Source organism: Phytohabitans maris, from assembly GCF_031085175.1.
Taxonomy (GTDB): domain Bacteria; phylum Actinomycetota; class Actinomycetes; order Mycobacteriales; family Micromonosporaceae; genus Phytohabitans; species Phytohabitans maris.
In genome coordinates this window covers 1-230,686 of sequence record NZ_JAVHUY010000004.1, presented here as the reverse complement: position 1 = coordinate 230,686, position 230,686 = coordinate 1, and the positions used below count along the sequence as shown (strand labels likewise).

At 73.4% G+C, this 230,686-nt stretch carries 195 protein-coding genes and 5 pseudogenes (1 of these 200 cut by a window edge); 84 read left to right on the top strand and 116 right to left on the bottom strand.

Annotation, left to right across the window (positions count from 1 at the left end; all coding sequences use genetic code 11):
* The 3 genes in view from RB614_RS05965 to RB614_RS05955 are tightly spaced (each overlapping or abutting the next) and all read right to left on the bottom strand, a layout consistent with a single transcriptional unit that may run on beyond the window.
* Window positions 1-729, bottom strand: partial view of an FtsX-like permease family protein gene (locus RB614_RS05965; RefSeq protein WP_308711341.1) — the 5' end (the start) only. Its footprint begins 2,442 nt before the window's first position; 729 of the gene's 3,171 nt are visible here — the first part of the coding sequence; the start codon lies at window positions 727-729; its stop codon lies off the left edge, out of view.
* Window positions 723-1,400, bottom strand: coding sequence for an ABC transporter ATP-binding protein (locus RB614_RS05960; protein WP_308711340.1), 678 nt, complete (start codon window positions 1,398-1,400; stop codon window positions 723-725). Before RB614_RS05960 ends, RB614_RS05965 begins: the two co-directional genes overlap by 7 nt.
* Entirely contained in the window at window positions 1,397-2,263 is an 867-nt protein-coding gene (locus RB614_RS05955) for an ABC transporter ATP-binding protein (RefSeq protein WP_308711339.1), read from the bottom strand. Before RB614_RS05955 ends, RB614_RS05960 begins: the two co-directional genes overlap by 4 nt.
* A 93-nt stretch (window positions 2,264-2,356) precedes the next feature.
* Between RB614_RS05955 and RB614_RS05950 the strand changes: the two genes are divergently transcribed.
* The gene (locus RB614_RS05950; protein WP_308711338.1) at window positions 2,357-4,027 is read left to right on the top strand and encodes a GMC oxidoreductase; all 1,671 of its coding nucleotides are present in this window, start codon (window positions 2,357-2,359) and stop codon (window positions 4,025-4,027) included.
* Between the two features lie 40 nt (window positions 4,028-4,067).
* Here RB614_RS05950 and RB614_RS05945 read toward each other — a convergent pair whose 3' ends face one another.
* Window positions 4,068-5,375 (bottom strand): polysaccharide biosynthesis protein, encoded by a 1,308-nt coding sequence (locus tag RB614_RS05945; RefSeq protein ID WP_308711337.1) that lies wholly within the window; start codon window positions 5,373-5,375, stop codon window positions 4,068-4,070.
* 113 nt (window positions 5,376-5,488) lie between these two features.
* Between RB614_RS05945 and RB614_RS05940 the strand changes: the two genes are divergently transcribed.
* From RB614_RS05940 to RB614_RS05925, 4 genes and pseudogenes are all read left to right on the top strand, one after another.
* Window positions 5,489-6,307 (top strand): FkbM family methyltransferase, encoded by an 819-nt coding sequence (locus RB614_RS05940; RefSeq protein WP_308711336.1) that lies wholly within the window; start codon window positions 5,489-5,491, stop codon window positions 6,305-6,307.
* Entirely contained in the window at window positions 6,304-8,160 is a 1,857-nt protein-coding gene (locus RB614_RS05935) for a hypothetical protein (RefSeq protein ID WP_308711335.1), read from the top strand. The genes RB614_RS05940 and RB614_RS05935 overlap by 4 nt, the downstream gene beginning before the upstream one ends.
* Window positions 8,161-8,162: 2 nt before the next feature.
* Window positions 8,163-9,878, top strand: a pseudogene (locus RB614_RS05930) (MmpA family trehalose lipid delivery protein); the annotation flags it as partial.
* 38 nt (window positions 9,879-9,916) lie between these two features.
* A complete protein-coding gene (locus tag RB614_RS05925) occupies window positions 9,917-10,075 on the top strand; it encodes a hypothetical protein (RefSeq protein ID WP_308711334.1) in 159 nt (52 codons plus the stop codon).
* Here the strand turns inward: RB614_RS05925 and RB614_RS05920 are convergent.
* The gene (locus tag RB614_RS05920; RefSeq protein WP_308711333.1) at window positions 10,060-11,238 is read right to left on the bottom strand and encodes a glycosyltransferase family 4 protein; all 1,179 of its coding nucleotides are present in this window, start codon (window positions 11,236-11,238) and stop codon (window positions 10,060-10,062) included. The two genes, RB614_RS05925 and RB614_RS05920, sit on opposite strands and share 16 nt — an antisense overlap.
* 119 nt (window positions 11,239-11,357) lie before the next feature.
* Here RB614_RS05920 and RB614_RS05915 point away from each other — a divergent pair, with 119 nt between their 5' ends.
* The 3 genes from RB614_RS05915 to pgfA all read left to right on the top strand — a co-directional run bounded on the left by RB614_RS05915 (window position 11,358) and on the right by pgfA (window position 18,971).
* Entirely contained in the window at window positions 11,358-13,034 is a 1,677-nt protein-coding gene (locus RB614_RS05915; protein ID WP_308711332.1) for a substrate-binding domain-containing protein, read from the top strand.
* Window positions 13,031-17,875 (top strand): alpha-(1->3)-arabinofuranosyltransferase domain-containing protein, encoded by a 4,845-nt coding sequence (locus RB614_RS05910; protein ID WP_308711331.1) that lies wholly within the window; start codon window positions 13,031-13,033, stop codon window positions 17,873-17,875. The genes RB614_RS05915 and RB614_RS05910 overlap by 4 nt, the downstream gene beginning before the upstream one ends.
* Before the next feature lie 73 nt (window positions 17,876-17,948).
* Window positions 17,949-18,971, top strand: coding sequence for a cell envelope lipid trafficking protein PgfA (gene pgfA, locus RB614_RS05905; protein ID WP_308711330.1), 1,023 nt, complete (start codon window positions 17,949-17,951; stop codon window positions 18,969-18,971).
* Between the two features lie 156 nt (window positions 18,972-19,127).
* On the opposite strand, the gene RB614_RS05900 is transcribed toward pgfA, so the two are convergent.
* From RB614_RS05900 to RB614_RS05845, 12 genes are all read right to left on the bottom strand, one after another.
* Complete coding sequence (locus RB614_RS05900; protein ID WP_308711329.1) at window positions 19,128-20,012, bottom strand: LLM class F420-dependent oxidoreductase; 885 nt, start codon at window positions 20,010-20,012, stop codon at window positions 19,128-19,130.
* Between the two features lie 9 nt (window positions 20,013-20,021).
* Window positions 20,022-21,056, bottom strand: a complete 1,035-nt coding sequence (locus tag RB614_RS05895) for a hypothetical protein (protein ID WP_308711328.1) — start codon at window positions 21,054-21,056, stop codon at window positions 20,022-20,024.
* Window positions 21,057-21,108: 52 nt separating this feature from the next.
* On the bottom strand, window positions 21,109-21,738 hold the full coding sequence (locus RB614_RS05890; protein ID WP_308711327.1) for a hypothetical protein: 630 nt from the start codon (window positions 21,736-21,738) through the stop codon (window positions 21,109-21,111).
* Between the two features lie 62 nt (window positions 21,739-21,800).
* A complete protein-coding gene (locus tag RB614_RS05885; RefSeq protein ID WP_308711326.1) occupies window positions 21,801-24,911 on the bottom strand; it encodes an OmpL47-type beta-barrel domain-containing protein in 3,111 nt (1,036 codons plus the stop codon).
* Window positions 24,912-24,983: 72 nt separating this feature from the next.
* Window positions 24,984-29,714, bottom strand: coding sequence for a discoidin domain-containing protein (locus RB614_RS05880; protein WP_308711325.1), 4,731 nt, complete (start codon window positions 29,712-29,714; stop codon window positions 24,984-24,986).
* 116 nt (window positions 29,715-29,830) lie between these two features.
* Window positions 29,831-31,753 carry a glycoside hydrolase family 127 protein gene (locus RB614_RS05875; RefSeq protein WP_308711324.1) on the bottom strand — a complete coding sequence of 641 codons (1,923 nt, stop codon included), beginning with the start codon at window positions 31,751-31,753 and terminating at the stop codon, window positions 29,831-29,833.
* 2 nt (window positions 31,754-31,755) lie between these two features.
* A complete protein-coding gene (locus tag RB614_RS05870; protein WP_308711323.1) occupies window positions 31,756-32,670 on the bottom strand; it encodes a carbohydrate ABC transporter permease in 915 nt (304 codons plus the stop codon).
* Window positions 32,671-32,673: 3 nt separating this feature from the next.
* The gene (locus RB614_RS05865) at window positions 32,674-33,570 is read right to left on the bottom strand and encodes a carbohydrate ABC transporter permease (RefSeq protein WP_308711322.1); all 897 of its coding nucleotides are present in this window, start codon (window positions 33,568-33,570) and stop codon (window positions 32,674-32,676) included.
* A gap of 156 nt (window positions 33,571-33,726) precedes the next feature.
* Entirely contained in the window at window positions 33,727-35,025 is a 1,299-nt protein-coding gene (locus RB614_RS05860) for an ABC transporter substrate-binding protein (RefSeq protein WP_308711321.1), read from the bottom strand.
* Window positions 35,026-35,074: 49 nt separating this feature from the next.
* A complete protein-coding gene (araA, locus tag RB614_RS05855) occupies window positions 35,075-36,583 on the bottom strand; it encodes an L-arabinose isomerase (protein WP_308711320.1) in 1,509 nt (502 codons plus the stop codon).
* A gap of 211 nt (window positions 36,584-36,794) precedes the next feature.
* On the bottom strand, window positions 36,795-37,826 hold the full coding sequence (locus RB614_RS05850) for a LacI family DNA-binding transcriptional regulator (protein WP_308711319.1): 1,032 nt from the start codon (window positions 37,824-37,826) through the stop codon (window positions 36,795-36,797).
* A 161-nt stretch (window positions 37,827-37,987) separates the two neighbouring features.
* Window positions 37,988-39,238, bottom strand: a complete 1,251-nt coding sequence (locus RB614_RS05845; RefSeq protein WP_308711318.1) for a cytochrome P450 family protein — start codon at window positions 39,236-39,238, stop codon at window positions 37,988-37,990.
* A gap of 74 nt (window positions 39,239-39,312) precedes the next feature.
* Here RB614_RS05845 and RB614_RS05840 point away from each other — a divergent pair, with 74 nt between their 5' ends.
* From RB614_RS05840 to RB614_RS05830, 3 genes are read left to right on the top strand one after another with little or no spacing between them, the layout of a single operon-like run.
* The gene (locus RB614_RS05840) at window positions 39,313-40,797 is read left to right on the top strand and encodes an NAD(P)-binding domain-containing protein (protein WP_308711317.1); all 1,485 of its coding nucleotides are present in this window, start codon (window positions 39,313-39,315) and stop codon (window positions 40,795-40,797) included.
* A complete protein-coding gene (locus tag RB614_RS05835) occupies window positions 40,794-41,873 on the top strand; it encodes an alpha-hydroxy acid oxidase (protein WP_308711316.1) in 1,080 nt (359 codons plus the stop codon). The genes RB614_RS05840 and RB614_RS05835 overlap by 4 nt, the downstream gene beginning before the upstream one ends.
* The gene (locus RB614_RS05830) at window positions 41,870-42,532 is read left to right on the top strand and encodes a sulfotransferase family protein (RefSeq protein WP_308711315.1); all 663 of its coding nucleotides are present in this window, start codon (window positions 41,870-41,872) and stop codon (window positions 42,530-42,532) included. The genes RB614_RS05835 and RB614_RS05830 overlap by 4 nt, the downstream gene beginning before the upstream one ends.
* 59 nt (window positions 42,533-42,591) lie before the next feature.
* Here RB614_RS05830 and RB614_RS05825 read toward each other — a convergent pair whose 3' ends face one another.
* The 7 genes from RB614_RS05825 to RB614_RS05795 form a co-directional block, all read right to left on the bottom strand.
* Complete coding sequence (locus RB614_RS05825; protein WP_308711314.1) at window positions 42,592-43,254, bottom strand: zf-HC2 domain-containing protein; 663 nt, start codon at window positions 43,252-43,254, stop codon at window positions 42,592-42,594.
* Window positions 43,247-43,792, bottom strand: coding sequence for an RNA polymerase sigma factor (locus RB614_RS05820; protein WP_308711313.1), 546 nt, complete (start codon window positions 43,790-43,792; stop codon window positions 43,247-43,249). The genes RB614_RS05825 and RB614_RS05820 overlap by 8 nt, the downstream gene beginning before the upstream one ends.
* On the bottom strand, window positions 43,789-45,168 hold the full coding sequence (locus RB614_RS05815) for a class I adenylate-forming enzyme family protein (protein WP_308711410.1): 1,380 nt from the start codon (window positions 45,166-45,168) through the stop codon (window positions 43,789-43,791). The genes RB614_RS05820 and RB614_RS05815 overlap by 4 nt, the downstream gene beginning before the upstream one ends.
* Window positions 45,169-45,225: 57 nt before the next feature.
* Entirely contained in the window at window positions 45,226-45,747 is a 522-nt protein-coding gene (locus tag RB614_RS05810; protein WP_308711312.1) for a copper resistance protein CopC, read from the bottom strand.
* Window positions 45,748-45,751: 4 nt separating this feature from the next.
* Window positions 45,752-46,318 carry a hypothetical protein gene (locus tag RB614_RS05805; RefSeq protein ID WP_308711311.1) on the bottom strand — a complete coding sequence of 189 codons (567 nt, stop codon included), beginning with the start codon at window positions 46,316-46,318 and terminating at the stop codon, window positions 45,752-45,754.
* A 76-nt stretch (window positions 46,319-46,394) separates the two neighbouring features.
* A complete protein-coding gene (locus RB614_RS05800) occupies window positions 46,395-47,663 on the bottom strand; it encodes an acetamidase/formamidase family protein (protein WP_308711310.1) in 1,269 nt (422 codons plus the stop codon).
* 161 nt (window positions 47,664-47,824) lie between these two features.
* On the bottom strand, window positions 47,825-49,357 hold the full coding sequence (locus tag RB614_RS05795; RefSeq protein ID WP_308711309.1) for an ABC transporter substrate-binding protein: 1,533 nt from the start codon (window positions 49,355-49,357) through the stop codon (window positions 47,825-47,827).
* A gap of 300 nt (window positions 49,358-49,657) precedes the next feature.
* Between RB614_RS05795 and RB614_RS05790 the strand changes: the two genes are divergently transcribed.
* Window positions 49,658-50,044: a lactate racemase domain-containing protein gene (locus tag RB614_RS05790; protein WP_308711308.1), complete on the top strand. Its 387-nt coding sequence runs from the start codon at window positions 49,658-49,660 to the stop codon at window positions 50,042-50,044.
* A 3-nt stretch (window positions 50,045-50,047) separates the two neighbouring features.
* Complete coding sequence (locus RB614_RS05785; RefSeq protein WP_308711307.1) at window positions 50,048-50,809, top strand: NADPH-dependent F420 reductase; 762 nt, start codon at window positions 50,048-50,050, stop codon at window positions 50,807-50,809.
* A gap of 10 nt (window positions 50,810-50,819) precedes the next feature.
* Here RB614_RS05785 and ctaD read toward each other — a convergent pair whose 3' ends face one another.
* Window positions 50,820-52,553 (bottom strand): aa3-type cytochrome oxidase subunit I, encoded by a 1,734-nt coding sequence (gene ctaD / locus RB614_RS05780; RefSeq protein ID WP_428982929.1) that lies wholly within the window; start codon window positions 52,551-52,553, stop codon window positions 50,820-50,822.
* Between the two features lie 126 nt (window positions 52,554-52,679).
* Window positions 52,680-53,288 (bottom strand): SHOCT domain-containing protein, encoded by a 609-nt coding sequence (locus RB614_RS05775; protein WP_308711305.1) that lies wholly within the window; start codon window positions 53,286-53,288, stop codon window positions 52,680-52,682.
* 127 nt (window positions 53,289-53,415) lie between these two features.
* Here RB614_RS05775 and RB614_RS05770 point away from each other — a divergent pair, with 127 nt between their 5' ends.
* The 6 genes from RB614_RS05770 to RB614_RS05745 are packed head-to-tail and all read left to right on the top strand — an operon-like array spanning window position 53,416 to window position 60,600.
* A complete protein-coding gene (locus tag RB614_RS05770) occupies window positions 53,416-53,892 on the top strand; it encodes an NADH-quinone oxidoreductase subunit B family protein (RefSeq protein WP_308711304.1) in 477 nt (158 codons plus the stop codon).
* Window positions 53,889-55,907 (top strand): proton-conducting transporter transmembrane domain-containing protein, encoded by a 2,019-nt coding sequence (locus RB614_RS05765; RefSeq protein WP_308711303.1) that lies wholly within the window; start codon window positions 53,889-53,891, stop codon window positions 55,905-55,907. Before RB614_RS05770 ends, RB614_RS05765 begins: the two co-directional genes overlap by 4 nt.
* Complete coding sequence (locus RB614_RS05760) at window positions 55,907-56,848, top strand: respiratory chain complex I subunit 1 family protein (protein ID WP_308711302.1); 942 nt, start codon at window positions 55,907-55,909, stop codon at window positions 56,846-56,848. Before RB614_RS05765 ends, RB614_RS05760 begins: the two co-directional genes overlap by 1 nt.
* Window positions 56,849-56,864: 16 nt before the next feature.
* Window positions 56,865-57,515, top strand: coding sequence for a hypothetical protein (locus RB614_RS05755; RefSeq protein WP_308711301.1), 651 nt, complete (start codon window positions 56,865-56,867; stop codon window positions 57,513-57,515).
* The gene (locus RB614_RS05750) at window positions 57,512-58,966 is read left to right on the top strand and encodes a proton-conducting transporter transmembrane domain-containing protein (RefSeq protein ID WP_308711300.1); all 1,455 of its coding nucleotides are present in this window, start codon (window positions 57,512-57,514) and stop codon (window positions 58,964-58,966) included. Before RB614_RS05755 ends, RB614_RS05750 begins: the two co-directional genes overlap by 4 nt.
* A 2-nt stretch (window positions 58,967-58,968) precedes the next feature.
* Entirely contained in the window at window positions 58,969-60,600 is a 1,632-nt protein-coding gene (locus RB614_RS05745) for a hydrogenase large subunit (RefSeq protein WP_308711299.1), read from the top strand.
* A gap of 809 nt (window positions 60,601-61,409) precedes the next feature.
* Here the strand turns inward: RB614_RS05745 and crcB are convergent.
* Both crcB and RB614_RS05735 read right to left on the bottom strand, forming a co-directional pair.
* Window positions 61,410-61,772 (bottom strand): fluoride efflux transporter CrcB, encoded by a 363-nt coding sequence (crcB, locus tag RB614_RS05740; RefSeq protein WP_308711298.1) that lies wholly within the window; start codon window positions 61,770-61,772, stop codon window positions 61,410-61,412.
* On the bottom strand, window positions 61,769-62,293 hold the full coding sequence (locus RB614_RS05735) for a FluC/FEX family fluoride channel (protein WP_308711297.1): 525 nt from the start codon (window positions 62,291-62,293) through the stop codon (window positions 61,769-61,771). The genes crcB and RB614_RS05735 overlap by 4 nt, the downstream gene beginning before the upstream one ends.
* A 259-nt stretch (window positions 62,294-62,552) precedes the next feature.
* Here RB614_RS05735 and ppdK point away from each other — a divergent pair, with 259 nt between their 5' ends.
* The 4 genes from ppdK to RB614_RS05715 all read left to right on the top strand — a co-directional run bounded on the left by ppdK (window position 62,553) and on the right by RB614_RS05715 (window position 69,192).
* Complete coding sequence (gene ppdK, locus RB614_RS05730) at window positions 62,553-65,243, top strand: pyruvate, phosphate dikinase (protein WP_308711296.1); 2,691 nt, start codon at window positions 62,553-62,555, stop codon at window positions 65,241-65,243.
* Between the two features lie 10 nt (window positions 65,244-65,253).
* Entirely contained in the window at window positions 65,254-65,670 is a 417-nt protein-coding gene (locus RB614_RS05725) for a hypothetical protein (RefSeq protein WP_308711295.1), read from the top strand.
* Window positions 65,652-66,662: an alcohol dehydrogenase AdhP gene (gene adhP, locus RB614_RS05720; RefSeq protein WP_308711294.1), complete on the top strand. Its 1,011-nt coding sequence runs from the start codon at window positions 65,652-65,654 to the stop codon at window positions 66,660-66,662. Before RB614_RS05725 ends, adhP begins: the two co-directional genes overlap by 19 nt.
* Window positions 66,663-66,798: 136 nt before the next feature.
* On the top strand, window positions 66,799-69,192 hold the full coding sequence (locus RB614_RS05715; protein ID WP_308711293.1) for a phosphoketolase family protein: 2,394 nt from the start codon (window positions 66,799-66,801) through the stop codon (window positions 69,190-69,192).
* Between the two features lie 323 nt (window positions 69,193-69,515).
* Here RB614_RS05715 and RB614_RS05710 read toward each other — a convergent pair whose 3' ends face one another.
* Entirely contained in the window at window positions 69,516-70,196 is a 681-nt protein-coding gene (locus tag RB614_RS05710) for a CBS domain-containing protein (RefSeq protein WP_308711292.1), read from the bottom strand.
* A 201-nt stretch (window positions 70,197-70,397) separates the two neighbouring features.
* Here RB614_RS05710 and RB614_RS05705 point away from each other — a divergent pair, with 201 nt between their 5' ends.
* The 4 genes from RB614_RS05705 (at window position 70,398) to pflA (ending at window position 76,618) form a co-directional block, all read left to right on the top strand.
* Window positions 70,398-70,712: an HPF/RaiA family ribosome-associated protein gene (locus RB614_RS05705; RefSeq protein ID WP_308711291.1), complete on the top strand. Its 315-nt coding sequence runs from the start codon at window positions 70,398-70,400 to the stop codon at window positions 70,710-70,712.
* A 28-nt stretch (window positions 70,713-70,740) separates the two neighbouring features.
* Window positions 70,741-73,425: a bifunctional acetate--CoA ligase family protein/GNAT family N-acetyltransferase gene (locus RB614_RS05700; protein WP_308711290.1), complete on the top strand. Its 2,685-nt coding sequence runs from the start codon at window positions 70,741-70,743 to the stop codon at window positions 73,423-73,425.
* A 212-nt stretch (window positions 73,426-73,637) separates the two neighbouring features.
* The gene (gene pflB, locus RB614_RS05695; RefSeq protein WP_308711289.1) at window positions 73,638-75,872 is read left to right on the top strand and encodes a formate C-acetyltransferase; all 2,235 of its coding nucleotides are present in this window, start codon (window positions 73,638-73,640) and stop codon (window positions 75,870-75,872) included.
* Complete coding sequence (pflA, locus tag RB614_RS05690; RefSeq protein WP_308711288.1) at window positions 75,869-76,618, top strand: pyruvate formate-lyase-activating protein; 750 nt, start codon at window positions 75,869-75,871, stop codon at window positions 76,616-76,618. Before pflB ends, pflA begins: the two co-directional genes overlap by 4 nt.
* Here pflA and RB614_RS05685 read toward each other — a convergent pair.
* The gene (locus RB614_RS05685) at window positions 76,565-77,062 is read right to left on the bottom strand and encodes a pyridoxamine 5'-phosphate oxidase family protein (protein WP_308711287.1); all 498 of its coding nucleotides are present in this window, start codon (window positions 77,060-77,062) and stop codon (window positions 76,565-76,567) included. The two genes, pflA and RB614_RS05685, sit on opposite strands and share 54 nt — an antisense overlap.
* A gap of 190 nt (window positions 77,063-77,252) precedes the next feature.
* Between RB614_RS05685 and RB614_RS05680 the strand changes: the two genes are divergently transcribed.
* The 8 genes from RB614_RS05680 to RB614_RS05645 all read left to right on the top strand — a co-directional run bounded on the left by RB614_RS05680 (window position 77,253) and on the right by RB614_RS05645 (window position 87,157).
* Window positions 77,253-78,290, top strand: coding sequence for an Acg family FMN-binding oxidoreductase (locus tag RB614_RS05680; RefSeq protein ID WP_308711286.1), 1,038 nt, complete (start codon window positions 77,253-77,255; stop codon window positions 78,288-78,290).
* A 50-nt stretch (window positions 78,291-78,340) separates the two neighbouring features.
* Entirely contained in the window at window positions 78,341-80,872 is a 2,532-nt protein-coding gene (locus RB614_RS05675; protein WP_428982928.1) for a cation-translocating P-type ATPase, read from the top strand.
* A complete protein-coding gene (locus RB614_RS05670; RefSeq protein ID WP_308711284.1) occupies window positions 80,865-82,052 on the top strand; it encodes an ABC transporter ATP-binding protein in 1,188 nt (395 codons plus the stop codon). The genes RB614_RS05675 and RB614_RS05670 overlap by 8 nt, the downstream gene beginning before the upstream one ends.
* A 65-nt stretch (window positions 82,053-82,117) precedes the next feature.
* Window positions 82,118-83,104 (top strand): Acg family FMN-binding oxidoreductase, encoded by a 987-nt coding sequence (locus RB614_RS05665; RefSeq protein WP_308711283.1) that lies wholly within the window; start codon window positions 82,118-82,120, stop codon window positions 83,102-83,104.
* 186 nt (window positions 83,105-83,290) lie between these two features.
* Window positions 83,291-84,703, top strand: coding sequence for a cytochrome ubiquinol oxidase subunit I (locus RB614_RS05660; protein ID WP_308711282.1), 1,413 nt, complete (start codon window positions 83,291-83,293; stop codon window positions 84,701-84,703).
* A 12-nt stretch (window positions 84,704-84,715) separates the two neighbouring features.
* Window positions 84,716-85,717 carry a cytochrome d ubiquinol oxidase subunit II gene (gene cydB / locus RB614_RS05655; protein WP_308711281.1) on the top strand — a complete coding sequence of 334 codons (1,002 nt, stop codon included), beginning with the start codon at window positions 84,716-84,718 and terminating at the stop codon, window positions 85,715-85,717.
* A 73-nt stretch (window positions 85,718-85,790) separates the two neighbouring features.
* The gene (phoU, locus tag RB614_RS05650; RefSeq protein WP_308711280.1) at window positions 85,791-86,432 is read left to right on the top strand and encodes a phosphate signaling complex protein PhoU; all 642 of its coding nucleotides are present in this window, start codon (window positions 85,791-85,793) and stop codon (window positions 86,430-86,432) included.
* Entirely contained in the window at window positions 86,429-87,157 is a 729-nt protein-coding gene (locus tag RB614_RS05645) for a DsbA family protein (protein ID WP_308711279.1), read from the top strand. The genes phoU and RB614_RS05645 overlap by 4 nt, the downstream gene beginning before the upstream one ends.
* Before the next feature lie 87 nt (window positions 87,158-87,244).
* Here RB614_RS05645 and RB614_RS05640 read toward each other — a convergent pair whose 3' ends face one another.
* A complete protein-coding gene (locus RB614_RS05640; protein ID WP_428982927.1) occupies window positions 87,245-88,408 on the bottom strand; it encodes an RNA polymerase sigma factor in 1,164 nt (387 codons plus the stop codon).
* A gap of 238 nt (window positions 88,409-88,646) precedes the next feature.
* Window positions 88,647-88,979 (bottom strand): YciI family protein, encoded by a 333-nt coding sequence (locus RB614_RS05635; RefSeq protein ID WP_308711277.1) that lies wholly within the window; start codon window positions 88,977-88,979, stop codon window positions 88,647-88,649.
* 165 nt (window positions 88,980-89,144) lie between these two features.
* Here RB614_RS05635 and RB614_RS05630 point away from each other — a divergent pair, with 165 nt between their 5' ends.
* Both RB614_RS05630 and RB614_RS05625 read left to right on the top strand, forming a co-directional pair.
* Window positions 89,145-90,290 carry a glutathione-independent formaldehyde dehydrogenase gene (locus RB614_RS05630; protein ID WP_308711276.1) on the top strand — a complete coding sequence of 382 codons (1,146 nt, stop codon included), beginning with the start codon at window positions 89,145-89,147 and terminating at the stop codon, window positions 90,288-90,290.
* A gap of 21 nt (window positions 90,291-90,311) precedes the next feature.
* A complete protein-coding gene (locus RB614_RS05625) occupies window positions 90,312-90,767 on the top strand; it encodes a hypothetical protein (RefSeq protein ID WP_308711275.1) in 456 nt (151 codons plus the stop codon).
* 12 nt (window positions 90,768-90,779) lie between these two features.
* Here RB614_RS05625 and RB614_RS05620 read toward each other — a convergent pair whose 3' ends face one another.
* A complete protein-coding gene (locus tag RB614_RS05620; RefSeq protein WP_308711274.1) occupies window positions 90,780-91,019 on the bottom strand; it encodes a hypothetical protein in 240 nt (79 codons plus the stop codon).
* 105 nt (window positions 91,020-91,124) lie between these two features.
* Here RB614_RS05620 and RB614_RS05615 point away from each other — a divergent pair, with 105 nt between their 5' ends.
* Window positions 91,125-92,477, top strand: coding sequence for a 6-phospho-beta-glucosidase (locus RB614_RS05615; protein WP_308711273.1), 1,353 nt, complete (start codon window positions 91,125-91,127; stop codon window positions 92,475-92,477).
* On the opposite strand, the gene RB614_RS05610 is transcribed toward RB614_RS05615, so the two are convergent.
* The 11 genes and pseudogenes from RB614_RS05610 to RB614_RS05560 all read right to left on the bottom strand — a co-directional run bounded on the left by RB614_RS05610 (window position 92,474) and on the right by RB614_RS05560 (window position 101,588).
* The gene (locus RB614_RS05610) at window positions 92,474-92,653 is read right to left on the bottom strand and encodes a hypothetical protein (RefSeq protein WP_308711272.1); all 180 of its coding nucleotides are present in this window, start codon (window positions 92,651-92,653) and stop codon (window positions 92,474-92,476) included. The two genes, RB614_RS05615 and RB614_RS05610, sit on opposite strands and share 4 nt — an antisense overlap.
* Window positions 92,640-92,828: a hypothetical protein gene (locus RB614_RS05605; protein ID WP_308711271.1), complete on the bottom strand. Its 189-nt coding sequence runs from the start codon at window positions 92,826-92,828 to the stop codon at window positions 92,640-92,642. Before RB614_RS05605 ends, RB614_RS05610 begins: the two co-directional genes overlap by 14 nt.
* A gap of 153 nt (window positions 92,829-92,981) precedes the next feature.
* A complete protein-coding gene (locus tag RB614_RS05600; protein ID WP_308711270.1) occupies window positions 92,982-93,506 on the bottom strand; it encodes a hypothetical protein in 525 nt (174 codons plus the stop codon).
* A 119-nt stretch (window positions 93,507-93,625) separates the two neighbouring features.
* The gene (locus RB614_RS05595; protein ID WP_308711269.1) at window positions 93,626-95,542 is read right to left on the bottom strand and encodes a glycosyl hydrolase; all 1,917 of its coding nucleotides are present in this window, start codon (window positions 95,540-95,542) and stop codon (window positions 93,626-93,628) included.
* A gap of 41 nt (window positions 95,543-95,583) precedes the next feature.
* Window positions 95,584-95,856, bottom strand: coding sequence for a hypothetical protein (locus tag RB614_RS05590; protein WP_308711268.1), 273 nt, complete (start codon window positions 95,854-95,856; stop codon window positions 95,584-95,586).
* Window positions 95,857-95,862: 6 nt separating this feature from the next.
* Entirely contained in the window at window positions 95,863-96,495 is a 633-nt protein-coding gene (locus RB614_RS05585; protein ID WP_308711267.1) for an HlyD family secretion protein, read from the bottom strand.
* Between the two features lie 139 nt (window positions 96,496-96,634).
* A pseudogene (locus RB614_RS05580) lies at window positions 96,635-97,018 on the bottom strand (glycosyltransferase); the annotation flags it as partial.
* Window positions 97,019-97,162: 144 nt separating this feature from the next.
* Window positions 97,163-97,330, bottom strand: a complete 168-nt coding sequence (locus tag RB614_RS05575; RefSeq protein ID WP_308711266.1) for a hypothetical protein — start codon at window positions 97,328-97,330, stop codon at window positions 97,163-97,165.
* A gap of 230 nt (window positions 97,331-97,560) precedes the next feature.
* Window positions 97,561-98,166 carry a hypothetical protein gene (locus RB614_RS05570; RefSeq protein WP_308711265.1) on the bottom strand — a complete coding sequence of 202 codons (606 nt, stop codon included), beginning with the start codon at window positions 98,164-98,166 and terminating at the stop codon, window positions 97,561-97,563.
* 244 nt (window positions 98,167-98,410) lie between these two features.
* Entirely contained in the window at window positions 98,411-99,475 is a 1,065-nt protein-coding gene (locus RB614_RS05565; protein ID WP_308711264.1) for an aldo/keto reductase, read from the bottom strand.
* Between the two features lie 34 nt (window positions 99,476-99,509).
* Window positions 99,510-101,588: an ArnT family glycosyltransferase gene (locus RB614_RS05560; RefSeq protein ID WP_308711263.1), complete on the bottom strand. Its 2,079-nt coding sequence runs from the start codon at window positions 101,586-101,588 to the stop codon at window positions 99,510-99,512.
* A 187-nt stretch (window positions 101,589-101,775) separates the two neighbouring features.
* Between RB614_RS05560 and RB614_RS05555 the strand changes: the two genes are divergently transcribed.
* Window positions 101,776-102,174, top strand: a complete 399-nt coding sequence (locus tag RB614_RS05555) for a DUF1622 domain-containing protein (protein ID WP_308711262.1) — start codon at window positions 101,776-101,778, stop codon at window positions 102,172-102,174.
* Between the two features lie 22 nt (window positions 102,175-102,196).
* Here RB614_RS05555 and RB614_RS05550 read toward each other — a convergent pair whose 3' ends face one another.
* Entirely contained in the window at window positions 102,197-105,838 is a 3,642-nt protein-coding gene (locus RB614_RS05550; protein WP_308711261.1) for an NACHT domain-containing protein, read from the bottom strand.
* A gap of 135 nt (window positions 105,839-105,973) precedes the next feature.
* Between RB614_RS05550 and RB614_RS05545 the strand changes: the two genes are divergently transcribed.
* A complete protein-coding gene (locus tag RB614_RS05545) occupies window positions 105,974-106,771 on the top strand; it encodes a class I SAM-dependent methyltransferase (protein ID WP_308711260.1) in 798 nt (265 codons plus the stop codon).
* Here RB614_RS05545 and RB614_RS05540 read toward each other — a convergent pair.
* Together RB614_RS05540 and RB614_RS05535 are read right to left on the bottom strand one after the other, a co-directional pair.
* Window positions 106,753-107,670 (bottom strand): ketopantoate reductase family protein, encoded by a 918-nt coding sequence (locus tag RB614_RS05540; RefSeq protein WP_308711259.1) that lies wholly within the window; start codon window positions 107,668-107,670, stop codon window positions 106,753-106,755. The two genes, RB614_RS05545 and RB614_RS05540, sit on opposite strands and share 19 nt — an antisense overlap.
* A 28-nt stretch (window positions 107,671-107,698) precedes the next feature.
* Window positions 107,699-107,821: a 50S ribosomal protein L36 gene (locus tag RB614_RS05535; RefSeq protein ID WP_308711258.1), complete on the bottom strand. Its 123-nt coding sequence runs from the start codon at window positions 107,819-107,821 to the stop codon at window positions 107,699-107,701.
* A gap of 215 nt (window positions 107,822-108,036) precedes the next feature.
* Here RB614_RS05535 and RB614_RS05530 point away from each other — a divergent pair, with 215 nt between their 5' ends.
* Both RB614_RS05530 and RB614_RS05525 read left to right on the top strand, forming a co-directional pair.
* Window positions 108,037-109,725, top strand: coding sequence for a glycoside hydrolase family 99 protein (locus RB614_RS05530; RefSeq protein ID WP_308711257.1), 1,689 nt, complete (start codon window positions 108,037-108,039; stop codon window positions 109,723-109,725).
* 91 nt (window positions 109,726-109,816) lie between these two features.
* Window positions 109,817-110,521 (top strand): NUDIX hydrolase, encoded by a 705-nt coding sequence (locus RB614_RS05525; RefSeq protein ID WP_308711409.1) that lies wholly within the window; start codon window positions 109,817-109,819, stop codon window positions 110,519-110,521.
* Here RB614_RS05525 and RB614_RS05520 read toward each other — a convergent pair.
* A complete protein-coding gene (locus RB614_RS05520; protein WP_308711256.1) occupies window positions 110,434-111,303 on the bottom strand; it encodes a CDP-alcohol phosphatidyltransferase family protein in 870 nt (289 codons plus the stop codon). The genes RB614_RS05525 and RB614_RS05520 overlap by 88 nt on opposite strands.
* A gap of 115 nt (window positions 111,304-111,418) precedes the next feature.
* Between RB614_RS05520 and RB614_RS05515 the strand changes: the two are divergent.
* The 5 genes and pseudogenes from RB614_RS05515 to RB614_RS05495 form a co-directional block, all read left to right on the top strand.
* Window positions 111,419-112,390, top strand: a pseudogene (locus RB614_RS05515) (zinc-dependent alcohol dehydrogenase); the annotation flags it as partial.
* Window positions 112,391-112,499: 109 nt separating this feature from the next.
* Window positions 112,500-112,898 carry a 6-pyruvoyl trahydropterin synthase family protein gene (locus RB614_RS05510; protein ID WP_308711255.1) on the top strand — a complete coding sequence of 133 codons (399 nt, stop codon included), beginning with the start codon at window positions 112,500-112,502 and terminating at the stop codon, window positions 112,896-112,898.
* Window positions 112,899-113,199: 301 nt separating this feature from the next.
* A complete protein-coding gene (locus RB614_RS05505) occupies window positions 113,200-114,240 on the top strand; it encodes a glycosyltransferase family 4 protein (RefSeq protein ID WP_308711254.1) in 1,041 nt (346 codons plus the stop codon).
* 151 nt (window positions 114,241-114,391) lie between these two features.
* Window positions 114,392-115,192, top strand: coding sequence for a class I SAM-dependent methyltransferase (locus RB614_RS05500; RefSeq protein WP_308711253.1), 801 nt, complete (start codon window positions 114,392-114,394; stop codon window positions 115,190-115,192).
* 57 nt (window positions 115,193-115,249) lie between these two features.
* The gene (locus RB614_RS05495) at window positions 115,250-116,287 is read left to right on the top strand and encodes a lysylphosphatidylglycerol synthase transmembrane domain-containing protein (protein WP_308711252.1); all 1,038 of its coding nucleotides are present in this window, start codon (window positions 115,250-115,252) and stop codon (window positions 116,285-116,287) included.
* Between the two features lie 22 nt (window positions 116,288-116,309).
* On the opposite strand, the gene RB614_RS05490 is transcribed toward RB614_RS05495, so the two are convergent.
* From RB614_RS05490 to RB614_RS05480, 3 genes are all read right to left on the bottom strand, one after another.
* On the bottom strand, window positions 116,310-117,218 hold the full coding sequence (locus tag RB614_RS05490) for a hypothetical protein (RefSeq protein WP_308711251.1): 909 nt from the start codon (window positions 117,216-117,218) through the stop codon (window positions 116,310-116,312).
* Window positions 117,219-117,663: 445 nt separating this feature from the next.
* Complete coding sequence (locus tag RB614_RS05485; RefSeq protein WP_308711250.1) at window positions 117,664-118,383, bottom strand: RibD family protein; 720 nt, start codon at window positions 118,381-118,383, stop codon at window positions 117,664-117,666.
* 654 nt (window positions 118,384-119,037) lie between these two features.
* Window positions 119,038-119,517 carry a hemerythrin domain-containing protein gene (locus tag RB614_RS05480; protein WP_308711249.1) on the bottom strand — a complete coding sequence of 160 codons (480 nt, stop codon included), beginning with the start codon at window positions 119,515-119,517 and terminating at the stop codon, window positions 119,038-119,040.
* A 170-nt stretch (window positions 119,518-119,687) separates the two neighbouring features.
* Here RB614_RS05480 and RB614_RS05475 point away from each other — a divergent pair, with 170 nt between their 5' ends.
* On the top strand, window positions 119,688-120,293 hold the full coding sequence (locus RB614_RS05475) for a flavodoxin family protein (RefSeq protein WP_308711248.1): 606 nt from the start codon (window positions 119,688-119,690) through the stop codon (window positions 120,291-120,293).
* An 8-nt stretch (window positions 120,294-120,301) separates the two neighbouring features.
* Here RB614_RS05475 and RB614_RS05470 read toward each other — a convergent pair whose 3' ends face one another.
* Complete coding sequence (locus RB614_RS05470) at window positions 120,302-120,457, bottom strand: hypothetical protein (RefSeq protein ID WP_308711247.1); 156 nt, start codon at window positions 120,455-120,457, stop codon at window positions 120,302-120,304.
* Window positions 120,458-120,517: 60 nt separating this feature from the next.
* Here RB614_RS05470 and RB614_RS05465 point away from each other — a divergent pair, with 60 nt between their 5' ends.
* Both RB614_RS05465 and RB614_RS05460 read left to right on the top strand, forming a co-directional pair.
* Complete coding sequence (locus tag RB614_RS05465; protein WP_308711246.1) at window positions 120,518-120,958, top strand: DUF4386 domain-containing protein; 441 nt, start codon at window positions 120,518-120,520, stop codon at window positions 120,956-120,958.
* Window positions 120,955-121,935 (top strand): NAD(P)-dependent alcohol dehydrogenase, encoded by a 981-nt coding sequence (locus RB614_RS05460; RefSeq protein ID WP_308711245.1) that lies wholly within the window; start codon window positions 120,955-120,957, stop codon window positions 121,933-121,935. The genes RB614_RS05465 and RB614_RS05460 overlap by 4 nt, the downstream gene beginning before the upstream one ends.
* A 247-nt stretch (window positions 121,936-122,182) precedes the next feature.
* Here RB614_RS05460 and RB614_RS05455 read toward each other — a convergent pair whose 3' ends face one another.
* The 3 genes and pseudogenes from RB614_RS05455 to RB614_RS44245 all read right to left on the bottom strand — a co-directional run.
* The gene (locus RB614_RS05455; protein ID WP_308711244.1) at window positions 122,183-122,611 is read right to left on the bottom strand and encodes a MerR family transcriptional regulator; all 429 of its coding nucleotides are present in this window, start codon (window positions 122,609-122,611) and stop codon (window positions 122,183-122,185) included.
* Entirely contained in the window at window positions 122,608-122,802 is a 195-nt protein-coding gene (locus RB614_RS05450) for a hypothetical protein (RefSeq protein WP_308711243.1), read from the bottom strand. Before RB614_RS05450 ends, RB614_RS05455 begins: the two co-directional genes overlap by 4 nt.
* Window positions 122,803-123,097: 295 nt before the next feature.
* Window positions 123,098-123,289, bottom strand: a pseudogene (locus RB614_RS44245) (MerR family DNA-binding transcriptional regulator); the annotation flags it as partial.
* Window positions 123,290-123,459: 170 nt separating this feature from the next.
* On the opposite strand from RB614_RS44245, the gene uvrA reads away from it, so the two are divergent.
* The gene (uvrA, locus tag RB614_RS05445) at window positions 123,460-125,973 is read left to right on the top strand and encodes an excinuclease ABC subunit UvrA (protein WP_308711242.1); all 2,514 of its coding nucleotides are present in this window, start codon (window positions 123,460-123,462) and stop codon (window positions 125,971-125,973) included.
* The gene (locus RB614_RS05440; RefSeq protein WP_308711241.1) at window positions 125,970-126,869 is read left to right on the top strand and encodes an SMP-30/gluconolactonase/LRE family protein; all 900 of its coding nucleotides are present in this window, start codon (window positions 125,970-125,972) and stop codon (window positions 126,867-126,869) included. The genes uvrA and RB614_RS05440 overlap by 4 nt, the downstream gene beginning before the upstream one ends.
* A 48-nt stretch (window positions 126,870-126,917) precedes the next feature.
* Here RB614_RS05440 and RB614_RS05435 read toward each other — a convergent pair whose 3' ends face one another.
* From RB614_RS05435 to RB614_RS05410, 6 genes are read right to left on the bottom strand one after another with little or no spacing between them, the layout of a single operon-like run.
* Window positions 126,918-129,242 carry an AbfB domain-containing protein gene (locus tag RB614_RS05435; protein ID WP_308711240.1) on the bottom strand — a complete coding sequence of 775 codons (2,325 nt, stop codon included), beginning with the start codon at window positions 129,240-129,242 and terminating at the stop codon, window positions 126,918-126,920.
* 23 nt (window positions 129,243-129,265) lie between these two features.
* The gene (locus tag RB614_RS05430) at window positions 129,266-132,043 is read right to left on the bottom strand and encodes an RICIN domain-containing protein (RefSeq protein WP_308711239.1); all 2,778 of its coding nucleotides are present in this window, start codon (window positions 132,041-132,043) and stop codon (window positions 129,266-129,268) included.
* A 50-nt stretch (window positions 132,044-132,093) separates the two neighbouring features.
* Window positions 132,094-133,083, bottom strand: a complete 990-nt coding sequence (locus RB614_RS05425) for an ABC transporter permease (RefSeq protein WP_308711238.1) — start codon at window positions 133,081-133,083, stop codon at window positions 132,094-132,096.
* Entirely contained in the window at window positions 133,080-134,045 is a 966-nt protein-coding gene (locus RB614_RS05420) for an ABC transporter permease (RefSeq protein ID WP_308711237.1), read from the bottom strand. The genes RB614_RS05425 and RB614_RS05420 overlap by 4 nt, the downstream gene beginning before the upstream one ends.
* Complete coding sequence (locus RB614_RS05415; RefSeq protein WP_308711236.1) at window positions 134,038-135,573, bottom strand: sugar ABC transporter ATP-binding protein; 1,536 nt, start codon at window positions 135,571-135,573, stop codon at window positions 134,038-134,040. Before RB614_RS05415 ends, RB614_RS05420 begins: the two co-directional genes overlap by 8 nt.
* Window positions 135,573-136,637, bottom strand: a complete 1,065-nt coding sequence (locus RB614_RS05410) for an ABC transporter substrate-binding protein (RefSeq protein WP_308711235.1) — start codon at window positions 136,635-136,637, stop codon at window positions 135,573-135,575. The genes RB614_RS05415 and RB614_RS05410 overlap by 1 nt, the downstream gene beginning before the upstream one ends.
* A gap of 279 nt (window positions 136,638-136,916) precedes the next feature.
* Between RB614_RS05410 and RB614_RS05405 the strand changes: the two genes are divergently transcribed.
* The 5 genes from RB614_RS05405 (at window position 136,917) to RB614_RS05385 (ending at window position 143,850) form a co-directional block, all read left to right on the top strand.
* Window positions 136,917-137,729, top strand: a complete 813-nt coding sequence (locus RB614_RS05405) for a DeoR/GlpR family DNA-binding transcription regulator (RefSeq protein ID WP_308711234.1) — start codon at window positions 136,917-136,919, stop codon at window positions 137,727-137,729.
* 64 nt (window positions 137,730-137,793) lie between these two features.
* The gene (locus RB614_RS05400; protein ID WP_308711233.1) at window positions 137,794-139,293 is read left to right on the top strand and encodes a sugar ABC transporter ATP-binding protein; all 1,500 of its coding nucleotides are present in this window, start codon (window positions 137,794-137,796) and stop codon (window positions 139,291-139,293) included.
* A 74-nt stretch (window positions 139,294-139,367) separates the two neighbouring features.
* Entirely contained in the window at window positions 139,368-142,283 is a 2,916-nt protein-coding gene (locus tag RB614_RS05395) for an NACHT domain-containing protein (RefSeq protein WP_308711232.1), read from the top strand.
* Complete coding sequence (locus tag RB614_RS05390; protein WP_308711231.1) at window positions 142,255-143,340, top strand: serine hydrolase domain-containing protein; 1,086 nt, start codon at window positions 142,255-142,257, stop codon at window positions 143,338-143,340. Before RB614_RS05395 ends, RB614_RS05390 begins: the two co-directional genes overlap by 29 nt.
* On the top strand, window positions 143,341-143,850 hold the full coding sequence (locus RB614_RS05385; RefSeq protein WP_308711230.1) for a pyridoxamine 5'-phosphate oxidase family protein: 510 nt from the start codon (window positions 143,341-143,343) through the stop codon (window positions 143,848-143,850).
* Window positions 143,851-144,025: 175 nt separating this feature from the next.
* Here RB614_RS05385 and RB614_RS05380 read toward each other — a convergent pair whose 3' ends face one another.
* Window positions 144,026-144,421, bottom strand: coding sequence for a hypothetical protein (locus RB614_RS05380; RefSeq protein ID WP_308711229.1), 396 nt, complete (start codon window positions 144,419-144,421; stop codon window positions 144,026-144,028).
* A 64-nt stretch (window positions 144,422-144,485) separates the two neighbouring features.
* On the opposite strand from RB614_RS05380, the gene RB614_RS05375 reads away from it, so the two are divergent.
* Window positions 144,486-145,397, top strand: coding sequence for a hypothetical protein (locus RB614_RS05375; protein ID WP_308711228.1), 912 nt, complete (start codon window positions 144,486-144,488; stop codon window positions 145,395-145,397).
* Between the two features lie 5 nt (window positions 145,398-145,402).
* On the opposite strand, the gene RB614_RS05370 is transcribed toward RB614_RS05375, so the two are convergent.
* The 3 genes from RB614_RS05370 to RB614_RS05360 form a co-directional block, all read right to left on the bottom strand.
* The gene (locus RB614_RS05370; RefSeq protein ID WP_308711227.1) at window positions 145,403-146,665 is read right to left on the bottom strand and encodes a hypothetical protein; all 1,263 of its coding nucleotides are present in this window, start codon (window positions 146,663-146,665) and stop codon (window positions 145,403-145,405) included.
* 29 nt (window positions 146,666-146,694) lie between these two features.
* Complete coding sequence (locus tag RB614_RS05365) at window positions 146,695-149,649, bottom strand: glycosyl hydrolase (RefSeq protein WP_308711226.1); 2,955 nt, start codon at window positions 149,647-149,649, stop codon at window positions 146,695-146,697.
* A 108-nt stretch (window positions 149,650-149,757) separates the two neighbouring features.
* Complete coding sequence (locus RB614_RS05360; protein WP_308711225.1) at window positions 149,758-150,723, bottom strand: NAD(P)/FAD-dependent oxidoreductase; 966 nt, start codon at window positions 150,721-150,723, stop codon at window positions 149,758-149,760.
* 66 nt (window positions 150,724-150,789) lie between these two features.
* Between RB614_RS05360 and RB614_RS05355 the strand changes: the two genes are divergently transcribed.
* Window positions 150,790-151,380: a helix-turn-helix domain-containing protein gene (locus RB614_RS05355; protein ID WP_308711224.1), complete on the top strand. Its 591-nt coding sequence runs from the start codon at window positions 150,790-150,792 to the stop codon at window positions 151,378-151,380.
* Window positions 151,381-151,906: 526 nt separating this feature from the next.
* Here RB614_RS05355 and RB614_RS05350 read toward each other — a convergent pair.
* On the bottom strand, window positions 151,907-152,278 hold the full coding sequence (locus RB614_RS05350) for a VOC family protein (RefSeq protein ID WP_308711223.1): 372 nt from the start codon (window positions 152,276-152,278) through the stop codon (window positions 151,907-151,909).
* Between the two features lie 9 nt (window positions 152,279-152,287).
* Window positions 152,288-153,106, bottom strand: coding sequence for a class I SAM-dependent methyltransferase (locus RB614_RS05345; RefSeq protein ID WP_308711222.1), 819 nt, complete (start codon window positions 153,104-153,106; stop codon window positions 152,288-152,290).
* An 80-nt stretch (window positions 153,107-153,186) separates the two neighbouring features.
* On the opposite strand from RB614_RS05345, the gene RB614_RS05340 reads away from it, so the two are divergent.
* Complete coding sequence (locus tag RB614_RS05340; protein WP_308711221.1) at window positions 153,187-153,648, top strand: hypothetical protein; 462 nt, start codon at window positions 153,187-153,189, stop codon at window positions 153,646-153,648.
* 133 nt (window positions 153,649-153,781) lie between these two features.
* On the opposite strand, the gene RB614_RS05335 is transcribed toward RB614_RS05340, so the two are convergent.
* Window positions 153,782-154,504: a DUF6082 family protein gene (locus RB614_RS05335; RefSeq protein ID WP_308711220.1), complete on the bottom strand. Its 723-nt coding sequence runs from the start codon at window positions 154,502-154,504 to the stop codon at window positions 153,782-153,784.
* Window positions 154,505-154,742: 238 nt separating this feature from the next.
* Between RB614_RS05335 and RB614_RS05330 the strand changes: the two genes are divergently transcribed.
* The 3 genes from RB614_RS05330 (at window position 154,743) to RB614_RS05320 (ending at window position 157,995) form a co-directional block, all read left to right on the top strand.
* Window positions 154,743-154,946, top strand: coding sequence for a DUF397 domain-containing protein (locus tag RB614_RS05330; protein ID WP_308711219.1), 204 nt, complete (start codon window positions 154,743-154,745; stop codon window positions 154,944-154,946).
* Between the two features lie 117 nt (window positions 154,947-155,063).
* Window positions 155,064-156,752 carry an alkaline phosphatase family protein gene (locus RB614_RS05325; RefSeq protein WP_308711218.1) on the top strand — a complete coding sequence of 563 codons (1,689 nt, stop codon included), beginning with the start codon at window positions 155,064-155,066 and terminating at the stop codon, window positions 156,750-156,752.
* 202 nt (window positions 156,753-156,954) lie between these two features.
* Window positions 156,955-157,995 (top strand): hypothetical protein, encoded by a 1,041-nt coding sequence (locus RB614_RS05320; protein ID WP_308711217.1) that lies wholly within the window; start codon window positions 156,955-156,957, stop codon window positions 157,993-157,995.
* A 62-nt stretch (window positions 157,996-158,057) separates the two neighbouring features.
* Here RB614_RS05320 and RB614_RS05315 read toward each other — a convergent pair whose 3' ends face one another.
* From RB614_RS05315 to RB614_RS05300, 4 genes are all read right to left on the bottom strand, one after another.
* Window positions 158,058-158,984 carry an N-acetylmuramoyl-L-alanine amidase gene (locus tag RB614_RS05315; RefSeq protein WP_308711216.1) on the bottom strand — a complete coding sequence of 309 codons (927 nt, stop codon included), beginning with the start codon at window positions 158,982-158,984 and terminating at the stop codon, window positions 158,058-158,060.
* Between the two features lie 97 nt (window positions 158,985-159,081).
* On the bottom strand, window positions 159,082-159,948 hold the full coding sequence (locus RB614_RS05310) for a DUF72 domain-containing protein (protein WP_308711215.1): 867 nt from the start codon (window positions 159,946-159,948) through the stop codon (window positions 159,082-159,084).
* 57 nt (window positions 159,949-160,005) lie between these two features.
* A complete protein-coding gene (locus tag RB614_RS05305) occupies window positions 160,006-160,644 on the bottom strand; it encodes a nucleoside/nucleotide kinase family protein (RefSeq protein ID WP_308711214.1) in 639 nt (212 codons plus the stop codon).
* Window positions 160,645-160,686: 42 nt separating this feature from the next.
* Window positions 160,687-161,292 carry a winged helix-turn-helix domain-containing protein gene (locus RB614_RS05300; protein ID WP_308711213.1) on the bottom strand — a complete coding sequence of 202 codons (606 nt, stop codon included), beginning with the start codon at window positions 161,290-161,292 and terminating at the stop codon, window positions 160,687-160,689.
* A 549-nt stretch (window positions 161,293-161,841) separates the two neighbouring features.
* Here RB614_RS05300 and RB614_RS05295 point away from each other — a divergent pair.
* Together RB614_RS05295 and RB614_RS05290 are read left to right on the top strand one after the other, a co-directional pair.
* On the top strand, window positions 161,842-162,228 hold the full coding sequence (locus tag RB614_RS05295) for a hypothetical protein (protein WP_308711212.1): 387 nt from the start codon (window positions 161,842-161,844) through the stop codon (window positions 162,226-162,228).
* Window positions 162,225-163,079, top strand: a complete 855-nt coding sequence (locus tag RB614_RS05290; RefSeq protein ID WP_308711408.1) for an MFS transporter permease — start codon at window positions 162,225-162,227, stop codon at window positions 163,077-163,079. Before RB614_RS05295 ends, RB614_RS05290 begins: the two co-directional genes overlap by 4 nt.
* On the opposite strand, the gene RB614_RS05285 is transcribed toward RB614_RS05290, so the two are convergent.
* From RB614_RS05285 to RB614_RS05230, 12 genes are all read right to left on the bottom strand, one after another.
* The gene (locus RB614_RS05285) at window positions 163,070-163,456 is read right to left on the bottom strand and encodes a thiol-disulfide oxidoreductase DCC family protein (RefSeq protein ID WP_308711211.1); all 387 of its coding nucleotides are present in this window, start codon (window positions 163,454-163,456) and stop codon (window positions 163,070-163,072) included. The two genes, RB614_RS05290 and RB614_RS05285, sit on opposite strands and share 10 nt — an antisense overlap.
* Window positions 163,457-163,503: 47 nt before the next feature.
* Window positions 163,504-164,070 carry a winged helix-turn-helix domain-containing protein gene (locus RB614_RS05280; protein WP_308711210.1) on the bottom strand — a complete coding sequence of 189 codons (567 nt, stop codon included), beginning with the start codon at window positions 164,068-164,070 and terminating at the stop codon, window positions 163,504-163,506.
* An 11-nt stretch (window positions 164,071-164,081) separates the two neighbouring features.
* A complete protein-coding gene (locus RB614_RS05275; RefSeq protein ID WP_308711209.1) occupies window positions 164,082-164,582 on the bottom strand; it encodes a rhodanese-like domain-containing protein in 501 nt (166 codons plus the stop codon).
* Window positions 164,583-164,628: 46 nt separating this feature from the next.
* Window positions 164,629-165,132, bottom strand: coding sequence for a cysteine dioxygenase (locus tag RB614_RS05270; RefSeq protein ID WP_308711208.1), 504 nt, complete (start codon window positions 165,130-165,132; stop codon window positions 164,629-164,631).
* 55 nt (window positions 165,133-165,187) lie between these two features.
* Window positions 165,188-166,318: an ABC transporter substrate-binding protein gene (locus RB614_RS05265; RefSeq protein WP_308711207.1), complete on the bottom strand. Its 1,131-nt coding sequence runs from the start codon at window positions 166,316-166,318 to the stop codon at window positions 165,188-165,190.
* 23 nt (window positions 166,319-166,341) lie between these two features.
* Window positions 166,342-167,259 carry an ABC transporter permease gene (locus RB614_RS05260; RefSeq protein WP_308711206.1) on the bottom strand — a complete coding sequence of 306 codons (918 nt, stop codon included), beginning with the start codon at window positions 167,257-167,259 and terminating at the stop codon, window positions 166,342-166,344.
* The gene (locus tag RB614_RS05255; protein ID WP_308711205.1) at window positions 167,256-168,053 is read right to left on the bottom strand and encodes an ABC transporter ATP-binding protein; all 798 of its coding nucleotides are present in this window, start codon (window positions 168,051-168,053) and stop codon (window positions 167,256-167,258) included. The genes RB614_RS05260 and RB614_RS05255 overlap by 4 nt, the downstream gene beginning before the upstream one ends.
* A 64-nt stretch (window positions 168,054-168,117) precedes the next feature.
* The gene (locus RB614_RS05250) at window positions 168,118-168,969 is read right to left on the bottom strand and encodes an ABC transporter permease (RefSeq protein ID WP_308711204.1); all 852 of its coding nucleotides are present in this window, start codon (window positions 168,967-168,969) and stop codon (window positions 168,118-168,120) included.
* Window positions 168,966-169,985: a TIGR03842 family LLM class F420-dependent oxidoreductase gene (locus RB614_RS05245; protein WP_308711203.1), complete on the bottom strand. Its 1,020-nt coding sequence runs from the start codon at window positions 169,983-169,985 to the stop codon at window positions 168,966-168,968. Before RB614_RS05245 ends, RB614_RS05250 begins: the two co-directional genes overlap by 4 nt.
* 3 nt (window positions 169,986-169,988) lie before the next feature.
* Complete coding sequence (locus RB614_RS05240) at window positions 169,989-171,485, bottom strand: CoA-acylating methylmalonate-semialdehyde dehydrogenase (protein WP_308711202.1); 1,497 nt, start codon at window positions 171,483-171,485, stop codon at window positions 169,989-169,991.
* Window positions 171,486-171,490: 5 nt separating this feature from the next.
* Window positions 171,491-172,891, bottom strand: coding sequence for a dihydropyrimidinase (gene hydA, locus RB614_RS05235; RefSeq protein WP_308711201.1), 1,401 nt, complete (start codon window positions 172,889-172,891; stop codon window positions 171,491-171,493).
* A 22-nt stretch (window positions 172,892-172,913) separates the two neighbouring features.
* The gene (locus RB614_RS05230) at window positions 172,914-173,753 is read right to left on the bottom strand and encodes a nitrilase-related carbon-nitrogen hydrolase (RefSeq protein ID WP_308711200.1); all 840 of its coding nucleotides are present in this window, start codon (window positions 173,751-173,753) and stop codon (window positions 172,914-172,916) included.
* A gap of 142 nt (window positions 173,754-173,895) precedes the next feature.
* On the opposite strand from RB614_RS05230, the gene RB614_RS05225 reads away from it, so the two are divergent.
* Together RB614_RS05225 and RB614_RS05220 are read left to right on the top strand one after the other, a co-directional pair.
* Window positions 173,896-175,269, top strand: a complete 1,374-nt coding sequence (locus tag RB614_RS05225) for an aminotransferase class I/II-fold pyridoxal phosphate-dependent enzyme (protein WP_308711199.1) — start codon at window positions 173,896-173,898, stop codon at window positions 175,267-175,269.
* 292 nt (window positions 175,270-175,561) lie between these two features.
* A complete protein-coding gene (locus RB614_RS05220) occupies window positions 175,562-176,698 on the top strand; it encodes an HNH endonuclease signature motif containing protein (protein WP_308711198.1) in 1,137 nt (378 codons plus the stop codon).
* A gap of 510 nt (window positions 176,699-177,208) precedes the next feature.
* Here RB614_RS05220 and RB614_RS05215 read toward each other — a convergent pair.
* The 3 genes from RB614_RS05215 to RB614_RS05205 all read right to left on the bottom strand — a co-directional run bounded on the left by RB614_RS05215 (window position 177,209) and on the right by RB614_RS05205 (window position 179,486).
* Complete coding sequence (locus RB614_RS05215) at window positions 177,209-177,652, bottom strand: acyl-CoA thioesterase (RefSeq protein ID WP_308711197.1); 444 nt, start codon at window positions 177,650-177,652, stop codon at window positions 177,209-177,211.
* Between the two features lie 104 nt (window positions 177,653-177,756).
* Window positions 177,757-178,545 carry an ABC transporter permease gene (locus tag RB614_RS05210; RefSeq protein ID WP_308711196.1) on the bottom strand — a complete coding sequence of 263 codons (789 nt, stop codon included), beginning with the start codon at window positions 178,543-178,545 and terminating at the stop codon, window positions 177,757-177,759.
* Window positions 178,542-179,486, bottom strand: a complete 945-nt coding sequence (locus RB614_RS05205; RefSeq protein WP_308711195.1) for an ATP-binding cassette domain-containing protein — start codon at window positions 179,484-179,486, stop codon at window positions 178,542-178,544. Before RB614_RS05205 ends, RB614_RS05210 begins: the two co-directional genes overlap by 4 nt.
* A gap of 67 nt (window positions 179,487-179,553) precedes the next feature.
* On the opposite strand from RB614_RS05205, the gene RB614_RS05200 reads away from it, so the two are divergent.
* A complete protein-coding gene (locus tag RB614_RS05200; RefSeq protein ID WP_308711194.1) occupies window positions 179,554-180,312 on the top strand; it encodes a TetR/AcrR family transcriptional regulator in 759 nt (252 codons plus the stop codon).
* Here the strand turns inward: RB614_RS05200 and RB614_RS05195 are convergent.
* Entirely contained in the window at window positions 180,309-180,689 is a 381-nt protein-coding gene (locus tag RB614_RS05195) for a winged helix-turn-helix transcriptional regulator (RefSeq protein ID WP_308711193.1), read from the bottom strand. The genes RB614_RS05200 and RB614_RS05195 overlap by 4 nt on opposite strands.
* Before the next feature lie 73 nt (window positions 180,690-180,762).
* Here RB614_RS05195 and RB614_RS05190 point away from each other — a divergent pair, with 73 nt between their 5' ends.
* Window positions 180,763-181,632, top strand: a complete 870-nt coding sequence (locus tag RB614_RS05190; RefSeq protein WP_308711192.1) for an SDR family oxidoreductase — start codon at window positions 180,763-180,765, stop codon at window positions 181,630-181,632.
* A gap of 74 nt (window positions 181,633-181,706) precedes the next feature.
* Here RB614_RS05190 and RB614_RS05185 read toward each other — a convergent pair whose 3' ends face one another.
* The 6 genes from RB614_RS05185 to RB614_RS05160 all read right to left on the bottom strand — a co-directional run bounded on the left by RB614_RS05185 (window position 181,707) and on the right by RB614_RS05160 (window position 188,291).
* The gene (locus tag RB614_RS05185) at window positions 181,707-182,312 is read right to left on the bottom strand and encodes a response regulator transcription factor (RefSeq protein WP_308711191.1); all 606 of its coding nucleotides are present in this window, start codon (window positions 182,310-182,312) and stop codon (window positions 181,707-181,709) included.
* Window positions 182,313-183,166: 854 nt separating this feature from the next.
* Window positions 183,167-183,757 (bottom strand): hypothetical protein, encoded by a 591-nt coding sequence (locus RB614_RS05180; RefSeq protein ID WP_308711190.1) that lies wholly within the window; start codon window positions 183,755-183,757, stop codon window positions 183,167-183,169.
* A 1,670-nt stretch (window positions 183,758-185,427) separates the two neighbouring features.
* Window positions 185,428-185,799, bottom strand: a complete 372-nt coding sequence (locus tag RB614_RS05175; protein WP_308711189.1) for a hypothetical protein — start codon at window positions 185,797-185,799, stop codon at window positions 185,428-185,430.
* 40 nt (window positions 185,800-185,839) lie between these two features.
* Window positions 185,840-186,913: a hypothetical protein gene (locus tag RB614_RS05170; protein WP_308711188.1), complete on the bottom strand. Its 1,074-nt coding sequence runs from the start codon at window positions 186,911-186,913 to the stop codon at window positions 185,840-185,842.
* Between the two features lie 84 nt (window positions 186,914-186,997).
* Window positions 186,998-187,363, bottom strand: coding sequence for a YybH family protein (locus tag RB614_RS05165; RefSeq protein ID WP_308711187.1), 366 nt, complete (start codon window positions 187,361-187,363; stop codon window positions 186,998-187,000).
* A gap of 4 nt (window positions 187,364-187,367) precedes the next feature.
* On the bottom strand, window positions 187,368-188,291 hold the full coding sequence (locus RB614_RS05160; protein ID WP_308711186.1) for a LysR family transcriptional regulator: 924 nt from the start codon (window positions 188,289-188,291) through the stop codon (window positions 187,368-187,370).
* 36 nt (window positions 188,292-188,327) lie between these two features.
* On the opposite strand from RB614_RS05160, the gene RB614_RS05155 reads away from it, so the two are divergent.
* The 5 genes from RB614_RS05155 to RB614_RS05135 all read left to right on the top strand — a co-directional run bounded on the left by RB614_RS05155 (window position 188,328) and on the right by RB614_RS05135 (window position 193,950).
* Entirely contained in the window at window positions 188,328-189,008 is a 681-nt protein-coding gene (locus tag RB614_RS05155; RefSeq protein WP_428982923.1) for a succinate dehydrogenase cytochrome b subunit, read from the top strand.
* Window positions 189,008-191,071, top strand: coding sequence for a fumarate reductase/succinate dehydrogenase flavoprotein subunit (locus RB614_RS05150; RefSeq protein WP_308711184.1), 2,064 nt, complete (start codon window positions 189,008-189,010; stop codon window positions 191,069-191,071). The genes RB614_RS05155 and RB614_RS05150 overlap by 1 nt, the downstream gene beginning before the upstream one ends.
* Window positions 191,068-191,826 (top strand): succinate dehydrogenase/fumarate reductase iron-sulfur subunit, encoded by a 759-nt coding sequence (locus tag RB614_RS05145; protein ID WP_308711183.1) that lies wholly within the window; start codon window positions 191,068-191,070, stop codon window positions 191,824-191,826. Before RB614_RS05150 ends, RB614_RS05145 begins: the two co-directional genes overlap by 4 nt.
* A 145-nt stretch (window positions 191,827-191,971) precedes the next feature.
* On the top strand, window positions 191,972-193,129 hold the full coding sequence (locus tag RB614_RS05140; protein ID WP_308711182.1) for an acyl-CoA dehydrogenase family protein: 1,158 nt from the start codon (window positions 191,972-191,974) through the stop codon (window positions 193,127-193,129).
* On the top strand, window positions 193,126-193,950 hold the full coding sequence (locus RB614_RS05135) for an HpcH/HpaI aldolase/citrate lyase family protein (RefSeq protein ID WP_308711181.1): 825 nt from the start codon (window positions 193,126-193,128) through the stop codon (window positions 193,948-193,950). Before RB614_RS05140 ends, RB614_RS05135 begins: the two co-directional genes overlap by 4 nt.
* A 9-nt stretch (window positions 193,951-193,959) precedes the next feature.
* Here RB614_RS05135 and RB614_RS05130 read toward each other — a convergent pair whose 3' ends face one another.
* The 4 genes and pseudogenes from RB614_RS05130 to RB614_RS05120 form a co-directional block, all read right to left on the bottom strand.
* On the bottom strand, window positions 193,960-195,495 hold the full coding sequence (locus RB614_RS05130) for an AMP-binding protein (RefSeq protein ID WP_308711180.1): 1,536 nt from the start codon (window positions 195,493-195,495) through the stop codon (window positions 193,960-193,962).
* Window positions 195,496-195,759: 264 nt separating this feature from the next.
* Window positions 195,760-195,918 (bottom strand): annotated as a pseudogene (locus RB614_RS44240) (MBL fold metallo-hydrolase); the annotation flags it as partial.
* A gap of 119 nt (window positions 195,919-196,037) precedes the next feature.
* Window positions 196,038-196,505, bottom strand: a complete 468-nt coding sequence (locus RB614_RS05125; RefSeq protein ID WP_308711179.1) for a pyridoxamine 5'-phosphate oxidase family protein — start codon at window positions 196,503-196,505, stop codon at window positions 196,038-196,040.
* A complete protein-coding gene (locus RB614_RS05120; protein WP_308711178.1) occupies window positions 196,505-197,563 on the bottom strand; it encodes an aldo/keto reductase in 1,059 nt (352 codons plus the stop codon). The genes RB614_RS05125 and RB614_RS05120 overlap by 1 nt, the downstream gene beginning before the upstream one ends.
* A 73-nt stretch (window positions 197,564-197,636) precedes the next feature.
* On the opposite strand from RB614_RS05120, the gene RB614_RS05115 reads away from it, so the two are divergent.
* Window positions 197,637-198,500, top strand: a complete 864-nt coding sequence (locus RB614_RS05115; protein WP_308711407.1) for an alpha/beta fold hydrolase — start codon at window positions 197,637-197,639, stop codon at window positions 198,498-198,500.
* Entirely contained in the window at window positions 198,497-200,761 is a 2,265-nt protein-coding gene (locus RB614_RS05110) for a CaiB/BaiF CoA-transferase family protein (protein ID WP_308711177.1), read from the top strand. The genes RB614_RS05115 and RB614_RS05110 overlap by 4 nt, the downstream gene beginning before the upstream one ends.
* Here the strand turns inward: RB614_RS05110 and RB614_RS05105 are convergent.
* The 3 genes from RB614_RS05105 to RB614_RS05095 form a co-directional block, all read right to left on the bottom strand.
* Window positions 200,752-201,294, bottom strand: a complete 543-nt coding sequence (locus tag RB614_RS05105; RefSeq protein ID WP_308711176.1) for a VOC family protein — start codon at window positions 201,292-201,294, stop codon at window positions 200,752-200,754. The two genes, RB614_RS05110 and RB614_RS05105, sit on opposite strands and share 10 nt — an antisense overlap.
* Before the next feature lie 155 nt (window positions 201,295-201,449).
* Window positions 201,450-202,307 carry an enoyl-CoA hydratase-related protein gene (locus tag RB614_RS05100; RefSeq protein ID WP_308711175.1) on the bottom strand — a complete coding sequence of 286 codons (858 nt, stop codon included), beginning with the start codon at window positions 202,305-202,307 and terminating at the stop codon, window positions 201,450-201,452.
* A gap of 67 nt (window positions 202,308-202,374) precedes the next feature.
* Window positions 202,375-202,902: a nuclear transport factor 2 family protein gene (locus tag RB614_RS05095; protein ID WP_308711174.1), complete on the bottom strand. Its 528-nt coding sequence runs from the start codon at window positions 202,900-202,902 to the stop codon at window positions 202,375-202,377.
* 112 nt (window positions 202,903-203,014) lie between these two features.
* On the opposite strand from RB614_RS05095, the gene RB614_RS05090 reads away from it, so the two are divergent.
* The 3 genes from RB614_RS05090 to RB614_RS05080 are packed head-to-tail and all read left to right on the top strand — an operon-like array spanning window position 203,015 to window position 205,841.
* Complete coding sequence (locus RB614_RS05090; protein WP_308711173.1) at window positions 203,015-204,199, top strand: amidohydrolase family protein; 1,185 nt, start codon at window positions 203,015-203,017, stop codon at window positions 204,197-204,199.
* The gene (locus RB614_RS05085) at window positions 204,196-204,756 is read left to right on the top strand and encodes a Rieske (2Fe-2S) protein (protein ID WP_308711172.1); all 561 of its coding nucleotides are present in this window, start codon (window positions 204,196-204,198) and stop codon (window positions 204,754-204,756) included. Before RB614_RS05090 ends, RB614_RS05085 begins: the two co-directional genes overlap by 4 nt.
* Complete coding sequence (locus RB614_RS05080) at window positions 204,753-205,841, top strand: amidohydrolase family protein (protein ID WP_308711171.1); 1,089 nt, start codon at window positions 204,753-204,755, stop codon at window positions 205,839-205,841. The genes RB614_RS05085 and RB614_RS05080 overlap by 4 nt, the downstream gene beginning before the upstream one ends.
* Window positions 205,842-205,913: 72 nt before the next feature.
* On the opposite strand, the gene RB614_RS05075 is transcribed toward RB614_RS05080, so the two are convergent.
* The 5 genes from RB614_RS05075 to RB614_RS05055 all read right to left on the bottom strand — a co-directional run bounded on the left by RB614_RS05075 (window position 205,914) and on the right by RB614_RS05055 (window position 211,645).
* Window positions 205,914-207,431: a TRAP transporter large permease gene (locus RB614_RS05075; RefSeq protein ID WP_308711170.1), complete on the bottom strand. Its 1,518-nt coding sequence runs from the start codon at window positions 207,429-207,431 to the stop codon at window positions 205,914-205,916.
* Entirely contained in the window at window positions 207,406-207,987 is a 582-nt protein-coding gene (locus RB614_RS05070; RefSeq protein ID WP_308711169.1) for a TRAP transporter small permease, read from the bottom strand. The genes RB614_RS05075 and RB614_RS05070 overlap by 26 nt, the downstream gene beginning before the upstream one ends.
* Window positions 207,977-209,206, bottom strand: coding sequence for a TRAP transporter substrate-binding protein DctP (gene dctP / locus RB614_RS05065; RefSeq protein ID WP_308711168.1), 1,230 nt, complete (start codon window positions 209,204-209,206; stop codon window positions 207,977-207,979). The genes RB614_RS05070 and dctP overlap by 11 nt, the downstream gene beginning before the upstream one ends.
* Before the next feature lie 96 nt (window positions 209,207-209,302).
* Window positions 209,303-210,520 carry a cytochrome P450 gene (locus tag RB614_RS05060; RefSeq protein WP_308711167.1) on the bottom strand — a complete coding sequence of 406 codons (1,218 nt, stop codon included), beginning with the start codon at window positions 210,518-210,520 and terminating at the stop codon, window positions 209,303-209,305.
* Between the two features lie 24 nt (window positions 210,521-210,544).
* On the bottom strand, window positions 210,545-211,645 hold the full coding sequence (locus RB614_RS05055; RefSeq protein ID WP_308711166.1) for an NDMA-dependent alcohol dehydrogenase: 1,101 nt from the start codon (window positions 211,643-211,645) through the stop codon (window positions 210,545-210,547).
* A gap of 227 nt (window positions 211,646-211,872) precedes the next feature.
* Here RB614_RS05055 and RB614_RS05050 point away from each other — a divergent pair, with 227 nt between their 5' ends.
* A complete protein-coding gene (locus RB614_RS05050; RefSeq protein ID WP_308711165.1) occupies window positions 211,873-212,829 on the top strand; it encodes a PDR/VanB family oxidoreductase in 957 nt (318 codons plus the stop codon).
* Between the two features lie 63 nt (window positions 212,830-212,892).
* Here the strand turns inward: RB614_RS05050 and RB614_RS05045 are convergent, their stop codons facing one another.
* Genes RB614_RS05045 through RB614_RS05035 form a run of 3 tightly spaced genes read right to left on the bottom strand, consistent with a single transcriptional unit; the run spans window position 212,893 to window position 215,391 of the window.
* Complete coding sequence (locus RB614_RS05045) at window positions 212,893-213,663, bottom strand: enoyl-CoA hydratase-related protein (RefSeq protein ID WP_308711164.1); 771 nt, start codon at window positions 213,661-213,663, stop codon at window positions 212,893-212,895.
* A gap of 5 nt (window positions 213,664-213,668) precedes the next feature.
* Window positions 213,669-214,913 carry an Nramp family divalent metal transporter gene (locus RB614_RS05040; protein WP_308711163.1) on the bottom strand — a complete coding sequence of 415 codons (1,245 nt, stop codon included), beginning with the start codon at window positions 214,911-214,913 and terminating at the stop codon, window positions 213,669-213,671.
* A gap of 10 nt (window positions 214,914-214,923) precedes the next feature.
* Complete coding sequence (locus tag RB614_RS05035; protein ID WP_308711162.1) at window positions 214,924-215,391, bottom strand: VOC family protein; 468 nt, start codon at window positions 215,389-215,391, stop codon at window positions 214,924-214,926.
* An 85-nt stretch (window positions 215,392-215,476) separates the two neighbouring features.
* Between RB614_RS05035 and RB614_RS05030 the strand changes: the two genes are divergently transcribed.
* The 3 genes from RB614_RS05030 (at window position 215,477) to RB614_RS05020 (ending at window position 219,977) form a co-directional block, all read left to right on the top strand.
* Window positions 215,477-216,805 (top strand): 4Fe-4S dicluster domain-containing protein, encoded by a 1,329-nt coding sequence (locus RB614_RS05030; RefSeq protein WP_308711161.1) that lies wholly within the window; start codon window positions 215,477-215,479, stop codon window positions 216,803-216,805.
* Window positions 216,806-216,852: 47 nt separating this feature from the next.
* Window positions 216,853-218,523, top strand: a complete 1,671-nt coding sequence (locus RB614_RS05025) for a class I adenylate-forming enzyme family protein (RefSeq protein ID WP_308711406.1) — start codon at window positions 216,853-216,855, stop codon at window positions 218,521-218,523.
* A 926-nt stretch (window positions 218,524-219,449) separates the two neighbouring features.
* On the top strand, window positions 219,450-219,977 hold the full coding sequence (locus tag RB614_RS05020) for a nuclear transport factor 2 family protein (protein ID WP_308711160.1): 528 nt from the start codon (window positions 219,450-219,452) through the stop codon (window positions 219,975-219,977).
* Window positions 219,978-219,987: 10 nt separating this feature from the next.
* Here RB614_RS05020 and RB614_RS05015 read toward each other — a convergent pair whose 3' ends face one another.
* A complete protein-coding gene (locus RB614_RS05015) occupies window positions 219,988-221,397 on the bottom strand; it encodes an aldehyde dehydrogenase family protein (protein ID WP_308711159.1) in 1,410 nt (469 codons plus the stop codon).
* A gap of 107 nt (window positions 221,398-221,504) precedes the next feature.
* Between RB614_RS05015 and RB614_RS05010 the strand changes: the two genes are divergently transcribed.
* Entirely contained in the window at window positions 221,505-223,085 is a 1,581-nt protein-coding gene (locus tag RB614_RS05010; RefSeq protein WP_308711158.1) for a flavin-containing monooxygenase, read from the top strand.
* 54 nt (window positions 223,086-223,139) lie between these two features.
* Here the strand turns inward: RB614_RS05010 and RB614_RS05005 are convergent, their stop codons facing one another.
* The 6 genes from RB614_RS05005 to RB614_RS04980 form a co-directional block, all read right to left on the bottom strand.
* Window positions 223,140-223,649, bottom strand: coding sequence for a nuclear transport factor 2 family protein (locus tag RB614_RS05005; RefSeq protein ID WP_308711157.1), 510 nt, complete (start codon window positions 223,647-223,649; stop codon window positions 223,140-223,142).
* A 19-nt stretch (window positions 223,650-223,668) separates the two neighbouring features.
* Entirely contained in the window at window positions 223,669-225,141 is a 1,473-nt protein-coding gene (locus RB614_RS05000; protein ID WP_308711156.1) for a carboxylesterase/lipase family protein, read from the bottom strand.
* Between the two features lie 94 nt (window positions 225,142-225,235).
* Window positions 225,236-226,432 (bottom strand): CaiB/BaiF CoA transferase family protein, encoded by a 1,197-nt coding sequence (locus RB614_RS04995; protein ID WP_308711155.1) that lies wholly within the window; start codon window positions 226,430-226,432, stop codon window positions 225,236-225,238.
* Between the two features lies 1 nt (window position 226,433).
* Window positions 226,434-226,814, bottom strand: a complete 381-nt coding sequence (locus RB614_RS04990) for a Zn-ribbon domain-containing OB-fold protein (protein ID WP_308711154.1) — start codon at window positions 226,812-226,814, stop codon at window positions 226,434-226,436.
* Window positions 226,814-227,959, bottom strand: coding sequence for a thiolase family protein (locus RB614_RS04985; protein WP_308711153.1), 1,146 nt, complete (start codon window positions 227,957-227,959; stop codon window positions 226,814-226,816). Before RB614_RS04985 ends, RB614_RS04990 begins: the two co-directional genes overlap by 1 nt.
* A gap of 1 nt (window position 227,960) precedes the next feature.
* Window positions 227,961-230,510 carry a CaiB/BaiF CoA-transferase family protein gene (locus tag RB614_RS04980; protein WP_308711152.1) on the bottom strand — a complete coding sequence of 850 codons (2,550 nt, stop codon included), beginning with the start codon at window positions 230,508-230,510 and terminating at the stop codon, window positions 227,961-227,963.
* Between the last annotated feature and the right edge of the window lie 176 nt (window positions 230,511-230,686).

The window sequence follows — 230,686 nt, the reverse complement described above, 5'->3', positions numbered from 1 at the left end:
CTCCAGCCGGCCGACGAGCGAGCCGCTGCCGAACAGGTCGGCGAGGTCGACCAGGAACGGCCCGTACGCGTGTACCGGCTGGGGGTTCTGTCCTTCGAAGTGGAGGTCGTAGCCGGCGCCGGCGAGCGGGTCGCGGTCCCAGCCGGCGCCGGGCAGCGGCCGCGCGACGCCCACGACGGTGACGTCGAGCGGCGGCGCCGGGTCGACGGAGAGCTCCGCGCCGAGGCGGACCCGGTCGCCGGGGGCGAGGCCGAGCAGCCGGGCGGTGGGCTCGAGGACGGCGGCCTCCAGCGCGGCGGCGCGGCCGGTCGCGGCGCGCGGCCAGCGCCCGGCGGCCAGCGTGGCCCGGGCCGGGAGGTCGTCGAGCCCGGACAGGTACGTCTCGGCGGGCAGCCCGTCCACCCGGGGCGCCGACGGCAGCGACCGGTTGACCGACGAGACGCGGGTGGCCGTGGTCGCCGGGAACGGCGCGAGCGCCGAGGTCAGCACGTCCCGGCTGTCTGCCGCGACCGAGGCCGCGTCCGCCCCGCGGACCGTGACGTTGTACGCGGTGACCTTGACGTCGTCGGGCGCCGCGCGGGCCGCCACGACCTCGATCGCCCGCCCGGCGGTACGGGTGACGAGGAGGGCGCAGGTGCCGAGCAGCGTCGCGCCGATCGTGACGACGGCGAGCAGGGCGGCCAGCAGCGGCCACTGCGCGCGGGCGCGGCGGGCGAGCAGCCTCAGCACGAGACCTGGCCGTCGTGCATGCGCAGCACCCGGTCGGCGAGCTCCATCATCACCGGGTCGTGTGTGGACACCAGCACCGTGACGCCCTCGGACTCCACGACGCCGCGCAGCAGCGCCATCACCGACAGCCCCGTCTCGGCGTCCAGCTGCCCGGTCGGCTCGTCGGCGATCAGCAGCCGGGGCGAGGCGGCCAGGGCCCGGGCGACCGCCACCCGCTGCTGCTGGCCGCCGGAGAGCTCGTCCGGGCGCTGCGCGGCGTGGTCGGCCAGGCCGACCAGGTCCAGCAACAGCTCCACCCGCCGCTCACGCTCCACTGTGGGCACGCGGGCCAGCCGCAACGGAACGCCGACGTTCTCCGCCGCCGTCATCACCGGGATCAGGCCGAACGTCTGGAACACGTACGCGACCCGGGACCGCCGCAGGTCGGACAGGCCGTCGTCGTCGAGCGCGGTGACCTCGGTGCCGTCGACGACGACCGTCCCCTCGTCCGGCCGGTCCAGGCCGCCGACGACGTTCAGCAGGGTCGTCTTGCCCGAGCCGGAGCGCCCGACCAGCGCGACCATCGTGCCGGCGGCCACGTCGAACGACACGTCCCGCAGCGCGTGCACCGACGCCGGACCGGAGCCGAAGCGCCGGTGTACGCCGCGCACGCTGACCAGGTCGGCCGTCACGCGCCGCCGCCGAGGTCCGGGCGTACCTCGACGCGGTCGGCCTCCAGCGCCAGCCGGACCCGCCGGGTCAGCGCGAGTGCCTCCCGGTAGTCGCGCGGTATCTGGACCCGCCCGGCCCGGTCCATCACCGCGTACTCCTCGGCGATCACGTGCGTGCCGCCGTCCGCGCCGGTGGCGGTGCGGCGCAGCACCTCGCTGCTGGTCCGCCCGTCCCGGATCGCCACCGTACGCGCGACCTTGCCGCTGACCTCAGGGTCGTGGGTCACCACGACGACGGTGACGCCGAACTCCCGGTTGACGCCCCGCAACGCCTCGAAGACCTGGGCCGAGGTGGCCGCGTCCAGCTCGCCGGTCGGCTCGTCGGCCAGCAGCACGCGGGGCCGGTTGGCGAGCGCCACCGCGATCGCGACCCGCATCTGCTCGCCGCCGGAGAGCTCGGCCGGGCGCCGGTCGGCGCAGTCCGCGACGCCGAGGGCGGCCAGCAGCTCACCGGCCCGGGTGCGGCGCTCGCGGGCCGGCGTGCGGGCGGCGGTCATCGGCAGGTCGACCATCTGGCGCGCGGTCAGGTACGGCACGAGGTTGCTGGCGGTCTGCTGCCGCACGAACCCGACCGTGTGCCGCCGGTAGCGCACCCGGTCGGCCCGGGACATCGCCAGCAGGTCCCACCGGTCGACCCGCGCCCGCCCGGCGGTCGGGGCGTCGATCCCGGCGAGGATGGAGAGCAGCGTCGACTTCCCCGACCCGGACGCCCCGACGACGGCCACCATCTCGCCGCGCTCCACGACCAGGTCGAGCCCTTGCAGCGCCTGCACCTCGACCGACCCGGTCTGGTAGATCCGTACCAAGCTCTCGCAGGCGATCATCGTGTCAGATCCTCACCCCGCGTGATCGCCGCCGTCAATACGCGACCGGCCCCCCGGGTGGCGCGGCCAGCCGGGTTCCGCCATCGTAAAGGGATGGCCGGGACCGTGGACCTGAGCCGCCGGGAGCTGCTGGGCTTCGCCGCCGCTGCCGCGGTCGGCGCGGTTGCCGGCCCGCCGGCGTTTCCGCGAAAGGGATCGGCCGCTGGCCGGCCGGTGCCCACAGTGGAGGAACGGCACCGGGTGGTGATCATCGGGAGTGGGTACGGCGGGGCCGTAGCGGCGCACCGGCTGGCCGCCGCCGGCGTACCGAATGTTGTGCTGGAACGGGGACGGCGCTGGCCGGTCACCGCGGCGGGCGACACCTTCCCGCCGTTTCTCCGGCCGGACCGCCGGTCGTCCTGGTTTACGCCGGCGCCGGTCTACCCCGGCATGCCGCCCGCCGTCTACCGGCCGTACGCGGGGCTGTTCGAGAAGATCTACGGCCGCGGCATGAACGTGATCTGCGGCGCCGGCGTCGGTGGCCTCTCGCTGGTCGACGGCGTGATGCTGCAGCCGGCCGAGGCGCTGTTCGCGCGCGTGATGCCGGCCGAGGTGGACTACCGGGAGATGGCCGACCGGTTCTACCCGCTGGTCCGCGCCGCGATCGGCGTCGGCACGATCCCCGACGACGTGCTGGCCCACGAACGGTACGCCGGCACCCGGCTCTTTCTGGACCAGGCCCGCCGCGCCGGGCTGCCGGCGGGCCGCCTCGACGAGGCCTGCGACTGGGACGTCGTCCGCGCCGAGCTCGCCGGCCGCGCGGTGCCGTCCGCCTCGATCGGCGAGTACCTGACCGGCGTCAACAGCGGCGCGCGCACCTCGGTCGACCGCAACTACCTGGCCCGGGCCGAGGCGACCGGCCGGACCAGCGTCCGGCCGCTGCACGTGGTGACCGGCGTGAGCATCGACCCGCGCGGCCGGTATGTCGTGCGGGCCGACCGCATCGACGCCGACGGCGTGCTGCTGGAGCGGTTCGCGCTCACCACGGACGCGGTGTTCTTCGCCGCCGGCTCGATGGGCACCAGCCGGCTGCTGGTCCGCGCCCGGGACACCGGGGCGCTGCCGGCCCTCAACGAACACGTCGGCCGGCACTGGGGCAACAACGGCCTGCGGCTCTACTTGCGCGCCCTGGTCCCCGAACCGACCGGCGCGCGGCAGGGCGGCCCCACCAGCGTCGCCATCATGAAGTGGGACGACCCCGATCCCGTGACGATCGAGTTCGGCCCGGCGCCGTTTCCGGTCGAGACCCACGCCATGCCCCTGCCCGGCATCGGCCTCTGCGCGCCGGTCGGCCGCTTCGAGTACCGGCCGGCGACCGACGACGTGGAGCTGACCTGGTCCGCCGACGGCGACCGGGGCGCGCGGGAGGCGATCGCGACCACCCTGCGGCAGCTCGTGACCGCGACCGGCTGGCCGCCGCTCCCACCGCTGCCGCTGCCACCCGCGCTGGACGACCCGTTGCTCTCCCTGGCCGCGGCGGCGCCGTACGGGCTGCTGGACATGAACGGCCTGGAGTCGTACACGTTCCACCCGCTGGGCGGCGCCGTGCTGGGCCGGGCCTGCGACGGACACGGCCGGCTGGCCGGCTACCGCGGCCTGTACGTCGTCGACAGCGCCCTGATTCCGGGCTCGACCGGGGCGTGCAACCCGGCGCTGACGGTGGCCGCCCTGGCCGAGCGCTGCCTGGCCGACATCGTCGCCCGCGACGCCGGCACCGTCTTCTAGCCGTTGGCGTCGCCAGCAGGCGCGCCTAGCGCCCGGGCGGTCATGCTCGTGGGTCCACTCCGGACGGAGCGGGGGTCGCGCGGCGGAGGGTGAGCGCGCAGAGCGCGAGGGCCAGGGCGGCCGTCGCGGCCGCGGACCACATGATTCCGGTGAACGTGTGCGGCGCCAGCCACTCGACCGCCACCACCAGCGCGGCGCTGGCCGTCCACAGTGGTGCCGAGGGCCACCGGGCGCCGGCCGCGACCCCGGCGTTGACCAGCACGAACACCAGGGCGTAGAGCGCGCCGGTCAGCGCGAAGACCGGGGCGTACCGACCCAGGGTGGCGTAGTCGGGGCCGCCGGCCAGGCGGAAGGCGAGCGCGCCGGCCAGCGCCGACGCCGCGACCAGCAGCGCGCCGCAGGCGCCGACCAGCGCGGTCGCGAGTACCAGGGTGCGGCGGCTGCCGCGGGCCAGCCGGGGCAGGGCGAGCACGGTGACCGCCTGCGGGGCCCAGATCGCGCCCTTGGTCAGCACGGTCCCGACCGCGTACGCGCCCGAGGCGGCGGCGGGCAGCAGGTGGCGGGCGAGCAGCAGGTCGGCGTAGGAGGCGACCAGCATGGCGAGCGTCGCCGAGCTGGCGGTCACCACTCGCCGGGCGGTGATCCCGCCGCCATCGACGTGCGGGCCGCCGCCTTCCAGCCGCAGGCCGTCCTCCGCGTGCGCGCCGCCTCCCACGCGCGCGCCGCCTTCCCCGGGCGGGGCGCCTTCCCCGGGCGGGGCGCCGGCGGAGCGGGTGAGGAGGGCGAGCGCCGGCGGGACCAGCAGCGCGGTGGCGGTGCCGGCGAGGACCGCGCCGGTCAGGCCGGCGCCTAGGGCCAGGCCGGCGACCAGGCCGCCGTACCGGCCGGCGGTGAGGACGCCCATGCCGGCCGCGAGGCGCGCAAACCGTTCGTCGCCCTGAAGCTCGCCCAGCCAGCGGCCGGCCGCCACCACCGCGCCGGTGTAGAGCGCCAGCAGCGGGACGGCGGCCGGGGGCAGGTCGAGCAGCGCGTCCGCGACCGGGGTCAGCGCCACCACGGCGGCGGCGCAGGCCGCGGCGGTCAGCCACCCCACGCGACCGGACACGGCGCCGGGGTGGCGGGCGCGGTGGACCGCGACGGCGATCTGCAGGCCGAGGCCGGGCACGCCCATGATCGCGGCGATCGCCGTCACGGTGGCGAGCGCGCCCAGGTCACCCGGGCTGAGCTGCCGGGCGCCGAGCACCGGTACCAGGTACGCCACCGCGTTGGTGGCGACGCCCGCGGCCGCGACGGCAGCACCGGCCACGCCCACGCGCCGCCGTACCCGGGTCGCCTCAGCCTGTGCCATCGTCACCTCGCCGGCCGCGGCACTCGTCGCGGATCCTGTGCAGGTTACTGATGAGAAACTTGGCGGTCCACCCGGTCACCGAAACGCGGGTGGGGCGGCTAAGGTTCCCCACCATGGCCGGCACCTTGTCGATGACGCTCCGCACCCGGCTGCCGGCTGGCCTGATGGGTGCGGCGATCCGCGCCGTGTACCCGCGGGTCGAGCCCGAGCTGGCCCGCCTCCACTCGTACGCGCCGCGCGGCGGGACGGCGGTCGACGTCGGCGCCTGGTACGGGCCGTGGACCCGGCGGCTGCGCCGGCTCGCCGACCGGGTCGTGGCGCTGGAGCCGGCCGCCGAGCTGGCCGAGCTGGTGGCCGAGGCCTACCCGGACGTCCGGGTGGTGCGGGCCGCCGCCTCCGACCACGCCGGTACGGCGACGCTCCACCTGCCCGAGGGCGGCGCGGCCGTCGGTACGTCCTCTGTGGAGCATGGCGACGGCCGGCCGGTGCTGGTGCCCCGGGTGACCGTGGACGGGTTGGAGCTGACCGACGTCCGGTTCATGAAGATCGACGTCGAGGGGCACGAGCTGGCCGTGCTGCGCGGCGCCGAGCGGACCATCCGCCGCGACGCTCCCCTGCTGCTGGTCGAGGTGGAGGAGCGGATCCAGCCGGTCGGGCCGATCCTCGCCCTGCTGCGCGGGTGGGGCTACCGCCCGTACGTGATGCCCCGCGGCCGCTGGCTGCCGCTGGACGGCTTCGACCTGGTCGCCCACCAGCGCGCGGCGGTGGGGCGGGTGCGGCAGAGCTTCGCCCGCCGGCTGGTCGCGCCCTGGCCCCGCTACGTCAACCTCGTGCTCTTCAAACCCGAGCCGCGAGGACCGGCGACGCGAGAGCACGAGCCGCGAGAGCACGAGCCGCGAGGGCCGCAAGCCCGAGCGCCGGAGACCCGATGAGCGCCGACACGGCTGAGGCGGAGGCCGGGCGCGCGACCGTCAGCGTCCCCGTGCCGGCGTGGCTCGTCCGCGACCCGCTGCACCTCGTCGCGGCGGTGCTGATCGCGGCGAGCATCGCCTGGCGGGCGAGCATCACCAGCCGCGGATACCTCGCGATCGACGACTTCCCGATCATCTCCCAGGCGGACGCCGCCGGCCTCGGCCCGGACTACCTGTTCGAGTTCTACAACAACCACCTCATGCCGGCCGGCCGCCTGGTCACCTGGCTGACCCACCGGTCGACCGAGTTCGACTACTGGCCGTACGCGACGCTGATGATCGCCGGCCAGGCGGCGGTGGGCATCGCCTTCTACCGCCTGCTGCGGCTCATGCTTCCCGCCACCTGGGCGCTGCTGGTGCCGCTGTGCCTGTTCCTGTTCAGCCCGCTCACGCTGGAGGTCAGCGCGTGGTGGGCGGTGGGGATCAACCTCCTGCCGATGCAGCTGGCGATGATCATGGCGATGACCGCCCAGGTGCGGTACGTCCGGACCCGCCGGCCGCGCCACCTGGTCGCGCTCGGCCTCTGGGTCCTGTTCGGCCTGGCGTTCTTCGAAAAGTCGCTGCTCACGGTCGCCTTCGTCTTCCTCGCCACGGTCTGCCTCTACTCCCCCGGCGGCCCGCTCCGGGCGGTGGTGACCGCGCTCCGGCGGTGGCCCCTCGCCTGGCTCGTGCTCACCGGGATCTCGCTGGCGTTCCTCGCCGTGTACCTGTCGCTGGCGACCTCGTCCCTGCGCCGGCCGTCGTCCGGCGCCGAAGTGGGCACGTTCCTGCACCAGTTCTTCGGGCAGTCGCTCAGCACCGGTCTGCTCGGCGGCCCGTGGACCTGGCTCGACGCGGCGGACGGCCCGGCCGTCGCGGCCCCCACGGTCACCGCCCAGCGGGTCTCCTGGGTGCTGGTGCTGGCGTTCGTCGGCGTGACGCTGTGGCTGCGCCGTGGAGTGGCACTGCGCGCGTGGGCGCTGTTCCTGCTCTACGCCGCGCTCTCCGCGGGCCTGATCGGCGCCACCCGGCTCGGCTCGGCCTACAGCGGCGTCGCCGGCCTGGTCCCGCGCTACATCGGCGACGTCCTCCTCGTCGCCGCCATCTGCGCCGGCGTGGCACTGTGCGGCCTGCGCGACCGGGAGGAGCCGAGGGAGGAAGAGCCGGGGGAGGAAAAGAGGTCGGCCGGCGCGGTGCTGGGCGTGGCCGCCGCCGCCCTGCTCGTGGCGAGCAGCCTCGCGAGTGGCGTCGACTTCGCGAAGGACTGGTCGGTCAAGGCCGGCCGTGACTACCTGGCCGCCGCCCGAGCGGACCTCGCGGACGCCCCGCCCGGCACCGTGTTCATGGACCAGCCGGTGCCCACGGCGGTGATGGACCCGCTCTCCGCGCCATGGAACGCGCAGTCCCGGTTCTTCGCGCCGCTCGACGGCGGGCCGGTGTTCGTGACCCAGGCACGCGAGTTGTCGATCTTCGACTCCTCGGGGAGGATCCGGCCGGCGTGGGTCGAGGGCATCAGGGCCGCGCCGGGGCCGGCGCCCGGCTGCGGCTACAAGGCCGCCGCCGGCGAGGCGGTCACCGTGCCCCTCGCCGCGACCGTGCCCGAGTACTGGCAGGCGGTGCGGATCGCGTACATCGTGGACCGGGACACCAGGGCCACGTTCCGGCTCGGCGGCGGCGAGGGGCGGTCGTTCGACGCGCGGCGCGGGCTCAACGCGGTCTTCATGCTGGTCTGGGGCGGCGGAGACCGGGTCGAGCTGACGATGGGCGACCCGGCGGCCACGTTCTGCACGGACGAGATCGAGATCGGCGACCTCGTGCCGCAGCCGGTCGGGTAGCCATGCGCGCCCGGGCCCTGGTCCCGCACGCCACCGCCGCGGCGGTCACCGCGGTCGTGCTCGCCCCGCTCGCGGCGCCCGGCTACGTGCTCCGGTACGACATGGTCTTCGTGCCCCGGCAGCCGCTGAGCTGGGAGCTGGTCGCGCCGGCCGACGCGCTGCCCCGGGCGGTACCGCTGGACGCGCTCGTCTCGCTCGCCAGCCTGGCCGTACCCGGGTGGCTGCTGCAGCGGCTCGCCCTCGCCGCCATCCTCTACCTCACCGCGCTCGGCGTGGCGCGGCTGGTGCCGACCGGGCGGACGCTGCCGAAGGTGGTCGCCGCCCTCGGGTACGCCTGGACGCCGTACCTCGCCGAGCGGCTCCTCTTAGGACAGTGGGGGCTGCTGCTGGCGTACGCGGCGCTGCCCTGGCTGGTGGCGGCGGCGCGCGACCTGCGGGCGGGCCGGCCCGGCGCGCTGGCCCGGCTGGTCCTCACGGCAGCGCCGGCGGCGGTGACCCCGACCGGCGGCCTGATCGCGCTCGCCACCGTGGTGGTGCTGCTGGCCGCCGCGCGCCCGGCCGCACCGGCGCCCGAGCCGGGACGTCCACAGTGGACGCGGGGCGACCTGGCCAGGCCGGTCCTCGCCGGTGGCGCGGTCGCCGCGCTCTGCGCCCCGTGGGTGGTGGCGGCACTGACCAGCGCCGCGGGCGGCCGGTCCGACCCGGCGGGCGTCGCCGCGTTCGCCGCCCGGGGCGAAAACTGGAGCGGCGCCTGGGGCGCGGTCGCCGGCACCGGCGGGATCTGGAACGCGCAGGCGGTGCCCGGGAGCCGGGGCTCGCCGCTGGTGCCGCTCGCCACGCTGGCCCTGCTCGCGGTCTGCGTGGCCGGCCTCGTCGAGCTGCGCCGCCGCTGGCCGGGCGGGGCGGGTCGGCTCGCGCTGCTGGCCGGGGGCGGGCTGCTGATCGCCCTCGCCGGTACGCCGCCGGCCGCGCCGGGCCTGCGGTGGCTCGTCGCGAACGTCGCCGGCGCCGGCCTGCTCCGCGACGGCCAGAAGTTCCTGATCCCGTACGCGCTGCTGGTCGCGGTCACGCTCGGCGTCGGCGCCGAGAGGCTGGCCGAGCGCCTCGCCCGCCGGCTGGACCGTACCGCCGGGCGGGTGGTGCTCGTCGCGGCCGCGCTGCTGCCGGTGGCGATCCTGCCCGACCTCGCGTTCGGCGCGGCCGGCCAGCTGCGTCCGGTGCGCTACCCGGCCGACTGGGCGGCGGTGTCGGCCCAGGTCGGTGCCGCGCCGGGCGAGGTGCTGTCGCTGCCGTTCCACGGCTACCAGCGGTACCGGTGGAACCGCGGCCAGGTGGTCCGCGACCCGGCGCCGCGCTTCCTGGACGCGCCGGTGCTGATGAACGACGCCCTCCAGGTCGGCGACGTGACCGTCGACGGGGAGAACCCCCGCGCCGCGCGGGTCCGGGCGCTCCTCGCCGCCGGCGAGCCGGTCGCCCGGATCGGCGTCCGCTGGGTGCTGGTCCGGAAGGAGCCGGGCCTGGAGGTACCGGCACCGGCGCTGGCCGGGCTCCGCCCGGTGTACGACGGCCGGTACCTCGCGCTCTGGGAGAACCCGGGGGCGGTCCAGCCGCGCGCCGGCCCGCACCGCCGGTGGCCGGCCGCCGCCGCCCACCTGGGCGCCGCCCTCGTCGTGGCCGTCGCGGGAATCGCGCTGCTGCGCGCACAGCGCACGGCGTGGTACCGTCCGCACACTCGTCTATCCGAGGAGGGGTCACCATGGCCAAGCTGGCCACGTTCGTCGTCGCCGCCGTCCTCGGTGCGGCGCTGGGGATCATCGGGATCTACGCCACCGCCGGCGCGGTGAGCCCGTCCGCCGACACGGTGGCCGACGAGGTCAACGAGGATCCCGCCACCACGGTCTACGGCACCCGCTGACCCCGCGGCCGCGGCACCCGCGGCAGCTGGCCGGCGACCACGCCGGCGAAGGCGTCGGCCGACACGTCCCAGGTGAAGCCCCGGGCGTACTCGCGCGCCGCCCTCCCCATCTCGGCGCGGCGGTCGGCGTCCCGCAGAAACCGGCGTACTGCCTTGAGGAACTCCAGCTCGTCGTCGACCAGCAGGCCGGTCCGGCCGTCGACGATCGCCTCGCACACGCCGCCCGCCGAGCGGAACGCGACGGACGGCGTACCGTGCGCGGCGGCCTCCACAATGGTCAGTCCCCAACCCTCCTTGATGGAGGGGGTCAGCGCAAGCCAGGAGCGGCACAGCAACCCGTGTTTCTCCGCTTCGGACACGAACCCGGTGAACCGGACCCGGCCGGCGATGCCGAGGTCGGCGGCGAGCCGGCGCAGCGGCGCCTCCCACCAGCCCTGCCCGGCGACGACCAGCTCGATGGCGGGCATCTCCAGCGCGAGCAGCGCGGTGGCGCGCAGGGCCAGCTCCACCCGCTTGTGCGGCACGAGGCGGCCGAGCACGAGCAGGCTCGGGTGGCCGGTACGGGCGGCGGGCGGCCCGACCGCGGTGGGCGTGCCGTTGCGGATGACCGTGATCCGGCCGGCGTCGACGCCGAGCCCGGCGAGCTCGGCGCGGCTGGACTCGGAGACCGTGACGTACCGGCAGGAGCGGTAGACCCGGATCGCCAGCCGCGACTCGATCCACCAGCCGATCCGGGCCGGCACCGGCCCGAAGATCACTCGCCACTGCTCCCGGTGTACGTGGTGGACCAGGGCGATCACCGGCCGGCGGGCGTAGACGCGGCTGAGGAACGGCAGCCCGTTGCAGACGTCCACGATCAGGTCGGGGCGGCCGAGCCGGCGGCCGGCGAGCGGCCCGAACCCGAGCGCGCCGGCGAGGTAGACCAGCGCGGCGAACAGGTACACCGTGTGCCGGCCGCCGCGCCGCACCACCCGTACCCCGTCGGGTTTCGTCTCGTCGGCCGGGGCGTTGGCATGTGCCTGGCAGAAGATCGTCGAACGGTATCCGCGCGCGGCCATCTCGGCGGCCACCCGCTCGATGTAGACCTCCGAGCCGCCGCCCTCGGGGTGGCGCGTGTCCCGCCAGTTCAGGAACAGTATGTGGCGACTCAGGGCGTCCGTCATGGTCCCCTCGTCACCCCTACTCGCGAGTACGATATGCGGTCGCGTCACACTAGGGCGCTCACGGTACGGTCCGCAACGCCCCCGACGGATCGATGCCGATAAGACGCACAGGAGGTACCGTGACGGACAGCGGCGTCCGGCGCCGGCCGGAGTTCTGGCCGGTCGTCGTGCTCAGCGCCGCTCTCGTCGCGGTGCTGGGCGGCTGGACGGCGGTCAGCTACCTCGACCGCACCCGCAGCGACCCGGGCTGCACCGAGCGGATCGCGCTGCGCGTCGTCACCGCGCCGAGCGTCGCGGCGGCCGCCCAGGAGGTGGGCGGCCGGCTCGCCGCCCGCGACCGCTGCCTCGACCTCGTGGTCGAGGCCCGGGAGTCGGCCCAGGTCCTGCGCGACCTCACCGGCGCCACGCCCGCGGGATCCGCACCCGGCGCGGCGGCGCCGACGGCGGCGGCCGGGCCGCCGCCGGACGTCTGGCTGCCGGAGTCGACGCTCTGGTTGCGCCGGGCCCGCGACGCCGGCGCGTTCCAGGTGCCCGAGACCGGGGTACCGGTGGCGAGCACGCCCGTCGTGCTGGCCCTGGACCGGCGCACCGCGGCCCGGCTCGGCTGGCCCGGTCGGGCGCCCGGCTGGCCGGCCCTGGTCGGCGCCGAGCGCCCGCCACTGCCCGTCGTCCTGCCCGACCCGGCGGTCAGCCCGCTCGGCTTCGGCGCCCTGGTCGCGATCCGGGCGCTCGCCGGCGACGCCCCGGGCGCGGCCGCCGCGATCATGCGCCGCCTCGCGCCGCGCACCGCCGCCGTGACCGGCGAGGCGCCACCCGCGCCGGGCGGGCCGGGCCGCGGCGAGACCGCGGTGGTCAGCACCGAGCAGGAGGTGCTGCGCGGCGGCGGCGCGCGGGTGGCCGTCTACCCGCCGTCCGCGGTGCCCGGCCCCGACTACCCGTACGCCGTCCTCTCCTCGGCCGGCTCCCGCGACGGCGCCGCGGCGTTCCTGCGCGCGCTGCTCGCTGCCGAGGGCGCGGCCACGCTCGCCCGGCACGGGCTGCGCACGCCCGCCGGCGCCCCGCCGGCCGGCGCGGCGACGCCCGGGCAGATCCGGGACAGCGGCTACCCGCCGGCCCCGGTGCCGCCGCCCGCCGAGGCCGCCGCGCTGGTCGGCGCCTGGGGCGGGGTGCACCTGACCGCGCGGCTGCTCGCCGTGCTCGACGTCTCCGGCTCGATGGCGGCGCGGATCCCCGGCAGCCGGGAGACCCGCCTGTCGGCGACCGTCAAGGCCGCGCAGGGCGGCGTCCGGCTGCTGCTCGACGCGACCGAGATCGGCCTCTGGACGTTCTCCACCGACCTGGACGGGCAGCGCGACTACCGGGAGGTCGTGCCGGTCGGCCCGGTCGGGCCCCGCCGCGCGCAGATCGTCGAGCGGCTCGGCCAGGTACGGGTCCAGCCCGACGGCGGCACCGGCCTGTACGACACGACGCTCGCCGCGTACCGCGACAGCGCCCGCAACTGGACCGCAGGCCGGATCAACCTGCTGCTCGTCCTCACCGACGGCACCGACGACAACGCCAGCGGGATCGGCCGCGAGCGGCTGCTGCGCGAGCTCGGCGCGTTGCAGGACAAGCGGCGGCCGCTGCCGATCCTGTTCATCGGTGTCGGCCCGGACATCGACCGGGCCGAGCTGGACCAGATCGCCAAGGCCACCGGCGGGCGGGTCGCGCTGACCCCCGACCCGGCCGGCATCCGGCAGATCTTCTTCACCGCGCTGGCCGAGTTCAGCTGCCTGCCGCCGAAGTGCCGCCGATGACGGCCGCGACCCGGGAACGGGTGGCCGCGCCGGTCGCGGCGCCGCGGCTCGACGGCGGACGGCGGAAGGGCCGCCCGCTCGGCGCGCTCGCGGGCGCGCTGCTGCTGGTCGCGGTGGCGGTGCTGCAACGGCCGGGCCAGGTCACGTTCGACACCAAGCTCGACCTCGCCGTCGACCCGATCGGGTTCATGGCCCGCTCGCTGCACCTGTGGAACCCCGAGGCCACCTCCGGCGAGCTGCAGCAGCAGGCGTACGGCTACCTCTTCCCGATCGGGCCGTTCTTCGCCGCCGGCGACCTGCTCGGCGTACCGCCGTGGATCACCCAGCGGGCCTGGTGCGCGCTGCTGCTCTGCACCGCGTACCTCGGCGTGCTGCTGCTGGCGCGGGCGCTGCGGATCGGCTCGCCGGCGGGGCGGCTGCTGGCCGCGCTGGCGTACGCGCTCGCCCCCCGGATGCTCACCGAGATCGGGCCGCTGTCGTCCGAGATCCTGCCCGTGGTGATGCTGCCGTGGGTGCTGCTGCCGCTGGTGGCCGTACGCTCGCCCCGGCGCGCGGCGGCGCTCTCCGGCCTCGCCGTGCTCTGCATGGGCGGCATCAACGCCGCCGCCGTCGTGATGTCCCTGGTGCTGCCGGCGCTCTGGCTGGCCACCCGCCGCTGGGACCGGCGGCTGCTCACGCTCGCCGCCTGGTGGTGCGCCTGCGTCGCCGGGGCCACGCTGTGGTGGATCGTGCCGCTGCTGCTGTTCGGGCAGTACAGCCTCCCGTTCCTGGACTACATCGAGTCCTCGGCGACCACGACCGCGGTGACCTCGCTCTTCCAGGCCACCCGCGGCACCAACCAGTGGGTCGGCTACATCGTGCAGGGCGAGCCGTGGTGGCCGGCCGGCTGGATCCTGGTCGACGACCCCGCGCTGATGGCGGCCACCGCGCTGGTCGCCGTCGCCGGCCTCGCCGGGCTCGCCCTGCCGGGGCTGCCCGAGCGCCGGTTCCTCGTGCTCGGCGCGGTGACCGGGCTGACCCTGCTCACGGTCGGCTACCTCGGCACGCTGGACAGCCCGTTCGCCGCCACGGTCCGCGACCTGCTCGACGGGACGCTCGCGCCGCTGCGCAACGTCCACAAGTTCGAGCCGGTGCTGCGCCTGCCGGTCGTGCTCGGCCTGGCGTACGCGGCCGGCCGGCGGTTCGGCGTGCGCCGGTTCCGGGTACCCGCCGCGCCGCTCGTGGCCGCCCTGCTGGTCGCGGCGGCGGCGCCGGCCTGGCTCTTCCTGCTCCGCCCCGGCCCCGGCTGGTCGCAGGTGCCGGCGTACTGGCGGCAGGCGGCGAGCTGGCTGTCCACACAGGACCCGAGCGCCCGTACCCTGGTCGTGCCCGGCTCGGGCTTCGCGCTGAACACCTGGGGCCGGACCGTCGACGAGGCGATCCAGCCGCTGGCCGGGGCGCCGTGGTCGACGCGGCACCAGATCCCGCTCGGCTCCGAGGGCAACATCCGGGTGATGGACGCCGTCGAGCAGGTCCTGGCACAGGGGCGCGGCTCGCCCGGGCTCGCCGACTTCCTGGCCCGCGCCGGCTACCGGTACCTGCTGCTCCGCCACGACATCGACCGCGCGGCCACCGGCGCCCCACCGATCGCGGTCGTCCGCCGCGCGGTGGCCGGCTCGCCGGGCCTGTCCCCGGTGGCCTCGTTCGGCCCGGCCGCCGGCGCCGCCGACAGCCCGGTGGACGCCGCGCCCGCCGTACCGTCGATCGAGGTCTTCCAGGTACGCGCGGCGACCCCGGTCGCCTCCGCCACGGCGCTCGACCGCGTACCGGTCGTCAGCGGCGGGCCGGAGTCGCTGCTGGGGCTGCTGGAGCAGGGGCTGGTCGACGGCCGGCAGCCGGTGGTGCTCGCCGGCGACGCGGGCGACCTCGACGTGGCGGGCCGGCCGTGGCTCGTCACCGACGGGCTGCGCCGGCGGGAGCTGAACGTCGGCCGGATGCGCGACAACGTCAGCTACACGCTGGCCGCCGGCGAGCCGACCCGGCAGCGCCGGCAGCGCGGCGACCTCACCCCGTTCGCCACCGCCGGGCACGAGACCGTCGCCGCGTACCAGGGGATCCGCTCGGTGGACGCGTCGAGCGGCGACGCGTTCGCCGACACCATCGGCGCCACCGACCCGTCGTACCTGCCGTTCGCGGCCCTGGACGGCGACCGCCGCACGGCCTGGCGCTCCGACCCGTACGCCGAACCGGTCGGGCAGTGGCTGGAGGTCACGTTCGACACCCCGCGCCGGGTCGACGAACTGACCGTCGACTGGGTCGACGACCTGCGCGCCGGCGCCCCGGTCGAGTACCTGCGGATCACCACCGACCAGGGCGCGGTCGACCGCCAGGTGCCCGGGACCCCCGGGCCGCAACGCCTCGCCACGCTGCCCGGCCTGACCAGCAGGGTGCGCGTGACGGTGCTCGCGCTCCGCCCCGGCCACCGCGGCGGCGCGGTCGCCCTGCGCGAGATCGGCATCCCCGGCCTGGCCGCGCAGCGCGGCCTGCGGGTGCCCGACGACGTCACCGGCGGGCAGATCCCCGGGTACGCCTTCAGCCGCGCACCGCAGGACCGTGGCGCCTGCTACCCGGCCGGCGGCCAGACCCGGTGCGACCAGTTCCTGGCCCGTGCCGGCGAGGAGCCGCTGGGGCTGGACCGGTTCTTCCGCACCCCGGTCCCCGCGACGTACGACCTGCGCCTCACCGCCCGGCCGCGCCCCGGCGGCCCGGTGCCGGTGGAGCTGCCGGTGACCGCCTCGGCCTCCTCCGTCCTCACCGGCGACCCCACCGCCGGCGCGCACGCCACTGTGGACGGTGACCCGGCCACCGCCTGGCTCGCCGAACCGGTCGACGAGACACCGACCCTGCGGCTCGCCTGGGACACCCCGCACGCGCTCGACCGGCTCCGGCTGGTAGCCCCGTCCGCGCCGGTGGCGGCGGCACCCCGCGCCGTGCTCGTGCGGACGCCGGCCGGCGAGAGCAGCGCGCCGGTGGACCCGGACGGGTGGGTCACGTTCCCGCGGGTCACCACCGACCGGATCGAGATCGAGGTGACCGGGTACGACCCGCGGATCGCCGACCCGCGCGGAAGCTGGCCGGCGCCGGTCGGCGTCGCGGAGGTCGAGGTGCCGGCGCTGGCCGCCCTGCTCCGCCCCGCCGCCCCGGACACGCCGGTCACCGCGGCGTGCGGCAGCGGGCCGGCCGTGGAACTGGACGGGGTGGCCTACCCGACGGCGGTCTCCGGCACCCTCGCCGACGTACGCGAGGGGCGGGCGCTGCCGCTGGCGATCTGCGACGACTTCACCACGGGACGGGTCGAACTGGCCGCCGGCGAGCACCGCCTGCGCACCGTACCGTCGGCGTCGTTCGTCGTGGACTCCGCCGCGCTGGTGACCGGCTCTCCCCCGGCGCCGCCGGTGGAGCGGGCCGTCGAGGTGGTCGAGTGGCGGCCGACCTCGCGCACGATCACCGTGGCCGGCGGCGGCGCCGCGCTGCTCGTCGTACCGGAGAACTTCAACGCCGGCTGGGTGGCCACGATGGACGGTCGCCGGCTGCCCGCGGTCCGGGTCGACGGGTGGCAGCAGGCGTTCGAGCTGCCGGCCGGCGACGGCGGGACGGTGACGCTGGCGTTCACGCCGGACCGGCCGTACCGCGCGGGCCTGGCGGCCGGCGCCGGTGCGGCGGTCCTCGTCGGGCTGCTGGCGCTGGTCCCGGCACGGCGCCGGCGCCCGCTCGTGCCGCCGGGCCGGGCGGTGACCTGGTGGGTCGTGGTGCCGCTGATGGCGCTCGCGGTCGCGCTCGGCGGCGTGGCCGCGGTGGCCCTGCTGCTCGCCGCGATGCTGGTCCGCCAGCTGCGGCCCGGCGCGCTGCCCGGCATCGCCGTCCTGGCCGGCGTCGCCGGCACGGCCGTCGCGGTGCTCGGCCGGGTCCAGGGACACGGGCAGGAGTGGGCGTACGGCGGGCTCGTGCAGGCGGCGATGCTCGTGGCGGTGTCCGCCGTGGCCGCGACCCTGACGCCCGCCGCCCGCGCGGAGCCCGAGGCGCCGCCGGCACCCGACCCGCCCGACCCGCACCGCGCGACGATCGGCCGCTCGGTGCGGCTGTTCCGCGGGTTCCTGCACGAGCAGACCGACCCGGACCGGTTCTACTCGATGCTCGCCGCCGACTCGGCGCGCCAGCTCGGCTCCTATGTAGACCTGGACGGCGCCGTGGTGCTGGACGTCGGCGGCGGGCCGGGCTACTTCGCCGCCGCGTTCCGCGGGGCCGGCGCGGCGTACCTGGGGCTGGACCCCGCCGTCGGCGACTTCGCCGCGGGCGGCGCACCGGTCGCCGGGATGATCCGCGGCGCCGGCACCGCGCTGCCGGTACGCTCCGGCGCGGTCGACGTCTGCTACTCCTCCAACGTGCTGGAGCACGTCTCGACGCCGGAGGCGATGCTCGACGAGATGCTACGGGTGACCCGGCCGGGCGGCACCGTCTTCGTGTCGTTCACGCCGTGGCTGTCGCCCTGGGGCGGCCACGAGACCGCGCCCTGGCACTACCTGGGCGGCGAGCGGGCCCGGCGCCGGTACCTGCGGCGGATGGGGCGGGAGCCCAAGAACCGTTACCGGCACACGCTCTTCCCGGTCAGTGCGGCGCGGGCGATGCGCTGGGCCCGGAGGGCGCGCCGGGAGGGTCGAGTCGAGATCGTGGATGTTCTGCCCCGGTACCACCCGCGATGGGCATGTTGGGTGGCCCGCCTCCCGGTCCTGCGCGAGGTCCTGACGTGGAACTTCACGATGATTCTGCGACACCGGGGAGCTCAGGGGTCGCACCAGATGTGACTCAGTAGTAACCTGCTCGCCAGCCGGCGGACGTTTCCCCCACGAGTCCGTCCCTACACTGTGGAGGCGCGCTATGAGGTCCCGGGTGACCCACGCCGTGCTTGTCGGCCTTGGAGTCCTCGCGCTGGTTTTCGCGGCGGGGCTGGCCTTCTTCATCGGGCCCCGGGTCGAGCAGCTTCCGTACGACCTGGAGCGCACCCAGTCGGTCGCGGAGGCACCCAACGCGACCTTCATGCAGATCACCGACGGCAACGTGGCGGTCAACCAGGGCACCCTACGGTCGACGATCACCGTGCAGCCCGACACCGCGCAGACCGCCGACCTGCAGGGCGACCTCGACGGCGAGGCGGTGGTGTGGCTGGTCGGCCAGGAGGTCGTCCGCACCGACAACGACGAGCTGGTCAGCGCGTACAGCACGTCGCTCGCGCTGGACCGCCGGACCGCGGCCGCCCAGCCGTGGAACGGGCAGTGGCTCGACACCGGCGGCGACCGGCAGGGCGTCAACTACACCGGCCAGACGTACAAGTTCCCGTTCGGCACGGAGAAGACGACGTACCAGATCTTCGACCGCGACATCCTCGCCGCCCAGCCCGCCGTCTTCGTCAAGACCGAGGAGATCGAGGGCCTGGAGACGTACCAGTTCACCCAGGAGATCCGGGGCGGGCGGCAGGAGGTGCCGGCCGACCGGCTGCAGGTCATCCTGGGCGCGCTGATCCCCGGCGCCACCTCCGGCCAGATCGTCTACAACAACACCCGCACCGTCTGGGTGGAGCCGACCACCGGCCAGTACATCAAGGTGCAGGAGACGCAGGAGAAGAACCTGGTCGCCGACAGCGGCCAGTCCGTCAAGATCCTGGATGCCGTCTTCACGTACACCGACGACACGATCGCCAGCAGCGCCGACCGCGCCTCCGCCAACCGCCAGCTCCTCCAGCTCGTCAACCTGTGGGGCCCGATCGGGCTCGCGGTGGTCGGCCTGATCCTGATCGCCCTGGCCCTGGCGTTCGGCCTGCGCCGCGGCGGCCGCCACGCCGTTCCCGCCGCCGTCGCACCCGCCGACGCCGGCGACAAGGGCCCGGTCAAGACGACCTCGTAACCCCCGAAGACCCGAGGCACCGCGGTGGCTCCCTCGCCGCCGCGCGCCGCCGCGGGGTGGGCAGTGATCGAAGCTCCCTTCAAGTCGTTAGAACGACTTGACGGGAGCTTCGATCACGGACGTGGGGAGGGTAACGGTGATCGCTCGGCCAGTTCGTCAGAGCTTGGCGGGCTCGATCTGGTCCATCGCGGGCTTGACCGACTCGACCACGCGGGCCACGAAGCCGGCCGGGTCCGGTTGGGGGGCGCGCATGTGCAGGTGGCGCACGCCGAGCGCGGCCAGCTCCTCGGCGCGGCGGAGAAAGGCGTCCGGGTCCTGGGTCGGGTCGACGGAGTTCTGCACGGTGATCCGGATGTCGCCGATGTCGCGGCCTTCGCGCTCGCAGTGGCGGCGCAGCACGCCGACCTTGTGGCGGACCACGTCCGGCTCGTTGACCGTGAAGTTGCAGGCGTCGGCGTACTTGGCGACCAGGCGGAGCGTCTTCTGCTCGCCGTTGCCCCCGATGAGGATCGGCGGGCGGGGGCGTTGCAGCGACCGTGGGCGGTTGAGGGTCTCGGCGAGCGTGTAGTGGCGGCCGGCGTACGCGCCGTCGTCGTCGCTCCACATCTGCAGGCAGATCCGCAGCGTCTCCTCCAGCCGCTCGAACCGCTCGGCCAGCGGCGGGAACGGCACGCCCAGCCCACGGTGCTCCCGCTCGTACCAGGCGGCGCCGAGGCCCAGCACGGCCCGGCCGCCGGAGAGCACGTCGAGCGTCGTCACGGTCTTGGCCAGCAGCCCCGGGTGGCGGTAGGTCACGCCGGTCACCAGCGTCGCCAGCTCGACGCGGGAGGTGTGCGCGGCGGCGTAGGCGAGCGCGCTGTACCCCTCGAGCATCGGGTTTTCGGCGGGCCACACCTGTTCCATCTGGAAGAAGTGGTCCATGACCGTGAAGAGGGCGAAGCCGCCGTCGTCGGCGGCCTTCGCGGTGTCGGCCAGCAGCGGGGCGATGGCCGCGTCGCCGCCGGGGTTGGTGAAGTTCAGGAAATGGATGCCAAGGTCCACCCGGCAACCCTATCCCCCGGCGGGACCGGAGGTGGTCGCGTGGGCCTCGGCGCGCCCCTCGTCGCGGGCGCGGGCGAGCAGCTCGGCGAGCCGCCGCCGGCGCCGGCGTACGGCGGTTCGGGCGGTGAGTGCCACGGCGGCGAGGAGGGCGGCCAGGAGCAGCTGCGGCCAGGGCAGCGTCCACACCGTCACGGTCGCCGAGGTGGGGCGGACCTCGGCGCTCTCCAGCGCGGCCGGGGTCAGGTCGACGGTCGTGGCGAGGGGGCCCAGCGCCCACACGCCGGCGACCCGTACCTCGACCTCGCGGCCGCCGCCCGGCAGGGTCCGCGCGACCTCGGCCCGGGCGCCGTGCTCGGCCGCGCCGAACAGCTCCGACGTGGTCACCTCCGCGGTGCCGGTCGCCGCGACGCTGCCGTCGTTGGTCACCGTGTACCGGACCAGGATCGAGCCGGCCGAGAAGGGGTTCCACGAGCGCCGGTACGTCGTGGTGAGGCCGTCGACGGCCAGCGACGCGGTGACCGTGCCGCTGACCCGCATCATGACCCGGAAGCCGACCCGGCTCTCGACCGCGACCGTACCCCCGGTGGCGGTGACCGTCGCCGCGATGCCGGCCGGGTGGTCGCCCGGCCGGGCGTCCCGCGGCACGGTGATGGTGAACGGCACGACCGCCGTGCCCTTGGCCGCGACCGTCACCTTCTCCTGGACCCGGATCCAGGTGCCGCCGTCCACGGACTTCTGGCTGGACGGGAGCATGTTGAAGCGGCCCTTGTCGGTGAGGTAGCCGTCGGCCGCCTTCAGCGAGAACTCGGCGGGGCGGTCGCTGAAGTTGCGCACCGCCAGCCGTTCGGTCACCACCTGGCCCGCGTCCAGCGTGTGCTCCATCCAGCGGCGGCCGTCCGGGCCCCGCTCGTCGGCCGGCTGGACGGCCCAGGTGAGGGCGGGCGCGGTCGGCGACGGCGCCGCCATGGCGCCGGTGGGTGCGGCCGGCACGGCGACGAGTGCCGCGGCCAGCACCGCGAGCAGCCGCGGCGGGCGTCGGGTCATGGCGGACCTCCGGGGGTGGTGGGGGCCGCACCGCCGCGGCCCCACCGGTGCGTCATTCGAACAAGGACAAGGTCAACGTCGAGGTGTACGAGCCGGCCGCGACGTCGATCGGGGCGCGCAGGAACAGGTTGGCGTTGACGGAGTAGGAGTCGCCGGTGACGGCCTCGGAGTCGAACGTCGACACCAGCAGCTCCTGGTCGACCAGACCGACATTGTTGCCGGGCTGGGTCGGCTCGTCGAGGACGGTCACGACCTCCTCGCCCTCGGTGACCAGGCCGGAGTCGCCGCCGTCGACCAGGTGCGGCGTCCAGCCGAGGTGCCCGGCGCTGATCGGCGCCTGGCCGGCGTCGCCGACGAAGTCGGTGGCGCTGCCCAGTACCGCCCAGGCGGCCCCGTCCGGCACCTCCTCGGCGATCCGGGTGTCGGTGACGGTGACGGTCGGCAGGCTACCGACGAACTGCCGGACCAGCAGGGTCGAGCCCTCCTCGGCCAGCGCGACCGAGTCGCCGGCGATGGACATGGCGAGCACGCCCGGTTCCCGGATCTCCTCGATGTCGACGGTGACCCGCACGTCGTCACTGTCGCCGGGCGCGGCCAGTGCCGGCGACTGCAGCGCCATCGGCCCGGCCAGGACGGCGGCCGCGGCACCCGCCGCGACCATCCGCTTGCGTCTTCTGCTCATGTGATGCTCCGTTGCCTTTCGTGGGTTTGGTGGGACCCTTCGTGGGTGGTGGGAATGGTGGTTCAGGCGCAGGCCACGCCGGGGAACTCCGCCGTGTGGACAGTCGTCACCTCCTCGCCGGCCACCGTCCCGGTGGCGCGGACCGTGGCCGAGCCGGCCGCGACCGAGGCCGACCTGGTGGCGAACGACTGGTAGGCGTTGGCGTCCGGGGCGACGCTCGCGAACGTCCGGTCGCCGTACGCCGTCTCGAAGATGATCTTCACTGGTGTGTCGTGGTCGTTGCGAGCCCGTACCGCGACGTACGCCTTGCCGGCGACGCATCGCGCCTGGACGGTGACCGTGACCGGCACCCGCGCCGGCTGGGTGCCCGGATCGTCGGCGAAGACCCGCCATTCGGTGATCGCGACCGCCGAATAGGTGGTGCCGTTGCCGTTGGCCCGGATGGTCGCCCGCACCCGCGGGGTGGTGACCGGGTCGAAGGTGACGTCGTTGAACGCGGTGGTGCTCGTGCCGTACGGGGACGCGCCGGTCACGTCACGCCAGGCCGAGGTGGCCCCGTCCCAGTACTGCAGGACCCACCCGTCGGGCTGGGCGACGCCGTCGCCGCTGCCTTGGTTGGAGTCCCGCCAGAACTTGAGCTCGGTACCGGTTATCCGCACCGGGCGGGCCCAGTCGTACTGCACCCACTGGGTCGCCGGCCGGTTGCCGGACCAGGTGCCCCAGATCTGCGCCTGGCTCGGGTTGGCCGGGTCGGCGCCGTCGTTGAGCGCGGTGACGCTGTTCCAGCCGGCCGTGTACGACGCGGTCGGCGTCCCGATCGGCCCGATGTTGCCGGTGAGCGGCCCGGACAGGTCCGCCGGGATGGTGGCGCTCTTGGCCGTCTCCAGGTTTCCGGCCGTGTCGACCGCCCGGAACGACACCGTGTGCCGGCCGCTGTCCGGCGCCGCGATCGCACCGGTGTAGGGCGTCCACGCCCCGGTGTCGACGGCGTACTCGATCCGCGCCACCCCGGAGGTGGCGTCGGTCGACAGGAGCATGACCGCCCGCGTGACGCTGTTGACGGAGGCGGCGCTGACCGGCGGCGTGGCGTCGATGCGGACGGCCAGGCTCGCCGGCGCCGAGACGTTGCCGGCGCGGTCGGTCGCGGTGGCCGTGACGGTGTGCCGCCCGTCCCCGGAGACGTCGACGTCGGTGTACCGCACGTCCCGCACGACCGCCGGCTGCCCACCGTCCACCGTGGACTCGATGGTCAGCCGCCCGCCCCGGTCGTCGACCCCGGCCGCCCGGACCCGCACCGCGGACCGGTACCAGCCGGCGCTGCCCGCGCTGCCGCTGGGGGTGAGCGTCAGCGCCGGCGCGGTCCCGTCGCCCTCGGTGTCGCTCGGCGAGATGACCCGGACCCGCGCGGAGATCCGGCCGGCGGCGTACCCGAGCACCGTGCCCTGGACGGTGAACGTGCCGGGCGCGGCGACCTGCTCGTCGGTCACCGGGTCCCAGAAGACCGGCACCTGAAGGGTTTCGCCGCCGGAAGGGGCGCCGAACGAGACCGGCACCGTGCCCGGTAGCTCCCGCTCCCCCACCTCGACCGTCATCTCCGGCGGCGTGACGGGCGACGGCTGCGCCGCCAGGACCTTCCACTCCTCGACCGCCACCGCCGAGTACGTGCTGCCGTTGGTCGAGGCGTCGAACGTCGCCCGTACCTGCGTGGTCGTCACCGGGTCGAACGTGGTGCTCTGGAAGCCCTGCGTGCCCGTCGGGAAGCCGCTCGGGTTGGGCACGTCCGCCCACTGTCCACTGTCGAGGTTCCAGTACTGGACGCGCCAGCGGGCCGGTGCCGCGACGCCGACGCCGGTCCCCTGCGGCTGGTCGTTCCAGAAGTCGATCTGCGAACCGGAGATCCGCATCGGCTGGTCCCAGGTGTACTGGGCCCACTGCTGGGGCGGGTTGTCGCCGGTCCAGGTGCCCCACATGTCCGGCGGCAGCGGGTTGGCGCGGACGATCTCGTCGTTGAGCGCCTTGATCCAGTACTGGGTCGGCACCGGCTCGTTGGAGACGGTCGCCTTCGCCTCCTGTGCGATGTTCGCCCGGGGCGTGAGGTCGCGCCCCTTGGCCGGGGTGGGCGTGACGAGCTTCATCCGCGGTGGCGTCTGCGCGTCGTCCCACTCGACCTTGTCGATCGCGACGGAACGGCGGAAGTGGCCGCCGCCCACCGCGTCGGCGGTGTGGTAGGCGATGTACCACTCGCCGTCGAACTCCAGGATGCCCGGGTGGCTGGTGGTCGAGGAGACCGGCCGGAGCATCGTGCCGCGGTAGGTCCACGGCCCCTCCGGCGCGGCGGCCGTGGCGTACGCGATGCAGGCGTGGTAGTTCGCCGGGGTGCAGGCCGAGGTCGGGCCGGCGTTGTTGCCGGCGTACGCCAGGTAGTAGGTGGTCCCCCGCTTGAAGAGCCAGGCCGCCTCGAAGAAGCCGGTCAGGCCGGTGACGGTGCGCGGGGTGCCGACCGGGGTCTTCATGTCCGCCTGGAACTCCAGCATCCGCAGGTTGCCGAACGATCCCCAGTAGACGACGACCCGCTCCCCCTCGACCAGGATCGTCGGGTCGATGTTGTGGATGGTGTTGGCGGTGGGTACCCGCTGGGAGATGATCGGCCCACCGGCGTGGTCGGTCCACGGTCCGGTCGGGCTGTCCGACACGGCCACGCCGATCGCGAACTTGTCGGACGCCGGGCTCTCCCGCTCGTTGATCGGTACGTACCAGTAGTAGCGCCCGTCCACGCCCCGGACCACCTGGCCGGCGTACGCGCGACCGGGCGTGGCCCAGGCGAAGACCTGCTCCGGGCGCATCAGCGAGGGATAGTGGGTCCACTGTCCGGATTGGACGTCGGTGGTGCGGAAGGCGCCCCACTCGTTCATGACGAAGTCGTTGGTGGTGGGTCCGGCCTCGTCGTGCCCGGTGTAGATGTAGAGCTCGTCGCGGCCGCTGGTGTTGCCGGGGGCGCCGGCCGGCACGACGAGCGGCGCCGGGTCGGCCGAGTAGTAGCTGCCGTCGCCGAGGATCGGGTTCGTGGTGTCGGTGAACGGGTACGAGTCGGCGGCCTGGGCCGGTGCGGGGACCGCGACCAGCACGCCGGCGAGGAGCCCGGCGGCCGCGCAGCGTCTCAGGAAGGCTTTCACGGTGTGATCTCCCGCGTTCGGTGGGGGAAGGTGGCGGCGCCGGTTGCCCGGTGCCGCCACCTCTCGAAGGAGCTAGCCGCAGGTGATTGCCGGGTACTGCGCGGGAATCTGCGCGGTGACCGGCTGGCCGTTCACGGTCCCGGTGACCTTCACCGTCGCCGTCCCGGCCGGCACCGTCTTCAGGCGCGTGTTGAACGCCTGGTAGGCGGACTTGCCGGGCGCCACGTTGGCGACCGTCCGCGACCCGTACGGCGTGACCAGCTCGATCGTGAGCGGCACGTCCTCGTCGTTGCGGGCGGTGACCGCCACGTACGCGTTGCTGCCGGTGCACTGGCTCCGGGCCTGGACCGCCACGTCCCACACGGGCGGGTCGCCCACCGTCAGCGTCAGCGTGGTCTGCGTGGTGCCGGCCTCGCTGACGTAGTCGGGCAGGATGAGGTCGCCGATGACGGTGTACCGGCCCGGGGTGTCGACCACGCTCGGGTCGAACCGCCAGTCGACGCCGATCGCCTGGTTGTCCCGGGAGCCGTCGTTGTACGAGACCTCCACCTTGTCCGGCAGGTACGGCTGCTGGCCCACCTCGACCTTCTGCTGGAAGGTCTCGGCGCCCTGGATCGAGATGCCGTCCTGCGCGGTCTCCGGCCGCACGTAGACCCGCGCTTCGGCGATCAGGCCGTAGGCGTCGTTCGTGCCGTAGACCACGAACGGGTCGACGTTGGTCTCGGCCACCATCTCCGGCGTGATCGGCTGCCAGTTGAACGCGACCTTGCCCCGCGCACCGCTGGCGGAGACGCTGTCGAGCTCGCTCGGCAGCGCCGGCACCACACCCTCGGTGGTGCGGATCAGCACCGGCGAGCGCACCGAGTCGACGGTCTCGCCGTTGGCCCGCCAGCGCAGCACGCCGGTGCCGGCGCCGCCGGACATGACGCCCCAGATCCGGATGCGCAGGTGGCTGGTGGTGATCGGTTCGAAGGTGAAGTGGTTGTAGGCGTTGGTGGCCAGGCCGTTCGCGTACGTCGAGCCGCCGGTCAGGGTGACCGGGGTCCAGGTGGTGCCGTCGGTCGAGGACTCGATCACGTACGTCGTGGCGGTTGGCCGCCGGGTGCCGCCGTTGTCGTCGTACCAGTAGACGTCGGTCGAGGAGAGCCGCACCGGCGCGGTCCACTTGTACTGGATCCACGCCTGCGTGGCCGGGCTGGTGCCGTTCGCCGGCTGGCCCCAGTTGCCCCAGCCGTTGCCGGAGCCAGGGTTGGAGCTGCTCGGCGTGGTCGCCTCGTTGACCCGCTGGTGGTTCTCCCACGACGCGGTGCCGCTGGTGGTGATCGCCGCGGACGAGCCGAACTCCGCGGTGACCTCCTTCTCGGCCAGCGTCACCGACACCGTCGCCTCGGCCCGCTTCTCCCCGTCGTCGGCGAAGAACCGGAACACGTAGTCGCCGGCGACCGTACCGGTCACCCGGGTCGTGAGCGCGTGCGGGTCGGCGAAGATGACGCCCGCGTTCGCCGGCTTGGAGACGGTCTCCCAGCCGTAGGTGAGCTCGCTGTCGTACGGGATGCCGTCGTCGGAGGCCGTGCCGACCAGGCGCGTGGACAGGTTGCCGTCCTGCGAGCCGTCCCGGATGGCGGTGACCGCCGGGGCCTGGTTCGAGACCGGCGGCACGTCACGACCCGAGTCGAACACCTGGATCTCGGAGATCGCGGTGAAGAAGGTCGGGTTGTTGGTGAACGCGACCCGCAGCTTGTTCGACGTCACGGTCGCGAAGAGCGCCTCGTTGAACTTCGCCGACGGTACCGTCGGGTTCTTGAACTGGTTCGGCACTTCCTTCCAGCCGCCGTTGCCGTCCGGCACCTGGATCCACCAGCGCGCCGGCTCGCGGTAGCCGCCGGCCTGGCGGTCGCTGACGAAAGTCACCTTGACGTTGTCGAAGGACTTGGCCGAGCCCAGGTCGAGCTCGACGTAGCCGTTCTTCTCCGCCGTGCCGTAGTTGCCCCAGTAGGGCTCGTTGGCGGTCACGCCGTCGTTCACGGCGGCCAGCGACACCGGCCGCTCGGTCTCCTTGATGGCGCCCGGCGTGTAGTTCATCGCGGTGGTGCTCGAGCCCGGCGTGTGGAACTGCCGCCACGGCGTGGGCCGGACACCCTGCTGGGTGTACGACGAGCCGAGGGTCGCGCCGGTCGCCAGGTTCGGGCCGTCCTCGCTGAGGTCGACGCCGGCCGTCTTGAGGTACGAGACGACCCGCTCGTCCTGGATCGGCGTCTCCACCGCGCTCGGGAAGTCGCTGCCGGTCGCCGCCGTGAACGTGACGGTCAGCCCCGCCTCGGCCTGGACCTGGTTGGTCTTCGGGTCGAAGGTGAGCTTGCCGAGCTTGTCGGTGCTGACCTTCTTCTCGCCGTTCAGGAACAGGCTGTAGCCCGCGCCCAGGCCGTAGTTGCTGCCGTCCGGGTCCCAGACGATGGTGACGTCCTGGCCGTGGTACCGCAGGTTGTTGGCCATGAAGTGGTCGTAGCCGAACTTGATCGGCCACAGCTCGATCTTGTCATCGGAACGCGGCTGGATGCCCGCCATGTCCTCGATGAAGATGTAGTTCATGTTGCCGAGCATCACGTGGTTCGGGTTGTTGCGGTTGTAGGTCTTCGTGGTCGGGTTCCAGTTGGAGTAGTACTCCGCCTGGTTCGCGACCCGCAGGTCCGCGTTCGGGTAGATGCTCCAGGCCATCCAGTCCAGCAGCCGCTTGGCGTACGCCGGGTCGACGTACTTCTGCTCCGGGTCGTAGTGGCGCAGGGCCGAGCGGACACCGCGGTACTGCACGGTGAAGTTGATGTTCGAGAAGTTGTTGGAGCCGCCGATCCCGTAGGCGGCCCGGTCATACTGGTTCGCGGTGTAGAACGGGAAGATCGGGAAGTTGTCGCCGTAGGTCAGGAAGCGGAAGCCGTCGACGTACGTCTGCCACTGGTCGAACGGGATGAGGTTCTGGGCGTAGACGTCGTAGAGGTTCGACTCCTTCGACGGGATCAGCGTGCGGGCCGACTCGGGCAGCGGGTTGGCCCGGCCGTTCGAGCTCGCCGCGCTGGTGGCGCCATGCGACGTGCCGGCCAGGAACATCCGCGCGTCCGGGCTCCAGAGCCGGTTCAGCACCGCGTCCCGGATGCCGTTCGCGCTGGCCGCCATCTGGTCCACCTTGGACTGGTCGGCGCCGCCGATCTGGTACAGCTGCCGGGCGGCGTCGAACGCGCCCCACACGTAGGCCGACTCGGGGCGCTCGATGGTCCGCGCCCCGGGCGCGCCGGCGTTCGCCTTCGGGAAGCCGAACGTGATCGCGTCGGCGTCGTTGCCCGGCATGTAGTTGGTGTCGTAGGCGATCAGGTTGTCGTGGTTGCCGTCGTAGTGCTCGAGCTGGCCGACGCCGTCGCCCTCGAAGTAGTGGGCGAACTTGGTGGCGACCTCCGTGCCGCCGCCGTGCACGTTGTACGCCTCGAGCCCGGCCGTGCCGATGTACTGCGAGTAGTGGTTGTTCCAGCTCGTGTGGCCGGGGCTGTCCAGGAACGCCGAGGAGCCGGAGAGCTCGCCGATGTTGAGGATCTGCCCGTACGGCAGGTACGGCGTGCGCAGCCATTTGGTGTCCTGCAGGTGCATCGGCTGGGTCAGCGCCACGGAGTTCTGGTAGAGGTTCACCCCCTCGATCGTGGTGGGGTACTGGTAGACGTAGCCGGAGGCGTTGGCGTCGAGGCTGTTGTAGCGCTCGCCCCACCAGCGGTAGACGATCGCCTTCTCCAGCGCCGGGTCGGGCACGTCGATGTACGGCACGTCCGCGGCCCACTGCCGGTTGAACGCGGTGATGCCGGTGCGCACCGCCTCGGCCGGGGAGAGTCGCGCGTACTCGTTGTAGCTCTCGACCGTCTTCGGCAGCGTGGCCGAGGAGACCGCGCCGACGACGGAGAGCGCCACCGAGCCGCCGGCCGGCACGGTGACCTCGCGGTCGAGGTTGGTGCCGGCGCGGGTGAACCCGGCGCCGGTCAGGCTGGTCCGGATCGAGTCCCACGGGGTGTCGACGAGCCCGTTGTTGGCGCCGCTGGTGATGGTGCGGGTCCCGGTGAGCTCGGCCGTACCCTGGCCGGCCTGGGTGGCCAGCGGCGAGGCGGCCCGGACGGTGAACGTCGCCGGCGCGTCGCCGGGGTTGTCGAAGGTGATCGCGGTGACCGCGACGTTGTCGTACGTGATGAACTTCGTCAGGTTCGCGGTGACGCCGGTGGTGCCGATCGTGTACCGGCTCTTGGCGTGGCTCGGCGCGTTGAAGCGGTTGGCGTTGACCTCGGTGACCGTCTGCCCAGGAACGGTCACCGTGTACAGGTTGCCGAGGTTGTTGGGGCCGCCGACGTACGCGCTGCCGGCGAAGCCCATGACGGTGAAGTTGTTGTTGCTGGCGCCGCGCATGTAGAGGGAGCGGCCGCGGGTCATCAGGACCGCCGAGCCGAGCGTGCCCTGGACGCCGAGGATCCGGTCGAGGTAGTAGTCGGTGCCGCCGGCGGCGAGGTCCTTGTCGAAGATGGACTGGTGCATGTTGCCGGCGGTGAACGGCACGCCGGGGTCGAGCTGGTTGGCGACGTCGCCGGTGTTGCTGTAGGTCGGGTCCCCGATCTCCATGACGTGGTGCAGGCCGTCGGTGTAGACCCCGACGTCGCCCTCGTTGCCGGGGAGGACGGGGCTGTCGGCGCGCGCGGGGGACGGTACGCCGACTGCTCCTCCCACGACCAGCGCGGTTAGGGCGACCCAGACGGGCGCCCTCCTCACGCGTCTACGACTCATGTCGTTTCCTTCCTCGATACTTGGTGGGGAGCGTGGAAGTACTTGGCGGGAAGCGTGGAAGCACTTGGTGGGGAGCGTGGAGGTCGCGTGGGTGTGAGCGCTAACACCCGGATCGGCTACCGCGCGGCGAGCCAGACCCGCATCGTGGAGGGGCCGCGGTTGGCCCAGGCGTGGTACTCCACCAGCGGCACCGCGTCGAGCTCGGCGCCGACCGCCGGCTCGGTCTGCGCCCGGTCGGCCCGGTAGGGCCAGTCGTGGTCGTACGGGAGCACGTGCCGGCAGCGCACCGTGACCCGGCCGTCGACCAGGCGGGGCGGCTGGCTGGTGTCGACGCGCAGCTCGTCCACCGCCGCGCCGCCCGGGACGTCCACGGACTCCAGGGCGAAGACGACCGGCCCGCGCTCCACCGCGACGCAGCCGCGGACCGCGTCGATCCGCGGGTCCGGGTACGTGAACCGGGGCGCCATCGGCAGGGAGAGCAGGACCTCGTCGCCGCGGTGCCAGACCCGCCGCTCGGTGACCGTGCCCGGCGCGACCGGCCGGGTCCGCCCGTCGACGGTCAGCGTCGCGCCCCGCGCCGCCCAGCCGGGCACGCGCAGCGACAGCGCCCACGGGTGCTCGTCGTCGCTGTCGATCCGCACCCGGATCTCGCCGTCGCGCGGGTAGTCGGTCTCGACCGTCACGCCCAGCTCCCGCCCGTCGGCGCGGCGGTGCGCCACGCTCCCCGGCACGTACTGGTGCAGCTGCAGCCCCTCGTCGTCGGCGGTGGCGACGTACGCCGTCAGGCTCGCCAGGGTGCGGGCGACGTTGGTCGGGCAGCAGGAGACCTCGAACCAGGGCGCCCGCAGCGAGGCCGCCGCGCGCAGGCTGGGCCGGTCGGCGTCGGGCAGCGTACCGAGCTCGCGGCGGTGCAGCGTGTTGGCGTAGAAGAAGCTCCGCCCGTCCGCCGACGGCGAGGTCGACACGACGTTGAAGAGGGTCCGCTCGATGAGGTCGGCGTACCGGGAGTCGCCGTCGGCCAGCAGCAGGCGCCAGGCGAGCATCACCGAGCCGATCCCGGCGCAGGTCTCCGAGTACGCCCGGTCCGGCGGCAGCACCCAGTCGCCGCCGAACGCCTCGTCCTGGTGGCGCGAGCCCTGCCCGCCGGTGACGTACGTGCGCCGGGTCACCGCGTTCGTCCACTGTGTCCGGACCGCGTCCAGCAGGCTGGCGTCCTTCAGCTCGACCGCGACGTCGACCGCGCCGGCGGCGAGGTAGTTGGCGCGCACCGCGTGTCCACGAAGGACGGTCGCCTGCCGGACCGGGGTCTCGTCCTGGAAGTAGTCCCGGCCGTACTCGACGTCGCTGAGCCGGCCGTGCCCGCGCCGGTCCACGAAGAGCGCGGCCTGGGCCAGGTAGCGGTCGTCCTCGGTGACCCGGGCGAGCTCCACCAGCGCGGTCTCGATCCCCGGGTGGCCGCAGACGCCGTCGATGCCCTCCGGGCCGAACGTGTCGCAGATGTTGTCGGCGGCCCGGCGGGCGACCTCCAGCAGGCCGTCGTCGGCGCCGGGCCGGGTGCGGGCGCGGGCCACCGCGGCTTGCAGCAGGTGCCCCACGCAGTAGATCTCGTGGCCCCACTCCAGGTCGGACCAGCGCGGCGCCTGCCCCGGCCGGCCGAACCTCGTGTTGAGGTAGCCGTCCGGCTCCTGCGCCGCGGCCACCCGGGCCACGACCGCCCGGAAGCGGGACTCGAGCCGCTCGTCGCCGCCGCGGCCGATCTCCCAGGCGAGCGCTTCGAGAAACTTGTAGACCTCGGAGTCGGAGAACTCCCGCCCGCGGCGCTCGCCGGCCAGGTCGCCACCGTTCGCGGCGAGGTCGAAGTTGCGGATCCAGCCCTCGCGCTCCAGCCAGTGCTCGATGTGCGCGAGGCTCGCCTCGGCGTTGACCGATTGCCGCTCGGCCCAGAATCCGCCGGTGATCCGGACGTCGCCGAGCCCGAGCGGGCGGAGCCGGCCGCGGACCGGGACGACGGGTGCGGCGGCGGGTGCGGTGCCTTTCATGCTCAGCCTTTCAGCGCGCCGGACATGAAGCCGCGCACGTAGTGTCGTTGAAGCAGGAGGAACAGGACGATGCACGGCAGGGCGAGGATGACGACGCCCGCTTCGGTCGCCCCGTAGTCGACGACACCCTGCACCTGGCCGCGCAGGTTGGAGACGGCGAGCGGCAGGGTCATCCGCTCGGTGTCGTTGATGAGGATCAGCGGCGCCATGAAGTCGTTCCACGCGGCGAGGAAGGAGAAGAGCCCGACGGTGATCAGGCCCGGCTTCACCGCCGGCAGCAGCACCCGCCACAGCGCGCCCCAGGTGGAGCAGCCGTCGACCGTCGCGGCCTCGTCGAGCTCGCGCGGCACCGCCTCGAAGGAGATCCGCATCAGGAACGTCGAGAACGGCAGCTGGAACATCGTGAGCACGAGCGCGACGCCGACCAGCGAGTTCTCCAGGCCGACCTCGTTGAGCAGCACGTAGAGCGGGATCAGCAGCGTCGCGTACGGGACCATCAGGATGGCGAGCGTCAGCAGGAACAGGAAGTTTCGGCCCGGGAAGCGAAACCGGGCGAACGCGTAGCCGCCGAACAGCGAGATCACCAGCGTCAGCGCGACGGTGAGCAGCGAGACGAACGCCGAGTTGAACAGGTACCGCCAGACGCCGGCCTGGTAGTTGGCGAGCGTCTCGTAGTTGCCGAAGCCCCAGCCCTCCACCTGGTTGGTGCCGGCCTGCGGGGAGACCGAGGCGACCGCGGTCCAGACGAGCGGGGCCAGGAAGATCAGGCCCAGGGCGCCGGTGAAGACCCAGTACGGCATGCGCAGCGCGATCCCGGCGACGTTGACGCCACGGCGCCCGGTACGGCCGGCCGGAGCGTCGCCGGCGGGGCGCGTACCGCCGGTGGCGGCCGGGGTTGACGGGGATACGACGGCCATCGGTCAGCTCTCCTCGGACCGGAAGGCGCGCAGCTGCAGCGCGTTGATGACGACCAGGGCGACCAGCACGATGACGGAGATGGCCGCCGCGACACCGAGGTCGTTCTGGCCCTGGAACGCCACCTGGTAGATGAGCTGGACCACGGTGATCGTGCTGTTGTCCGGCCCGCCCTTGGTGAGGATGTAGAACTGCTCGAAGGCGAGCAGCGAGCCGGTCACGCAGAGCACGGTGGTCAGCGCCAGCGTGGGGCGCATCAGCGGCAGGGTCACCCGCCAGAACGTCTGCCACCGGGTGGCGCCGTCCGAGCGGGCCGCCTCGAAGACGTCCCCCGGGATGCCCTGCAGGCCGACGAGCATGAGCACCATGTAGAAGCCGGCGTAGCGCCACACGATCAGGAACGTCGTGGAGAGCAGCGCGGCGGTCGGCGAGCCGAGGAACGTGAAGCCCCAGCTCTCCATCACCGGCGCGAGCGGGCTCGCGAACGGCGAGTAGAAGACGTAGAACAGCAGGGACGCCGAGGCCAGCCCGAGGGCGCTGGGGATCAGGAACGAGGCGCGGAGCAGGTTGTTCCACCGGCTCGACTCCTGCACCAGCAGGGCCAACCCCAACCCCAGGACCAGCAGCAGTACGGTGGCCAGCACCGTGTACTTGATGGTGAAGACCACCGAGTCGGTGAAGAAGCGGTGGTCGACCGCCTTCTCGAAGTTGTCCGGCGCGTTGAGTCCCTGGTCGCCGGCGAGCAGCGGCCATCTCGACACGGACATCTTGACGACCAGCCCCAGCGGCACCACGAACAGCGCGACCACGAAGACCGCCGTCGGTGTCGCGTAGAGCCAGCCGAGCAGGGCATGCCGGCCGCGTGGTCGCGCGCGCCCCCGCGTCGCCGCACTATCGCTCATCGCCGTCCTCGCTTCGCTGCGGGCGGCGATGAGGCTCACCGGCACTGTGCCTGATGATTCGCTCGCTGCGGCGCTCGCTCATGGGAACCGCTCGGTCGTTCGCGGGCGGGGTTTGGGGGGCGGGCGGGCGCCGGCTCGGCACCCGCCCGCACCGAACTACTGCTGGAGTACCGCGGTGATCTCTTCGTTGTCCTTCTGCACGTCACCGGTGCCGTTGAGCACCTGGTTGCGCACCAGCGTCAGCCATGGGCTGCTCGGCGCGTTGAACGCCTGCTGGAAGTTGAGCGCCACCGGGGTGTCGCCCTTGCCGGCCACCTCGTTGATGGTCACCAGGCGCGGGTCGGTGGAGGCGTACTTGTTGGTGGCCAGGTCGGCGCGGGAGACCACGTCCTTGTTCTTGGCCAGCACCTCGACCTGGGCGTCCTCGGACATCATCCAGCTCAGGAAGTTCCAGGCCTGGGCCGCCTTCTTCGAGTCCTTCGAGACGCCGATGCCGTCGCCGCCGACGAACGTGGAGGCCCCGCCGGTCGGGCCGGGGATGCCGGCGACACCGGCGTCGAACGGGGTCGAGGAGAGCAGCGTAGCCGGGTAGAACATCAGGCCGACCTTGCCCTCGGTGAACGCGGCGGTCCAGGTCGGGCCGGTCTCGCCCGCCGAGGAGGGGAGCACGGCGCCGGACTTCCACAGGTCGGCCCAGGTGCTGTAGACCTGCTTGGCGGTGTCACCGGCGAGCTCGGAGGACTTGCCGTCCGCGCTGAGCACCTCGCCGCCGCTGGCCCAGATCGACGGGAACCAGGTGAAGACCAGGCACCCGCCGCAGTTCAGGCCGGTCGCGGTGCCGTAGACGCCGGGCTTCTTCAGCCCCTGGATCTTCTTGGCCGCGGCGGCGTACTCCTCGAGGTTCGCCGGGGCCTTCTCCGGGTCGAGCCCGGCCTCCTTGAAGAGTTCCTTGTTCCAGAACAGCATCGACAGGTCCAGCACGAACGGCAGCACGTGCGGCTTGCCGTCCAGCGTGCCGGCGGAGAGGTGGCCCTTGTTGATCTGGTCCTTGAAGGAGAGCCCGTTGATGTTGGTGCTCAGGTCCTGGAACAGCCCCTGGCTCACCCAGTTCGGCACGTACACGATGTCCGCGGCGAACAGGTCCGGCAGGCCGCCCGAGCCGGCCGCCGCACCCACCTTGGCGACGTAGTCGTCGTTGGGTACGACGGTCAGGCTGACCTTGTTCTGGTGGCTGGCGTTGTACGCGTCGACGAGCAGCTTCGCCTGCTTCTCCAGCGGCGCGCGGGTCCACAGGGTGAGCTCGCTGCCGTCGTCGACGCCGTTGGGGCCGGCCTGGGCGGCGTCCGTACCGGCCTCGTCGTCCCCGCCGCAACCCGCGACGGCGAGTACCAGCGTCGCCGCGAGGGCCCCGGCCAGTGACCGCAGGGCGGTCCGTCTGCCCAAGGTTCTTCTCATCTGGTCGTCCTCCTCGATCTATGTGGGTCTTCGTCCGTTCTCGGTGGGCCTACAGCCGCTGCGCGAGCCGGTGGTAGGCGTTGTTCCAGCGCAGGTGGTCGGCGAACGACCGGTGCTCGGTCGCCGCGTCGATCAGGGCGAGCTCGACGCCGGCCATCTCGGCGAAGTCGGCGAGCGCCTCCCGGCCGACCGCGGTGCTGAGCACGGTGTGGTGCGGCCCGCCGGCGAGCAGCCAGCACTCGGCCGACGTGGCGAGGTCGGGACGGGGCTTCCAGACCGCCCGGGCGACCGGCAGCCGGGGCAGCGGCTCGTCCGGCTCGACCAGGTCGATCTCGTTGGCGGTAAGCCGCAGCCGGCCGCCCAGGTCGGCGAGGCCGACGACGATGCCCGGCCCTGGCGCGGCGGTGAAGACCAGCCGGACCGGGTCCTCGCGGCCGCCGATCGACAGCGGGTGGATCTCGAGGCGGGGCCGGCCGGCCGCGATGCTCGGGCAGACCTCGAGCATGTGCGCGCCGAGGATCTTCGGCTCGCCCGGCCCGAAGTGGTAGGTGTAGTCCTCCATGAACGAGGTGCCGCCGGGCGCGTCGCCGGCGACCGCCTTGAGGATCCGCAGCAGCGCCGCCGTCTTCCAGTCGCCCTCGCCGCCGAACCCGTAGCCGTCGGCCATCAGGTTTTGCACGGCGAGGCCGGGGAGCTGCCGCAGCCCGCCCAGGTCCTCGAAGTTCGTGGTGAAGGCGCCGAAGCCGCCGTCCTCCAGGAACTGGCGCAGGCCGATCTCGATCCGGGCGCCGTACCGCAGGGACTCGTGCCGGTCGCCGCCGCGGCGCAGCTCCGGCGCCACGTCGAAGCGTTCCTCGTACTCCTCGACCAGCTTGTTCACGTTAACGTCCGCGACCTCTTCGACGCTGGCGACCAGCGCGTTGACCCCGTACCCGTTGACCGAGACACCCAGGGTCGCCTGCGCGCCGACCTTGTCCCCCTCGGTCACGGCCACGTCGCGCATGTTGTCGCCGAAGCGGGCCAGCCGCAGCGAACGGGCCGCCCGCCAGCCGCTCGCCGCGCGGGCCCAGGTGCTGATCCGCTCCAGCACCGCCGGGTCGCCGGCGTACCCCACGACCGTCTTGCGGGCCACGCCGAGCCGCGACTGCACGTACCCGAACTCGCGGTCGCCGTGGGCCGCCTGGTTGAGGTTCATGAAGTCCATGTCCAGCTCGGACCAGGGCAGCGAGCGGTTGGCCTGGGTGTGCAGGTGCAGCAGCGGCTTGCCCAGCGCGGAGAGGCCGGCGATCCACGCCTTCGCCGGCGAGAACGTGTGCATCCAGGCGATGACGCCGACCACCGTGTCGTCCGCGGTCGCGTCGAGCAGGGTGCGCCGGATCGCGTCGGCCGTGGTCAGCACCGGCTTCCACACCACGCGCGGCGTGGCCCGCAGCCCTTCGCCGACGGCACGGCAGACGTCGCGGGACTGCTCCGCGACCTGTTCGAGCACCTTCTCCCCGTAAAGCGGCTGGCTGCCGGTCAGGAACCAGATCTCCGCCGGCTCTTCCTCGATGCCCACGACGGCCCACCCGCCTCTACTCGTTCCGAAAACCTTTTCGGAGGATTCTGGCCGCCTGTTTCGATCGTGTCAACAGTTGATTTCCACGCCCCGGCTCCGCCTCATCGACCCGCTTGAGCGGCGATCGGCGTCCAGCCCGCTGCGGTCCGAAACATCGAAATGTTTTCGACGATCACGGACAGTCAGGATCGCAGGTGGCGAGCCTCCCGGCTCAGCCGGCGGGGGCGGTCGAGTCGCGCATGACGACGCGCCCCGGGTACTGCTCGGAGGTGGGCGGTTCCCCGCCGTCGATGGCCGCGAACAGGCGCCGGCCGGCGACCGCGCCGAGCCGTTCGAGATTCATGTCGATGCTCGTCAGCCGGGGCCGGGAGTGCGCGGCGATGGCGTCCCAGTTGTCGAAGCCGATCACGGAGATCGCATGGGGTACATCGCGCCCGAGGTCACGCAGCGTTTCCAGGACGCCCCGCGCGATCTGGTCGCTGCCGCAGAAAATCGCGTCGACCTCGGGGTGCTGCTCGACCACGATGTGTGCCGCCGCCCGCCCCCAGGTCTCGTCCCAGGACCCGTAGTACGGCCGGCCGCCGAGCATGGTCAGCCCCGCGTCGGCGAGCGCGGCGGCCGCCCCCTCGGCCCGGTCCCGGGCGGCCGCGAAGCCCGGCTCGCCGGTGACGTGGGCGATGTCGCGCCGCCCGCAGGCCAGCAGGTGGTCGATGGCGAGCCGGCCGCCGCCCACGTTGTCGACGGTGATCGAGATGTCGGCCGGGTCGGCGGAGGGGGCGTACACGTACACCACCGGCACCGGGACGGTCCCGGCCAGCGGCGGCCGGGGGTCGGTGCTGGAGCCGACGACGATCAGGCCGTCGACCCGGCGGGACAGCAGCGCCCGGACGTGGTACGCCTCGCGGATCGCGTCGCCGCGCGCGTCACAGAGGAAGACCGAGACCTGCCCCGCGCCGAACGCGTCCTCGGCGCCCATGAGGATGGGGATCGAGAAGCGCCCCTCCAGGTCGCTGGTGAGCAGCCCGACCGTGCCGGTACGGCCGCCGAGCAGGGCGCGGGCCAGCGCGTTCGGCGCGAAGGAGAGCAGCTCCGCCGCCTTCAGCACCCGGGCCCGGGTCGCCGCCTTGACCTCGTCGCGGCCGTTGATCGCCTTGGACGCGGTGGCCACTGAGACGCCGGCGAGCTTCGCCACGTCGGTCAGCGTCGGTGCCCGGTTGGCCGGTACCTCTGGCTCAGTGCCCATGGAACGCTCCCTCTGCGCGACCGACCCCCGCCGTCCGTGGAGCGCTTTGTCGATCACCTCTCCCGACAGTACCGTCCCTGAAAACCTTTTCGCCGGTGCGACCCCGCAGGTCCCCCCATCCGGACCGGTTCCACTGTGCACCGGCCCCGGCGCGGCCGTACCTAGGTGTCGAAGTACCTGGTGCAGAGGCGGAGCCGGCGGGCGTCCCAGACCATGTACGTGCCGAGGACCAGCTGGACCTGGCTGCGCCAGACGTCCTCCCAGCGGTCCCGCAGCCGCAGGTAGGCGAGCGTGGCGCCGCGGGCCGGGACGCGCGTGCCGTGCGGGGTCATCAGGCAGGGGCCGCGGTTGGGCAGCGGGCGGGTGTGCGCCGCGGCGGTGGCGAACGCGTAGCGGGTCAGCAGCTCGCGGACCACGGCCTTGATGGCGATCGGGGCGAGGTGCCAGGCCGGGCAGGGGCGGTTGGCCGCGACGCCGAACGGGATGTCGCCGCCGGCGGCGTGGAAGTCCGGGTAGCTGAAGCAGAGCACCGAGCCGGCCGGGATCGCCGCGCCGCTCGCCACCGGGATCTCGGCCGTCGTGACGCGGTGGGCGATCCCGAAGAGCGGGTAGCGGCGCAGCGTCTGGTCGAAGACGTGGTCGAGGACGGCCGGGTCGGTCGCGGCGCGCCGCGGGTCTCCGGCGGCGGCCAGCGCCATGAGTACGTGGGCGGTGGCCTCGGCGCTCTGCACGACCGCGGTGTTGAAGAACGTGCCCTGCAGGTAGAACGCCCGTTCCCGGCGGTCGAGCAGCGACGGCAGCGCGTGCGGCACGTCGTCGAGGACGCGTTCGAGGTGGTCGGTCAAGCGCAGGCGGCGGTCCATGTGCCGCAGGCCGCAGCCCTTGAGGGCGGTGACCACGTCGTCGGCGTTGGCGACGATCAGCGCCCGGACCTCGCCGGTCGCCGGCCGCTGGAAGACCACCCGGTGGTAGAACTCGGCCCAGACCGGCATGGCCAGGTCGCGCAGGCGGACCAGCCCGGTCCGGACGGGCAGCGCGGCGTCCAGGCTGTCCACCGCGAGGCGCTGGGCGGCCGCGCTGGGCATGGCGAGGATGCGGCGGGTGCTTCGGGCCACGTCGTCGTACCGGGGGCCCGGCTCCAGGTGCTCCTGGTGCACGTCGGGGCCGGGCGAGAGCCAGTACCAGAAGAGGTCGGACAGGGCCGCGCCGCGGCTGCGACCGTTCGCGGCGGGGTGCCCGTACACCTCCAGGAAGCCGGCCGCGTCCACCAGGTCGCCGGGGATCGCGATGCCCTCCGGGCCGTTGATCCGGGCGAACAGCCACGTCCGCAGCGCGACCACCAGCCGCGGCAGCCAGTAGGGCAGGCTGGCGAGCACGGCGAGGGCGCCCGCGACGACGAGCACGACGATCACCCAGGTTGTACGAGATCCGGACCGGCCGGAGATTCACGCGAATCCCGATCGTGGTCCGGACGCGTATAACTGGCATGGACTACGTGGTGATCGGTGCCGGTCCGGCCGGCCTGCAGCTGGCGCACCTGCTCGACCGCGCCGGGCGGGACTACCTGGTGGTGGAGGCCGGTCCGACGCCCGGCACGTTCTACCGGACGTTTCCCCGGCACCGCCGGATGATCTCCATCAACAAGCCGCACACCGGGTGGAACGACCCGGAGAAGGACCTCCGCGTCGACTGGAACTCGCTGCTCTGCGACGACCCCGAGCTGCGGTTCACCCGCTACACCGGGCGGTACTTCCCGGACGCCGGCGACTACCTGCGCTACCTGGCCGACTTCGCGCGCGGGCTCGACGTCCGGTACGGCACGCGGGTCAGCCGGGTCCGCCGGGTCACCGGGGGCTTCGAGCTGACCTGCGACGGCGGCGACGTGCTGCGCGCCGCGCGGGTGGTGGTCGCGACCGGCTTCGGCGCGGAGAACGTCGTGCCGATCCCGGGCGTCGAGACCGCCGAGCGGTACGGGGACGTGCCGGTCGACCCGGCCGGCTTCACCGACCAGCGGGTCCTCATCGTCGGCAAGGGCAACTCGGCGTTCGAGACGGCCGACAACCTGACCGAGACGGCGGCGGTGATCCACGTGGCCGGGCCGCGCTCGATCCGGTTCGCCTGGCGCACCCACTTCATCGGGCACCTGCGCGCGGTCAACAACAACTTCCTCGACACGTACCAGCTCAAGACGCAGAACATGGTGCTGGACGGCGACATCCTGCGGATCGAGCGGCGGCCGGAGGACTACCTGGTCACGTTCGCGTACGCCCGGCGGAACAAGGTGGTCGACCTCGCCTACGACCGGGTGATCATGTGTACCGGCTTCCGGATGGACGCCTCCATCTTCGACGACGGCTGCCGCCCGGAGCTGACCATCGACGACCGCTTTCCCGCCCTGACCGCGCAGTGGGAGTCGGTCAACGTGCCCGGCCTCTACTTCGCCGGCACGCTCACCCAGTCACGCGACTTCAAGAGGTACACGAGCGCGTTCATCCACGGCTTCCGGTACGGCGTACGGGCCCTGTCGCGGATGCTGGACCAGAAGTACCACGGCGTCGACTGGCCGCATCGGACGGTGCGGCCGGCCGGGCTCGCCGGCGCGGTGCTCGACCGGATCAACCGGACCTCGGCGCTGTTCCAGCAGTTCGGCTTCCTCTGCGACGTCTTCACCGCGGACGGCCGGTACTACGAGGAGATGCCGCTGGACTACGTGCCCTTCCCCGACTGCTTCACGGTCAGCCTGGAGTACGGCACCGGCCACGACGCGATCGACCCGTTCGACGTGGAGGCCGGCCGGGCGTGGGAGGCGGACGAGAGCCACGACGACCGCTACCTGCATCCGGTGGTCCGGTGCCGCCGGGGCGGCGAGGTCGTCGCTACCCTGCGGCTGCCCGAGCAGATCTGCAACGACTGGACCGACGACAAGGTGTACCGGGAGCCGCTGCGGGAGTTCGTCGAGGCACACGCGTGACCGGCGGCCACCCGGGCCACCTGGCGAGCGAAGCCGGTAGAGCGCTCGCGCTGGTCAACCTGCGCGACGCCGAGACCGCCGCGCGGCAGCGGCTGGACCCGGTGTACTACGACTACTTCGCCGGCGGCGCCCAGGACGAGGTCACCGTGGCGGCCAACGAGGCCGCGTACCGCCGGCGCTCGCTGCTCCCCCGGGTGCTGCGCGGCTGCGGGCCGCCGCGACTGGAGACCACCCTGCTGGGGCAGGCCACGTCGATGCCGGTGCTGATGGCGCCGACCGCGTTCCACCGGCTGGCCTGGCCGGAGGCGGAGGTGGCGACCGCCCGGGCGGCGGCCGCCGCCGACGTCGTCATGATCGCCGCGATGCTCTCCACGGTGACGGTCGAGGAGATCGCCGCGACCGGCGCCGCGCTCTGGTTCCAGCTGTACATCCAGCCCGACCTGGCGTTCACCGAGTCGCTGGTACGGCGCGCGGAGGCGGCCGGCTGCCGGGCGCTGGTCGTCACGGTGGACTCGCCGGCGCTGGGGCGCAACGAGCGCGGCGACCGCAACGACTTCCACGACCTGCCGCCCGGTGTCTTCTGCGCCAACATGGGTGGCGCCGGCCACGTCCGGCAGGTCGTGCTCTCCCCGGAGATCTCCTGGTCGCATGTGGACTGGCTGCGCGGGATCACCACCCTGCCGATCCTGCTCAAGGGGGTGCTGCACCCCGCCGACGCGCGGCTCGCGGTGGAGCACGGGGTGGACGGCCTCGTCGTCTCCAACCACGGCGGCCGCCAGCTCGACACCACACCGGCCTCGCTGGACCGGCTGGAGCCGGTCGCCGAGGCGGTGGCCGGACGGGTACCGCTGCTGCTGGACGGCGGCGTGCGGCGCGGCACGGACGTCGCCAAGGCCCTGGCGCTGGGCGCGGCCGCGGTGGCGATCGGCCGCCCGGTCCTGTGGGGCCTGGCGATCGCCGGCGAGCCGGGCGTACGGCGGGTGCTCGACCTGCTGCGCACCGAGCTGGCCAACGCGCTGACCCTCCTCGGGGTCGCCGCGCCCGGCGACCTGACCAGAGAGCAGGTGGTGTCATGAAGGTGCTCGGGGCCGGCGTCGGCCGCACCGGCACGCTATCGCTGAAGGCCGCCCTCGAGCGGCTCGGCTTCGGGCCCTGCTTCCACGGCCGCCACGTGCTCGACCATCCCGACCGGCTGCCACTGTGGCTGGCCGCCGCGCAGGGCCGGCCGGTGGACTGGTCGGCGGTCCTGGCCGGGTACGCGTCCAGTGTGGACTGGCCGGGCGCGGCGTTCTGGCGCCCGCTGCTGGCGGCGTTCCCCACCGCGAAGGTGATCCTCACCGTGCGGGACGCCGAGGGCTGGTACGACAGCGTCGACCGGACGATCTACCGCATGTTCGGCTACGGCCCGGTGGACGGCCGGGTCACCGAGGCCCGCGACGTCGTGCCCGGGCTGGACGAGTTCACGGCCTTCCACCGGCGGATGATCTGGGACGGCTTCTTCGCGGGGCGGTTCGGCGACCGGGCGGCGGCGATCCGGGCGTACGAGGCGCACAACGCCGCGGTCCGCCACGAGGTGCCCGCCGGCCGGCTGCTGGTCATCCCACCGGGCGCCGGTTGGGAGCCCCTGTGCGCGTTTCTCGGCGTACCGGTACCCGACGAGCCCTACCCGCACCTCAACGACCCGGACCGCTTCTGGGCCCGGGTGGCCGCCCGGGTCAGCGAAAGCCGCGGGTGAGCCGCAGCCGGCCAGCGGGAGCCACGCCTCGGCCGGCCAGCGGAAGCCGGCGACGAGCGTCAGCCGAAGGCGGCGGCCAGCGGCGGCCCGGCCGAGCCGGCGAGCCGTACCTCGGCGACCTGGTCGAACGGCACGTCGAGGGCGACGCCCCACGAGCCACCGCCCGCCGACACCGGCACCGCCCCGATCGCGCGGCTGCGCCCGTCGCGGGTCACCAGGTGCACGTCGTACACACCGCCGGCCGCCGGGAGCGCCACCGTGAGGAACAGCCACGGCGGCGAGCCCCCGTAGCCGAACGCGCGCCCGCCCGCGGTGCCGTCCGCGGCGGCGAGCGCCCGCTCGGCCAGGGGGCGCTCCCGGCAGTGGTGGGCCTCCCGCCGGTCGTCGGCGGTGGCCCGCATCGTGGCGCCCGACCCGGCGACCGCGGCCAGCAGGACGGTCAGTGCCACCCGGGCCGCCCGCCCGGGCCACCAGCGGCGGCGGCGCGGCGGCGGGGCGAGCCGGCGCATCAGGGACGCCGCGAACCCGGCCGGCGGGGTGACCGCGGGCGCGAGGGTCAGCAGCTCGTCGGCCACATGGGACAGCGCGGCCAGCTCCCGCCGGCAGGCGGGACACCCGCCCAGGTGTGCGAAGACGCGGGCGCGCTCGTCACCGGCGGCCACCCCGGCCGCCACATCCGGCAGCAGCTCGCCGATCTCGGCGCAGCCGGATCGGTCATCCATCCGTCACTCCCAATGCCTGGCGCAGCCGGGCCAGGCCACGCCGGATCCGCGTCTTGGCCGTGCCGAGCGGGATCCCTTCCAGCTCCGCGATCTCTTTCGCCGTCCAACCGTAGGCCACGGCCAGCACGACCGGGCGCGCCTGGTCGGTCGGCAGCTCCCGCAGACCCGCGCGCAGCCACTCAGCCCCGTCGTACCCGGGGTCGTCCATCTCCTCGCGGAGCGCCACCAGCAACCGCTGCGGATCGACCGGGCGGTCGCGGCGCAGCCGGATCGCGTCCACGGCGAGGTTGCGGGTGATCGTCAACAGCCAGGTGACCACCCGCGCCCGCCGCGGGTCGTAGTCGCCCGCGTGCCGCCACGCCCGCATGAACGCGTCCTGCGCCACCTCCTCGGCCAGTCCCGGATCGCCGACGACGCTCAGCGCGAGCCCGAACACGCGCGCCTGGAACCGCCGGACGAAAGCCGCCATCGCGTCCGTGTCGCCCAGAGCCATCCCCACAATGAGCGACTCGTCGGAGAGAGCCACAGCGAAGGTCACGCATCGGACGATGATCTGGTTCGATGTAGCAGCGCCGTCTTGTCCGGTTTTCCACTGGCGCTCATTGGCACTTCTCGGATCACCGTGACGGTTCTGGGCACACTGTTGGCGCTCAACCGCCGGCCGACGAGATCGACAAGGGCCGCTCGGTCGGGCTCGTGCTCGCCCGCCGGCACCACGAACGCGTGGATCGCCTCGCCGGTCACCGGGTCCGGGGCGCCGACCACGTACGCCTGCGCGACGGCCGGATGCGTGGCGAGCACCCGTTCGATCGCACCGGCGTAACAGACCTCGGCGTTCACCATGATCACGTCGCGGGCGCGGCCGGTGAGGTGCAGCATCCCGCCGCCGTCGAGGTGGCCCAGGTCCCGGGTGCGCAGCCAGCCGTCGCGCAGCACCTCGGCGGTCCGCTCCGGGTCGTTCCAGTAGCCGGTCATCATGTGCGGGCTGCGCACCCACACCTCCCCGTCCCGGATCTCCACCCGTACCGCCGGCAGCGGCCGCCCCACCGACGCCTCGTGACCGGCGGCGACGTCCTCCGGGGTGAGCATCGCGATCACGCCCGCCTCGCCCTGCCCGTACCCCTGCCAGACGACCGGGCCGAGCCGGTCGACGGCCGCCCGCAGCAGGCCGGGGCTGGCCGGCGACCCGCCGAGCACGACGGCGCGCAGGCCGCTCAGGTCCGCCCCCTCCGCCAGCACCTGGTGGAGCCGGGCCGGCGGCATCATCGTGGCCGTGGGGCGGGTCCGCTCGACGGCCTCCGCCAACCCGAGGCCGTCCGGCAGGACCACCGTGCCGCCGACCACCAGGCACCGCCCGAGGTACGTGAACATCACCGGGCTGGCCAGGTTTTCCGCGACCAGGCACCGGTCGAAGCGGGCCATCAGCCCGGCCAGCGCCGGTGCCCAGGTGTCCGGCCGGTACGCGAGGCTGATCGCCGCGTACGTGTGCGCGCAGGCCTTGGGGAGCCCGGTGCTGCCGCTGGTGTACGTGAGCCGCGCGACGCCGTCCGGCCGGGCCAGCGCCGGCACCGGGGCCTCCGGGCCGGCGGCCAGCCGGTCGAGCTCCTCCTCCCCGACCAGCACGTCGACGTCCGCGCGGGCGTGGTCGCGCTGCTCCGGGCTCCACCCCGGCCGCATCGCCGCGACCCGGCAGCCGAGGGCGTGCGCGGCCAGGTGCGCCGCGTACGCCTCGGGCGTGGACGGCAGCGCCATCCCGACGCCGCTGCCCGGGCCGAGCCCGGCGGCGCGCAGGCCGGACACGCACCGGCCGACCAGCGCGAGCAGCTCGCCGCGGGTGACGACCCGGGTGCCGGCCTCGAACGCCGGCCGGTCCGGCGCGGCACGGAGCGCGGCCAGCACCGGACCGGGGAACACAGTGGACAATCCCGCCTCCCGCGAGTCAGGGCGCCGGGCCCGGTCCCGATGGTCGGGTCAGCGCCGGACCCGGGCTGGGCGGCGGCGCAGCAGCAGGACGGCGACGCCCAGGACGACGAGGCCGTCGACGACCAGCAGGGTCGCGCCGATCGGGTCGACGCCGTGCGCGTGCGCGGCCTCCTGCTCCGGCGCCGGGCCGGCCGGAGTGGCGCCGATCCCGAAGCGCCACGAGCCGGCCAGCTCGCCGCCGCCCGCCAGCTCGACGTGGTACGCGACGGTGAAGGTCCCCCGCCCCACGATCGCCACCGGCAGCCGCAGGCGGTCCGCGCCGACCGCGGCCAGCGGGCCCGCGCGCACCGGCGACCCCGAACCGTCCACAACGGACACGTGGGAGCGGCCGACGTCCGGGCGCTTCGACACCGCGAGCTCGACGGCGTCCGGCGGCACCGCGAGCGCGGTCCCCTCCGGCGGCGTCGCCGAGGTGACCGCTGGCCCGGCCGGGGCCAGGGCGAACAGCGCCGCCACGCCGGCCGCCGTCAGCGCCACGGCGGCCACGGCGAGGCGGTACCTCCGGGCCATCCGGTCAGGTCGTGCGCTCGTGGCCCGCGCAGGCGCACGCCACCGTGCGCCGCTCCGCCTCGTTCGGGCGCAGGTGCAGGTACATCGCGACGACCATCGGGATGAACACGACCGAGTTGTAGAACAGGTGCAGCTCGACCCGGGGTGCCACGAGCTGCACGATGCTCGTCGGGACCGTCCTGCCGAAGAGGAACTGCCCGGACTGGGCCTGGATGAACAGCAGGAGGTGCTCGATGTGGTGCCAGAACTGGAGCGCGAGCGCCACCGCCCACCAGGCCTTCGCCCGGCCCCGGAAGCCGGGCAGCAGCAGCCACAGCCCGGCGAGCATGACGAGGGCGTAGCCGTAGTGCAGCCACTCCTGGGTCACCAGCACGGGAAAGAACTGGCCCAGGACGCCGCGCGCCTCCGGGCGGGGCCGGCCCAGCACCCAGATCTGGTACGCCTGCACCAGGTGCTCGGCCCAGTGGGCGAGCACGATCAGCATGAACGTGTTGAGCGCCACCCGGTGGTATCGGCCGTTGAGCGAGGCGATGACGCCGCCTGGCGCCGGGACCGACGCGACAGTAGCCATGCCGGTAATACGAGTCGGGGCCCGCCGAGGGATTCGCGGTCCCGGCGCGGACCGGAGCCCGCGCCGGGCCGACCGGTCAGCGGCGGCGCTTGAAGACGTCCTTCGGGATGTACCCGGTCACGACCTGGGTGCGGTCGACGACCTCGGCGTTGTGGTAGTTCACCGCGATCGAGGCGAACGAGTAGGCCTTGGGGACGGTCAGGCCCTGGGTGGTGACCAGGAAGTCGACCGTCTTCTCGACCGCGATCCGCATCGCCCGGTCGAGGTCCCAGTGGATGCCCATCATGATCCAGTGGTCGTCGTTCTCGGCCCAGGGAAGCTCGGTCCGCACGTTCTTGACGAGCGTGATCCGGAACGTGCCGGCGAGCGAGTGCTCGACGGCGGTGCCGCTGACCTCGCCGTCGCCCTGGCAGCTGTGCGGGTCGCCGATGAAGATCTGCGCGCCGGGCTGGAACACCGGCAGGTAGAGCGTGGTGCCGGCGCAGAGGTCGCGGCAGTCCATGTTGCCGCCGAACTTGCCCGGCGGCGTCGAGTTCTGCACGCCGGTGGCGGGCGGCGGGGCGTCCTCCGTGTTGCCGATGAACTCGCCGGTCGGCGACGCCACCGCGATGATCCCCATGAACTTCTGGGTCGGGATCCGGATGCCGTCGGCGAAGAAGACGACCTCCTTCCCCTGGTACATGCCGACCCGGTACATGTGGGTGCGGACGTCGGGCCAGACGCCGGCCGGCAGGCCGGGCGGGATCTGCGCGGGGATGTCGAGTCCCACGTCCCCCTCGCGCCAGCCGGGGTAGAAGGTGGCCATGACGCCGCCGGTCGGCGCGGTGTTGTTGAACCCGTAGGGGACCCGGGTGTCGATGTCGAGGATGTCGATCGCGACGGTGTCGCCCGGCTCGGCGCCCCGGACGTAGATCGGGCCGGTCAGGACGTGCCCGCCGTACTGCCGGCCGGTGGCCTGGCGCTCGGGCAGGGTGTCCCAGAACGCCATCGCGTCCGGCAGCACCTCGTGCGGCCTGACGCCGAACGCGCCGAAGTAGTCGCGCGGGCTGATCGACGAGTTCGTCAGGCCCTGCTGGGAGAGGGTGTCGACCCGGACGGTCTGCCCCGAGCGCATGGTGACGCCGGGCTCCCAGCCGATCGGGAAGCCGCCCCAGTGCAGGTTGTCCGGTGTGGACTTGAGGTGGTGGTCCCACTTGGGACGCTTGGATCCGCCGCCTTTGCGGCCCGACGCCTGGGCCGGGGCGGCGATGCCGACCGCTCCGGCCGTACCGGCCGCGAACGTCGCGGCCAGCCCGGCGGCCAGCACGCCGCGCCGGCTGGCCGAGCTCCAGTGGTTCGTGGACACGCTCAACTCCCATCGCTGCAAGACGCGGCGGGGCCCGGACGTGGGCACCCGCGCGCGTCCCTTCCGATGATCAAGGGGTTGGTACACCGTGTCCGCGAGGTGTTTCGGGCACGTCACGATCCGGCAAATCCGCCGTGCCCCCAATCGAGAACCGCCCGGGGTCACCTGCCGATCGTCACGCTGGAGAAGTCGTAGTCGCCGTTGATCGGCACCTCCAGGCCGGACACGCCCGACCGGAACGCGGCCACGTACGCCACGCCGCAGACCGGGATCACCGGCGGGCCGGCCTCCAGCACCTTGGCGACGATCTCCTGGGTGGGCTTGGCGCGGGACGCCGGGTCGTCGGTCCGGCGCGACTCGGTGAGCAGCTCGCTCACGCCCGGCGTGCTGAAGTTGCCCGGGTTGTAGAGCCCGCCGGTGGTGTAGAAGTCGGCGATGAACTGGCTCGGGTCGGGGCGGCCGGCCTGCACCAGCGCGACCGTCGCGGCGAACTTCCCGGTCCGCCGGACGCTGGTCATCTGGGTGAACTCCACGACCGTGAGCTTCATCCGGATGCCCACCTTCTCCAGCTGCCCCTGGATGGCCTGGCCGAGCTGCTGGTACGAGGTGTTGGGGCCGACCAGCATCTCGAACTCGAACCCGTTCGGCAGCCCCGCCTCGGCCAGCAGCGCCTTCGCCTTCGCCTCGTCGTAGTACGAGTCCTTGTACTCCAGCGCCGGGTTGTAGGCCCAGAAGTTCTTCTGGTACGGCTGCACCGAGGGGACGCACGCGCCGGCGTACAGGCTGTCGCTGATCGCCTTGCGGTCGATCGCGTACGAGATCGCCTGGCGCACCTTCGGGTTGCCGAACTCGGACTGCTTGGTGTTGAGCAGGATGCCGTTGAACGTCGTGTTGGGGCCGGTGATGATGGTCAGCCCGGCGCTCTTCGCCTCGGCGATCTGGGCCGGCGTGATCGTCGTACCGTCGGACTGGCCGGACCGCAGCGCGCGCAGGCGGGTGCTCTCGTCGCTGTACACGGTCATGTCGATGCCGCCGTTCTTGACGGCGCCCTTGTTCCAGTAGCCCTCCCAGGGGCGGAGGCTGAGCTTGCCGTCCGCGATGCCGGCCAGCTTGTACGGCCCGGTGCCGGCCGGGTTGGCCTTGAGGTCGTCGCTGGCCAGCTTGGCCGGGCTGATCATCATGCCGGCCTCGCCGGCGAGGGTGTTGACGAGGTGGCCGCCGGGCACCGAGAGGTTGAGCCGCACCCGGGTCGGGCTGACCACGTCCACCGAGCTCACCGCGGAGAGCGCGCCGACCAGCACGCTCGGCGGCTGCTTGGCGGCCTCGATGTTGGCCTTCACCGCGCCGGCGTCGAACGGCGTGCCGTCCTGGAACGTGACGCCGGTGCGGAGCGTGAACTCGAGCGCCTTGGCGTCCGGCGTGAACGTCCACTCGGTGGCCAGGCCCGGCTTCAGGTCGCCGTTCGGCATGCGCCGCACGAGGGAGTCGTAGAAGTTGTTGAGGAAGATCGGGTCCAGCGGCCCGGACCGGCGGGGGTCGAGCGAGGTCGGGTTGCCCGGGATGCCGTACTTGAAGATCGCCGTCTGGTCGGCCCCGGCGCCGGCCGGGGTGTCGCCGCCGGACGTACCGCCGCACCCGGCGACCAGCCCGATGGCGAGGGTCGCGGCGGCCCGGCGGAGAGTCTTCGTCGCCACGGAGCGCACCTCCGTTCTGTGTCGTACGCCTTCTGTTCCGTGGGGGTCGTGTCCATGCGGGTTGGGTCCGCGCGCGTGAGGTCACCGCGCACCGTGCCGCGGCCGCCGGGTGGGTTCGGCGGCGTCTTCAGCGCTCTCGAAGGTGTCCGATATTTGAAAAGAGGATTTCACTATTGTTACAGGGGATCGTGCACCGCTTGCGCTCGGCGCGTCAAGAGGTGAGCCGGTGCCGTTCGGCGCGACTTTCCACGAGCCTCGATGATCATTGCGGTGCGTCTCCGGCGGCGGCGATAATGGATCATGCTTGTCGAGCTGGCCTACGGCAGTGCCGGACTGGTGGTCGAACTGCCCGACCGGCGCACCACCGTCATCACCCCGCACGCGCGGCCGGCAGCCGCCGACGAGCGGGCGGAGCTGCGCCGGGCGTTGCGGCACCCGGTCGCCGGACCGCCGCTGCGGGAACGGGTGCGGCGCGGCCAGACGGTGGCGATCTCCGCCTGCGACGGCACCCGGCCGCGGTCGCCGCCCACCGCCCGGACGCCACCGTCTGCGTCCTCCCCGAAGGCCCCCAGACGATCCCGTACGTCGCACGCCGTTGACAGGGTGACCGCGGGCGCTTCGGGCTTCCTCGCCGCCGCGGCCACCCCGCCGAAACCGTTAGTCCGGGCCCGGCGCGGGTACGCGTAGGTCATGAACATCGCCATCATCGGTGCCGGACATGTCGGCGGCACCCTCGCCAAACATCTCACCGAGGCCGGCCACAACGTGGCCATCGCCAACTCGCGGGGGCCGGACACGCTGCGGCGGATGGAGAGCCAGCTCGGCGACCACGGCCGCGCGGTCACCGCCGAGCAGGCGGCCGCGTTCGGGGACGTGGTCTTCGTGTCGGTCCCGTTCGGCCACTACACCGAGCTGCCGGTGGCCGGGACGGCCGGCAAGACCGTGGTCGACACCAGCAACTACGACCCCGACCGGGACGGCCACATCGCCGACCTCGACGACGACCGCACCACCTCCAGCGAGCTGCTGCAACGGCATCTGCCCCAGGCCACGGTGGTCAAGGCGTTCAACACGATGCGCTGGGACCACCTGCGCGACTACGGGCGTACCGGCGGTTCCCTCACCCGGTACGGCATGCCGGTCTCCGGCGACGACGCGCACGCCAAGCGCGAGGTCGAGGACCTGGTGGAACAGTTGGGCTTCGCGCCGGTGGACGCCGGCGACCTGGCCCACGGCGGCCGCCGCCAGCAGCCCGGCTCGCCGGTGTTCACCGCGGACCTGACCGCGGACGACATGCACGCCCGCCTCGACCCGGAGGTGTCGGCGCCGACCTCGCAGGACTGGACCGACGCCGCCGCGCGGGCCCGTACCTCCGACGACCCGCGCGCCCGGACGCCGCGCGACCCGAGCGGGATCCCGACCACGGGTACGACGCCGGGACGGCAACGGTAGCCCGCGGCGCTCAGCGGTCGATCTCGCCGGAGGTGTCCTCCTGGTAGGCGGCGCCGCCGCGGGTCTCCTGGGTCAGCGGCTTGGCGCCACCGGCGGGCGGGCCGGCCGCCGCCTGCCCGCCCGCCGCCAGGTGCGGGAACTTGAGGTCGAAGGCCGGGCGCTCGGAGCGGATCCGGGGCATCCGGTCGAAGTTGCGCAGCGGTGGCGGGCAGCTCGTGGCCCACTCGAGGGAGTTGCCGTACCCCCACGGGTCGTCCGCGGTCACCACCTCGCCGGCCCGGTACGAGCGCCACAGGTTGTAGACGAACGGCAGCGAGGACGCGCCGAGCACGAACGAGCCGATCGTGGAGACCGTGTTGAGCGTGGTGAAGCCGTCGGTGGGCAGGTAGTCGGCGTACCGGCGGGGGAAGCCCTCGGCGCCGAGCCAGTGCTGCACCAGGAACGTGGTGTGGAACCCGATGAACGTCAGCCAGAAGTGCACCCGGCCGAGCCGCTCGTCCATCATCCGTCCAGTGATCTTGGGAAACCAGAAGTACACGCCGGCGTACACCGCGAAGACGATCGTGCCGAAGAGCACGTAGTGGAAGTGGGCCACGACGAAGTACGTGTCGGTGACGTGGAAGTCGACCGGCGGCGAGGCGAGCAGCACCCCGGAGAGGCCGCCGAGCAGGAAGGTCAGCAGGAACCCGATCGCGAAGAGCATCGGCGTCTCGAACGTGATCTGCCCCCGCCACATGGTCCCGATCCAGTTGAAGAACTTGATGCCGGTCGGCACCGCGATCAGGAAGCTCAGGAAGCTGAAGAACGGCAGCAGCACCTGGCCGGTGGCGAACATGTGGTGCGCCCACACGCTCATCGACAGCAGCGTGATCGCGATCGTCGCCGCGACCAGCCCCTTGTAGCCGAAGATCGGCCGGCGGGCGAAGACCGGGATGACCTCGCTGATGATGCCGAAGAACGGCAGCGCGACGATGTACACCTCGGGGTGCCCGAAGAACCAGAACAGGTGCTGCCACAGCAGCGCCCCGCCGCTCGTCGCGTCGTAGACGTGCGCGCCCAGCATGCGGTCCGCGAGCAGCGCCAGCAGCGTGGCGGCCAGCAGCGGAAACACCATGAGCACCATGACGCTGGTGAGCAGGATGTTCCAGGTGAGGATCGGCATCCGGAACGGGGTCATGCCCGGCGCCCGGAGCGTGAGGATCGTGGTGATGATGTTGACCGCGCCGAGGATCGTGCCGAGCCCGGAGAGCACCAGCCCGATGATCCACATGTTGCCGCCCACGCCCGGCGAATGGACCTCGGTCGACAGCGGCGCGTAGCCGGTCCAGCCGAAGTCGGCGGCCCCGCCCGGCGTGATGAAGCCGGCCAGGACGAGCGTGCCGCCGAACGCGAACAGCCAGTAGGCCAGCGCGTTGAGCCGGGGGAAGGCCACGTCCGGCGCGCCGATCTGGATCGGGACCACGAAGTTGGCGAACGCGAACACGATCGGCGTCGCGAACAGCAGCAGCATGATCGTGCCGTGGATGGTGAAGAACTGGTTGTACTGCTCCGGGGAGAGGAACTGCATGCCCGGCCGGGCCAGCTCGGCCCGCATCAGCAGCGCCAGCAGGCCGCCGACCGCGAAGAACGCGAACGCGGTGACCCCGTACATGACGCCGATGTGCTTCGCGTCCGTCGAGCGGAGCGTACGGCCCAGGAAGGAGCCGCGGACCTCCTCCCGTACCGGCCACGGGCGGGCCACCATCGGGCTCGGACGCGGCTCGATCCTCGTCACGCAAACCACCCCCGGCACATCCGCTCCGCTACGGCGATGCGGCATTCCCCGGGCTTCGCGGTCCAAACACCGCGGCGGTGGCGTTATCCCCGGCCGTCATCCCCGGCCATCGAGGATCTCCGCCTTGAGGCGCTCGTACTCGGCGGCGGAGATCGCGCCGGACCGGTGCAGCGCGGCCAGCCGCTCCAGCCGCTCGAGCCGGTCCTGCCCGCCCGCGGGTGCGCCGCCGTCACCGCGCAGGCCGGCGCCGAGCATGGCGGCGATCTGGTCGGCCTCGGCGGCGGTGGCGGGGCGCCCGTTGACGAAGACCGGCCCGGCGACGCCGACGTCGGGGCGGGGCTGCTGCCCCTCCGGCGCCGGCCAGACCGGGGCGGGGGTGGGTGAGTTGAGCGACTCGGCGAGCCGGGCGGCCCGCTCGGCGGCGGCCTGGCTGCCGGTCGGGACCAGGTCCCACCGGATCTTGAACCGGGCCGGCTCCGAGCGGGACGCCACGATCGGCAGGACCTGGCCCGGCCACGGCCACTTGGCCATCTTCACCAGGTAGGTCCCCTGGACGACGAACGCGGGCACGCCCGGCACGGTCACCACCAGATGCATGCCGCACGCCGCCGAACCCTGGCCGTCCGGCGCCCCGGTGGCGGACACCACGCGGGCCGAGCCCTCGACCGGATCCGAGATCCGCTTGAACCGATCGAACAGACCCATGGCCCATCCCTTCCCGTACCTCCGGCCACGCCACTGTACGACCGCCTCACAACGCCGCCCCTGGCTCCGCTGCGGTTATAACCAGTTGCTAAACTTCGCAACTCGTGAAGTCAGGAAGGGTGTAGGCGTGGGGCTGGTCAGGAGGATCCGCGAGCGGGGGCGGGTGGCGCAGCCCGCGACGCCCCGTCCGGAGCCGTTGCCGGCCGCCGCCGGGCTGGCCGGGTCGGTGCAGGTACGCCACGTCGACGCGGGCTCGTGCAACGGCTGCGAGATCGAGGTGGGCCAGGCGTTCGGCCCGGTGTACGACGCCGAGCGCCACGGCGTGCGGCTGGTCGCCTCGCCCCGCCACGCGGACGTGCTGACGGTGACCGGCCCGGTGACGGTCAACATGGCCGGGCCGCTGCGGACCACGTACGAGGCGATGCCCCGGCCGCGGATGGTGGTGGCGGTGGGCGACTGCGCCCGCGACTGCGGCATGTTCGCCGGCGGCCCCGGCGTGCTCGGGCCGGTCGGCGACGTCGTACCCGTGGATGTGCTGGTGCCCGGCTGCCCGCCGGAGCCGGCGGCGATCGTGGCCGCGCTGCGCGGCGTGTCCGGCCGGTGAACCCGGTCCCGACCGGGTTGGCCGCCGCGGGCGTGCTGGCCGCGACCGGCGCGGCCGTGGCCCTGGTGCTGCCGGCGCGGTGGCGGTCGGCTGCGGTCGGCGTCGCCACCGCCGGGGTCGGCGCGGCCGGCGCGGCGGCCGGCGTCGCGGCGGTCTCCGGCCACGGCTGGCGCGCGGAGTACCCCGACGTGCTGCCGCTGGCCGGGGTCAGCCTCGCGGTGGACCCGCTCGCCGGCTGGTTCCTGCTGCTGACCGGCGCGGTCGCGGTGGTGGTCGGCGTCTACGCCATCGGGTACGCCGGGCGGGGCGGGCACGGCCCCGGCGCGCGCGGGCCACTCGCCCTGCTGCCGGTCTTCGTGGCCGCCATGCTGCTGGTGCCGGCCGCCGCCGACGTACCGACGTTCCTGCTCGCCTGGGAGCTGACCGCGGTCACCTCGCTGCTGCTGGTCCTCGTCGAGCACCGGCACGGCCCGGCGGTGCTGCCGGCCGGACTCTGGTACGCGGTGATGACGCAGGCCGGCTTCGTCACCATCCTGATCGGCCTGGTGTGGCTGGCCGCGGCGGCCGGCGACCCGTCGTTCGCGGCGATCCAGGACGCCGCGGGAGGCCTGTCCGGGCCGGTCCGCGGCGGGGTGTTCGTGCTCTGCGTGGCCGGGTTCGCCGCGAAGGCGGGCGCGGTACCGCTGCACCCGTGGCTGCCCCGTGCCCACGCCGAGGCGCCGGCGCACGTGTCGGCGTTGATGAGCGCCGCCATGGTCAAGCTCGGCGTGTACGGCATCGTGCGGCTCGGCTTCGACCTGCTCGGCGGCGGGCCGCGGTGGTGGTGGCTGGCGCTCGGCGCGGTGGGCATGCTCTCCGCCCTGTACGGCATCCTGCAGGCGGCGGTCGCCACCGACCTCAAGAAGCTGCTGGCGTTCTCCACGAGCGAGAACGTCGGCCTGATCCTGCTCGGCCTGGCCGCCGCGGGACTGCTGGCCAGCGCCGGGCAGCCGGCCGTGGCCGCCGTGGCGCTGGCCGCCGCGCTGCTGCACGCCGCCAACCACGCCGGGTTCAAGGCGTTGCTGTTCTGCGGCGCCGGCTCGGTGCTGCGCGGCACCGGGGTCCGCGACCTGGACCGGCTCGGCGGCCTGTCCCGGCGGATGCCGGCCACCACCGCGCTGGTCTGCGTCGGCGCGCTCGGCGCGGCCGCACTGCCGCTCGGCAACGGGTTCGTCTCCGAGTGGCTGCTGCTGCAGGCGCTGCTGCACCAGGCGACCGACGCCGGTACACTGTGGACGGTCGTGGCGCCGGTGGCGGTGGCGGTGGTCGCGCTGACCGCCGGGGTCGGCGTGGCGACGTTCGTCAAGGTGGTCGGGACCGGCTTCCTGGCCCGGCCGCGCGGCGAGGAGGCGGCGGCCGCGCGCGAGTCCCCGCCGTCGATGGTGGCCGGCATGGTCCTGGCCGCCGCGGCCTGCTGCGCGCTGGCGGTGCTGCCCGCGCTCGCCGGACCGGCGCTGGACCGGGTCACCGCCGGGCTCCGGGCCGGGCCCCGACCGTTCGAGGGCGGCGCCGTCGACCTGCGCCTGGCCGGCGTCGGCTCCACGATCGCTCCACTGTGGATAGCGGCCGGCGTGGTGGGGCTGGCGGTCGCGACCGCGGTGATGGCGCGCCTGGCCGGCCGGCCCCGGCGGCGGGCGGCCGCGTGGGACTGCGGGGACGGGCCGCTGACCGCCCGGATGGAGTACACCGCGACCTCGTTCGCCGAGCCGCTGCAGCGGGTCTTCGACGACGTACTCGCGCCGGAGCAGGACGTCGACGTGACCCCGGCCGCCGAGTCGGCGTACCTGGTCCGTTCGGTGCAGTACCGGCGGCGGCTCCCGGACCGGATCGAGGCCCGGCTGTACCGGCCGCTGATCGCCGCGGTCGAGGTGGCCGGCCGGGCCGCCCGCGGCCTCGCCACCGGCAGCGTGCACCGGTACCTGGCCTACATGCTCGCCGCCCTGATCCTCGTCCTGTTCGCCGCGGCGGTGCGGTGATGGCCGCGTACGCCGTCGCCGCCGGGCAGGCCGTCCTGGTCGCGGCCCTCGCACCGTGGCTGCTCGGATGGATGCGCGCGGTGCGGGCCCGGCTGGAGGGGCGCGCCGGCGGGCGGTTCGGGCAGCCGTGGCGGGACCTGCGCAAGCAGCTGCGCAAGGAGCCGATCACCCCGGCCGACGCGGGCGTGTTCTTCGTGGCGGCGCCACCGGTCCTGATGGCCACCAGCCTGCTGATCGCCGGCGCCGCCCCGTACGTCTCCACCCGCGGCCCGCTCTCCGGCGTCGCCGACCTGGTCGTGGTGGTCGGGCTGCTGCTGCTCGGCACGGTCGCGCTCGCGCTGGCCGGGCTGGACACCGGCACCGCGTTCGGCGGCATGGGGGCCAGCCGCGAGATGACCATCGCCGCGCTGGTCGAGCCGACGCTGCTGCTGGCCGTCTTCGCGCTCTCCACCCGGGTCGGTTCGACCGACCTCGCCGCGATCGTCGCCGCCGGCGCCGCCGACCCGGCCCGGGTGATCAGCCCGGTGGGCGCGCTCGCCGCCGCCGCGCTGGCCGTCGCCGTGCTCGCCGAGTCCGGCCGGCTGCCGGTGGACAACCCGAGCACCCACCTGGAGCTGACCATGGTGCACGAGGCCATGGTGCTCGAGTACGCCGGCCGCGACCTGGCACTCGTCGAGTGGGCCGCGGCGATGCGGCTCAGCATCCTGCTCGGCCTGCTGGCCACCCTCTTCCTGCCCTGGGGCGTGGCGACCAGCCTGCACCCGGCCGCGCTCGCCGGCGCCACCGCGCTGTTCGCGGTGAAGGTCTTCGCGCTCGGCGGGCTGCTCGCCGCCGGTGAGGTGTTCCTGGCCAAGGTGCGCCTGTTCCGGGTCCCGGAGCTGCTGGCCGGCTCCTTCGTCCTGGGCCTGCTGGCGGTCCTCACCGCCAGCGTGCTGGCGTGACCGGGAAGGGATGCCGGTGAACGACCAGCTGCTCAGCCTCGCCTGCGGGCTGTTCCTGCTCTGCGCGGTCGGCGTGCTCTGGCGCCGGGAGCTGACCGCCCTGATCGGCCTGCTCACCCTGCAGGGCGCCGCGCTCGCCGGCATCGCGGTGCTCCTCGCCCTCGACGACCCGCACCCGGAGGCCCTCGCCGTCGCGGTCGCCGTCGGCGTGCTCAAGGCCGGTGTCCTGCCCTGGCTGCTGCGCCGGATCCTGGCCCGGGTGCCGGCCGCGCGCGAGACCGCGCCGCTGGTCAACGTCGCCGCGTCCCTGCTGGCGGCGGCCGCGATGACCCTGCTGGCGTACGCCGCCGCCCGGCCGCTGGTCGACCTGGCGCCCGCCGCCACCGCCCGGGCCGCGCCGGTCGGCCTCGCCGTGGTGCTGATCGGCTTCTTCCTGGCCGCCACCCGCCGCCGCGCGGTGTCGCAGATCGTCGGCCTGCTGCTGGTCGACAACGGCATCGCCGCGGTGGCGTTCCTGGCCACCGGCGGGGTACCGCTCGTCGTCGAGCTCGGCGTCTCCGCCGACCTGCTCCTGGCCGTACTCGTGCTGCAGGTGCTGACCACCCGGCTGCAGGCGGCGTTCGGCGACACCGACCTGGACGACCTACGAGAGCTACGCGACCGATGACCTCCACCCTCCCCCTGTTCGTCCCCCTGGCCGCACCCCTCGCCGCCGCCCTGACCACGGTGGCGGCCGGCCGCCGGACCGGCGCCTGGGCCGGGGTCGGCGCCGCCGCCGCCATCCTCGCCGCCGGCGTCGCCCTCGCCACCAACGGCTCGGCGGCGGTGAGCGCCGGGCTGCTGCGGGCCGACGCGCTGACCGCGTTCATGCTGATCGTCATCGGGGCGGTCGCCACCATCGCCTGCTGGGCCGGCGTCCACCAGCTCGCCGACAACGCGGAGACCCCGGCCGCCGCCCGCCGGTACCTGATCCTGGTCCAGCTCTTCCTGGCCGCGATGAGCCTGGCCGTGCTCGCCGACAACCTCGGCGTGCTCTGGGTCGCGGTCGAGGCGACCACGATCGTCACCGCGTTCCTGGTCGGCCACCGGCGCAGCCGGGCCAGCGTGGAGGCCGCCTGGAAGTACGTGGTGCTCTGCTCGGTCGGCATCGCGATCGCGTTCCTCGGCACCGCCTGCGTGTACGCCGCCGCGGTCGCGGCCGACCTGCACGGCACCGCCGCCCTCAACTGGACCCACCTGACCGGGCACGCCGGCGCCCTGGAGCCCGACCTGATCCGGCTCGCCACCGGTCTGCTCCTGCTCGGCTTCGGCACCAAGGCCGGGCTGGCCCCCATGCACGCCTGGCTGCCCGACGCGCACAGCCAGGCACCGGCACCGGTCTCCGCGCTCATGTCCGGCGTCCTGCTGTCGGTCGCCTTCTACGCGATCTGGCGGTACAAGCCGATCGCCGACGCCGTCCTCGGCCCCGGGTACCTGCGCGTCCTGCTGCTGGTCGCGGCCCTCGCCTCGCTCGCCGTCGCGGCCGGGCTGCTCATCGCCCAGCAGGACTACAAGCGCATGCTCGCGTACTCCTCGATCGAGCACATGGGACTGATCGCCCTCGGTACCGCCACCGGCAGCCGGCTGGCCATCACCGCCACCCTGCTGCACGTGCTCGGCCACGGGCTGAGCAAGGCGGTCGCGTTCTGCGGCGCCGGCCACCTGCTGCGGCTCTCCGGCAGCTCCCGCATCGCCGCCGTGCGGGGCCTCGCCGCCCAGCGCCCCGGCCTGGCCGCCTGCCTCGGCCTGGCCGTGGTCGCGCTGCTCGGCCTGCCGCCGTTCAGCCTCTTCGCCTCCGAGCTCGCCATCGCCCGCGCCGGCCTGGCCGCCGGGCAGGGGTGGGCGGTCGCGGCCGCGTTCACGCTGGTCCTGGTCGCTTTCGCGGCCCTGGCCCGAAACGGCACCGCGATGCTGCTCGGCCCGCCCGGCTCGCTCCCGGCGGGCGAGGCCCGGCCCGGGGCCGCCGCCGTCGTGCCCCTCGCCCTCGGCCTCGCGGCCGCCGCGGTGCTCGGCATCAGCCTCGGCCCGCTGCAGGACCTGCTGCACACGGCCGCCACCACCGTGACCGGGGGGCGGTGACCGTGACCGCGACCCAGGTCGTCGACGTCACCGCCGACACCCTCGCCGACCACGCCCGGAAGCTGCTGGACGGCGGCGCCCGGCTCGCGCTCGTGGCCGCCCACCACGACCCGCCCGACCACCCCGGCGGGGCCGCCATCCGCGTCGTGTACCTGTTCACCGCCGGCCCGCCGGACCGCCGTACCGAGCTGCACCTGCGCACCGACCCCGACCACCCCACCGTGCCCAGCCTCGCCGCGCTGTCGTTCCCGGCCGGCCGCTTCGAGCGCGAGATGCACGACCTGTACGGCGTGCACCCGCAGGACCATCCGCTCCCCCGCCGCCTGGTCCGCCACCCGCACTGGCCGCACGGCTGGCACCCGATGCGCGCCGACGCCGGACCCCGCCCGCCGCTGGCCGCCACCGAACCCTTCCCGTTCCTCACCGTCCAGGGCCCCGGCGTCTACGAGATCCCGGTCGGCCCGGTGCACGCCGGGCTGATCGAGCCCGGCCACTTCCGGTTCTCCGTGGTCGGCGAGACCATCCTCAAGCTCAAGGCCCGCCTCTGGTACGTCCACAAAGGAATCGAGAAGCTCTTCGAGGGGCAGCCCGCCGGCTCCCGCGTCGGCCTCGCCGAACGGATCAGCGGCGACACCGCGGTCGGCCACGCCCTCGCCTACAGCCTCGCCGTCGAGGACGCTCTCGACATCCCGGTACCGGCCGGGGCGCAGCGGGCCCGCGCCGCCCTCCTGGAGCTCGAACGCCTGCACAACCACGCCGCCGACATCGGCGCCATCTGCAACGACGTCGGGTACGGCATCGCGCACGCGCACACCCAGCGGATCCGCGAGCAGCTGCTCCGCCTCAACCAGCGCACCACCGGCCACCGCCTGCTGCGCGGCGCCGTCTTCCCCGGCGGCACCCAACTCGCCGAGGTGCCCGACCCCGCCACGGTCCAGGCGATCGCCGCCGACCTCGCCGACCTGGTGGCCACCGCCCTGCGCAACACCATCGTCCGCGACCGGCTCACCGGCACCGCCACGCTCACCACCACCCAGGCCGCCGACATCGGCACCCTCGGGTACGTCGCCCGCGCCAGCGGCCTGCCCCTCGACGCCCGGGTCGCCCACCCGCACACCGACCTCGCCGACCTCGCCGGCCTGACCGTCCCGGTCTACGAGGACGGCGACGTGCGCGCCCGCTTCCTGGTCCGCGCCGACGAGGTACAGGCGTCGACCGCGCTCCTGGCCAGCCTGCTACCGTCGCTCACCGCCGGCCGGACCGCGGCCGGGGCCGGGGCTGGGGCCGGGTCCGGGTCCACGGCCGGGTCCGGGTCCACGGCCGGGTCCGGGTCCACGGCCGGGTCCGGGTCCACGGCCGGGTCCGGGTCCACGGCCGGGTCCGGGTCCGCAGCCGGGGCCGGGTCCGCGGCCGACGGCCCCCGGTCCGGGGTCGGCATCGTCGAGGGCTGGCGCGGCACCGTCGTCCACCGCGTCGAGCTACGCCCCGACGGCACCCTCACCCGCGTCAAGGTCGTCGACCCGTCGTTCCTCAACTGGCCCGCACTCCCCGTGGCCCTGGCCAACACGATCGTTCCCGACTTCCCCCTCACCAACAAAAGCTTCAACCTCTCCTACGCCGGCAACGACCTGTAGTCCGCCCGGACCGCGCGCCCCACCGCCCCTCCGACGAAAGAGAAGGACCCGACGCCGGTCGGGCACCCCGAAACCGGTCGGCGCGGCGATCGTGGTATTCCGGTGCCCCTCTGCGGGCACCTGGGTACCACGATCTCAACGACCGCCCGGTGCTCGCCGGTTAGGCCGGCGGGAGGAGGGGTGACCAGCGGCGGAGGATGAGGCCGCGGGAGCGGCGATCCGGACCCCGTGCCACTCGCCCTAGATCTTGATCAATGCGGGCCGTCCCAGCAGATCGTGGTACGGATCCGCCGCCCCGGGGGCACCTTCGTACCACGATCTCGACCGCCGCCCGGCGAACTACCGTGAGTGGCATTGTGCCCCGACCGTCGCTCCCGCGCCTGGTCACGGTCCCCCTCCTCGCCAGCGGCGAGGGCGCTCGCCCCCGACGGCCGTCCCACGAGCGGTCCATGTCTCTTCGGGCGGCTACCGGGCTGCCCCGTCTGCGCGGGCAGCTCCAGAGCTTCACGCACGCACGTCCCGGGTCCGGCGGCGGACGCGCGCGTGAAGCCCGCGCGGAGGTGGCAGCGGAGGCCGGGGAAGTCGGCGAGCGCTGCGAGCCGCCGGCCGCAGCGGTGCCCGCGGGAAAGCACCCCCAAGAAAACGCTCCGCTGCGCTCCACGTTTCCCCGGGGACCCCGCGCGTGCGGTCCGCAGGTGATGCGGACCGGGGCACATCTGTCTGGTCCGTGATCGAAGCTCCCTTCACGTCGTTCTAGCGACTTGAGGGGAGCTTCGATCACAGCCCATCAGGCCGACTCCGAAAGCGGTCTAGGTTGTCAGGGCGGTGGCGGCGACCATGCCTACGTATGCGGCGCCGAGGCCGCCGGCGAGGCTGGCGGTGATGTTGGCGAGGGCGTAGAAGCGGGCGCCGTCCTGGGCCAGGCGGAGGGTCTCGTAGCTGAACGTCGAGTACGTGGTCAGCGCGCCGCAGAAACCGGTCCCCAGGGCGGCCGTCACGGCGGGGCTGGCGGGGAGGGCGGCGAGGAAGCCGAGCAGGGCGGAGCCGGCGACGTTGACGGCGAGGGTGCCCCACGGGAAGACGGAGTCGTGGCGGGCCTGGACGAGCCGGTCGACCAGGTAGCGCGCCGGGGCGCCCAGGGCGGCGCCGAGCACGACCAGCAGTACGGTCACCGGCCGGTCTCCCGGGCCTGGCCGGCGACGGCGTAGCGCTCCTGGTCGGCGGGGCGGGACCGGCGGGCGAGCGCGGCGCCGGTCGCGGCGGTGCCGGCCCAGACCGCGAGCAGCGCGCCGGCCATCGTCGCGGCCAGGTAGAGCAGGGCGGTGCCCGGGGCGCCGTCGGCGACGGTGCGCTGGGTGTCGACGACGTACGTGGAGAAGGTCGTGTAGCCGCCGAGCACACCGACGCCGAGGAACGGGCGGATCAGGCGCCGGCCGCTCCACACCTGGTCGACCAGGGCCATGAGGACGCCGATGAGCAGGCAACCGGAGAGGTTCGCCGCGAACGTCGCCCAGGGGAACCCGCCGGGCGGGCGCGGGACCGCCTCGGCGAGCCCGTACCGGGCCAGGGCGCCGAGCACGCCGCCGGCCGAGACGGCCACGAGCACCGGCCACGGGCTGGGGCTCAGCTCGCGCCGCTGGCCGGGGATGTGGAGATCGACGTCCGGGTCGACGCTCCGGGCGGGGTCGGTCATGCGCTCCTCCTACCAGCACGCATGGTCGGCTTGCCGGTAGGGACCGTTGGCGGTCGGCGCGGTTTACCCCCGGGGGGGTCGGCGGGCCCCACCGCCGCGCGACGCCGGGATCGCGTCGTCCCGACCACATTACCCCGGCCGCGGCCGGCCTCGGGACCAAGGTCCCGAGCTGGTCGGTTCCCTTCGGCACTGGGAGACGCCGCCTCCGCCTTGGTACCACCGGAAGTGACGACCTGCGTCGAGCGAGAGGCGGCCGGTGATGCCCAAGTACGTGTTCGACTTCGTGGAGGGTGGAAAAGACCTCAAGGACCTGCTGGGTGGCAAGGGCGCCAACCTCGCCGAGATGACCCGGCTGGGGCTGCCGGTGCCACCGGGGTTCACGATCAGCACCGAGGCGTGCCGCGCCTACCTGGCCGGCGGCACCGTGCCGGACGGGCTGTTCGACCAGGTGAACGCCCACCTGCAGCTGGTCGAGGAGCGGCTGGGGAAGGCGCTCGGCGACCCGGCCAACCCGCTGCTGCTCTCCGTCCGCTCCGGCGGGAAGTTTTCCATGCCCGGCATGATGGACACCGTCCTGGACATCGGGCTGACCGACGTGAGCGTGCAGGGCCTGGCCGCGCAGAGCGGCGACCCGCGGTTCGCGTGGGACTCGTACCGGCGGCTGATCGGCATGTTCGGCAAGACGGTGTGCGGGGTGCCGGGCGAGGCGTTCGAGCACGAGCTCGACGCGCACAAGAGCCACGCCGGCGTCGCCACGGACGCCGAGCTCAGCACCGCCGACCTGCGGCACCTCGTCGACGCGTACAAGAAGGTCTTCCACGACCACACCGGCCGCGAGTTCCCGCAGGCGCCGCACGAGCAGCTGTACCTGGCGATCGAGGCGGTCTTCAAGTCGTGGAACACCGAGCGGGCCGTGCTGTACCGCCGGCAGGAGCGGATCCCGCAGGACCTCGGTACCGCCGTGAACGTGATGGCGATGGTCTTCGGCAACCTCGGCCCCGACTCCGGTACCGGCGTGGCGTTCACCCGCGACCCGGCCACCGGCGTGCGCGGCGTGTACGGCGACTACCTCGCCAACGCGCAGGGCGAGGACGTCGTCGCCGGGATCCGCAACACCGTGCCGCTGCAGGAGCTGGAACGGATCGACCGGCACAGCCACCACCAGCTGCTGTCCATCATGGACAAGCTGGAGCACCACTACCGCGACCTGTGCGACATCGAGTTCACCATCGAGCGGGGCAAGCTGTGGATGCTGCAGACCCGGGTGGGCAAGCGCACCCCGGCCGCCGCGTTCACGATCGCCGCCCAGCTCGTCGACGAGGGCGTCATCGACCTGGACGAGGCGCTGCGCCGGGTCACCGGCGCGCAGCTGGCCCAGCTGATGTTCCCCCGCTTCGACCGCGCGGCCGCACCCGAGCCGCTCGCGGTCGGCGTGCCGGCCTCCCCCGGCGCGGCCAGCGGCCGGGTGGTGTTCGACGCGGCCCGCGCGGCCGAGCGCGCCACCGCCGGCGACAAGGTCATCCTGGTCCGGCGGGAGACCAACCCGGACGACCTGCCCGGCATGATCGCCGCGCAGGGCATCCTCACCTCGCGCGGCGGCAAGACGTCGCACGCCGCCGTGGTGGCCCGGGGCATGGGCAAGACCTGCGTCTGCGGCGCGGACGCGCTCGACGTGGACACCGACAGTGCACGGTTCACTGTGGACGGTACGGTCGTGTCCGAAGGGGACGTCGTCTCGATCGACGGCGCCACCGGCGAGGTCTTCCTCGGCGAGGTGCCGGTGCACCCCTCCCCCGTCGCCCGCTACTTCGAGGGCGAGGAGCCGGCCGGGCAGGACGCGCTGCTCGACGCCGTTCACCGGCTGATGCTGCACGCCGACCGGTCGCGGCGGATGGAGGTCCGGGCGAACGCCGACACCGGTGGCGACGCGGCGCGGGCGCGGCGGTTCGGGGCCGAGGGGATCGGCCTGTGCCGCACCGAGCACATGTTCCTCGGCGAGCGCCGCGCCCTGGTGGAGCGCCTCATCCTGGCCGAGACCGCGGCCGACGCGGACGGCGAGCGGGAGGCGGCGCTGGCCGCGCTGCTTCCCTTGCAGCGGGCCGACTTCGTGGAGATCTTCGAGGCGATGGACGGGCTGCCGGTCACCGTGCGGCTGATCGACCCGCCGCTGCACGAGTTCCTGCCCCCGCTGGAGGAGCTGACCGCGAAGGTGGCCCGGGCCGAGGCGCTCGGCCAGGACCCGGGGCGGGACGGCGCCCTGCTCGGCGCGGTGCGGCGGATGCACGAGCAGAACCCGATGCTGGGGCTGCGCGGCGTGCGGCTCGGCCTGGTCGTGCCCGGCCTCTTCGCCATGCAGGTGCGGGCGATCGCCGAGGCGGCCGCCGACTGCGCCGCCCGCGGCCGCTCCCCCCGGCCGGAGATCATGGTGCCGCTGGTCGCGGCCGTGCAGGAGCTCGAGGCCGTGCGCGCCGAGGCGGAACGCATCCTCGACGAGATCGGCGGCCTGCCGCACGTGCGGATCGGCACGATGATCGAGGTGCCCCGGGCGGCGGTCACCGCCGGCGAGATCGCGGGTGCGGCGGAGTTCTTCTCGTTCGGCACGAACGACCTGACCCAGCTCGGCTGGGGCTTCTCCCGGGACGACGTGGAGGGCACGTTCTTCCCGCGCTACCTGGGGATGGGCATCTTCGGCGTCTCGCCGTTCGAGTCGCTGGACGTGCCCGGCGTGGGCCGGCTCGTGCGGATGGCCGCCGACGAGGGCTGGGCGGCCCGCCCGGACCTGAAGATCGGCGTCTGCGGCGAGCACGGCGGCGACCCGGACTCGATCCACTTCTTCCACGCGATCGGCCTGGACTACGTCTCCTGCTCCCCGTTCCGGGTGCCGGTGGCCCGCCTGGAGGCCGGCCGCGCCGCGGTCGCGTCGGCGGCGGCCGGGTCCGACAGCCGTTAGGAGACACGCCATGCTCGACACGATCGTCCGCCCGGACCAGGGTCCGGCGACCGAACCGGTGGGACCGCCGGTCGCGCTCGCCGGCTCCGAGCCGGTCACGCTGGTACCGGTGCTGCGCGGCTACGCCCGCCCGATCGGCGCGTACGTCATCGCCCGCGGGAACGTCCACTACCGGCCCGCGTACGACCTGCGGGAGGTCCTCGCGGCCGTCGCGGTCGTGGCCGCCGCGGTCGCGTTCACCCGCCGGCGCCGCCCGGCGATCGGCGCCGTCCACATGGGACCCGGCGGGTGGGTGAGCCTCAAGGGCGTACCCGCGCCGGCCCTCACCGCCGACCGGCCGTGGTGGGCCCGCCTCCTGCGGGCCCGGCGGCTGGTCCTCGAAACACCCACCCGCACAAGGAGAAGAAGATGCGCGCGTCCGTCGTAACCAGCTTCGACAAGCCACTGGAGATCAAGGACATCCCGGTACCGGCGCCCGGCCCCGGCCAGCTGCTGGTCCGGATCGAGGCGAGCGGCCTGTGCCACACCGACATCCACGCCGCGCGGGGCGACTGGCCGGTCAAGCCCACCCTGCCGCTCATCCCCGGTCACGAGGGTGTCGGCATCGTGGAGAAGCTCGGCGACGGCGTCACCGAGCACGCGGTCGGCGACCGGGTGGCCCTGCCCTGGCTCGGCTACGCCTGCGGCACCTGCCACTACTGCGTCAGCGGCTGGGAGACGCTCTGCGAGGCGCAGCAGAACACCGGCTACTCGATCGACGGCGGCCACGCCGAGTACGCGGTCGCCGCGGCCCGCTACGCCGTGCGCGTACCGGACGGGGTCGACCCGGTCGAGGCGGCGCCGCTGACCTGCGCCGGCGTCACGACGTACAAGGCGATCAAGGTCGCCCGGGTGCACCCCGGTGACCGGGTCGGGATCTTCGGCATCGGCGGGCTCGGGCACCTGGCCCTGCAGTACGCCCAGGTCTTCGGCGGGCAGACCGTCGCGGTCGACGTGACCGGGGAGAAGCTCCGGCTCGCCGCCTCCCTCGGCGCCACCGACGTGGTGAACGCGGCCGCGACCGACCCGGTCGCCGCGATCGGCGCGCTCGGCGGCGTCGACGTGGCCGTGGTCGTGGCCGCCAACCCGAAGGTGCTGGAGCAGGCGCACGCCTCCCTGCGCCGCGGTGGCCGGCTCGTGCTGGTCTCGCTGCCCAAGGAGAACGTGATGCGGCTGCCGATCTTCGAGACCGTGCTCAAGGGCATCACCGTGGTCGGCTCCATCGTGGGTACCCGCGACGACCTGGCCGAGGTCTTCGCGCTGCACGCCGCCGGCCGTACCAAGGTCATCTACGAGGTCCGCAAGCTGGACGAGATCAACACCGCGATCGAGGACGTCCTCGCCAGCCGCGTCCCGGCCCGCCTGGTCCTCCAGCCCTGATCGCCTGGTGGCGTCGTGAACCGGCCCGGGCTTGCGGCACGCTCGGGCCGGGACCAATGGCCCTGTGCGGTTTGGCTCCCTCTCGATCAGGCTAATTGCGGCCTTGACGACCCCAACCTGCGAGAGGCTTGCACCCATGGAGACCACGCTGGAAACGGCGGCGCCGCTGAGCGAGGCGGAGCTCGCGCGCCTCGACGCGTACTGGCGGGCGGCGAACTACCTCACCGTCGGCCAGATCTACCTGCTCGACAACCCGCTCCTGCGCGAGCCGCTGCGCCCGGAGCACATCAAACCCCGGCTGCTCGGGCACTGGGGCACCAGCCCCGGCCTGAGCCTGCTCTACGCCCACCTCAACCGCACGATCGTGGCGCGTGACCTCAACGCGATCTACGTCACCGGCCCCGGCCACGGCGGCCCGGCCATCGTGGCCAACACCTGGCTGGAGGGCACGTACAGCGAACTCTACCCGTCGGTGTCCCGCGACGAGGCCGGCATGGCGCGGCTGTTCCGGCAGTTCTCGTTCCCCGGCGGCATCCCCAGCCACGTGGCGCCGGAGGTGCCCGGCTCGATCCACGAGGGGGGCGAGCTCGGGTACTCGCTGATGCACGCGTACGGCGCCGCGTTCGACAACCCTGACCTGCTCGTCGCCTGCGTGATCGGCGACGGCGAGGCGGAGACCGGGCCGCTCGCCACGAGCTGGCTCTCCAATGTCTTCCTCAACCCGGCCCGCGACGGCGCGGTGCTGCCGATCCTGCACCTCAACGGGTACAAGATCGCCAATCCGACGGTGCTCGACCGGATCCCCCGCGACGACCTGGCCTCGCTGATGCGCGGGTACGGCTACGAGCCGTACATCGTCGAGGGGGACGAGCCGGCCGCCGTGCACCAGCTCCTGGCCGCCACCCTCGACCGGGCGCTGGACGAGATCGCCGCGATCCAGCGGCACGCCCGCACCACCGGCGACACGACCCGGCCGCGCTGGCCGATGATCGTCCTGCGTACCCCGAAGGGCTGGACCGGGCCGTCCACGGTGGACGGCCAGCAGGTGGAGGGGACGTTCCGGGCCCACCAGGTGCCGCTCGCCGGGGTCCGGGACAACCCCGCCCACCTGGTCGAGCTGGAGCAGTGGCTGCGCTCGTACCGGCCGGAGGAGCTCTTCGACCCGACCGGCGCCCCGGTCGCGGAGCTCACCGCGCTGCCGCCGGCCGGTGAGCGGCGGATGAGCGCCAACCCGCACGCCAACGGTGGTGTGGTCCTGCGCGACCTGGTCCTGCCCGACTTCCGCGAGTACGCGGTCGAGGTCGACGAGCCGGGCGGCTCCACCGCCGAGGCGGCCCGGGTGCTCGGCGGCTGGGTCCGCGACGTGGTCCGCGCCAACCCGGACCGGTTCCGGCTCTTCGGCCCCGACGAGGTCGCCTCCAACCGGCTCGGCGCCGCGTTCGAGGTGACCGACCGGGTCTTCCTCGGCGCGCGGTACGACGGCGACGACCACCTCGGCCCGGACGGCCGGGTGATGGAGGTGCTCTCCGAGCACCTGTGCCAGGGCTGGCTCGAGGGCTACCTGCTCACCGGCCGGCACGGCATCTTCACCAGCTACGAGGCGTTCATCCACATCGTCGACGCGATGCTCAACCAGCACGCCAAGTGGCTCAAGGTGACCCGGCACATCCCCTGGCGGCGGCCGATCGCCTCGCTCAACTACCTGCTCTCGTCGCACGTGTGGCGGCAGGACCACAACGGCTTCTCGCACCAGGACCCCGGCTTCATCGACCACGTCGTCAACAAGAAGGCCGAGGTCGTCCGGGTGTACCTGCCGCCGGACGCCAACACGCTGCTCTCCACGATGGACCACTGCCTGCGCAGCCGGCACTACATCAACGTGGTGGTGGCCGGCAAGCAGTCCTCGCCGAACTGGCTGTCGATGGACGAGGCCGTGCTGCACTGCACCCGCGGGCTGGGCATCTGGGACTGGGCCAGCAGCGACAACGGCCAGGAGCCGGACGTGGTGCTGGCCTGCGCCGGCGACGTACCCACCCTGGAGACGCTCGCCGCCGCCGACCTGCTCCGCCAGCACCTGCCCGACCTCAAGGTCCGGGTGGTCAACGTGGTCGACCTGATGCGGCTGCAGCCGGAGAGCGAGCACCCGCACGGGCTGGCCGACCGGCAGTTCGACACGGTCTTCACCACCGACAAGCCGATCATCTTCGCCTACCACGGCTACCCGTGGCTCATCCACCGCCTCACCTACCGGCGCGCCAACCACCGCAACCTGCACGTGCGCGGGTACAAGGAGGAGGGGACCACGACCACGCCGTTCGACATGGTGATGCTCAACGACCTCGACCGCTTCCACCTGGTCATCGACGTCATCGACCGGGTACCGGGCCTGGGCACCCGGGCCGCCCACCTGCGGCAGGCGATGGTCGACGCCCGGCAGCGCTGCCGCGACTACACCCGGCGGTACGGCGAGGACGCGCCCGAGATCACCGAGTGGCGCTGGGTGCACCCGGAGTCCGTGACCAACCCGTGAGAGCGGGTCCGGGCGGGGGTTGCCGACCCCGCCCGGACCCCCGGCGGGCCTCGCCCGGATAGCGGCCGCCCGCGGACCGTTCGCTCCCGCGGGCACTCCCCACCGGAAGCCACCTACGGCGGCGCTCGGCAAAGATCGTGGTACGGATCCGCCCCTCGCTGGGCGGATCCGTACCACGATCCGCCGCGCACCCCGGTCCCGGATCTCGCGACGGCCGGACAAACGTTGCCTACCGCGGAGGGTGAGGCCGCGGGAACGCACCCCCGCGCGACGGTCCGGACCACGACGGACGTCGCAGCCCATGTCCGCTTGGAACGGATTCGCTAGGCGACGCCGGTGTTGGCCAGGGTGGTGTCGTCGAAGAGGAAGGTCAGCCGGTCCTCGACGGAGACCACGCCGGCCACGGCCTGTGCCAGTCGCACGGCGGTGACGGTGGCGCTGTGCCGGTCGAGTTCGCCGGCCAGCGTGACCACGCCGTCGTGCACCTCGACCCGGACGATGCCGTCGCGGATGGCGAGCACCCGGTGCAGCACCCCCTCGACGACGTCGCGGCGGATGTCGGCGTCCGGGCGCAGGTGGACCTTGAGCAGGTCGCCGCGGGTGACGATGCCGACCAGCCGGCCCAGGTCGTTGATGACCGGCAGCCGCTTGACGTGCTCGGTGTCCATGCGCCGGGCGGCGGCCGGGATCAGGGTGTGCGGCACGGCGGTGACCGCGGGCACGGTCATCAGGTCGCGGGCGACCAGGGCGGTCGCCTTGGTCCGGGCGGCGCGGCGGCGCCGGCCCTCGAACACCCGGCGCGTCGCCGGATGCCCCTCGGTCTCGATCTTGTGCAGGAGGTCCGCCTCCGACACCACGCCGAGCACCCGTTCGAAGTCGTCGACCACCGGTACCGCGCTGACCTGCCGCGCGGTCAGGATGTCGACGATGTCCCGGTAGGGCGTGCCTTCCTTCACCGTGGCGACGTCCGTGGTCATGACATCGGCCACCGTCCACAGCTTCATCGTCCGCCTCGCTTTCCGTCCGTCACACTTCGTCCCTCGGTCCGACCGTACGACCGGGTCGTGCCGACGGGTCAGAGCCGACCTACCGCGCCCCCTGGGACCAACGACCGTGGCGGCCGGGACGGGCGGCCCTGGGCGGGTCGCGCGCTTCGGGCGATGGTGGTCGCACAGACGATCTTCGGCTTGGGAAGGGGATCCGCGATGAGCAGAGTTGTCGCGCCGGCACAGCCCCAGGTGTACGTGCACGGCCCGATCCGGCCCGGTCTCGTGGAGTACGCCCGCCGGAAGGTGACCGCCGCGCTGGAGCACGCGCCACGGCCGGTGCTGTTCGTGAAGCTGAACCTCGGCCGGGCCGGGGCTGCCGGCACGCCGCGGCCGTACACCGTTGCGGTGCACGCCGACGTGTCCGGTGTGGACATCCACGTGTCGGCGGCCGCGCCCACCTTCACCGAGGCGGTCGACCTGGCGCAGCGCAAGCTCAACGCGCGGCTGAGCCGGGCGGACCGGTGGCGTTGACGGCCGCGGCGGACGGGAGGAACGGGTCGTGACCGGGTTCGTGGTGGAGGACTGCGACGCGCTGACCGCGGACGGCGGCATCGTGCGCATCCGGCCCGCCGCCGGTACGGACGCGGCGGCGCTGGAGCGGCTGTTCGCCGAGGCGTCGCCGGAGAGCCTGCGGCTGCGGTTCTTCGCCACGCCCGGCCACTGCGTCATCGACACCGAGGTACGCCGGCTGGTCCGCCCGCCCGACGGTGACCACGCCGCCGCGGTGGCCGTGGTCGCCGGTGACGTGGTCGGCGTGGCGTCGTACGAGCGCACCCAGCCGGCGCCGGCCCGGGCCGAGTTCGCGGTATTCGTCGCCGAGGCGCAGCGCGGCCGCGGGATCGGCACGCTGCTGCTGGAGCACCTGGCCGCGCAGGCCCGGGAACGCGGTGTCATCGCGCTCACCGGCGAGGTCCTGCCGGCCAACCACCGCATGCTCCGGGTCGCCCGCGACCTGACCAGCCGTACGACGGCGCACCTGGTCGACGGGGTCGTGGACCTCGACGTCGGCACCGGGGTCGACGACGCCACGCTGCTGGCGGTGGACGCCCGGGACCGGGCCGCCGAGCGCGAGGCGCTGCGCCCGATGCTCGCCCCGCGTTCGGTCGCGGTCGTCGGCGCCGGCCGGCGTCCCGGCGGGATCGGCCACGAGACGCTCCGCGCGGTCGTGGAGGGGGGCTTCACCGGCCCGGTGTACGCGGTGAACCCGCACGCCGGCGCGGTCGCCGGCGTCCCGTCCGTGCCCTCGCTGGCGGACCTGCCCGGCCCGGTCGACCTGGTCGTCGTGGCGGTGCCCGGCCCCGCGGTCCGGGACGTGGTCGCGCAGGCCGCCCGGATCGGCGTCCGGGCCGCGGTCATCCTGACCTCCGGTTTCGCCGAGTCGGGTTCCCGGGCCGGCGAGCGGGCCGGCGAGGGTGGTCTGGACGGCCGGAAAGCGCAGGCGGAGCTGGTGCGGCTGGCCCGGGAGCACGGCATGCGGCTGGTCGGGCCGAACTGCCTGGGCGTCGTCAACACCGACCCCGCCGTGCGGCTCAACGCCACGTTCGCGCCGACCGCCGCGCCGGCCGGTGGGCTCGCCGTCGCCTCGCAGTCCGGCGCGGTGGGCATCGCGCTGCTGGCCCAGGCCGCCCGGACCGGCTGCGGCGTCTCGACGTTCGTCTCGCTCGGCAACAAGGCCGACGTCAGCGGCAACGACCTGCTCGCCTACTGGTACGACGACCCGGCCACCCGTGCCGTCGCGCTCTACCTGGAGTCGTTCGGCAACCCGCGCAAGTTCGCCCGCCTCGTCCGGGCGCTGGGGCGGCGCAAGCCGGTACTGGCGGTCAAGAGCGGCCGGTCGGCAGCGGGGCGGCGGGCCGGGGCGTCGCACACGGCCGCCGCGGCGGCGCCGGACGTGGCGGTGGACGCCCTGTTCGCCCAGGCCGGCGTGATCCGCGTGGACACCCTCGGCGAGCTGCTGGACGCGGCCCGGCTGCTGACCGAGCAGCCGCTGCCGGCCGGCGACCGCCTCGCCATCCTCGGCAACGCCGGCGGCGTGAACGTGCTCGCCGCCGACGCCGCGGAGGCGGCCGGCCTGCGGGTAGCGGCGGTGCGGGGCGGGGAGAACCCGCTCGACCTCGGCGCCGGCGCCACCCCGGACGCGCTGGCCGCCGCCCTCGGCGCGTACGCGGCCAGCGGCGAGGTCGACTCGGTGCTGCTGGTGGTGGCCGCGAGCAAGGCCAACGACGTCGACGCGGTGCTGGCCCGGGTGACCCCGGTCCTGGACCGGCACGAGCGGCTCACCGCCGCCGCCGTGCTGATCGGCGCGGCCGGACCGCCGGCCGCGCTGGGCGAGCGCCGCGTCCCCGTCTACGACCTGCCCGAGCAGGCCGTCCGGGCGCTCGCGCACGCCACCCGGTACGCCCGGTGGCGGCGCGCACCGCTCGGCGCGCGGCCGGTTCTGTCCGATGTGGACACGGCCGGGGCGCGGGGCGTGGTGGAGGCGGCGCTGGCCGGCGGGGGCGGCTGGCAGCCGTACCCGCGGATCGCCGACATCCTGGGCCGGTACGGCATTCCCGTGCTCGCCTCGGCGCAGGTCGCCGGCGAGCGGGCGGCGATCGAGGCGGCCGGATCGGTCGGGTACCCGGTCGTGCTGAAGGCCGCCGACCCGGACCTGGTGCACAAGAGCGACATCGGCGCCGTCCACATCGGACTCGACGGGCCCGGCGCGGTGCGGGCCGCGTACCGGGCCGTCGGAGCCGCGCTCGGCCGCACCGAGCCGCCGGTGCTGGTCCAGGCGATGGCGCACGGGCAGGTGGAGCTGGTGGCCGGCGTGGTGCACGACCCCCTCTTCGGCTCGCTGATCATGCTCGGCCTCGGCGGGGTGCACACCGACCTGCTCGGCGACCGCGCGTTCCGGCTCGTCCCGATGACCGTCCAGGACGCCGGGCAGATGTGGCGTTCGCTGCGCGCCGCCCGGCTGCTGACCGGCTACCGGGGCGCGCCGCCGGTCGACACCGCGGCCGTCGAGGACCTGGTACTGCGCCTCGGCCGGCTCGCCGAGGACATCCCGGAGATCGCCGAGCTGGACCTCAACCCGGTCCTGGTCGGTCCCGGCGGGCCGGTCGCGGTCGACGCCAGGCTCCGGCTCGCCCCGGTGGGGCAGGAGCCGGACGCGTTGCTGCGCCGCCTGCGCCAGCCTGGGTGAGGAGGGACGCCATGCCGACCCGGCCGGTCGTGGTGGGCTTCGACGGCACTCCCGACGCCACCCGCGGTGTGGGCTGACGGTCCACGGCCGACGGGACTTGTGGCCCTGCCTGCCCGGCCGGCGAGGGCGAAGGCTGGAGATGGCCCGGAAGGCTGGAGATGGCCCGGAAGGGCGGCCCCACAACGGCGGGGCCCATCTCGCTGGAGGAGACAATGACGACGCTCGACGCCTGGCGCGGATTCGTGGGCGACAGCTGGCGGCACCGGATCGACGTGGCCGCGTTCATCCGCCAGAACTACACGCACTACGAGGGTGACTGCGCGTTCCTGACCGGGCCGACCGAGCGGACCACCGCCCTGTGGGACGGGCTCGGGCCGCTGTTCGCCGAGGAGCGCCGCCGCGGTGTGTACGATGTGGACACTCGTACGCCGTCGAGCATCACCTCGCACGGGCCGGGCTACATCGACCGGGAGCGGGAGCTGATCGTCGGGCTGCAGACGGACGCGCCGCTGCGCCGCTCGATCATGCCGAACGGCGGGATCCGGATGGTCGAGAGCGGGCTGGCCGCCTACGGCTACACCCTCGACCCGCGGGTCAAGCAGACGTTCACCGAGTACCGCAAGACGCACAACGACGGCGTGTTCGACGCGTACCCGGAGGCGGTCCGCAAGGCGCGCCGCTCGCACATCGTCACCGGCCTGCCCGACGCGTACGGCCGCGGCCGGATCATCGGCGACTACCGGCGCGTCCCCCTCTACGGCGTGGACCACCTGATCGCCGAGCGGCTGGCCGACAAGGACCGCCTCGACGAGTTCCCCTCCTCCCCCACGGTCATCCGCGACCGCGAGGAGCTGGCCGAGCAGGTGCGGGCGCTGGGCGAGCTGAAGCGGATGGCGGACGGCTACGGGTACGACGTCTCCGGCCCGGCGACCACCGGCCAGGAGGCGATCCAGTGGCTGTACTTCGCCTACCTGGCCGCCGCCAAGGAGCAGAACGGCGCGGCGATGTCGCTCGGCCGCACCGCCACCTTCCTGGACATCTACCTGCAGCGGGACATCGCCGAGGAGCGGCTCACCGAGCAGCGGGCCCAGGAGCTCGTCGACGACCTGGTCATCAAGCTGCGGATCATCCGGTTCCTGCGCACCCCCGAGTACGACCAGCTCTTCTCCGGCGACCCCACCTGGGTCACCGAGGCGCTGGGCGGCATGGGGCGCGACGGCCGGACGCTGGTCACCCGCACGACGTTCCGGTTCCTGCAGACGCTGTACGACCTCGGTCCCGCGCCGGAGCCCAACCTGACCGTGCTCTGGTCGCCGGCTCTGCCGGAGGGGTTCAAGCGGTTCTGCGCCCAGGTGTCGCTGGACACCAGCGCCGTGCAGTACGAGAACGACGAGCTGCTGCGCCCCGCGTACGGCGCGGACACGGCGATCGCCTGCTGCGTGTCGGCGATGCGGGTCGGCCGCGACATGCAGTTCTTCGGCGCCCGGGCCAACGTCGCCAAGGCGCTGCTGTACGCGATCAACGGCGGCCGCGACGAGATCACCGGCGAGCAGGTCGCCCCGGTGACCGCGCCGGTCGGCGGCGAGGTGCTCGACTACGACGAGGTCGTGGCCGCGTTCGAGCGGACGCTGGACTGGCTGGTGGCCACCTACGTCGACGCGCTCAACGTGATCCACTACATGCACGACAAGTACGCGTACGAGCGGCTGGAGATGGCGCTGCACGACTACCCGGTGCACCGCTTCATGGCCACCGGCATCGCCGGGCTCTCGGTCGCGGTGGACAGCCTGTCGGCGATCAAGTACGCCACGGTGAAGGTGCTGCGCGACGAGACCGGCCTGGCCGTCGACTACGGCGTGGAGGGCGACTTCCCCTGCTACGGCAACCACGACGACCGCGCCGACGCGATCGCGGTGTGGCTGGTCGAGGCGTTCATGGACCGGGTGCGCCGCCAGCCCACCTACCGCGGCGCCGAGCCGACGCTGTCGGTGCTCACCATCACGTCCAATGTGGTCTACGGCAAGCACACCGGCAACACCCCGGACGGGCGCCGGGCCGGTGAGCCGTTCGCGCCGGGCGCCAACCCGGGCAACGGCCGCGACCGGCACGGGCTGGTCGCCTCGGCCCTGTCGGTGGCGAAGCTGCCGTACGAGAGCGCCCGCGACGGGATCTCGCTGACCAGCACGATCACGCCGGGCGGGCTCGGCCGCACCCGCGAGGAGCAGGTCACCAACCTGGCCGGCGTCCTCGACGGGTACACCGACGCCGGCGGCTACCACATGAACGTCAACGTGCTCGACCGGGCCGTGCTGCAGGACGCGATGGCCCACCCCGAGCGGTACCCGCAGCTGACGATCCGGGTCTCCGGCTACGCGGTCAACTTCGTCCGCCTGACCCCGGAGCAGCAGCGGGACGTCATCTCCCGAACCTTCCATGGATCGCTGTGAGCAGCCCCCAGCTCGCCGCGATCGCCGGGGCGGTCCACTCCTGGGACGTCTCCACAGGAGTGGACGGCCCCGGCACGAGGTTCGTCGTGTTCCTCGGCGGCTGCCCGCTGCGCTGCCTCTACTGCCAGAACCCGGACACCTGGCGGATGCGGCGCGCCCAGCGGACCGACCTGGAGACACTGTGGACGATCGTGTCCGGGTACACGCGGTTCATCCGGGTGGCCGGCGGCGGCCTGACGGTCAGCGGCGGCGAGCCGCTGCTGCAGCCGGCGTTCGCCGAGGCGCTGCTGGTCCGCGCCCGCGAGGCCGGCCTGCACACCGCCCTGGACACCTCCGGCGTGCTCGGTGACCGGGCCGGCGACCGGCTGCTCGACGCCACCAGCCTGGTGCTGCTGGACATCAAGTCCGGCGACCCCGACACGTTTCGCCGGGTGACCGGCGGCGACCTCGCGCCCACCCTGCGGTTCGGCCGCCGGCTGGCCGAGCGCGACGTTCCGATGTGGATCCGCTTCGTGCTGGTACCCGGCCTCACCGACGCACCGGCCAATGTGGACGCGGTCGCCCGCCATGCCGCGTCACTGTCGACTGTGGAACGGGTGGAGGTGCTGCCGTTCCACCGGCTCGGCGCGGAGAAGTACGCGGCGCTGGGGTTGCGGTTTCCGCTCGCGCGGACGCCGCCGCCGGACGCCGCCCTACTGGAGCGGGTGCGCGGCCAGTTCCGCGACCGCGGCCTCACCGTCTACTGACGGGACCGCCTTCTCGACACCGCCGTCCGGCCGCGGTGCCTCGACGAGGCGGTAGCCGGTGACCAGGTGCGGTTCGACGCGGATGACGCAGTCCATGGCGATGTCGACCCAGGGCCGCAGCAGCCCCTGGTAGCGGGACACCTCCCGGGAGTCCGCGACCAGGTGCGCCACGCCGGTGACGACGACGCTCCAGCCGAGGTGCTCGACCGGGTCGATGGCGTCCGCCTCGTATGCCACCACGGTCCCCCGTCCGGAGCCGACCGCGGTGGCCAGGGCACCGCCCAGATGGCTGCGGATGACCACGGCACCGCCATCCACGACATGGTTGACCGGGCGGATCGCCGGCAGCGCCTTCTCCGTGTACACGATCCGACCGAGCGACACGCCCGCCAGCAGCTCCAGGCAATCCGCGACACCCATGGGCTCCAGCACGCGTCGCGACATGGTGACGATCGTGGGTCGGCTCCGACGTTCCGGACAGGGCCGAAGGTCCCGAGTCTGGCCTGCCGACCGGCCCCTCGCCGCCGAAGGTCCCGGGCCCGACGGGAGAAAGCCCCTGGAACGGCTACCCGACCGCCGGCAGGGTCAGGTCACAGGCTCCCACCGTTCGGGAGCGCATACATCGGAGGGCACCATGAAAGCGATCACCGGCGGCTGGACGGCCGGCCCGGACGGGGTGCCGGACGGCGCGCTGCGCGCGTGCCTGGAGGACGCCGTCGCCGCACCGTCGGTACACAACACCCAGCCGTGGCGGTTCCGGGTGTACGGCGGCACCGTCGAGATCCTGGCGGACCGGTCGCGCCGCCTCGACGTACTCGACCCGCAGGGCCGCGAGCTGTTCGTCAGCCTCGGCGCCGCGGTCTTCAACCTGCGCGCGTCGATGCTGGCCCGCGGCCGGGTGCCGGTGCTGCGGCTGCTGCCGGAGCCCGCCGAGCCCGACCTGGTCGCCCGGGTCACCGTCGGGCCGCCGACCCGGCCGCCGGCGACGGCGATCATGCTGGCCGACGCGATCCCGCGCCGGCACACCAACCGCCAGCCGTTCACCGAGATCCCGGTACCGGCCGAGGCGCTCGCCGACCTGACCGCCGCCGCGGACGCCGAACGGGCCCGCCTCGTCGTCACCGACGCCGTGGCCCGGGACGCGGTGCTCGACGTGGTGCGCATCGCCGAGCAGCGGCGCCGGCACGACCCGGCGTACTGGCGGGAGCTGAGCGAGTGGACCCGGTCGGGGCCGGAGCGCCACGACGGGGTGCCGCCGGAGGCGTTCGGCCCGTGGGACGCGCTGGAGACGGTGCCGATCCGCGACTTCAGCGTGGTCCGCCCGGCCCGGCGGCGCAAGCCCGCCCCGTTCGAACGGGCGCCCACGATCGCCGTGCTCTACACCCGGGACGACACCCCGGCGGAGTGGCTGCGCGGCGGGCAGGCGCTGGAACGGGTCCTGCTGACCGCCACCGTCCGCGGCCTGGCCTCGACGATCATGACGCAGCCGGTGGAGGTGCCGCACCTGCGGGCGCTGCTGCGGGACGCCGCCGACGGGTACGCCGCCCAGGCCGTCCTGCGGTTCGGCTACGGGCCGTTCAGCGCGGCGTCCGGCCGGCGGGGGCTGGACGAGGTGGTGGTCGCCACCGCCGGTAACGGCGAGGTCACCGAGGGGTCCAAGGTCCCGGAGTGACCAGGACGCCGGCCCTGCCCGCCCGGCCCGCCCGCGAGCAGGCTGGAAGCATGGGGGCGACCACAGCGCCGGAGACCACCGTCGGGCTCACCGCGCGGGCCGCCGCGAGCCGGCTGCGGGCCGACGGGCCGAACACCGTCGCCACGCCGCCCCGCCGGCACCTGTACAGCCGGATCCTGCACCAGCTGACCGACCCGCTCGTCGCGCTGCTGATCGCCGCCGCCGTGGTGACCACGCTGCTGGGCGACCGGGCGGACACCGCGGTCATCCTGCTGGTCGTGGTCGTCAACACGGTGATCGGCGTGTCGCAGGAGGTCCGGGCGGACACGGCCATCGCGGCGCTGGACCGGATGACCGCACCCACCGCACGGGTGGTCCGCGACGGCCGCCACCTGGTCGTGCCGGCCGCCGAGGTGGTCCGGGGCGACCTCGTGCACCTGGAGCCCGGCGACGTCGTACCGGCCGACCTCCGGCTCGACGAGGCGCACCGGTTCCAGGTGGACGAGGCCGCCCTGACCGGCGAGTCGGTGCCGGTGGCCCGGGACCACGGCACCGAGGTGTACGCCGGCACGGTCGTGGTGACCGGCCGGGCCGCCGGCACGGTGGTCCGGACCGGTCCGGCCAGCGCCCTCGGGCGGATCGCCACGCTGGTCGCCACGACCCGGCCCGGCCCCACCCCGCTGCAACGGCGGCTGGCCGGGCTGGGCCGGGCGCTGGGCGTGACCGCGGTGGTGCTCTCCGGCGTCGTGCTGGTGATCGGCGTGGTCGGCGGGCGCCCCCTGGTCGACATGGCGATCACCGCGGTCAGCCTGGTCGTCGCCGCGGTGCCGGAGTCGCTGCCCGCCGTGGTCACCCTCGCCCTGGCCCTCGGCGCCCGCCGCATGGCCGGCGCCCGGGCCATCCCGCGCCGGCTGCACGCGGTGGAGACGCTCGGCTCGGTCACCGTCGTCGCGTCGGACAAGACCGGGACCCTGACCGAGGGGCGGATGGCCGTGCAGCGGGCGGTGCCCGCCGGCGGCGCCGGGTACCAGGTCCGGGGCAGCGGGTACGAGCCGTCGGGCGAGATCCTGAGCGGGGCGGGCGCCGCCGGGGCCCTGGCGGACCTGGCCCGGGCCGTGCTGCTGTGCAACGACGCCACCCTGGCCCCGCCGGACGCCGAACGTCCACGGTGGACACCGGTCGGCGACCCGCTGGAGGCGGCGCTGGTCGCGTTCGCCGGCCGGTGCGGGCTGGACCCGGACGCCGAGCGCGCCGCCTGGCCGCGCGCCGCGGAGCTTCCGTTCGACCAGGAGACCCGGCGCATGGTCACCGTGCACCGGCGGCCCGGCGGCGGGTACCTGGCGGTGTGCAAGGGCGCGCCGGAGGCGGTACTGGCCACCCCGCTCGTGACCGGCACGCCGCCCGGCCTGCTCGCCGACGCGTACCGGCTGGCCGCCGGCGGGCTGCGCGTGCTCGCCGTGGCCACCGCGACGTACGACGCGCCGCCGGACCCGCGGACCGTCCGGGACCTGCGCCCGACCGGCCTGGTCGCGATCGGCGACCCGCTCCGCGCCGAGGCCCCGGGGATCGCCGCCGCCTTCGACCAGGCCGGCATCCACCTGGTGCTGATCACCGGCGACCACCCGGCGACCGCGGCCGCGATCGGCGGCCAGCTGGGCATCTGGCGCGGCGGCGACGGGGTGGTCCGGGGCGACGAGGGCGGCGTCACCGCGTACGGCGCCGGCGACCGCCGGGTCTTCGCCCGCATCCAGCCGGAGCAGAAGCTGGACATCATCGCCGCGCTGCAGGAGCGCGGGCACGTCGTCGCGATGACCGGCGACGGGGTCAACGACGCGCCGGCGCTGCGCCGGGCCGACATCGGCATCGCCATGGGCGGTGGGACCGAGGTCGCCCGGCAGGCGGCGGACCTGGTGCTCGTCGACGACAACCTCGGTACGGTCGCCGCCGCGGTCGCCGAGGGCCGCCGCATCTACGACAACATCCGCCGCTTCCTGCGGTACGCGCTCGCCGGCGGTGCCGCGGAGGTGCTCGTGATGCTGGTCGGCCCGTTCCTCGGGCTCGCCGTGCCGCTGCTGCCGGCCCAGATCCTCTGGGTCAACCTGCTCACCCACGGCGTACCGGGGGTCGCGCTCGGCGCCGAGCCGGCCGAGCCGGGCACCATGCGCCGGCCGCCGCGGTCGCCGCAGGAGTCGGTCCTGGGTGGCGGGCTGCTGCGCGGGGTGCTGCTGGCCGGCACGCTGCTGGCCGCCGTCGTACTGGGCGCGGGTGTCGCCGCCCACGCGCTGGACCGGCCGTGGCAGTCGATCGCGTTCGTCGTGCTGGGCCTGGGGCAGCTCGGCATCGCCCTGGCCGTACGCGCGCCGCGCCGCCCCGGCGGTGGGCGCAACCACGCCCTGACCGCGGCGGTGGCGCTGTCGGCGCTGCTGCAGCTGGCCGGGGTGCTGCTGCCGCAGCTGCGCGACCTGCTCGGCACCGAGTACCTGTCCGCGGCCGAGATCGCCGCGTGCGCCGCCGCGGCGACGCTGCCGGGCCTGGCGGTCTGGTTGGCGGGGCTGAAGAAGAGAGGGACCACTGATGGCTGAAGTGACGATGACCGGCGTGACGAAGGTCTTCCCCGGCGGGACCGTCGCCGTCGACCAGGTGAATCTGTCGATCACCGACGGCGAGTTCATCGTGCTGGTCGGCCCGTCCGGCTGCGGCAAGTCCACCCTGCTGCGGATGGTCGCCGGCCTGGAGGACACCACCGACGGCACGATCGAGATCGGCGGCCGGGTCGTCAACGACCTGCCGCCCAAGGAGCGGGACATCGCGATGGTCTTCCAGAACTACGCGCTGTACCCGCACATGACCGTCTCCCAGAACCTCGGCTTCAGCCTGCGCATCCGCGGTACCCGCAAGCCGCAGGTCGATGAGCAGGTCGGCGAGACGGCGCGGGTGCTCGGGCTGACTCCCCTGCTGGAGCGCAAGCCGGCCGCGCTCTCCGGCGGCCAGCGGCAGCGGGTGGCGATGGGGCGGGCCATCGTCCGGCGCCCGCAGGTCTTCCTGATGGACGAGCCGCTGTCCAACCTGGACGCCAAGCTGCGGGTGGCCATGCGCGGCGAGCTGAGCCGGCTGCACCAGAAGTACGGCACCACCACCATCTACGTCACGCACGACCAGGTGGAGGCGATGACGCTGGGCAACCGCATCGCCGTCCTGGACCACGGCCGGCTGCAACAGGTGGGGCCGCCGGACGAGCTGTACGCCGCGCCGCGCAACGTCTTCGTTGCCGGCTTCATCGGCTCCCCGGCGATGAACCTGGCGACCTGCCGGGTCGTCGACGACGGCGACGGGCTGGCGCTGGCGCTCGGCGAGCACCGGTGGCCGGTACCCGAGAGCCAGCTGGCACTGCGTCCCAGCCTGCGCTCGTTCGCGGGGCGGGAGATCGTCGTCGGGCTGCGGCCGGCCGCGATCGAGCCGGCGGACGGTGACCACGGCGGGCCGCGGCTGACCGTGACCGCGGTGACCGTCGAGTCGCTCGGCGGCGAGAAGAACCTGCTCTTCCTCCCGCCGGCCACCACGGCGCGGGTGGAGTCGCTGGCCGCCGAGGACGAGGGCGCCCCGAGCCTGTGGACCGCGCGGCTGCCCGCCCTGGCGCCGGTGCGGGCCGGCGACGAGGTGGAGCTCGCCGTCGACCTCGGCCACGCCTACTTCTTCGACCCGGAGAGCACCGAGGCGCTCCCGGTCACCGACGGCGCTTCGCTGCTGGCCGCCGCGAATTGAGCCGGTCGACACGCATCGGGCACCTCGGCCAGGGAAGGATGGGGGCGACAGAAGGAGGAACCGATATGAGCGACGCCGAACGCCCGACCGCCGCTGCCCTGGCCGAGGCGGCCGCGGCCGCCGGTTACGCGCCGTCCGTACACAACACACAGCCCTGGCGGTGGCGGGTCACGGACGCGGCGCTGGACCTGTACGCCGTCCGGGAGCGCCAGCTGCGGGTGGCCGACCCGGAGGGGCGGCTGCTGACCGTCAGCTGCGGCACCGCGCTGCACCACGCCCTGGTCGCGCTCTCGGCGGCGGGCTGGGCGGCGCACGTGACCCGGCTCCCCGAGCCGGCCGACCCGGACCTGCTGGCCCGGGTCACCCTCACCGGCCGCACCGGGGTCACGCCGGAGGCCATGCGGCTGTTCCAGGCGGTGCGGGTGCGCCACACCGACCGGCGGCCGGTCAGCGACACCGCGGCCGGCGCGGCGGCGATCGACGCGATCGACGCGGCGGTCCAGGGCGAGGGGCTGGAGCTGCACCTGCTCACCCGGGACCAGATCCTGGAGCTCGCGGCGGCCGCCTCGCACGCCGACAAGGTGGAGACCGAGGACGACGACCAGCGCACCGAGCTGGCGTACTGGATCGGCGGCGACCGGCCCGAGGGCAGCGGCATCCCGGACACGGCGATCCCGAGCCAGGCGCCGGAGACGACCGTGCCCGGCCGTGACTTCGTACGCGCCGGCACGCTCACGGTCGGCCCGGGGCACGACAAGGCGGCCGCCTACGCGGTGCTGTACGGCCCGGGCGACGAGCCGGCCGACTGGCTCCGGGCCGGGCAGGCGCTCTCCGCCGGCTGGCTGGTCGCGACCGAGCTCGGGGTCACCGTGCTGCCGTTCAGCTCGGTGATCGAGCTGCCCGCCACCCGGCAGACGCTGCGCGGTGTGATCAGCGGCATCGGCTACCCGTACCTGGTGCTCCGCCTCGGCACCGCCGACCCGGACACCGCCGGCCCGCCGCACACCCCGCGCCTGCCGGTCGAGCAGACCATCGAGGTGGCCGCGGGCTGACCCGCGGGTCGCGGCTCTCACCGGCCGTGCCGGGGCCTGGGCCACAGGTCCCGCCTACAGGTCCCGCCGGGTAGGGCCCTCCGGCCCTTCTCGGCGGCCCTGGTCGAAACGGATTCTCTCCAAGAACGCCGCATCGCGGAGCGCCCAGCGACATACTGGGGCATAGCGGCTGAAAGGGGACAGTCCGTGGACGCTCTGGATCTGGCGCGGTGGCAGTTCGGGGTCACCACCGTCTACCACTTCTTGTTCGTGCCGATCACGATCGGCCTGTCGTTCCTGGTCGCGGTCATGCAGACGGTCTGGGTGCGCAGCGGCGACGAGCGGTGGCTGCGGTTGACGAAGTTCTACGGCAAGCTGCTGCTGATCAACTTCGCGATGGGCGTGGTGACCGGCATCGTGCAGGAGTTCCAGTTCGGCATGAACTGGAGCGACTACTCCCGCTTCGTCGGTGACATCTTCGGCGCTCCGTTGGCCATCGAGGCGCTGCTCGCGTTCTTCCTGGAGTCGACGTTCCTCGGCCTCTGGATCTTCGGCTGGGACCGGCTCCCCCGGCGCGTACACCTGGCCACCATCTGGGCGGTGTCGATCGGCACGATCCTGTCGGCGTACTTCATCCTCGCCGCCAACTCGTGGATGCAGCACCCGGTCGGCTACCACTTCAACCCGGAGACCGGCCGGGCCGAGCTCACCGACTTCGGCGCCGTGCTGACCAACAAGGTCACCCTGGTCACGTTCCCGCACACGCTCGCCGGCTGCTTCCTGACCGCCGGGGCGCTCGTGCTCGCGGTCGCCCTCTGGCACCTGATCCGCCGCCCCGGCACCGACCAGACCTCCGCCTTCCGCGGCGCCGCGAAGCTCGGCGCCTGGGTCACCGTGGTCGCGGCCGTCGCCACGCTGGTGACCGGCGACATCCAGGGCAAGATCATGACGGATGTACAGCCGATGAAGATGGCCGCCGCGGAGGCGCTGTACGAGACCGAGCAGCCGGCCGCCTTCTCCATCTTCACGATCGGCACCCTCGACGGCAGCCGCGAGGTCTACTCGCTGAAGGTCCCCGACCTGCTCTCCTGGCTCGCCACCGGCGACTTCGACGGCGAGGTCAAGGGCATCAACGACATCCAGGACCAGTACGTGGCCGAGTTCGGGCCCGGCTCGTACACGCCGGTCATCCCGGTCACCTACTGGAGCTTCCGGCTGATGATCGGCTTCGGCATGCTCGCCGCGCTCGCCGCCGTCTGGGCACTGTGGACACTGCGCCGCGGCCGCGCCCCGGCGTCCAGGTGGCTTCTGCGCACCGCGCTGGTCCTGCCCCTGCTGCCGCTCGCCGCGAACGCGTTCGGCTGGATCTTCACCGAGATGGGGCGCCAGCCCTGGATCGTGTTCAGCGAGATGCTCACCCGGGACGGGGTCTCCCGCACCGTCTCCACCGGCGAGGTGGTCACGTCGCTGGCCGGGTTCACCCTCCTGTACGGCCTGCTCGCCGTCATCGAGGTCGGCCTGCTGCTCCGCTTCGCCAAGGCCGGCCTGCCTGAGCCACCACCCCCCACCGACTCGGGCGCGGACGACACCGAGGACCGCCCGCTCTCCTTCGCCTACTGAGGAGCGTCCACGATGGACCTGTCCACCCTCTGGTTCCTGCTCATCGCGGTCCTCTTCACCGGCTACTTCGTCCTGGAGGGCTTCGACTTCGGCGTCGGCGTCCTGCTGCCGGTCCTCGGCCGCGACGAGCGCGAGCGCCGCGTGGTCATCAACACCATCGGCCCCGTCTGGGACGGCAACGAGGTCTGGGTGCTGACCGCGGGCGGCGCGATGTTCGCCGCGTTCCCCGAGTGGTACGCCACCCTCTTCTCCGGCTTCTACCTGCCGCTGCTGCTCATCCTCGCCGCGCTGATCCTGCGCGGTGTCGCGTTCGAGTACCGCGGCAAGCGCTCGGATCCACAGTGGAAGGCGCGCTGGGACAAGGCCATCTTCGCCGGCTCGCTCGTGCCGGCCCTGCTCTGGGGCGTCGCCTTCGGCAACATCGTGCGCGGCGTACGCCTGGACGCCGACCACGAGTACGCGGGTGGGTTCTGGCACCTGCTCAACCCGTACGCGCTCCTGGCCGGCCTGGTCACGCTCAGCCTCTTCGTCACGCACGGCGCGGTGTTCCTGGCACTCAAGACGACCGGCGACATCCGGGTACGCGCCAACGCGATCGCCGCCCGCGCCGGCCTGGTCGCCGCCGTGCTGGCCGTGGTGTTCCTCGCCTGGACCCTGGTCGGCGTCCGGGGCGGCGCGGCCGCGGTCGTGTTCGCCGTGCTCGCCGCCGCCGCGCTGCTCGGCGGGCTGGCCGCCAACCGGGCCGGGCGCGAGGGCTGGGCGTTCCTCGGGACGGCGGCGGCGATCGCGCTCGCCGTCGCCACCCTCTTCAGCGCGCTGTTCCCGGATGTACTGCCGTCCACACTGGACAGCGCGAACAGCCTCACCGTCGACAACGCCTCCTCCACCCCGTACACCCTGAAGATCATGACCTGGGTGGCCGTCGTCTTCACCCCGATCGTGCTGCTCTACCAGGGCTGGACGTACTGGGTGTTCCGCCGCCGGATCGGGGTCCGGGACATCCCGGACGCGTGACTTCCGGCCCTGGTGCCGGGGTCGCGCGGCGCCGGACGCTGGTCGCGACGGGACGAGACACGAGGAGGACCCCGTGCGTACGGAGCTTCAGGCCGAGCTGGACCTGGTCAAGCAGATGCTGGTGGCGGCCGGAGAGGCGGTCCGGACGGCGATCGGCGGGGCCACGGCGGCCCTGCTGGCCGCCGACCGCGCGGCCGCCGAGTCGGCGATCGCCGGCGACGAGAAGATCAACGACCTCTGCTGGCGGATCGAGGACCGGGTCCGCGACACCATGGCCCGCCAGGCGCCGGTCGCCACCGACCTGCGGGCGCTGTTCTCGGCGGTGTACGTCGCGGCCGACCTGGAGCGGATGGGCGACCTGGCCAAGCACGTGGCGCGGACCGCCGCGCACGGGGAGCCGCAGCCGGCCGAGGTCGCCCCGCTCTTCGGGCAGATGGCGGGCGTCGCCGACCGGATGGCCGCCAAGCTGGTCCGGGTGCTCTCCGAGCCCGACGCCGCCCGGGCCACCGAACTCGCCCAGGACGACAACGCGATGGACGCGCTGCACCGCGACCTGCTGGCCCGGCTGTTCCACCCGAGCTGGTCGTACGGCACGCAGGCGGCGATCGACGCCGCCCTGCTCGGCCGCTTCTACGAGCGGTACGCCGACCACGCGGTCAACGCCGGCCGGCGGGTGGCGTTCCTGGTGTCCGCGGAGCGGGAGCGCGCGGCATGAGCAGCCGCGCCAGCCGCAAGGAGGCCGCCCGCGCGGCCCGCGAGCTGATCGCCCGGCAGCGGCGCCGGCGGCGGAACCGGCTGGTCACCGCGGCCGCGGTCGCCGTGCTGCTCGCTGCCGGGGCGACCGGGTACGCCGTCTACGCCGCCCAGGACGACGGCGGCGGCGACTTCGCGGTGCCCGCCACGGCCACCGCCGACCGCGCCGGCCTGCGCGTCGGCGACGGCCCGGTGACCGTCGAGGTATACCTGGACTACCTCTGCCCCGCGTGCCGCGCCTTCGAGCAGGAGGCCGGGTCGACGATCGACCGCCTGGTCGGCGAGGGGCGGATCAGCGTCGTCTACCACACGGTCGCGATCCTCGACCACTACTCGACCAACCGGTACTCGTCCCGCTCGGCGGCCGGGGCCGGCTGCGCCGCCGACGCCGGCCGGCTGACGGCCTACACGAACGCCCTCTACGCGGACCAGCCGGCGGAGGGCGGCGCGGGCCACACCGACGGCAGGCTCGCCGACCTCGCCGCGGGCGCGGGCATCCCGCGCGAGCCGTTCGCCCAGTGCCTGAGCGACGGGCGGTACGCCGGCTGGGTCACCCACGTGACCGACGAGATGGCCCGAAGCGGCTTCAACGGCACGCCCACGGTGCTCGTCGACGGCCAGCGCCTGCCCGCCCCGACCGCCGCCGCCCTGACCGCCGCCGTCGAGCTTTCGGAGTCACGTCTGTGATCGAAGCTCCCGTCACGTCGTTCTAGCGGCTTGGGGGGAGCTTCGATCACGGCGCATCACCCCGACACCGAAAGCGGTGTAGCGGCCCTACGGGTCGAGGTCGGCGGCGCGGTCGAGGAGGGCGCGGCGTTCCGGCTCGGCGTGGGTTCGCGCGGCGGCCCGCCGGAAGAGGGCCGCCGCCCGTTCCCGGTCGCCGCCCCGGGCGGTGAGGTCGGCCTCGGCGGCGAGGGCGAGCGGGTACCCGTCGAGCGCACCACCCGCGCGGGCCTCGGCGAGCAGGGCCAGCCCGGCCGCCGGCCCGTACGCGTAGCCGTGCGCCACCGCGCGGTTCAGCGCCACCACCGGCGACGGGGTACGGGCGGCGAGCGCGTCGTACCAGGCGGCGATCGCCGGCCAGTCGGTGGTCTCGACCGAGGTGGCGGCGGCGTGGGTGGCGGCGATGCGGGCCTGCAGCGCGTACGGCCCGTCCTCCCGCACCCGCCCCAGCACGGCGCGGCCCTCGGCGATCGCGGCGTGGTCCCAGCGGGCGCGGTCCTGCCGGTCGAGCGGGACCAGGTCGCCACCGGCGTCACGGCGCGCGGCACGGCGCGAGTGCTGGAAGAGGAAGAGGGCGAGCAGCGCCGAGATCTCGGACTCGCCGGGCATCAGGGCGTCCAGCAGCCGTACCAGCCGGATCGCCTCGTCGGCGAAGGCCGGTTCGCCGTCCGTGTCGTACCCGCGGGTGAACAGCAGGTACAGCACCGCCAGGACGCCGGGCAGCCGCTCGGCGAGGGCCGGGCCGGACGGCACCCGGTACGGGATGCGGGCGTCCGCGATCTTCGTCTTGGCCCGGGTGAGGCGGCGGGTCATCGTCGACTCGCTGACCAGGAACGCGCGGGCGATGTCGGCGGTCGGGATCCCGCAGATCGTACGCAGGGTGAGCGCCACCCGGGCCTCGAGGGCGAGCGCGGGGTGGCAGCAGGTGAAGATGAGCCGCAGCCGGTCGTCCACGACCTCCTCCTCCCCGTCCGGTGCTCCCGGGTCCGCGACGGCGGGCGGGTAAGCGGCCAACTCGTGCAGCTTGCGGCGTTCGACGGCGGCCCGGCGCAGCACGTCGGTCGCCCGGTTGCGGGCGACGGTCATCAGCCAGCCGGCCGGGTTGGCCGGCACGCCCTCCGCCGGCCACCGCTGGAGCGCCTGCACGAGCGCCTCCTGCGCGCAGTCCTCGGCGAGCGTCCAGTCCCCGGTCACCCGGATCAGCGTCGCCACGATCTGGGCGCGGGAGTCCCGCGCCGGGGGGGGGGGGGGGGCCCCCGGCCCCGGCGGGCCCCCCCCCCCCCCCCGCCCCCCCCCCGCCCCCCCCGGGCGGGGGGAGTCCCCGGCCACCCGGACCAGCGGCGCCACGATCGGGGCGCGGGAGGCCCGCGCCGTGGCCTCGGCGGCCGCCGAGGCCACGGCTTCCCCACCACCGCCGGCCGCCCCCGGCCCGGCGACCGAGGGCCGGCGGGCCTCAGCCAAGGTCCGCGAACGGGCGCAGCTCGATCCGCCCCGCCCGCGCCATCGGGTGGGTCCGCGCCACCTCGATCGCCTCGTCGAGGTCGGCGCACTCCAGCAGGTCGAAGCCGACGACGACCTCCTTGGTCTCGGCGAACGGCCCGTCCGACACCAGCAGCTCGCCGCCGCGCACCCGGACCGTCGTCGCGGCGCTGACCGGCGCGAGCTCGTGCCCGTCGAGGCGGCGACCGTTCGCGTCGTTCTCGGTCACCCAGGCCTCGATGTCCGGCTCGGGGGTCTTGTCGGTGTCCGGTTCGGTGTCGGTGCAGACGAACATCATGTACTTCATCTCAGCGCTCCTTCTCGTCTGGATCTCACCACCCTGACGAACGGCTCGCGCGTATCCGGACAACCATCACCCGGAAACCTCGGTAATCCGCACGGACTCCGGCGGGTGTAGCCCGTCTTGTCTGGGTATGCCCAACTTGATGGACCTCAGGAAGGGAGCGCGAACGTGAAGGCCGTTGTCTACCGCGCGCCGTACGAGGTGGCGGTCGAGGACGTCGAGGACCCGAGGATCGAGGAGCCGCGCGACGCGATCATCCGGATCACCACGACCAACATCTGCGGCTCCGACCTGCACCCGTACGAGGGGCGGGAGGCCATGGAGCCGGGTACGGTGCTCGGCCACGAGAACATGGGCATCGTCGAGGAGATCGGGCCGGGCGTCGACCGGGTCAAGGTGGGCGACCGGGTCTCGGTGCCGTTCAACGTCGCCTGCGGTTCCTGCCGCAACTGCGAGGAGGGCTTCACCTCGGCGTGCCTGCGCGCCAACCCCTCCGGGCAGCCGGGCGCCGGCTACGGGTACCCCGGGATGGGCCCCTACCGCGGCGGGCAGGCCGAGCGGATGAACGTGCCGTGGGCCGACTTCAACCTGCTGGAGCTGCCCGCCGGCGAGGAGCGGGAGAGCGACTTCGCGCTGCTGTCCGACATCTTCCCGACCGGCTACCACGGCACCGAGCTGGCCGGGGTGGCGCCGGGCCGGACCGTGGCGATCTTCGGAGCCGGACCGGTCGGCCTGATGGCCGCGCACAGCGCGATGCTGCGCGGCGCCGCGCGGGTCTTCGTCGTCGACAAGGAACAGGACCGCCTGGTCCTGGCCGACGAGTTCGGCGCCACGCCGGTCGACTTCACCAGGACCGAACCGACCGGGTACATCCTGGACGCGACCGGCGGGTCCGGTGTGGACTGCGGCATCGACGCGGTCGGCTTCCAGGCGCGGGACGCGACCGAGCGGGAGCATCCCGAGCTCGCGCTGGACCGGGTGATCGAGGTCGTCCGCGACACCGGCCGGATCGGCGTGGTCGGCGTGTACGTGCCCCGGGACCCGAACTCCCCCGAGGAGCCGGCCCGGGCCGGGCGGATCCCGTTCGAGTTCGGCACGGCCTGGCACAAGGGCCTGAGCTTCGGCACCGGGCAGTGTCCGGTCAAGCGGTACAACCGGCACCTGCGCGACCTGATCGTCCACGACCGGGCGCAGCCGTCGAAGGTCGTCTCGCACGAGCTCCCGCTGGAGCGGGCGCCGGAGGCGTACCAGCACTTCGACAAGCGCGAGGACGGCTGGACCAAGGTCCTGCTTCACCCGGCGCCGGCCGCCTGACACCCGCGTATCGTCGTAGGGGTGGTCACCTGGGACGGCTGGGAGCCGTGGCGGACGGAGGCCGACGACCAGTGGCTGGCCGCACACTCCTCCGACGCGTTCTCCCGGATCCGCCGGGTGTTCCACCCCCTCGCCGGCGGCGCCGACGCGGTCTCCCACTCGGTGCTCGGTGGCATGTTCGGCGGGGCGCCGCGCAACCCGCAGCTGAAGGTCAAGGGCGTCACCCCCGAGCAGGTCCGGTACGCGGAGCGGCACTACGCCTACACCACCAGCCACGTCGACGTCGGCCTCTGCCGGCGCTGCGGACATCCGCTCGAGGAGCGCCACCACCTGCTGTACGTCGACCCCCACGGGCACCGGCAGCGGGTCGGGACGGCCCGCGCCTGCCGGCGCTGCGCCGCGCGGTCGTGGCTGTTCACCTCGCACATGCCGGGCGCCCGCCGGTTGGCCGCCGCCCGCGCCAAGATCGCCCTGTAGGGCGCCCCTGGCTCAGGCCGCGCGGCGCCGCTGCTGCTGCGGGACGGCGGCCGGCCGCTGCGGTACCCGCGCCTTCGGCACCTCGATGAGCTCGTCGATGTTGAACGGGCCGCCCATCGTCGCGCGGTGCTGCGCCATGTGCGCCCGCAGCCCGGCCTCCCAGATGGCCTGCTCCACGTCCGGCGGGGCGATCCACCGGTGCGAGTTGTCGCTGTAGTGCAGGTGCTCGTCGCCGCGATGCATAACGCTCATGCCCACAGGCTCGTCGCACCGGCCGTCCGAGAGATCCGCCACCTGAACGACATCGCGACCCGGTCACCGCCCGGGGTGGCGGATACTTTCCGGCGTGGAGACGGCATGCGGCTGACCATCCTCGGCGGTGGCGGCTTCCGCGTGCCGCTGGTGTACCGGGCCCTCCTCGCCGACCGCCGGCCCGGCCGGGTCACCGACGTGGTCCTGCACGACGTGGCCGCCGACCGGCTGGCGGCGATCCGGCGGGTCCTCGCCGAGCAGGCCGCGGGCATCCCCGACCCGCCCCGCGTCACCGCCACCACCGACCTCGACGAGGCCGTCCGCGGCACCGACTTCGTCTTCTCCGCGATGCGGGTCGGCGGCATGGCCGGGCGGGCGGCCGACGAGCGGATCGCGCTGGACGAGGGGGTGCTCGGGCAGGAGACGGTCGGCGCCGGCGGCGTCTCGTACGCGCTGCGCACTCTGCCGGTCGCCCGCCACGTGGCCCGCCGGGTCGCCGCGCTGGCACCGGGTGCCTGGGTCGTCAACTTCACCAACCCGGCCGGCACGGTCACCGAGGCGATGGCCGCCCACCTCGGCGACCGGGTCATCGGCATCTGCGACTCGCCGGTCGGGCTGGGGCGCCGGGTGGCCCGGGCGCTGCGCCTGGACCCGGCCGCCGTCCGGTTCGACTACGCCGGCCTCAACCACCTGGGCTGGCTGCGCGGCGTGCACGCCAGCGGCACCGACCACCTGCCCCGGCTGCTGGCCGACCGGGAGGCACTCGCGTCGTTCGAGGAGGGGCGGCTCTTCGGCGCCGGCTGGCTGCGCGCCCTCGGCGCGGTGCCCAACGAGTACCTGCACCACTATTACTACACGCGGGAGGCGGTGGCCGCCGCCCGCACCGGCGGCCGGACCCGCGGCGCCCTGCTGCTGGAGCAGCAGCGACGCTTCTACGCGGCCGCCGCCGGCCCCGGCTCGGCGCTGGCCGCCTGGGAGGACGCCCGCCTGGAACGCGAGCGGACGTACGGCGCGGAGGGCCGGGCCGCCACCGGCGCCGGCCCGCGGGACGCCGCCGACCTCGACGGCGGCGGGTACGAGCAGGTGGCGCTCGCCCTGATGCGCGCGATCGCCCACGACGAGCCGGCCACCCTCGTCCTCAACGTCCGCAACCGCGGCACGCTCGGCATCCTCGACGCCGAGGCGGTGGTCGAGGTGCCCTGCGCGGTCGACGCCACCGGCGCCCGCCCGCTCCCCGCCGACCCGCTGCCCGAGCACGCGGCCGGGCTGGTCTGCGCCGTCAAGGCGGTGGAGCGGGCGGCGATCGAGGCCGCGGTCACCGGGTCACGGTCAGCGGCGCTCAAGGCGATCGCGCTGCACCCGCTGGTCGACTCGGTCACGGTCGCCCGCCGCCTCCTCGACGCCTACACCCGGCACCACCCGCAACTGTCCTACCTGAGTCCGCGGCGCGCTCCCTAGTCGTCGTCGTCCTCGTCGTCATCGTCGTCGTCACCGTCGCCGCCGGGGCAGCCGGTCAGCCCCGCCAGGGCGGCCACCGCGCCGGTGGCCAGCAGCGTACGGCCGAAGAAGGCGCGCCGGCCCATCACGGCGCCCGCCCGCGGATGGTCCGCCGAGCCTCGCTCAGTGTCGTCCATGCCGGCATTCTCGCAGCGCGGTGCCCCCGGCCGGAAGGCCCGCCGCGCTCAGCCGTCGCAGATCCCGCGTGTAGCGGGCCCACGGCACGCCGTCGGAGTCGCGGTACTCGTCGCCGGGCGTCCAGCCCAGGCCGCGGTACAGGCCGCGGGCCGCCGGGCTCTCGGCGCGGGCCACAAACGCGCATCCGCGGGCGGACGGTCCGACCCACCGCCGGGCCCGCCGCCACCCGCGGCCGGCCCGCCGGGACGACCCGAGATCACCGGGTACGCGGCCTCGGCCGGCCCGGACGTCGACTACGACTGACCACTGTGGACGTCCACGGCGCGCTCACCAGCAGCCGCCGCAGGCGGGACGGTAGTCGCCGTCGGCGAACCGGACCGGGCGGCTGTAGGTGGCGTCCTTGCGCGGCAGCGGCGCCACGTCGAGCGCCGACGCCGGGTCGGCCCGGTACACCCGGACGCAGTCGACCGGTGCGTCGTAGTCGGTGACCACGCAGACCGCGAAGTCGGCCGGACCCTCCGCGACGTACCGCCCTTCGGCGAACGGGGTCGGCTCGCCGGCCCGGTAGCGCCGCAGGTCGCCGGCGCGCACCTGGCCCCACTCGCTGGCCAGGTCGTACCGGGCGTAGCCGAACCGGGCCGCCTTGTCCTGGACGGCGCAGTCGAGGTGCCCCTGGATCCGCAGGAACGCCTGCCCCCGCTCGGTCACCTCGACCGTGTCGACCGTCCCGGAGAAGCACGCCGCCCGGTGCCACACCGGATCCGCGGCCATCGCCGGCGCGGGCGTGAGCACCCCGACCGTGACGGCCATCAACGCCACGAGAGCTCGGACCACCGAACCGCTGCCTGCCACGCGCGACCTCCCCCATGACGCGGCCGAACTGGTGTTCCAATCCAAGCACAGCGACCCGTCACTGTCTTCCGCGAACCGGGTCCGCGGCGAACTTCGTTGCGCTATCACGCAAGGCGGCGTCAGGGCGTACGGGTGACGGCCTGGCCCGGCGCCACGTCGACGCGGGCCACCACCTCACCGGCCCGGCGGAACGTGACCGTGCGCGGCTCGCCGGTCGGGTTGACCACGGCGAGCGTGGGGCGGCGGGCGTCGCCGAACGCCATCCCGTACGGCGCGTCCGCGGTCACCTCCTCCCGCGGCGGGCCGAACGCGGCCAGCGACGAGGCGTAGTACCGGACCATGGCCCGGCTGGTGCTCTCCTCCCGCGGTGGCCCGCCGTCGAGCCGGCGCAGCGCCGCGTCCGGGTCGGCCGCGGCGAGGTCGGCGGCGAACAGGTCGCCCCAGACCCGCGGCTGCCCGCCGGTGACCTTGTCCAGGGCGGCCACCCGGGACTCGGCGGCGGCCGGGTCGGCCCGGTACAGCGAGCCGAACGTCAGCGGCAGCAGCTGGATCCCTTCCACCGACTCCGGTTTGGGATCGAAGAACGTGGCGTAGTCGATCTTCGCGTCCCAGACGATGCCGGCGACCCGGTGCGCGTACCCGGCCGGGCGCGCGAGCCCCTCCCCCAGCCAGTACATCCGGGCGGTCGCGGTCTCCAGCGCGTAGTGGGTGACGCCGTACGCGACGAGGTCGGCGCGGCCACGGACCTGGCCCCACGCCGCCACCGCCTCCCAGGCGGCCGCCGCCTCGCTGGACGACTCCTGGTTGTTGCCGTCGGCGAACGGGGCGAACCCGGAGGCGGCGCTGTGCCCCAGGTAGGGGTTGAAGACCCGGAACGGCGGGAAGCCCTCGCCGCCCCCGCTGTACTCGCGCGCGACGAGGTCGACCGCGCCGCCGTAGTCGCGCAGGAACTCCTGGTCCGCCGCGGCGAGGACGGCCGCCGCGCGCACCAGGTACCCGTACTGGAGGTGGTGGTCGTTGTAGTCCTGGCTGCCGAACTCGGCCGGTACCGCGACGAGCCCGCCCCAGGTCCGGTCGTAGGCGAAGTAGCGGGCGTCGTCCCCGCCGCCGTGGGTCAACCAGTCGACCAGCTGGGGGCGGAGCCGGTCGAGCGCCGCCCGCCGCCGGTCCTGGGCGCCCACGCCCTGTGCCACCTGGGCGATCGTGGCCAGCCGGCCCAGCTCCTTCAGGCCGAAGTAGCTGCCGCCGGCGCCCGGCTCGTCGGCCAGGTCGCGGTCGAGGTCGGCCACGACGCGGGTACGGTCGGCGCCGGCGACCTGGGGTGCGGCGGTGAGCAGGCCGGGCATCGGCACCCGTACCCGGATCTCGCCGGCCTCCACGATGGACAGTGTGCCGAGCGCGTCCCGGTACGCGCCGGCCAGCTCGCGCGGCGTTCCGGCGGCGAAGCGTTGCTGGTGCGGCAGCAGCGCCCAGAGGCCGGGCCGGCCGTCGCCGCGGTCGGCGGTGAGCGTCTGGGTGACCGTGCCGGCCGCCGGGTCGTACCCGGTCGCGGCGCGGGTCGCCAGCACCGGGCGGGCGGCGGCGTCCGCGGCGGCGGCGTCCCAGGCGCCCTGGTCGGCGCCGTCCGGCACCCGGGCCACCGCGACCCGCCCCCGCGCCGCGCCGGTGGCGGTGAACCGCGTCCCGTCCTGCCGCCACCCGCCGCCGCTGGCGAGCAGGTCCCAGCGCTGGCCGGCCACGGTGAGGCGGGCCGCCGCACCGTCCACAGAGGACTCGCCGGCGGCGGTGAGCACCGGGTCGGTGCCCTCGAAACGCAGGTACAGCAGCGGGCTGCCCTGCACCACGGTCGCCTCCACCGAGCCGCCGTCGCGCAGCGTGGCGCGCAGGACCACGTGGAACGCCCCGTACCCGACGACCTCCACGCCGCGCAGCGGCCCGCCCGCGGTGACCGCCGGCACGAACGGCGTGACGACCGCGTTCGCGGAGGCGGTCGGCGGCGCGGAGCTGACCAGCAGCCCGCCGTCGGCGGCGCGCACCGCGAGCGGGCGGGCCCAGATCTGCTGGGTGAGCGGCCCGGTCAGCGCCGAGCTCCACCACTGGTTCGTCGGCAGGGCCGGCCCTTCAGGTCACCGCCGGCCTGGGCGGGTGCCTTGCCGGGCGTGGCCGCCAGCGGCGTACCCGTGGCGAAGCTGCCTTTCCCGCCCGGGTCGGGGGGCGCGATCCGGGTGCGGGCGGCGGCCTCGGCGGCCGGCGCGGCGGCCGGATCCGCCGGTGGTCGGTCCTCGCCGGAGTCGCAGGCCGCGACGGTGACGAGCAGGAGCACGGCCAGCGCCGTACGGGGATGCCGCATCGCCGCTCACCTCCCGCTGTTGACCGCGGGGGTGCCCCCGGCGGCCGTCCGGGTGTCGATCCGCACGGTGAACGGCAGTCCCGGCACCAGTTTCCGGACGGTGCCGCGCTCGCCCTGGTCCGGCACCAGGACCACGGTGAACGCCTCGCTGGCCCGGGTGTCGCCGACCCGCGGGACGACGCGGTCGAGGCGCGCCGCGATCGGGTCGTCGAGCCCCTTCGCCGTGATGCTCGCCGCCATGTCCAGCCGGAGCCGGCGCAGCTCCTCGACCGAGGCGTCGGCGTTGAACGTGAGCTTGGCCGGGTCGTAGAGCGTGACGACCGGCTGTCCCGGGCCCGCCACCCCGCCGGCCGCCGCGTCCACATCGGACACGATGCCGTCGATCGGCGCGCGCAGCACCTTCTCCTCCGGGTCGCCGTCCGGCGCGGTGACCGTCACCCGGGCCAGCTCGTCGCCGGCCGACGCCTCGGTCTGCGGCGCCGCCTTCACGCTCTTCACCGTGCCGGCGGCGGCACTGCCCACCGGTACCGGCCGCGCGGTCAGCACCGCGTGGCCCAACTCGACGTACCTCCCCTCGGCCAGCCGGTCGCGGGCGATGTAGATGCCGCCGGCGATCGCCACGCCCAGCAGGACCAGCACCACGACGGTGGTGCGCAGCCCGCGCAGGAAGGCGCGCAGCCGCAGCCGGGCCGGTGGGCGGCGGCGCGAGGCGGCCGCGTACGTCTGCTCGCTGCGCGCCGGCGGCCGGGGCAGCGGGATCTCGGTCGTCTTGACGTCGGTGGTCGGCCGAGCCGCGCGCGACGAGGTTGACCCGGTTGACGAAGTATTGCGGTGACTGCACGAACGCCACGTCCGGGTCCTGGAAGTGCGGCAGGACCTCGATGAGGAAGTTCGGCTCGGGCACGTGGTCGGCGTCGAGGATCACCACGTACTCGCCGGTGGTGCGGGCCAGCGCGGCGTTGACGTTGCCGGCCTTGGCGTGCGCGCGCTCGGCCCGGCGCAGGTAGCCGACGCCCTCCTCCGCGCACACCCGGGCCAGCTCGTCGCTGTCGCCGTCGTCCAGCACCCAGGTCTGGTGCGGCAGCTCCATGTCGCGCGCGGCGACCACCGTGCGGCGGACGAGCTCGGGCGGCTCCCCGTACGCGGTGACGAACACGTCCATGGTCGGCGGGGTGGCGCCGGCGCGCAGCCGCTCGCGCCAGACCGTGGCGCCGACCGGCTCGGGGCGGTCGTCGTTGGCCAGGATCGTCCACCAGGTACCGACCACGTGCAGCGCGGTCAGCCCCTCGGCGAGCAGCATCGCGCTTCAGAGCCACAGTGGACCCCGGTAGGCCGGGTTGAGCAGGAAGACCTGGTAGAAGATGGTGGCGAGCAAGGCTCCGAGGATCGCCACCCGGGTCGATCTCTGCAGCGGCCGCCAGGCCAGGCGCCTGTTCGCGCCGCGCGTCCGGCCGGACGGTGCGGTGGTCGGCATGGGCTTCCCATCTGGGTTTTCGGTCTCAGAACGACGTTCGCCCCGATGTGGTGCATACCGTTCCCGACGATAGGACAGGGCCGGCCGTCCCGCATTTCGCGGCCGTTGTGGCGAGTCACACCCGTGACAATCTGGCCGTGTCGCGTTTATCCGCGCCCGATCTGGTTAAGGGTCCCTACCCGATCAGTCCCTTGTAGACCGTCGATCCACGGATCGTCCGATGTGGACTCTCATCCCAGCCGCGCGGTGTACCGCACCCGGCCCCGTTCGACGACGGCGAGCGCGCGCCTCCCGGGCAGGCCGAGGTAGGGGCAGCCGTCCACACCCTTACGCAGCGTCGCCGACTCGTCCCCCGGAGTTATCCACAGGAGGGCACCGGTCCCCACCCACGGCTCCAGGTCGAAGTCGTACCGCGCCGCCTCCGGCTCCTCCCGCGCCCGCCCCGTCCACCGGCCGCCCTCCACGAGCGGGTGGGAGTCGGTGCCCCAGATGTCCACAAGCCGGGTCCCCGCCGCCGGCCGCCCGAAGTAGCTGATCGCCCAGCCGGTGTGCCGCCCGACCGGCACCTGCGCGATCACGCCCCGCACCTCCGGCGCCGCCCCCAGGATGCGCGGCACCACGAACGGCGCCCCGGGGCCGGGCGCCACCGGGAACGGGGTGTGCTCCACCGGCTCGGCCAGCCGCATCGCCCCGGTCATCGCCACCCAGGACGGCGGGAGGTCGCGCGGGTCGCGGCGGACCCCACTCGGGTACTCCCAGAACCACCCGTCCAGGCCCGCCGTGTCGATCGGCCAGCAGACCAGCGCGTCGGTGAACGGGCAGCGGGCGACCGGCACCTCGGCCAGCAGTCCCCGGGCGCGGCCGGCCGCCCTCTCGCCCCCGCCCCCCCCGGCCCCCCCCCCCCCCGCGCCCGCCCCGCCCCCCAGCCGCTCGCCCTCCGCCAGCAGGAGGCGCCGTTCGCGCACGGGCACAGCCTGTCAGAGCGGCGTCCCCCCGTACATCGCCGAGCTGGAGACCGTCCAGGGTCAGCGTGATCGAAGCTCCCTTCACGTCGCTAGAACGACTTGACGGGAGCTTCGATCACCAACGTGGGGGGTAGGCGGCGGCGCGGTCGTCCAAGGGGCGGCGGCGCCGGGCCGCCTCGGCCAGGTACGGGGTCTGCCAGCCACCGTCCGCCCGGTACAGGTCGGTGCCCGGCGGGACGATCTCGTCGATCCGGTCCAGCGTGGCGTCGTCGAGCACCAGCGGCGCCCCCTCGAGCAGCCCGTCCAGCTGCTCCATCGTGCGCGGGCCGATGATCACGGAGGTGACCGCCGGGTGGGCGGCGGGGAACGCGACGGCGAGCTGGGGCAGCGTGCAGCCCAGCTCACCGGCGAGCGCGACGAGCTGTTCCAGGGCCTCGAACTTGGCGGCGTTCGCCGGTATCGACTGGTCGAAGCGGCCGGGGTTGAGCCGGGCGCGGCCGGTGGTCAGGTCGACCGGCCGGTCTTTACGGACGTTGCCGGACAGGAAGCCGGCGGCGAGCGGGCTCCAGGTGAGCACGCCCATGCCGTACCGCTGGGCGACCGGCAGCAGGGCCGCCTCGACGCCGCGGGCCAGGAGCGAGTACGGCGGCTGCTCGGTGCGGAACCGGCCCAGCCCGCGCCGCTCGGCCACCTGGTGCGCCTCGACGATCTCGTCGGCGGGGAAGGTCGAGCAGCCGAACGCCCGGATCTTGCCGGCCCGCACCAGGTCGGTCAGGACGGAGAGGGTCTCCTCGACGTCGGTCGTGTGGTCGGGGCGGTGGATCTGGTACAGGTCGATCCAGTCGGTGCGCAGCCGGCGCAGGCTCGCCTCGACCTCGCGGACGATCCAGCGGCGCGAGTTGCCGCCCATGTTGGGGCCCTCGCCCATCGGGAAGTGCACCTTGGTCGCCAGTACGACGTCGTCGCGCCGCCCGTCGAGGGCCTTGCCGACGATCTCCTCGGACTCGCCCCCCGAGTAGGCGTCCGCGGTGTCGACGAAGTTGACGCCGCGGTCGAGTGCGGCGTGGATGATGCGCGCGGAGTCGTCGTGGTCGGGGTTGCCCGCCGAACCGAACATCATGGCGCCGAGACAGTGGACACTCACCTGGATACCGGTGCCCCCGAGTACGCGGTAACGCATGGTCGGGACGTTACGTCTTCGAGCGGGCTCGAAGTCAAGCGCTGGCGTCGGCCGGCTCGGCGCTGCGGGCCGCCACGGAGACCCGCTGCCGGCGCCCGAGCGGGCGGGCCACGGCGGCCGCGCCGGCCAGGGCGAGCACCGGCATCAGCGCGGTCACCGGGCGCAGGCCGGTGACCGCGTCGACGGTCGCGCAGAGCGCGAGGGCGGCGGCCATGGCACCGAGCGCGAGCGGTACGGCCGGCTCGTCCCGCCAGGCGCGCACGCCCACGACGGCGACCAGCGCGGCCACGGCGATCAGCATGAAGTCGGAGCCGACCGGTATCCAGTCGACGACCACCGCCGGGTCGCCCGCGGCGGTGCCGACCAGGTCGCGCCCGGAGGCGGCGCGCACGCCGAGCGCGGCGGCCACTGCGGCGGCACCCACGAGGGGGTACGGCGCCCACGGGTTGCGGGGCTCCAGGCGGGTGGCCCAGGCGACGAGGGTACCGGCGGCGACCACCCCGGCGAACGGGTCCATCGCGGTGGCCAGCAGCACCCCGGCGCCGAACCAGAGCGGCCCACCGCGCGGCGCTCCACCCCGCCAGGGCAGCGCGCAGAGGGCGGCGGCGACCGCGAGGGCGGCGAACGGTTCGAGGAACTCCGCCCGGGCGAGCGGCACCATCACCGACGGCACCAGCATCAGCGCGGCGGCGACCAGCCCCGACCGCCCCCACAGCCGGCTGCCCTGCCAGGCGACGAGCGCCACCGCCGCGCCGTACGCGAGGATCGGCGTCACGCTCTCCGGCCAGCTCGCCACGGTCGGGTCGGGCAGGGCGGGGCCGCTGCCGACCGAGGCCTTGCCGACGTTGACGTTGCGGATGACGAGCGCCAGTACCACGTACCCGATGCCGAGAGCGCCCCAGGCGGCGACCGGCACGCGCGACGGCGGTGCGGCCCGCGGACCCGGCGGCGTCGGCGACTCGGTGGTCGCGGACGGGCGGCGACCGGCCGCGAGGTCGGCGAGGAGGGCGACGGCGGCGAGGACGTACACCGGGTAGTTCGGGGTGTGGTACCGGAAGATCGAGTCGTCGTTGACGATCAGGTTGAGCGCGAGCGTGGTGCCGATCATGCCCACGACCAGCGCGGAGAGCTCGCTGCGGAAGCGCCACGCCACGCTCAGCGCCGCCGCCAGCAGCACGGCGGTGAGCACCAGGTCGGTGCGGATGTGGTCCCAGTCGCCGGCGACGATGCGCGCGGCGGTCGCCGGCACCGACGCCACCACCTCGGCGAGGCCGTGCGTGCCGGTGTTGTTCTCGTAGGTGGCGATGGTGGAGAAGCCGCCCGCGTACGAGGCGGTCATCTGCCCCTGGACCCAGACGATCACGGCGGTGGCGGCGGCGCCGGCCGCGGCGAACGGCGCCCAGGCGTTCTTCACCTGCCGGTCGCGGACCGCGACGACCAGCCAGGCCAGGACCGTGCCCACGGTCACCGACACCGCGAACTGCCGGGTGAACAGCCCGAGCCCGAGCAGCACCGCGAACGCCACCACGTCGCGCCAGCCGGCCCGGCGGCGCAGCGGCAGCGCGAGCATCGCCGCGGTGGTGAACGCCATCGCGAGCGCCTCGGTGTTGGCGTGCACGGCCCAGTTGGCGGCGAGCCACGGGGTGATCGCGAGCGCACCGGCCAGCAGCCCCCACCGCGGCCCGAACATGCGGGCGGCGAGGACGGCGAGGCAGGCGACGCCCGCCGCGTACGCGACGACGGAGACCGCCACCATCGACCACGGACCGAAGACCGCGACGAACGGGGCGGAGAGCAGCCGGGTCATCACCCGCGGGCCGACGGTCGCGGCGTAGTCGCCGGCGAAGTACATCTGGTAGTTCTCGGCGTGGCACCACGGGAGGCTGGAGGTGGCGCAGTCGATGCCGTCCTTGTCGGCCAGGAACTCGACCGTGCGCCGCACCGCCTCCGGCTCGGAGTCGCCGAGCAGGCGGAACGTCCAGGCCAGGTGGAACGCCGTGTCCGGCCCCCACTGCACCCGGGTCACGATCGTCACGTACACCGTCGCGACGTACAGCACTCCCAGGAAGACCCAGCCGAGCAGCGGAAGCGACGTGGCCGGACGGCTCGTCACCGCACGTCCTCTCGCCACCTCGACCGCACGTCATCAAGCTACCAAGCCGGCCGATCTGCGGAAACGTCAAGGTGACAGGCTTGTTTCGCGCCGTCCGCCGGGCCCGCGCGCCGATCGGGCCCGGATTGTCGCTTTGCCGCCCCGACGCGCCAGCCCGGATTGTCGGCTTTGTTGGTAGCGTGCCGGCGTGGGGTTCGAGGACCTGATGGAGCACGTGGCGCGCGGTTTCGAGGTGATCGGCGTCGCGGTGCTGGTGGTCGGTCTGGTGTGGTCGGTCGTCCAGGCGCTGCGGCTGTGGCGCGCCACCAGCGGCCGCCGGGCGTACCAGGCGCTCCGCGAGCTCTTCGGCGGCGCGCTCCTGCTCGGCCTGGAGGTGCTGGTCGCCGCCGACCTCATCCGCACCGTCGCGGTGAGCCCGACGCTGGAGAGCGTCGCGGTGCTCGGTGTGATCGTGCTTATCCGGACGTTCCTCAGCTTTTCGCTGCAGATCGAGATCGACGGCGTACCCCCGTGGCGCCGCGCCCTGACCAGCGGTGCGACGGTGATGGCGCGGGCCGCGTCGCGCGCCCGCTCCTCCTCGCAGTGACGGATGACGGCGGATCCCGGGGTCAGACCAGGATGGCGCCGCTCGCCGCCAGCATGTCGAGCGCGGCCTCGTCGAGGCCGCAGTCGCGGGAGAAGGTCGCGCCCCGCAACCGCGCGGTCAGGATCGCCCGCGACATGAGCTCCCCGTTCTCGATCCGCCGCCGGACGAACTCGCCGGCGGCGGTCGCGTAGAGGAACGACTCGCCATCGGGATGGGCGGTGAGGGCGTACGCGTCGAGCGGCGCGGTTACCTGCCAGCGCGCGGGTCCCGCCGGCAGCGGCCAACACTCGATCCGCCCTGACCCGCGGGTGAGCACCACCTTGCCGGGTCTGACGAGGATCTCCGGCCGCTCCTGGTAGTACCTGAAGCCCTCGGCCTGCCAGATCGGCGTGCCGGTCAGGTCGCACAGAAGCACTGTGTCGTCGTCCGCTCGGCACCAGAGGGTGTCGCGGAGAAAGCCCAGCCGCCCGCCCGCCAAGCGCCATCGGGCCAGCGCCTCCCACCGGCCCGAGCCCTCGTCGAAACGCTCGACGACGACCTCGCCGTCGACATGGGCCACGTGGCAGACCCCGTACGAGTCGTCGTACGCGATGTGACCGAAGCGCCTCTTCCGCGGCGTGACCGACGGCGACGGCAGGGCCGCCTCCACCGCCAGGTCGGACCGGTTGTGGACGGCCAGATCGCCATACGGATCGCCCACCAGCAGGGCCGGGGCGCCCCGCCACCGGATCGGCCAGGCGGCCCGGAGCGCGGCGACGGGCGTCATGTGCCCGGTGCCCGCGTCCACGATCGCCTGGTAGCGGGGCCCGCCGTAGAACCGGTCGCCGCCGAGCGGGAGGATGGATCGCGACTTCGTCAGGATCAGGCCGCGGGCGGGCGTGGCGAGCCGGCGGGGTGGACGGCCGAGGTCGCCGCCGTCCCAGGCGTACAGCGCCTCGCTGGTGTCCGCGACGATCGTGCCGCCGTCGGTGACGACGACACCGTCCACGGTGACGCCGCTGCCGAGGATCCGCGACGTGTTCAGCCGCGCGCCGGTCAGGTTCGCCCCGCGCAGGTCGACCCCGCCCAGGACGGTCATCGTCAGGTCGGTGTCGCGCAGGTCCGCGCCGGCCAGCGAGAGCTCGTCCTTCCGCGCCACCAGCCCGATCAGGTTCGCGCCGGCGAGGCGGAGCCGCTCCCCCGGAAGCCGGGCGGCCAGGACGCAGTTGGCGCCGACCAGCCCGGTCTCGACGCCGGCGGCGCCGGTCGCCCGGGCGATCGCGAGCAGCCGCTCCGCACCCTCTGGATGGGCCGCGACCATCGAGCGCAGGAACCCCGCGACAGCGGGATCCCCGGCACCCCTGCCGAACGTCCGCGCGAGTCGGGGCATCGGCTCGGCGGTGAAGCCGGACAGCGGCGGCAGGGTGCCGTCCGGACGCCGGTCGGCGAAGTACTCCGACCAGAGCGCCGGCGCGCCCGCCGCCGAGACCGTGCCCAGCAGGTCGAGGAACGCGCCGCCGAGCACGCCGAGCTCGGCGGCGAACTTGTACGCCACGAACCATTCCAGAAGGGACCGGTGCGCCGGCGTGTACTCCCCGGCCGCGTCGCGGTTGAGCAGCGTCTGGGCCCGCATGTCGTGCTCCCAGTGGTCGAGGTCGCGCTCGGCGACCGCCGCGCCGAAGTACGCGCGCAGCCGCTCCGGAAACAGCCGGTAGTGCATGCTCAGCGCGCTGGTCGACTCCATCTCCCAGGCCAGTTCGCAGAGGAAGTACAGCTTGTCCGCCCGGCTGGTGAACGTCCGCTCGGCCTTGATGTCCTCGTCCAGCTTGTGCCGGATCGCGTACAGGTACACATGGGACAAATCGACCGGTTCGCCGGCCTGGATCTCCGGCAGCGCGGTGAGCACCAGGTCGGACATGACCGGCCGGCGCAGCAGGTCACGCAGGCCGGGGTCGCCGGTGACCCACGCGACCACCTCCTCGTCGGCGGTACGCCCGCGGATCATCCGGCCGATCTGCTCGTCGTCCAGCGGCGAGATCTCCACGACGTCGAAGCGGGGCGTCTCGCCCTCGGGCGGGACCACCGCCGCGTACACCTCGCCGCCGAGCAGGCGGCGGGTCTCGTCGGCGTCCGGGAAGTGCTCGGTGCGGCCGCTCAGCAGCACCTTGGTACCCGGGTGGGTGACCTTGGCGAGCTCCCAGAAGTTCGCGACCATGGTCTGCCGGTCGACCCGCGCGGCCATCTCGTCGAACCCGTCGAAGATCAGCAGGAGGCGGCCGGTGCGGTTGAGGTAGTCGAAGACGCGCTCGTTCAGGGCGATGTTGCGCTCGGACAGGAACTTGTAGACCACCGCGCCCACGTCGGCGGCCTTCGCGTAGTCCCGCAGCGGGATCAGCAGCGGCAGCCGGGGCCGGGGGCCGCGCTCCTCGCGCGCCGCCCGCCACGCCTTCGACAGCTGCCAGGCCAGGTGCAGGCTGAACCAGCTCTTGCCACTGCCGAACTCGCCGAGCACGGAGAGGTGCTCCCGGGCCGTGTCGGCCAGCCACCGCGCCGCGTACCGGTCGAGGCCGCCGTCCCGCCACGGGTACTCGCTCGACGTGCCGTCCGGGTCGTCGCGGTGGCAGGAGAGCGGGACGTAGCGGGCGGGCAGTTGGAGCCGCTCCACCTCCCGGTCCAGCCATTCGACGTACGGCTCGAAGTCGGCCGCCATGTCGACCAGGTCCTCGAAGGTAAGGCAGAGCACGGAGCCGTCCGTCGCCGCGGCCTCCTCGGCGGCGGTGCTGATCCGGCGCCGGGCGACCAGCCACACGCCCTGCGCGCCCTGCCGCTCCTTCTCCTCCAGCGCCCGCTTCACCTGGCCGGCCAGCAGCTCACCGTCGACTCCGACCAGCACCACCCGGGCGTACCGGCCCGGGGTGACCGGGGCCCGGACCACCCAGCCGACCGCGCGTTCGCCGGGGTCGAGCCGGACGAGCACCGGGTGGTTCACGGCGGCGAGCCAGTCGGCGATGTCGGACTCGAGCCGCTCCAGCGGCGTGGCCTCGCGCCGCTCCGGCTCCCGCGCCTGCCGGGCCTCCTCCTCGTTCTGCCGGACCTGCTCGATCCGGCCCAGCCCGGCCCGGAACTCCTCGGCCATCCGGTCGAGCTTGCGGTCGGCCCTGTCGAGCTTGCGATCGGCGCTGTCGAGCTTGCGATCGGCGCTGTCCAGCTTGCGGTCGGCCCTGTCGAGTTTGCGGTCGGCGATGTCCAGCTTGCGGTCGGTGGCGACGTGCGCCGGGTCGCGGGTCGCCGCGACGAGGCGCTCGAACACCGCGATGAAGCCGTCGATCTCGTCGACGTCCCGGTTGTGCAGGTGGCCGAACTCGCCCGTCTCCCGGTTACGCTCGACCGCGTCGCGCAGCTCGGCCCGGACCCGGTCCCAGTCGCCGCCGGCGAACGACCGCTCGAACGCGCTCCGCACCCACTCGTCGGCCAGCAGCCGCACCACGGACCTCGGCTTGCCGGCGCAGTGCTCGACCAGCGCCCGCGCGTACACGCCGCGGAAGTCGGCCGGCGGCACCTCGCCGGCCAGGCCGAGCTTCGAGAGCAGCCCGACGACGTCGGGGCTGCGCAGCGCGCGCTTCTTCGCCGGTCCGGCGGCCGCACCCTGGAGGGCGCGGACCACCGCGATGATGGGGTCGGTCACCGATCCGGGATACCATGCCGCCGCTCGTCGCGGCCGGTCGCCTTCCCGACACCGGATGCGGTCCAGAGGGTGATGCCCGACGGCGTCCGCCGCGACCTGGCGATGGCCGGGCCGTTACGCGCATAGGGTGGTGGCGTGGCACACGAGGTGTGGGCGCGCGGAGACGCGTACGAGGCGTACGTCGGGCGGTGGAGCCGGCGGGTGGCCGCCCGGTTCGTGCGGTGGCTGGATGTGCCGGCGGGGCGGCGGTGGCTCGACGTGGGCTGCGGCACCGGCGCGCTCAGCGCGACCGTGCTGACGCTGACCGAGCCGGCCGAGGTGACCGGCGTCGACCCGTCCGGCGGGTTCCTCGCCACGGCCCACGCGCAGGTCGCCGACCCGCGGGTGTCCTTTGTGTCCGGTGACGCGCGGGCCCTGCCGCTGCCGGCCGCCCGCTTCGACGCGGTGGTGAGCGGGTTGGCGCTCAACTTCGTACCCGAGCCGGCTCAGGCGGCCGCCGAGTTCGCGCGGGTGGCCGCGCCCGGCGCGGTCGTCGCCGCGTACGTGTGGGACTACGCCGAGGGCATGGGGCTGATGCGCCACTTCTGGGACGCCGCCGCCGCGCTCGACCCGGGCGGCGCGGAACTCGACGAGGGCCGCCGCTTCCCGATCTGCCGCCCCGGCCCGCTGCGTGCACTGTGGACGGACGCGGGCCTGGTGGACGTCTCCGTCGAGGCGATCGACGTCCCGACGGTGTTCACCGGCTTCGCCGACTACTGGGAGCCGTTTCTGGGCGGGCAGGGAGCCGCCCCGGCGTACACGGTCTCGCTCGGCGAGGAGCGCCGCACCGCGCTGCGCGACCTGCTCCGCGACCGCTTACCGTCCAATCCGGACGGTAGCATCGCGCTGAGCGCCCGGGCGTGGGCGCTTCGCGGTCACGTGGCGGCCACCTGATCCGCCTTCTGGCGGCAGCTTTCCAGGAGCCTGCCGGTCGCCGGCGCGTCCACGCCGTGGCCGGCGGCGGCGCGCAGCACCGCTCCGCCGATCGCGTCGACCTCGGGCATCCGGCCGGCCTCGACGTCGCGCTGCATCGACGACCTCATGCCCGCCGGTACGCGGTCGAAGAAGCCGAGGACCGCTTGAGTGTCCACTGTGGCGCCACTGGCGCGGGCCGCCGACACCACCTCACCCACCACCGCCTCCAGTTCGGCGCGGTGCCTTTCGCGGACCTCGCCGGCGGTCGCGCCGTACGCGGTGGTGAGCAGGGCGAGGGGCGCCAGGAAGGCGAGCTTGTCCCAGAGCACCGCCGCCTCGCCGTCGCGCACGGACGCGTCGATGCCGGCCGCGCGGAGCTGGGCGGCGAGCGTATCCAGCCGGGTGCGCGGGGTCCGGTCGCCGGCCACCTCGACGACGCAGAACGGGCTGGCGTGCGCGATCCGCCCGGGCGCCGTCCGCGTCGACTCGACCCGGATCGCGCCGGCGAGCACCTGAGCGGCCGGAAACCGCTCGCGCAGCGCCGCCATGTGGTCGACGCCGTTGAGCAGCGGCAGCACCAGGCCGGCGCCGAGCGCCTCGGCCGGTACGCCGTCGAGGGCCGCGTCGAGCGCGGTCGCCTTGGTGGCGACCACGCACAGGTCCACGGGCGCGGCGAGCCGCGGCACCGCGGTGGCGGGCACGTGGAAGTCGCCGTACTGGGCGCTGGCCACGTGCAGCCCGCCGGCGGTCAGCGCCGCCGCGGTCCGCGGCCGCGCCACGTACACGACCGGGTGGCCGGCCCGGGTCAGCACCGCGCCGACCAGCCCGCCGACGCCACCCGGCCCGACCACCGCCACGCTCCACGGCGAGTCCGTCACGTGCCCTCCCCCAGCTTGCGACCGGGCGTCAGCCCTGGCGGCCGGTGAACCGCGGGTTGACCCGGTTGACCACGCGCACCCGGCCGCCGCGGCGAACCACCACCGCGCCGGGCTTGCGGGCCAGCGAACGTAGCGAGCTACGCACCTTCATCATGGTCCCCTTTCCACAGGGCGTCCGGCCACACAGCCGTCGCCGGCATCCCGCAACGCCACGGGAGGCCGCCGGATTCCCGGGTATCGCCATCCGATTCTTGCGGGGTTGTTGTCGTAAGATTTCGGATGTTGATTCAAGTGTTGCGAAGGTGTGTCGCATCCTGGCACGATGACCGTCGATCCCCGGCCCGCAGACCCCCGAGGAGCGTCGACATGGCGGTATCGCGCCGTACCTTCGTGACGTCCGTGGCCGCCGGCTCCGCCCTGGCCGCGGCCTCGACCACCGAGATCGTCTCCGCCCTGACCAGCGCGGCCGGCGCCGCCAGCCCACCCGGCGACGTGGTCGGCAAGATCTCCGTCGGGTACCAGGGGTGGTTCGCCTGCCCCGGCGACGGCGCGCCGATCGGCGGGTGGTGGCACTGGAGCCGCGACCGCTTCCAGCCGCCCTCGCCGAGCAACACCACGATCGTCTCCTGGCCGGACCTGCGCGAGCTGACCCGCGGCTACACCACCGCCTACCCCAACCTCGGCAACGGGCAGCCGGCCCGGCTCTTCTCCTCGTACGACCAGCAGACCGTCGACACGCACTTCACCTGGATGCGGGACCACGGGTGCGACACGGCGGCGCTGCAGCGGTTCAACCCGTTCGGCGACGAGGGGCCGACCCGCGACGCCATGGCGGTCAAGGTCCGCGACGCGGCGGAGCGCTTCGGGCGCAAGTTCTACATCATGTACGACGTCACGAGCTGGACCAACATGCAGGCCGAGCTGAAAACTGACTGGACCACCAAGATGTCGGCGCACACCGCGTCCCCGGCGTACGCCCGGCAGAACGGCAAGCCGGTCGTGTGCGTCTGGGGGTTCGGCTTCGCCGACCCGGGCCGCCCGTTCGCGCCGGCGCCCTGCCTGGAGGTGGTCAACTGGTTCAAGGCGCAGGGGTGCTACGTGATCGGCGGCGTGCCCACGTACTGGCGGCAGGGGATCAACGACTCCCGACCCGGGTTCCTCGACGTCTACCACGCGTTCGACATGATCTCGCCCTGGATGGTCGGCCGCACCGGCACGCTCGACGGGCTGGACTGGTTCTACACCAACGTCAACGTGCCCGACCAGGCCGACTGCGACGCGCACGGCATCGACTACCAGCCCTGCGTGATGCCCGGCGACCTGTCCACCGGCGCCCGCGCGCACGGCGACTTCTACTGGCGGCACTTCTACAACATGGTGCGGCTCGGCTGCCAGGGCATCTACATCTCGATGTTCGACGAGTTCAACGAGGGCAACCAGATCGCCAAGACCGCCGAGACCGCCGCCACGGTGCCGGCCGGCACCGGGATCCGGCCGCTGGACGAGGACGGCACGTTCTGCTCCTCCGACTACTACCTGCGGATCACCGCCGACGGCGGCCGGATGCTGAAGGGGCAGCTCCCGCTCACCGCGGTGCGCCCCACGCCGCCGGTCGCCGGCGGTGGGCCGCAGCCCGGCGGCAACCTCGCGGCGGGACGGCCGGCGACGGCGAGCAGCCAGACGCAGAGCTACGGGCCGGGCAACGCGGTGGACGGCAACGCGGGCAGCTACTGGGAGAGCGCGAACAACGCGTTTCCACAGTGGATCCAGGTGGATCTCGGGTCGGCCCTGCCGGTGGGTCGCGTGATGCTGAAGCTCCCGCCCGCGGCGGCCTGGGCCACGCGCACCCAGACGCTCTCGGTGCAGGGTGGCACCAACGGCTCGACGTTCACGACGCTGGTCGCCGCGGGCGGGCGCACGTTCGACCCGGCCACCGGCAACACGGTGACCCTCACCTTCCCCGCGGCGAGCGTGCGCCACCTGCGCGTACACGTCACCGCCAACACCGGCTGGCCGGCGGGACAGCTCTCCGAGCTGGAGGCCTACGCGTCCTGACCCGCGGCTCCGCCGGGGCGGCACGCCGACTCCCCGCTTTACGTCATTAGGACGATTAGTTAGCATGGGCCGCGTGCAGCGGTTCTCCGGGATGGCCGTGACCGTCGACGTGGTCGTTCTGACCATCCGCGACGACGAGCTGCAGGTGCTGCTGGTCGAGCGTGGCGTCGAGCCGTTCCGCGGCAGGCTGGCGCTGCCCGGCGGGTTCATCCGGGCGGAGGAGGACGCCGAGCCCGCCGCCCGTCGCGAGCTGGCCGAGGAGACGGCGCTCGGCGGCGAGAGCCTCTATCTTGAGCAGCTCCGCACCTTCGCCGCGCCGCACCGCGACCCCCGCGGCCGGGTCGTCACCGTGGCCTACCTGGCGATCGCGCCCGACCTGCCGGTGCCGGTGGGTGGCACCGACGCCCGCGCCGCGCGCTGGCAGCCGGTGTGGTCGGTGCTCTCGCGCGACGTCGAGCTCGCCTTCGACCACGCCGGGATCGTCGAGCACGGGGTCGACCGCGCCCGGTCCAAGCTGGAGTACACGACGCTCGCCACGGCCTTCTGCCCCGAGGTCTTCACGATGACCGAGCTGCGCCGGGTGTACGAGGTGGTGTGGGGGGTCTCCATCGACGCCCGCAACTTCCACCGCAAGGTCACCAACGCCGACGACTTCCTCGAGCCGACCGGCGAGCGGCGGGTCCTGGAGACCGGCCGGCCGGCCGCGCTCTACCGCCGCGGCCCGGCGAGGACCCTGTTTCCCCCGATGCTGCGCACCGCGTTCCCGCCGGTGCTCCCCTCCGACCCGGACTCCTGAGCCAGCGCCACGCCGGCGGCGGTGCCGCTCCCGCCGAGGGTCGCCCCGGCGACGTACCGCCGGATCTCGTCGGCCCGCCACAGCCAGGCCACGTCGCGGCTGAAGGACCAGACCAGCAGCGCCAGCGCCGTCCCCACCACGGCCACCGCCATCGGGTACGGCAGCAGCCCCGAGCTCGCGGCCGCCAGCACGACCCCCTGGATCGCGGCGACCGTCTTGCGCGACATGCGGTGCGGCAGGGCGGCGCGCAGCCAAGGCAGCACCCAGCTGGCCACCACGAACGCGTACCGGAACGCGCCGATCGCCAGCACCCACAGGCCGAGCGAGTCGGCGACGACCGCGCTCAGCACCAAGATGAGGATGGCGTCAACTTCCATGTCGAAGCGCGCGCCGAGCGCCGAGGTGCTGTTGGTACGGCGCGCCACCTGGCCGTCCACGGCGTCGAGCGCGAGCGCCACCGCGGCCAGCGTCACGAAGACCGCGACCGGCGCGGCGTGCCCGGTGAGCCAGTCGGCCGCCAGCGCCGCCACCCCACCCACCAGCGTCGCGCGGGCGAGGGTGACCTGGTTGGCTGGGCCGAGAAAGGTGGTGCCGGAACGGCGCAGGGCCCGCCCGAGCAGGACCCACGTGCCGACCGCGTACACGACGCCGACCGCCCACCCGGCCGCGTCGAGACCGACGCCCGCGGCCAGCATGCCGAGGAGGAGGAACTGCACCGCCAGTCCCGCGGTATGCCCGTCGACGGTCGGGGTGGTTTCGAGGGGCCGGTCGCTGACGGTCAACGTTCCTCCGTAGTTGTCTGGGCGGGTAGGGCCCCACCACGTATGGTTACCAGGGCCCACGGTGTGGAAAACGGGAAACGGGCCGGATTGGTTCATCGCCCGCGGAAGGAGATCCATGACGCTCCGTGGTCGAGCGTTCTGGCTCGGGTCCCCGGGCGCCGGTGAGATCCGCCCCGTCACCCTCGATCCACCCGGCCCGGACCAGGTGCTGGTCCGCTCGCTCTGGTCGGGCGTGAGCCGGGGCACCGAGACGCTCGTCTTCCGCGGCGGGGTGCCGGAGAGCCAGCACGCGGCGATGCGGGCGCCGTTCCAGGAGGGCGATTTTCCGGCCCCCGTCAAGTACGGCTACCTCAACGTCGGGGTTGTGGAAAACGGCCCCGACGAACTGCGCGGGCGCGTGGTCTTCTGCCTGTACCCGCACCAGACCCGCTACGTCGTCCCGGCCTCGGCGGTGACGCCGGTGCCCGAGGGGGTACCGCCGCGGCGCGCCGTCCTCGCCGGCACGGTGGAGACCGCCGTGAACGCCCTGTGGGACGCGGCTCCCCTGGTCGGCGACCGGATCGCGGTGGTCGGTGGCGGCATGGTCGGCTGCGGCGTCGCCGCCGTGCTGGCCCGCTTCCCCGGCGCGCGGGTGCAGCTCGTGGACGCCGACCCGGCCCGCGCGGGGGTGGCGGCCGCGCTGGGCGTGGACTTCGCCGCCCCCGAGGACGCGGACGGCGACCGTGACCTGGTCATCCACGCCAGCGCCACCTCGGCCGGGCTGGCCCGCTCGCTGAAGCTGCTCGCGCCGGAGGGGACGGTGGTGGAGCTGAGCTGGTACGGCGACCGCACGGTCACGATCCCGCTCGGCGAGCACTTCCACTCCCGCCGGCTGACGGTGCGCAGCAGCCAGGTGGGGACGGTGTCGCCGGCGCGGGCGGGACGGCGCACGTACGCCGACCGGCTCGCGCTCGCCTTGGAGCTGCTCGCCGACCCGGCGTTCGACGCGTTGTTGACGGGCGAGTCGACTTTCGACGAGCTGCCCGCCCTGCTCCCCAAGCTGGCCAGCGGCGAGCTGCCCGCGCTGTGCCACCTCGTCCGCTACGACACCGACCCGCCGCCCGCGCCGCACGACCCCGCCGCCGCGCACCCCGGATCCGACGGTGCCGCGCGGGCGGAGCGGCCGCCCACCGACACTCGCCCAGGAGGTTGAGGATTTGTTCAGCATCACCGTCCGGGACCACATCATGGTCGCGCACAGCTTCCGCGGTGAGGTGTTCGGCCCGGCGCAGCGGCTGCACGGCGCGACGTTCGTGGTCGACGCGACGTTCCGCCGGCCGGAGCTCGACGCCGACAACATCGTGGTAGACATCGGGCTGGCGACGGCGCAGCTCGGTGAGGTACTGGGCGAGCTGAACTACCGCAACCTCGACGACGAGCCCGCCTTCGCCGGCGTCAACACCTCCACCGAGTTCCTCGCCAAGGTCATCGCGGACCGCCTGGCCGACCGGGTGGACGCGGGCGCGCTCGGCGAGGGGGCGCGCGGGCTGGCCGGGATCACGGTCACGCTGCACGAGTCCCATGCCGCGTGGGCCAGCTACGAGCGGACCTTGTGAGCGGACCGGCCGGCCCGGCGCGAAGCCCCGACACGGCCCGGGCGAGCTGGCCGCCCGGAGCCGCACCACGACGGACCCGTCTCCCCGCACGAACCGCCGAAACGGCGCGGCTGAGCCGGCCGCCGGGGACGGGACCGCGGCAGGGCCGCCTCCCGGCGCAAGGCGCGGGCACCACGCGGGCGAGCCGGCGGCCGGGGACGGGACCGCGGCAGGGCCGCCTCCCGGCGCAAGGCGCGGGCACCACGCGGGCGAGCCGGCGGCCGGGGTCGGGGCCGCGGCGCGCGCGAAGCGCGGGCGCGGCGTGACCGAGCTGCACGTCGTGGTCCCCGCGGGTGTGGACGACCCGGCCGTCCCGAGCGGCGGCAACCGCTACGACCGCCGGGCCTGCGAAGGGCTGGCCGCGCTGGGCTGGCACGTCGTCGAGCACCCTGTGGACGGCGGGTGGCCCCGCCCGGCCGCCGCGCAGGTCACCCGCCTGGCGGCCACCCTCGCGGCCGTACCTGACGGTGCTCTCATCTTGCTGGACGGCCTGGTCGCGTGCGCGGCGCCCGAGGTGGTCGTACCCGCCTGCGCGCGGCTGCGGCTCGCCGTCCTGGTGCACCTGCCGCTTGTGGACGAGGCCGGCGACGCCGACCTGGACGCCCGCGAACGCGAGACCCTCCGGGCCGCGGCCGCCGTCGTCGCGACCAGCGAGGGTGCCGCCCGGCGGCTGGCCGCACTGCACGGTCTCGACGGGGTACGCGTGGCCACCCCCGGCGTCGACCCCGCGCCCCTGTCCCCGGCCAGCGCCGCCGGCTCGCGCCTGCTCTGCGTGGCCGCCGTGACCCCACGCAAGGCCCAGGACGTGCTGCTCTCCGCCCTCACCTCGCTCACCGAACTCGACTGGACCTGCGCCTTCGTCGGCGCGCTGGACCGCGACCCGGTGTACACGGCCCGGGTCACCGCGACGGCCGGCGAACTTGGCGACCGGGTCAACTTCGCCGGCCCGCTGGTCGGCGCCGACCTGGACGCCCGCTACGCCGAGGCGGACCTGCTGGTGCTGCCGTCGCACGCGGAGACGTACGGCATGGTGGTGACCGAGGCCCTGGCCCGGGGCGTACCGGTGCTCGCCGCCGAGGTGGGCGGCGTGCCGGAGGCGCTGGGCTGGGCACCGGCGCGGGTACAGCCCGGGATGCTGGTGCCTCCCGGTGACCCGGCCGCGCTGGCGGACGCGCTCCGGCGGTGGCTCACCCAACCTGAGGTACGGGTCAACCTACGCGCCGCGGCCGCCGCCCGACGCTCCACACTGGACGGTTGGGGCGCGACCGCGCGAGCCCTGGCCGGCGCCCTGGACGCGCTGTGACCGGCTACGCCGGCACCGGCAGCCGGCGCGCTCCCACGCGACCGGTCGCCACGCCGGGACCCGCGATGACACGCCCCGCCGGGCACCACACCGGGCGGCACGAGGGCCGGCACCGGGCCACGACCGGCGCGCATCGATCGAAGGAGGCACGTTGAGCGAGTTCAGCCCGGCCTGGCTGGCGTTGCGGGAGCCGGCCGACGCCGACGCCCGCGCGGTCGAGCCGCTGGACGCCCTGCGCGAGCACCTGGACGGCACCACCCGTCCGGTGATCCGCGACCTCGGCGCCGGCAGCGGCTCGATGGGGCGGTGGCTCGCGCCGCGCCTGGGCGGGCCCCAGCACTGGGTGATGTACGACCGTGATCCCGCCCTGCTCACGCTCGCGGCGGCCGGCATGGCCCCGTACCCGATGGTCACGGTCGAAACGCGGCAGGGTGACGTGGCCGGCCTGACCGCGGCGGACCTGGCCGGCGCCTCGCTGGTCACCGCCTCCGCGCTGCTCGACCTGCTCACGGCGGAGGAGGTCGACGGGCTGGCCGAGGCGTGCGCCGGGGCGGGCTGCGCGGCCCTGTTCACGCTGTCGGTGGCGGGCCGGGTGCGGCTCTCCCCCGCCGACCCGCTCGACGGCGAAGTTGAGGCCGCCTTCAACAACCACCAGCGCCGCGTCCACAGCACCCGTAGGCTGCTCGGGCCGGACGCGCCGGGGGTGGCGGCGGAGGCGTTCACGCGGCGCGGCGCGACCGTGCTGGAGAGTCCAAGCCCGTGGCGGCTCGGCCCCGAGCGGGCCGCGCTCACCGCGGAATGGCTGCGTGGATGGGTCGGCGCGGCCGTCGAGCAGCAGTCCGAGCTGGCCGAGCCCGCCAAGGCGTACCTGAGTCGCCGCCTGGACGCGGTCGCGGCCGGCACCCTCCGCGCGGAGGTCGACCACCGCGACCTTCTCGCCCTACCCGGCTGAACTTTCCCCAGGGTCCTCCCGTACCTGTGGAGGAAGACCTCAGCGAGGGAGAGCTGCGTGGCGCGGTCGGTGTGGGCCTGGGTCAAGGTTGTCGGCGGGTTGGCCATCCTGGCCGCGCTCGTGTGGCGCCTGGGCACCGGCGCGTTCCTCGACGGGTTGTCCGTGATCGACGGCGGCACCCTGCTCGCCGCGATCGGCATCGGGCTGCTCACCACCGTGCTCAGCGCGTGGCGGTGGTGCCTGGTCGCCCGCGGCCTCGGCATCCGCCTCCCGCTGCGCGGTGCGGTCGCCGACTACTATCGCGCGATCTTCCTCAACGCCGCGCTGCCCGGCGGCATCCTCGGCGATGTGCACCGCGCTGTCCACAACGGCCGCGACACCGGCGACGTCGGCCGCGGTGTGCGCGCAGTCGTCCTCGAACGCACCGCCGGCACCGCCGTCTTCGTCGTCGTCGGCCTTTCCGTGCTGCTGGTGCTCCCCTCGCCGATCGTGCCCCGCACCCAGCTCGTCCAGGCCGCGGCCGCCGTCGTGCTCGCGGCCGCTGCCGCCGCCGCGCTGGTCGCGTGGGCCCGCCGGCGGGGTGCGTCGCTGGTCACCCGAGCCCTTGGTACGGCGGCCGCCGACATCCGGCGCGGCCTGCTCGCCCGGCGCGTGTGGCCGGGAATCGTGGCGTCGTCGGCGGTGGTGGTCGCCGGGCATCTGGCGACCTTCCTGGTGGCGGCGCGCGCGGCCGGCTCGACCGCCTCGTTCGCCCGGCTGGCGCCGCTGATGCTGCTCTCGCTGCTGGCGATGCTGCTGCCGCTCAACGTCGGCGGCTGGGGTCCGCGCGAGGGCATGACGGCGTGGGCGTTCGGCGCGGCCGGCCTGAGCCCGAGCCTCGGCCTGACGATCGCCGTCGTGTACGGCGTGCTCGCCTTCGCCGCCAGCCTCCCGGGCGCGGCGGTCCTGCTGGTGCGCTGGCTCCGTCCACCGGCGCCGGTCGGGCAGCTGGGTCCGATCGAACAGCTGGGTCCGATCGAACAGCTGGGTCCGATCGAACAGCTGGGTCCGGCCGAGCGCGTGCCGCCGGTCCGCGCCGCGGTCCCCGTCGGGTAGCGCCGCCTTCCGTTTCGGCGAATCACCGGGCGGTCGGCCAACGCCTCCACTCGGGACCGCTCTCGTGTTCCGCTTCCTCCCAGTGGCCCCGCCGCTGCCGCGCCGGCGGGACGTCGGTGCGCTGGTTCGACCAGCCCGGGCTGACCGGCGTCCGGCTCCACCCGGGCCCGCGGTCGGCGTCGGGATCCGCGTCGCGGAGCGGCCTGCGGTCGGGGTCGAAGTCCGCGTCACGGAACGGTCCGCGATCGGGGTCGAAGTCCGCGTCACGGAACGGCCCACGGTCGGGGTCGAAGTCCGCGTCGCGGAACGGCCTGCGGTCCGGGTCGAGATCGGCGGGGTGGAGCGGTCCGCGGTTGGGGTCGAGGTCCGGGCGCAGCGGCACGCCACCGAGCACCTCGCCGGACAGCGGCGTGCCGGGCAGCCCGAGCCCGTCCGCGCCGAGCGGCCGGTTGTCCGGCAACGTGAGCGGAGCGCCACCGCCCACCGTCACGGCGGCCTCCTCGCGGGTGGCCGCGCGCCGCCACCGGCCGGCGCTCGCGACGGCCAGGAGCAGCGCGGCGCCGACCACCATCGCGGAACCGGTACGCAGCGGCGTCTCGAGATCGGCCTCCCGGCCGGCGAGGGACATCCGCCCGGGCAGCAAGTTGAGGACGGTGTCAGGATCCGCGAGCAACGCCAGGAAACTGCCCGTGTATACAAGTCCGGTGAGCACCGCGCCGGCCGGCGAGACTCGCAGGGTGCCCAGGAGTCCCAGCAGCAGACCGGCGGCGGCGAGGCAGAGCGCGGGACGGATGAAGTCGCCGCTCCGGAACGCGCCCGCGGACTCCTCGTTGAGGAAGGCCTGGATCGAGCGGTCCTGCCCGTACGCGAGCAGCACCCAGGCGAGCGGCGCGATGACGGCTGCGGCGATCAAGGTCCAGAGGTGTCGCATGCCGGCCACCGTAGTGCCATCGATATAGGGCGGTACCAGGCGAAACGCGTGGTGGATCTCCGGTTTCGCGGCTGGTGCGAACATCCCGCGCCGGGTGTAACGCGGACGGCGCGCCGGACGCCCTTGCGTCTGCGGCCGGACTGCCGCCGGCGTCTGGATCATGCCGCAGCGCTACGTCGCGCGTCCGCGGCCGCGTGGCCGGGGCGTCGTGGCCGGGCCGCGGTGCTCGCCCGCCTTTGGGCCGCGTAAGCTCGCCCGCCTCTGGGGTGCGTAAGCTCGCCCGCCTCTGGGGTGCGTAGGTCCGCGAGCCCGTGGGGCGCGGACGCCCGCGGGCGATCGCCGCCGTCCGGGTCGCCCCGGCGGTTTCCCATGGGGGCGGCTCGCGTTCAGCCAGGACGGCTCCCCGCTGGTGCGGCCGGCCGCGCTGGGTGGGGCGCCGCTGGGCTCAGCCCACCCTGGGAGAGCCGCGGCCGGCATCCTTCTCGAACCGCTCGGAGAGCGCGTACCGCAGCAGCACCACGTCGCCGATCTGCCGTACCTCCACGAGCGCCGCCCGCCGGTCCGGCCCCCACGGAAACGCACCGTCGCCGACGAACCGGGGCGCCCGCGAGTCCCCGACGAAGAACGGCGCGATCACCAGGTGCAGCTCGTCCACCAGCCCCGCCGTGAGGAACTGGGTGTGGACGCGCCCGCCGCCCTCGACCATCAGCCGCCGTACGCCGCGGTCGTGCAGGTCGGTCATCACCCTGCAGAAGTCGACCGGCTCGCCGGCGTCCACGACGGTCGCCGCGTCGGCCAGCCGTTCACGGGTCTCGTCCACAGCCTCGCTGGCGCAGTACACGAGCTTGTCCACATCGCCGGCCTGGAAGAAGTCGGCGGAGGGGTCAAGTTTGCCACCGCCGGTCACCGTCACCTTGACCGGCGTGGGATGCAGGCCGCGAGCGACCCGGTCCGAGCGGCGTTCGGCGGAGCGCACCAGCAGCCGTGGGTTGTCCAGCCGCACGGTACCCGCGCCGACCATGATGGCGTCACAGCTCGCCCGTACGTCGTCCACTCGGTCGAAGTCGGCGTCGTTGGAGAGCAGCAGCCGCTTCCCGCCCGCGTTGTCCAGGTACCCGTCGATGGACATGCCGCAGCTGAGCAGGATGTACGGCCGCTCACCCACTGATCGAGCCTCCTCGAAGATGTGTTCACAGATGAACACGGATGGGAAGGGTGACCCGATCACGAACTTACCTGTGGATACAGCGCGCTGCCGCCGAGCGGCCGCGACCCTGTGGAGGGAGGAGGCGCTGGCCCGCCCGCTGATCGCGGTGCCGGCGGTGCCGCGGGTGTGGTCGGGGCATCCGGCGCGGTTCCCAGTGCCGCGCAGGGCGCCCCGACCACCAAGGGAAGCTCCGTGAGGGCGCGAACCTGGGCCACTGGTGGCTGCGCCAGGGAGGCGGTGCCGCCGAAGGGCGTTACAAGCCCCGGCCCGGCACCAGGCGCCCACTCACCACGAGCAGGTTGCGAACAAGATCCCCCACGGTCTCCCCACGACCCCAACCGGGCTTTCCGCCGTGCCAAACGAATGTACCGGCGTTCCGTGACGGCAGACCGACGGATATCCGACACGTTCTCATGTTGCGAACGACGCCCTCGAAGCGATGCCCCGGCGCCGGCTCGTGCTCCGCACGCGTACCGGTACCGACCGCGCACAGCCAGCGAACGCCGCCCTCGACCGGCGGTCCGCAAGCAGGTTGTTCATCCACAGGCCGCCTTCGGTCGTGCGCGGCCACGGCGACCCACCGGCCGGCGACCGGCGCGGAAAGAGGGCGGCCTACCCGCCTGTGGTCGCCCACTCGGCCGCCGCCATCTCTCGCCGCGACGCGTTCAGCGCGTCGATCGCCGCGCCGACCCGGCGTTCCTCGAACGCGAAGTGGGAGTCCATGATGGCCGCGAGCCCGTCGAGCTCGCCCACGAGCATCGCCGGATCGGCCGCGCCGGCGACCAGCTCGTCGACCCGGCGCAGGAGGCCGGCGATCAGCCCGTGGTCCTCGGCGAGCTTGTCGATCGTCGGCGCCAGCTCGGGAAACTCCCGCCGCAGCGCGGGAAAGAGCCCGCCGTCCTCGCCGGTGTGGTGCCTCTCCAGCGCCGCGCAGAAGCCGGCACAGTGTCGCAGCAGGTCAGAGCCGGCGGGCGGGCCGACCGGACCGCCGGAGAGCACCTCCTGGCGCAGCGCGTCGAGCCGTTCACGGAGAGCCTGGTGGGTGCGGGTGAGCTGGATGCTGAGCGCGACGGCGCGGTCGGGGACGACCAACGTCGGACCTTCCCGTTGGGCGCCTCCATGCCTGACGCTGCCCGCCACCGGCACGCGACGCTGACTGCGACCCTAACAAGGGATGTGGACGGCGAACCTGACGGCGCCGTCAACTTCCGGTGCGTCCGGTGGGACGCTTGGGGCGGGCCCGAGGCGGGTACCGCTGCGGTATGCGCGCACTCGTCATCAACTGCACCCTGAAGCCCAGTCCGGCCGCCTCCAACACCGAGGCGCTGGCCCGCGTGGTCGCCGACGAGCTGGGGAAACGCGGGGTGGAGGTCGAGTGGGTACGTGCGGTCGACCGCAACATCCTGCCCGGCGTCAGCACCGACATGGGCGCGGGCGACCAGTGGCCGCAGATCCACGACCAGCTCCTGCGCTCGGAGATTCTCGTCATCGCGACGCCAACCTGGCTGGGTCACCCCTCGTCGGTGGCGCAGCGGGTGCTGGAGCGGATGGACGCGATGCTCTCCGAGACCGACGGCGACGGGCGCCCGGTCGCGTACAACCGCGTGGCCGGCGTGGTCAACACCGGCAACGAGGACGGCGCGCACCACGTGATCAGTGAGATCTGCGGGGGGCTTGTGGATATCGGGTACACCGTGCCCGGCCAGGCGTGGACGTACTGGCATCTCGGGCCGGGGGCCGGACCGGACTACCTGGACGACGAGCGCGGCCACGACTGGTCGGCGAAGACCGGGCGGGCGATGGCGGCAAACCTGGTGACCGTCGCGCGGGCCCTGCGAGCCACCCCGATGGGCGCGCCGCCCGGCTGACCGGTGACTCAGTCCACAGTGTCCATCACGTAGTCGTCGTCCGGGTCCTCGTGGTGCCGTACGAAGTTGACACCGGGCTCAAGTAAGCGGCGCGCCTCCCCGGCCTGGTCGTCCGCGTACAGGTGAGGTGGAGCGCGGCCTTCGCTGTTAAGAATTGTTGACACCATGTCGGAGCTGCTTTACCTTCATAGTGTCAAGTTTTCTGTACACGGGAAGGACCGGCCATGACCCCGAGAACGCTCGCCCGCACGGCGGGCCTGCTCTACCTGATCGTGGCGGTGACCGGCGGCTTCGCCGAGCTGTACGTGCGCTCGGGCGCGCTCGTGCCGGGCGACGCGGCCGCCACCGCCGCCAACATCGCCGAGTCGGCCACGCTCTTCCGGGCCGGCTTCGCCACCGACCTCGTCAACATCACGTGCGTTCTGCTGGTCGGCCTCACGATGCACGCGCTGCTCAAGCCGGCTCCAGCGACACCGGCCCTCGCGACACCGGCCTCCACCACGCCGGCCCACCATGCGCCGGACACCTCGGCGTCGGAACCAGCCCGCACTGACACAGCCACTCCGGACTCCGTCCAGGTGGAGACCGCGACGCCGGACTCCGGCCGGACGGAGACTGCCACGCCGGACTCCGGCCGGACGGAGACCGCGGCGGTGGACCGATGAGGGCGGTCGTGCGGGAGTCCTACTGCGACCCCGACGCGCTCCAGGTGTGCGAGACGGAAATGCCGGCGCCCGTCGCGGGCGAGGTCCTCGTCCGGGTACGGGCCGCCGCCGTCGACCACGGCACCTGGCACACGATCACCGGCCTGCCGTTCGCGGCGCGGATCGTGACCGGCCTGCGCCGACCGCGGGTGCCGGTGCCGGGGCTGGACTTCGCCGGCGAGGTGGCGGCGGTGGGCGCGGGCGTCACCCGGTTCCGCCCCGGCGACGAGGTCTTCGGCTCGTCCGAGGGTGCGCTGGCCGAGTACCTTCGAGCGCCGGTGGACCGCCTGGCCGCCAAGCCACCTGGCATCAGCTACGCCCAGGCCGCCGCGATCCCGGTCTCCGGCTGCACCGCCGTCCAGGCGCTGCGCGCCGTCTCCGTCCAGCGTGGACAGAGTGTGTTCGTGCTGGGCGCGGGCGGCGGCGTCGGGACGTTCGCGGTACAGCTCGCCAGCGCCGCCGGCGCGCACGTCACCGGTGTGTGCGGCCCGGCCAAGGCCGAGCTCGTCCGCAAGCTCGGCGCCGACGAGGTGGTCGACTACACCCGTGGCGACGCGCTGGGCGGCGCCCGGCGCTGGGACGCCATAGTGGACACCGCCGGCGGCCGCCCACTGCGACGGCTGCGCCGGGCACTCGCTCCACAGGGGACACTCGTCATCGTGGGCGCCGAGCCGGCCGGCGGGAGCGGCGGCGGCCGGATCCTCCAGGGCACGCAGCGGCAGCTGGCGGCGATGGCACTGTCGCCGTTCACGAGGCAACGGCTCGTCCCCCTGCTCTCCAAGGTCACCCCCGCGGACCTGGAATCGCTGCGCGCGATGGCCGCGGACGGCAGCCTGACGCCGGTCGTCGACCGCACGTTTCCGCTGGTGGAGGTCCCGGCCGCGATCCGCTACCTCCGCGCGGGGCACGCCACCGGCAAGGTGGTCGTCACCATTTGAGGCGCGGTGCGGGGGAATGAAAGTTGACCCACGCCTCACCTTGCGCCACCGGCGAACCCGGACGGGCCGCCGAGTCACCCCGGACAGGCCAACCCCCGGCCCATCGACGGCACACGCGGGCGGAGTGCCGCACCGCCCGGGTCGAGGGCCGATTCACGGAGTCGGGTGGACAGACGAGCCATCCACAACCGCCCACGGGTCAGGCCCAACCCGGCGCAGTCCGGCACCACACGGGATTCGGGGACGATCACGAGGCGGGCGGGAAGTCCGCGAGGTAGCGGCTGAGGTGGGCGGCGCCGTCCAGCAGCGCCGCCGACCGGCGGGTGAGCTGGGCCTGGCGGTCGGCGACGGCCTCGCGCAGGGCGTCGCTGCTGCCGGTGCGGCGCAGTCCTTCGAGGATGGGGGCGATCTGCGGCAGGGGATACCAGCTCTGCCGCAGCATCCGGATCATCCGGGCGTCACGGACCTCGGCCGGGCCGTAGCGGCGGTAGCCGGTGATCCGCTCGCGGCGCGGCGAGAGCAGGCCGGCCGCCTCCCAGACCCGCAGGGCCGAGGGCCGCACCCCCAGCTCGGCGGCGAGCTCCCCCACGCTCAGCTCCGATCCGGCCTCGACCGCCGCTGGCCCACCGCCACCCGCACGGCCGGCGCCGAAGGCACCGCCGCCGGCGGCGCTCACACCGCCGGCGTCCACAGCACCGCGCCCATGCACAGGACCGCCGTCCACAGCACCACGCACATCCGCAGGGTCTGCACCCACAAGGCCACGGCCACCCACAGCGACACCATCCACAGCGCCGCGAGCCGGGAGAGAAGACGCCACAGCACCACCGCCAGCCACAAGACCGCCACCAGCCGCAGCACCGCCACCAGCCACAGGGCCGCCAGCGGCCACGAGGCCGTCGCCAGTCGCAGGCGCGGGACCATCGGGGGCGACGGACGCAGGGCCGCCAGGGGCGACGGGCGGACCAGCGGCAGCGGACGGAGGCGCGGCGGCCGAAACTGGCGTGGCCGCTGAAACGGGCGCGGCGGATGAACCGGCGACCGCTTCCAGGGCGGCCGCCGTCGTGCGGAGAGCGGCGCGTTCGGCGTGGAGGGTGGCGTGGCCGGCGTCCACGAGGGCGAGGGCGTTCGCGACGTCGCCGGCCAGGAGCGCGCGCATGATGGTGCGCGCCGCCTCCGGGCCGTGCCCCGCGGCCAGCGCGCGGTAGGCGAGCACCGCGCGGAGGTGGACCTCCTCGAACGTGCGGTAGCCGCTCTCCGTGCGGGGCACCGGGGGCAGCAGCCCGGCCTCCTCGTAGTTGCGGATCTGCTGGGTCGACACGCCCGCCGCGCGCGCCAGGTCGACCGTCCGCATCTCACCGTCTCCTTCCACACCGTGTTGAGGGTTTAAAGAATGGATCATCAGCTCCGGCGACAGAGTGTGGCCCTTATCGAACGGGGAAACCCTGCCGGGCATCGAGCCCAGCATACGAGGCAGGTTGGAGAAAAAGTCTCTACAGGAAGTTCAATGAGAAACTTGAAGGTATGGAGTGGATCACCGTTACCGGGGCTCGGCTGCACAACCTCAAGAACGTGACGCTCGCCGTGCCCAAGCGCAAGCTCGTCGTCCTGACCGGTTTGTCAGGGTCGGGGAAGTCGACGCTCGCCTTCGACACCCTGCACCGGGAGGGGCAGCGGCAGTACCTGGAGTCGCTCGGCATGGTCACCGCGTTCGTGAGCAAGCCGGCCGTCGACTCGATCACCGGGCTCTCGCCCTCCATCAGCATCGACCAGCATCTGACCAACCGCAGCCCACGCTCCACAGTGGGCACCGCGACCGAGGTCTTCACCTACCTGCGCCTGCTCTGGGCGCGCATCGGCCACCGCCCCTGCCCGGCCTGCGGCGCCGACGTGCCGCCGGCGTACGACGTCGCCAGCGAAGACGACTGGGACGAGGCGGCCACCGACGCGCTCCCCTGCCCGCACTGCGGGGCACCCGTGCCCAACCTGGTGATGGGCCACTTCTCGTTCAACAAGCCAGCCGGCGCCTGCCCCACCTGCACCGGCATCGGCACCGTGCACCGCGCGGACGCCGGCCGCATCGTGGACGAGTCGCGGAGCGTCGACGGCGGCGCGGTGCTCGGCTGGCCGCGGGTCCTCACCGAGCACAACATCGGCGTGCTGCGGGCCGCCGCCCGCCACTACGGCTTCGCGTTCGCCCCGGGCACGCCGGTGAAGGACCTCGCGCCGGCCGCCCGCGACCTGCTGCTGCACGGGGTCGGGAGCGCCGAGTTCGACCGGCACTTCCCGGACACGCCGCCACCCGCCACGGCCGGCAAGGGGCGCTTCGAAGGCGTCCTGACGAACGTGCTGCGCCGGTACGCGGACCGGGTCGAGGACGCCGCCTACCGGGAGAAGATGGAGCAGCTGCTCACCACCGAGACCTGCCCCGACTGCGAAGGCACCCGCCTGCGGGCGGAGAGCCGCCGGGTCACCGTCGCCGGGCTGTCCATCGTGGACGCCGCCCGGATGCCGCTCGAAGAGCTGGCCGCCTGGATAGCGGGGATCGGGGACAACACCACGAAGCAGGAGCACGCCTTCGCCGAGCCGGTCATCGCCGACCTCCGGGAACGGGTGCGGCGCCTGGTCGACGTCGGCGTGGAGTACCTGACGCTCGAACGCGGCACCCCCTCCCTCTCGGCCGGCGAGGCGCAGCGGCTCCGGCTCGCCGCGCTGCTCGGCTCGGGGCTCACCGGCGTGCTGTACGTGCTGGACGAGCCGACCATCGGCCTGCACCCGGCGGACACCGAGCGCCTCGTCGAGGTGCTGCGCCGCCTGCGCGACCTCGGCAACACCGTCCTGGTCATCGAGCACGACCTCGACGTGCTGCGCGCGGCCGACCACGTCGTCGACGTCGGCCCCGGGGCCGGGCGGGACGGCGGGCGGATCGTGGCCACCGGTACCCCGGAAGAGGTCGCCGCCACCGCGGGGTCGGTGACCGGCGACCACCTCGCCGGCCGGCGGACGGTGCCGGTGCCCGCCACCCGGCGGGCGGCGAGCGGCCGCGCCCTGGTCGTCCGCGGAGCGAAAGCCCACAACCTCAAAGACGTCACGGTACGGTTGCCGCTCGGTCTCCTCGTCGCGGTCACCGGCCCGTCCGGCTCGGGCAAGTCGTCACTGCTCCTCGACGTCGTGGACCGCGCGGCCCGGCGCCACTTCCACGGCGCCGGCGACCCGCCCGGCCCGCACGACGGGATCGACGGGTGGGAGCACCTCGACAAGGTGGTGACCATCGACCAGCAGGCGATCGGGCGGGTGCCGCGGTCGAACGCGGCGACCTACTCGGACCTGTTCACGCCGATCCGGGAGGCGTTCGCGGCGACGGAGGACGCGCGCAGGCGAGGGCTCACCGCCGGGCACTTCTCGTTCAATGTCGCGGGTGGACGGTGCGAGCGGTGCACCGGCGCGGGCGTGCTGAGCGTGTCGATGCACTTCCTGCCCGCGGTGGAGGTGCGCTGCCCGTCGTGCCGCGGCCGGCGGTTCAACCGCGAGGTGCTGTCGGTGCGGTACAACGGGCGCGACATCGCCGAGGCGCTCGACATGACGGTCGCCGACGCGCTCGATACGTTCGCGGAGGTGCCCGCCGCGGCCAGCCGGCTGCGGCTGCTCGCCGACGTCGGCCTCGGCTACCTGCCGCTCGGGCAGCCGGCCACCACGCTCTCCGGCGGCGAGGCGCAGCGGATCAAACTGGCCAAGGAGCTGGCCCGCAGGTCCACCGGACGGACCGTCTACCTGTTGGACGAACCGACGACCGGACTGCACCCGGCGGACACCGCACGGCTGCTCGGCGTGCTCCAGCGGCTGGTCGACGCGGGCAACACCGTCCTCACCATCGAGCACGACCTGGACGTCATCCGGGCCGCCGACTGGGTGGTCGACCTCGGGCCGGGAGGTGGAGCCGCGGGTGGCGAGGTGGTCGCGGAGGGGACACCCGAGCAGGTGGCGGCCAGCGGGTCGCGGACCGGGAAGTACCTGGCCATGGCAAGCTCAAGGCCATGAACGACAAGGTGGAGGCACGCTTCGAGGTCCTGGACGAGCGCTTCACGGGGTACGGCGGCGACGCCTTCCTCACCCGCCTGCACGCGGGCGGCCGCTGGCTGGAGGGGCCGGCCTACTTCGCCGCCGGGCGGTACCTCGTCTTCAGCGACATCCCCAACAACCAGATGCTGCGGTGGGACGAGACGACCGGGGCGGTGGGCGTCTTCCGCGCCCCGTCCGGGTACGCCAACGGCAACACCGTCGACCGGCAGGGGCGGCTGGTCACCTGCGAGCACGGCAACCGGCGGGTGACCCGCACCGAGCACGACGGCTCGGTCACCGTGCTCGCCGACCGGTACCGGGGCAAGCGGCTCAACAGCCCGAACGATGTGGTGGAGCGCGCGGACGGCTCGATCTGGTTCACCGACCCGAGCTACGGGATCGACAGCGACTACGAGGGCTACCAGGCGGAGAGCGAGATCGGCGCCTGCAACGTCTACCGGGTCGACCCAGCCAGCGCCGAGGTGCGGCTGGTGGCCGGCGACTTCGTCCGGCCGAACGGGCTGGCGTTCACATTGGACGAGCGCCAGCTGTACATCGTGGACACCCGGTCGAAGCACGTCCGGGTCTTCGACGTCACCGAAAACGGGACGCTGAAAGGTGGCGACGTCTTCGCGACCTGTACGGCCGGGAGCTTCGACGGCATGCGCCTCGACCACCGGGGCAACGTCTGGATCTCCGCGCACGACGGGGTGCACTGCTTCGCGCCGGACGGCACGCTCATCGGCAAGCTGCTCGTACCGGAGGTCGTCGCCAACCTCGTCTTCGGCGGGCCGCGCCGCAACGACATGTTCATCACGGCCACCAGCACCGTCTACACGATCCGGCTGAACGTGACCGCCGGCCGCTATCCGTGAGCAGGGACCCGCCGCCCCGGTCACCAGCCGGGGCGGCGGGTGGTCGGGCTACGGCGCCCAGGGCGCCGCGACGTTCCAGGTCGCGTCCGCCGCCCACGGGGTCGGCGAGTTCCAGGCGGCGCCGCCTGAGCCGTCGCTCAGCCAGACCTCCGCGTTCGCGTGCCGCAGGTACGAGCCGCGGTAGTTGTAGGACTCCAGCGACACCCCGCTCCCGGTCAGCCCGCTCCGCGCGCACCAGGTGGCGTCGGCCCGCAGCAGCGCGCTCCCGTCGTTCACCGAGTTTTGCACCCGCGAGTTGGCGTGGCGCAGGAACTGGCCCGGGTAGTTGACCGACTCGAACGAGTAGCAGCCGCCGTCGGCGAGGCCGGCCCGCACCGTGTACGTGGCGTCGTTCTTCAGCAGCGCCGGGCTGGCCGCGTTCACCACCTCGGTGTACGCGAGGCTGTCCCGGTGCCGCAGGTACCGGTCGGTGTAGCCGGGAGTGGTGACCTGGAACGAGATCCGGGCGTTCACCGGAAGCTGGACCCGGGCCGTGCTCGGCAGGGCGCGGGAGGCGTTGACGAGCGCCTGGTTCGCCGCCCGCACCCGGGCCTGGTCCATCTTCACCACCTGCCGGTCGTAGGTGAGGAAGCCGTTCAGCTCCCCCTCCAGGTCGGTGATCTCCGTGTACACGGCGGCGCTCAGCCCTTTGCCGATCATCAGGTTCTGCACGCCCTGTACGAGCCCCACGTAGCGGTTGGTGAGCGCGGTCGAGTCGGGCTGCCACTCGTACGCGAAGAAGCCGCCGCTCGGGCTCCACTCGTGTCCCGGCGTGTGCAGGCCGAGCCCGCCGAACTCGCCGAGCACCGCGACCCGCGAGGCGGACGGCAGTGGCGAGGCGGGGCCGAGGTACATGTGCCAGTCGTCGATGTCGCCGTTGCCCGGGTTGCCGAGCGACTGGCAGCAGTTGTAGCCACTGTGGACGTTGACGAGGCGGGTCGGGTCCTGCGCCTTGACCGCGTTGCCCACGCGCTGGGTGTCGGCGAGGGCCCGCTCGCCCCAGCCCTCGTTGTAGATCGTGTACGCGACGACCGCCGGGGAGCCGCGGTGCTCGTCGACGATCTCCCGCGCCTCCGCCTCGAACTGGGCCTGCTGGGCGTTGTCGGCGTTGACGTCCTGCGCGGTCAGCGACGGGATGTCCTGCCACACCAGCAGTCCGAGCCGGTCGGCGTGGTAGAACCAGCGCTGCGGCTCCACCTTGATGTGCTTGCGGACCATGTTGAAGCCGAGGTCCTTGTGCTTCTGCAGGTCGAAGGCGAGGGCGGCGTCGGTGGGTGCGGTGTAGACGCCGTCCGGCCAGAAGCCCTGGTCGAGCGTGCCGGTCTGGAAGACGAACTGTCCATTGAGGAGCGGGCGGAGCACGCCGTTCACCATGCCGACGCCGATCTGCCGCATGCCGAAGTAGTGCGTGGTCTGGTCGACCTGCGCACCGGAGGCGTTTCGCAGGGTCACCCGCAGGTTGTAGAGGAACGGGTCGTCGGGTGTCCAGCGGCGGGCGTTCGGCACCGGTACGGCGAACTCGGCGAAGCCGCCGGTGGCGCTGCCGACGGCCGTACCGCCGTTCAGTGCCTCGGCGAGCACGCTGTGCCCGGCCACGTCGCCGCGGGTCAGGACGCGTACCCGGATCGTGTTGTCGGCCAGGTTGGGGCGCAGGTCCACGCCGCTGATCGACGACACCGGGGTCGGCTCCAGCCACACCGTCTGCCAGATGCCGGAGCTCGGCGTGTAGAAGATGCCGTTCGGCGTCTTGGTCTGCTTGCCGATCGGCGGGAGGCTGCCGTTCTGGCGGGTGTCGCTCGGGTCCCACACCTTCACGACCAGCTCGTTGGTGCCGCCGCCCAGCTGCGGTGTGATGTCGAACGTGAAGGCGTCGTAGCCGCCGCTGTGCGTACCGACCTGGGCGCCGTTGACCCACACGGTGGCCTGCCAGTCGACGGCACCGAAGTGCAACTGCACCCGCCGGCCGGACCAGCCCGCCGGCACCGTGAACGTACGGCGGTAGAAGAGGTAGTTGCGGTTGTCGTTCGCCGCGCGCATCACGCCGGAGAGGGCGGACTCGACCGGAAACGGCACGTTGACCCGCTCGGGCAGGGTGGTGTTGAACTGCGGGGCGTCGTTGGTGGTCGACTGCCGCAGCTGCCACTCGCCGTTGAGGTTGAGCCAGTCGGGGCGGGTCATCTGCGGGCGGGGGTACTCCGGCAGGGGGGTGCCGTTGAGTGCCTGGGCGGTCCAGGGGGTGGTGAGCGGGGGTGTCTTCGCGGGGGCGGCCTGCGCCGGCGATGGGACCGCCAGCAGGCCGGCGACCAGGATGATGGCCGCGAACAAGGGTCTCATGGGCGTCCTTAACGAAACGAGCCTCAGAGGATCGACCAGTTGTGGTCGGGGGTGCCGTTGTCCTGGTACTGCTCCACGTTCGCCGAGTCCGACGTGGACATGCCGTGTACGGCCAGCACCTTGCCGGAGTGCCGGTTCTGGATCCGCAAGGTACCCGGGCCGCCGGCGACCACCCGCAGCCGCCACTCGTGGTCGGCGGTGCCGTTGTCGTCGTACTGCACCACCTGCGCCGAGTCGGCCGTGGACATGCCGTGTACGGCCAGCACCTTGCCGGAGTGCTGGTTGCGGATCCGGTACCACCCGTCGCCGGACGGGAGGAACGTCCAGACGTGGTCGGGAGTACCGGTGTCCGCGTACTGCTGCACCCGCGCGGAGTTCACTGTGGACATGCCCTCCACCGCGAGCACCTTTCCCGAGTGCCCGTTCAGGATCTTGACCGGGCCGTCGGGTACGAGCCGCCACTCGTGGTCGGCGGTCCCGTTGTCGTCGTACTGCACCACCTGCGCCGAGTCCGCCGTGGACATGCCGGCGACCCCGAGCACCTTCCCAGAACCGAGGTTGCGCAGGCGGAAGTGGCCGTCGCCGCTGTCGACGAGCTGCCACCTCTGGTCCGCCGTACCCACATCGGCGAACTGCTGCACCCGGGCCGAGTTCGCCGTCGACATGCCCTCGACGGCCAGCACCTTGCCCGAGTTGGCGCACTGGAGCTTCACGAAGCCACCGCCGGCGTCGAGGATCCGCCAGAGGTGGTCGGCCGTGCCGTTGTCGGCGAACTGGACCACGTTCGCCGAGTCGTCGACGGACATGCGGTCGACGCCGAGCACCTTGCCCGAGTGCTTGTTCCAGATCCGGAAGGCGGCACCCGGGCGCCGCCACGCGCGGGTGCCGCCGGTCTGCGGGAAGCTGGTGACCCGGAGCCGGGCCGCGCCCATCGGGACGAGCGTGACCTGCTCGACCGGGGCGGTCGAGGCGACCGGTCCGTCCTGGAGCGGGGCGGCGACCCGCTGCTGGTCGGCCTGCCACGCGGCGATCCGCTGCCCGCTCGCGGTGAGCAGGACCGGCGCGTTCGCCACCGTGAACGGGTCGGTGAGGCTGCCGCCGGTGGTGACCGCGATCGGCACGCCGGGCACGAGCCCGTAGTTCCACGGCGAGCCGGCGTGCACGTCGTACTCCGGGAACTGGTCGGTGCCGCCGGTCCGCACCCACTCCTCACCGATCCGGAGCGAGAACGCGAGCGCGCCATAGTGGACGGAGACCGCGTTGTGCTGGCGCGGCCAGGTGCGCACGACCGGCCGCATCGGCAGCCGCAGCGTGATGGTGTCGCCGTCCTGCCAGGTGCGGTGGACGGTCACGTAGCGCGGCCCGGGTCCGGCGGCCACGACCGCGCCGTTGATCCGCAGCTCGGGGTCGAGGCACCAGCCCGGGATCCGCGCGGAGAAGGGGAAGCCGACCGCCGAGGGTGTCCGCAGCCGGAACGTGACCGTGTCGGTGAACGGGTAGCCGGTCTCCTCGGTAACCGTGACGGGGACGCCGGTGCCGACCCGGGCGGTCACCGTGGACGGGCCGAGCAGCGCCGCGCAGAGGCCGCCGTCCGGTGTAGACAGCCACATCTCCTCCACGTAGTACGGCCAGCCCATGCCGTAGTTGTGCGGGCAGCAGCGGTACTGGTCGACGCCGGCCCGGTACGACTGCATGGCGAACGCGTTGCTGTACTGCCCCTGCGTCTTGGCGGCGTTGTCGAGGTCGACGCTGTTGGCGCTGGTGACATAGTGGACGGCCCGGCCGGACGGGTCGAGCGCGGCCGGCAGCGAGTTGAACGCGAGCTCCTCGGTCCGGTCGCCCCACACCGGGTCGCCGGTGATCCGGGTGAGGATCTCGTGGCTGAGCATGTACTCGACGATCCCGCAGGTCTCGAAGCCCTGCCGCGGGTCGACCAGCGCGGGCCGCATGTTCTCGTCACCGGCGAAGCCGCCGCCCGGGAACTGCCCGTAGTCCCGCTGGATCGCGTCGTACAGGTCGTAGGTGGCGGCCCGGTCGGCGTCCACTCCGGACAGCACCCAGAACTGGGCCGGCTCGCGGAAGCCCTGGGCGACGTTCACGTTGTGGAAGTTGGGCAGGCCGCCGCTCCAGCTGGCCGCGTTGGCGTGGATCCTGCGCACCAGGTCGAGCAGGAACCCGTCGCCGGTGCGGTTGTAGAGCCAGTAGACGACGTCGATCGTGTCGCCCCACCGCCAGGTGCCCCAGCCGTCCCGGAAGACCGCGGCCGGCTGGGCGTTCGTGTACTGGAAGAAGCGGGTCAGGAACGCCTCGACCCGGGTGTCGCCGGTGTACTCGGCGTGCGAGCGGAGCGCGTGCAGCATCGGCATGTGCGGCCACAGGTCGGCGTGCCCGTTGAGCGACGTGCGCAGCGCGGAAGGGCCGAAGAAGCCGTCTGCGGCCTGGGTGGCGAGCACGCCCTCCATCCAGCGCCGGGCCGTGTCGAGGACGGTGGGGTCGCCGGTGACGTAGCCGAGGTCGACGAGGCCGCGCAGCCAGTACGGCACCTCCTCCCAGCCGCCCAGCGACGGGTCGGTCCAGCCGGTGCTCCCGTAGCGCAGGAAGTGGGAGGCCTGGTCGAGGCGGCCGTTGAGCCCGGTCACCTGGCGGGCCAACTGAGTGCTCAGCCAGCCCCGCGCCCGCACCGCGCCGGGTGGGAGGCGCAGATAGGCGGCCGGGCGCAGCGGCGCCCGGTTCACCGGGAAGGTACCCGCCAGCGGCAGCGCGGCCGCTCCCATCAGGAGCTGACGTCGATTTATGGACATGTCCGGATCCCTTCGGGTAGAGCTCCGCCACCGCAGCGGGCGAGATCGGGTCAGGACAGGCGCTGGGCGCGGTGCAGGACGCGCTGCACCACGACGACGAGCGCGAGGAAGGCACCGCTGACGACCTGCTGGAACGAGGAGGTGAGCGTGCCGACCTGGTTGATGAGGCTCTGGATGACGCCGAGCAGCAGCACGCCGGCCATCGTGCCGGTGAGCCCGCCGGCGCCGCCGGTGAGCAGGGTGCCGCCGATGACGACGGCGGCGATGACGTCCAGCTCCAGGCCGACCCCGAGGATGGTGACGCCGGACGAGAGCCGGGCCGCGTTGAGGGCGCCGGCGAGGCCGGCGAGCAGGCCGGAGACGAGGTACACGAGGGTCTTCACCCGCGCGACCGGTACGCCCATCAGCGCGGCCGCCTCCTCGTTGCCGCCGATCGCGTAGACGCTCTGCCCGAAACCGGTGCGCTGCAACAGGATCGCGCCGAGCAGGAAGAGGCCGAGCGTGATGTAGACCGGCACGGTGAGGCCGAGGAACGACGCCTGGCCGAGCGCGGCGAACGCGTCGTCCTCGACCAGGTAGGTGTTGGCGCCCTCGCCGGAGACGGCGAGCATGAGCCCGCGCATGCCGAGCAGCCCGGCGAGCGTGACGATGAACGGGGCCATCCCGGTGCGCGCCACGATCAGCCCCTGGACCAGGCCGATGAGTCCGCAGACGGCGAGCGGGAGCAGCAGCGCGGCGAGCACCCCGTACCGGGAGCCGTAGGCGGCGAGCACGCCGGCGAGCACGAACGACGAGCCGACCGACAGGTCGATGCCGCCGCTGATGATGACGAAGGTCATGCCGATCGCGATGATGGCGACGAACGACGAGGAGACCGCGATGTTCGCCGCGTTCTGCGGGGTGGCGAACGAGTCGAACGCGATCGCTCCAACCAGGACGGTCGCGGCGAGCACCATGAGGGCGCCGTGGTGCTGGACGATCTGGCTGGCCCGTTCCCCCTTGGCCGGCGTGGCCGGAGGCGCCTCGACGGCAACGCTCACTTCTTCCTCCCCCGGGCGGCGTAGACGGCGGCCAGGATGATGACCGCCTGGACCATCTGGGTCCAGGACTGCGGCAGGTTGTGCTTGATGAGCGTGGCCTGGAGCAGCTGGATGAGCAGCGCGCCCATGACCGTGCCGAGCACCCGCACCCGCCCGCCGGTCAGCGGGGTGCCGCCGACCACCACGGCGGTGATCGCGGAGAGCTCCATCAGCAGGCCGAGCGAGGTGGGGTCGCTGGCCTGGAGGCGGGCGGTGGCGAGCACGCCGGCGACGGCCGCGAGCAGTCCACTCAGGACGTACACGGCGACCAGGATGCGGCGTACCGGAAGGCCGGAAAGCTTGGCGGCGGCCCGGTTGCCGCCGACGGCGACCAGCTGCCGGCCGAAGATGGTGCGTTTGACGAGGAACGCCACGACGGCGGTGAGCACCGCGGCGATGATCACCACGAGCGGCAGCCCGAGGACCGAGCGGCTGCCCAGGGTGATCAGCGCCGGGTTGCGAAACTCGGTGAGCTGCGGGACCAGCACGTTGGCCAGGCCCCGGATGCCGACCAGCAGCGCGAGCGTGGCGACGATCGGCTGCACCCCGGCGTACGCGACCAGGGCTCCCCCGCCGGCGCCGACCGCGGCGCCGGCGACCAGCGCGGCGACGATCGCGACCGGCGCGCCGTACCCGAGGTAGAGCACCACCATCGCCGACGACAGCGCCATCACCGAGCCGACCGAGAGGTCGATCCCCTCGGTACCGATGACCAGCGCCATGCCGAGCGAGACGATGACGATCGGCGCGACCTGGATGAGCTGGGTGCGAAAGTTGGCGACCTCGAGGAAGTGCGGGGTGAACGCCACGTTGAACAGCAGCAGCGCGAGCACCGAGGCGTAGACGCCGTACCGCTGGAGCCAGGCGAGCGTGCGGGTGCGGCCGCCGAGCGGCTTCGGGAGGGTGCCGGCCGTCTCAGCCATCGACCCCTCCCCCGTCCGCGATCGCTCTCATGATCGCCTCCTCGGTCACCTCGTCGCCGGAGAGCTCCCCGACGACCGCGCCGTCGCGGAGCACCACGACCCGGTCCGAACCCTCGACCAGCTCCTCCAGGTCGGAGGAGATGAGCAGCACGCCCAGCCCTTCGGCGGCGAGCTCGTCGATGAGCGCCTGCACCTCGGCCTTGGCGCCGACGTCGATGCCCCGGGTCGGCTCGTCCAGCAGCAGCACCTTGGCGCCGGTGGCGAGGGAGCGGGCGAGCAGCACCTTCTGCTGGTTGCCGCCGGAGAGCTCGGAGACCTTCTGGTGCGGGCTGGTCGCCTTGATCCGCAACCGCTTCATCAGCGTCTGCACGACCCGGTCGACGCGGGCCTCGGAGACGATGCCGGCGCGGGAGAGGCGGGGCAGCGCGGCGAGCGCGATGTTGTCGCGGACGGACATCGTCGGCACGATCCCCTCGGCCTTGCGGTCCTCGGGCAGCAGGCTGGCGCCGGCCCGGATCGCGGCGGCCGGCGAGCCCTTGCGCAGCGCGTGGCCGGCGACGACCACCGCCCCGCCGTCGAAGGGGAGCGCGCCGGCGATCGCCTTCGCGGTCTCGCTGCGCCCGGCGCCGAGCAGCCCGCCGAGCCCGACCACCTCGCCGGGGCGTACCCGGATGGAGACGTCGTGGAGCTGGTGGCGCCGGGACAGCGCGCGGGCCTCGACCACCGGCTGCCCGTTCTTCGCGGTGTGCCGGCCGGCGAACTCGGTCTGGCCGCGCAGCCGCACGTCCGCCGTGTCGCGGCCGAGCATCAGCGCGATCAGCTTGACCCGCTCCAGCCCGGCGAGCGGGCCGGTGTGCGCGACCCGCCCGTCGCGGAGCACGGTGACCTGGTCGCAGATCCGGTACAGCTCTTCGAGGCGGTGGCTGACGTACACCACCGAGATCCCGCCGGCGCGCAGGTCGCCGATGACGCCGAACAGCGTGTCGACCTCGCGCGGTTCGAGGGCGGAGGTGGGCTCGTCCATGATGACCACCCGCGCGTCGATCGAGACCGCGCGGGCCAGCGCGACCATCTGCTGCGCGCCCATGCCGAGCGAGCGCAGCGGCCGCCGCACGTCCGTCTGGATGCCGTAGCGGGACATGACCCGCCGGGCCTGCGTGTACAGCTGGCCGGTGTCGATGACCCCGAGCCGGCCGCGCGGCTCCCGCCCGAGCAGCAGGTTGTGCGCCACGCTCATCTGCGGGACGAGGTTGACCTCCTGGTAGATGGTCGAGATGCCGGCGCGCTGCGCGTCGAGGGGGGTGCCGAACGACACCGGCCCGCCGTGCAGGCGCAGCTCCCCCCGGTCCGGCTGGTGCACGCCGGTGAGCACCTTGATCAGCGTGGACTTGCCGGCGCCGTTCTCGCCGACCAGGGCGTGCACCTCACCCGCCGCGAGGCGGAACGACACGCCGTCCAGGGCGAGGACGCCGGGGAACCCTTTCGAGATTCCCCGGGCCTCGAGGACCGGAGCCGTACCGTCACTCATCAGTACGCGTGCCCCAGGCTGTCCTTGGCGTTCGCCGTGGTGTACTCCCGGTCGCTGATGATCGTGGTGGCCGGGATGGCCTCGCCGGCGACGAACTTCTGCGCGGTCTGGAAGGCGAGCGGGCCGAAGCGCGGGTTGGACTCGATCACCGAGTACAGCCAGCCGTCCACGATGCCCTGCACCGCCGCGCGGGTGCCGTCGATCGACACGATCTTGACCTGGCCGGGGGTCTTGCCGGCGCCCTTGAGCGCGGTCACCGCGCCGAGGGCCATCTCGTCGTTCTCCGCGTAGATGCCGCTGGTGCCGGGGCGGGACTGGATCAGCTGCTCGGTGACCTGCTGCCCCTTCTCCCGGGTGAACTCGCCGGTCTGTTCAAAAGTGATCTTGATGTTCGGCGCCTTCTCGGCGATCCGGTCCTTGAAGCCGGCGGTCCGGTCGGTGGTGACGTTGTTGCCCGGCGCGCCGAGCAGGATCGCCACCTCGCCGTTGCCGCCGAGCGCCGCGATCATCTGGTCGGCGGCGCGCTTGCCCTGCTCGTAGAAGTCGGAGCCGATGAACGTGAGGTAGTCCGTGCACGGCTGGGCGTTGATCTTCCGGTCGATCGTGATGATCGGGATCTTCTTCTCCGCCGCCTGCTTGAGCACCGGCTCCCAGCCGTCGGAGTTGAGCGGGGCGATGACCAGCAGCTTCGCACCCTGGGCGATGAGCTGCTGCACGTCGGAGATCTGCTTGGAGAACTGGGACTGCGCGTTCGTGACCCGCAGGTTGGCGATGCCGAGCGCCTTCGCCTCGTCCTTGATCGACTGGGTCTCGGCGATCCGGAACGGGTTGGCCTCCTTCTCCGACTGGGAGAAGCCGACCGTCGCGGTCTTCACGTCGAACGCCTGGCCACCGAAGCTCTGCAGCGTGCAGGTGGGGCCGTCGGCGGCGGCGCTCTGGGCCACCTGCTCGCCCGCGCTGCCGGCCGGAGCCGGGGTATCGGAAGTGTCCTCGCTCTTGGCGCACGCACCGGTCGCGAGCAGGGCGGCCACCGCCAGCGCCGCCCATCCACGTCGTCTGCTCATGCTGATCCTTTCGTGGGTGGGACCCGACGGCGCCATCGGTTGGACTCAATCAAGCACCCGTGGCCGAGCAAAGTCAATACCAACCGATCAGATTCGGTCGCGAATCCGATCGCAACCGATCGCTCGCGTCCCCGACTCCCCGTGATCGAAGCTCCCACCAGGTCGTTCTAGCGACTTGACGGGAGCTTCGATCACGGGAGAGGGGCGCGCGGTGCGCGCTCCTCGCAGGCGGACTGAGTACGATCAGATCCGAAGTCATCCGATCACAAGGGGTGGAGCGTGGCGGCGGACGACTCCCGGGGACAGGTGGAGACGCGGCGGGCGATGTTCGCGGCCGAGCGGCGCCAGCGCATCCTCGAGGTGATGCGGGCCAACGGTGCCGCCTCCCTGCGCGACCTCGCCGAGGCGGTGCAGTCCTCGGAGGTCACGGTCCGGCGCGACCTGCGCGTCCTGGAGGCCGACGGGCTGCTCAACCGGCACCACGGCGGCGCGACGCTGCCCGGGGCGCTCTCCCGCGAGCCGACGTACGCGCAGAAGGCCCACGTCGCCTCCGCCGAGAAGGCGGCGATCGGCGAGCTCGCCGCGTCGCTGGTCGAGGATGGCGACGCGATCGTGATCGGCGCCGGCACCACCACCCAGGTCTTCGCCCAGCACCTGGCCCGGCACAACGAGCTCGCCGTGGTGACCAACTCGCTGCTGGTCGCCCAGGCCCTCGCCGCCGCGCCCCGGATCGAGGTGGTGCTCACCGGCGGCACGCTGCGCGGGTCGATCCACGCGCTGGTCGGCAGCGCGGCCGAGCGGTCGGTGGCCGGGCTGCGGGTGCGGCGGGCGTTCATCTCCGGCAACGGGCTCACCCCCGAGCGCGGCGTCTCCACGCCCAACATGCAGGTCGCCAGCGTCGACCGGGCCCTGGCGGCCGCGGCCGAGGAGATCGTCGTCCTCGCCGACCACACCAAGATCGGCGTCGACACGATGGTGCAGACGGTACCCACCGACGAGATCGACCATCTGGTCACCGACGACGGCGCACCCCGTGACGTGCTCGACGAGCTGGCCAACCGCGCGGTCCGCCTGCACGTCGCGAGAGTGTAACGGGCTCTTTACGATTCCGGATCCGTACGGAATCATCGCGATCAGTCGCTGCGAGGGGGCACCCGTGGTGGACGCGATTCTCGACCTGGCGGGTGTGGTCCGGGACTTCCCCGGCACCCGCGCACTCGACCACGTCTCGTTCAGCCTCGGCCCGGCCGAGGTGCACGCCGTCGTCGGTGAAAACGGTGCCGGCAAGTCCACATTGGTCAAGGTCCTCGCCGGCATCCAGCGGCCGGACGCCGGGATCCTGCGGGTGCGCGGCGAGCGGGTCCGCTTCGCCTCGCCGCGCGACGCCGAGCGGGCCGGGATCAGCGCCGTGCACCAGGACGCCAACCTCGTGCCGCAGATGAGCGTCGCCCGCAACCTCTTCCTCGGCCGCGAGCCGCGCCGCCGCCACGGCCTCATCAACATCGCCCGGATGAACGCGCTCGCCGCCGAGATCACCGCCGGGCTCGGCCTCCGCGTCGACGTGCGGCGCCCGCTCGGCGCCTACGAGCCGGGGGTACGGCAGATGGTGGCCGTGGCCCGGGCGCTCTCCGCCGGTACCCCGGTCGTGGTCCTGGACGAACCCACGGCCGGGCTGGAAGCCGCGGAGGCCGACCGCCTCTTCGCCGCCGTCGCCGCGGCCCGGGACGAGGGCCGCTCGGTGGTCTACGTGACCCACAAGCTCTCCGAAGTGGAGGCCGTCTGCGACCGGGTGACCGTGCTGCGCGACGGCCGGATCGTCCACACCGGACCGGTCGCCGGCCTCGACCGGCTGCGGCTGGTGTCGCTGATGCTCGGCCGCCGGGTCACGCACGGCCCGACCGCGGTGCTCGGCGCCCCGGCGGACGAGCCGGCCGACGAGCCGATCCTGCGGGCGACCGGCCTGACCCGCCGGCACGTGCTGACCGACGTCTCGATCAACCTGCGCCCCGGCGAGGTGGTCGGGCTCAGCGGGCTGCTCGGCGCCGGCCGCACCGAGACCGCGCGGGCGATCGCCGGCGCGCTGCCGCTCGACTCCGGGCAGGTGACGGTCTCCGGTGCGAGCCTGCGCAAGCGTTCGATCGCCGGGGCGATCCGGGCCGGCGTCGGGCTGCTGCCGGACAACCGCAAGGCCGAGGGGATCGTCGGCACCCTCTCGGTCCGCGACAACATCGCGCTCGCCGCCCTCCCCCGCCTCACCCGCGCCGGCATCGTCTCGGAGGCGCGGCTGGACAAGGTGGTCGGCGCGCTGATGAGCCGGCTGCGGATCAAGGCGACCAGCCCGCACCAGCCGGCGGCCGAGCTCTCCGGCGGCACTCAGCAGAAGGTGCTGCTGGCCCGCTGGCTGGCCACCCACCCCCGGGTGCTCATGCTGGACGAGCCGACCCGCGGCATCGACGTGGGCAGCAAGGCCGAGGTGCAGTCGCTCATCGACGACCTGGCCGTGGACGGGCTCGCGGTCATGCTCATCTCCTCCGACCTGGACGAGATCGTGAGCACCTGCGACCGCGTGGTCGTCCTGCGCGACGGCGCCATCGTCAGCCAGCTCACCGGCCCCGACATCACCGAGAAGAACATCATGTCCCTGCTCGCCGGCTAGCTCACGCGCTCCTCGCGGCCGCCGGCGCCTAGGACGGCGTCGTGTGCGTCGCGGGGCTTCGCTAGCGTCGGCGCATGCCCCAGGTTCTCAGCTACGCGGACGCGGTACGCCTGCTCGGCGGCCGGGACAGCAAGGTCGTCGATGCCCTGGAGGCCCTGACCAGCGGCGCGGTCCTCAGTGCCGCCGTGCCGCTGCCGGCGGAGCTGGTGCGGCTCGGGCACCAGGTCGTGCGCGGGCTCGCCGAGCGGCGCAGCGGGCTGTCCCGGTACGGGCGCACCCAGCGGCTGGAGGCGGCGCACGCGGTCATCGTCGTCACCGCGTACTTCGAGGCGCTCGCCGAGTCCGAGCCGCCGATCGCGTTCGCGAAGCTGGAGCTGACCAAGCAGGAGCAGCTCGCGGTCGCCGGCGGCGGTGCCGCGCTCCCCCGGCTCATCTTCGAGCCCGGGCCGCGGCTGCCCGGACCGCACGACCCGCACGACCGTCTGCTGAGCACACTGCACGGCTACTACGCCGAGGTCTCCGGCGCCCTCGCCCGGTTCCTCGGCGGGCTCGCGGTCTGGGAAGGGCTGCCGGAGAGCGACCGGGCCGCCTTCCGCCGGACCCTCGACGCGCTGCCGCCGGCCGCCGTGGCCCGGTACGAGGAGCTCTTCCGCCAGCTCGGCGCCGACTTCCCGGAGGTCGCGTTCTGGTCCGGCCTGCGCGAGCACTCCGCCACCCGGGACGAGCTGCGCGGGCTCGGCGTGGCGCTCACCGGGCTCGGGCGGGTGCTCGACGGCATCTCCACCGGGCGGGTGCCGGACGCGCGGCGGGCCGCCCTGGCCCGGGCCAACGAAGCAGCGCTCGACCGGCCGGTCGTCGAGGCCGGCGACGTGCCGCCCGGGCTGCGGGTGCCGGCGCTCGGCGAGGCGTACGTGACACCGCTCTACCGGGTCGCCACCGCCGGTGGCCGTACCAGCGACGAGGCCTGGTGGTCCGATGTGGAGGTCCGCGACGACCTGCAGGAGTTCCTCGCCGGGTTCCTCACCTCGCCGCGGGCGGTCGAGGCGCCGCTGCTCGTGCTCGGCCAGCCCGGTTCCGGCAAGTCCGTGCTCACCAAGGTGCTCGCCGCCCGCCTGCCGGCGGCCGACTTCCTGCCCGTGCGGGTCGCCCTCCGCGACGTACCGGTCAGCGCCGACCTGCAGGACCAGATCGAGTACGCGATCCGCGCCGGGACCGGCGAACGCGTCGAGTGGCCGGCCCTGGCCCGTTCGGCCGGCGACGCGCTGCCGGTGGTGATGCTCGACGGCTTCGACGAGCTGCTCCAGGCGACCGGGGTGAGCCAGTCCGACTACCTCGCCCGGGTCGCCGCGTTCCAACGCCGCGAGGCCGAGCAGGGGCGCCCGGTCGTGGTGGTCGTGACCAGCCGCACCAGCGTCGCCGACCGGGCGCGGGCCCCGGAGGGGACGGTGGCGGTGCGGCTGGAACCGTTCGACGAGCCGCGGATCGAGGCGTGGCTGGAGGTGTGGAACCGGGCCAACGCCACCCACCTCGCCGCCCGCGGCCTCACCCCGCTCACGCTCGCCGCCGTACTCCCGCACCGCCAGCTCGCCGGGCAGCCGCTGCTGCTGCTCATGCTCGCCCTGTACGACGCCGACGGCAACGCCCTGCGCCGGCTCCCGGCAGCGGACGGGCTCGGGCAGCACGAGCTGTACGAGCGGCTGCTGCACAGCTTCGCCCGGCGCGAGGTCGCCAAGCACCGCCCCGGACTGTCCGAACCGGACACCGCGCGCGCGGTCGAGGAGGAGCTGCGGCGGCTGTCGCTGGTCGCGTTCGCCATGTTCAACCGCAACACCCAGTGGGTCACGGAGGCCGACCTCGCCGCGGACCTGGCCGCCGTGATGGGCGAGGCGCCACCGGCCGCGAGCGACCTGCGCGCGCCGCTGGGACGGGCCGAGATCGTGCTGGGGCGGTTCTTCTTCGTGCACCGGGCCCGCGCGATCCGGGACGGCGCCCGGCTGGGCACGTACGAGTTCCTGCACGCCACGTTCGGCGAGTTCCTGGTCGCCCGGATGACGTTCCAGGCGCTGCGCGACCTGGCCGCCCGGGACGCCGCGGCCACGCTGTCGTTCGGCACCGCGCCGGTCGACGACGACCTGCTGCACGCGCTGCTGTCGTTTTCGGTGCTGAGCGTGCGCACCCCGGTCGTCGGCTTCCTGCGCGGCCTGCTGTCCCAGCTGGACGGTGCCGGGCGGGCGGCGCTGGGCGCCCTGCTGGTACGGCTCCTGCGGACCGTGCACCACGCACGGCCGCCGCGCCGGCTGGCCGGGTACCAGCCGCGGGTGCTGCCGGTGCCCGGCCGGTACGCCGCGTACAGCGCCAACCTGCTGCTGCTCGCCGTGCACGCCGCCGGCCCGCTGCGGGCCAGCGAGTTCGTGGACGGCGAGCCGGTCTCCGGCTGGAAGCGGCAGGCCATGCTGTGGCGCTCCCAGCTGCTGTGGGACGAGTGGCAGAGCCTCGTGGACGTACTGACGCTGGAGCGGATCTGGGACGGCGACGCCCGCGACGTCGTGGTGGGCGCGGACGACGGCACGTTCCAGACGCCCCCGATCGACCTGCACTGGACGTACGACATCCCGCCCGGCGACCCGCGCCGCGGCCGGATCGAGATGATGGCGTCGCGGGACACCGAGTACCTGCGGCGCCGCACCCACCTGCTCTGCCGCACCAGCGACGACGCCGTCGTCCACAGCCTGGAGCCGATCGAGGCGACCCTGCCCAACGCCAGCCGCACGATGGCCGACCTGCCCGGCGAGCCGCTGCGGTCGGTCGCCCACGTGCTGCTGGAGGTGTTCCTGCTGCGGGTCCACGACAGGACGCCGGAGGAGCGCAAACAGCTCGTCGCGCGGTATGCCGACATCGTCCGGCGCACGGGCTGGACCGGATTCCTGCTGGACCTCGTGGACGAGATGGAGGGGGTGGGGCATGCGGGAGCGGATCCAGCGGACCGTTGACGGCCTCGTCGCCGGCGGAAGCGAGATAGGACTGCAGGTCTGCGTCATCCAGGACGGCGAGACCACAGTGGACGCCGTCGCGGGCCGCGCCGGCCCGGACGGGCCGCCGGTCGCGCCCGGCACGCTCTTCTACGCGGCCTCCACCGGCAAGGGCGTCGCGGCCACGCTCGCGCACGTCGCGGTCGAGCGGGAGATCATCGGGTACGAGACACGGGTGGCCGAGGTCTGGCCCGAGTTCGCCGCGCACGGCAAGGGTGGCGTGACGCTGCGGGACGTGCTGCTGCACACGGCCGGCGTGCCCGGCCTGCCGGCCGGCGTCACCGTGGCGGACATGTGCGACTGGGACCGGATGTGCGCGCTGGTCGCCGATGCCGAGCCGTGGTGGCCGCCGGGCACCGCGACCGGCTATCACGCGCAGACCTTCGGTTACCTGCTGGGCGAGACGCTGCGCCGGGCATCCGGACGACCTCTGTCCACATTGCTCCGGGAGCTCGTCACCCGGCCACTGGCGGTCGAGGGCGAGGTGTGCTTCGGCGTACCAGAAAGTCTGCTGCCGCGCGTGGCGACGCAGGTGGCCGGCCCGCCGCCGGAGCGACCACCGCCCGGGTCACCGGCGGCGCGTGCGACGCCGGCGGCGGTCATGCCCGACGCGGCCTACGCGAACCGGCGCGACGTGCTCACCTCCGACATCCCCTCGGCCGGCACGATGAGCGCGCGTGGCGTGGCCCGGATGTACGCGGCGCTGCTCGGCCACGTGCCCGGCGTGACGCTCGTGTCACCCGAGCGGCTGGCGCTGATGGCGGCGCCGGCGTTCTCCGGCGTCGACCAGGTGATGGGCTTCCCGACCACGTGGGCGTACGGCTACAGCCCCTACCGGCCGGGCGGGATCGCGGGGCGGGAGGGCTCGACGTTCGGGATGATCGGGGTGAACGGCTCGGCCGCGTGGGCGGACATCGACACCGGCGTGGCGGTCGCGGTGATGCGCAACCGGTTCGCGGCGGGTGACCTCACGGTGGTCGAGGGGGTGGGACGGATCGTGGCGGAAGGGGACCGTTAGGTGAAACCGGTGGTGGAGTTCGACGCGCGGTACAGCAGCCCGGGCGCGGCGGCGACGCCCTGGGCGGACGTGCTGGAGGAGATCGCGCGGGCCGAGGTCTTCTGGCTGACCACGGTCCGCCCGGACCGGCGGCCGCACGTGACGCCGCTGCTCGCGGCCTGGCACGGCGACGCGCTGTACTTCACGACCGGCGCGGGCGAGCGCAAGGCCGCCAACCTGCGTGGCAACGACCGCGTCGCGGTGACCACCGGCGCCAACGCCCTGCGCGGCCTCGACGTCACCCTCGACGGCGCGGCGACCCTGGTCGCGGAGGCGGCGGAGCGGGCCGGCGCGGCGAGCGCCTTCGAGGCGAAGTACGGCGCGCACCTGACCAGCCCGGACGGCACATGGGCGGGCCTGGGCGACACGATCCGGGAGGGCGGCGTGCAGCTCTACCGGGTGCGGCCGGAGGTGGCGTTCGCCTTCGCGAAGGGCGGCGTGTACGCCCAGACGCGGTACCGCTTCGTCTAGGCCGCGCGGCCACGGGTCAGCCGGCGAAGACAGATGGGTGCGCGCGCGGTGGTGGGGTGCCGTGGACGCGTAAATCCCGGACGGTCGCACGGCCCACGGCCCCCTGCCACATGCGCGCGATCATCGTCCCAGCCTAGGCGGGCAGCCCCGGGCGATGGGTCGCGCGGGCGGGCGGTCAGGGGGTGCGGAGGGCGTCGTCGACGCCGGTCTCGCGGCGGCCGAGGTGGACCGGGTCGCGGCCGGAGGCCACGTCGACCACGTGCATGTGGTCGCCGGAGACCAGGATCGCCCGCACCTTGCCGGTCTCCAGCAGCCGCCGTGCCACGTCCAGCCGCGCGGCCAGGAACGGCGAGGGCGTCCCGTCCGGGTACACCTGGGCGCCCAGCACGAGCGCGACGGGCGCCGGCGGTACCTCCTCGGCGGTGAAGATGTGCCCACCCGCGGCCGTGCGCACCCAGATCACGCTGCCCGCGACGGCGGCCGTGAGGGCCAGCGCGCCGGCGGCCGCGACCTTCACGCCGCGGCACAGCCAGCGGCGGAGGGTGGCCCTCAGCGGTGGGCGAAGTCGCATGGATCTCACCATGCCAGCGCGGGTCAAGCTGGCGGACGCGGCGCGCGGGACGTAGGCAGGGAGCATGCACACGATCACGCTGGACGAGCTCGAGGGGTGGGCCGGCGACCCGCTCGTGGTGTTCGTCGGGGTCAGCACGGGCGGCTCGGTGGCGCACGCCGCCTTCGACCGGTGGGCGGCCGCGCTGGGCCGGCCGTGGCGGCTGCGCGGGCTGGACCTGCCCGTGGACACGCCACCGGCGACGTACCGGCGGCTGCTCTGCGCGGTGCGCGGCAACGCGGCCGTCGAGGGCGCCGTCGTCACGGCGCACAAGCTCCGCCTGTACCGGGCCGCCGCCGGCGACATCGTCCCCGGTGACGAGCTCGTGGAGGTCACCCGGGAGGTCAACACGCTCGCCGCCGGCGACGGGCAGGTCCGCGGGTACGCCCGGGACGCGCTCGCCCTCTCGCACGTGCTCCCGCCGGCGGCGGACGTGCTCTGCCTCGGCGCGGGCGGGGCGGGTACGGCGCTGCTGCTCGCGCTCCGCGAGGGTGGGGCGGCGGCGAGCGCGACGTTCGCCGACGTCTCGCCGGCGGCGCTGGACGACCTGCGGGGCGTCGCGGAGCGGGCCGGCGCCGGCCGGGTACGGCTCGCGTACGTGCCGGTGAAGGGGCCGCGGGAGTGCGACGCGCTGGTCGCCGGCCCGCCCGCGCCGGCCCTCGTCGTGAACGCCACCGGGCTCGGCAAGGACGCGCCGGGCAGCCCGGTGACCGGCGCGGCGCCGTTCGGACCGGCCACACTGGCCTGGGACTTCAACTACCGCGGCGGGCTGGACTTCCTGCGGCAGGCGGCGGCGCGGGGCGCGCGGACGATGGACGGCTGGGACTACTTCGTGGCCGGGTGGACCGGGTGCCTCACCGCGATCGCCGGCGTGCCCTTCACCGCCGAGGTGCTCGCCGGCTTTGCCGAGGCGGCCGCGCCGTACCGTCCACGGTAGACACCTCAGGGCTTCCTGGCGATGCCGTAGTGGAGCACCAGGAAGGGCAGGCCGAAGACCCAGAACTCGTGCTCCGCCCGGAGCGCGCCGTCCCGGACGTACACGTCCAGCCGCTCGGCGAAGCCGTGCACGGCGAGGGTGGTCAGCTCCCCCGACTCCGGGTCGATGTGGGTGAGGTAGTGGCCGGGGTGGTCGAGGTCGCCGCGGCTGGTCAGCACCAGACCCCCGTCGGGGCGGGGCCGCGGCGCGAGCGTGGCGGTGAAGCTGGCCTGCGGCAGGGGGAAGCCGACGCTCACGTACCCCCGGCCGCCGTGCCGGTACGTGGTGTAGATGCCGACGTAGATCGGCTCGTCCGTGTCGGCGAAGGAGCGGATCCAGCCGCGGATGCCGATCACACCGTCGCCCGCAGGGCTGATCGTGTCGATCCGGCTGCGGATGCCGCGCTGCGTCTCGCGCTGGTTCATCGGCACGTTGGCCTGCCCGAGCGGGCGCGCCACCAGGCCGCGGTAGAGCAGGTAGCCGGGGCGCACCCAGAGCCGCCACTTCGGCACGATGTCGAGCGTGAAGCGGGTCGTGTGCTCGTAGAACTCCCGCACCCGCGGGTCCACCGAGGCCGGGTCGAAGCCCGGCCCGGCCAGATCGTCGAAGGAGGCCACGATGCCGACGTCCGGGGCGTCCGCGCGGAAGTCGCCGCCGACGACCGCGGCGAGGTCGCGCACGTATCCGGTGCCGACATAGCGGGTACGGGCGGCGAGCGGCACCACGAACGGCAGGTCCGTGGCGGCCACCCGCTCGGCCAGGAGGCTCACCTGCGGGTCGCGGAAGATCAGGGCGGCGCAGGTCCGGTACGCGAGCACGGTCGCGGCCGCCACCACCGCGCCCGGCGCCGCCCACCACAGCGAGAGGGCCAGCCCCACGAGCACGCCGGCGACCGGGCCGAGGAGCACCTTCTGCGGCCGCACGCCGAGCAGCCCGACCACCACGCCGGTGCCGATGCCGACGAGCAGCGGCCCGGCGCCGAGCCGGCCGGCGACCCAGCCGAGCGGCGCGGCGAGCGCCACGCTCGCCGCGATCCGCGCCCACAGTGCCGGGATCTCGCCGGGACGCTGCCGGGCCCGGGCCAGCGCCTCGCCGGCACCGAGCGCGGCGGCGCCGGCGACCGCCCCGGCCAGCGCGGCGGCGCCGCCCCGGTGCCCGGCCAGGGCGGCGCCAGCCAGCCCACCGAGCACCAGGGCGAACCCGATCGCGCCGGTCCGCACCTGTGCCACGGGCGGAATCTACCCCGTGGCGCGGCGGCTCAGGTGTACGGCAGCCGGATCACCGACTGGTTGCCGACCCCGAGCGTGGTGGGGGCGTTGCCGATCGCGCTCCACACCTCGACCCGTACCGTGCCGCCGCTCAGGTTGCCGAGCGCGCCGCTGGCCGAGGCGAGGCCGGCCGCCTGGGTGTAGTGCTCGTAGCCGGTGACCGGGTCGGTGGCGAAGTAGCGGTACGTCTCCACCCGCTCGAAGCCGCCGTTGCCGGTCAGGTCGTACGAGACCCGGACCTGGGTGCCGTTGCCGACCGAGCCGCCGGCGTCCAGGAAGAGGTCGAACGCGGTCGCCCCGCCGTTGTACGCCATGGTGAGGCCGGTCGCGGTGAAGGTGACCGGGTTGGCCGGCGTCCCGTCGTGGTTGGTCCCGCCCGCCGGCGGCACCGCGACCGTGCCCGCCGAGCCGCTCGCCCCGGCCAGCCCGCCGCCGCCCAGCAGGTAGCGGGTCGGCGATCCGGTGGGAGGCGGCGTCGTGGGCGGTGCGGTGGTGGGAGGCGGCGTCGTGGGTGGCGGGGTCGTCGGCGGCGGGGTCGTGGTAGGCGGCGTCGTGGGCGGGTTCGTCGGGTTCGTGCCCCCGCCGGCGCTGCCGCCGCTCCAGGTGTGGGCGCCGGTGGTCACCGTCCGCCCGGCCGGCACGCTCAGCGTGGTACCGGTGGAGAACGTCACGGTGATCGGCGCGTTGCCGATGTTCGACGCCACGTACGTGCGGGCGCCGTTCTTGACGAACGTGGCCGAGAGCGGATGGTTGGCCGAGACGGACGTGTCCACCGTGCCCAGCGCGGCCAGGTTGCGGATCCAGTGGAACGTGTGCGCCTTGCTCTCCCCCTCCTCGGAGGTGAAGCCGCTGTTGGCCCGGAAGTTGGCCAGCGCCGCGTCGCCGTCGCCGAGCGCCTGGAACTCCCACAGGATGTCCTGCCACACCGTCGGCGGCCCGCCGTTGTTGCGGACCAGCTCGGCGTAGTTGGTGTTCACATAGGACGGGTTGTAGCCGAGGTAGAGGTGTCCGCCGGTGACGGGCAGCATGTTGATGCCCTGGATCATCTCCGGCTCGGCGCTGAACCAGGTGGCGTACGCGGCCCCGTCGCCCCACACCATGCCGACCGTGGAGTGGCCGAACGCGGCGGGGAAGTTCTGGTCGGCCGAGTCGAACCAGTACTCCTGGATCGCCGCCGCCTGCGTGGTGTAGAGGAAGACGCCGGCGTCCCGGACCGCCGCGTTGCCGGTCGCCTGGCCCCACTGGATGAGCGCGCTGGCGAAGTTCTGACCCTCCGAAGAGGACTCCTGGTTGTTGCCGGCGCCGAACGAGCCGTGCCCGGAGGCCCAGTCGTGGCCGGCGTAGATGTCGAAGTCGCGCAGGTACGGGAAGCGGGCGTCGCCGCGGTCGTAGTTGTTGGCGTCCCGGACCAGCAGGTCGACCATGCCGCCGTACTGCCCGCTCGCGGCCCACGCCGGGTCGAACTTGGCGAGCGTCGCGGCCGCCGCGATGAAGTATCCATAGTGGAAGTGGTGGTCGTTGAGCTCCTGGTCCGAGCCGTACGACGCCGGGTAGCCGATGAGCGTGCCCCAGTTGGCGTTGTAGTAGAACAGCTGGCCGGCCTCGCCGGAGGAGGCGGTGAGCCAGTTGGTGAGCCGGTTGCGGATCGCGGTCAGCGCGCTGTCCCGCACGGCGGTGTTGCCCACCTGGTCGGCGATCTCGGCGATCCGGGCCGCGCGGCCCAGCCCCTTGCCGGCCCAGTACGTGTCGCCGCCCGACGGGCCCTCGGGGCTGCCCTGCACGGCGGCGAGGTACGAGTTGAGCGTGTTCAGGTCGGCGCCGGAGCTGTCCGCGACCGCCGGCACCTCGGGCAGCACCCCGCGGAACGTCATCGCGGTCTGGAAGCTGGGCACGCCGACCAGCGTGCGCAGCGCGCCCCGGGCCGACGTGTACGTCTCCGGGATGGGCGAGCCGCCGCTCAGGTAGCGCCACTGGTGCGGGTAGAGGCTCACGACGGCACCGGTGGCGCTCCCCTCGCGGGCCGTGGTGGTGAACGCGTACGTGGTGGTGAGCCCGTTGTTGGCCGGGTTGTACGAGTAGGCCACCCGGGTGCCGGTGACGTGCGCGTGGGCGTACTGGCCGTACCGGTTGGCGAGGTCGACCCGGGAGCCGGTGTCGGGCAGCAGCGCCACGGAGAAGTACCCGCGACCGGCCAGTGTGGACACGATGGTGCCGCCGCTGACCGTCCACGTCGCACCGCTCGGCGCGTACGCCACGTAGTCGCTGCCGCCGGCCGTGAAGCCGAGCGTGGCCCCGCCGTCGAGCCACACGGTCGGCGTGCCGGCGGTGGTGATCTGGGCGTTGCCGCCGGTCGCCTGGAAGTACGCGAACGGCAGCCCGTGCCCGATCGTCGCGCGCAGCGTGCGGGTGCCGTCCGTCCAGTACGGCGAGACGGTCCAGTCGCTCCAGCCGTCGACCCGTACCACCGGCGCGTTCAGCCCGGCGACCCCGACGAGGATGTCCTGCGTGTACGGGTAGTGGTACTCGCCGACGCCGGTCGCGGTGCCGCTGATCGCCGCCGTCGTGGTGTACGAGAGGCCGAGCCCGTTGCCGAACGTGTCGTACGAGATCGGGTGCGCGTGCAGCGGCTCGCTGTACGCGCAGTCCGTGCGCTTGAACACCAGCGACGACCACCAGTCGTTGGTCGGCACGGCGCCGGCCGGCGCGTTCGCGGTGAGGAACTGGCGCGGGTCGCTGGAGATGCTCCCGCACCCGGACGGGAGCGCCGCGCCGGGTGGGAGCGTCTCGGTGTAGCTGCCCGCCCCGACCGGCGCCGCGTCGGCGGCCCGCCCGGCGGCGACCGCGAGGAGCCCGCTGGCGAGGATCACCACCGCGCCGGTCGCCGCCAGGCGGAGCCGCTGCCGCCTTCGGGGTCGTCGAGTCGTTGTCGTCGGTCCGGCTCTCATCGCTGACCCCTTCAGGTCGAGACAGTGGGAAGCCGGGGCACGCTCCGACCCACCGACGTGAGAGCGCTCTCCCAGCGGGATCAGAGTGGCGGGTGTCGCTGTCGAATGTCAAGGAATTGTTGCCACGTCATTGCCATCCCGCAAAGCGGACACCGCGCGGTCCGCGTCCTCGCCGACCAGGTCGTGGTTGATCGCGGCACCCGCCATCAGGCCCTGCGCGGCCGCCGACACCACCTGGGCCATCAGGTCGGTCGCGTTGCCGGCGACCCAGACACCGGGCACGTCAGTCCGCCCGGTCGGGTCCGCCGCCGGGTACGCCGCGCCGAACCCCGTCGGGTGCTCCACCGGCTTCAGCCCCAGATCGGCCAGGACCGGCGAGGAGGCGACCATCCGGGTCGTCACCGCGACCACCTCGCGGGCCACGACCGTCCCGTCCTCGAGCCGCACCCCGCTGACCTGGTCGCCAGCGACCTCGACGGCCGCCACCGGCCCCTCGACCACCCGGACGCCCCGGGCCGCGAGGCGCTCGGCCTGCTCCCCGGTGAGCGGCGCGGCGGTGTGGGTGAAGAGCACCACGTCCGGCGACCACTGGCGAAACAGCAGCGCCCGCTCGGCCGACACCGACCCCGCGCCGAGCACGCCGATGGCCCGGTCGCGGACCTCCCAGCCGTGGCAGTACGGGCAGTGCACCACGTCCCGTCCCCACCGCTCGCGCAGGCCGGCGACGTCGGGCAGCTCGTCCACCAGGCCGCTGGCGACCAGCAGCCGCCGGGCCGCGAGCCGGCCACCGCCGTGGAGGTCGACCTCGAAGCCGTCCCCGGTGCGCCGGGCGCCGCGCGCCGTACCGTCCACTATGGTCCCGCCGTAGCGGGTCACCTCGGCCCGCCCCCGCGCGACCAGCTCGGCCGGGCTCATCCCGTCCCGGGTCAGGAAGTTGTGCACACCGGCGGCGGGGGCGTTGCGCGGCGCGCCCGCGTCCACCACGGCCACCGCCCGCCGGGCCCGGGCCAGGGCCAGCGCCCCGCTCAGCCCGGCCGCGCCACCACCGATCACGATCACGTCGAACTGTTCCATGCGCTCGACGGTCCCCCGTCCCGGCGTACCCGGCAAAGATTCTTGCTGTTATGGCAAACTGGGCCGATGGACGGCGACCTGGAGGGAGTGCTCGCCGCGGTCGGCCCCCGCCTGCGGGAGCTGCGGCGGCGGCGCCGCACCACGCTGACCGACCTCGCCGCCGCGACCGGCATCTCGGTCTCCACGCTCTCCCGGCTGGAGTCCGGCCAGCGCCGCCCGACGCTGGAGCTGCTGCTGCCGCTGGCCCGCGCGCACGGCGTGCAGATCGACGAGCTGGTCGGCGCGCCACCCACCGGCGACCCCCGCCTCCACCTGCGCCCGATCCGCCGCAACGGCATGACGATGGTGCCGCTGACCCGCCGGGCCGGCGGCGTGCAGGCCTACAAGCTGATCTTCGGGAGTGGACGGTCCACACCGGACCTGAAGACCCACGACGGGTACGAGTGGATGTACGTCCTCAATGGACGCCTGCGGGTCGTCCTCGCCGGCCAGGAGCTGGTGCTGGGGCCGGGCGAGGCGGCCGAGTTCGACACGCGGGTGCCGCACTGGTTCGGCACCGCCGACGGCGAGCCGGTCGAGGTGCTCAGCCTCTTCGGCCCGCAGGGCGAGCGGGCCCACCTGCGCGTCGGCGCCACCCGCACCCGCCGCGGGTCGTAGGGGGCCGGCGCGGCGTCGTAGCGTGGGGCCAGCATCGGAAGACGACCGGCGACGCACCCCGGCGGCCGCACCTGGCCCGGGCCACCCGGCACGAGGTGCGCTACCGCGATCTCCGTCGTGGTCCCGACCGTCGCTCCCGCGGCCTCACCCTCCGCGCTTGGTCGCGGTTCCACCACGACAGCGCCGGGCGCCGCGCGCGGCCCGGGCCTCGCGCGGCGCCCGGGCGATGTGTTCGCGGAGCTCTCGAGCTGCCCCGTCCGTGCGTCCGCGACTCGACGGCCGCCGCGCCCGGTCGGGCACGGCAGTGCCGGGGCGACGAGTCGCGGAGCTGTCGAGCGCCCCGTCTCTGCGTGCGGCTCGAGAGCTCCGCGCACGCACCCGCCGATCCCGGCTGCGGCGGAGGCCGGGGAAGCCGGCGAGCGCCAGCGAGCCGCCGGCCGCGGCGGTGCCCGCGGGAACGCACCCCGGGGGAACGGTCCGCGGCTGAGGCGGACCGGGGATTCGCGCTGTCTTTGCGTCCTTCGGGTCAGGCCGGGCCGGCGAGGCCGACCAGGTTGCCCTCCGGGTCGGTGAAGTGGGCGACCACCAGGTCGCGGCCGGGCGCCCGCTCGGGGCCCATCACCCGCTTGCCGCCCAGGCTCTCCGCTCTGGCCAGCGCCGCCTCGACGTCGGGCACACCGACGTAGAACACGGTGTGCGGCGGGTGGCCGGCACCGCCGCCGACGCCGCCCGGGATGCCGCTCTCGGGCTGGGTGAAGCCGTACCGGCCGGGCTCGGAGACCGACGGGGCGACCGGGCCGCCGGTGTCGAACCCCCAGCCGAACAGGTCGCCGTAGTAGCCGCGGAGCCGCTCGGGATCGGCCCCGATGATCTCGAAGTGTACGACCGGCTGTCCCATGGGCCGAACCTACAACCGCGCCTCGCCGGGCCGCCACACGACCAGCGCGACGTCCCCCGCGCGCTCCGCGAACCACCCCGACGGCGACGCGGACCGCAGCACCGACCGCAGGTCGCGCTCGAACTCCGCGAGGCGTTCACCGAACAGGTGCGGCGCCGACCACGACAGCGAGAACACCGACGCCACCACCTGGTCGGCCGAGCGCTCGTGGACCGTGCCGCCAACCACCGGCAGCCGCTCCGGGCCGGTGTAGCCCGCGGCCAGCATCACCTCCGCCTCGCCGGAGGGCGTGCCCTGCGGCAGCAGCGCGGTGCCGGCCCGGCGCACCGGCCCCAGGTACCGCCGCACCAGCGCGCCGATCGCCTCGTGCGGCGGCTGGGGATGGGGCAGCGGGTCGGTGCCGGACTCGCCGCGGTGGGTGATCCCGTCGACGTGCACCCAGGCGCCGCCGGGCTCCAGCATCCCGCGGACCAGCCGGGCCACGAGCGGCCGGTCCATCCAGTGGAACGACTGCGCGAACGTCGCCACCCGGAACGTCCCCAGCCCGGCGGGCAGCTCCTCGGCCCGCAGGTGCCGCCACTCCACACCGTCCACACTCGACCGCCGCGCCTCCTCCACCATGTCGCGGTCGGCGTCCACCCCGACGGCGCTCTCGAAGAGCGGGGCCAGCAGCCGGGTCACCGAGCCGGGCCCACACCCCACGTCGAGCAGCCGCCCCCGCCCGTCGAGCCCCAGCCCGTCCCGGAGCACGGTGGCGACCTCCGGCGGGTACGGCAGGCGACCGGCAGCGTAGTAGCGGGCGCTGCCGGCGTAGAGCGCTTCGTTCACCGCACGACCTTAAGGCCAGATCCGCTCCCGCCGCCCGCGGGTTTCTCCGCCCGCGCGGCTCGCGGCGGTACGGTGAGCGCATGGACGACCGGCATCCGGCCCTGGCCCGCCTCGACGCCCTGGTCGGGCGGTGGACCGTGCGGCCGCGGGTGGAGGGGCTCGGCGCGGGGTGGAGCGAGTTCGCCTGGGTGGAGGAGGGCAGGTTTCTGCGGCAGGTCTCCGACGCCGACCCGCTGCCGGAGACCGCGCCGGCCGCCTGGCGGGAGAACAACCCCCTCCCCACCACCGGGATGATCGGGCTCGACGACGCCACCGGCGGGTTCACCATGCTGTACGCCGACCGCCGGGGCGTGCACCGCGTCTACCAGATGGCGTTCGACGGTCGGGTGTGGACGGTGTGGCGCGAGGCGCCCGGCTTCGGCCAGCGTTTCACCGGCACGCTCAGCGACGACGGCCGCACGATCGACGGCCAGTGGGAGATCTCCCGCGACGGCGAGACGTGGGACGTGGACTTCGCCATCACGTACACCCGCGAGGGCTAGCACCACCCGACCGGGCCCCGTCGACCGGGTCGGCGACTCCACGTACCCGATCGGCTCTATTCCGTAGCCAGACGTCGCGGCATCACTCCGCGGCCGCACGAACACTCTCAGGTGATGCCGCCACAAAGGACAGTCACGTGCCCGACTCATCCGTTTTGGTCGCTTGTGCAGAGAGCGCATCGGCGCTACTGTCTTGCTGCGACAACGACGAATGCGTTGATCTCTGCGATGGGATGCGACCGCGCGAATCGCGATCAATCCCAAGCGTCGACACATTCACGCCAAGAGCATTTTGGTGTTCCTCATCGAGAATCTTGACGAAGCGCTTGCGAGACCTGGAACTGAGATAGGAGAAGCGCCAGGCGTCCCACCACTCCCGGGCTATCCGCTCGTTGAAAAGACGCGAAGCGTTTGTCCGCAGCGTACGCACCGACATCATCCGCAGATCCCACGCCATGGCCCAGTGGCTGACGATGAGGTTGGCGTAGACCTTCAGGGTCGCGTCACCGTCCACAGTGGGGTCGACGCCGTCGACGTAGAGGAACTTTGGATCTTGAAGCGCCAGTTTAGCCAGCTCAAGGTGCTGCGCCTTAAACGAATAGAGCTGCGTCATGCGGTTCTGCCGCCACTGCAGCAGGAGGGACGCGGCCACGCCACAAAAGGCCAGGCTGGACAAGATCGCGGAAACACCGGCATACGCGTCGCCGACATTGGCGAGGAAGTCCCAGTCTTGACGGCTCCCACCGAGCCGACCGAGAAGGACCGGCGCCCGGAGCATCAGGATCAACAACGCCACGCCAAAAGCGATCACGAATACCGCCGGCCACGACGGCCAGCCATCTCGACGGCGCAGCACAACGACCTCCTTGAGCCACGCTAGCTGGGCCCCTCACAGGGCATTGTCATTGTTACACCAGCCATCAATTTCTCCAACGATTTCGATCTCTGCCCGACGCACCCGAGAAGTGGAACCGCTATAATGCGCAACTCCCGAGCACCAATATCGCCTTTGCGGAAATGGTCAACGGATAGGGCCGTCCCGGTTAGCTTGACAATCGGCACGTCTGCCACATCGACGGGGGAAAGGTTGCTCCATGCCTAGGACGATCAGAACACCCTGGTACAAGAGCACGCGCAGCGCCATGGGAAACGAGTGCGTCGAGGTACGGGCCTCCGGGCAGGTCGTGCAGCTACGCGACTCGAAGCACCCGGACGCCGCGACCCTCTCGTTCGTCCGGGGGTCGTGGCACGGCTTCATCGCGGGGGTGAAGCTGGGCGAGTTCGACCGGACGGGATGAGGCTCGCCGCGGCGGGCGGCCCGTTGACGCGTGCCGCGGGGCGGGCACCGCGCCTCGGGCTGAGCCGCGGGGCGTACGATCGTCTGCCTGACCGGGCGAAGCAGAAGGAACTTCGGGTTGCCAGGAGTACAGGTACCGGACGAGCAGGTCGCACCAACGCCGCAGGCGCAGGCACCGGAGGAGCGCAGACGACCGGCCTGGCGGCGCGGCCTCTCCATCGGGTTCACCGTCCTCGCCGCCGCCCTCGTGCTCGCCGCCCTCGTCGCCCCCGACGACCTGGAGCTGCTGCGCCCCGGCGCCTTCGCCCGGATACCCCTGGAAGCCCTCGTCGGCTGCGCGCTCCTGCTCCTGCTCCCGGCGACACCGCGCAAGGCGGTGGCCGCCGCCGCGGGCGCGCTCCTCGGGGTCCTGGCCGTGGTCCGCCTCCTCGACATGGGCTTCCTCTCGGTGCTCGACCGCCCGTTCGACCTCGTGCTCGACTGGGTGCTCTTCGACGACGCGCTGGTCGTGCTCCGCGACTCGGTAGGGCAGGCGGGCGCGGTCGGCGCGGTCGTCGGCGCGGTGGTGCTGGCCGTCGCGGTGCCGGTGCTCCTGGCCTTCTCGGTGCTGCGACTCTCCACTGTGGCCGCCATGCACCGCACCGCCGCCGCGCGGGTCGCGGGCGCGCTCGCCGCCGCGTGGGTGGCCTGCGCGGTCGCCGGGGTGGAGGTCGTGCCGGGCGAGCCGGTCGCCGCCCGGGACACGGCCGCGCTCGCGTACGACCACGGGAAGCAGGTGGTCACCAGCTTTCAGGACCGGCAGGAGTTCGCGGACGAGGCGGCGGTCGACGCGTTCCGGGACGTCCCGCCGGAGCAGCTGCTCGCCGGCTTGCGGGGCAAGGACGTCGTGCTCGCGTTCGTGGAGAGCTACGGGCGGTCCGCGGTGGAGGACCCCGAGTTCGCGACGCGGGTCGGCGGGCTGCTCGACGAGGGGACCCGCCGGCTCGCCGCCGCCGGGTACGGCTCACGCAGCGGCTGGCTCACCTCGCCCACCTCGGGCGGCGGCAGCTGGCTCGCCCAGTCCACCCTCCTGTCCGGTCTGTGGATCAACAACCAGCAGCGGTTCCGCACGGTGACCTCCAGCGACCGGCTGACGCTGAGCGGCGCGTTCGGCCGGGCGAACTGGGACACCGTCGGCGTCATGCCGGGCATCACGCGGGCCTGGCCGGAGGGGCGCTTCTACGGCTTCGACCGGGTGTACGACCTGCACACGCTCGGCTACCGCGGCCTCGGCTTCAGCTGGGCGACCATGCCCGACCAGTACACGATGCTCGCCTTCGAGCGGCTGGAGAACGCCAAGCCCGGCCACCCGCCGCTGATGTCGGTGATCCCGCTGGTCTCCAGCCACGGCCCGTGGACCCCGCTGCCCAAGTGGCTCGAGTGGGACCAGGTCGGCGACGGCTCGATCTACATCAACGAGGCGCGGGAGGGCGATACGCCCGAGGAGGTGTGGAAGGACCCGGAGCGGGTGCGCACCCAGTACCGCCTCTCCATCGAGTACTCGCTCAACACCCTCGTCTCGTACGTGGAGAGGTTCGGCGACGACAACCTGGTGATGATCTTCCTCGGCGACCACCAGCCGGCGCGGATCGTGACCGGCGCGGACGCCTCCCGCGACGTACCCATCTCGATCGTCGCCCGCGACCCGGCGGTGCTCGACCGGATCTCGTCGTGGGGCTGGCAGGAGGGGATCAAGCCCGGCCCGCAGAGCCCGGTGTGGCGGATGGACAGCTTCCGGGACCGCTTCCTGACCGCCTACGCCCACTGAGAAACCCACAAACGGCCATCAGAACCGCACGCGCTCCACGAGCCAGCGGTTCGAGATCCTCCGGGTCCACCGCTCGCGCACCGGCGCTGGACACTCCCGGTCGACGGGCATCTATCCACTCTTCGCCCCCCGGTCACACGCGCGGCGACAGCAACCACGAAGATTCCTCACGATCGATCCATCCGGATTGTGGGGAGGAAGCATGTTCAAAAGGTCCACTGTGGCCGCCGTCGCCGCCGCGACGCTCGTGGCCGCGGGGCTCGCGGTGCCGTCGCCGGCCGCCGCCGCGCCCAGCCGGGCACAGCTCGCGCTGCGCTGGGCGCCGATCCACCACCAGGACGTGGACGCCACCGGCAGCCACGCGCTGGGCGGGCGCGCCGACTACATCACCCGCGTCGACTTCGACGGCGACCTCGACGGGCGCAACAACTGGGACCGCGCCGGCCAGTCCGGCACCTCGCTCGCCGCGGCCGCGTACTACTCGGTCGCCGAGACCAGCACCCACTGGTACATCACGTACCTCTTCTTCCACCCCCGCGACTGGGTCGACCACCCGTTCTTCGAGACCGAGCACGAGAACGACGGCGAGGGCGTCATGTTCGCCATCGAGCGGGACGGCTCGGAGTACGGCGTGCTGCGCGGCGCGGTCTCCGTCGCGCACACCAACTTCTACTCGTACACGCCGTCGGGCAGCGCCTGGACCGGCGGCCGGGAGAACGTCGACGGCACGCTCAACTTCGCCGCGTCGCCGCACGACTCGTTCTCGCACCCGGTGACCGCGCAGGAGGCGCAGGGGCACGGCCTCAAGGCCCACCCGCAGTACGCCATCAACGGCGACGGCATCGTCTACTACCCGTCGACGGCCGGCGAGACGCCCAGCGACGGCAACGACCGCGACGTGCGCTACCAGCTCATCGACATCTTCGCGGCCGGCGGGCTGTGGGCGCAGCGAAACAACCCGAGCCTCTTCGCCAACCTGGGCACGTTCGCCGGCGACACGTCGGGCGGGTGCGGCTCGGGCACGTTCGGCTGCGGCACCAACTCCGCGAACGCGCCGTGGGGCTGGGACGACGGCGACGACCTGCCCGGGCGCGGCGAGATCGCGACCGACCCGGCCAAGCTCTCCGCCGAGTACTTCACGATCCCCGGCGGCGTCTCCCGCTCGTACACCTACAACCCGTACACCGGTGCGGCCGCCGCGCTGAAGGAGGCGGCGAAGACCGCGCCACGCGTGGTCGACTGACGGTCCGGTGCGGCCGGGCGCGTGGGCGCCCGGCCGCTCACGGGTACGGCGGTCGGGGGTGGTCAGCCGTCGACGAGCAGCGCGCCCACCTCGGCGGCGCGGTCGCCGAGCACCTCGCGGAGGCGGGCGGCGATCTGCTCCGGGGTCTCCCCCGCGCCGACCGCGGCCAGCACCTCGCCGGGTACGCCCTCGATCTGGGCGCCGATCGCGTCGAGGTCCTTCTGCAGCTGCTTCCTGGTCTCGTCGTCGATGTGGCTGACGGCGCCGGCGAGCGCCTTGACCGCGCCGGTCATCCAGCCGGCCCACACGTGCAGCGGCACGCGGCCCGCGCCGGTGGGGCTCGGGACGCCCTGGGCCAGCACGAAGTGCGAGTCCCTGAGCTGCCTGGCCTGCTCCGGGGTCATGTCCTCAACGTCCTCTCCGATTTTCGCGCCGGCGAGCGCCTTCGTCACGTCGTCGCGGAACCTGCGCATGCTGAACGTGGGGTCGGTCTTGGTCGACTTCTCCCCCTTCGGTGCCGGCTTCGGCTGGTGCTCCTTGTGGCCGGCGATCCGGCTGACCGGGATGTCCAGCCGGCGGGCGAGGGCGGCGACGCCGCGCACGTACGACGCGTACTGCCGTTCCGTCCACTCCTCACCGTCCCGGTTGGAGTGCTGTGCTTCGATGCCGAGCAGGACGGAGTTGCCGAAGCCCCGGTTGGGGCCGGCCCAGCCGACCTTGTTGTGGTTGCACTTGCCGGAGGCGACCACGTGCCAGTCGCCGGTGCGCGACAGGTAGAGCTGGGCGATCGGCGGCGGTGCCGTCGCCGACCCGTGCAGGAGGGTGTGTATCTCGCCGCTGTCGGTGGAGTCCGCCGAACCGGCGGTGGCGTGGCAGGTGATGCCGCGGATCGTGCCCAGCGAGCCGCCGCGGGTCTTCCAGCCCGGGACCTCGTGCACGGTGAGGCCGGCGTCCCGGAGCACCTGCGCGAGCCACAGTAGACGTGCCATGACCGCGATTGTGGTGCGGCCGGAAATGCTCGTCTACGGGTGCGTCACCCACCCGTGCGGTCGTATTGCGGACAGCATCATCCGGCGTGTCACGCGCTCAGGAGAGCAGGTCGATGAGGCGGCCGGCGTTTCGCTGCGCGTAGTCGCTGTAGCAGTTGTTGGTGAGAACGTGCATCTGCTCCGTCTCACCGGCCAGCTTCTTCAGTTTCGGCGCCCACTCTTTCAGCTCGCCGTCACTGTAGAGGTAACCGAACTTCTCGTAGATGTTCTTGCTGGTCCACTTCTCGCTGTGGCCGTGGAAACGCACGACGGCCAGGTCGGCGGTGGCGGCGAGCACCGGCGGAACCGACGACTTGTACCCCTGCGGCATGTCCACCGAGACGTACGGCAGCTTGTGCTCGCGCAGGAACTCCAGCGTCTCGTCGCGGTTGGCGCCCTCGAACCAGGAGGCGTGCCGAAACTCGTACACGGCGCGTAGCGGCCGCACCCGGCGCTGCACCTCCAGCAGGTACTGCTTGTTGGCCCGGCGGATGGTGAACCAGGGCGGGAACTGGAACAGCAGCGCGCCCAGCTTGCCCGCGTCGACCAGCGGCTGGAGGGCGGCGAGGAAGCGCTCCCACACCTGCTCGTACGCGGCCGGGTCGAGGTCGCCGGGATAGACGTTCTTCTTCTCGGTCTCCGGCCGCAGGTCCTTGTAGATCGCCGAGACCTTGGTCGGGTGGCCGGTCAGCAGGCTGAACGCCTTGACGTTGAACGTGAAGCCGGGCGGGGTGCGGGCCGCCCAGAGCGCGGCGGTCTGCTCGGCCGGCGGCGAGTAGTACGTGGCGTCGACCTCGACCAGCGGGAACTTCTCCGCGTAGTAGCCGAGCCGCTTTTCGGGCGTGTCGGCGCTCTTCGGGTACCAGCCGGACTCCAGCAGGGTGCGGTCGGTCCAGGAGGCGGTGCCGACCTTGATCTCACCCACGTCAACCAGTCTGCACCAGAGCTGTGCCACCCGCGCTCGCTCCGCTCGCTGTCCGCGCTAGCCGCGCTCGCTCCGCTCGCCCAGCGCGGGGTGCCGGGGGTCGTCCATCCGCACCACCAGGTCGGCGAAGGCCGCCGGATCGACCTCGTCCGCGTACCGGGCGTAGGCCGGCAAGGTCCACCGCTGGTCGGCCGGCATCCGCCGGTCCAGCGCCGCGGGCGACAGGACCAGGTGCAGGGCCACGTCGAACGGGAGGCCGCCGCCGAGCAGAAACTGGCCGCTGACGAGCACCGCCGCTCCGGGTGGCGCGGTCACGTAGGGCGCGCGGGTGGCCCGGTCGGTCGCCGGGTCCCAGAGGCTCGGCAGCAACCGTCCCGTGCCGCCCGGGGCGAGCGGGTCGAGCACCTCGCGGCGCAGCCCGGCCTCGTCCAGCCAGCCCAGGTAGAAGGCGTCCGGGTTGTCCCGCCCGTACTCGAAGCGCAGCGACGCCGGCCGCAGGAACCCGGCGGCCGGGACGTGGACGGCGGCCCTCCCGCGGGCCCGGAGCGGGTCGACCAGCGCGGCGGCGAGGCGGTCCGGGTCGGCCGGGGGCGGCCCGTCGACGGCGACCCGCAGCCACTGCCCGGCGCGGTCGGCGGCGAGCCGGTCGGCCAGCTCCTCGACCAGCAGGTCCGGGGTGATGGGACGCACGCGCACCCCACCAGCCTCCCTCAGGCGCCACGAGGGCCGGGCGGCGGCTCAGGCGTCGCGGTCGACGACCACCCGGGCGTCGTCGGCCAGGCGGTAACCCACCCCGTACACGGTGGTCACCAGCGGCACGTGCATGCCGATCTTGGAGCGGAGCCGGCGGATGTGCACGTCGACCGTACGGGCGCCGGCGTGCTCGTAGCCCCAGACGCCGGTCAGCAGCTGGAGGCGGCTGAACACGCGGCGCGGGTTTTCGGCCAGGAAGAGCAGCAGGTCGAACTCCAGCCGGGTGAGCCGCAGCTGCTGGTCGCCGAGCAGGACCGTGCGGGAGGCGGCCAGGACGCGCAGCGTGCCCTCGCCGGCCGGCACGGCGGCGGTGGCGGTGTCCGGCTCGTCGCTCTCCTCCTCGGCCAGCGGCTCGGCCGCCGGCGGCGAGAGGCTCACGGTGCCCTCGCCGCGCTCGACGAGCTCGCGCGCCACTTCGAGGAGGCGGAAGGCCTGCGGGGTCAGCCCGTCGTCGCTGGCGAGCGGGATAGAGAACGTCACGGTGAGTGTGGGCGAGCCGCCCGCCGGGCGGCGACCGCCGGGAGTCCGGCCCGGCCCGGGTGGCTGCGACAGGTGCCATCCGGTGCGGGTGGACGTGGCGACGACCGACATGGGTCCTCCTCAACGATCGGATATCGCCCGCGCGTCCGGCACGCCAATTGGGCCGGTGCTAGTACGGCGAGACGAATCCCCAGGAAACTCGAGTTTTTGCAGCGGTGTCACCGGGCCAATTTCCCGGCGACATTCCACCCGTCAAACGGTTTCCGATCAGGGAGAGACCCACCCGTAAGGTAGGACGAATAGAGGCGCAGAAGGCACACGAGTTTCCCCAACAGACCGCATGGCACGATCGTCCCGGCCCGCCGGGTCTCCGGTCAATAGGCGCGGGCGTTGCAGAAATGTGACAATCGACAACCTTTGCGGGAATCGATATCTCTCACTCGATTTAGCCATTGCACGCTGAAAGGGCCGGCCACGCTGCGTGAAACGGTCGGGTATCGTCTCCCTGCTGTGGACATGCTGACGACCCCGGGGCAGCGCCGGTCGGCGCTCGCCGCGCTCACGCTGCGCCTTGGGCGCCGACGCCGTCCCTCCTCGTCGCCTCGCCCCTCGGATCGGACGTTGTCGGCCCCGGGGCGCACAGCGCGCCTGCTGGCCACGGTGGCCGCCGGAGCGCTGCTGCTGCTCGGCACCTTCTGGGGCGTCGACGACGACTTCCCCTTCGGCCCCTTCCGGATGTACTCGACGGCGCCCGGCGCCGACGAGCCGGCCCCCGACACCCGGGTGGAGGGGGTCGACACCACCGGCGCGGTCGTGTCGCTGACCGAGCGGAGCACCGGCATCCGGCGGGCCGAGATCGAGGGGCAGCTGGCCGCGTACGAGGCGGACCCGTCCCGCCTGCGCCAGGTCGCCGACGCGTACGCGACCCGCAACCCGTCCGCGCCGAGGCTGGTCGAGGTGCGCATCGTGATCCGCTACGAGGGTGTCCGGGACAGCCGCCCCACCCGTACCCATACGGACGAGACGGTGGCCTCGTGGAGACCGTGAGACGCTGGCTCTTCGAGCCGGTGCCGCGCGGCCGGATCGCCGCCTTCCGCACGCTCGTCTACCTCTTCGTCGTCGCCGACCTGACCGTGATCACGCCGTGGGTGCGTACCCACGCCCACGTGCCCGGCGACCTGTACCAGCCGCTGCTGGTCGGCCGGCTGCTGCCGCTGCCCACGCCCACTCCCCTGCTCGTACACGGGATCTTCTGGGCCCTGCTCGTGGCGAGCGTGGCGGCGGCGACCGGACGCGCGCCGCGGGCCCTGGGCTGGACGGTCTTCGCGCTCTACTTCGAGTGGATGATCATCGCGATGAGCTACGGGAAGGTGGACCACGACCGGTTCGGCTTCCTGGTGGCGCTCGCGGTGCTCCCCACGGTGGGGCGGGCCCGGCACGGCGACGCCACGCCCACCGAGGCCGGCGGGTGGGCGCTGCGGGTCACCCAGATCGCGGTCGTGTGCACGTACTTCCTGGCCGCGTTCGCCAAGCTCCGCTTCGGCGGCGTCGACTGGCTGTGGAGCTCGGTGCTGGCCCGCGCGATCATCCGCCGGGGCACCGACTTCGCCGACCTGATCGCCCAGGTGCCCTACCTGCTGATCGCCGCGCAGGTCGGGATCGTGGCGTTCGAGCTGCTCAGCCCGCTCATCTTCGTGCTGCGCGGCCGCTGGCGGTACGCGGGGATCGCGTTCTTCTACACGTTCCACCTGTTCACGTACGCGACGATCACGATCTCGTTCGCGCCGCACCTGGTGGCGATGGCGTCGTTCCTGCCGCTGGAGAAGGTGCGGCCGGTCTCCTGGCTGCGCGCGCGGTCGCTCCGCCCCCGAGCCGGCAGCGGGATCGCTCAGACCTGAGCGTCGTGCCGGGGCACCGCGCAGGCGGCCGTGCCGCCCGGCATGCGGTGCCGGTTGCGGGCCACCCAGCGGTACGCCGGCCAGGCCAGCGCGCGGACCGGCGGCAGGCGCAGGACCGCGCCGGCCGGGCGCCACCAGGGGCGGCTGGAGCGCAGCAGCAGGGCGATCGCGTCCGGGCCGGCGGCGGTCGCGCCGGTGCCGGGGTCGACCCACTGCACGGCCTCCGCGCACCGCTCCGCGGTCAGCCCGAGCGCGTCGAGGTCGGCGAACTGCCACGGCACGATCCGGGCCGGCGTCGGGACGCGGCGCCGGGCGAACTCCGCGCACGAGGTGCAGAAGGCGCAGTCACCGTCGTACACGAAGGTCGGTCGGTCCATACCCTCCATGGTGCCCCACGCGCCGGCGGTCCGCGCCGCCGCGGTGGTCAGGCGTCGACGAGCTCGACGCGGGCGTCGTCGGCGAGGCGGTAGCCGATGCCGTACACGGTGGTGACCAGGGGGACGCCGTCGCCGATCTTCGCGCGCAGCCGGCGCACGTGGACGTCGACGGTGCGGGCCACCGCGTGCTCGTAGCCCCAGACCGCGCCGAGCAGCTGGAGGCGGGTGAAGACCCGGCGCGGGTTTTCGGCGAGGAAGACCAGCAGGTCGAACTCCAGCCGGGTCAGGTCGACCGGCGCACCGCCGAGCGTCACGGTGCGGGAGGCGCGGGAGAGCCGGATCTGGCCGGGCTCCTGCGCCGCGGGCAGCGCGAGCGGCTCGGCGGGCGCGACCGGGGTCGGCGTGATCGTCACCGTGCCCTCCCCGCGGTCCACCAGGTCGCGGACCACCTCCAGGAGGCGGAACGCGTGCGGGCTCATCGACTCGCCGGCCAGCGGCACCGTGAACGTCACGGTGAGCGCCGGGCCGGGCGTGCCCGCGGGGCGTCTGGGCGCCCGGCCGGGGCCGGTGAGCTGCTGCGGGTGGCGGCGCTGCGGGATCGCGATGACGCTCATGACGGGGCTCCTCAGGTGGTCGGCCGTAACCGGGGGTCGCCCGGTGCGACGGCCTGCTGGAGGTATCGGTAGACGTCCGCCGGGCCGAAGGCGGGCAGCCCGGCCAGGCGCCAGGCGGCGAAGCCGCCCACGAGGTCGGTGGCGCGGTGCAGCCCCAGGTCCTGCAGGGCGGCCGCGGCGAGGGAGGAGGTGTAGCCCTCCTGACAGAAGACGATCACGGGCAGGTCGTACCGGCCGGCGATCGGGAGCCGCGCGGCGCTGCGCGGGTCGAAGCGCCACTCCAGGACGTTGCGCTCGACGACCAGTGCGCCGGGGATCTCGCCGCTGGCGGCCCGCTGGGCGGCCGGGCGGATGTCGACCAGGTGCGCCCCGCGCCGGTACGCGAGGTGCGCCTCCTCCGGCTCCAGCCGGCGCAGCCGGGCCCGCGCCTCGGCCAGGATCTGGTCGATCCCCTTCGACCCGCCAGGCGCCCGGTCGGTGTGCTGCCCCGGACAGGAAAGTGCCGTTCTCACTGGGCCAACCTTTCGCCGGGCGGACTCGGAACGCTCGTCCTCGCGCTCACCAGGACACCCCCGCGCGCTCGACCTCGGCCACCCGGAGCTTGCCGTCGACCAGCCGGTAGCGGGTCATCGAGCGCAGCGCCGGCGCGTACACGTGGATGCTGACCGCGGGCACGGTGCCCTCGTTGGCGACGCCGTGCACGTGGTGGCTGCCGAAGCGGCGGCCGGAACCGGCGGGCAGGTCCATCTTGCGCACCCGCCCGCCGCCCGGGGCCCCCGCGGAAACGTGGAGCGAAGCGGAGCGTTTTTGTGGGGTGGTTATCGCCGTCCGCTCGACCAGGGCACCGGAGACCACCGTGAACGCCCCGGCCGAGCCGCCGTGGTCGTGCCAGTCGGTGTGCTGGCCGGGCAGCCAGGTCAGGAGCCAGACCTCGTGCTCCGGCGTCTCGGAGAGCCGCGCGTACCACCGCTCGACCGGGTCGTACCGGGGCTGGATCGGCCATGAGTCGGGGTCCGCCGCCCACCGCCGCGCCGCGGCGAGCAGATCCGAGAAGAACGTCATGGCACACACCCTACCCTATAAACCCCATCGGTCTAGTAGGGATGGCCGGAATTTCCTACGCGCCGCCTTCCTTCAGCTCCACCGTGGTGGGCTGGAACGAGGTCCCGTTCACGTCCACGCCGGCGCCCTTGAGCGCGTCGATCGCCTTCTGGACGTACTCGTTGGTGTAGGCCGTCCCCTCCGGCTGCTTGGTGATGACCGTCTGCCCGTCCTGGTTCTTGGTGGTCAGCGAGAGGTCGACGGTCTGCTTCCAGGCGGTCTCGTCGAGCAGGCCGACCCCGTTCGGCGACGGCCAGACGAGCTTGTTGACCTCGTTCATCTGCCAGAGCTGGTGGCTGGCGCCGAGCTTGGAGCCGCGCTTGACCACCAGGTCGCGGCACTCGGCGGCGTTGTCCCGGCAGTACGCCCAGCCCTTGAGCGAGCCGGTGAGGAACTTCACCGCCGTCTCCTGGTACGCGCTGTCGCCCGCGAGCTTCTCGCTGTTGGCCCAGACCGCGTCCTGCAGCATGGCGGTGCCGACGTCGTTCCAGTTGAGGACCGTGAAGTCGGACGGCTGGTAGAGCGCGCCGGTCTTCGGGTTCTTCGCCTCCAGCAGCTGGGCGTACTCGTTGTAGCTCATCGCCTGCGCGGCGTCGATGTCCCGGCGCAGCAGCGCCTGCATGTCGAACTGCTGCTGCACCAGCGTGACGTCCTTGCCCGGGTCGAGCCCGGCCTTGGTCATCGCGGCGAAGAGCTCGAACTCGTTGCCGAAGCCCCAGTTGCCGACCTTCTTGCCCTTCAGGTCGGCGGGCGCCTTGATGCCGCTGTCCGCGAACGACACCTGGTATGTGCCGGAGCGCTGGAACACCTGGGCGATCTCGGTGATCGCGGCGCCCTGCTCGCGCGAGGCGAGCGCCTTGGGCACCCAGGCGACCGCGAAGTCGGCCTGGCCCTGGGCGAGCACCGTCTGCGGAACGATGTCGACGCCGCCCTCCAGGATCTGCACGTCCAGGCCCTGCTCGGAGTAGAAGCCCTTGTCGACCGCGGCGATGTACCCGGCGAACTGGGCCTGGACGAACCACTGGAGCTGTAGCTTGACGGTCCTGGTGCCGCCGGTGTCGCCGCTCGGGGTCGCCGGCTCGTCCGCGGTGCCGCAGGCGGCGAGCGCGAGGACACCCGCGAGCGCGCCGCCAATCATCTTTCTCATCGCATCCTCCAAGGGGGGGTGAGTTATCCGGAACGGCGCCACGGCGTGGCGAGCCGTTCCAGGCCGAGCGCGGCGGCGTAGAAGAGCAGACCGAGCACGCACGCGCCGACCACGAAGGCCCAGGCACGCGGGTACGCGGTGTTCGCCGCCGCCGAGGTGATGCGGGAGCCCAGGCCGTCCTGCAGACCGCCGAAGTACTCCGCGACCACCGCCGCGATCACCGCCAGGGAGGACGCCTGGCGCAGACCGGTGAAGACGAACGGGAGGGCGCCGGGCAGCCGTACCAGCCGGGTGAACGTCCAGCCGCCGGCGGCGTAGCTGTCCATCAGCTCCCGGTGGGTGGGGTCGACCTGGCGCAGCCCGCGCAGGGTGTTGACGAAGACGGGGAAGAAGACCACGATCGCGACGACCATGCGGCGGGGGATGCTGCTGGTCGACTCGAACATGTTGTTGAGGATCGGCGCGAGCGCGATGATCGGCAGCGCGTTGAGGGCCGCGGCCACCGGGATCGACGCCTCACCGAGCAGCCGGAAGCGGCTGGCCGCCATCGCCGCGAGGATGCCGAGCAGCGCGCCGGCGACCAGGCCGACGAGCGCGTTGGCCCCGCTCGCCTTCCCGGTCTGCCAGATGATCTCGCGGCTGAGCCAGAACTGCTCCCCGATCGCCGACGGCGCCGGCAGGATGAACGGCGCCACCCGGCCGGCCTTGACGACCAGCTCCCACAGCGCCAGCCCGCCGACCCCGACGGCCAGCGGCGGCAGCAGCGCGCGTAGCAGGCCGGAGAGCCCGCGGGCGCGCCGGCGGCGGCCGAGCGTGACCGGCGCGGTCGGGTCGGCCGCGACCACCGGGTCGGCGGTCGCGCTCCCGGCCTGCCACACTCCTCCGCTCGGCGCCGGTCCGCCGTCGTGGCTGACGCCGGTAGCCTCGCGACTGCCGCTCATGAGGCCGCGACCTCGGTCGAAGCGGGCGCGGGCGTACCGCGCAGCGCCTTGCGCACCTTGGTGATGCCGGCGAAGAAGCCGGCCGACTGCCGGGTGGCCTCGGTGCGGTCGCCGAGGTCGATCTCGATCACGTCGGTGATCCGCCCCGGGCGCGGGGACATGACGACGACCCGGTCGGAGAGGTAGACCGCCTCGGGGATCGAGTGGGTCACGAAGATCGTGCTGGTGCCGGTCCGCGCGCAGATCCGCAGCAGCTCGTCCTGCAGCCGCTCGCGGGTCATCTCGTCGAGGGCGCCGAACGGCTCGTCCATCAGCAGCAGCGGCGGGTGTACCGCGAGCGCCCGCGCGATCGCGACCCGCTGCTGCATGCCGCCGGAGAGCTGCGCCGGGTAGTGGCCGGCGAACTCGGCGAGCCCGACCAGGTCGAGCATCTCCCCCGCCCGCTCCCGCCGCTCGGTGCGGGAGGCGCCGCGCAGTTCGAGGGGGAGCTCCACGTTGCGCCGCACGGTGCGCCAGTCGAAGAGGCCGGCCTGCTGGAACGCGATCCCGTACTCCTGGTCCAGCCGGGCCCTGCGGGCCGGCTTGCCGGCGACCGTGACGGTGCCCTCGGTCGGCGGCACCAGGTCGGCGACGAGCCGCAGCAGCGTGGACTTGCCGCAGCCGGAGGGGCCGATCAGCGACACGAACTGTCCACTCTCGACGGTCAGGTCGACGCCGGTGAGCGCGACGACCTGGCCGGCGCGCCCCGGGTTGAAGACCTTGCCGACGCCGGTCAGCTCCACAGCGGCGGTCATGCTGCGCCCACCCTTCCCGCCAGGACCCCGGCGGCTCGCTCGCCGCGCTCCCTGACGCCCGCGGTCATGCCGCCCTCCGGCGGTTGAGTGCGAACTCGGCGATCCCCACCACCGCGGCCACCGCCAGGCCGAGCAGTGCCGCGCCGACCATCGCGGTGTAGACCTTGGCCGGGTCGGCGGTCGCCTCCCGGGAGTACTCGATGACGAGGCGGCCGATGCCGCCCCGCGTACCCGTGGAGATCTCTCCGACCACGGCCCCGACGACGGCCGCGGCCCCCGCGAGCCGCAACGCCGGGAAGAGATAGGGGGTCGACGCCGGCAGGCGGAGCTTGACCAGCGTGTGCCACCACCCGGCGGCGTAGGTCCGCATCAGCTCCTCGGCCACCCGCGGCGGCGACTGGAGGCCGCGCAGCATGCCGACCGCGACCGGGAAGAACGCCAGGTAGGCCGCGATCGTCGCGACGGACATCCAGGGCTGCCACGGGTAGGAGCCGAGCGACAGCCGGCCGCCCCACCCGGCGATGGCCGGCGCGAGGGCGATGAGCGGCACGGTCTGGGAGAGGATCACGTACGGCAGCAGGCCCCGCTCGACCACCCGGAACCGCTGCATCAGGACCGCCAGCAGCAGCCCGACGAGCGCCCCGACGCCGAAGCCGACCGCGACGCCGCGGAGCGTGAACAGGCACGCCTTCAGCACGACGAGGCCGATGGGGTCGCCGCCGGGCAGCTCCGGCTCGCCGAAGCGGCGCAGCACGTCGTACACGTGCGGCATGGCCGCGTCGTCGGCCCGGGGCAGCAGGCGCACCCCGAAGAGGCTGGTGCCGTCGTCGCCGCCGACCGCCTTGTACGCCTCCCACAGCAGCACCGCCACGAGGACCGCGCCGATCCCCGTGGCGAGCGCCCGCGCCCTTCTCATCGCGTGGCGGCGTGCTCGGCGCGCAGCGCGGGGATGATCCGCTCCCCGTACGCGGCGAGGGTGTGCTCCTTGTCGTCGTGCTGCAGGTACACCGCGAACTGGTCCACGCCCAGGTCGCGCAGCGCCCGCAGCTTGGCCAGGTGGGACTCCACCGGGCCGAGCACGCAGAACCGGTCGACGATCTCGTCCGGCACGAACGCGGTGTGCGTGTTGCCCGCCTTGCCGTGCTGCGAGTAGTCGTAGCCCCGGCGCCCCTCGATGTAGTCGGTCAGCGCCTGCGGCACCGCGCCGCTCGCGCCGTACCTGGCGACGATGTCGGCCACGTGGTTGCCGACCATGCCGCCGAACCAGCGGGTCTGCTCGCGCTGGTGGGCCAGGTCGTCGCCGACGTACGCCGGGGCGGCCACGCAAAACTTGATGGCCGCCGGGTCGCGCCCCGCCTTCTCCGCCGCCAGCCGTACGGTGCTGATCATCCAGGCGGCGATGTCCGGGTCGGCGAGCTGCAGGATGTACCCGTCGCCGACCTCACCGGTGAGCGCGAGCGCCTTCGGGCCGTACGCGGCGACCCACATGGGCAGCTCGGTGCCGGGTTCGACCCACGGCAGGCGTACCTCGTTGCCCCGGTACGCGACCGGCCGGCCGGCGACCAGCTCGCGGATCACGTGTACGCACTCGCCCAGCTCCTTGAGCGTGGTGGGCGGATAGCCGAGCGTGCGCAGCGCCGAGTCGCCGCGGCCGATGCCGCAGATGGTGCGGTCGCCGTACATCTCGTTGAGCGTGGCGAACAGCGACGCCGTCACGGTCCAGTCGCGGGTGCCCGGATTGGTCACCATCGGGCCGACGACCACCGTGGACGTACGGGCGAGGATCCGCGAGTAGATGACGAACGGCTCCTGCCACAGCAGGTGCGAGTCGAACGTCCACACGTGACTGAACCCCGCCGCCTCGGCCTCCACGGCGAGGTCGACCACAGTGGACGCGGGTGGGTCGCACTGGAACACGACGCCGATGTCCATATGTCACCGTACTTTCGGGAAGCCGAGGTCCACTTCGGACGTCGTCTCGCTCTTGATTTTCGGCGGCTCCGTGGGCCACCGGGAGGTGACCACCTTGGTACGCGTGTAGAACTGCAACCCCTCCGGGCCGTACATGTGCAGGTCGCCGAAGAGGGAGGCCTTCCAGCCGCCGAAGCTGTAGTACGCCACCGGCACCGGGATCGGCACGTTGACGCCGACCATGCCACAGACCGCGTCGTACTGGAAGCGGCGGGCCGCCCCGCCGTCGCGGGTGAAGATGGCGGTGCCGTTGCCGTACGGGTTGTCGTTGACGAGCTTGAGCGCCTCGTCGTACGTCTCCACCCGCACCACGGAGAGCACCGGACCGAAGATCTCGTCGGTGTACAGAGTGGACCCGACATCGACGTTGTCCACAAGGGACGGGCCGAGGAAGAAGCCGGGTCCGTCCGTCGCCGGGTGGTCCCTGCCGTCGACGACGAGCTCGCCCGCGGAGAGGTAGCTGGCCACCCGGTCGCGGTGCTCGCGGGTGATGAGCGGGCCCATCTCCGCGTCCGGGTCGGACGCGGGCCCGACACGGATCTTGCCGAGGCGCGAAGCGATCGCCGGGACGAGCGCGTCGCCGGCCGAGCCGACCGCGACCACGACGGAGACGGCCATGCACCGCTCCCCCGCCGAGCCGTAGCCGGCCGAGACCGCCGCGTCGGCGGCCGCGTCCACGTCCGCGTCGGGGAGCACGACCATGTGGTTCTTGGCGCCGCCGAGCGCCTGGACCCGCTTGCCGGCCCGGGTGCCCGCCTCGTAGATCGCCCGCGCCACCGGGGTCGAGCCGACGAACGAGAGCGCCCGCACGTCCGGGTCGGCGATCAGCGCGTCGACCGCGCTCTTGTCGCCCTGGACCACGTTGAACGCGCCGTCCGGCAGCCCGGCGCGGCGCAGCAGGTCGGCCAGGAGCAGGGAGACCGACGGGTCCTTTTCGCTCGGCTTGAGCACGAACGCGTTGCCGGCGACGAGCGCGTTGCAGAACATCCACATCGGCACCATCGCCGGGAAGTTGAACGGCGTGATGCCGGCGACGACGCCGAGCGGCTGCCTGATCGAGTACACGTCGACACCGGTGGCGGCCTGCTCGCTGTACCCGCCCTTGAGCAGGTGCGGCGCGCCGGCCGCGAACTCGGCGTTCTCCAGGCCGCGGGCCACCTCGCCGGCCGCGTCGGCGACGGTCTTGCCGTGCTCGGCGGAGAGCAGGGTGGCGATCTCCTTGCGGCCCGAGTCGACCAGGTCGCGGAAGCGGAACATCACCTCGGCGCGGCGGGACAGCGAGGCCGCCCGCCACTTCGGCTGGGCGTCGAGGGCGGCCTGGACCGCCGCGCGTACCTCCGCGTCGGTGGCCGCGACGACGGCGGCCTGCTGCTCGCCGGTGGCCGGGTCCCAGACCGGGAGGCGGCGCTCGCCCGCGCCCTCGACCCGGCCGCCGTTGATCCAATGTGGAACGATTCGCATGGCCATCACACCAGGTAGCTCGAGAGTCCACGGGGCAGGTACTTACCGCGCCCCTTCGCCCCGTGGTAGGCGCCCTCGCGCACGATGACCTCGCCGCGGGAGATGACGGTGTCGACCTTTCCGGCGATCTCGTAACCCTCGTACGCGGAGTGGTCCATGTTCATGTGGTGGGTCTCGACGCTGATCCGGGTGCGGCCGTTCGGGTCGTACACCACGATGTCGGCGTCCGAGCCGGGCGCGATGACGCCCTTGCGCGGGTACAGGCCGAACATCCGGGCCGGGGTCGTGGCGATCGTCTCCACCCAGCGCCGCAGTGAGAGCTTGCCGTCGACCACGCCCTGGTACAGCAGGTCGACGCGGTGCTCGACGCCGCCGATGCCGTTCGGGATCTTGGAGAAGTCGCCGATGCCCAGCTCCTTCTGGTCCTTGAAGCAGAACGGGCAGTGGTCGGTCGAGACCACGGCGAGGTCGTTGGTGCGCAGCCCCTGCCACAGGTCCTTCTGGTGCGACTCGTGCTTGCTGCGCAGCGGCGTGGAGCAGACCCACTTGGCGCCCTCGAAGCCGGGCGCGCCGAGCTGGTCCTCCAGCGTCAGGTAGAGGTACTGCGGGCAGGTCTCGGCGAAGACGTTGCGGCCGGCGTCGCGGGCGGCGGCCACCGCGGCGAGGGCGCGGCTCGCGGAGAGGTGCACGATGTACAGCGGGCAGTCCTGGGCCACCTCGGCCAGCATGATCGCCCGGTTGGTCGCCTCGGCTTCGAGGGCCTCGGGGCGGGTCAGGCCGTGGTGGATCGGGTCGGTCTCGCCGCGGGCCAGGGCCTGCTGGACGAGGACGTCGATCGCGATGCCGTTCTCCGCGTGCATCATGATGACCGCGCCGTTGTCGCGGGCCTTCTGCATCGCGCGCAGGATCTGGCCGTCGTTGGAGTAGAAGACGCCCGGGTACGCCATGAAGAGCTTGAAGCTCGTGATCCCCTCGTCGGCGACGAGCTGGTCCATGGCCTTGAGCGAGTCGTCGTCGACCCCGCCGAGGATCATGTGGAACGCGTAGTCGACGTGGCAGTTGCCGTCGGCCTTGGCGTGCCAGGCGGCGAGCCCGTCCTGCACCACCTCGCCGGTGCGCTGCACGGCGAAGTCGATGATCGTGGTGGTGCCGCCGAACGCCGCGGCCTTCGTACCCGTCTCGAACGTGTCCGACGCGAACGTGCCGCCGAACGGCAGCTCCATGTGCGTGTGCGCGTCGATGCCGCCCGGGATCACGTACTTGCCGGTGGCGTCCATGGTCTCGGTGTCGGCGGGTCCGGCGCCGGGCGTGTAGATCGCGGCGATGGTCTCACCGTCGACCAGGACGTCGGCCGGGGCCGCGCCGGTGGGGCCGATCACGGTGCCCCCGGTGATCAGCAGAGTCATGTTTTCCCCTCCGGGCTTTCGGTTATGGCTGGACCAGCGGGCCGTAGGCGTCCGGGCGGCGGTCGCGGTAGAAGGCCCACCGGTCGCGCACCTCGGCCAGCAGGGCCAGGTCGAGGTCGCGGACGATCAGCTCGGCCTGGTGCGGGTCGCCGGTCTCGCCGACGAACTTCCCCTCCGGGTCGACGAAGTACGACGTGCCGTAGAAGTCGTTCTCGCCGAGCGGCTCGACGCCCACGCGGTTGATCGCGCCGACGAAGTACTCGTTGGCGACCGCGCTGGCCGGCTGCTCCAGCTTCCACAGGTACGACGAGAGGCCGCGGTGGGTGGCGCTCGGGTTGAAGACGACGGTCGCGCCGGCGAGGCCGAGCGCCCGCCAGCCCTCCGGGAAGTGGCGGTCGTAGCAGATGTACACGCCGATCCGGCCCACGGCGGTGTCGAACGTGGGGTAGCCGAGGTTGCCGGGGCGGAAGTAGAACTTCTCCCAGAAGCCCTTGACCTGCGGGATGTGCGTCTTGCGGTACTTGCCGAGGTAGGTGCCGTCGGCGTCGACCACCGCGGCCGTGTTGTAGAGGACGCCGGGCTGCTCCTGCTCGTACATCGGCAGGACCATCACCATGCCGAGCTCGGCGGCGAGCGCCTGGAACCGCTCGGTGGTCGGCCCGGGGATCGACTCGGCGTACGAGTAGTAGGCGCTGTCCTGGACCTGGCAGAAGTACGGCCCGTAGAAGAGCTCCTGGAAGCAGGTCACCTTCGCGCCCTGGGCGGCCGCCTGGCGCGCGTACTCCTCGTGAGCCTTGATCATCGATTCTTTGTCGCCGGTCCAGGTGGTCTGGACGAGCGCCGCGCGGATGAGGTCTGCCATAGGGGGTCCCCTCTGCTCTTTACTCCGCTTGCCCTCTTCTGGTCTCCGCTTGCCCTCTTCTGGCGGTATGGCGTAGGACTTTAGTGACACAGGTGCGGGCGGACAATGGCGAGATTGTTACAGGATATTGCGTAGGAGTAACATGCTCCAGCTCATCGCCGGTGCGGTCGACGATCGCACCGCCCGCGGGGTCGCCGCGGCGGTGAGCCGTCTCGTGCACACCGGCGAGCTCCCCGCCGGCACCCGGCTGCCGACCGTGCGCTCGGTCGCGCAGGCGCTCGGGATCAGCCCGACGACGGTCAGCGAGGCGTGGCGTTCCCTGGCCAGCGCGGGGGCGATCCAGACCCGCGGGCGCTCCGGCACGTTCGTGCTCACGCCGAGCCGGCCCCGGCAGAAGATGCGCTTCTCCCGCCTCGTCGCCAACCCGTCGACGCTGCCGCACGACTTCTCCACCGGGGTACCCGACCACGACCTGCTCCCCGACCTGGCGCCGGCACTGCGGCGGATCGGCGACACCCGGCTCACCACCTCGTACCTGGAGGACCCGGTGCTGCCCCGGCTGGAGGTGGTGCTGCGCGAGCGCTGGCCGTACCCGCCGCAGCAGCTCACCGTCGTCGACGGCGCGCTGGACGCGCTCGACCGCGTGGTCGGGGCGGTGATCCGGTTCGGCGCGCGGGTGGTGGTGGAGAACCCGACCTTCCCGCCCCTGCTCGACCTGCTCGAGTCGGTCGGCGCGGTGCCGGTACCGGTCACGCTCGACGGCGCGGGCATCTCGCCGGCCGCGCTGGCGGCCGCCCTGGAGTCCGCGCCCACCGCGGTCTTCCTCCAGCCGCGCGCGCACAACCCGACCGGCGTCTCGATGACCCCGGAACGCGCCGCGGACCTCGCCGCCCTCCTCGCCGCCCATGAGTCGATCATCGTGGTCGAGGACGACCATGTGGGCGATATCGCCACAGCTCCGGCGGTTTCACTCGGCGTGCACCTGCCCGACCGGGTGCTGCACGTGCGCAGCTTCTCCAAGAGCCACGGCCCCGACCTGCGCCTGGCCGCGGTGGGCGGCCCGGCCGCGCTGGTCGCCGCGATCGCCGACCGCCGCCTGCTCGGCCCGGGGTGGTCCAGCCGCGTGCTCCAGGCGGTGCTGCTGGACCTGCTCACCGACCCCGCGACGGTTCGCGTGGTGGCCGGCGCCCGCCGCGAGTACGCCCGCCGCCGCGACCTGCTCCTGACCGCGCTCGCCGTCCACGGCGTGGAGGCGACCGCCGCGGACGGCATCAACATGTGGATCGCGGTACGCGACCAGCAGGTCGCCCTGGTCACCCTCGCCGCGCACGGGATCGGCGCGGCGCCGGGCGCGCCGTTCGAGGTACGCCCGGTCGGCGGCGACCACATCCGAGTCACGGTCGGCCTGGTCCGGGACGGCTTCGAGGACCTGGCCGCGATCCTCGCCGAGGCGGCGGGCGCGCGGCACCGGGCGAGCGGCCACCGCACCCGGCCGCTGCACCGCGCCGCCCGCTGACCTGACGACCAACCGCAGCTTCGCGCCGCGCGCATCCGCCGGCTCCCACTCCCCTTGTTCTTCCGCTCATTCGAATCCCTATGGCTCATTTTTGCGACTTGATAATTCGTGGCGAATTTCCCTTGATCGACGAAAATAGCTGGTGCTCTTGGCGGCGGCGGGAGACAATTATGGGGTGTTGGCGGATGCGTTTGCCGAGCTCAGAGGGCTTGCTGGTAAGTGTGCCGACGCTCCGACCTGGCCGCTTGACGATGACGCGCTCGTCGATTCTCTGGACGCCATCCACCAGGTTATGCAGGCCGTCACCGCCACGGAGTTGCATCTGGTCCGAGAAATCGACGGCCGCAATCTATCCGTTACGCGGCACGCGTCCGCGACCGCCGTCTGGCTTCGCGAGCACCTGCGGATCAGCATCCATTCCGCGAAACGGTTGATCGACCTGGCACAGGCCCTCGACGAGCGGCCCGCGCTCGACGCCGCCCTCGTCGGCGGCGCCGTCAACGCCGAGCAGGCCGCGGTCGTGGCCGCCGCCGTCCGAGACCTGCCCGCCGACCTCGGCCAGGAGCTGGTCGGCGAAGCCGAGACGGTGCTGATCGGGCAGGCCAGCCAGTTCGAGCCGAGCATCCTGCGTAAGGCCGGGCAGCGGATCCTCACCCACGTCGCACCCGAGGTGGCCGACGCCGCGGATGCCGCCGCCCTGCAGCGCATGGAGACGCGCGCCGCGCAGTCCCGCGCGTTCCACCTGACCCGGCAGGGTGACGGTCGGGTCCGGGTGACCGGCTGGCTCGACGAAGCCGGCGCCGCCGTAGTCGACGCCGCCCTGGATCCGTTGTGCGCACCCCGCCACGACCATGACGAACCCCGCACCCCCGCCCAACGCCGAGCCGACGCCCTGGTCGAGGTCTGCGACCTGGCCACCCACACCGAGCGACTGCCCGACAACGGCGGACAGCGGCCGCACGTCGTCGTCACCGTCCCCTACGACCTACTGCACCAACAACTCGGCATCGGGACGCTGGACACCGGCGGCCGGCTCAGCGCCGAACAGGTCCGTCGGCTCGCCTGCGACGCCCGCATCCTCCCCGCCGTCCTCGGCGGGGATGGGCAGGTCCTCGACCTGGGCCGCACCCGCCGACTCATTACCGGACCACTGCGCCGGGCCCTGGAGCTACGCGACCGCGGCTGTGCGTTTCCCGGCTGCGACCGGCCGCCGCGCTGGTGCCACGCACACCACATCCGCGCCTGGGCCGAGGGTGGGGCGACCACCCTCGACAACAGCGTCCTGCTGTGCGGACACCACCACCGCATCGTCCACCGTGGACATTGGGCCGTCCGCCTCGCCACCGACGGACGGCCCGAGTTCGTCCCGCCCACCTACGTCGACCCGCGACAACGTCCCCGCCGCAACCTCTACCACCACCGGACGTGACGAGCAGGGCGTGCGCGGCTCGCCCTTTCGCTCCCCCGCTCGACGAAGCCGGGTTGAACCGGGCCGAGGGATCGCCACGCCCGGCACGCCATCCAGCATCCGGTCTGGACCCGACCACGCTGGCCAGCGCCTGTGCCAAGTCCATGCGCAGTTCCACCACGGCGTCCTCGACCGTGTGTCGCTCACCCGACCAGTCGATGTCCGCGTCCGAAGCCGCCGCACGGCCAACTCCGTGACTGCGGCGGGATCGACCGGCTCGTCCCCCGCCACAGCGGGCAGCATCCCCCGAAAGCGCGGCCACCGATCAAGTCGAGCGGGACAACGCCAGGGTCGGACGCACGAAGGACGCCGCGGCGGCCACATGAGCAGCACCCGCTAGTCAGTGCGCTGGCCACCAACGTTCACCGGGTGACCGGCGGCCTTCGGCCGCTGGTCACCCGGGCCGGCGAAGCCGGCAAAGGTTAGTGCCACCGCACTGGCGCGCTCACCAGAGATCGTGGGCGGGCTCGGTCAGGGGGTGGGCGGGTCGAAGAGGTCGGGGTTGTCGGCGATCTTCCGCAGGTGGGCGCCCGGGTCGGCCACCAGCCTGCGGGCGTCCAGGTCGAGGATGCCGCCCACCGCGACCACGTCCGCGGCCAGCGTGCCGTCGGGCTTGCGGAGCTCCTGCCGCAGCTTGAACGTCTTGCCGCCGCCCCACTCGAATGCGCAGGACACGTCCACCTCGTCGCCGGCGCGCAGCTCGGACAGGTACCGGATCGTGGTCTCCAGGACCACCGGGCCGGAGCGGCTGGCCTGCAGCTTGGCGGGCGTGATGCCGGCGGCGCGCAGGTACTCCCAGCGGGCGTGCTCCGCGTACTGCAGGTAGACGGCCTGGTTGAGGTGGCCCTGGATGTCCAGCTCGTAGCCGCGCACCCCGACGCGGACCTGGAAGAGATCCCCCCTGCGGCCTGACACTCCCGCCCGCCGCGGCGGGCTCGTATGGCGTGGACCACGCCGGCGGGGCCGCCGCGCCGGCAGCGGCGCGGCGGCCCCGGGACGGTTCGTAGCGGGTGCGGGTGTCAGCGGCTGAGGCGCTGGTAGGCGCGGACCGACAGGGGGAAGAAGATCGCGACCAGCAGCGCCGGCCACGCGACGGCCATGAGCGTGGTGTGCTGGGCCACCCAGGAGTCGCCGCCCCAGCCGGGGTTGCCGAACAGCTCGCGGGCGGCGCCGACGGTGGCGGAGAGCGGGTTCCACTCGGCGAGCGCGCCGAGCCAGCCGGGCATCGTCTCGGGCGAGACGTACACATTGGACAGAAAGCCGAGCGGCCACACCAGCACCTGCAACGCCATCAGCGCCTCTGGGCTGCGCAGCACCAGCGCGAGCCAGATGCCGAGCCACAGCAGCGCGAACCGCAGCAGCAGCAACAGCCCGAACGCCCCCAGCGCCGCCCCGATCCCCTCGTGCCAGCGCCAGCCGACGGCGAGGCCGCAGGCGACCATGGCGGCGAGGGTGAGCAGCGAGTTGAGCATGTCGGCGGTGGCCCGCCCCACCACGACGGCCGAGCCGGCGATCGGCATCGCCCGGAAGCGGTCGGTCACGCCGCGGTCGGCGTCCGTGGTGACCGCGGTGTAGGTCGCCTCCAGCCCGAAGAGCATCGTCGTCGCGAACATCCCGGGCAGCAGGAACTCCCGGTAGTCGCCGCCGCCGGGCACCTCGATCGCGCCGCCGAAGAGGTACCCGAACATCAGCACGAGCATCACCGAGAACAGCAGCCCGAACACGATCTGCCACGGCTGGGCGGCCCAGTGCTTCAGGTCGCGCAGCGTGATCGTCCACCCATCAGCCAGTGCCCAGCGCAATCTCATCCCGCCACCTCCGTCGTACGCAGGAAGACCTCGTCGAGCGTGGGGCGGCGCAGCGCGATGTCCTCGACCGCGATGCCGCGCGCGGCGAGGATCCGCACCGCCTCGGTGAGCGCCGCGACCCGGTCGCGCACCGGCGCGGAGACGCGCCGGCTGTCCGGGTCGACCTCCGGCTCGGCGTCCGCGAGACCCTTCAGCACCGCCGCCGCACCGGCCAGGTCGGCGTCCGCGCGCACGACCACGTCGAGACGGTCACCCCCGATCCGGGATTTCAGCTCGTCCGGGGTACCGCCGGCGACGACCCGCCCGTGGTCGAGCACCGAGATCCGGCTCGCCAGCTGGTCGGCCTCGTCCAGGTACTGCGTGGTGAGCAGCACGGTCGTACCGTCGGCGACCAGCGCCCGGACCGCCGCCCACACCTCGTTGCGCCCGCGCGGGTCGAGGCCGGTGGTCGGCTCGTCGAGGAAGAGCACCGCCGGCCGCAGGATGAGGCTGGCGGCCAGGTCGAGGCGGCGGCGCATGCCACCCGAGTACCGCTTGACCGGCTTGCCCGCCGCGTCGGCGAGCCCGAAGCGTTCGAGCAGGTGGTCGGCGCGGCGGCCGGCCTCCCGCTTGCCGAGGTGGAAGAGGCGGCCGAACATCACCAGGTTGTCCCGCCCGCCGAGCACCTCGTCGACCGCCGCGTGCTGGCCGACCAGCCCGATCCGTTCCCGGACGTGGGCCGGCTGGCGCGACACGTCGTACCCGGCGACGAGAGCCCGGCCCCCGTCGGCCCGCAGCAGCGTCGCGAGAACGCGCACCGCGGTGGTCTTGCCGGCCCCGTTGGGGCCGAGCAGGCCGTGCACCGTGCCGGCCCGCACGTCGAGGTCGAAGCCGTCCAGCGCGGGCTTCTCGCCGTACCGCTTGTGCAGCCCCTCCACCTGGACCGCGAGGTCAGAAGCCATGACACCCCCATACTCTCTACGCCGTACAGAATAGGCGCTCGCGGAGTATAGCTCTACGCTGTACAGAGTGACCACCGAGTACAGCGGCGGGAGCGACCCGAAGCGGATCATGGAGCTGCTCTGGGGCGCCCCGGAGCGGACCCGCCGCGGCCCCAAGCCCCGCCTCTCCGTCGACCAGATCGTGGCGGCGGCCACCGCGCTCGCCGACGCCGAAGGGCTGGCCGCGCTCTCCATGCGCCGGGTCGCCGAGCGGCTCGGGGTGACGGCGATGTCGCTGTACACGTATGTGCCGGGCAAGGCGGAGCTGCTCGACCTCATGCTCGACCGGGCCTGCGCGGAGACCGCCAAGCCCGACGACGTACCGGGTGGCTGGCGGGCCCGGCTGGCACTGGTGGCCCGCGAGGCCTGGGCGCTCTACCTGCGCCACCCGTGGCTACTGCACGTCGCGACGAACCGCCCGGTGCTCGGCCCCAACCTCATCGCCCGGTACGACTACGAGCTGCGCGCGGTGGAGGGCACCGGCCTCACCGACATCGAGATGGACCTGGTCGTGACGATGGTCGGCGACTACGTGCACGGCGCCGTACGGGGCGCGCTGGCCGCCGCCGCGCTCCCCCGGGACACCGGCAAGAGCGACGACGAGTGGTGGGAGGAGCTCTCCCCGCTGCTGGAGCAGGTCTACGACGCCGCACGGTTTCCGCTGGCGACGCGGGTCGGCGCGGCGGCCGGCGAGGAGTACAACGCGCCGGTCGACCCGGCTCGCGCGTTCGAGTTCGGTCTGGAGCGGCTGCTGGACGGGGTGGCCGCGCTGATCGAGCGCCGCTAGCGGCCGCCGTCGTACGCCGACTGGGCCTCGCGGACGGCGGGCATCGCGTCCTCGACCAGCTCGATCAGCTCCAGGAGCTTGGCGGCGATCCGCTTGCCGACCTCGGTCAGCGAATACTCCACGCGGGGCGGGATCGTCGCCCGCACGTCGCGCCGGACCAGGCCGTCGCGCTCGAGCGCCTGGAGGGTCTGGGCAAGCATCTTCTCGCTGATCCCGTCGACCCGGCGGCGCAGCGCGTTGAACCGGTAGGTGTCCCCGGAGAGCGCGGCGAGGGCGAGGATGCCCCACTTGCCGGCGACGTTTTCCAGCACGGGGCGGGAGGTGCAGGCACGCGCGAACACGTCGGCGACGAGATCCTCCATGGCCTCCTCTTGCATGACCACCAGACTACCCGATGGTGGGGTACTCTCTCATGGTTAGTGCTCTCCGAGAGTTAGTGGAGTCTCCCCCATGACCGTTGCCGTCACCGCCGCCAGTGGCCACCTGGGCCGGCTCACCGTCCGCGCCCTGCTCGACCGGGGCGTCCCGGCCGGTGACATCGTCGCCGGCGCGCGCAGCCCGGAGAAGATCGCCGACCTGGCCGCGCTGGGCGTGCTGGTGCGCGAGGCCGACTACGACCGGCCCGAGACGCTCGCCGGGGCGTTCGCCGGGGTCGACCGGCTCCTGCTGATCTCGGGCAACGCGGTGGGCACGCGCGTCCCGGGCCACACCAACGCGGTCAACGCGGCGGTGGCGGCGGGTGTGTCCCTGATCGCGTACACGAGCGCCTCCTACGCGGACACCAGCGACCTGCCCGTCGCGCCCGAGCACAAGGCCACCGAGGAGGTCATCCTCGCCAGCGGGGTGCCGTTCACGTTCCTGCGCAACTGCTGGTACGTCGAGAACTACACCGCCAACCTCGCCGCCGCGTTGCGGCACGGCGCCATCCTGGGCGCGGCCGGCGACGGCAAGGTCTCGGCCGCGACCCGCGCCGACTTCGCCGCCGCGGCGGCCGCCGTCCTGGTCGGCGAGGGGCACGACAACAAGGTGTACGAGCTCGGCGGCGACCAGCCGTTCACCCTCACCGAGCTGGCCGCCGAGGTGTCCCGGCAGAGCGGCACCGAGGTCGTCTACCGCGACCTGTCCCAGGAGGAGTACGCGCGGGCGCTGGTCGCGGCGGGGCTGCCCGACGGGTATGCCCACGTGCTGGCCGGCTCCGACGTGTCGCTGAAGGAGGGGAAGCTGCTGGTCGAGACCGGTGACCTGAGCCGCTTGATCGGCCGCCCCACGACGCCGCTCACCGAGTCGGTGGCCGCTGCCCTGGCCCGCCTGGCGTCGTAGCCACCGTTCCCGCTGGGCCTCTTCGCCCCGTCGCCGTGGCTCGCGGCGGCGGGGTCGGCGTGCCCGGGGCGCGGTCAGAGCCACCCCCTCTCCTGAGCCCGGCGGATCGCCTCCAGCCGGTTGCGGGCGCCGGTCTTGCGGAGGATCGCGGACATCCGGTTACGGACGGTGCCGTGCGCCAGGTAGAGGCGGACGGCGATCTCCTTGGGCGGGAGGCCCTCCGCGGCGGCGCGGAGGATCTCCCGCTCGCGGGTGGTCAGCGGGTTCGGCGGCGGGTTCAGCACGGCAGCCGCGACCGCCGGGTCGATCACGCGGTTGCCCCCGGCGACCGACCGCACGATCCGCACGAACTGCGCCGGCGCCACATCCGTCCCGGCGAACCCGAGCGTGCCCGCCGCGAGCGCCCGCCGCAGCGAGTCGGCGGTCCAGCGCCCGCTCAGCGCCAGGAGGGCCACCTGCGGCAACTGCTCCCGCAGGCGCGCCAGTACGCCACGGGTGTCCGCGGCCGTCAGGTCCACGTCCACCACGACCACGTCCGGCCGCTCCCGCCCGGCGGCGGGCAGGATCTGCGTCCGCTCCCCGATCTCGGCGACCACCTCCAGGTCGTGCTCGCTCGACAGCACGGTGCGCAGGGCGCTCCGCAGCAGCCCCATCTCCTCGACGACCATGATGCGGATCACGAGGGAGTTCTCCGATCTCTGGTACCCCGTAGCGCTAATCCGGTCCTTTGTGGACCGCCGGGTAGTTCCGCGTCGCTCTATGGGTCATCGCTCGCGACCCACGCACCGCAACACCCATCCCGCGCGATCCAAGGGGCCGCGGCCCCCCATCAGGGGTGACCCGCGCGAACGCGGGCGGCCGGTTTCGCCATTCACCCGGTGGAGTGGTTGCGCCTTGCCCGGCGGCCCCGCCCACCCGCGGCGGCGCCGGTCCCGGCGGGTCCGCCACGGCGGCGGCCTTCCGCCGAGTGGTCGCTCCGGTGCGGTGGGCTCAGGACTGCGTCCGGGCCGGCGCGGTCGGCCTGGTGACTGGGGTTTCCGCAGGCGGCGGACCGGGTCCCGGGTCGGGCCGACGACGTGGCCACCCTCTCCGGCGACGCGGTGGCCGGCCTTTCTCCGGGGACGCGCACGGCCCCGTGGTCAGGCCTTTCGCCGACGCTGGCGCGACCCGAGGGCCGGATGCGCCGCCGTGGTCAGGCCTTCCCCGGGCACCCCTGCGACCCCGACGGCCGGGCACGGCGCCGTGGTCAGGCCCTCCCTGAGCGCCACCGCGACCCGGCTACCGGACACGCCGCCCTGGCCAGGCCCTTCCGCGGACGCTGCTGCGACCCGGTGACCGGGCACAGCGCCGTGGTCAGGCCTTTCCGGGGGCCACCGCGACCCGGATGGCCGGGCACGGCGCTGCGGTCAGGCCTTCCCCGGACGCCGCCGCGACCCGGTGACCGGGCACAGCGCTGCGGTCAGGCCTTCCCCGGACGCCGCCGCGACCCGATGGCCGGGCACAGCGCCGGGTCCGACGCCTGCGCGGGCGGAGATCAGCCGGGAGCGGGGGCGACCCCGGGGAGCCGGCCGGTGAAGGTCGGGTCGGTGGGCGGGGTCACGAGGCGACCGCGCACGTCCGGCCGCACGGCGAGGGCGGCGGGCAGGACGAGGGGCTGTCCGCCGGCGTTGATCGCGTCGCTGGTGTGCGCGCACCCACCCAGCGCGCATCCGGCGAACCCGGCCCCGGAGGGCGTGGGCACCGTGCCCGCGCCGGCGGCGTCCGGGGCGGCGGTGGTCTTCTCCGGCGCCGCGGTGACGCGGCCGCCGCCGATCCACGGCCCCGCGCCGGCCGTGGTCCATCGCGGCACGCCGGCCGGCTTCGGCGTGCCGGCGGCCGCCTTGCTCGGCGCGGGTGTGCCGGCACCCTGCGGCGCGGCGGCCGGAGGCTCGGCACCGGGCGCCTCCTCGGGCGGGATGCCCTGCCCATCCGGCTCCGCCGGACCGGGCTGGCCGGGCAGCAGGCCGCCCAGGATCGGCTCGATCGGCTCAAGGACGGCGGTCACGGTCACCTGGACGACCCGCAGGACCGGCTCGAGCACCCCGACGACGGCCGTCTGCAGGACGCCGGACAGGGGCCGCGTCACGGCGGCGAGGGTGCCGGTCACAAGCCCGAGCGGCCCGGCCGGCGGCGACGCCTCGGTGGCGGCGGGCCTTTCCGGGCCGGCCAGCGGTGACGTCCCGGTGGTGGCAAGCCCTCCCAGGCCGACCGGCGGCGACGCCTCGGTGGCGAACCCTCCCAGGCCGGTCGAGGGCGGCGCCTCGGTGGCGGCGGGCCCGACCGGGGCTGTCCTGCCGCCGGTGGTTTGGCGGTCTCCAGCCGCTGGGTCCGGAGCGGCGCCGCTGTCCGGAGCCGATCCGACGACCACCGTGCCGGTGCCGGCGGCCGGCTGGCTGCCGTCCGCCGGCTGTCCGGGCTTCAGGGGTGGGTGGTCCGCATCGGCTCCGCTTTCCGGCGAAGCACCGGGGCGATCGGCCGCGCCATCGCCGCCGGCACCCGACTCCGCGGACCCGCCCGCACCCGACTCCGCGCCCGACCCGCCCACGCCCGACCCACTCGCGCCCGACTCCTCGCCCGCAGCCGACTCTCCGCCCGCGCCTGGCTCTCCGCCCGCAGCCGACTCCCCGCCCGCGCCCGGATCCCCGCCCGCAGCCGGATCCCCAACCGCGCCCGGATCCCCAACCGCAGCCGGATCCCCAACCGCAGCCGGATCCCCGCCCGCACCCGGATCCCCGACCGCAGCCGGCTCGGGGTCGTGCGCCGGCTCGGAGGTGCGGTCCGGACCGCCGGACGGCCCGGCGCCGCCGGCGGGGTCGGGCGTGCCCGCCGAGCCACCGGCCGGCCGGTTGTCGCGGGCGCCGTCCCGGGCCGTGCCGGCACCGCCGGGCCTGGCGCCCCCGCGAGGCCCACCGTCACGAGCGCCGTCCCGACCGGCCGGGGTCGCGGCTGGGCCAGCGGGAGGGCCGCCCGGCCGGGCAGGAGCGCCACCCCGGGCAGCGGGAGCGCCACCCGGGCCAGCGGGGACAGTGACCGGACCAGCGGGAGGGCCGCCCGGGCGGGCAGGAGCACTGCCCGGAGCAGCGGGAGGGCCGGCCGGACCAGGGGGCAGGGCGGCCGGACCAGGGGGCAGGGCGGCCGGGCCAGGGGGCGGGGCGGCCGGGGCGGGGGTGGCGTCGCCGGTGGTGAGCGTGGCGAGGAGGCCGGAGATCAGCGGCAGGCCGGGTGACGGCTCGGCCGCCGCTGGCGGAGGGCTCAGGCCCAGGCCGAGGTCGAGGCCGCCGTCGTCGGCGTGCGCGGGGTCGTCCAGGAGTGAGAGCAGCAGGTAGGCGGCGACCGCCGTGGTGCCGAGCAGCACTGCGCGTACCGCTGCTCGGACTGCCGGCGTGCTGGTCATCAGGCCCGTGTCGCCCTCCGCTGTCGTACGGTCACCGCACGATATCAAGGCATTGACGATATCGCATTCCCCGGTTGGGATGACTTTTTGGAAAAGCGGTCGGGTGAACAGGACGGCGGATTCACGGGCGTAAGGTCGCGGCTTTCCCGCATCGGCGTCACGACGCTCTCGATCTCGTTCTCGAACTCGTCGGCGCCATAGAGAGCCGCCATAGAGAGCATAGAGATCGGTCTTCCGGCGGCCTTTTCAATCAGCGACGGAAAGCCCGCGACCACGCCAATTCGACGAACTCGATCCGATAGTTGGATGATCCGACAATCATGGGGCGGGCCGACAATACGGTGGCGCCGGCCACGAGCGGGCTACTCGCGAAAGCCCTGCCGGAACCGGCGGAAGAAGCCACCCTCGCGGGGCAACGGCGCCGTGGCGGGCGGGGCGGTGGCGCGCTGCCGCGCGATCGGCTGGTCGTAGTCGGTGCGGGCGATCGCGTCGACCACCTCGTGCTCGTCGAAGTTTTCCGAGCCCTCGATGTGCGGCACGAAGCCGACCAGCACGCCGTTGCGCATGACCTGTGCCTCCAGCCCCGCGGTGCCGTCCGTGTCCCACATCGCCTGGCGGCCGTCGCGCAGCGCGACGCGTACGCCGTACTGCGCGACGCCCGCCCGCTCCAGGTGCGCCGGCACGCCGCGGTCGCGGAGCGCGTCGACGACCCGCTGGGCCCTGCTCTCGTCCATGCCGCGACGGTAGCGCCGCGGGCTGAAAGGCGACTGAAAGTCAGCTGTGCAGATGCGTGGCGGGGCGCGCCAGCAGCCCGCCGAGGAGCGCGCCCAGCGCGGCGCAGAGCACGACGAGCCCGGTCCACATCTCGACCGGCCAGCGGACCCCCTCGGCCAGGTGCAGCCCCAGCAGGTGGCCGCTCCAGACGGTGGCGGCGAAGACCGCGCCGGCGATCGGCATGCGCAGCGGGGCGGCGGTGCCGCGGGTGGCGTCGAGCCGTTCCAGGACGAGGTCGGCGACGGCGGCACCGGCCAGCGCGCCGAGCGCCCCCGCGACCAGCACGCTCGGAAACTCCAGCATGACCAGCGTGAAGAGCGCCACGCCACCGACCACCGCGGCCGCCGCGCCGGGCGTCGCCCGCCGCCGGTGAGCCATCAGCACGGGTATCCCGACCAGCAGCGTCGTCACCAGGTACGCGTCGACGCCCTGCACGGCGAGCACGTGCTCGATCCGGCCGAGGTTGCGCCCGTCCATCGCCTCGTACGGCATCGTGGGGCGGGACATCGTGAACGCGATCGAGTGGCTCAGCAGGATCGTCGCGCCCATCGCGGTCAGCGCCAGCGAGGCGACGCCCGTGCCGGCGCGCAGGCCGCCACCCGCGCCCGCCGCCCACCAGGAGCGCAGCGGGCTGCTCAGCATCAGCAGCGCGCCGATGTCGAGGAGCATGTGGCTGGGGCTGAACGCCGCGTTGAGCCCCACCTCCACGCCGAGCGTCTCGTGCCACACCATGTCGGCGAGGCCGCCGAAGAGGAAGAGCAGCACGCCGGCGGCGCCCACCCGGTAGCCGCTGGGCCAGGCGTCGCGCCACCAGTACGGGTGGTCGGCCCGCCGCCGGTACGCGAGGAAGAAGATCCAGGCGCCGGTGGCGGCGAACCCGAAGTAGAGCAGCGCGTGCCACGGCGTGAAGAACCCCTCGATCGTGTCGAGGATGTTGCTGTGCGCCCACCCGTCGGACATCGCGCCGCCGACCAGGCAGGCACCGAGGAGCACGGTGACCAGGTCTTCGCGCGGCGTGGCCGGCGCGGTGGCGCGGCCGGTGCGGGTGGGAGTGTCGGACAGCGACGTGGACATGACGGACCACCTCCCCAGGAGACGGTCCATATCCTCCCAAGAGCCCCGGGTTGATCGCCAGGCGTCAATCGCCTGGACGACAGGTCAATGACCCGGCGCGATCGGCCACTCCTCGAACCAGGCGCACCGGCCGCCGGCCGCGAAGCGCACGATCCACAGGTCACGCCACTGCTCGTCGAGCGGCGGCCCGTAGCGCACCTCGACCCGTACCACGGCCGTGTCGCCGTCGACGGCCACGACGTCGCGGCTCATGTCGAACGCCTCGTCCGGCCCGGCCCGCTCCGCCTCCCACATCCGCGCGATCGCGGGCAGGCCGACGACCGGCTCGCGGTAGGGCCCCTGGAGGTAGCTGGCGTCGTCGGTGAAGATCTCGGCGAGCGCCGCGGTGCCGGGCGAGTGCCACGCCCGCTCGTACGCGTCGACCCAGCTCAGCACGTCAGATCGGTCCACGCCCTCATCCTCGCAGGAACGCCAGGATCGTGCCGCGCAACGCGGCGGCCGCGTGGGTGGGGGTGGACTCGCGGCGCTCGGCGACGGCGACGGTGCGCTGGATGCCGGGCGGGGCGAGCGGCGTGGAGTGCAGCCCGGGCCGCCCCGCGACCACCATGCTCGGCACCACCGCCACGCCCAGCCCCGCCGCCACGAAGCTGAGCACCGCGTCCATCTCACCGCCCTCGACCGCGAACGCCGGCTCGAAGCCCGCGGCGTGACAGGCGTGGAGGGTCGCGTCGCGAACGTCGTACCCCCTGCGGAACATCACCAGGGGTCGGTCCCGCAGCTCCGTGATCGGCATGCCCCCGGCATAGGCCGGGAGGGGTGAGGCCGAGGCGACGACGAGGTCTTCGCGGAGGATCGGCTCGGCCCGCAGGGCCGGGTCGATGCCGTGCGGCGGCAGGATGACCAGCGCGAGGTCGAGGTTGCCCTCGGTGAGGTGGCGGACCAGGTCCTGCGAGCCGCTCTCCTCCACGTGCAGGTCGATGCCGGGGTGGGCGGCGCGGAAGCGGGGCAGCACCCGCGCGACGAGGCTGGTGGAGAGGCTGGGCGTGGCGCCGAGCCGCACCCGGCCGCGGCGCAGCCCGACGAGCTCCTGCACCTCGCGGCGGGCGGTCTCGATGTCGGCCAGGACGCGCCGCGCGATCGGCAGCAGCGCGGCGCCGGCCGGGGTGAGCGTGACGGTGCCGCGGGCGCGGTCGAGCAGCGGGGCGCCGATGTCCCGCTCCAGGCTGTGGATCTGCTTGCTCAGCGTGGGCTGCGCCACGCCGAGGCCGGCCGCCGCGCGTGTGAAGTGGCGCTCATCGGCGACGGCCACGAAGTACCTGAGCTGCTGGAGCCGCACTCGCCATAGTCTACAGCTATCGAGACTGTATCGACGATGCATTGGACGAATAGGTCTTCCGGCCCTAGCGTCGGTGCCGTGGTCACAGCTAGTGCGGTCCGGTCGACCGTCGGGCAGAAGATGCTCATGGCGGTGAGCGGCATCGTGCTGGTGCTGTTCCTGGTGGCGCACATGGCCGGCAACCTCAAGGTGTTCGTGGGCGCCGAGTCGTTCGACCACTACGCGCACTGGCTGCGCACGATCGGCGCGCCGCTGCTGCCCGACTCGGGATACCTGTGGATCCAGCGGACCGTGCTCACCGCGGCGCTGGTCGCCCACGTCTGGGCGGCGACCTCCCTCGCGCTGCGGGCCCGCGCCGCGCGCCCGGTGCGGTACGCGCACCGCCGCCCGGTCCAGGGCAGCTACGCCGCGCGGACCATGCGGTGGGGCGGCGTGATCATCCTGCTCTTCGCCGTCTTCCACGTGCTGGACCTCACCACCGGCCACCTCAACCCGGTCGGCGACCGCGCGCACCCCTACGCGAACGTGGTGGCCGACTTCGCGCCGGAACGGTGGTACGTGACGCTCTTCTACACGCTGGCCGTGCTCGCCGTGGGGCTGCATCTGTGGCACGGGGTGTTCAGCGCGGTTCGCACGCTGGGGCAGCGCACGGCCGTGGGCGAGCGGCGGGCGCGGCTGGCGGCGTCGGCGGTCGCGGTGGGGTTGTGCGCCGGTTACCTGTCCGTTCCGTTCGCGGTGATGTCGGGGTTGGTGGGTTGATGTCGTCGTCTCCGGAGGCCGCGCGCCGCGCGGCCGCACGCCCGGCGGAGGTGGGCGGCGCGGCTGTCCTCTCCGCGCAGGTGGCCGTGCCCGGCGCGGACGCCGCGTCGGGCGCGGACGGCTCCGGTGCCGGCGTGGCGTGGGCGGTCGGCGCGCCGATCGCGGACATCCGGGCGCCGGGCGGCCCGATCGAGACCCGGTGGGACCGGCGGCGGTTCGAGGCGCGGCTGGTCAACCCGGCCAACCGCCGCCGCCTCACGGTCATCGTCGTGGGCACCGGACTGGCCGGCGCGTCGGCCGCGGCGACGCTCGGCGAGGCCGGGTACCGGGTGAAGTCGTACTGCTTCCAGGACAGCCCGCGCCGCGCCCACTCGATCGCCGCGCAGGGCGGCATCAACGCGGCCAAGAACTACCGCAACGACGGCGACTCGGTGCACCGCCTCTTCTACGACACCGTCAAGGGCGGCGACTTCCGCTCCCGCGAGTCCAATGTGCACCGTCTCGCCCAGGTCTCCGTCGAGATCATCGACCAGTGCGTCGCGCAGGGGGTGCCGTTCGCGCGGGAGTACGGCGGGCTGCTCGACAACCGCTCCTTCGGCGGCGCGCAGGTCTCCCGCACGTTCTACGCCCGCGGGCAGACCGGGCAGCAGCTGCTGCTCGGCGCGTACCAGGCGCTCGAACGGCAGGTCGCCGCCGGCACGGTACAGGCGTTCACCCGGCACGAGATGCTCGACCTCGTCGTGGCGGACGGGCGGGCCCGCGGCATCGTGGTGCGCGACCTGGTCACCGGCGAGGTCAGCGTCGAGACCGCGGACGCGGTGGTGCTCGCCACCGGCGGCTACGGCAACGTCTTCTTCCTCTCCACCAACGCCAAGGGCTGCAACGTCACCGCCACCTGGCGCGCGCACCGCCGGGGCGCGCTCTTCGCCAACCCCTGCTTCACCCAGATCCACCCCACGTGTATCCCGCAGTCCGGTCCGCACCAGTCGAAGCTCACGCTGATGAGCGAGTCGCTGCGCAACGACGGCCGGGTCTGGGTGCCGCTGCGGGCCGGCGACGGCCGCGCGCCGGGCGACATCCCCGAGGCGGAACGCGACTACTACCTCGAGCGCGTGTACCCGGCCTTCGGCAACCTGGTCCCCCGCGACATCGCCTCCCGCGCCGCCAAGAACGTCTGCGACGAGGGCCGCGGCGTGGGGCCCGGCGGGCTCGGGGTGTACCTGGACTTCGCGGACGCGATCGCCCGGCTCGGGCGGCCGGCGGTCGAGGAGCGGTACGGGAACCTGTTCGAGATGTACCAGCGGATCACCGGCGAGGACCCGTACGAGGTGCCGATGCGGATCTACCCCGCCGTGCACTACACGATGGGTGGCCTCTGGGTCGACTACGACCTGCGGTCGACGATCCCCGGCCTCTTCGTGATCGGCGAGGCGAACTTCTCCGACCACGGCGCCAACCGCCTCGGTGCCTCCGCGCTCATGCAGGGCCTGGCGGACGGCTACTTCGTGCTCCCCAACACGATCAACGACTACCTCGCGGGCGGGCCGTTCCCCGCGCTCGACGCCGCCAACCCGGCCGTCTCCTCGGCGCTCTCCGACGTCACCGGCCGCATCTCCCGGTTGCTCTCGGTGGACGGCGACCGCACCGTCGACTCCTTCCACCGCGAGCTGGGCCGGATCATGTGGGAACACTGCGGAATGGAACGCACCGACGCCGGCCTCCGCAAGGCCGTCGGCGAGATCCGGTCGCTGCGGGAGGAGTTCTGGTCCCGGGTACGGGTGCCGTCGTCGGGCGCCGGCCTCAACCAGTCCCTGGAACGCGCGGGGCGGGTGGCCGACTTCCTCGAGCTGGCCGAGCTGATGTGCGTGGACGCGCTGCACCGCACCGAGTCGTGCGGCGGCCACTTCCGCGCGGAGAGCCAGACCCCGGACGGCGAGGCGCTCCGCGACGACGAGCGGTTCTCCTACGTCGCCGCCTGGGAGTGGACCGGCGGGGTGCCGGTGCTGCACCGCGAGCCCCTGGAGTTCGAGTACGTCACGCCCAGCCAGCGGAGCTACAAGTGAACCTGACCCTGCGCATCTGGCGGCAGGCCGGTCCCGACGTCCGCGGCCGCATGGTCGCGTACCAGGTCACCGGCGTCTCCCCGGACATGTCCTTCCTGGAGGTGCTCGACATGCTGAACGAGCGCCTCACGCTGGAGGGCGCCGACCCGGTCGCGTTCGACCACGACTGCCGCGAGGGCATCTGCGGCGCCTGCGGCGTGGTCGTCAACGGCGTCCCGCACGGCCCGCAGAAGGCGACCACCACCTGCCAGCTCCACATGCGACACTTTCGCGACGGCGACACGATCGACGTCGAGCCGTGGCGCGCCCGGGCGTTTCCGGTCGTGAAGGACCTGGTCGTCGACCGCGGCGCGCTGGACCGGGTGATCCAGGCCGGCGGCTACGTGAGCGCCCCGACCGGCAGCGCCCCCGACGCCCACGCGCTCCCCGTCCCCAAGGCGGACGCCGACGCCGCCTTCGAGGCCGCGACCTGCATCGGCTGCGGCGCGTGCGTGGCCGCCTGCCCCAACGGCTCCGCGATGCTCTTCACCGCCGCGAAGGTGACGCACCTCGGCCTGCTCCCCCAAGGCCAGCCGGAACGCCAGTCGCGCGTCCTGGACATGGTGGCCGCGCAGGACGAGGCCGGCTTCGGCGGCTGCACCAACACCGGCGAGTGCACCGCGGTCTGCCCGAAGGGCATCCCGCTGGAGACGATCGGCCAGCTCAACCGCGACTACCTCCAGGCGTCGCGCCGCCCCGCCCGCTCCCGCTCGTAGCGCCCGCCCCGCTCCTTGGGCAAGCGCGCCGCGTCCTGAGCCGCTTCGGCTCCGTCGCCGCCCGCTCCTCACCATCTCAACCCCGGATACCCCCATCACGAAATGTTAGTTCCCTGGCGAGCCCATCAGATTTCATGATGTAGGCATGTATGAGCTGGACCCGGACGAGGCCGCGATCGTCGACGTCGTCAAGGACTTCGTCGACCAGGCGGTGAGGCCGGTCGCGCGGGACCTCGAACACGCCAACACCTACCCGGAGAAGCTCATCGACCAGATGAAGCACCTGGGGATCTTCGGCCTGGCCATACCCGGGCCCTGGGGCGACGCGCGGGTCTCCGTGCCCTGCTACGCCGCCGTCACCGAAGAGCTGGCCCGCGGCTGGATGAGCCTGGCCGGGGCGATGGGCGGCCACACCGTCGTGGCCAAGCTGCTGCTGGAGCACGGCACCGACGAACAGAAAGACCGCTACCTGCCCAGGATGGCCACCGGCGAGATCCGGGCCACGATGGCGTTGACCGAGCCCGGCGGGGGCTCCGACCTGCAGGCGATGCGCACCACCGCACGCCGCGACGGCGACGACTACGTCGTCAACGGCTCGAAGACCTGGATCACCAACGCCCGCCACTCGCGCCTGGTCGCGCTGCTGTGCCGCACCGATCCGGCGGCCCGGCCCGCGCACCGCGGCATCAGCATCCTGCTCGTCGAGCCGGGGCCCGGCTTCGCCGTCTCCCGCGACCTGCCCAAGCTCGGGTACAAGGGCGTGGAGAGCTGCGAGCTGTCCTTCGACGACTTCCGGGTCCCCGCCACCGCGCTGCTCGGACGGCAGGAAGGGCGCGGCTTCGCCCAGATGATGCGCGGCCTGGAGATCGGCCGCATCCAGGTCGCCAGCCGCGCGCTCGGCGTCGGCCGGGCCGCGCTGGAGGACTCGCTGCGCTACGCCCAGGAACGGGAGAGCTTCGGCCAGCCGATCTGGAAACACCAGTCCATCAGCAACTACCTCGCCGACATGGCGACCAGCCTCAGCGCCGCCCGGCAGTTGGTCATCCACGCCGCCCGCCGCTACGAGTCGGGCCGACGCTGCGACCTCGAGGCCGGCATGGCCAAGCTGTTCGCCTCGGAGACCGCGATGAAGATCGCCCTCGACGCGGTACGGATCCACGGCGGCTACGGCTACTCCACCGAGTTCGACGTCGAACGGTACTTCCGCGACGCACCACTCATGATCGTCGGCGAAGGCACCAACGAGATCCAGCGCAACGTGATCACCCGGGAACTGATCAAGCGATACCCGGTGCGCTCGTGACCACCTACCGCCCCTCCGCCTCCTGGCTCTTCGTCCCCGGCGACCGGCCGGAGCGGTTCGACAAGGCCGCGTGCAGCGGCGCACACGAGATCATCATCGACCTCGAAGACAGCGTCGGGCCCGAGCGCAAACGGATCGCTCGCGACCACGCCGCGACCTGGCTCACCAGCGGCTGCACCGGTTGGGTACGGGTCAACCCGGTCGGCAGCCCCTGGCACGACGCCGACCTCGCCGCTCTCGCGGCCTGCCCGGGGCTGCGCGGCGTCATGGTGCCCAAGAGCCAGGGCCCGGCCACGCTCACCCGGGTCGCCGACAGCCTGCCCCGCCACATCGGGATCGTCCCGCTCGTGGAGACCGCGCTCGGCGTCCACAACGCCGCCGCGATCGCCGCCTGTCCCGCGGTCACGGTCCTGGCGTTCGGGTCCATCGACTACGCCCTGGACATCGACGCGGACGAGACCGACCAGGCCCTGCTGTACGCCCGCGGCGCCCTCGTCGTCGCCTCCCGCGCGGCGGGCCTGCCGGCCCCGATCGACGGCGTGACGGTGCGGACCACGGACACCGCCGCCGTCCGGGACGCCGCGGCGCGCGCCCGCGGCCTCGGCTTCGGCGGCAAACTCTGCGTCCACCCCGCCCAGATCGAGGCGGTCAACGCCGCGTTCACACCGAGCCGTACGGACGTCGAGTGGGCGCGCACCCTGCTCGCCAACGCGGCCACCCGCCGCGACCACCACGCGTTCCGGATGGACGGCGAGATGGTCGACGAGCCGGTCCTGGCCCGCGCCCGCCGGATCCTCGACCGCGCCGGGCGCCTGACCTGAGCGGGACGCTCACGACGACAACCGCTTCCGGTCCCACGTCCGAGGGCCGTTCCCGCGCCGCTGGAGCAGGTACTTGGTGACCCGCTGCGTCGCGGTCATGGGCATCTCGTCGATCAGCTCGAAGTACCGCGGCACCATGTAGGCCGGCATCCGCGCGGCGAGGTTTCGCGCCATCGTCTCGAAGTCGATGCCGCCGGCGCCCGGCGCGGCGACGACGTACACCTTCACCTCGACGCCGACGTCGTCGTGGGCCTCGACGCCGACGCAGGCCGCCGACGCCACCCCGGGTTCGAGCAGGACCTCGCGTTCGACCTCGAAGCTGGAGATGTTCTCACCCCGGCGCCGGATCGTGTCGCGGTCCCGGCCGACCCAGAAGTACTCGCCGCCGGCGTCGCGGCGAAACAGGTCGCCGGTGTGAAACCAGCCTCCCGCCCACGCCTTGGCGTTCGCCTCCGGGTCCTTCAGGTAGTGGCCGTGCCGCATGGCCGGGTGCGCGGGGCGGATCAGCAACTCCCCGACCTCGCCCGCGGGGACCTCCACGCCGTCGCCGTCCACGAGCTTGTACTCGCCGTACCCGGGTCGCTCCCGGCCGGCGGAGCCGGGCGTGGGGAGTCCACTGTGGTCACCGGTGCCGATCGGGCCGCCGGTCTCGGTGCTGCCGAACGAGGTCAGGATCCGCGCGACGCCGAACCGCGCCAGGAACCGGTCCAGGTCCGGTGGGAGCGGCGCGGCGACCATGACCCGCAGGCGGTGGTCGCGGTCGTCCGGCGTCTCCGGCGTGGCGAGCAGCTTCGCCGCCATCGAGCCGACCAGGAAGCCGGCCGTCACGCCGAGCTCGCGTGCGATCGCGAAGTAGCGGGACAGGGACGGGCGGCGGCGCAGGACGGCGACCGTACCGGAGCGCAGGCACCCGGCCGTCACGCCGAGGCCGGCGGTGTGAAACAGCGGGAGGTCGACCAGGAACCGGTCGTCCGCGGTGAGGTTGCCGTCGCGGACGTACGCGCCGGTGGTGGAGGCCTGCAGGACCGTGGACGACCACAGCTTGGACGGGCCGGTCGTACCGGAGGTCATCAGGACCACCTCCGGGTCGGAGAGCGCGATCGCGCGCCGCAGGGGCGGCTCGTCGGCCGGCCCCTCGCGCAGGGCGGCCGGGTCGAGCGTCCGATGTGGAGCGAGCTCGTCCGCCACGGCGGCGACCTGGTCGGGCGTCGAGACGACGAGGTTCGGCTCCGCCACGCTCAGCGGATGGGTGAGCATCCGCCCTTTGAGCGCCGGGTTGATCGGCATGACGGCGGCGCCCAGGCAGCGCGTGCCCCACCAGGCCCGGAGGAAGTCGGGCCCGTTGGCGAGCATGACGCCCACGCGGTCGCCCTGGCGCACTCCGTGCGCGGCCAGGACGTTCGCGGCCCGGTACGCCTCCTCGCGCACCCTCGCGCCGGTCCAGGTCTCGCCGTCCTCGAACTCGACGGCGGGACGGTCGGGGTGTTCGACCGCGTTCGCCTCGATGACGGTACGGAGCACGGCGCGGTCAGGGTCGAGCCACACGGCAGCCTCCAGCGGGTCGGTACACGGCCGCGGCCCCGCGGGCCGGGGCGCGCTCCAGCAGCCGCCGGTCGACCAGCATCTCCAGGTGGGCGGCGGTCTCGGTCGAGGAGGCGCCGCAGGGAGTCGAGGTAGCCGGCGAGGGCCGAGCGCACGGGGGCGGACTCGAACCCGATCGACGGGGTGACGTGCGGGAGTACGTGGTCGCCGGTGAAGTACAGGCCCCGCTCCCGGTCGTGGAAGACGAGGTGGGTGGGCCAGCGTGTAGTGGTCGGGATGGACGTGCGTGACCAGGACGCGGCGCACCGCGTCCACACCGCCGCCGATCCCGCGCAGGGCCTCGTCCAGCGTGTCGACGCCGACCTCGCTCGCGTCGCCGGCGTCGACCAGATCGACCGCGCCGTCCCGGTCGCTCAGCACGTACACGTTGACCGCGTGCAGCTCCCGGACCCCCGACCGGCATGGGGAGCCGGACGACACCGTCGCCGACCTCCTCCGGGCCGTCCCGGTACCAGGACCGATGATCCACCGTGGCGGTCATGCGGTCAGTACGTCCCGCCGAGCCGGCGGTGGTCCCAGCTGCGCAGCCGCGTGGGTTCGATGAAGACCGCGACCCGCTTGGCGGCGTGCCGCGCGATGTCGATCTCCGGCGTGCCGTCGCGTGACCCGCTCATCGCGGCGTGCCTGGCCCGCATCCGCGTCGTTATGTCGATCACCGTGGCGGTGTCGCGGACGATCTCGGTGCCGCCGGTGACCATCACGCCCTGGATCTCGTTGTAGGGCCACGGGATCTCGACCAGCAGGGTCGCGCTTGCGGCGCGCTCGATGTTGCGGACCTTCTGCGCCGCCGCGAACGAGGTGAAGACGATCCGGCGACCGGCCACGAGGTACCCGACGTTCACCAGGTGCGGTGTGCCGTCCGGTCCGACCGTGCCGAGCACACCGAGGCGCTGCGACTCCAGGAACGCGTACACCTGGTCGTCCGGCATCCGGATCTGGTCCCGCCGCGACATCAGCGGGAGATCCGCTCGAACATGCCCGCCGACCGGAACGAACGCGCCATCGCGCTGGCGAGGTAGTGGTGCGGGTACGGGAGCGGCACCTCACTCGCCTCGTCGAGCCGGGCCACCTGCTCCGGTGTCAGCTGGAGGTCGACCGCGGCGATGTTCTCGGCCAGCTGGGTCGCGTTCGTCGCGCCGAGGATGGGTACGACGTGGACGGGGCGGTGGCGCAGCCAGGCCAGTGCCAGCCGCGCGGCGCTCACGTCGAGCGTCCTGGCCAGCCGGACGAGCTCCTCGACGGCCGGCCCGGATCTGGTGCCGTGCGGGTCGGCCCAGGCGAGCCGCGGCGAGTTCCACATCTCGGTGGTCAGCCGCGAGCCCCGGCCTCCGCCGCCGGCGTACTTGCCGGTCAGCAGGCCGTTCTTCAGCGGCGACCAGGCCAGGATGGAAAGGCCCTGGTCCTGGGCCATCGGCAGGTACTCGGCCTCGGCGCTGCGCCCGAGCAGGTTGTACTCGATCTGCAGGCCGACGTAGCGGCTCCAGCCGCGCAGCTCGGCGATCGTGTTGGACTTGGCGACCACCCAGGCCGGGGTGTTGGAGACGCCGGCGTAGAGCACCTTGCCGGCGCGGACCAGGTCATCGAGGCCGCGCATGACCTCGTCCACCGGGGTCAGCAGGTCCCAGGAGTGGACGACGTACAGGTCGACGTAGTCGGTGCCGAGGCGGCGCAGGCTCGCTTCGACGGACTGCGCCATGTTCTTGCGCTGGTTGCCGCCGGCGTTGGCGTCGCCGTCGCGCGGGGCGGAGTTGGTGTACTTCGTGGCGATCACCACCTGCTCGCGGTGACCGGCGACGAGCTGGCCGACGATCCGTTCGCTCTCCCCGCCGGCGTACTGGTTGGCGGTGTCCAGGTAGTTGCCGCCGGCCGCCCGGTATACCTCGTAGAGCTCGCGGGCGACCCGGGCGGTGACGCCCCACCCGCTGGTCGCCCCGAACGTCATGGTCCCCAGGCCGAAGTCGGAGACCCGCAGCCCGCTACGGCCCAGCAGGCGGTAGTTCATCGTGGCCATGCACGCCCTCCTAGTGGTCGCACAAGGGTACCGACTATCAGTATTGGAAGACAGTAGTAGCATCGTTGGCGTGATGCTTCCCCCGGCGACCGGCGGCCCGGCCGCCGCCTGGCTCGACGCGCCGGCGCAGACCGTCCTCGTCGAGGGCTGCGAGATCCACTACCGGCGGATCGGCCCTCCGGCCGGCGAGCCGATCCTGCTGATCCACGGCGGGGCCGCGCACGCCGGCTGGTGGCTGCACGTCGCGCCGGCGCTGGCCCGCCGGCACGAGGTCGTCGTGGTCGAGCTGTCCGGGCACGGCGACTCCGGCCACCGCGACGCGTACCGGCCCGAGCTCTGGGCGCGGGAGGTGACCGCCGTGCTCGAAGCCGCCGGCGGGCGCGCCGCCACGGTCGCCGGGCACAGCATGGGCGGCCTGGTCGGGTTCTACGCCGCGGCGCTGGCACCGGAGCTGACCCGGCGGTTGCTGCTCGTCGACAGCGTGATCAGGCGCGGCGCGCCGCCACCCCCGCCCAGCACCGAGGTGAGGTACTACGCCAGCCTGGAGGAAGGGCTGGCCAACTTCCGGTTGCGGCCGCGGGCGACGCTCGCCGACGCCGCCACGCTCGCGGCCGTCGCGCGGGCCGGCCTGCGCCAGACCCCGGCCGGCTGGCGCTGGAAGTTCGACCCGCGGACCTTCCGGCGCTTCACCCGCGAGGGGATCGAGGACGCGGCCCGGCGGGTCAAGGCGCCGATCGGTCTGCTGTACGGCGGCCGCAGCGAGCTGGCCAGCGCGGCCGCCGCCGACCGCCTCGCGGACGTGGTGGGCCGCCCGGTGGCGCGGGTGGAGATCCCCGGCGCCCACCATCACGTACCGCTCGACGCGCCGGCGGCGACAGTACGGGCGATCGAGCACCTGGTGACCACATTGGACGGCGGCGACGAGGAGAACCCGTGACCGAGACGACCCCGGCCCTGTCAGGTCTTCGCGTGCTCGACGCCACGACCGGGATCGCCGGTCCGGTCGCCACGATGCTCCTGGGCGACCTCGGCGGCCAGGTGATCCGCGTCGAGGGCGGCTGGCCGGACAGCGGCACGCACCTGCCGGGGGCGGTGATGTGGCACCGCAACAAGACGATCGTGCCGGCGGCGCAAGGGCTCGTCGCCACCGCGGACCTCGTGGTCACCAGCCACCCGGAGGTGGCCGCCGCGCTCGGCGTACCGGTCGACCGCGAGCCGCCCGCCGGCCTCGTCCACCTGCACCTGCCACCGCTTCGCCCCGACGCCACGCTCGACCCACTGGCCCAGGACCGGCTGGCCCAGGCGGAGTACGGCATCGCCCGCCGGCAGACCTCGTTCAGCGGCGGGCCGGTCGACGGCATCTACCCGTTCTGCAGCTACCTGCAGGGCGCCTGGGGGGCGACGGCGGCGATCGCCGCCCTGACCGAACGGGTCCGCACCGGCCTCGGCCAGACCGTGACCGTCGACGCCCTCCACGGCGCGATGGTCGCCGCGACCACGACGATGTTCGCCGACCCGGCGGTCACGCTCCCCTCCACCACGGTCGGGCCGGGCGGGCCCAACCCGGCGTTCGGCACCTACCGCTGCGCCGACGGCGCCTGGCTCTTCCTCGGCGCGCTCGGGATCAAGTACCAGGACATCGCCTTCGAACTGCTCGGCACGACCGACATCACCGCGGACCCGGAGATCGCCGCCAACCGGGAGCTGATCTACGCGCCGGACCGGCGGGACCGGGTCCGGGCCCGGATCGCCGAGGGGTTCCGGCGCAAGGCCCGCGCCGAGTGGCTCGCGGAGTTCGCCGCGGCCGGCTGCCCGGCGAGCGCGGTGGCCGACCGGGACGCGTGGCTCGACCACCCGCAGGTCGCCGCGCTCGGCCAACGCGTCGAGCTGGACGACCCCGTGGTCGGCCCGGCGGTCATGGGCGGCGTACCGGTCGAGCTCTCCGGCGATCCCCGCCCGGCACTGTCGCCCCGCCGCTTCGCCGGCACCGCGGGTTGGGCGGACGACCGGCCGGCGCACGCCGCCGCGGCGACCGCCGGCCAGCCGCGGGCGGGCGGCGGTCCGCTCGCCGGTGTCCGCGTGCTCGACCTCGGCACCGTCCTCGCCGGGCCCTACGCCGGCATGCTGCTGGCCGCCCTCGGCGCGGACGTGGTCAAGGTCGAGACGCTCAAGGGCGACGAGTTCCGGGTCCGCGGCTACATGATCAACCGGGGTCAGCGCGGACTCTCCATCGACCTGCGCAACCCTGGCGGGCTGGCCGCGTTCCGCCGACTCGTCTCGGCCAGCGACGTCGTACTCGACAACTTCCGGCCCGGAGTGCGCGGGCGGCTGGGCATCGACCACGAGACGCTCCGCGCCGACAACCCGGACCTCGTCTCCACCTCGATCACCGGCTACGGCGGCACCGGTCCGCTCGGCGACCATCCCGGATACGACCCGGTGGTCCAGGCGATGTCAGGGATCATGAAAGCGCAGGGCGGAGACGCGGAGCCGGTGTTCTCGACGGTGGCGGTCAACGACGTGACCGTCGCCTGCCTCGCCGCGCTGGGCACCTGCGCCGCCCTGTACCAGCGGGCCACGGGGCGCGGCGGTCAGAGCGTGCACGCGTCGCTTGCCGTCTCGGCCACGTTCATGCAGAGCAACGAGCTGGTCCGGTACGAAGGCCGGGTACCCGCGGAGACCGGCGGCCGCGACCACCCGGGACCGTCGGCGCTGTCCCGGTACTACGCCTGCGCCGACGGCTGGGTCCGCCTCCACCTGCCCTCCGCCGGCGTCGCGGTGCGCGCCGGCCTCGCCAGCGCCGGCACCGGCCACGACGGCCTGGCCCAGGCTGTCGGCGCGGCCCTCGCGGACCTGCCGAGCGAAAAGATCGTCGAGCTCGTCGAGGCCGCGGGCGGCACCGCCGCCCCGGCCCGGGACAACAAGGGGCTGCTCTTCGACCCCGCCGTCCTGGCGGACGGACACGTGACGAGGTACGTCTGGCCGGACGGAAACCAGAGCTACCTGCCGCATCGCTACGCGGTCTTCAGCCGGCACCCGGAGCGCCCGGTCCTGACCACTCCGGGCCTCGGCGAGCACAGCCGCCAGGTCCTCGCCGAGGCGGGCCTGGCGAGCGCGACCGTCGACGACCTGATCGCGGCCGGCGTCGTCTTCCAGGGCGAGCCGCTGCACTCGGTGGCGGGCACCGGCTACCGCTGATCCGCCCCCACCGACTCCGCCCCGATCGACTCCGCTCCGACCGACGCCCGAAACTCGCGGACCTGGTCGGCGGTCGGCAGCGCGATGAGCTCGACCTGGTTGCCGTCCGGATCCTCGCAGAGGAAGAGCGTGACCGGCCCGTAGTTCTTCACGATGGTCGTCGTCGGCTCGGAGTAGACCTCGGCGCCGAGGTCGACCAACCGCCGGTGGATCGCACCGATGTGCTCCGGGGCCACCGGGAACGACAGCACGCCGATACCGATGTCGCCGGGACGCTTCGGCTTTCCCGCGTCCGACTCGGGCAGGTCCCACTTGACCAGCTCGATCTGCCCCACGCGCGACGGTCCCTGGACGAATACCGACAGCCCCGTCGTCCCCTCCGGCAGCCGCATCAGCCGCCAGGTCAGGTCGCTCACCGGCTTTTCCAGCGTCTTGCGCATCCCCAGCCCGTCGACGTAGAAGCGGAGGGACGCGTCGAGGTCGCGCACCCCGATGGCGACGTGGTTGAGCTCCTTGACCGCTGCTTCACTCACTCGGGTCTCCCGTTCCGGTCGTCGTTTGTGCTGGTCGTCGTTTGTGCTGGTCGTCGTTTGTGCTCGTCGTCGTTTGTGCTCGTCGTCGTTTGTGCTCGTCGTCGTTGTGCTGGTCGGCGGCCGCCGTCGCGCGAAGCAGAGCGGCCAAGAGCGGTTCAGAGCGGAAAACCCTCGGCCTTGAACGCGCCGTCCCGCCAGTTCAGGGCGGTCTTGAGACCCTCGGCCGCGGCCATCCGCTGAAACTCGCCGCCGCCCGGACGGAAGCCGCGGCTCAGCACGTACCAGGGCACGCTGCCTTGCAGGGCGGCACGGAAGCCCATCGCCTCGTACGACTGGTTCAGGGTCGCCTTGTTGGCCGCGAGCATCGCCGGGTGGATCTTCGCCATCGGGCGCAGCTCGCGCATGACCTGCTCGTCCAGTTCGCCGGCGGGAAAGCTCTTCGCGATCCACCCGATCTGCTCGGCCCGCGCGCCGGTGATCGAGTTTCCGGTCAGCTGCAGGTACTTGGCCTGGGCCATCGACATCTTCCACGGGAAGTACTCGATGTCGGGGGTGGCCTGGGCCCGGGTGGGCGGGTACCCGATGATCGCGTCCTCGGCGGCGAAGACGATGTCGCACATCGACATCAGCTCGGAACCGCCCGCGAGGCAGTAGCCGTGCACCTTGGCCACCACCGGCTTGAGCAGGTCCCAGATCGTCAGCCAGTCGCGCAGGCAGCTGCGCGGGAACTGGCCGGTCCACGACTCGAACAGCGGCGAGTGGTTCCACCCCGCCGGGCGCTCCGGGTGCTCGTCCCCGCCGGCGTAGCTGTTCATGTCGTACCCGGCGCAGAACGCCTCGCCCGCCCCCTGGATGAGGACGACCGTCACGTCGTCGTCGGCCTCGGCCCGCTTGAGGGCGGCCACGACGTCGTTGCGCAGGCCGGGGCTGAGCGCGTTGCGCTTCTCCGGCCGGTTGAGCGTGATGGTGGCGATCCGCTCCTCCACCGCGTACAGGATGTTCTCGAACTCCACTCGGGTTCCTCTCACTCGCTCGCCTCGCCCGCTGGCCCGACGATCGCTCGCTCGCCTCGCCCGACGATCACTCGCTCGCCCGGACGATCGCGGCCGTGTCCGGCGCGCCCAGCATCCGGCGCCGGCGCTCCTTGATCCGCCAGGCGCCGTCGACCTTGACGACGTGCCACTCGTTGATCGACGCGCTCACCAGTCTGATCCGGGGACCGTCCTGGTGGAGGATGAACGAGTACCCGGTCGCGACGGCGGTCGCACCGTCGACCCGGATCGCGAGGTTGTTTCCCTGCGCGTGCATGCTGCGCCCGTAGAAGCCGTCCCCGTGCGCGGCCGTGCGTACGGCGAGGAACTCCCGCATCGTGTCGATGCCCTCCCAGCGGATCACCTCGTACGGCTCCGGCTCGGCGCCGGACGAGACGTCCATGACGCAGTCCGCGGTGAAGAGGGCGAGGTAGTCGTCGTCCAGGCAGGCGTCGGCGTAGTGGCCGTACCGGGCCAGAAGCTCGCGGATCGCCTTGTCGTCCTCCAGCGCGGCCAGCCGGCTCTCCAGCGCGGCGATCCGGCCGACGGCGTCCTCGAGTGCCTGCTCCGTGCTCACATCAACACGATAGCAACACGCATGCTGTCCCCAGAAGGAGCCTGGCCAGGATACCTGACCAGCGTTACAGTCATCATTACAGGACAACAAAGGGCGAGGGGATCCCGGGCCGATGACCACGACACTTCCAGACCTCGACGCGCGCCCGAACGACCAGGCCGGGGAGCCGGCGAAACTCGGCATCATCGACTGCGACGTACACCCGCTGAAGCTGCGCGAGCACCACCAGCGGGGCGCCGGCGTGCTGTCGTACCTGCCCGAGAGGTGGCGCCGCCACGCGCTGGAGGTGGGCGTCGCCCGGGGCGGCTTCGCCGGCGGCGACCGCCCGCGCCCGCGCGAGTTCGGGCAGCGCTGGGACACCGAGACGCCGAGCGGCGGCCCGCCCGGCAGCGACCCGGCCTTCGCGGCGGAGCAGCTGCTGGACCGGTACGAGATCAGCGGCGCGCTCCTCAACGACCTCGGCGCGTTCAGCTCGGCGGGGATGAAGGGCCAGCCGGCCGGTTTCGCGGCCGCCTACTGCCGCGCCCTCAACGAGCACCGCCGCGACAACTGGCTGGCCCAGGACCCGCGCTGGTACGCCTCGATCAACCTGCCGTACGAGCTGCCCGAGCTCGCGGTGCGGGAGATCGAGTTCTGCATGGAGGAGATGGGCGAGTACAACGGCCGCTTCAAACAGATCATGCTGGCCCCCGACAACCTGCGCCCGCCGGGCCACCCCAGCTACTGGCCGATCTACGAGGCCTGCGAGCACTACGACATCCCGGTCACCTTCCACGTGATGACGGCCAACCGGGTCACCCCGTCCGGCGGCCCCAACTACTACTTCGAAGAGCACACGGACTACGCGGCGTTCAACTTCCCGCTCGTGGCGAGCTACGTCTTCGAGGGGACGCTCGACCGGTTCCCCAGCTTGAAGATCGTCCTGGTCGAGCTGGGCTGGTCCTGGGCGCTGCCGCTGGCCTGGCGCCTCGACGCGGCCCAGCGGGTGCTCGGCGCCGAGGTACCGGACCTGCGCAAGCGCCCGTCGCAGTACCTGCGGGACAACTTCTACTTCACCACCCAGCCGATGGAGGAGCCGGAGGAGAACCGGCACCTCGACGAGGTCTTCGAGGCCTTCTACGAGTCCGGCATGGGCGAGAAGCTGATGTACTCCTCCGACTATCCACATTGGGACTTCGACGAGCCGGCCGCCCTGCCGAGAAACCTCTCCCCGCGGCGGCGCGCCGCGGTGCTCGGCGGCGTCGCCAGCGAGCTGTACGGCATCCCGCTCCTGCCCGGCCAGGGCTACCCGCTGTGAGCGGTCGGAGGTTCGTCGTGGGGCGGGCGTCCGACCTGGCCCCCGGAGAGAAGATGGCCGTCGAGGTCAACGGGCGGTCGATCGCGGTGTTCAATGTGGACGGTCGCTACTACGGGCTGCTCAACAGCTGCCCGCACCGCGGCGCCGACCTGTGCCGCGGCCGGTTCCTGCCGCTCGTGACATCGACGATGCCCGGCCAGTACACGTACGACACCGGCCGCCCGCTGCTCGCCTGCCCCTGGCACGGCTGGGAGTTCGACGTCACCACCGGACAGTCGTACTTCGACCCGGCGGGCACCCGGGGCCGCCCGTACACGGTCGAGGTGGAGAACGGCGCGCTCGTCGCCGAGGAACTGCGCCGCGGCTCGCTGGACCTGACACCCGCGCAGTACGCCCAGGCGACCGCGGCTTCCGGCCGGGCCGGCGAGCGGGTCCCCGGCCCGTACACCGCCGAGACCGTTGCCGTCTGCGTGGAGGACGACTACCTGGTCGTCGACCTCCGGCCGCCCCGCCCGGCACCCCGGTCCGACCGCACCGAGAGGCAGCCCACCGCATGACGACCACCACCGCGGCACCGGCCTGGACCGGGCCCGTCATCGACGTCGACGTGCACGCCAACGTCCCCTCCGCCGAGGCGCTCTTCCCCTACCTCGCCCGGCAGTGGGTCGACTGGTGCACCGAGCGAAACTGGAAGGCGCCCCAGGGGCCCACCGTCCACTACCCGCCGAACTCGCCCCGCGCCTGCCGCCCCGAGTGGCGCCCGGCCGACGGCCGCGTGCCGTCGTCCGATGTGGACCTGCTCCGGGCGCACGTCCTCGACCCCTGGGGCGTCGACCACGCGATCGTCAACTGCTACTACGGCGTCGACAGCATCCGGCAACCCGACTGGCACAACGCGATGGCCAGCGCGGTCAACGACTGGCTCGTCGAACACTGGCTGGAGAAGGACTCCCGGCTCCGCGCGTCGCTCGTCCTGCCGGCCCGCGACCCGGAGTCGATGGTCAAGGAGATCCGGCGCGTCGGCTCCCACCCCGGGTTCGTCCAGGTCCTGCTCCCGGTGCGGACCGACGCCCTCTGGGGCCGCCGCATGTTCTTCCCGGTCTTCGCGGCCATGGCCGAACACGACCTGGTGGCCGGCCTGCACTACGGCGGCACCAACGACGGCGTACCGTCGACCACCGGCTACCCGTCGTACTTCATCGAGGAGTACGCCGCCGAGTGGCAGGCGTTCGGCAGCCAGATCACCAGCATGGTCGCCGAGGGGCTCTTCCAGGCCGTACCCGACCTGCGGGTCGCGGTCCTCGAAGGCGGGTTCCTCTGGCTGCCCGCCTGGGGCTGGCGCATGAACAAGGACTGGAAGGGGCTGCGCCGCGAGGTGCCGTGGCTCGACGAGCCGCCCTTCGACGTCGTGCGCCGCCACTTCCGCTTCTCCACCGCCCCGACCGAGGCCGGGCCGGCGAGCACGCTGGAAAGGTCGCTCGGCTGGCTGCGCACCGAAGAAGCGCTGATGTTCGCGACCGACTACCCCCACGCCCACGACGACGACCTGACCCGGCTGCTGGCGGCGATGCCGGAGACCATGCGCGCCAAGACCATGTCCGAGAACGCCCGCCACTGGTACCGCCTCCCCCGTCGCGGTTGATCAGGGACCTCGTGCGGTGGCGCGCCGGCCGACCCGCCCACGAACTCCCTGATCAACACGCGGGGACCGGGGTTACCTGGTTGACGCGCTCCCGGGGAGCCAGGTGACGATGGCGGGCTCGAGGATGAGCGCGACCAGGACCAGGCAGACGACCACGAGGAACGGGAGCACGCCCTTGAAGACGTCGGCCGCCTTCACCTCGCGGCCCTGGTTGACCTCGGGGCGCTGGGCGATCCGGTGTACGACGTTCGCCAGGATGCCGACCGGTGGGGTGACGATGCCCATCTCGGCCAGGATCACGATGAAGACGCCGAACCACACCATGTCGACGCCCATGGATTCCAGCGGCGCGTGCAGGATGGGGACGGTGAGCAGCATCATCGGCAGCGGCTCGATGAACGTGCCGAGCAGCATGTAGAACGCGATGAGCAGGATCAGAAACCAGACGCGGCTCAGGTTGAGGTCGATCAGTACATCGGTCAGCTGCCGGGTGACTCCGCTCATGGCGAGCACGCGGGTGAGCGCGACGGCGCCGATGATCATGAACACGATGCCGCCGACCGAAAGGCTCGACTCGGTCGCCGCGGTCTTCACCAGCGCGCCCATCTCGCGCGGCTTGAGCCGTTTCCGGCTCCACGGCTTCCAGCTGACCACGAGCGCCGCCACCACGCCGAAGGCGGCGGACTCGGTGGCGGTGAAGAAGCCGAAGTACATGCCGCCGATGACGACGAAGACGACCGCGCCGAGCGGCACGAGCATCCCGAGCGACCGCAGCCGGCTCCCCCAGGTGACGTCCGAGAGGTCGGGGCGGGGCGCGAGGCCGGGCTTCAGCGTCGCCCGTACGACGACCAGCAGCGCGTAGGCCAGAGCCAGCAGGAGGCCGGGGACGATGCCGGCCAGCAGCTGCGGGCCCACCGGCGTCTCGGCGATCCCGGCGTAGACCACGAGCAGGATGCTGGGCGGGATGATCTGCCCGAGCGTGCCGGCCATGGCGATCACGCCGGTCGCCAGCCGGACGTCGTAGCCGGCCCGGAACATCTGCGGCAGCGCCATCCGGCCCAGGGCGTACGCGGTGCCGATGGTGCTGCCGGTGCCCGCCGACAGGCCCGCGCCGGCGAGGTTGGAGGCGACGGCGAGGCCGCCGGGCACCTTCCCGAACCACTGCCGGGTCGCCTCGTACGCCGAGTCGGCGAGGCCGCCACGCCAGATCACCATGCCGAGGAAGATGAACAGCGGGACCACGCTGAGGCTCCACGACGCCACCGCGTCGAACGGCTGCGACGTCAGCGACGAGACGACGACCCGGGTGCCGCCCAGCGCGTAGAACCCGACCACCGAGGCCATGACCATCGCCAGCCCGATGGGTACGTTCACCGCCAGCAGCTGCAGCATGAGCACGAGCACCAGGACGCCGACGGTCGCCCGTTCCAGGTCGCCCCAGAGGATGATGCCGGCCACGACGAGGGTCGAGACCCAGATCGCGCCGTAGACGATCGCACCGGCCCGCTCGGACCGCCGGGGCGGCGCGCCGTCCGCAGCCGGCGGGGCCTCGTCGAGTACGAGGTCAGGCGCCTGGGTCTGGGATGTCATCGTGCCGCTCCAGTTCCTTCGCGTACCTGGTTCTGTTGAGGACGCGCTCGGCCGCGGTCGCCACCAGCGACAGCACGTAGAGGCTCATGCCGAGCGCGACCACGAGCTTGACCGGCCAGAGCACGAGCCAGCGGTTGACGCCGACCCGCTCGTCGAGCGCCCACGCCTCGTCGGCCGCGCGGAAGGCGAGCACCGCCATCCAGGCCATCAGGCCGGCCACGAGCAGGTCCGAGACGACCTCGACGACCCGGCGGGTGCGCGGGCCGGCGTGGTCGGCCATCAGCCCCACGTAGATGTGCTCGCCCTTGAGCTGGACCGCGCCGAGGGCGAGGAAGCAGACCACCGGCATCCAGAGGTATCCGACGAACGCGATGGTGTCCTCGAGGCCGTGCTCGAGAGCGTTGCGGGCCGCCACGTCGACGACGATGTGCAGGCCCATGAGGGCGATCCCGACGCCGCAGAGCGCCACGGCCGCCCGGTTGGCCAGCTCCACGACGCGGGTGAGGAGCAGCTTGTCGGGCGGCCGGCTCACGACGCCGGCGCGGCTACCCGGCATGGCTCGTGTACATCTTCACGTACGCCTCGTGCAGGCCGTCGAAGTCGACCTGGTCGATGGCGGTCCGGTAAGCCGCCTTCAGCTCGATGCCGGGCGGAGCGGCTCCCCCCTTGACCAGCCCCTGGGCGACCGGCAGGTACTCGGCGAGCTTGTCCAGGTACGCCTTCAGCACGCCCTCGGGGTCCGCGACGCCCGGTGGCGCCGACGTGGCCAGGTCGGCGACCGCGGCCTTCTGGTGGGCGGCGAGCTTGACGTTGATCTCGCGCGGGTCGGTGAACTCGATGCGCTTCTCCTCGGCGTCGTCGAGGAACCGGCCGAACCCGGTGAGGGTCTCCCGCAGGCGCTTGACCTCGTAGTCCGCCCAGGTCTCCAGGATGATCTTCTGCCCGGCCTCGGGCAGCTCGTCCCACTGGTCCTTGTTCATCATGAAGCTGATGAACGTGGTCGGGGAGAACTGGATCGGCACGAGGTACTTGCCCACCTCGGTCAGCCCGAACGTGGAGTAGATCTCGCCACCGTCCGCGGCGGTCACGCAGTCGACCACGCCGCGCTGCAGCGCCTCGAACATCTCGGTGCCCGGGATGACGACCGGCTCCATGCCGATCGCCTTCGCCTCCGAGGCGAACGGCTCGCCGGCGACCCGGATCCGCACGCCCTTGGCGTCGGCGAGCGTCTCGATCCTCTTGGTACAGATCGCGTTGCCGTAGCCACTGGTGTACGAGCGGAGGATGACGACGTTGTTGTCGGCGTACTCCCGCGTCAGCTCCTCGCTGCCCAGCGCGAAGTCGGAGCCGGCGAGCGGTCCCTGGATCGTGGTGAGCGGAAATCCCGGCTCCAGCGCCGGCGCCGCACGGGCCAACCAGGCGGTGACCGGCAGCTTCTCCTGGAAGAAAGCGGGCGTGACCTGGGAGATGGAGCCGACACCGTCGGAGACTCCGGTGAGGGTCTCGGTCGGCGCCAGCAGCGAGCTGGAGTAGAACTTCTCGAAGGTGATCTTCCCGCCGGACTTCTCGGTGACCGTGTCGAGGAACTCGTTCAGGGCGGTGGCCATCCCGCTGCCCGGGGCGACCGACTCGTTGAAGCTGAGGGTGACCGGCTTCATCGACTCCAGGCTCTGCTCCGAGCCGGAGCCCTCCGCGTCGGAGCCGCCGCACGCGGCGAGCGCCAGCGCGAGCACCGCCGAACCGGCGGCCGCTGCTGTCTTCCTATGTCTGGACATGGTGCCCCTTGTCTCAACGCTTCATGGGTACCGGATAGCCTAAATGGTCTTATAATTATGATCAACCATAATTTGAGTACGATCCGGTGGCCCCGCCTACGAGCGCAGGCGCGCCCCGGGCGTGAACGTCGCGGGCACGGACACCGGCCCCAGCACGGACGGCGCGATCGGGGAGCGCCGGTAGCGCACCGGGCCCGCCGGCCTGATGTCCGGCATCCGCCGCATGATCGCCTGGAAGATCAGGGTGAGCTCGAGGCGGGCGAGGTGTGAGCCGAGGCAGAAGTGCCGGCCGACGCCGAATGCCAGATGCGGGTTCGGTGAGCGGCGGATGTCGAAGACGTCCGGGTCGGCGAAGACCTCGGGGTCACGGTTGGCCGCGGTGTAGTACGAGACGACCTTCTGCCCCCGCCTGATCTTCTGACCGGCGACCTCGGTGTCCCTGGTCGCGGTGCGGCGCTGGTACACGATCGGGGTCGACCAGCGCAGGATCTCCTCGACCGCGCCGGAGATGAGGCCGGGGTCGTCGAGCAGCAGCCGGTGCTGCTCCGGAAACTCGAAGAACGCCGCCATGCCCGCGCCGACCACGTTGCGCGTGGTGTCGCTGCCCGCGGTGACCAGCAGTAGGAAATCCATCGAGAACTGGGTCAAGTCCATCGGGATGTCGCCGACGCTGGCGTACGCGAGCCGGCCGAGCAGGCCGTCGCCGGGCGCGGCCCGCCGCTGCTGCCACGCGGTCGAGGCGTGCCGGAACATGACCTGGACCGCGGCGAGCCCCGGCCCCTCCTCCTTGCTCCCGCCGCGGGTGAGGACGTCCGCAGCCTCGCAGAGCTCGATGGCCTCCGGGCGGGACAGGCCCAGCAGGTCGGCGGTCACGTACGAGGCGAGCTTCTGCCCGAGGTCGGGGGTGACGTCGCAGGCGCCGGACTCGACGACGTCGTCGACGATCTCGTCCACGACGACCTGGAGCTGCTCACGCATGCTCCGTACGGGGATCGGGTTGAGCTCCACCCCCAGCGTCCTGCGGTGGGCGGTGTGGTGCGGCGGGTCGGACATGATCAGGTGCTTGGCCGTCCCGGTGTCCGACATCGAGACCGTGTCGACGATGACGGTGGAGGGCTCGGACGAGAACGTCTCCGAGTCCGCCTCCACCGCCTTCACGTCCCGGTGCCGGGTCAGCGCCCAGAAACCCGGGCCGCCGTCCGGCTCCTCGTGCCAGTGGACGGGATCGTTCTCGCGCAGCCACCGCAGCTGGTCGTACGGCACGCCGTCCAGGTAGAGGGCGGGGTCGAGAAGGTTGGGGCTGGTCGTGATCATGTTTCTCCTCGGTGGTCACGTCGATCACGGCAGGACGACCCCGCGCAGGTTCCGGCCGGCGTGCATGTCGGCGTATCCCTGGTTGATCTCGTCCAGTGGGTACGTCCGGGAGATGAGCTCGTCGAGCTGGAGCTTGCCGCGCCGGTAGAGCCCGAGCAGCAGCGGAATGTCCCGGTGCATGTTCGTGCCGCCGTACACGTTGCCCCGGATGGTCTGCTGCGACAGGGTGAAGTCGACCAGCGAGAGGTTGACCGTGGTGGCCGCGGCGGGCGACACGGCGGTGATGATGCCGCGGCCGTTGAGGCCGAGCGTCGACATCATGTCGCCGAGGATGTCGCTGTCGGCGACCCCGACCGAGAGGATCGCGACGTCGGCCATGTGGCCGCCGGTCAGCTCGGCCAGCACCTCCCGCGCGCGGGCCAGGTCGGCGACCGCGTGGGTGGCGCCGAACCGCACGGCCTGCTCGCGTTTGAACTCGCTGGGGTCGACCGCGACGATGATGTCCGCTCCCGCGTTCCGGGCCCCCTGCAGCGAGTTGACGCCGACGCCACCGCAGCCGACGACGACCACGGTCTCGCCCCGGCGCACGTCCGCGAGGTACACGGCGGCGCCCCAGCCGGTCGTGACGGCGCAGCCCAGCAGCGCCGCGACCGCGAACGGCACGTCCTTGTCGATGACGATCACGCTGTCCTCGGGTACGACCGTCCGCTCGCTGAACGTGCCGAGCCCGCCCATCGCCCAGACGGTCTCCCCCGCCCTGCTGAACGGGCTCGCCGCCGGCTCGCCACCGACCCGGCGCCGGGCGATCGCGCAGAGGTTGGAGAGGCCGCCGGCGCAGTACCGGCAGTGCCCGCAGGGTGAGTTGAACGCCAGCACGACGTGGTCGCCGACGCTCGCCCTGGTGACCCCGGGCCCGATCGCCTCGACGACCCCCGCGCCCTCGTGGCCTCCGACGAGCGGCAGGGGCGGGCGGCTGTCGCCGGTGACCGCGTGGTCGTCGGAGTGGCACAGGCCGGTCGCCCGGATCCTGACCAGCACCTGGCCCGGTCCGGGCTCGGCCAGGTCGAGCTCCTCGACCGCCCAGCGTTGCCCGACGTGCCACAGCGTGGCCGACCTGGTCTTCACTATGTCAGCGCCTCACAGTTGTGCCTAATTAGTGCTGCTATCGTGTTCGTATCAACGTAGGGATGACCCAGGTCACGTGTCAAGGACGAGGAGCTGGCGATCCGGCCGGCACGCCAGGACCGCGGCGGGTTCCGGCCCGGCAGGGCTCACTCCCGCGCTGGCCGTTCCCGAACCCGGCCGCTATCGTGTTCCTAGCTTGTTATACTCATGGTCGGCAGGAGGAACCGTTGCCCGAGCCCGAGTTCGAGTGCACCCTCCTGGTGGCCCGGCGCACCGCGGTGGCCCGCGACGTGGTCCTCCTCGACCTGGTCGCCGCCGACGGCTCCGCGCTTCCGGCGTGGGCGCCGGGGGCGCACGTCGACCTGCTGTTGGGGCCGGACCTGGTCCGCCAGTACTCGCTCTGCGGCGATCCGGCCGACCGGGCACGCTGGCAGGTGGCGGTGCTCCGCGAGCCCGACGGGCGCGGCGGCTCCGCCTTCGTCCACGACCGGCTGGCCGAGGGCGACTCCGTCGCGGTCCGCGGCCCGCGCAACCACTTCGCCTTCGCACCGGGGCGGGCCGTCGTGTTCATCGCCGGCGGTGTCGGCATCACGCCACTGGTACCCATGGTCGCCGCCGCGGGCGCGGGCGGCGTCGACTGGCACCTCTACTACGGAGGCCGGTCGCGGGACACGATGGCCTTCGCCGGCGACCTCGCCGCCGCACACGGCGACCGGGTCACGATCCATCCCCAGGACGAGTTCGGGCTGCTGGACCTCGACGCCGCGATCGGCACGCCCCGCGCCGGCACCAGCGTCTACTGCTGCGGGCCCGAACCGCTGCTACGCGCCGTGGAGGCGCGCTGCGCCTCCTGGCCGGCCGGCTCGCTGCACGTCGAGCGCTTCGCGCCCCGCCCGGTGGACGCGCCCGCCCGCGCCGGGTCGTTCGAGGTGGAGCTGACGGTCACGGGCACGACCGTGGTCGTACCGCCCGACCGGTCCATCCTCGACGTCCTGGAAGAGGCCGGGGCGCCGGTGTACTCGTCCTGCCAGGAGGGGACCTGCGGGACCTGCGAGACCGTGGTCGTCGAAGGCATCCCGGACCACCGCGACTCCGTGCTGTCGGACGAGGAACGGGCCGCCAACGAGACCATGATGATCTGCGTCTCGCGGTCGGTCGGCCCCCGCCTGGTCCTCGAACTCTGACCTGGTCGAGGAAGCGCCATGGGCTATCTGGTTCGGAACGCCCGCGGCGCTGCTGCCGGCCGTTCATTCGCCCGGCTCCCATCGGGCCGGCCGCTTCTCCCGGAACGCCGCGGTGCCCTCCACCCAGTCGGCGGAACCCCGCAGGTCGGCGACCGCCGTCCCGGTGGCCCGCCATCCGGCCTCCTCGGCCGCGGCCTCGACCGCCCGGCGCGCGCCGAGCACCTGCGCGACCGCGCTCGGCGCGGAGCGGCAGATCTCGATGGCGAGGTCAACCGCGCCGGCGAGGGCGCCGCCGGGGCCGGTCAGCCGGTTCACGAGCCCGACCCGGTGTGCCCGGGTCGCGTCGAGCTGGCCGCCGGTGAGCAGCAGCTCCAGCGCGAGGTTGCGCGGCAGGCGGTGGGGCGCGCGAAACAGCCCGCCCGCGTTGGCCACGCGGCCGCGCCGCGCCTCGGGCAGGGAGAACGTCGCACGGGTGGAGGCTACGACGAGATCGCAGGCCAGGACGAGCTCGAAGCCGCCGCCGAGCGCCGGGCCGTCGACCGCCGCGACGAGCGGCTTGCGCCGTACCCGCCGGGCCAGGCCGTAGGGGCCGCCGTCCGGGGTCGGGTCGCCGGGCCCGCCGAGCAGGTCACTGCCCGCGCAGAACGCCGGGCCGTTGGCGGCGAGGATCCCGACCCGCAGGGCAGGCTCGCTTTCGAGGCGGGCGAAGGCGGCGTCGAGGCCGCGGGTCATCGCCTCGTCGACCGCGTTCCGCTTCTCCGGGCGGTCGAGGACGACCAGGAGTACCGGCCCCTGCCGCTCGACCAGCACCCGCGAGCGCGTGTCAGCTTCCATCGTCGTCACCCCGTGAACGTGAGCCAGAGCAGGACGGCGTTGAGCCCGATCACCAGTGCGGCCGCGACGGAAGCCGCCACCGTCGTCGCCGGGCTGTTGCGGTGCTCGCCCATCACCGAGCGGCTCGCGGTCAGGACGACCAGCGGGACGAGCGCGAACGGGATGCCGAGCGAGAGGGCGACCTGCGAGAGCACGAGGCTCCGGGTCGGATCGGCGCCCGCGCCCAAGAGGAGCAGAGCCGGCGCCAGCGTCACCAGCCGTCGGACCAGCACGGGGACGCGGATACCCAGCAGCCCGTTCATGATCTCCGCTCCGGCGGCACTGCCGACCGATGTCGATCCCAGGCCCGAGCTGAGGAGCCCGACCGCGAACAGCAGCGCGATGCCGGCCCCGAGTTCGGAGGTGACCACCGCGTGTACGCCCTCCAGCTTGTCGGTGCCGGGGTGTCCGGTCAGGCTGGCCGCCGCGACGAGCAGCAGGCAGAGGTTGAGGAGCCCGGCGACGACCAGCGCGGCGACGACGTCCGTACGGGTCACGGCCAGCAACTGCCGTACGGTCCGCCCCTCCCCGCGGGCGTCGAGGCGCCGGGCGGTCAGGCCGGAGTGTAGGTAGATCACGTGTGGCATGACGGTCGCCCCGATGATGCCCGACGCCAGCAGCACGCTCTCCGGGCCGTCGAAGCCGGGAACCAGGCCGGCCGCGAGCGCCCCGGCCTCGGGCGGGGCGGCGACCAGGCCGGCCGCGAAGCCGACGGCGATCAGCGCGAGGAAGCCGATGACGAGGCGTTCGAGGGCGCTCTGCCCAAACATGTCGCCGATCCTGAGCACCGCCATCGCGACCGCCGCGGTGATGACCGCGCCCACGACCAGCGGCAGGTCGAACAGCATGCGCAGCGCGATCGCGCCGCCCACCACCTCGGCCAGGTCGGTGGCGATGGCCACCGCCTCGGCCTGCAGCCAGTAGCCGACCCGGATCCGCGCCGGCAACCGCCGGCCGAGGTGCTCGGCGAGGGAGCGCTCGGTGACGATGCCGAGCTTCGCCGACAGGTACTGCACCAGCACCGCCATGGCGTTGGCCAGCACCACGACCCAGACCAGGGCGTAGCCGAACCGGGCGCCGGCGGTCACGTTGGTGGCGACGTTGCCGGGGTCCACGTACGCCATCGCGGCGACGAACGCGGGGCCGAGCAGCGCCAGCCACCGGGCCGCCGGCGGGCGCCGGACCGCCATCCGCCCCTGTGCCGTCGCCATCCGCGACGGCTCAGCCGAGCCGCTCGTCGAACTGCAGGATCGTGCCGTCCGGGTCCTTGACGAACATCGCCCGCATCCTCGTCCGCGCGTCCTCGCCGTACCCGACGCCGGTGGTGTCGGTCACCGAGACCACCTCGACACCGGCGGCCCGCAGCCTCTCCGCGCGCGCGGCGACGTCGTCGGCCCAGAAGCCCACGTGGTGGATGCCGACCTGCCCGAGCCCGATCGGACGGCTGTCGTCCGGCGCGTCGGGCTGCGAGAGGGCGATGAAGACGCTCTCCACGTCGCCTGGATCGCCGAAGCGGAGGAAGACCTCGCGGCGGCGGGTCGTCGGCGGGACGGGGTGGTAGAGGCCCGTGTCGGAGGGGGGTTCGTTCACCGCGTCGCGGATGACGGTCAGGCCGAGCAGATCGCGGTAGAACACCAGTGAGCGTTCGAGGTCCGTGACGCCGATGGCGATGTGGGAGGCGGCTCTCATACCGGCCCGCTCGCAACTACCATGATTGCAAGCGTACTATTAACACGACTTCGACACCACTAGGGCTCAGCGGAGGTCGACATCGATGCCAGGTAACAGGTACGCGCGTAACGCGATCCAACGGTGGGCGCACCACACCGGACACCGCCTTTCCGACCTGCTGTACCCGCTGATGCGCCACACCCTGCCGTACCGGCCCAAGATGTGGTGGATCCCGACGCTTCCCGTCGCGCTGCACCGCCGGCGCAGGTCGCCGGCGCGGCCCTGGACCCAGCCGGTCGGCCCGCCGCCCGAGGAGCTCAGGACCGTACCGGGGATAAAGCTGGACCCGGTCGCGCAGCAGAAGGCGATGGAGGAGGCGCCGCTGCACGACTTCATCCGCCTCAACCCCGAGATGCGCGGCGTGCACAGCCCGACCGGCCGGATGTGGGTCTCGCTGCTGTCGACGTCGCCCCGCGTGCAGCGGGCCGCCCGCCGGCGGGCCTTCTTCGCCCGCACCGCCAAGCCGGCGAAGAAGGAGGCCGCCGCGGACCCCGCCGCGCTGACCGCGGCCCTGCGCGCCGAGGCGGCCCGGCTCGGGCTGAGCGCGATCGGCGTCACCCACTACGACAAGAAGTACAACTTCGCCGAGTACTACGGGCTCAACGTCGGCGACACGATCATCGTCGGGATCCTGGAACAGAACTACGACTCCACCCAGACGGCGCCGAGCATCCGCGCGGAGAAGGCGGCGCTCACCACGTACGCCGAGCTCGAGGACCGCATGCGCCTGCTGGCCACCTGGATCCACGCGCAAGGCTACAAGGCGCGCCCCGAGGGGTTCGTCGGCGAGTCGATGAACATCCCGTACGCGGTGCAGGCCGGCCTCGGCCAGCTCGGCCTCAACGGCCAGCTCCTCTCGCCGCACGCCGGCTCGCGGGCCCGGCTGCACGTGATGTCGACCGACGCGCCGTTCGTGCACGACGAGCCGGTCGACTACGGGATCGAGGGCATCTGCGACAACTGCCAGATCTGCGTGCGGCGCTGCCCGCCGGGGGCCATCCCCGCCGCCCGCAAGGACAGCCGCGGGGTGATGAAAGCGAAGCTGAACACCAAGCGGTGCCTGCCCGTCATGGGCAAGACCGCCGGCTGCTCGGTGTGCATGAAGGTCTGCCCGGTCCAGCGGTTCGGGCTGCCCGCCGTACTGGCCGAGTTCGAGGCGACCGGGCGCATCCTCGGCAAGGGCACCGACGACCTCGAAGGGTACGACTGGCCCGTCGACGGCAAGCACTACGGGCCCGGCGAGAAGCCGAGGATCGGCCCGGAGCTGATCGAGACGCCCGGCTTCGACTTCGACCCCAACCGCACCGAGCCTCCCTCGGACACCAAGAAGGACCTTTCCTCGGACGAACGGCTCGGCGCACTCGGCTACTGATCCCTTGCCAGGACGATGCACACGATGGAGAGGATGGTCCGGTGACGATGGACGACCGGGAGCGACTCGCGCTGCTCACCGCGCCCGGCGGCGGCTTCCCGCTCGTGCGGCGTTCCGTCGGCGGTGTGGCGCTCGAGGTGTTCGACCGCGACCCGCGGACGCTGCGCGAGGCGTTCCTCGCGACCCGCCGCCACGCAGACCGCGAGGCGATCGTCTACCGCGACGACCGGTACACGTACGCCGACCAGTGGTCGATCGTCGTCACGCTGGCACACCGGCTCCGCGACAAGCTCGGGGTCGTCAAGGGCGACCGGGTCGCCATCGCCATGCGCAACTACCCGGAGTTCGCCTTCACCTTCTGGGCGGCCCAGCTCCTCGGGGCGGTCGCGGTGCCGCTGAACGCCTGGCTCAAGGCGGCCGAGATGACCGACCTGATCCGCGAGACGGCGCCGAAGGCGCTCTTCGCCGACCGGGAACGGGTCGAGCAGCTGCGCGGTGTCGACGGGGTCGGCGCGCTCGTCGGGGTGCGCTGCACCGAGGCACCCCTCGACTACACCGACCTGCTCGACCTCGACCACCCCCTGGACACGCCGCCGGCCTGCGACGTCGACCCGGACGACGTCGCGACCATCCTCTACACCTCGGGCACGACCGGCCGCCCCAAGGGCGCCCCCGGCACCCACCTCAACCACGCCGCCTCGCTGCTCAACAAGCTGATCCGCGCCGTGTCGCCGCCGGACCGCCCGGGCGGGAAGCCGCTGCCGCCCGCGCCGTCGGTGAAGCTGCTGACGTTCCCCTTCTTCCACATCGCCGGCATCAACAACCTCTACTCCAACGCGTACTCCGGCCACCGCACCGTGCTGATGTACAAGTGGGACGCGCCCGAGGCGCTGCGGCTGGTCGAGGCGGAGCGGGTCGGCGAGATGTCCGGCCCGCCGTTCGTCGTGCAGACGTTCCTGGCCGCGGCCGCGACGTCGGAGCGTGACCTGTCGAGCCTGCGCAGCCTCGGCATGGGTGGCGCGCCGGCGCCGAAGGCGCTCATCCAGGAGATCCACGAGATCTTCGGCGGGCGGGTGAGCCCGCGCACCGGCTACGGCCTGACCGAGACCACGTCCGGGGTCTTCGCGATCTCCGGCGCCGACTTCGTGGCCCACCCGGACAGCGTCGGCCGGCCGCTGCCCACCGTCGAGGTACGCATCGAGGACGGCACCGGACACGCCGTGCCGGCCGGCGCGGAGGGCGAGGTGGCGCTGCGCGGACCGCAGGTGGTGGCCGGCTACTACCGGACGGCCAGCGAGGACAACTTCCTCGACGGCTGGTTCCGCACCGGCGACCTGGGCCGGCTGGACGCCGACGGCTACCTCTACCTCGTCGGGCGGCTCAAGGACGTGGTCATCCGCGGCGGCGAAAACATCAACTGCGCCGAGGTCGAGGCCTGCCTGGCCACCCATCCCGACGTCGTCGAAGCGGTCGTCTTCGGGCTCCCCCACCCGACGCTCGGCGAGGAGCTCGGCGCCATCGTCCGGCTGCGGACCGGCAGCACGACCGACGCGGCGTCGCTGCGCGCCTACGCCGCCGAGCGGCTCGCGGCGTTCAAGGTGCCGGCAAAACTGGCGATCTCACCGATCCCCATCCCCCGCACGCCCAGCGGAAAGATCATCAAACGCCACGTCGCGGCCGCGCTGGACTTCGACCGGCTCCTCACCGACACCGTCTAGGCCGCGCTCCGTGCTTGGTTGCGCGCTCCGCGGCCAGTTGCGCTCCGCTGTTAGTTGCGCTCCGCGGTCAGTTGCGCTCCGCGGTCAGTTGACAGAGATTTTGAGCTACCGCGACGCCCGTCGTGGTCCGGACCGTTGCTCCCGCGGCCTCACCCCACGCGTTCGGTCGCGCTCATCCCTGCCTCCTCCGCCCGCGTGCCCACAGGATGGACGGTGCCGGGTCATTGATCGACGCTCGGCGCCCCGTTCCGTGCGTGCGGCCGGGCGGGCGGCAGCGTCCTGTCGCGCGATCCCACTCCCGCGGGTCGGCTCAAGGCCCGGGACGCGGGTGCGCGGAGCCGGGGTGGTGACCTCGACAGCGAGCCCGTCCCACCAGATCGTGGTACGGATCCGCCCGCCTGAGGGCACCTATGTACCACGATCTCGACGGCCGCCCGCAGCGATCGCGTCGCTCCCGGCGGCCTCACCACGACCCGAGCCCCAGCGGCCTCCGCCGGCTCGGGGCTACCCGCCGGCGCGGCGGGCGGCCGCAGACCAGCGCCCTGGGTCGGGTCCCCTCGCGCTGTCCACGGCGGGCCGCCACAGACCGGGGCGGCCCACGGGTTGCCCTCACGCGGCCACAGCGGGCGCCACAGACCGCGCCCCACGGGCTCTCGCGCGGAGCTCTCGAGCTGCCCCGCCTGTGCGCCCGGGCGGGCCGGCCACGCGACGGGGCCAGGGTCTGCGGACCACGTCGTCGGCCAGACCGGCCCGGACGGACGGGAGTACTTGGGCGCACAGGCGGGGCAGCTCGAGAGCCTCTTCGCACCGACCGCCCCGCCCGCCGAAGCGCCGCACGCCCCGGTCTCGCCGTCACCACTCTCCATGCGTGGTCATGGCGGATCCAGGCCGCCCAGTATTATTGTGTTCTAATGGTGTTTAAAGGAATGACCGATGCGGAGTCCGGGCGGCTGCGGCGGCTGCTCGACCGCCAGGAGATCCTCGACTGCGTCTACCGGTGCTGCCGCGGCGTCGACCGGCTCGACCGTGATCTGCTGCTCTCCGCGTACCATCCTGGCGCGATCGACGACCACGGCATCTTCCGCGGCACGGTCGAGGAGTTCGCCGACTGGGCGTTCGCCGGGCACCGGGCCAACCATCGTGGCCACCACCACTACGTCATGAACCACACCTGCGACCTCGACGGCGACGTGGCGCACACCGAGACGTACTACATCTTCGTCGGGCAGAACCGGGCCGGCACGCCGGTGACGCTGCACGGCGGTCGCTACCTCGACCGGTTCGAGCGGCGTGCCGGGCGGTGGGCGATCGCCTACCGGGTCTCGCTGCTCGAGTGGGTCGGCGGGGTCGCCGAGCCGGATCTGCCGCCGGTCGAGCGCCGTCCCGGCGGTGTGGTCGCGCGGGACCGCACCGACTCCTCCTACGCCCGGCCGCTCGGACCGTTCGAGGACTGACGCGCAGCCGTCACCGGCGGGTCGACACGACGGTGGTCTTCACCTGGGTGTAGTGGTACAGCGACTCGAAGCCCTTCTCCCGGCCGAGGCCGCTGGCCTTGTATCCGCCGAATGGCGTCTCGATGCCGGTCCGGCCGCCGTTGACGATCACCTGGCCGGCTTCCAGGCGCGACGCCACGCGCAGGGCCCGGGCCGAGTCGCTGGTCCACACGCTGGCGACGAGGCCGTACTCGGAGTCGTTGGCGAGCGCCACGGCCTCGTCCTCGTCGGCGAACGACGACACCGCGAGCACCGGCCCGAAGATCTCCTCCTGGAAGATCCGCATGCCGGGCGTGACGTCCGCGTAGACGGTCGGCTGGACGTAGCGGCCCGCGGCGAGGTCGCCCCCGGGTGTGCCGCCGCCGGTCACCAGCCGGGCGCCGTCCCGCTGGGCGATCTCGAAGTAGGCCAGCACCTTCTCGTACTGCGCCTCGGTCGTCATCGGCGCCAGCTGTGGACCGGGTACGAGTCCGGCCATCTCCTTGCCGACCCGCGCGACGAAGCTGTCGTAGACGCTGGACTGGACGATCAGCCGGGACAGGGCCGAGCACTGCTGGCCGGCGCCGACGCAGACGCTCAGCGCGCTCGCGCGGGCGGCGTCCAGGTCGGCGTCTTCGAAGACCAGGTTGGGTGACTTGCCGCCGAGCTCAAGGATCGCCGGTACGAGCCGGTCGGCCGCGGCCCGCGCGATGCTCCGTCCGGTCGTCACGGAGCCGGTGAAGGCGACCAGCCGGATGTCGGGGTGGCCGACGAGTGCCGCCCCGGCGCCGGGGCCGTCCCCCAGCACGACGTTGACGACCCCCGGCGGGAAGCCCACCTCCGAGGCGAGGCGGGCCAGCATGAGCGTCGTGCCGGGGGTGAACTCCGAAGGCTTGATCACCACCGTGTTGCCGGCGGCGACCGCGGCGGCGATCCCCCGCGACGCCTGGCTCAGCGGACCGTTCCACGGCGTGATCATGCCGACCGGCCCGAAGGGCTCCCGGGTGGTGAACGCGTGGTCGTCGGGGCCGAGCGCGATCGTCTCGCCGAACAGGGCGCGGACGACCCCGCCGTAGTACTCGAAGTAGTCGGCGCTCATGCCGAGCAGGCCGCGCATCTCGGCGGCGAGCTTGCCGGTCTCGGCGACCTCGGCGTCGACGAAGGCGTCGGCCCGCTCGCGCATCTGGCGCGACAGCTCGACCAGCAGCCGGCCGCGGTCGGCCGGGGACCACTGGCGCCAGCCGGCGAACGCCGCTTTGGCGGACTCCACCGCCGCCGCCACGACGTCCGCACCGGCCAGCGGTACGGCGGCCAGGGCCGACCTGTCGAAGGGGCCGTACACGGTCAGGGGCGTGCCGCCGCTACGCGGCTCCCCGTGCACCCAATGATGTAACTCTCTCATCGACCCGCCCAACAAGTAATGGACTTCCACTATTATGAACACTATACGGCGGTGCCGCGGCCGAGGTAGGACGGCAAGCCGCCCCCGCTCTGAGAGGGAGCCTTCCCATGTTGGACGCCGTCGTGGTCGGCGCGGGCATCAGCGGTATCTACCAGCTCTACCGGCTGCGGCAGGCGGGCCTCTCCGTCCAGCTCTGCGAGGCCGGCGACGGCGTCGGCGGCACCTGGTTCTGGAACCGGTACCCGGGTGCCCGCTTCGACTCGGAGAGCTACACGTACGGCTACTTCTTCTCCCGCGAGCTGCTCGACGAGTGGAGCTGGAGCGAGGAGTTCGCCGGCCAGCCCGAGACCGAGCGCTACCTCAACCACGTCGTCGACCGGTTCGACCTGCGCCGCGACATCCGCCTCGGCGCCCGGGTCAGCGCCGCGGTGTACGACGACGCGGCCGCCGCCTGGACGGTGACCGTCGAGAACGGCGAGCGGCTGCGGGCGCGGTTCCTCGTCACCGCCGTGGGGCCGCTGTCGGAGCCGTACGTGCCGGCGATCCCCGGGCTGGCCGGCTTCGCCGGCGTCTGGCACCACACCGCCCGCTGGCCGCGCGAACCGGTGGACCTGCGCGGCAAGCGGGTCGCGGTGATCGGCACCGGCTCCAGCGGCGTACAGGTGATCCCGCACATCGCGGCCGAGGCCGCTGAGCTGGTCGTGTTCCAGCGGACCGCGAACTGGTGCACGCCCATCAACAACCGGCCGATCACGCCGGAGCGGATGCGGGAGATCCGCCGCACGGCGCGGACCATCCACCGCACGTGCCAGGAGACGCCGGGCGGGTTCGTGCACCGGCCGCTCTCGGTCTCGGCGCTGGAGGTCGGCGAGGAGGAGCGCCGCGAGCGGTTCCAGCGGCTGTACGACGCTCCGGGCCTGACGATGGTCCTGGCGAACTACCGGGACATCACCACCGACCGGGCGGCCAACGCCGCGGTCACCGACTTCCTGCGCGGCAAGATCCGGGAACGGGTCAAGGATCCGGAGGTGGCGGAGCGGCTCATCCCGACCGACCACACGTTCGGGATGAAGCGGCCGCCGCTGGAGGACGGCTTCTACGAAGTGTTCGCGCAGGAGCACGTGTCGCTGGTGTCGCTGGCCGAGGAGCCGATCCTGCGGTTCACGCCGGCGGGCATCCAGACCGCGGCCCGGCACTACGAGATCGACGTCGCCGTCCTCGCCACCGGATTCGACGCCGTCACCGGGGCGATCCGGCGCATCGACATCCGCGGGCGGGACGGGGTCCGCCTCGACCGCCACTGGGAGGCCGGCCCGCGTACGCATCTGGGGCTGCAGAGTGCCGGGTTCCCCAACCTGTTCTTCGTCGGCGGGCCGCAGAGCACCACCGGCAACATCCCGCGCGCCACCGAGATCCAGGTGGACTGGGTCATGGACTGCCTGCGCCACATGGCGGACCACGGCCACCGGTACGTGGAAACCACCCCGGCGGCCGAGGAAGCGTGGCTGGCGCACGTGGAATCGACGGTGCGCGGCACGGTCCTGGAGGACGCGACCTCGTGGGCGTTCGGCTCGAACGTGCCGGGCAAGCCCCGGGTGTACCAGCTGTACGCCGGCGGCATCCCGCAGTACCGCGCCCGGTGCGCGGAGGCGGTCGAGGCGGGCTACACCGGCTTCGTCTTCGGCTGAGGGAGCCGAGGGCCTACCGGCGCGCACCGGTAGGCCCTCGGAGACAGCCGGCTGTCAGTGGTCCTCGGGCCAGCGCAGCCGCTTGTAGACCGGGTCGTCGCGGTCCCGGGTCCCGGCGAAGTGGCCGGCCGACGCGGTCGTGACGTGGGTGGCCGGGTGCGTACCCCGGTAGTCCATGACCACCCGCCGGTAGGTGACCAGCCACTGCCCGTCCACCCGCTGGCAGTAGTCGAGGTAGCGGCCGAACGAATGGGCCAGCGACGAGTCGTCGGTCTGCATGTAGAAGTCGAAGTACGTCTCGCCGAACGCCTCGTCGCCCTCGACGTCCCAGATGGACTGGCCGAGCAGGTGGTAGAGGAACGGCGAGGCGTTGGTGAAGTCGGAGTTGCAGATGAACTCGGCGAACTCGACCCCGCTGCCCCGGAAGCGACCGTGGTCGTCGAAGGACTTCTCGGTGTAGCAGGCGATGATCGCCTCCCGGTCGGTCCGGTCGACCGCCCGGGAGAGCCGCGCGACGAGCTCGTTGAGGGCGATCTTGTCGGCGACCGTTTCGGTCGTGGTCATGGGGTACCGCCTTCCGTCGTCAGATGATGCCGTCCCACGCACCGTGCCGCCCCGGGTACGGGTCCCGGACGACCGTGCTTTCGATGTCGAACCGCTGGACCAGCCGGTCGCGCCCGTACGCGGGCCAGTCGACCGTGCCGGACACGAAGGCCACCCAGGCGCCGTGCATCTCGTCGGCGAGCGGCTGCGGCGGGGCGTCGCCGCGCAGCCGGGCTCCCCACGGGTCGGCGAGGGTGTCGAAGACGAACGGCACCTCCAGGGTGTGGCAGGCGCCCAGCCGGCCGCCGAAGGTGGGCGGGTCCCACGCGAACTCGTAGGCGTACGACGCGGCGCCGGCCTTCTCGCGCGCCTCGACGGCCCGGACGATCGGCACGCCGGCGAACCAGTCGCTCTGGATCGCCATGAACAGGTCGGCGTGGTCGGCGGAGGGCATCAGGTCGCGGTAGGTGGCGATCATCTCGCGTGGGTCCACGCCCAGCCGGCCGACGAGGGCCTCGAGCATGGGCTCGTCCAGGGCGTCGGCGAGGCCGGTAGGGATCGTGAAGAGGCCGTACTCGTTGGCGTTGGTGCCGACCAGCAGGGCGGCGTCGGCACCGGCTCCGTCGGCGTACGCCTCGACCGGGTGCCGGGGCAGCACGTCGCCGTCGACGACCGGCTGTACGACGAGCCGGTTGAGCGCCCGCCACTTCGGGTCCCGGCCCGCCTGCACGGCGCCGATGACCTCGTTGAGCGTGCGGTGGAGCAGGTCGCCGGGCACGGCACCGAGCGCCTCCGGGCTCTCCGCGACGCCCAGGTCGGCGCAGAGCTGGGCGGTGACCCGCGCGGCCTGGTCCGGCGTGTGCACGTGGTGCCCGTCGCCGCTCTGGGAGATCGCCCGGTGGAAGAGCCCGCGCGCCCCGGGCGTCGCCAGCAGCGTCAGGACGCTCATCCCGCCGGCCGACTCGCCGGCGATCGTCACCCGGGCCGGGTCGCCGCCGAACGCGGCGATGTTGTCGCGGACCCACTTCAGCGCCGCGACCTGGTCGAGCAGGCCGCGGTTGGCGACGGTGCCGGCGATCTGGAGGAACCCCTCGACGGCCAGCCGGTAGTTGATCACCACGGCCACCACGCCGTCGCGGGCGAACGCGCTGCCGTCGAACGCGGTCACCGCGCCGGTGCCGGTGACGAAGCCGCCGCCGTGGATCCAGACGAACACCGGCAGGCTCGCGCCGGTGTCCGGCGTCCAGACGCTGAGGTTGAGGCCGTTCTCGCCGGGGATCGTCGGGTCCGGCACGAGCTCGGCCATGACCGCCGAGCGCTGCGGCGGCCCGGACACCGTCGGCCCGTACCGGCTCGCGTCGACGACGCCGGCGACGGGCGGGGGCGGCTGCGGCGGTGCGAAGCGCAGGTCACCGACCGGCGCCGCCGCGTACGGCACGCCCTTGAAGCTGAGGACACCGTCGCTCGCGCGGCCGCGGTACGTCCCCTGCGGGAGGGTCACCTCGATGCCCACAATTTCTCCATCATTAGAGGATCGCTTCATCATTGCTGCCTGGCCCGGGTTAGGCAAGCCCTTCGCGTGTTCAGACCACCAGTGCCCGGCGCGCTCACCCCCGGCTGGGCCGGTGCTGCGTCACGACGCCATCCGCGATCAGCCTCTCGATCTCCCGCGCCGCCAGGCCGAAGCGGGCCAGCACGTCCCGGGTGTCGGCGCCGGCCGGGCGGGGCGGCGTGCGGATCGTCCCGGGCGTCCGGCCGAGCTTGACCGGGATGCCGAGCACCCGCCGGCCGTCCACGGTCTGGACCATCCGGCGCCGGTGCACCTCGGGGTCGCCGAGCACCTCGTCGAGAGGGCGAACCAGGCTGGCCGGTATCCCCTTGGCGATCATCGTCCGGGCGGCGTCGGCGTCGTACTCCATCCGCGCCACCAGGTCGGCGAGGATCGCGGTGAGCTCCGCCCGGTGCGCCAGCCGGGCGGCGTTGGTGCGAAACCGTTCGTCCCGCGCGACCTCGGGCGCGCCGAGATACTCGCAGAGGATCGCGAACTGCCGGTCGGTGCCCGCCGCCACGTAGATCTCCCCCATCGGCGAGGTGAACGTGTCGCAGGGCGCGATGTTCGGATGCGCGCTGCCGAGCCGTTCCGGACGTTCGCCGGTGCGGAAGTAGTTGGCCGCGGCCGGGTGCAGGAGGCTGAGCGCGCCGTCGAGCAGGCTGAGGTCGACGAGCTGACCGCGTCCCGAGCGCGTGCGTTCCTGGAGCGCCAGCAGGACGCCGCTGAACGCCAGCATGCCGGTCGTGAGGTCGGTGATCGGCATCGGTATCCGCAGGGGTCGGCTCCCCGGCTCGCCGTTCATGTGCATGATGCCGGAGTACGCCTGGATGACCGCGTCGTAGCCGGGGAGCCCGCCCATCGGTCCGTCGGCCCCGAAGGCGCTGATCCGGCAGTAGACCAGGCGCGGAAACCGGGCCAGGAGCGTCTCGGCGCCGATGCCCCAGCGTTCCATCGTGCCGGTTTTGAAGTTCTCCACCAGGACGTCGGCGTTCTCCAGCATCCGCAACACCAGCGTGCGGCCGGCCGCGGTGGAGAGGTCGACGGTGACGTGGCGCTTGTTGCGGTTGAGGCCCGCGTAGTAGGCGCTCACGCCGTCGCCGTACGACTCCGCCCACTCCCGGGTGCCGTCGCCCTCCGGCGGCTCGACCTTGACCACCTCGGCGCCGTGGTCGCCGAGCATCTGGGTGCAGTACGGTCCGGCCAGGATCCGGGACAGGTCGACGACGAGCAGGCCCTCCAGCGCCCCGCCCACGTCACGCCGCCGTGGGCAGCGGGGCGAACACCGGCACCACGCCGTGCTCGCCGACCTCCTCGAACCGGGCCCGCACCGGGCTGCCCACGGCCGGTTCGCCGACCAGCCGGGTGAGCAGCCGGACGCCGCAGGCGAGCTCGACCAGGGCCACGTTGTAGGGGACCGCGCCCTTGAGCGCGGCCGAGTAGGCGCGGTGGTAGACCGCGTAGCTCCACACGGTCCCGACCGGCTCGACCGGCTTCCACTCGTACTCGCGCCCCAGGCACTCCGGGCAGACGCCGGCCGCCGGCCACCGGACGTAGCCGCAGCCGGCGCAGTGCTGGAAGACCAGGCGGCCGGCCCGCGCCTGCGCCCAGAACGTGGTGTCGTCCGCCGTCGTCATCACCGCTCCCGGCTCAGGATCGTGCTGGCCGCCTTCATGAAGCCGAACGTCGAGCAGTACTGGGCGGCGCGCAGGCCGGGCAGCTGCCGCGCGCCGGCCTCGCCGCGGAGCTGGCGCACGGCCTCGACCAGGTGCAGGAAGCCCCACATGTACGCCTCGGAAAGCTGCCCGCCGTTGGTGTTCAGCGGCAGCCGCCCGCCGTAGCCGACCTCGCCCTTGGCGAACGCCTCCCCCACCCCGCCGGGCTCGACGAACCCGTACAGCTCCAGCATCTGCATGACCCACACGCTGGTGGGGTCCTGGATGTAGAGCGCGTCGATCGCGTCCCGCCCGATGCCGGCCCCCGCGTAGACCCGGTCGGCGACCTGCCGGATCCAGGGGCGCAGCCACTGGTCGGCGTTCTGCCGGTCGCGCAGTCCGGTCTGCTGGGCGATGCCCATGACGTGCACCGGGCGGTCGGTCAGCTCCGCCGCCCGGTCGGCGCTCGCCACCACCAGGCAGGCGCCGCCGTCGGAGATCATGCACAGGTCCGCGCGGCGCAGCGGGGCCACCAGGTAGGGCTGGGCCAGGTAGTCGTCGAGGCTCAGCGGCTCCCGGAAGACGGCCAGCGGGTTCTGCTCGGCGTACCGCCGCTGGGAGACGGCGATCCGGCCGAGGTCGGCCTCCGTGGTGCCGTAGAGGTGCTGGTGCCGCCGGAACGCCATCGCGGCCGGGCCGGCGACGTTGAGGAAGCCGTATACCGAGGCCTCGTCCTGCCGGCCCAGCGGGTGCGAGAACCGGTTGCCGTCGCTGCGCTGCGTGGTGCCGTACACGATCGCCACCGTGCTGGCCAGGCCGGCGTCGATGGCCGCGCAGGCCAGGTGCAGCGAGAAGTTGCAGGTGCCGTAGTCGAGCGTGGCGCTGTAGGCGGGGTTGAGCCCGGCCAGCCGGCCGATCTCGGTGTCGATGCCGAAGCCACCGTACGACTTGCAGGTGATCAGACCGTCCACAGCGGACTTGGCGATGCCGGCGCCGGCGAGGGTGACCCGCAGCGCCTCGACGGCCAGCTCGTCCGCGGAGATCCCCGGCACGGTGCCCTGTGCCGTGTTGCCCACCGCCACGATCGCCGAACGGCCGCGGATCGCCCCGGGCAATGAGCCACCCATCTCAGATCGCACCCTCCGCCCGCAACGCATCGACCTCGTCGGACGAGAGGCCGAGCAGCCGGCCGTACACCTCGTGGTTGTGCTCGCCGTAGGTCGGTGCCGCGCGGTCGACGAGCCCGCCGGCGTGCTGCGGGGTGCCGCTCAGCTTGACCGACGGGGCGGCCACCGGCCACCGGCCGAACTCGGTGGCGTCGAGTTCGGTGAGCCAGTCGAGCGCGGCCAGCTGCGGGTCGCGCTCCACCCGGTCCTGCGCCGTCTGCGCGACACCGGCCGCGACACCGGCCGCCTGCAGCCTCTCCATCAGCGAGAACGGCTCTTCGGTGACGGTCCACGACTCGACCAGCTTGTCCAGCGCGGCCCGGTTCGCCTGCCGCGCGTCGAGCGTGCGGAACTCCTCCTGCTCGATCCACTCCGGGTGCCCGGCCTCCTTCGCCAGGGCCACCCACTCCTCCTCGGTGGCGCAGGTGACCGCGATCCAGCGGTCCTCGCCACGGCACCGGTAGATGCCCTCGGGGGCCGCGGTGGCGTACGGCGAGCGGTTGCCGGCCCGCTGCCACACCCGGCCGTTGATCTGGTGGTCGAGCAGCGGCACCGCGGTCATGAACAGGCCGACCTCGGTCTGCGAGGCGTCGATCGCCTGCCCTTCCCCGGTCCGCTGGTGGTGGTAGACCGCGCTCAGGATGGCCAGCGCGAAGCTGTACGCGCCGAACCAGTCCAGGTACGAGTAGCCCCAGCCGGCCGGTGGGAACGGTTCGGGCAGGCCGCTCATCTCCGAGGTGCCGGCGAAGGCCGCGGCGATCGGCCCGATGGTGCGAAACCGCCCGTACACGCCGCGCGAGCCCATCCCGGACTGCTTGGCGTAGATGATGTCCGGCTTGACCGCCCGCAACACGTCGTATCCGAGGCCCCAGCTCTCCATGACGCCGGGCGAGAAGCCCTCGGCCACGACCGTGCTCCGGGCGACCAGCCGCTTGGCGATCGCCAGCCCCTCCGGGTGCCGGACGTTCAGCGAGATGGCCCGCTTGCCGGGGTTCTTGTTGTTGTACTGGGCACCCACCGGGCCGCCGAGGTCGGCCGGCCAGCGGGAGGGCACCGGACCGGTCGCGCGTTCCCGGGCGGCGCGGCCACCCACCGGGGCGCCGCCGCGCCGCGGGTCGAGGTTCTTGTGCCATTCCACCTTGATCACCTCTGCGCCCAGCGAGGCGAGGAACCGGGTCGCGCCGGCCGAGGCGAGCATCCAGGTGAAGTCCAGGATCCGTACGCCCTGCAGCGCGAACGGCTTGCCGTGCACGGAAACCTGCTCGGGCGTCGCCGGGCCGGGGCGGGGCGCCGTACGGGGACGGACGGCGAGCACCTCCGCGCGGTCCTCGTCCAGCCGGGGCGCGCGGCGGCCGGGGACCCAGCCCGGCCCGGTGGAGATCCACTTGCTGGCCGGGTAGCGCACCGCCCGCCCCAGCTCCGGGTGGTCGACCTCGGCGTACGTGCCGCGCTGGAGCCAGTGCTCGTCGCGCGCGCTCTCGTGCGGCTTGCGCACCGGTACCCACATGAGGCCGGCCTCCTGCGCCTGCCGCCACGGCAGCTCGTCGAAGAGGTAGCGCCGCACGGTGTGCTCGACGGCGTCCATGTTGCGCGCCGCTCCCCCCTCCATCCCGGGCAGCACGCGGGAGTCCTTGCTCTGCTCGTCGCTGCCGTCGCTGATGTCGCCGCCCAGGCCGTACTCGTCCAGGAACGGCTTGAGCAGGTTGGCGTTGCGGGTGGTGGTGAGCATCCACCGGCCGTCCTTGGTGGCGAAGATGGAGCGGTGCCGGGACACGGCCGGGGCCGAGTGCCGGCAGGTCTGGCGCAGGAACGGGGTGCGCAGGCAGACCCACGACATCAGGTCGCCCTCGGTGTTCTTGGCGACCGCCTCGTGGATGGCGCAGGACAGGTACTGGCCCTTGCCGGTGCGGTCCCGGCTGACGAGAGCGGCGATGATCGTGAACGCCATCTGCTCGCCGGCGATGGCGTACGCGTGGCCGAGCTGCGGGGCGACCGGTGGCAGGTCGTAGCGGCCGGACGGGTCCGGGTCGTAGCCGTTGTTCATGACGACCCCGCCGAGCGCGAGGTGCACCAGGTCGGAGGCCTTCCAGTCGCGGTACGGCCCGGTGTCGCCGAACGGCGTGATCCGCGCGTAGACCAGGTGTGGGTGCCGGGCGCGCAGCTGGTCCGGGCCGAGCCCCCGGTCGGTGAGGTAGCCGGCCGGTCCCGCGTCCAGCACGACGTCGGCGCCGGCCGCGAGCGTGGCGAAGTCGGCTGCCCCCGCGTCGTCGTCCAGGTCGAGGACGACCGACCGCTTGCCCCGGTTGTAGGCCCAGAAGTGCAGCGATCGGTCCGGGTCGCCGCCGTCGCCGGCGTACGGGCCGAACCTGCGGGTCTCGCTGCCGCCGGGCGGTTCGACCTTGACCACCTCGGCGCCGAGGCCGGCCAGCACGAGCCCGCAGTACTCGCCCTTCTGGTCGCCGAACTCGATGACGCGGACGCCGGTCAGGCTTCCGGGAATGCTCTCGGTCAACTGGATCTCCGCGGGTGCTAGGGGTGGTCGGGCCAGTCCAGCCAGGTCGCGAGCGCTCCGCCGAGCACCAGCCGCCGCTCGCCGTCGTCGAGCCGGGGTAGGTGTGCGGTGAATACGTCGACGAGCTCGCGGTAGGAGCAGGGCAGGCGGGAGAGGTCGGAACCCCAGAAGAGGCG

Coding starts and splice junctions, on each gene's coding strand:
- RB614_RS05955 (WP_308711339.1), bottom strand. CDS start 2,263: ATGATCGCCTGCGAGAGCTTGGTACGGATCTACCAGACCGGGTCGGTC.
- RB614_RS05950 (WP_308711338.1), top strand. CDS start 2,357: ATGGCCGGGACCGTGGACCTGAGCCGCCGGGAGCTGCTGGGCTTCGCC.
- RB614_RS05945 (WP_308711337.1), bottom strand. CDS start 5,375: ATGGCACAGGCTGAGGCGACCCGGGTACGGCGGCGCGTGGGCGTGGCC.
- RB614_RS05940 (WP_308711336.1), top strand. CDS start 5,489: ATGGCCGGCACCTTGTCGATGACGCTCCGCACCCGGCTGCCGGCTGGC.
- RB614_RS05935 (WP_308711335.1), top strand. CDS start 6,304: ATGAGCGCCGACACGGCTGAGGCGGAGGCCGGGCGCGCGACCGTCAGC.
- RB614_RS05925 (WP_308711334.1), top strand. CDS start 9,917: ATGGCCAAGCTGGCCACGTTCGTCGTCGCCGCCGTCCTCGGTGCGGCG.
- RB614_RS05920 (WP_308711333.1), bottom strand. CDS start 11,238: ATGACGGACGCCCTGAGTCGCCACATACTGTTCCTGAACTGGCGGGAC.
- RB614_RS05910 (WP_308711331.1), top strand. CDS start 13,031: ATGACGGCCGCGACCCGGGAACGGGTGGCCGCGCCGGTCGCGGCGCCG.
- pgfA (WP_308711330.1), top strand. CDS start 17,949: ATGAGGTCCCGGGTGACCCACGCCGTGCTTGTCGGCCTTGGAGTCCTC.
- RB614_RS05895 (WP_308711328.1), bottom strand. CDS start 21,056: ATGACCCGACGCCCGCCGCGGCTGCTCGCGGTGCTGGCCGCGGCACTC.
- RB614_RS05890 (WP_308711327.1), bottom strand. CDS start 21,738: ATGAGCAGAAGACGCAAGCGGATGGTCGCGGCGGGTGCCGCGGCCGCC.
- RB614_RS05880 (WP_308711325.1), bottom strand. CDS start 29,714: ATGAGTCGTAGACGCGTGAGGAGGGCGCCCGTCTGGGTCGCCCTAACC.
- RB614_RS05875 (WP_308711324.1), bottom strand. CDS start 31,753: ATGAAAGGCACCGCACCCGCCGCCGCACCCGTCGTCCCGGTCCGCGGC.
- RB614_RS05870 (WP_308711323.1), bottom strand. CDS start 32,670: ATGGCCGTCGTATCCCCGTCAACCCCGGCCGCCACCGGCGGTACGCGC.
- RB614_RS05865 (WP_308711322.1), bottom strand. CDS start 33,570: ATGAGCGATAGTGCGGCGACGCGGGGGCGCGCGCGACCACGCGGCCGG.
- RB614_RS05860 (WP_308711321.1), bottom strand. CDS start 35,025: ATGAGAAGAACCTTGGGCAGACGGACCGCCCTGCGGTCACTGGCCGGG.
- RB614_RS05850 (WP_308711319.1), bottom strand. CDS start 37,826: ATGGGCACTGAGCCAGAGGTACCGGCCAACCGGGCACCGACGCTGACC.
- RB614_RS05840 (WP_308711317.1), top strand. CDS start 39,313: ATGGACTACGTGGTGATCGGTGCCGGTCCGGCCGGCCTGCAGCTGGCG.
- RB614_RS05830 (WP_308711315.1), top strand. CDS start 41,870: ATGAAGGTGCTCGGGGCCGGCGTCGGCCGCACCGGCACGCTATCGCTG.
- RB614_RS05825 (WP_308711314.1), bottom strand. CDS start 43,254: ATGGATGACCGATCCGGCTGCGCCGAGATCGGCGAGCTGCTGCCGGAT.
- RB614_RS05810 (WP_308711312.1), bottom strand. CDS start 45,747: ATGGCCCGGAGGTACCGCCTCGCCGTGGCCGCCGTGGCGCTGACGGCG.
- RB614_RS05805 (WP_308711311.1), bottom strand. CDS start 46,318: ATGGCTACTGTCGCGTCGGTCCCGGCGCCAGGCGGCGTCATCGCCTCG.
- RB614_RS05790 (WP_308711308.1), top strand. CDS start 49,658: ATGCTTGTCGAGCTGGCCTACGGCAGTGCCGGACTGGTGGTCGAACTG.
- RB614_RS05785 (WP_308711307.1), top strand. CDS start 50,048: ATGAACATCGCCATCATCGGTGCCGGACATGTCGGCGGCACCCTCGCC.
- ctaD (WP_428982929.1), bottom strand. CDS start 52,553: ATGGTGGCCCGCCCGTGGCCGGTACGGGAGGAGGTCCGCGGCTCCTTC.
- RB614_RS05775 (WP_308711305.1), bottom strand. CDS start 53,288: ATGGGTCTGTTCGATCGGTTCAAGCGGATCTCGGATCCGGTCGAGGGC.
- RB614_RS05760 (WP_308711302.1), top strand. CDS start 55,907: ATGGCCGCGTACGCCGTCGCCGCCGGGCAGGCCGTCCTGGTCGCGGCC.
- RB614_RS05750 (WP_308711300.1), top strand. CDS start 57,512: ATGACCTCCACCCTCCCCCTGTTCGTCCCCCTGGCCGCACCCCTCGCC.
- RB614_RS05735 (WP_308711297.1), bottom strand. CDS start 62,293: ATGACCGACCCCGCCCGGAGCGTCGACCCGGACGTCGATCTCCACATC.
- ppdK (WP_308711296.1), top strand. CDS start 62,553: ATGCCCAAGTACGTGTTCGACTTCGTGGAGGGTGGAAAAGACCTCAAG.
- RB614_RS05725 (WP_308711295.1), top strand. CDS start 65,254: ATGCTCGACACGATCGTCCGCCCGGACCAGGGTCCGGCGACCGAACCG.
- adhP (WP_308711294.1), top strand. CDS start 65,652: ATGCGCGCGTCCGTCGTAACCAGCTTCGACAAGCCACTGGAGATCAAG.
- RB614_RS05715 (WP_308711293.1), top strand. CDS start 66,799: ATGGAGACCACGCTGGAAACGGCGGCGCCGCTGAGCGAGGCGGAGCTC.
- RB614_RS05710 (WP_308711292.1), bottom strand. CDS start 70,196: ATGAAGCTGTGGACGGTGGCCGATGTCATGACCACGGACGTCGCCACG.
- RB614_RS05705 (WP_308711291.1), top strand. CDS start 70,398: ATGAGCAGAGTTGTCGCGCCGGCACAGCCCCAGGTGTACGTGCACGGC.
- pflB (WP_308711289.1), top strand. CDS start 73,638: ATGACGACGCTCGACGCCTGGCGCGGATTCGTGGGCGACAGCTGGCGG.
- RB614_RS05685 (WP_308711287.1), bottom strand. CDS start 77,062: ATGTCGCGACGCGTGCTGGAGCCCATGGGTGTCGCGGATTGCCTGGAG.
- RB614_RS05680 (WP_308711286.1), top strand. CDS start 77,253: ATGAAAGCGATCACCGGCGGCTGGACGGCCGGCCCGGACGGGGTGCCG.
- RB614_RS05675 (WP_428982928.1), top strand. CDS start 78,341: ATGGGGGCGACCACAGCGCCGGAGACCACCGTCGGGCTCACCGCGCGG.
- RB614_RS05670 (WP_308711284.1), top strand. CDS start 80,865: ATGGCTGAAGTGACGATGACCGGCGTGACGAAGGTCTTCCCCGGCGGG.
- RB614_RS05665 (WP_308711283.1), top strand. CDS start 82,118: ATGAGCGACGCCGAACGCCCGACCGCCGCTGCCCTGGCCGAGGCGGCC.
- cydB (WP_308711281.1), top strand. CDS start 84,716: ATGGACCTGTCCACCCTCTGGTTCCTGCTCATCGCGGTCCTCTTCACC.
- RB614_RS05645 (WP_308711279.1), top strand. CDS start 86,429: ATGAGCAGCCGCGCCAGCCGCAAGGAGGCCGCCCGCGCGGCCCGCGAG.
- RB614_RS05635 (WP_308711277.1), bottom strand. CDS start 88,979: ATGAAGTACATGATGTTCGTCTGCACCGACACCGAACCGGACACCGAC.
- RB614_RS05620 (WP_308711274.1), bottom strand. CDS start 91,019: ATGAGCGTTATGCATCGCGGCGACGAGCACCTGCACTACAGCGACAAC.
- RB614_RS05615 (WP_308711273.1), top strand. CDS start 91,125: ATGCGGCTGACCATCCTCGGCGGTGGCGGCTTCCGCGTGCCGCTGGTG.
- RB614_RS05610 (WP_308711272.1), bottom strand. CDS start 92,653: ATGGACGACACTGAGCGAGGCTCGGCGGACCATCCGCGGGCGGGCGCC.
- RB614_RS05590 (WP_308711268.1), bottom strand. CDS start 95,856: ATGCGGCATCCCCGTACGGCGCTGGCCGTGCTCCTGCTCGTCACCGTC.
- RB614_RS05575 (WP_308711266.1), bottom strand. CDS start 97,330: ATGCCGACCACCGCACCGTCCGGCCGGACGCGCGGCGCGAACAGGCGC.
- RB614_RS05565 (WP_308711264.1), bottom strand. CDS start 99,475: ATGCGTTACCGCGTACTCGGGGGCACCGGTATCCAGGTGAGTGTCCAC.
- RB614_RS05535 (WP_308711258.1), bottom strand. CDS start 107,821: ATGAAGGTGCGTAGCTCGCTACGTTCGCTGGCCCGCAAGCCCGGCGCG.
- RB614_RS05530 (WP_308711257.1), top strand. CDS start 108,037: ATGGCGGTATCGCGCCGTACCTTCGTGACGTCCGTGGCCGCCGGCTCC.
- RB614_RS05525 (WP_308711409.1), top strand. CDS start 109,817: ATGGCCGTGACCGTCGACGTGGTCGTTCTGACCATCCGCGACGACGAG.
- RB614_RS05490 (WP_308711251.1), bottom strand. CDS start 117,218: ATGCGACACCTCTGGACCTTGATCGCCGCAGCCGTCATCGCGCCGCTC.
- RB614_RS05475 (WP_308711248.1), top strand. CDS start 119,688: ATGCGCGCACTCGTCATCAACTGCACCCTGAAGCCCAGTCCGGCCGCC.
- RB614_RS05465 (WP_308711246.1), top strand. CDS start 120,518: ATGACCCCGAGAACGCTCGCCCGCACGGCGGGCCTGCTCTACCTGATC.
- RB614_RS05460 (WP_308711245.1), top strand. CDS start 120,955: ATGAGGGCGGTCGTGCGGGAGTCCTACTGCGACCCCGACGCGCTCCAG.
- uvrA (WP_308711242.1), top strand. CDS start 123,460: ATGGAGTGGATCACCGTTACCGGGGCTCGGCTGCACAACCTCAAGAAC.
- RB614_RS05440 (WP_308711241.1), top strand. CDS start 125,970: ATGAACGACAAGGTGGAGGCACGCTTCGAGGTCCTGGACGAGCGCTTC.
- RB614_RS05435 (WP_308711240.1), bottom strand. CDS start 129,242: ATGAGACCCTTGTTCGCGGCCATCATCCTGGTCGCCGGCCTGCTGGCG.
- RB614_RS05430 (WP_308711239.1), bottom strand. CDS start 132,043: ATGTCCATAAATCGACGTCAGCTCCTGATGGGAGCGGCCGCGCTGCCG.
- RB614_RS05420 (WP_308711237.1), bottom strand. CDS start 134,045: ATGGCTGAGACGGCCGGCACCCTCCCGAAGCCGCTCGGCGGCCGCACC.
- RB614_RS05415 (WP_308711236.1), bottom strand. CDS start 135,573: ATGAGTGACGGTACGGCTCCGGTCCTCGAGGCCCGGGGAATCTCGAAA.
- RB614_RS05410 (WP_308711235.1), bottom strand. CDS start 136,637: ATGAGCAGACGACGTGGATGGGCGGCGCTGGCGGTGGCCGCCCTGCTC.
- RB614_RS05395 (WP_308711232.1), top strand. CDS start 139,368: ATGCCCCAGGTTCTCAGCTACGCGGACGCGGTACGCCTGCTCGGCGGC.
- RB614_RS05390 (WP_308711231.1), top strand. CDS start 142,255: ATGCGGGAGCGGATCCAGCGGACCGTTGACGGCCTCGTCGCCGGCGGA.
- RB614_RS05380 (WP_308711229.1), bottom strand. CDS start 144,421: ATGCGACTTCGCCCACCGCTGAGGGCCACCCTCCGCCGCTGGCTGTGC.
- RB614_RS05375 (WP_308711228.1), top strand. CDS start 144,486: ATGCACACGATCACGCTGGACGAGCTCGAGGGGTGGGCCGGCGACCCG.
- RB614_RS05365 (WP_308711226.1), bottom strand. CDS start 149,649: ATGAGAGCCGGACCGACGACAACGACTCGACGACCCCGAAGGCGGCAG.
- RB614_RS05360 (WP_308711225.1), bottom strand. CDS start 150,723: ATGGAACAGTTCGACGTGATCGTGATCGGTGGTGGCGCGGCCGGGCTG.
- RB614_RS05355 (WP_308711224.1), top strand. CDS start 150,790: ATGGACGGCGACCTGGAGGGAGTGCTCGCCGCGGTCGGCCCCCGCCTG.
- RB614_RS05350 (WP_308711223.1), bottom strand. CDS start 152,278: ATGGGACAGCCGGTCGTACACTTCGAGATCATCGGGGCCGATCCCGAG.
- RB614_RS05340 (WP_308711221.1), top strand. CDS start 153,187: ATGGACGACCGGCATCCGGCCCTGGCCCGCCTCGACGCCCTGGTCGGG.
- RB614_RS05330 (WP_308711219.1), top strand. CDS start 154,743: ATGCCTAGGACGATCAGAACACCCTGGTACAAGAGCACGCGCAGCGCC.
- RB614_RS05320 (WP_308711217.1), top strand. CDS start 156,955: ATGTTCAAAAGGTCCACTGTGGCCGCCGTCGCCGCCGCGACGCTCGTG.
- RB614_RS05315 (WP_308711216.1), bottom strand. CDS start 158,984: ATGGCACGTCTACTGTGGCTCGCGCAGGTGCTCCGGGACGCCGGCCTC.
- RB614_RS05300 (WP_308711213.1), bottom strand. CDS start 161,292: ATGTCGGTCGTCGCCACGTCCACCCGCACCGGATGGCACCTGTCGCAG.
- RB614_RS05285 (WP_308711211.1), bottom strand. CDS start 163,456: ATGGACCGACCGACCTTCGTGTACGACGGTGACTGCGCCTTCTGCACC.
- RB614_RS05280 (WP_308711210.1), bottom strand. CDS start 164,070: ATGAGCGTCATCGCGATCCCGCAGCGCCGCCACCCGCAGCAGCTCACC.
- RB614_RS05270 (WP_308711208.1), bottom strand. CDS start 165,132: ATGACGTTCTTCTCGGATCTGCTCGCCGCGGCGCGGCGGTGGGCGGCG.
- RB614_RS05265 (WP_308711207.1), bottom strand. CDS start 166,318: ATGAGAAAGATGATTGGCGGCGCGCTCGCGGGTGTCCTCGCGCTCGCC.
- RB614_RS05260 (WP_308711206.1), bottom strand. CDS start 167,259: ATGAGCGGCAGTCGCGAGGCTACCGGCGTCAGCCACGACGGCGGACCG.
- RB614_RS05255 (WP_308711205.1), bottom strand. CDS start 168,053: ATGACCGCCGCTGTGGAGCTGACCGGCGTCGGCAAGGTCTTCAACCCG.
- RB614_RS05250 (WP_308711204.1), bottom strand. CDS start 168,969: ATGAGAAGGGCGCGGGCGCTCGCCACGGGGATCGGCGCGGTCCTCGTG.
- RB614_RS05245 (WP_308711203.1), bottom strand. CDS start 169,985: ATGGACATCGGCGTCGTGTTCCAGTGCGACCCACCCGCGTCCACTGTG.
- RB614_RS05240 (WP_308711202.1), bottom strand. CDS start 171,485: ATGCGAATCGTTCCACATTGGATCAACGGCGGCCGGGTCGAGGGCGCG.
- hydA (WP_308711201.1), bottom strand. CDS start 172,891: ATGACTCTGCTGATCACCGGGGGCACCGTGATCGGCCCCACCGGCGCG.
- RB614_RS05230 (WP_308711200.1), bottom strand. CDS start 173,753: ATGGCAGACCTCATCCGCGCGGCGCTCGTCCAGACCACCTGGACCGGC.
- RB614_RS05225 (WP_308711199.1), top strand. CDS start 173,896: ATGCTCCAGCTCATCGCCGGTGCGGTCGACGATCGCACCGCCCGCGGG.
- RB614_RS05220 (WP_308711198.1), top strand. CDS start 175,562: ATGCAGGCCGTCACCGCCACGGAGTTGCATCTGGTCCGAGAAATCGAC.
- RB614_RS05210 (WP_308711196.1), bottom strand. CDS start 178,545: ATGAGATTGCGCTGGGCACTGGCTGATGGGTGGACGATCACGCTGCGC.
- RB614_RS05205 (WP_308711195.1), bottom strand. CDS start 179,486: ATGGCTTCTGACCTCGCGGTCCAGGTGGAGGGGCTGCACAAGCGGTAC.
- RB614_RS05195 (WP_308711193.1), bottom strand. CDS start 180,689: ATGCAAGAGGAGGCCATGGAGGATCTCGTCGCCGACGTGTTCGCGCGT.
- RB614_RS05190 (WP_308711192.1), top strand. CDS start 180,763: ATGACCGTTGCCGTCACCGCCGCCAGTGGCCACCTGGGCCGGCTCACC.
- RB614_RS05175 (WP_308711189.1), bottom strand. CDS start 185,799: ATGGACGAGAGCAGGGCCCAGCGGGTCGTCGACGCGCTCCGCGACCGC.
- RB614_RS05170 (WP_308711188.1), bottom strand. CDS start 186,913: ATGTCCACGTCGCTGTCCGACACTCCCACCCGCACCGGCCGCGCCACC.
- RB614_RS05160 (WP_308711186.1), bottom strand. CDS start 188,291: ATGCATCGTCGATACAGTCTCGATAGCTGTAGACTATGGCGAGTGCGG.
- RB614_RS05150 (WP_308711184.1), top strand. CDS start 189,008: ATGTCGTCGTCTCCGGAGGCCGCGCGCCGCGCGGCCGCACGCCCGGCG.
- RB614_RS05140 (WP_308711182.1), top strand. CDS start 191,972: ATGTATGAGCTGGACCCGGACGAGGCCGCGATCGTCGACGTCGTCAAG.
- RB614_RS05125 (WP_308711179.1), bottom strand. CDS start 196,505: ATGTCGCGGCGGGACCAGATCCGGATGCCGGACGACCAGGTGTACGCG.
- RB614_RS05120 (WP_308711178.1), bottom strand. CDS start 197,563: ATGGCCACGATGAACTACCGCCTGCTGGGCCGTAGCGGGCTGCGGGTC.
- RB614_RS05115 (WP_308711407.1), top strand. CDS start 197,637: ATGCTTCCCCCGGCGACCGGCGGCCCGGCCGCCGCCTGGCTCGACGCG.
- RB614_RS05090 (WP_308711173.1), top strand. CDS start 203,015: ATGACCACGACACTTCCAGACCTCGACGCGCGCCCGAACGACCAGGCC.
- RB614_RS05080 (WP_308711171.1), top strand. CDS start 204,753: ATGACGACCACCACCGCGGCACCGGCCTGGACCGGGCCCGTCATCGAC.
- RB614_RS05075 (WP_308711170.1), bottom strand. CDS start 207,431: ATGACATCCCAGACCCAGGCGCCTGACCTCGTACTCGACGAGGCCCCG.
- RB614_RS05070 (WP_308711169.1), bottom strand. CDS start 207,987: ATGCCGGGTAGCCGCGCCGGCGTCGTGAGCCGGCCGCCCGACAAGCTG.
- dctP (WP_308711168.1), bottom strand. CDS start 209,206: ATGTCCAGACATAGGAAGACAGCAGCGGCCGCCGGTTCGGCGGTGCTC.
- RB614_RS05060 (WP_308711167.1), bottom strand. CDS start 210,520: ATGATCACGACCAGCCCCAACCTTCTCGACCCCGCCCTCTACCTGGAC.
- RB614_RS05045 (WP_308711164.1), bottom strand. CDS start 213,663: ATGGAAGCTGACACGCGCTCGCGGGTGCTGGTCGAGCGGCAGGGGCCG.
- RB614_RS05040 (WP_308711163.1), bottom strand. CDS start 214,913: ATGGCGACGGCACAGGGGCGGATGGCGGTCCGGCGCCCGCCGGCGGCC.
- RB614_RS05035 (WP_308711162.1), bottom strand. CDS start 215,391: ATGAGAGCCGCCTCCCACATCGCCATCGGCGTCACGGACCTCGAACGC.
- RB614_RS05030 (WP_308711161.1), top strand. CDS start 215,477: ATGCCAGGTAACAGGTACGCGCGTAACGCGATCCAACGGTGGGCGCAC.
- RB614_RS05025 (WP_308711406.1), top strand. CDS start 216,853: ATGGACGACCGGGAGCGACTCGCGCTGCTCACCGCGCCCGGCGGCGGC.
- RB614_RS05020 (WP_308711160.1), top strand. CDS start 219,450: ATGACCGATGCGGAGTCCGGGCGGCTGCGGCGGCTGCTCGACCGCCAG.
- RB614_RS05015 (WP_308711159.1), bottom strand. CDS start 221,397: ATGAGAGAGTTACATCATTGGGTGCACGGGGAGCCGCGTAGCGGCGGC.
- RB614_RS05010 (WP_308711158.1), top strand. CDS start 221,505: ATGTTGGACGCCGTCGTGGTCGGCGCGGGCATCAGCGGTATCTACCAG.
- RB614_RS05005 (WP_308711157.1), bottom strand. CDS start 223,649: ATGACCACGACCGAAACGGTCGCCGACAAGATCGCCCTCAACGAGCTC.
- RB614_RS04990 (WP_308711154.1), bottom strand. CDS start 226,814: ATGACGACGGCGGACGACACCACGTTCTGGGCGCAGGCGCGGGCCGGC.
- RB614_RS04985 (WP_308711153.1), bottom strand. CDS start 227,959: ATGGGTGGCTCATTGCCCGGGGCGATCCGCGGCCGTTCGGCGATCGTG.